The organism is Pseudomonas sessilinigenes (assembly GCF_003850565.1).
Classification (GTDB): Bacteria; Pseudomonadota; Gammaproteobacteria; order Pseudomonadales; family Pseudomonadaceae; genus Aquipseudomonas; species Aquipseudomonas sessilinigenes.
The window spans coordinates 3692454-3923139 of record NZ_CP027706.1 but is presented as its reverse complement, the minus strand read 5'-3'; the positions used below and the strand labels follow the sequence as shown (position 1 = coordinate 3923139).

The following is a 230686-nucleotide window of genomic DNA, read 5'->3' as shown; positions in this document are numbered from 1 at the left end:
CAGGAAGTTGTCGGTGGTGCTCTTGAGCAAGTGACGGTCGTGGGAGACCACCAGTACCGCGCCACTGAACTCTTGCAAGGCCATGGTCAGGGCCAGGCGCATCTCCAGGTCCAGGTGGTTGGTGGGTTCGTCGAGCAGTAACAGGTTGGGCCGTCCCCAGGCAATCAGCGCCAGGGCCAGGCGGGCTTTTTCGCCACCGGAGAAATTCAGCACCGGTTCGTCGATACGGGCTCCCCGGAAGTCGAAGCCGCCGAGGAAGTCGCGCAGGGTCTGCTCACGCTCGGTGGGCGCCAGGCGCTGCAGGTGCAGCAACGGGCTGGCCTTGGAGTCCAGAGAGTCCAGCTGGTGCTGAGCGAAGTAGCCGACCACGGTGTTCTCGCCGCGAGTCAGGCGCCCGGCCAGCGGCGACAGCTCACCGGAGAGGTTCTTGATCAGGGTCGACTTACCAGCACCGTTGGGGCCCAGCAGGCCGATCCGCGCTCCCGGAGTGAGCTGCAGCTTGACCTTCTCCAACACGGTCTTGTCGCCATAGCCCAAGCGAGCATCGGACAGGTCGAGCAGCGGGCTGGAAATCTTCTGCGATTCGCGGAACACGAAGTCGAAAGGCGAATCGACGTGGGCCGCCGACAGCTCTTCCATGCGCTCCAGGGCCTTGATCCGGCTCTGGGCCTGGCGGGCCTTGGTGGCCTGGGCCTTGAAGCGGGCGATGTACTTTTCCATGTGCGCGCGCTGGGCCTGCTGCTTCTCGTAGGCTTGCTGCTGCTGGGCCAGGCGCTCGGCGCGAGCGCGCTCGAAGGCACTGTAGCCACCGCGATAAAGAGTGAGCTTGCGCTGCTCGACATGGGCCACATGATCGACCACGGCATCGAGGAAATCGCGGTCGTGGGAGATCAGCAGCAAGGTGCCGGGATAACCCTTGAGCCAGTCTTCCAGCCAGAGGATCGCATCCAGGTCCAGGTGGTTGGTGGGTTCGTCGAGCAGCAACAGATCCGATGGGCACATCAGGGCCTGGGCCAGGTTCAGGCGCATCCGCCAGCCCCCGGAGAAATCGCCGACCTGACGATCCATCTGTTCGTTGGTGAACCCCAGCCCGGCCAGCAGCTTGCGCGCCCGGGCGTCGGCGGTATAGCCATCGGCGCTGTCGAGCTCGGCATGCAGGCGTGCCTGGGCAGCACCGTCCTGGGCCGCTTCGGCGGCGGCCAGGTCGCGCTGCACCTCGCGCAGGCGCAGGTCGCCATCGAGCACATAGTCCACCGCCAGGCGTTCGAGGGTATCGACCTCCTGGCGCATGTGGGCGATGCGCCAGTCGGCGGGCAGGAAGCAGTCACCCGAATCCGGATGCAGCTCACCGCGCAGCAAGGCGAACAGGCTGGATTTGCCGGCGCCGTTGGCACCGATCAGACCGGCTTTCTGGCCGGCGTGCAGGGTCAGCTCGGCGTCTTCTAGCAGACGTTGCGGGCCACGCTGTAAAGTCAGGTTCTGAAGTCGAATCATAATGGCGGCGGAGTCTACCAGCTTCGCTCGCAACTGGCGCGAGTAGCACTATGTCCTCGGACCTGTGGAGTTTTTCCCTCAAGACCTACGCCCTGCCCGGCGTGCAGGAGGCCTGCCTGCGCTTGCAGGATGGCGGCGCCGATGTCTGCCTGCTGCTCTGCGGCGCCTGGCTTGGCTGGCGGGGCGTGGAGTGCGATGGGCAGCGCCTGGAGCGGCTCAAGGCATTGGCCGGGCCGTGGCAGCGCGAAGTGATTCAACCGCTGCGGGCCTTGCGCATCGACTGGCGCGCGGCAGCTGCCACCGATAGCGACCTTGGCCTGTTGCGTGAGCAGCTCAAGTCCCTGGAACTGGAGGCCGAACGGCAGTTGCTGTTGCGCCTGCAAGAGCAGGTCAGAAGTTGGCCTGCAGCCCAGGCAGGAAGCCTGGACCACTGGCTGGAAGGACTGGCGACCGAAGCCGCCGACCGCGACGCGTTGCTGGTGCTGCGCACCGCGGTGAATGGCGCTTAGGAAGCGCTGGAGGTAGTACCGGTAGCGGTGGTCGCTGGAGCGGCGGCCGGGGTACTTGCGGCGCCTGGAGCGGGTGAAGCTGCAGGGGCGGCCGGGGTTGGCTTGGCTGCAGCAGGGGTAGCCGGTTTGGCGGCAGCAGGCTTGGCAGCGGGTTTGGCAGCTGCAGGTTTGCTGGCAGGCTTCTTCGCCACTGGCTTGGCCGCAGGCTTGGCAGCGGCAGGCTTGGCTGCCGAGGACGCTGCTGGCTTGGCCGCAGCAGCCGGCTTGGCCGCAGGTTTGGCTGCTGGTTTGGCTGCTGGTTTGGCCGCAGCCTTTACCGGTGCCTTGGCCGCAGCGGGCTTGGCTGCGGGCTTCGCGGTAGCAGGCTTGGCGGCAGCGGTCTTGGTCGCCACAGGCTTGGCCGCTGGTTTTGCAGCAGGTTTGGCTGCTGGTTTCGCTGCGGCCTTGGCAGCTGGTTTAGCTGGCGCCGGTTTGGCGGCCGCAGGTTTGGCAGCGGCAGGCTTGGCTGCAGGTTTTGCAGCAGGCTTGGCAGCGGCGGATTTGGCTGGAGCGGGCTTGGCAGCCGCGGCGACCGGTTTCTTCGCTGCAGGCTTGGCAGCCGTCTTGACGGCAGGCTTGGCTGCGGCTGGCTTGGCTGGCGAGGACGCGGCTGGCTTGGCATCGCGTGTGTTCAGCGCCTTGGCTGCAGCTTCCTTCACTTTGCCAACGCCCTGGGCCAACTTCAGGCTTTCCTGGGCATCACGCTTGAGCTGCAGAATGTAGCCGCGAGTTTGTGCCTGGCGCTCTTTCAACGCATCGAGCAAATCTTCGAGTTCCTGCACTGCAGCCTTGGCCTTGGCTTGGGCCTTGGCTTTGCCAGCTGCCGCTGCGTCCTGCAATTTGGTACGTGACTTGTGCAGTTTTTCCTGGGCCTTGCCGCGTTGTTTCTCCAGCTTGGCGAGCAGTTTTTCAGCATCAGCCAGGGCTTGGGAACAAGCGTTTTCCAAGTGTTCGAGCAAGCTGCTCGACAGCTGTTGGAGCAAGTGCAACGGAGTATTTACAGGCTTCTTATTGGCCGACATGGTTTACCTCCTGGCTGACGTGAGTTGCGGCTCATACTAGACCTCTGCTGTTACCGCCGCTAGGCCATGTTGACAGTATCGAAAGCCCAGCGTTGCAGCCGATTGAAAATGTTCTTCACCCCCTTCGAAGTTGCCCACCAACGAGTCCTTCGTCGCTGGCATAATCCACCGCTACTCAGGCCGGAGAGTGCCCATGTCGCGTTACCTGTTTTTGTCCTTGAGTCTGTTCTTGCCGCTGGCCCAGGCCGCGGTCGAACCGACACCCGACGACGCCCACGATCTGGCCTACAGCCTGGGGGCGAGTCTTGGCGAACGCCTGCGCGACGAAGTACCCGACCTCAAGATCCAAGCCCTGGTGGAAGGCTTGAAAGCGGCGTACCAGGGCAAGCCACTGGCCCTCAAGAACGAACGTATCGAGCAGATCCTCGCCCAGCACGATGCCCAGATCAGCGAGCAATCGCTGAAGTCGCAAACTGAAGCTGCACTGGAAAACGAACGCCGTTTTCTCGATCAGGAAAAAGCCAAGCCCGGGGTTCGCCAACTGGCGGACGGCATACTCCTGACTGAACTGGCGCCTGGTAGCGGCAACAAGCCCAGCCCCAATGGTTCGGTCCAGGTTCGTTACACCGGACGCCTGCCCGACGGCACCGTGTTCGATCAGAACCAGCAGCCGCAATGGTTCCGCCTGGACAGCGTGATCGCTGGCTGGCGCAGCGCACTGCCACAGATGTCGACCGGCGCCAGATGGCGCCTGGTGATTCCATCGAACCAGGCCTACGGAACCGAAGGTGCCGGCGATCTGATCGCCCCCTATACGCCCCTGGTATTCGAAATCGAGTTACTGGGCACTGCTGGCTAGCACTGCGCAAACGAAAACGGCACGCCAAGGCGTGCCGTTTTTCATGGTCCCCCACGCTCAGGCCTGGGCTGCCACTTCCTGCTTGTGGGCGTTGTGCAGCACTTCGATCAAGCAGTCCTCAAGCTCGAAGCGCTCATGCAACAAGCCACCCAGTTCCTTGAACTTCTGCGCTACGCATTGCCCGGCATCGCACAGGTCATTGAAAGCCAGGAGCTTCTCGGTGATCACGTCGATGCGTGGATAGAGGGTATCGGCCAACTCCAGCCCGCGCTTGTCGCCAAAGGCCTTGGCTTCGCTGGTGAGTTGTTCGTAGATTTCAAAATGACCGGCGGAGACGTAGTCCACCAGGATCGCGCAGAACTCTTGCAAGGGCTTCTTGCTCTCACTCAGCGACTCGGGTTCGGCGCCAAGCACATCATAGGCTCGAACCAGTTCGTGACGCTCCTGCAACCAGCGGTCGATCAGCAGATGAACTCCACCCCAGCGTTCCTGAGCATTCTGACAACTTTCGAGCATGGTGATCTCTCTTCCCTCAAGGGTCATGCCATTCGCCCGAGGCCCAATGGAACCCAGGACCAAGTCAGGCGCAACAGCATCGAGCAAGCGAATTCCAATGACAGGTGCGGGCCAGATTATGCCCGCTCGACAACAGCTTCAAGGTACGCAGGAGATAAAGTTCATACAAGCGTTTAATCCGCTGACACTGACTCAGGGCAATGCCGTGACCTTGCGCGCAGCGCGTAGCCAGCGCTGCAAACGATAGGCGCTGAAGCCCAGGACGATCAGGAAAAACAGCAAGCTCCACTCCGGCAGGCTCATGTCCAGCAGCGTCCAGGTGATTTCGGCGCAGTCCGCGGTCCCGACGAACAGCAACTGCAGAACCTGCCACCAGGACAGGTTGCGCAGCATGAAGGGCATGTCCGGCAAGCAGGCCAAGAGTTGTTCGGAGGGAATGTTCTGCAACAGCACATGGCGCCCGGCGGTCATCACACCGATGCCCCCCAGCAGCAGGTTGAGCCCCCAATACACCGCGCGCGCCCAGCGGGCAGGCCCGTGCAACGCCGCCAGCAGGTTGACACCGCCGAACATCACTATCAGGACTCGTTGCACCGCCCACAGCGGGCAGGCCTCAAGGCCACCGCCGGCCTGCAAGCTGAATGCCGCCCACGAGGCCAAGGCCCCCACCAGGAACACCAGGGAGAACAGCGAGCGCGAGCCGGCCAGCAACATGAGATATCCGTAACGGAAGAACAGGCAGCCACGGTAGAGAAAGCGCTCGTCGCTTTCAAGAAGCGCCATGCCAGCCTCGGCTGCAAAGAGTTGGCAGGGAACCGTGCATCCGGGTCAAGAAAAGGCCGATAGCCCTAGCAGGCTACCGGCCCCGATGAGACGTCAGGCCCGCGCCGGAACCGGCAACGGCGATGCCAGCAAGCGCTCATCCAGCAATCCCAGGCCCTCCTGGAACAGCTGGTTACTACGCTCGGTGTCCCCCAGCTGCGCCAGGAGACGCGCCAGTTCGGCACAGGCTTCGGGATTGCGCTGCAGGCGAAGGCTGCTTTCCAGGTAGTCGCGGGCCTTGCCCCACAAGCTGTTCTGCAGGCACAGGCGGCCCAGGGTCAACAGCAGGCTCGGATCATCCGCATGCTCCTTCAGCCAATGCTCGGCCGACTGCAACTGCCGTGCAGGGTCACTACCACGCACCAGCCCGTAAAGCCGTGCCAGGTGGCTTTCGTACTTGCGCTTGAGGGCTGTACGCAGCGCTTCTTCAGCCGCCGCTCCAGCGCCCATCTGCCGTAGTTGCTCGGCATAGGCCAGCACCAGTTGTGGCTCCTGGCGCTGAGCCGCGGTCAATTGCTGCCATGCCCGATCGAGGGATTGCTGGGCGCTGGCCTGATCCTCTTCGCGGCGCGCAGCCAGCCCCAGGTTCTCGCCCCAGGCACGACGCTCCAGCTCTTGCAGCTCGCTGGCCGGCAGGGCCTTGTCCTTGCGCAGCTCAGGCAACAGGCGGATCAGCGCTGACCAATCACCACGCTGTTGATGCAGGCGCTGCAACTGGCGCAACACCTGCACGCTGTGGGGATGACGCTCGTGCATGGCCTGCAAGGTGCTGAGCGCACCTTCGGTATCGCCTCGATCGGTCTGCAACTGGGCATGGCTCAAGGCCACGGCCAGTTCAGCCTGGGGCTGGCGGGTCAGGGCCCGCTCCAGGAGGTTGTCGCACTCTTCATAATGGCCTTGCTCGTTGGCCGCCCGGGCTGCGCCCAGGTAGTACAGCAGCGGCTGGCGCTCGGCTTCGGCGGCACGATGCAAATGTTTCTGCGCGCTGGCCCAGCGACCTTCAGCAAGATCCATCTGACCCTGCTCGATGGCAATCTGCACTCGGCGACTACGATTGCGCCGGGACCAGGGATTGACCACGCCACCGGAAACCATCACCAGCTCTACCAGCAGCTTGATGCCCCAGATCACCAGCCAGATCAGCGCCACCAGGGCCAGCGTCGCCCACAGGCTCGATTCGAAGCGGAAGTTGCTATAGGCGATCAGCACGTATCCGGGGTGCTCGGCAATGGCCAAGCCCAGCAGGCCGACGGCGGCAATCAGCAGCAGGACAATCACATAGGCGCGCTTCATGGGCTGGTCTCCTGGGCCGTATTCGCCGCAGGCTTGGCCACAGGTTTGACCGACTCTTCAACACTCAGGTTGCGCCGCTCCAGATAGGCCTGGACGGTGCTCAAGGTCTTGGTCAGGTCTGGAGTCGCCACGGTGACCGGCTGCTTGCTCAACTCAGCCAGGCGCTGGAGCATGAGCTTGCTCTGGGGGTTGTCCTGGTTGAAGTGGCTGGTCAGTACATCGCGGGCTTCGGTCAGGGCCTGGGTATAGACCGGCGCCTGGCCATTGAGCGCCGCCCACTGGGCCTGCTCCAGCGCCAGGCTCAGGGCCAGGCGTACTTGGGTCAATCCCTGGCCAGCCAGCAGAGGGCGAATGTTCTTGTCGGCATTGAAGTCGATGCGGAAATAGCGAGAGATCTGGTCCCACCACTGCGCCCAGCGACTGGCGCCGTCGCCATCGGCGGTCAGGCCCAGCAAGGAGTCGCCGCGATCCTTGTACTCCGGAGCCACCGCACTGAGCTCCAGCACCTGGTCGCGCAAGGCACCCAGCTGCAGGAACAACCCGGTGCGGTCGGGCTGTTCGGTGCTGCGCAGGGCCGCCAGGGTCTTGGCCAATTGCTCGCGGGCCGCAAAAGCGCCCGGGTCGTTCTGCTCGCGCAGGATATCGTCCGCACCCTGGACCAGGGCCTGGGCACTGCTGATGTCCTGCAGCGCGGACAACCGCAGGCTGGCCAGGCGCAGCAGGTGCTCGGCCTCGGCCAGGCGCCAGTCCTTGCGGCTGGCACCGAGCACGGTCTCCAAGCGCTGGCTCAGACGCTGCTGGTCGCCTTGCAACTGCGCCACCAGGCGACGCCGGTCCTCCAGCTCGTCGGCTGCAGGTAGCTGCTCCAGCCGGGTACTCAGGCGCTGCTCGCTAAGCTTGAAGCTCTGGGCCTGGTCACCCAGGGCCTGCAACTGGCTCAACTGCTGCTGGTTGTTGGCTTGCAGGCTGCGCACCTGCCAGATTCCCCAGCCACCTACAGCGATACCCGCCGCCCCCAGTAACAGGGCCAGTATCGCCAACCCGTTGCCACGACGCTCAACAGTTGGGGCCGTGGGTACAACCGGTGCCTCGGACACCGGTTGGACTTCATCTTTAGGCAAGGCTGTTTCGCTCACGTATCCATCCTTTGTGTTAGAGAACGGGCACGGGTTGCTCCCGTAGCGCCGTTAGCAAAGCCGCGGCACTGGCGCCGCGGCAATCCACAACTTTTTCCGCCCCGGCGGCACGCGCTATTTCAGCGACCCGGGGACTTGGAACAAACAATGGCATCTTCGCCAACTGCGGCCAGGCCGGACCGGCCAGTTGCTGCAGGTGGCTGAAACCCTGTCCACTGCTGACCACCAGCCCGTTCAAGCGTTCCCCCAGAATCCGCTGGAGCAGCGTACCTTCGGCGTAGTGCGGCAAGCATCGACGATAGAGTTCCAGATAATCGACACTAGCACCTTGGCTGCGCAAACGCTCAGAGAGCAGTTCGCGCCCTCCTTCTCCACGCACGATCAGCACTCGTGGCTCGGACCGAGCGATAGCCTCGCGCAATTGGGGAAGTTCTAGCAAGGCTTCGCTGTCATCACCGGCCTGTGGATAAAACACCTGCAACCCGGCATCCGCCAGGATCTGCCCCGTTCCAGCCCCGACGCAGAACCAACTCTGTGCCGGTGGCTGCGGCCAGTATTCACGCAGCAGTTCCAGGACCAGGCTCGCAGCCGGCTTGCTGACCACGATCACCGCACAATAATGCTCCAGCTCAAGCAGGCACGAGCGCTGGATGTCTGTGACAGGCAAGGCCTGGATCTCAAGCAATGGCAGGCAACTGCTGGAAACACCGGACTCGGCCAGGACCGCTGCCAGCGCGGCACAGTCTTCGGTCGGCCGGGTCAGCAGCAGGCGCCAATCGGTCACTCTTCTCCCGCCTCGCCATAAACGGCGCGCAGGATGTCACCAGCACCCTGGGACAACAGTTCGTCCGCCACTTGTACACCCAGTTCGGCAGCACGCTCGCGCGAGCCGCGGGCCTGGGCACTGAGCAACATGCCACCGCTGGGCTCGCCTACCAGGCCGCGCAACCAGAGCTGCTCGCCCTCCAATACGGCGTAGCAGGCGATCGGCACCTGGCAGCCGCCATTGAGATGCTTGTTCAGCGCTCGCTCGGCCGTGACCCGGCTGGCGGTGTCGGCGTGATGCAAGGGCGCCAGCAAGGCGTGGATTTCTGTGTCGGCACTGCGGCATTCGATGCCTACGGCACCCTGGCCACCCGCCGGAAGGCTGTCCTCGACACTGATGGAGGAACGAATACGGCCTTCAAAGCCCAAGCGGATCAGGCCAGCCGCGGCGAGGATGATCGCGTCATATTCACCGGCATCCAGCTTGGCCAGGCGAGTGTTGACGTTGCCACGCAAGAAGCGGATCTGCAGGTCCGGGCGGCGCGCCAGGAGCTGGGCCTGGCGACGCAGGCTGGAGGTGCCGACCACGCTGGCGGGCGGTAATTCGTCGAGACTGGCGAAGGTATTGGAGACAAAGGCGTCGCGCGGATCTTCACGCTCGCAGATGCAAAACAGGCCCAAGCCTTCGGGGAAGTCCATGGGCACATCTTTCATCGAGTGCACGGCAATATCGGCCTGGTTCTCCAGCAGCGCGGTCTCCAGCTCTTTGACGAACAGGCCCTTGCCACCGATTTTCGACAGGGGCGAGTCCAGCAGTTTGTCACCGCGACTGACCATGGGCACAAGAGTCACGGCAAGGCCTGGATGAGCCTCTTGCAGACGGGCTTTGACGTATTCGGCCTGCCACAAGGCCAAGGCACTTTTGCGGGTAGCGATGCGGATTTCGCGAGAGGACATGGATCAATCCGTACTGAATAGATACGGCAGATGATAACAGCTCAGCCAAAGCTGCTTTGACTTGTATCAGAAAGCCAGCGTCCTCCCGCTGCCAGGCCTCTTGCCGCTACCCTCGCATTCGCGGCCTAGAGCTGCTGCATCATCTTGCGCACACCTGCGACATGGCGCCGGCTGACGATCAACGCATCGCCATTGAGCCCCTTGAGATACAGCTGGAAGTGCCCCAGGGGCGTGCGCTGCAGGCGTTCGATGCGCTCACGGGCCACCAGCGCGTTACGGTGAATGCGCACGAAGCGCTCGCCAAACTCGTCTTCCAGGGCTTTCAAGGGCTCGTCCAGCAGCACCTCGCCATGCTCATGGCGCAGAGTCACGTACTTGTGATCGGCGATGAAATACACCACCTGGGCCAACGGAATCAGCTCGATCCCCTTGCGGGTACGAGCACTGATATGACTGCGCGGACCCGTGCCCGACTCTGCTGCAGGCCGGGTCAGGGCAGCCAGTTGCACACGGGTGGGCTTGTCGGCCTTTTTCAGGGCTTCGAGCAGTAGTTCGGGGCGGACCGGCTTGGCCAGGTGACCGACGCCACTGCCATTGAAAGCTTCAAGGGCAAATTCGTCCGGTGCTGCGCAAAACACCAGGGCCGGGGGTGTCTCGCGCTCGCACAGCTTGCCGGCAACCTGCAGGCCATCCAGGCCAGGCATGCGCACATCGAGCAGGACGATATCCGGCTTCAGGCTGTCGATCAGGCTCAATGCCTCTTCGCCACTGGTGGCGCTGGGCTCCAGGACACTGTATCCCTCAAGCTCGCCGACCATGCGGCTCAGGCGCTCACGGGCTAGGGGTTCGTCATCAACGATCAGGACATTCATATTGCGCTGGATTCCTGCGTGAGTCTCGCACAAGGATAGCGTAGACAGGTGGAGTGACGTCCGTCACGGCGATCCACGCTAAGACTAGTGCGAAGGCCAAAAAGTGCCGCAAGTCGGGCATCAATATTTACCCGGACCTGCCCGATACCGCCCAAGACCGTTGAATGCGCGACGACGTCGCAGGGAATGCTGATACTCAACACAAAGCCCCCCTCGTTGTGTGGCCGCCGCCCACCCTGGCCGCACCCGCCTCGTTTCATGGACGGATTGCTTGCCCTGCGCGGAGTGAACTCGTTGGTCGGCCCCACGGCGAGCACCTGGCTGGCGCTACGCAATTGTGCCGATCCTCCTGTCCAACTGTAGACGGTTGCCAAGACGATATTGCTCAATCGAGAAATATCGTTTGATCGATATCACCTTCGGCACCCAGGCAACCGACCTCGCCCAGGCGCACCGGTTCCAGTCTCCGCGCCACCAGGAGCGCCAGCAAGCGGTCCAAGAGTCGCAGGTAAAAAGCTGCCGACCAGTGCCAGCGCCAGCCTGGGCAACCCTGCTATCATCGGCGCCTGTTTTTCACGCCATCTTCCTTCAGCAGATCACGAGCGAATTCATGAGCACTGACAAGACCAATCAGTCCTGGGGCGGCCGCTTCAGTGAACCCGTCGACGCCTTCGTCGCCCGCTTCACCGCCTCTGTCAATTTCGACCAGCGCCTGTATCGCCACGACATCATGGGCTCGATCGCCCACGCCACGATGCTGGCCAAGGTCGGTGTACTCACCGATGCCGAACGCGACAGCATCATCGACGGCCTGAAGACCATCCAGGGCGAGATCGAGGCCGGCAGCTTCGACTGGCGCGTGGACCTTGAAGACGTACACATGAACATCGAGGCACGCCTGACAGACCGCATCGGAATCACCGGCAAGAAGTTGCACACCGGGCGCAGTCGCAATGACCAGGTGGCCACCGATATCCGCCTGTGGCTGCGCGACGAGATCGACCTGATCCTCGGCGAAATCACCCGCCTGCAAAAAGGCCTGCTGGAGCTGGCCGAGCGTGAAGCCGACAGCATCATGCCGGGCTTCACCCACCTGCAGACCGCCCAGCCTGTGACCTTCGGCCACCATATGCTGGCCTGGTTCGAGATGCTCAGCCGCGATTACGAACGCCTGGTGGACTGCCGCAAGCGCACCAACCGCATGCCACTTGGCAGTGCGGCCCTGGCGGGTACCACCTACCCGATCGACCGCGAACTGACCTGCCAACTGCTGGGCTTCGAAGCAGTAGGCGGCAACTCCCTGGACAGCGTGTCGGACCGTGACTTCGCCATTGAATTCTGCGCCGCCGCCAGCGTGGCGATGATGCACCTGTCGCGTTTTTCCGAAGAGCTGGTGCTATGGACTAGCGCGCAGTTCCAGTTCATCGACCTGCCGGACCGCTTCTGCACTGGCAGCTCGATCATGCCGCAAAAGAAGAACCCCGACGTGCCGGAACTGGTACGCGGCAAGAGCGGCCGGGTGTTCGGTGCACTGATGGGCCTGCTGACCCTGATGAAGGGCCAGCCCCTGGCCTACAACAAGGACAACCAGGAAGACAAGGAGCCGCTGTTCGACGCCGCCGACACCCTGCGCGATTCGCTGCGCGCCTTCGCCGACATGATTCCGGCCATCAAGCCCAAGCACAGCATCATGCGCGAGGCGGCCCTGCGCGGCTTCTCCACCGCCACGGACCTCGCCGACTACCTGGTCCGCCGCGGCCTGCCGTTTCGCGACTGCCACGAAATCGTCGGCCATGCCGTGAAGCATGGCGTGGACACCGGCAAGGACCTGGCGGAAATGAGCCTGGAAGAACTGCGCCAGTTCAGCGACCAGATCGAACAGGACGTGTTCGCCGTGCTGACGCTCGAAGGTTCGGTCAATGCCCGCAACCACATCGGTGGCACGGCTCCGGCCCAGGTCCGGGCCGCCGTGATCCGCGGCCAGGCCTTGCTGGCCAGTCGCTGAGTCATTGCGCCAGCCTGGGGTGGTAGATCGCCCCAGGCTGCCAGCAAAGCCGCACCCGCAAGGGCGCGGTTACTTCCTGGCCGCCACCATGGCCAGGAACTGCGGCATCGCTGCCTCCCTGTCTGCCGCAATACGCTGGACATTGGGTAACTGCTCCAAGCGCTCCAGCAGGGCCTTCGCCTCCGGCATCGCCGCCAGGAAATCCACCTCGAACAATTTCTGCCCAACCGTCCGGGCCAGGCTCACGCTGTAGAGAAAGTACAGGTCCGCCACAGTCAGGCTATCGCCAGCGACATAAGGCGAGAACCGAGCATGCCGCGCCAACGCGGAAAAACCGAGCTGCAAGTCAGCCTTGGCCTTCTGCTTGATTGCCTCCGGCACCGTCATGCCGAAAAAAGCCTCGGGGTAACAGGTACGTGCCGGCAACTCGATGTACAACTCGATTTCCCTGGCCAGCGCCAGCACCTGGGCCCGCTGGAACGGTTCGCCCGGCAACAGCGCCGGTCCCGACCGGGTCTGCTCGAGGTATTCGAGGATGACGCTGGTTTCATTGATGAACCCTTGGGCCACCTGCAAGACCGGTACCTTGCCACGAGGACTGATAGCCAGCGCCTCTGGCGCCTGGCCGGCGTAGAACGCCACCTCCTCGAAAGTCAGTCCTTTTTCCAGCAGCGCCAGCTTGACCATGTTGTAGTAGTTACTGACACAAAAACCATAAAGCTTGAGCATCACTTAGCCTCCAGGCCGTTCAGGGGTTGGCAGCATTTTTTATAGAAGGTCCCTGCCACTCTGGCCAGCAGCATCACTTCCCTGAATGCGAGTAGACTGGCGTCCTTTCCTTGAGGAGCCTGCCATGAGCGAGCCAACCGATATCGACAACGACGAAGAAGAGTTCGCCGAAAATACCCTGGTCGAAGCGATCGAGAACCAGATTGAAAGCGACAACCCGCCGGCTGCCAAGGCCACCTTCAACAAGCTGACCCTGGTGGGCTACGAACGGGACGAAATCCTCAACCTGATGGCCCATGTCCTGGCCATCGAGATCGATGCGATCCTCGAGGAAGACCGGCCTTTCGACACCCAGTGGTACGAAGCGGCCTTGCGTGCCCTGCCGGAACTGCCTCCCGAGAAACAGTGAAGCTCCCGCCGGAGCGTTGCCCCCTGCAACGCTCCATGCACCTGATACGACCTTTCGCCCAGCGCCTGACTACACTGCAACCACCCTGCGGCCAAACACCGCTGCCATTGGCTGCAAAAGTACTCAGCGAACGCTGGACACACCGCCCTTGTGCGGTCACCTTAAGAACGCTGACCTCTCATTCCTAGAAAGTCTGGAGTCCTTATGTCGTATACCCCTGAGTTGGTTGCCGAACTGGAAATCCTTGCACTCTTCAACCTGGACAGTTCCCAGGAAGGCCTGAAGATCCATCAGACCGCTACCCCCAGCGCTATCGCAGCCGCCAAGCGCCTGCATGCCAAGGAACTGATCACCCAGCCCGATGGTGGCTACCTCACCAGCCTCGGCCGGGATGCCGCCGAACATGCCCAGGGCCTCCTGACCATCCTCAACGTCGCCGAAACCGCCTGAAGACTTCCCTCGCCTGCGGGACTCCCGTCCGTCGGGATTCCGTAGGCTGCCTTGCACCAATGCGTTAGAAATCTGGCGTCAAAAATAAAATCAGCTTAAGAGTCAGCCCTGTCTGCCGGTAGACTGGCTACACCCTGACTCCGCCACGTTCGAGCTCCGCTTGAAATGCCCCATACCCATGAAATCCGTCCCGACCTGGATGAAGGAATCGATCGCAAGGTTCTAAGCAAGCTCCGTGCACGCTTTCTCACCCTCAACGAAGGACGCATGACCCGGGCCATGGAGGGCTTGTCGGCCCGCCAGCAACTGGTCCTCAACCTGCTGCCGCTGTTCTTTCACGTCAATCACCCATTGCTCCCCGGCTATGTCTCCGGTGCAACTCCTGCGGGCCTGTCCAACTATGAGCCCGACCCGGCTGCACTGGCCGAGGCCCAGCGCCTGACCCGTTCCTTTTCCTACAAGGCGCGCCACGGCAACCCACCGCGACCGATCCATGGCCTGTTCCTCATGGGCAGCCTGGGCACCCTGGCCCAAGCCGACCAGAGCGATATGGACGTATGGGTCTGCCACGCCTCGAACCTGAGTGAAAACGAACTGGCCGAGTTGCAGAAGAAATGCCAGTTGCTGGAAACCTGGGCCGAGAGCCAGGGCGCCGAAGCGCATTTCTTCCTCATCGATCCGAGCCGCTTCGTCCGTGGCGAACGCGATACCCAGCTCAGCTCGGACGATTGCGGCACCACCCAGCACTACCTGCTGCTGGATGAGTTCTATCGCACCGCCATCTGGCTGGCCGGGCGCACCCCCCTGTGGTGGCTGGTGCCGGTGTACGAGGAGTCTCGCTACGAGCAATACATCCACACGCTGCTGTCCAAGCGCTTCGTCTCTGCCGAGGAAAACCTCGACCTGGGGCACATGGCGCGGATTCCTCCCGGGGAATTCATCGGAGCCGGGCTCTGGCAGTTGTTCAAGGGCATCGAGTCGCCCTACAAGTCCGTACTCAAGCTATTGCTGATCGAGGTCTATGCCAGCGAGCATCCGCAGGTCCAGTGCCTGAGCCTGCGCTTCAAGCAGGCCGTGTTCGCCAATCGCCTGGACTTGGACGAGCTGGACCCGTACATCGTGGTCTACCGGCGCATAGAGGAGTACCTCAAGGCCCGCGGCGAACCCGAGCGCCTCGAGCTGGTACGTCGCAGCCTTTACCTCAAGGTCAATCGCAAGCTGACGGCCGGCAATGGCTCTCGCAGCCCGAGCTGGCAACGGGCGCTGCTGGAGCGCCTGGCTGACGAATGGGGCTGGGACCACCGCCAGCTGGCACTGCTCGACAGCCGTAGCCAGTGGAAAGTGCGCCAGGTCGGCAGCGAACGCCGCGCCCTGGTCAACGAGCTCAACTACAGCTATCGCTTCCTGACCCAGTTCGCCCGCACCGAGCAAGCTGCCAGCCTGATCAACAAGCGCGACCTCAACGTACTGGGCCGGCGTTTGTACGCAGCCTTCGAACGCAAGGCGGGGAAAATCGAATTCATCAACCCGGGCATCGCCCCGGACCTGGCGGAAGATACCCTGACCCTGGTGCAATCGCCCAACCGCAGGGAACCCGGCCAGACGCACTGGGGCCTGTACAACGGCAACCTGACGGCCCTGGAATGGGAACACTTCGCCCCGATCAAACGCAGCCGCGAGCTGCTGGAACTGCTCACCTGGTGTCATCGCAACGGAGTGATCGACAGCAGTACCCGCCTGGCCTTGCATCCCGGCAGCAGCGACCTGAGCGAGTTCGAGCTGTTCAACCTGCTGGGCAGCCTGCAGCAAACCGTCGCCCTCCCGCTCAATGCCGCCAGCGAAGATCAACTGCTGCATGCCAGCGTGCCCAGCGAAGTGCTGGTCCTGGTGAACGTGGGGGTCGATCCGCTCAAGCACCATCGTGAGCTGAACATCCACATGACCACCGAGCGAACCGATTCCCTGAGCTACGCAGGGGTTCGCGAGAACCTGGTGCTGACCCTGGACCAGGTCACCCTCAATAGTTGGAACGAGGTCATGGTGGGTCGCTACGACAGCGAGCATGCCCTGCTCGATTGCCTGCGCGACTACCTGAATAACCTGCCTGCCGGCCCCCAGCCACGGCTGCGGGTCCGCTGCTTCTGCCACAACCGTGCGCAATTCATCGCCCGCCGGGTGGAAGAGCTGTTCGAGACCGCACAGAACCTGCTGCTCAGCCAGCTCAACTATCGCTACCTGATCCAGGTCCAGCAGCACTATCACGTGCTCGAACTGGTGCCCGGCCAGGTTCGGCACCGGGCCCTGGCAACCCCCGCCGCGCTGCTGGACTACCTGGGACAGGAACAGGCCCGCTACAGCCCCCTGCACCTCGACCCCATGGCCCTGGAGGATCACGACCTGGCACTGATCCTGCCCATGGGCCAACCGGACTGCATCCAGGTGTTCTACCGAATCAGCGAAGACCAGGCCGAGCTCTATGTCCTGGACGAGCACAATGCCCTGTGGCAACAGACCCTGCCCTACCACGACGAGCAGAGCCTTCTGGTGCCCTTGCAGCGCTTCCTGCAGTCGATCCTTTATCGGCGCGAGGCCCTGCTGCCCATGGACAGCATTCCAAGCGAGAAACCTTTAGACACACTCTACTTCCAGATACTGCCCTCAGGCACCGCCCGAGCACGCCGGGTAGAGGCCCGGCCGGCACCACTGACTCCGGTCGACAAGGCTTTTTATGATGTGCAGGCAATCGTCGGCAAGGCGGCACCGAGTCAGGTGCAAGTCTCGCTGTACTGCAATCAAAGGGAGTTTTCCGAGCTGGAATATGGCGACCAACTGTTCAGCACAGTCGTCCAGGAGATCGTCGAGCAGCGCCGCGAACCGGAGCGTTACCGCTGCTACATCACCGATCTGGACCTGTCCGGCCTGCTCGGTGATGGGCAAGGTTCGAGCATTCTGTATCTGCGTTACAAGGCCAGCCTGGAGCGTGCCTTGAACGACGCGCTCGAACAGGTCTAGACAGGAATCAGAGGTGGAAGTCGCCTGCGGCTTCCGGCTGGTATTCCACTTCCAGCAACGTCAGTTTCAGGGTCTTTCCGCCCGGGGCCGGCCAGTCGATGTACTGCCCTACCTGCAGCCCCAGCAAGGCGCTGCCCACCGGCGCTAGGATGGAGATCTTGCCTTCGTCGGCATTGGCATCCTGGGGATAGACCAGTGTCAGGTGGTAGTCCTTGCCGCTGCTTTCTTCACGGCAGTGCACCCGCGAGTTCATGGTTACGACACCGGCCGGGACCTCATCGTGGCCCACCAGTGTTTCGGCACGATCCAGCTCGGCTTGCAGTGCAATGACGCCTGGCAGCGAGTCGTCCAGACTGTCGATCAGGCGCTCCAGACGTTGCACGTCAAGGCGGGTAAGGATGATGGATGGTGCAGTACTCATGATCCTGGCTGACTCCTGTTTTTTCTGCACAAAAAAGCAAAACCCCGCCAAATAAGACGGGGTTCTCACCAGCCTCAAGGTAGCGAGGCGAAGTCGGACACTATCACAGCGAACCGAATAAACAAACCGTGCGGACCAGAACTACAACCCCCCTGGTATCGCCGCCTGTTTACGCTGCAACGCCTGGTCGCAGATCACTCGACGGCGTTCGTCGTCAGCCGAGCGCCACTCGCGAATATCCTCCACGTGCCGGAAACAGCCCCGGCAGATTTTCTCCTCGTCGAGGCGACACAGGCTGATACAGGGCGAGCGCACCGCCGGACTGACATTGCTGAACAGCGGCTTGGGCGGGCGGACCGTACTGGGCTGGCTCACGAAATCAAAGCCCTTCGAACTCGAGCTTGATATCCGCCTGTTCGAACACGATGCGCTCCAACATCTCGCCCAGTTGTTCTTCGCTCTTGTCGCACATCCAGCGCTCGCTCTCCTCGTCATAGTCGAAGTGGAAACCGCCCGAACGCGCAGCCAGCCACAGCTGGCGCAGAGGCTCCTGGCGACTGAAGATCACCTGGCTGCCATTATCGAACTTGACGGTGAGCACCCCGGCCGAGCTTTCCAGGTCGATGTCCAGGTCACTCTCATCGAAAATATCCTCCAGCGCCTGCTGGGTGGCATCCACCAGGTCGTGGAAACGGGCTTCGGTCAAACTCATTGCAGGAACCTCGGTCAGTATCTAGTCACGCTCAAGCGCCGCAAGATACGGGCGCTTCCCGGTGAATGCAAAGAATACCGGAGCGGCCGATACCTGCCACGACCAATCCGCCAACACTGCCAGCCGGTCACCGGCAAAGGCCCGCCAGGCGGGATTTTCCTTGCATAGGCAAGCTGCCGGGTGGCCGGTATACTCGGGCGCAATTTACGCATTCTCAAGGATTTCGCCATGAAGCGCCTGATCTCCGCCCTCGCTGCGCTTGTCGCGGTTGCCTGCCTCGTGACCGCCTGCGGCCAGAAAGGCCCGTTGTACCTGCCAGATGACAGCAAATCCCCCGAGGAACAGTCGAAGGCGCACAAGCACGACACTTTCGACACCTACTAAGGGCTCGCCATGGACGCTTTCAACTACCGCGACGGCGAGCTGTTCGCGGAAGGCGTAGCCCTGTCCGCCATTGCCGATCGTTTCGGTACGCCCACCTACGTCTATTCCCGCGCGCACATCGAGGCCCAGTACCTGGCCTACGCCGAGGCGTTGGCCGGCATGCCGCACCTGGTCTGCTTCGCGGTGAAGGCCAACTCCAACCTTGGCGTACTCAATGTCCTGGCGCGCCTGGGCGCCGGTTTCGACATCGTCTCCCGAGGTGAGCTGGAACGGGTGCTGGCCGCGGGCGGGCAAGCGGACAAGATTGTCTTCTCCGGCGTTGGCAAGACCCGCGACGACATGCGCCGCGCCCTGGAAGTCGGCGTCCATTGCTTCAACGTCGAATCTGCCGAAGAACTGGAGCGCCTGCAGGAAGTGGCAGCGCAGATGGGCGTACGTGCACCGGTATCCCTGCGGGTCAATCCCGATGTGGATGCAGGCACTCACCCCTACATTTCCACCGGGCTCAAGGAAAACAAGTTCGGCATTGCCATTGCTGCCGCCGAGGATGTGTATGTTCGCGCGGCCCAGCTGCCCAACCTGGAAATCGTCGGTGTCGATTGCCACATCGGCTCGCAACTGACCAGCCTGGCGCCCTTCATCGATGCCCTCGAACGCCTGCTGGACCTGGTAGACCGCCTCGCCGAGTGCGGCATCTACTTGCGCCACATTGACCTGGGCGGAGGCCTGGGAGTGCGGTATCGCGACGAGGAACCACCCCTGGCAGCCGACTACATCAAGGCCGTGCGTGAGCGCCTGGCCGGGCGCGACCTGGCCCTGGTGTTCGAGCCCGGACGCTTCATCGTCGCCAATGCCGGGGTGTTGCTGACTCGGGTCGAGTACCTCAAGCACACCGAACACAAGGACTTCGCCATCGTCGACGGCGCCATGAACGACCTGATCCGTCCGGCGCTGTACCAGGCCTGGATGGATGTCAGTGCCGTGCGCCCACGAGATACCGAACCCCGAACCTACGACATCGTCGGCCCAATCTGTGAAACCGGCGATTTCCTCGCCAAGGAGCGCGCCCTGGCCCTGGCCGAGGGCGACCTGCTGGCGGTGCATTCAGCCGGTGCCTATGGTTTTGTCATGAGTTCGAACTACAACACCCGCGGCCGCGCCGCCGAAGTCCTGGTCGATGGTGACCAGGCTGTGCAAGTGCGCCGTCGCGAGACGCTAGCCGAGTTATTCGCTGGCGAAAGCCTGTTGCCGGAGTAAGACCATGCTGCTGCGTTTTACCAAGATGCACGGCCTGGGCAATGACTTCATGGTCCTCGACCTGGTCAGCCAGCACGCGCATATTCAACCCAAGCACGCCAAGCAATGGGGGGATCGCAATACCGGGATCGGTTTCGATCAATTGTTGATCGTCGAGGCCCCGACCAATCCGGACGTGGACTTTCGCTACCGGATCTTCAATTCCGACGGTTCGGAAGTGGAGCAATGCGGCAATGGCGCTCGCTGCTTTGCCCGTTTCGTGCTGGACAAGCGCTTGACCACCAAGCGCCGGATCCGCGTAGAAACCAAGAGCGGCGTCATCGAACTCGATGTGCGCAACGACGGCCAGATCAGCGTCGACATGGGACCACCGCGCCTGGTACCGGCGGATATCCCATTTCAAGCACCAGCCCAGGCCACCAGCTATACGCTGGACGTCGAGGGTCGCCAGGTCGAGTTGGCCGCCATTTCCATGGGTAATCCCCACGCCGTGTTGCGGGTGGATGACATCAACAGTGCACCGGTCCATGAACTGGGGCCGAAGATCGAACATCACCCGCGCTTCCCGGCCCGGGTCAACGTCGGTTTTCTCCAGGTACTGGACCGTCAACGCGCGCAGTTGCGGGTGTGGGAACGTGGCGCCGGGGAAACCCAGGCCTGCGGCACCGGCGCCTGCGCCGCTGCAGTGGCCGCGATCAGCCAGGGGTGGATGGATTCGCCGCTATTGATCGACCTGCCAGGCGGGCGCCTGTCCATCGAATGGGCGGGCCCAGGCCAACCGGTGATGATGACCGGCCCGGCAGTACGCGTATACGAAGGACAGGTGCGTCTATGAGCGAGCGAAATCCATGACCGATCAGCCACAGGTTCCCACGACAACGCCCGACGAATCTCCCGTCCAGAGCCTGGAGGCGGCAGCCGTTGCCGCCTACCTGGAGGCTCATCCGGACTTTTTCGTCGCCCACGAAGAACTGCTCCCGGCCTTGCGCATCCCCCACCAGCGCGGCGATACCGTTTCCCTGGTGGAACGGCAGATGAAGATCCTGCGCGAGCGCAATATCGAAATGCGCCATCGCCTGTCGCAACTGATGGACGTGGCCCGGGACAATGACCGCCTGTTCGACAAGACTCGGCGCCTGATTCTTGCGCTGATGGACGCCAGCAGCCTCGAAGAGGTGGTGATGAGCGTCGAGGACAGCCTGCGCCAGGAGTTCCAGGTACCCTTCGTCAGCCTGATCCTGTTCAGCGACAGCCCCATGCCCGTTGGCCGCTGGGTCTCCGCCGCCGAGGCCCAGGGGGCTATCGGGGGCCTGCTGGCCGAAGGCAAGAGCGTCGCTGGCGCCCTGCGCGAACATGAGCTGGATTTTCTCTTCGGAGAAGAACAGCGCAAGCAGATCGGCTCCACAGCCGTGGTTGCCCTGGCTCATCAGGGGATGCATGGCGTGCTGGCCATCGCCAGCCGCGATCCGCAGCACTACAAGAGCTCGGTGGGCACCTTGTTCCTCAACTACATCGCCGAAGTCACCGGTCGCGTGCTACCGCGCTTCACCCACTCACTGCGCTCGGTACGCTGAACATGCAGCAACAACTGGACGCCTACTGCGCACACTTGCGCAGTGAGCGCCAGGTGTCGCCCCATACCCTGGAAGCCTACCGGCGCGACCTGGGCAAGGTGCTGGGGTTCTGCGAGAAGCAACAGGTGCACAGCTGGACCGACCTGGACATCCAGGGCCTGCGCAGCCTGGTGGTACGCCTGCACCAGCAGGGCCAATCCTCCCGCAGCCTGGCCCGCTTGCTGTCCGCGGTACGCGGGCTCTATCACTACCTGAACCGCGAAGGGCTATGCGATCACGATCCGGCCAATGGCCTGTCCCCGCCCAAAGGCGAACGACGACTGCCCAAGACCCTGGATACCGACCGTACCCTGCAACTGCTCGACGGCGCAGTAGAAGACGACTTCCTGGCTCACCGCGACCAAGCCATCCTGGAGCTGTTCTACTCCTGCGGGCTGCGCCTCTCCGAACTCACCAGCCTGAATCTCGAACAACTGGACCTGGCCGATGGCCTGGTGCAGGTCCAGGGCAAGGGCAGCAAGACCCGAGTCCTGCCAGTAGGCAGGAAAGCCCGCGAGGCCCTGGCACTATGGTTGCCGCTACGGGCCTTGAGCAATCCACCGGACACAGCCCTTTTCGTCAGCCAGAAAGGCCGCCGCCTGGGCCCCCGCGCCATCCAACTGCGAGTCAAGGCAGCGGGCGAACGCGAATTGGGCCAGAACCTGCACCCGCACATGCTGCGCCACTCCTTCGCCAGCCACCTGCTGGAATCCTCCCAGGACCTGCGCGCCGTGCAGGAACTGCTGGGGCACTCGGATATCAAGACCACGCAGATCTACACCCACCTGGACTTCCAGCACCTGGCAGCGGTCTACGACAGCGCCCATCCACGGGCCAAACGCAATAAAGGCGGTGAGTAATGACCATCAAGCTGATCACCTTCGACCTCGACGACACCTTGTGGGATACCGCCCCGGTGATCGTCAGTGCCGAGGCCACCTTGCGCCAATGGCTGGCAGAGCACGCTCCGAACCTGGGTGGCGTACCGGTGGAACACTTATGGGCCATTCGTGAACGAGTACTGGCACGTGAGCCCGGCCTCAAGCACCGGATCAGCGCCCTGCGCCTTCGAGTACTGTTCCATGCCCTGGAAGAAGCCGGGTATGACCAGGCCCAGGCCAGCCAGCTGGCCGAAGCAGGCTTCGAAGCATTCCTGCACGCCCGGCATCAACTGAATGTCTTTCCTGAGGTACAGCCAACCCTGGAGGCCCTGGCCAATCACTTCGCCCTTGGAGTGATCACCAACGGCAACGCCGACGTGCGTCGCCTGGGCCTGGCGGACTACTTCACGTTCGCCCTGTGCGCCGAGGACATCGGCATTGCCAAGCCCGATGCCCGGCTATTTCAGGAGGCCCTGCAACGCGGGGGCGCCACTGCCGATACCGCCGTGCATATCGGCGACCACCCGGGCGACGACATTGCCGGGGCCCAGCAGGCCGGCTTGCGCGCCATCTGGTTCAACCCGGGTGGCAAGGCCTGGGAGGCCGAACGCGCACCCGATGCGCAGATCCGCAGCCTGACCGAGCTTCCAGCCTTGCTCGGGCGCTGGAAGTCCCTGTAACACTGGCATCGCGCCCGATCCGCAGCTGTTTGCCCAGGCATGAAAAAACCCGCAGCGACGGCGGGTTTTTTCAGCAAGCAAGTAGCAAGGCTCAGATAGGCCGGCTGCCGTACTTGTTATCAGGCTTCTTGGGCGGATCGGCGACCACGTTGGCCTCGACTTCCTGCACTTTACCGCCACGGGCCAGGAACTCCTCCATGGCACGCGCCAGTGCATCGCGCTCCTTGTTCTTGGCTTCGACGCTCGGCAATTCGTCTACCGAGACGGCCGCCTTGGACTTGCCTTTGGCGGTCGGAGCAGGAACATCACTGCCATCGTCTTCCGCCACATCGTCGGCGGCCGCTTCCAGACCTTCTTCGGTTTCGTCTTCGTCACCTACTTCGAGGTCGTCGTTTTCCAGATCATCGTCGCTCATGTTCTACCTCATGACTTGCGAAAAGCAGATTAGTTATAGCCCAGCTCGGCCGACTGTCGAAGGCCGCCGGAAAAAAATCAACGTCCACTGATACTCAGCGGCTTATGCCTTATCACCCTGCAAGGTGGCAAGGACTTTGCGAGCACCGCCGTGATCACGATGCTCGCCCAGATAGACGCCTTGCCAGGTGCCCAGCGCCAGGCGTCCCGCCGAGATCGGCAAAGTCAACTGGCAGCCTAGCAAACTGGCCTTGAAGTGCGCCGGGAGGTCGTCCGCGCCTTCGTCGTTATGCTCATACCCAGCCATGCCTTGCGGCACCAGGGCGTTGAAGAAACGTTCGAAATCGCGCCGAACCGCCGGATCGGCATTCTCGTTGACGGTCAACGAGGCCGAAGTATGTTGTAGCCACAAATGCAGCAGACCCACCCGACATGCCTTCAACTCAGGCAGGCCGGCGAGCAACTCGTCCGTTACCAGGTGAAAGCCCCGGGGCCTGGCCCGCAGGGTAATCAGGGTCTGTTGCCACATACCTATCTCCGCGCTTCGGCGCGCATTCTAGCGCGCTCAGGAAAAAAACAAAGCGCCTAATAATCCTGCTTTAGTGTAAGCATTTGCCCTACTAAAAATCGTCATGGCAAACACGCCAAGGCTTACCAGAAAAACCTTTCAGCCTTCCCCGAGATCAAAACCCAGGCAAAAAAAAAGCCCGGCCAGTGCCGGGCTTTTTCGTTGGCGCCGTTACAGGTTGTAGCCACGCTCGTTGTGCTGCGCCAGGTCGAGGCCGACCGCTTCCTCTTCCTCGGTCACCCGCAGCCCGATGATGACGTCCAGCACCTTGAGGATGATGAAGGTAGCAATGGCGGTGTAGATCACCGTCAGGCCCACGCCCTTGGCCTGGACCCAGACTTGGGCGGCAACGTCGGTCACGGTGCCGAAGCCACCCAGGGAAGGCGCGGCAAACACACCCGTCAGGATCGCTCCGAGAATACCGCCGATACCGTGCACGCCGAAGGCATCCAGGGAGTCGTCGTAGCCCAGTTTGCGCTTGAGGCTGGTTGCGCAAAAGAAGCACACCACACCCGCCGACAGGCCAATGATCAAGGCGCCCATCGGGCCCACGGTACCCGCCGCCGGCGTGATCGCCACCAGGCCGGCCACTACGCCCGATGCGATCCCCAGGGCGCTGGGCTTGCCATGGGTGAACCACTCGGCAAACATCCAGCCCAGGGCTGCGGCAGCGGTGGCGATCTGGGTCACCAACATCGCCATGCCGGCAGTGCCATTGGCCGCGGCAGCTGAACCGGCGTTGAAGCCGAACCAGCCGATCCACAGCATCGCCGCGCCCATCAGGGTGTAACCCAGGTTATGCGGAGCCATCGGCGTGGTAGGAAAACCCTTGCGCTTGCCCAGCACCAGGCAGGCTACCAGCCCGGCGACACCGGCATTGATGTGCACCACCGTACCACCGGCGAAGTCCAGCACCCCCCAGTCGCCCATCAGCGAACCCGGACCGCTCCAGACCATGTGTGCGATCGGTGCGTACACCACGGTGAACCAGATACCCATGAAGATCAGCATGGCCGAGAACTTCATCCGCTCGGCGAAGGCCCCAACGATCAGCGCCGGGGTGATGATGGCGAAGGTCATCTGGAAAGTGACGAACACCGCCTCGGGAAACAGCGCTGCCGGACCGGTCACACTGGCCGGGGTGATACCGGCGAGGAAGGCTTTGGACAGCCCGCCGACGAACGAATTGAGATTGACCACGCCAGCTTCCATCCCGCTGGTGTCGAACGCGATGCTGTAGCCATAGATGAACCACAGGACGGTAATCAGGCCAGTGATGGCGAAGCACTGCATCATGACCGAAAGGATGTTCTTGGAACGCACCATGCCGCCGTAGAACAGCGCCAGCCCGGGGATGGTCATGAACAGTACCAGGGCGGTGGAGGTCAGCATCCAGGCGGTGTCGCCGGAATTCAGGACTGGAGCAGCCGCTTCGTCTGCCGCCATGGCCAAGCCAGGCATTACGAGGGGCAAAAGGGCTCCTAGCCCTGCGAATTTACGCAGAGTCATGTTGTTTTCTCCTGGGGCGTTGGGTTTGGGGCGGCTTAGATTGCGTCGGTATCGGTTTCGCCGGTACGGATGCGAATAGCCTGTTCCAGATTGACCACGAAGATCTTGCCGTCACCGATCTTGCCGGTGTTGGCAGCCTTGGTGATGGCCTCGATGACCCGGTCCAGATCCTTGTCGTCGATGGCGACATCGATCTTCACCTTGGGCAGGAAATCGACCACATATTCCGCGCCGCGGTACAGCTCGGTATGGCCCTTCTGCCGACCGAAGCCCTTGACCTCGGTGACGGTAATGCCCTGCACGCCGATTTCGGACAGCGACTCGCGCACGTCGTCCAACTTGAACGGCTTGATGATGGCGGTGACTAGCTTCATGAAACTCTCTCCCGAATTGGTGGACTTGCCCCAGGAAAACAAACCCGACTCAAGTCTAAGCGCAGTGCCTGGCTTTGTAACGCATCGTCGGCCTTCCTCAGCCGGACCGACGCTAGCCGCCCTGACGAAACACTCCCCCGTTTCGTCGGTCGCACTGCATTCGTCACAGCGACTGCATCAGTGCATGGGTCACCAGGGTCTAAGCAGAAAGCTTGCCAGGTCGGGAAATACCAACGATTTCAGCCCCTTGCTGGCGTTCAGCCTGCTGGGCCATGAAACAGTGCCGCAGATACGCACAATAACGGTGCGCCAGCATTCGGCCAGATGCGCAAAAAACGTGCAGCCTCCGCCGCGCCAAGCCCTCGGTTCGTGCGTGATACACTGCGCCCCATCAGCTCTTCAGGACATTCCCATGCTCGCCCCCAAAGACCTCCTCGACACCCTGAGCGGCCACGCCTCACGCTTGTTCAGTGGCGAAACGCCTCTGCCCCGCAACGAAATCGAAAGCCAGTTCAAGGCCCTGCTGCAAAGCGGCTTCAGCAAGCTGGACCTGGTCAGCCGGGACGAGTTCGATAGCCAGATGGTCGTCCTGGCCCGCACCCGGGCTCGCCTGGAGAGCCTCGAAGCCAAGGTCGCCGAGCTGGAAGCCAGGCTGGAACCGAAGGATCAATGAGCTGACACCCTCCTCGCCGGCCGCGCGCCTTCAGCACAGCTGAAGGACAGGCCGGCGACACATCCTGTCTGCATTGCCCAGCGCTTGCGCTGCCCCCCTCGCCTATCCTTGCAACACCGCAGGACGCGGTTCCCGCCGCTGCAAGGAAGAACGTCGCATGTCCCTGGCCATCATCCACAGCCGCGCCCAGGTGGGCGTGCAAGCACCTGCAGTCAGCGTCGAAGTGCACCTGGCCAACGGCCTGCCTAGCCTGACCCTGGTGGGCCTGCCCGAAACGGCAGTCAAGGAAAGCAAGGACCGGGTCCGCAGCGCGATCCTCAATGCCGGGTTCGACTTCCCCGCCCGACGCATCACCCTCAACCTGGCACCCGCTGACCTGCCCAAAGATGGCGGGCGCTTCGACCTGGCGATCGCCCTGGGCATCCTCGCCGCGAGCCGGCAACTGCCGACAGAGGCGCTGGACAACGTCGAATGCCTCGGGGAGCTGGCCTTGTCCGGCACCGTGCGCCCGGTACGTGGTGTCTTGCCGGCCGCGCTGGCGGCACGCGATGCCGGGCACCGCCTGCTGGTGCCCCGGGCCAACGCCGAGGAAGCCTGCCTGGCCTCGGGCTTGACGGTGATCGCGGTGGACCACCTGCTGGAAGCAGTGGCTCATCTCAATGGGCAGGCACCGATCCCGCCATGCGCGCCCCAAGGCCTGCCGCTCAACCACACGCCCTACCCCGACCTCAGCGAAGTCCAGGGTCAACTGGCTGCCAAGCGCGCCCTGCTGGTCGCCGCATCCGGCGCCCACAACCTGCTGTTCTGCGGCCCTCCCGGCACCGGCAAGACCTTGCTCGCCAGCCGCCTGCCCGGCTTGCTGCCGCCCCTGGAAGAACACGAGGCGCTGGAGGTGGCGGCCATCCAGTCGGTGAGTAGCCTCGCACCGCTCACTCATTGGCCACAACGCCCATTTCGCCAGCCTCACCACTCGGCGTCGGGGCCCGCCCTGGTTGGTGGAGGCTCGAAACCGCAGCCCGGGGAGATCACCCTGGCGCATCACGGGGTACTGTTTCTCGATGAATTGCCGGAGTTCGACCGCAAGGTCCTCGAAGTACTGCGCGAGCCCATGGAGTCGGGGCAAATCGTCATTGCCCGGGCCCGTGACCGGGTGCAGTTTCCAGCACGCTTCCAACTGGTCGCGGCGATGAATCCCTGCCCTTGTGGTTACCTGGGCGAACCCAGCGGTCGCTGCCGGTGCACAGCGGAACAGATCCAGCGTTATCGCAACAAGCTCTCCGGCCCGTTGCTGGACCGCATCGACCTGCACTTGACGGTGGCTCGCGAAGCCACCGCGCTGAATCCCACCCCCCAGCCAGGCGACGACAGCGCCAGCGCCGCTGCCCGGGTAGCCCGGGCCCGCGAGCGACAGCTACAACGCCAGGGTTGCGCCAACGCCTTGCTCGATCTGCCCGGCCTGGGTCGTCATTGCAAGTTATCCACAGCCGACGAGCGCTGGCTGGAAAGCGCCTGCGAGAACCTGGGGTTGTCGCTGCGCGCGGCCCACCGCCTGCTCAAGGTGGCACGGACCCTGGCCGACCTGGAGCAGGCCAGCGTCATCGGCCGCGAACACCTGGCGGAGGCGCTGCACTATCGGCTCGCAAGTGGCTGAGGAGCCTGCGTCGCAAACCCCAGGAGCAGCCCGGCGACTTCCATCACCTCATCCAGCGCTGCCTGTTCCGCTTCGCCGGAGGCCAGCAGCAACAGGTCATCGGTGTACCCCATGGTCTGGGCGAAGATCTGCCGGGCTGCCCGTTCCGCATCGGCACAACGGAACACCTCAGCCTGGACACCCTTGGCGATGATCGATGCCAGCAGTGCCTGCCACTGGCCGTTGATCTGCAGGTAGACCTCAGCCAGTTCGGCGTCGTGCATTGCTTCATCCCAGGCGTCGAGCCACAGCCCCCAGCCGATGCTGCTGGAGGCCGTCAGGCAATCGAGGAGGAATATTCGCAGGGCCTGTGCAGGCTCTGCATCGCGCACCAGGTCGGCCACCGCCTCCAGCTGGCCATTGGCGAACCGCACGAAGGCTTCGCGGCGCAACTCCTTCCAGTCACGGAAGTAGTGGTAGATGTGACTGCGAGACAACCCGGCATGCTCGGCCAGGTCACGGGTGGATACCTCGGCGAAACCCTTGCTGTGAAACAGTTCCAGGGCAGCGCTGATGATCTGCTCCTTACGGTCGTTACGGGACATCGGTAGCTGGACCTCTTGGCGCCGGAATGAACGGCACTTGCGTTTTGAGCGGTCGCTCAAAGATAATTGAGCACTCGCTCAATATTAACCGTTATCACACTTGTGGTGCAGTCATGTCTGTCGTCACCCGTTCCAATATCGCGGACCCAACCCAGAAACTCGGCCAGCAATCCGCTGGCCAGACCCTCAAGGCCATCGCTCGCGCGTACCCGGGCAAACTGTTCGTCACCTTGTCCCTGGTGGCCCTGGAGAACGCCCTGCTGCTGGCCTACCCGCTGTTCGCCGGGTTCGCCGTGGACTCGATCCTGCGCGGCGATACCACCCATGCCCTGGTCTACGCCATGGTGGTGCTGGGCTTCTGGATCGTCGGCGCAGCACGGCGTGCCGTGGATACCCGGACCTTCACTCGCATCTATGCGGACCTGGCCGTACCGGTGATCCTCAACCAGCGCCAGCAGCAACAGAACACCTCCACCGCGGCAGCGCGAGTGGTGCTGGCCCGGGAGTTCGTCGACTTCTTCGAGAAACACGTACCGATCATCGCCACGGCCCTGGTGTCGATCATCGGCGCAGCGGTGATGCTCTTGGTGATCGAACCCTGGATTGGTCTGGCCTGCCTGGTGGCATTGCTGCTGTGCATCACCCTGCTGCCACGCTTCGCCCGACGCAACCAGCAGTTGCACGAGCGCCTGAACAACCGCCTGGAAAAGGAAATCGGCCTGGTCGCCAAAGTGGGTGCCCAATCCCTGCAGCGTCATTACCGGTTGCTGTCGCGGCTGCGGATCTGGCTATCGGACCGGGAAGCGGTGGCCTATCTGTTTCTTGGCGTCATGGCAGCGGTGCTGTTCGTGATCGCCATCACCCAGCTGTCGCTGTCGCCCGAGATCAAGGCCGGGCATGTGTATGCGGTCATGACTTACCTGTGGACCTTCGTCAGCAGTGTCGACGAGGCCCCGAGCATGGTCGACCAGCTGGCGCGCCTACGGGATATCGGCAAGCGCGTGGACCCGGGACTCGACGACACCGCCGAGCCCCGCTGAACGTCAGAACGGCCGAATGCGGAAACCGCCAGCGCCCTGGTCGGCGAACTTGTAGTACGCCGACAGGTTGATCTGTTCAGCGATGTGTTGGGCGAACGACACACCGTCATCACCCCAGACTCGCCCGATATGGCTGTAGGCAAAGGCTTGGGCCGCCCATTTCTTGTCACCCTTGCCCATGTTGTTCATGGCCACATAACCCGATGACTGGTCGGACATGCCACTGACCTTGCCGCTGACATCGTTCTGGCCATTGGTCACCGGTGAGATGAACACCTTGGCGCTGGAGGTCCGGGCTTCGGCGTACTGCGAAAGCTTCTGGTTCTCCGAATGGTTGAGCACCAGCAAAACCTTGCCCTGCAATTGGCTGGCGGTGGGCCAGGCCTTGCCCTTGAGGTTGTTCTGCAGGGCTCCGGCACTGCTGCCGATATGGGTCGCCAGGTCCTGGGGGGTGTACAGCTTGCCCTGGAAGATCCGGCTCACCAAGTCGTCGAAGTCCTGTGGCGTGCGCCCCGAGCTGGCTTTCGACCAACCCTGCTTCTTGTCCAGGATCACGGTGATGGGGAAATGCCCCGGATGGTTGTCGCTCCAGAGCTTGATATCGTTCAGGCAGGCTTCCAGGTCGTTCTTGCCGGTACCGTCGCCCGTGCAGTTATTGTCGTTGCCGGACTGGAACAGGGTGCCCGGGTTGTGCCGCACGAACCAATGCCGTGGCGAACCCCCGGTTACCGCGTCGCGCTGGTCCCAGAAATCCAGCTCCAGGGTGCGCACACTGTCGAGCACGCTGCTGAAGGTGCCCGCGTACTGCTTTTCATAGCAGTTGTGACAGGCCACTTGGGCAATCCGGTTGAATGGCGTGCTCCAGGACGCCGGGTCGATGAACGCCGGGCTTTCCTGGCCGAAGGCTGCGTGGCTGAGCAAGAACATCGACACAGCCAATGCACGGGGAACGAAACGAGAAAGATGAGTCATGCCAGCTCCTGCTAAAAGGTCAGTCCTTGAAGGGCAATCAACTGCTCATCTGTTTTAGTCCAATCATGTGTCATTGCAACCATGGCCCTCCAACACCTCGCCGGAGGGCGGGTGCAGTCAACGGAAGCGGTCGACTTCGTGGCGCAGGTCGGCGGCCAGGGCTTCCAGCTCACGCGCGGTGACGGCCAGGTTGGACACCACCTCGCGCTGCTCGCTGTTGGCCTGGGCAATGCTCTGCAGGTTGCGGCTCAGGACCGTGGCGGTGCTGCTCTGCTCCTGGGTCGCGGTAGTGATCGCGGCGAACTGTTCGCCGGCACTCTGGCTCTGCTCGTCGATCAGGGCCAAGGCCGACGCCACACCAGCGTTGCGCGACAAACCTTCCTGCATCAGGCGGTTGCCCTGCTCCATGGTCTGGATGGCATTGCCGGTTTCCTGCTGGATGCTGTTGATCATCTGCGAGATTTCCGCCGTGGCCTCGCGGGTGCGCGATGCCAGGTTGCGCACCTCATCGGCCACCACCGCAAAACCGCGACCCTGCTCCCCGGCGCGGGCCGCCTCGATGGCCGCGTTGAGGGCCAGCAGGTTGGTCTGGTCGGCGATGGCGGTGATCACCCCAACGATCCCGCCGATTTCCTGGGAGCGCTGCCCCAGGGTATCGATCACGGCTGCCGTGCTGCCCAGGGCCCCGGCGATCTGCTCAAGCGACGAAGAAGCCTGCTCCATGGACTCACGACCGATATGGGTCTGCTCGGCATTTTCCTGGGCCAGGCGCTGGGTACTGCCCATGTTGTCGGCGATGTTCAGCGAAGTAGCGCTGAACTGTTCTACCGCCCCGGCCATGCTGGTGATTTCCCCGGATTGCTGTTCCATGCCTTCGTAGGCCCCGCTGGACAGCCCGGACAACGCCTGGGCCCGGCCACTGACCTCGGTGGCGGAGCGACGGATGTGCTCGACCATGGTCGACAAGGCCTCGCCCATCTGGTTGAAGCTGCGGGCCAGCTGGCCGATCTCATCGTGGCTGGAAACATTCAGCCGCGCGCTCAGGTCGCCACCGCCCAAGGCCTGGGCCTGGCGCACCAGGTCGCCCAGGGGCGCCAGCTTGCTGCGCAACAACCATACCGTGGCTCCCACCGCCAGCAGCATCGCCAGCAGGCTGCCAATCACCAGGCGTAGCCCAACGCTCCAGGTCACCTCACGGATCTCGGCCTTGGGCATGCTCGCCACCACCGACCAGGGACCATCGGCAAAAGGCACCGCCAGGCTGTAGAAGTCCTCGCCTCCATCGCTCCAGAAACGCCCCTTGCCCGGCTCCTTCGCCACGTCCACCAGGAGCTGCGCGGCCTGGTCCAGGGCTTGTACGCCAGCCGGCGGCACCAGCCATTTGTGTTGCTCGTCGAGCAGGGCCAGGGAACCACTCTGGCCGATGCGGAAGCGCTTGAGGTTGGCGAACTGGGCGTTCTGCGCGTCGGTGTAGTCGAAACCCACGAACAGCACCGCGATTACCCGACCACTGCGGTCCATCACCGGGGTGTACTGGGTCATGTAGAAACGCTCGAACAGCAGCGCGCGGCCAACGTAGCCCTGCCCGGCCATGAGTTTCTGATAGGCCGGATGGCCGTGGTCGAGCAGGGTGCCGATGGCGCGGCTGCCATCCTGCTTGCTCAGGGAAGTGCTGACACGGATGAAATCGTCACCGCTGCGCACGAACAGGGTCGCGACCCCGGCGGTCATCTGCTTGAACTGGTCCACTTCATCGAAGTTGTTGTTCAGCACCACGTTGCCCAGGTGCAAGCCAGGAGTCTGCACCCCGGCCACGGTCACCGGCTCGTCGGGGTGTAGGCTCAGGCCGCTGCGAAAACGGTTCTCGAACAGGCCGCTCAGGCGCTGGGTACTCTCGCGCAGGCTGCCATGGAAGGTATTGAGCTGGTCCGCCAGCAGGCGGGCTTCACTGGCCAGGTGTTCTTCACGGGTGTCGAGGTTGGCCGAATCCAGCGAACGCAGGGCAAAAAGAGTACTGCCACTGATCACCAGGGCGAGTACCAGGGCAAGGGCAAGCCCTAGCTGGGAGGCTATCCGGGCACGGGGTTGGGACATGATGGCTCCTGGCCGAGAAGGCGGATCATCCTGATCAAGTGGCACGCTCGGCAGCAATAATTCCAAGATTTTCTAATGAGTTAGGACCTTCCTGAACGCTGGTTCCATATCCCAGGATTCGGCGGCATCCGGCAATACTTGAGCGGTTTGCAAGGATATATCTCACAGCCTGCCAGCCAGGGGCTTCAACGTTTCAGCCAAGACGCTCCACAGCTGGCAATTGCATGGCCCCAACCTCCCCTTGCAGGAAGTCGCTCAGGCGCCGCAGGCGTTCGCCACCAGGCCGGGTCCTGGGCCACACCAGATAGTAGTCCAGGCCACTGGCCACCGCCGTCGGCCAGGGCAGGCTCAAGCGCCCTTGGGCCACGTCTTCGGCCACCATGAGCAAGTCGCCCATGGACACGCCGTAGCCCCGTGCGGCGGCGATCATCCCCAGCTCCAGGGTGTCGAAGACCTGCCCGCCCTTGAGCGAGACCTGATCGGCCAACCCCATGTGCTCGAGCCAGCTGCGCCAGTCACGACGATCCGGGGTCGGGTGCAGCAACTCGGTGCTCGCCAGGCGCGCCACATCCCAGGGCTGGTCGTTGAGCAGGTTCGGCGCGCCCACAGGGATCAGCAGTTCCGGGAACAGGCGGCTGGACTCCCAGTCAGCGGGAAAGTGGCCGTTGCTCAGCAGTACCGCGCAGTCGAAAGGCTCCTGGTTGAAATCCACCGAGTCCACATCCATCCAGGCACTGGTGAGTTGCACCTCGTTGCCCGGTTGCAAGTGGCGAAAGCGACTGAGCCGCGCTAGCAGCCAGCGCATGGTCAGGGTCGAGGGCGCCTTCATGCGCAGGATGTCGTCTTCGGCCCGCAGGGTGGCGCAGGCCCGCTCCAGGGCGGCGAACCCCTCACGCACCCCCGGCAACAGCAGGCGCGCGGCTTCGGTCAACAAGAGGTTGCGTCCGCTACGCTGGAACAACCGGCAGGCGAAATGCTCCTCCAGCGTGCGCACATGGCGACTGACAGCACTCTGGGTAATCGACAGTTCTTCACCGGCCCGGGTGAACGAGCTATGCCGGGCTGCGGCTTCGAAGGCCCGCAGGGCATAGAGAGGAGGTAGACGACGGGACATGGACAGACTCCGGCAGCGCAATGCAGCCAAGCTACCAGAAAGCGCTTCGCATGAGTTTTTATCATGTCAGCACGTATTTTTATCCCTTTGTGCTATGGGCCAAGAGCGCCGAGAATCAGCGTTCTTCCCGCTTTCCACCTGACCGAGCCTGATGACCATGCAGCATCCAGCACGTACCGAACTCTGGGCCATCCTGCGGCTGGCAGGGCCATTGATCGCCTCGCAGCTGGCCCATATGTTGATGGTCCTCACCGACACTTTGATGATGGCCCGCCTGAGCCCCGAGGCGCTGGCCGGCGGCAGCCTGGGCGCAGCCAGCTACTCCTTCGTCTCGATCTTCTGCATTGGCGTGATCGCCGCGGTAGGCACCCTGGTAGCGATCCGCCAGGGCGCCGGCGATATCGAGGGCGCAGCGCGCCTGACCCAGGCCGGCTTGTGGCTGGCCTGGCTGATGGCCCTGGTAGCCGCCTTGCTGCTGTGGAACCTCAAGCCGCTGCTGTTGCTGTTCGGCCAGACCGCAAGCAACGTCCAATCAGCCGGTCAGTTCCTGCTGATCCTGCCCTTCGCCTTGCCCGGCTACCTGAGTTTCATGGCCTTGCGCGGCTTCACCAGCGCCATCGGCCGGGCCACGCCAGTGATGGTCATCAGCCTGGGCGGCACGGTGGCCAACTTCCTGCTCAACTATGCGCTGATCACCGGTATGTTCGGCCTGCCGAAGCTCGGCTTGGTCGGTATCGGCCTGGTCACCGCCATCGTCGCCAACTGCATGGCCGTGGCACTGGCCTGGCATATCAAGCGGCACCCGGCCTATACCGCCTATCCCTTGCGCCAGGGCCTGTTCCGGCTCAATACCCAGTACCTGCGGGAGCTGTGGCGCCTGGGCCTGCCCATCGGCGGTACCTATGCCGTGGAGGTCGGATTGTTCGCCTTCGCCGCCCTGTGCATGGGGACGATGGGCAGCACCCAGCTGGCGGCACACCAGATCGCCCTGCAGATCGTTTCGGTGGCGTTCATGGTGCCGGCGGGGGTTTCCTACGCCATCACCATGCGCATCGGCCAGCACTATGGCGCCGGACAGCTATTGGATGCGCGCCTGGCAGGACGGGTCGGCATTGCCTTCGGTGCGGTGGTGATGCTGGGGTTCGCGGTGGTCTTCTGGCTGCTGCCCAACCAGTTGATCGGGCTGTTCCTCGACCATGATGACCCCGCGTTCGCCCCGGTGATCCAGTTGGCCGTCAGCCTGTTGACCGTAGCGGCCTGGTTCGAGCTATTCGACGGCACCCAGACCATCGCCATGGGAGCGATCCGCGGGCTCAAGGATGCCAAGACCACCTTCCTGGTGGGGCTGGGCTGTTATTGGCTGATCGGGGCGCCCTCGGCCTGGTTGATGGCGTTCACCCTGGGTTGGGGGCCGACCGGTGTCTGGTGGGGCCTGGCCCTGGGCCTGGCGTGCGCAGCCATCAGCCTGACCCTGGCCTTCGAATGGCGGATGCGCCGCATGATCAAGCATGAGCCCGTGGTGCCGGCCATGGGCCTCCAGGCCGATTGAATCGGCTGCCGGCTCCCTGGTTCCAGGGTTGCCGGCACAGCTCATGGTCCCTAGATGACTTCTTCCTGGCCCAGGCGCTGGCTGCTGCCGAAGGTCAGGTATTCCACCAGTTCGGCCAGCGGCAGCGGCTTGCTGATCAGGTAGCCCTGGGCCTGGTCACAACCGAAATCGCGCAGCAGCGCCAGTTGTTCGGCGGTTTCCACGCCTTCGGCCACCACGTCCAGATTGAGGTTGTGGGCGAGGTTGATCATCGCGTGGACCAGCTTGCGATTCTCTTCACGCTGCTCCATGCCGCCGACGAAGCTCTTGTCCACCTTGAGCAGGGCAATCGGCAGGCTGTTGAGATGGACGAACGACGAGAAGCCCGTGCCGAAGTCGTCCAGGGAAAAGCGCACCCCCAGCCGCCCGAGTGCGTCCATGGTCTGCTTCACCAGGTCGCTGCGGCGCATGACGGCGGTTTCGGTCAGTTCGAATTCCAGCCACTGCGCCTCGACCCCACGCTCACTGATCAAACGGCTCAAGGTCGAGAGCAGCTGGCTGTCCTGGAACTGGCGAAACGACAGGTTGACCGCCATGTGCAGTGGTGCCAGCTCGCGCTCGCGCAAGGCCTGCATATCGCGCAGGGCACGAGAAATCACCCAATAGCCCAGGGGTACGATCAGCCCGCTCTGCTCGGCCAGGGGCACGAATTCGCTGGGCGGCAGCAACCCACGCTCGCCATGGCGCCAGCGCACCAGGGCCTCGAGGCCGACGATCTTGCCGTCGTGCAGGTTCAGGCGCGGCTGGTAATGCAACTCCAGCTCGTCGCGACGCAGAGCCCGGCGCAGTTCGCTTTCCAGGTCGGCCAGGCTGCGGGCATTGCGGTTGATCCGCTCGTTGAAGATATGAAAGGTACAGCCCTGGGTACTCTTGGCTTGCTGCATGGCGATGTGCGCATGCCACATCAGCGGGTCGGCGCCAGCATGGGCGCGGGCATGGGCGACCCCCAGGCTGCAACCGATCAGCAGGCTTTCGCCGTCGATCCAATAAGGCTCGGCCATGGCCTCGGTGATACGTTCGGCGATCCATTCGGCGCGCTGTGGAGCGCGACGTGTATCGATCAGCAAGGCAAATTCGTCGCTGCCCAGGCGGGCCAGCTGGTCACCGGCCTCCAGCTGGCTCTTGAGCCGCGAGACCACCTGCAGGATCAGGCGATCGCCGGCCTGGTGCCCCAGGGCATCGTTGGCATGGCGAAAGTTGTCCAGGTCCAGGTGCCCCAAGGCCAGGCCGCGCCCGTCGTTTTCCGCAAGGCGCGCGGCCAGCAGGGTCTGGAACCCCTGGCGGTTGGCAATGCCGGTCAGCGGGTCCTGCTCGGCCAGGCGCTGCAAGGTGCTTTCCAGCAGCCCGCGCTCACGTACATGGCGCAGGCAACGGCGCAAGGCATCGGTGCTCAGGCACGAACCCACCAGCCAGTCACTGACGCCTACCGGAGCGACTGAGGGCTCCTGGTCCAGCAACAGGACGGTGGGCAGGCTGCAACGCCCGGGGCCGGGCTGCAGGTGTGGAATGGTCAGCAAGACCGCGTTGCGGTCGTCTTCGAACAAACGACTGACAGACTCCCAGCTGGAAGCACTGATCAATACCACCGAGTCTCCCAACGGAGCGACACACTCGCGCAACAACGCTGTCCACACAGGCTCTTCAGCCAGTAGCAGCAAACGCAAGGGTTCGACAGGCTTAGACAAGCTAGCTCCCTAGACTCTGCAAAAAAAGTTGGCGGCGGGCATTATGGCGCGCAAACGGTCAATATCAATTGATAGTGATTATCATACGCAATTTCTTGTACCGCTCTAACTCGAACATTAGACGCATATTCAGCGCGCATCCTGAGGGAAAGTATCAAAACCGGCAAATTTAGATAGCGTTATGCGTCACAAGTCGGAGAGACGCAGCAGAATCCGTCCATCCTGTTAAAATGCCCGCCCTTTTCGTCATCGACCCCTTTTTACCGTCATGTCCCGACTCAATCCCCGGCAGCAAGAAGCCGTGAACTACGTCGGCGGCCCTCTTTTGGTGCTCGCCGGTGCCGGCTCCGGCAAGACCAGCGTGATCACCCGCAAGATCGCTCACCTGATCCAGAACTGCGGGATCCGCGCCCAGTACATCGTCGCCATGACCTTCACCAACAAGGCGGCGCGGGAAATGAAGGAGCGGGTCGGCACCCTATTGCGCAGCGGCGAGGGTCGCGGCCTGACCGTCTCGACCTTCCACAACCTGGGCCTGAACATCATCCGCAAGGAGCATGTGCGGCTGGGCTACAAGCCGGGCTTCTCGATCTTCGACGAGACCGACGTCAAGGCCCTGATGACCGACATCATGCAAAAGGAATACTCCGGGGACGACGGCGTCGACGAGATCAAGAACATGATCGGCGCCTGGAAGAACGACCTGATCCTGCCCGCCCAGGCCCTGGAAAATGCGCGCAACCCCAAGGAGCAGACCGCGGCCATCGTCTACACCCACTACCAGCGCACGCTCAAGGCGTTCAACGCGGTGGACTTCGACGACCTGATCCTGCTGCCGGTAAAGCTGTTCGAAGAACACGCCGACATCCTGGAAAAGTGGCAGAACAAGGTGCGCTACCTGCTGGTGGACGAGTACCAGGACACCAACGCCAGCCAGTACCTGCTGGTGAAGATGCTCATCGGCACGCGCAACCAGTTCACCGTGGTGGGCGACGATGACCAGTCGATCTATGCCTGGCGCGGCGCACGGCCGGAAAACCTGATGCTGCTCAAGGACGACTACCCATCCTTGAAAGTGGTGATGCTGGAGCAGAACTACCGCTCCACCAGCCGCATCCTGCGCTGCGCCAACGTGCTGATCTCCAACAACCCCCACGAATTCGAAAAGCAGCTGTGGAGCGAGATGGGCCACGGCGACGAGATCCGCGTGATCCGCTGCAAGAACGAGGATGCCGAGGCCGAGCGAGTGGCCATGGAAATCCTCACCCTGCACTTGCGCACCAACCGTCCCTACAGCGATTTTGCGATCCTCTACCGGGGCAACTACCAGGCCAAGTTGATCGAGTTGAAGCTGCAGCACCACCAGGTGCCTTATCGCCTGTCCGGCGGCAACAGCTTCTTCGGTCGCCAGGAAGTGAAAGACCTGATGGCCTACTTCCGCCTGATCGTGAACCCCGATGACGACAACGCATTCCTGCGGGTGATCAACGTGCCGCGCCGGGAAATCGGCTCCACGACCCTGGAGAAACTCGGCAACTACGCCACCGGGCGCGGTATCTCGATGTATTCCGCCACCGAGGAAATCGGCCTCGGCGAGCACCTGGACAGCCGCTTCACCGACCGCCTGGCGCGCTTCAAGCGCTTCATGGACCGGGTCCGCGAGCAGTGCGCCGGCGAGGACCCGATCGGCGCCCTGCGCAGCATGGTCATGGACATCGACTACGAGAACTGGCTGCGCACCAACAGCTCCAGCGACAAGGCCGCGGACTACCGGATGGGCAACGTCTGGTTCCTGATCGAGGCCCTGAAGAACACCCTGGAAAAGGACGAAGACGGCGAGATGACCGTCGAGGATGCCATCGGCAAGCTGGTCCTGCGGGACATGCTGGAGCGCCAGCAGGAAGAGGAAGACGGCGCCGAAGGGGTACAGATGATGACCCTGCACGCCTCCAAGGGCCTGGAGTTTCCCTACGTGTTCATCATGGGCATGGAAGAGGAAATCCTCCCCCACCGCTCCAGTATCGAAGCCGATACCATCGAGGAGGAGCGACGCCTGGCCTACGTGGGCATCACTCGGGCGCGCCAGACCCTGGCCTTCACCTTCGCGGCCAAGCGCAAGCAGTACGGCGAAATCATCGACTGCGCGCCAAGCCGTTTTCTCGACGAACTGCCGCCGGACGACCTGGCCTGGGAAGGCAACGACGACACGCCGACCGAGGTCAAGGCCGTTCGCGGCAATAATGCTTTGGCTGATATACGCGCGATGCTAAAGCGGTAAAATCGACTATTTTTTAACAGACCCTTGGCCCCATAGCGGCCATTAGAGGAAGCTCCGTGGAAGCACTGCACCAGAAAATTCGCGAAGAAGGCATCGTGCTTTCCGATCAAGTATTGAAAGTCGACGCCTTTCTGAACCATCAGATCGATCCGCAGTTGATGAAGTTGATCGGCGACGAATTCGCCAGGCTGTTCAAGGACTCGGGCATCACCAAGATCGTGACCATCGAGGCCTCCGGCATCGCTCCAGCGATCATGACCGGCCTGAACCTGGGTGTACCGGTGATCTTCGCTCGCAAGCACCAGTCCCTGACCCTGACCGAGAACCTGCTGTCGGCCACCGTGTACTCCTTCACCAAGCAGGTAGAAAGCACCGTGGCTATTTCGCCACGGCACCTGACCAGCAGCGACCGCGTGCTGATCATCGACGACTTCCTGGCCAACGGTAAGGCTTCCCAGGCCCTGATCTCGATCATCAAGCAGGCCGGCGCCACCGTGGCCGGCCTGGGCATCGTGATCGAAAAGTCCTTCCAGGGCGGCCGCGCCGAACTGGACTCCCAGGGCTACCGCGTGGAATCCCTGGCGCGGGTCAAATCCCTGGCCGGCGGCGTGGTCACTTTCATCGAGTGACCAGGCACCAGGCTCACGGCTGACGGGTGGCCTGCAGGCCGGCCAGCAACAAGCGCTGGTACAGGTCTTCACGCAGGCCCTCGGGCTGTTCCAGCCCCATGCGCTCCAGGTGTTCGGGAAACGCCCCGGGCTCCGGCGCGTCGAAGGCCGCCTTGCCCAACTCGAGGATCTCGCTGAGCTTGAACTTGCTCTTGAGCCAGTTCAGCGCCCGCAGCAGATCACGCTCCTGAGCGGTGAAATCACTGCCCAGCGGATACTCTGGGAACAGATGGCGATGGCGCGCCTGGATGTCCAGCAAGCGCTGTGGGCTGTTATCGGCAAAGCGCGGATCCAGGCGGAAGTCCCTGGGCAGCTTGCCGGCTTTCTGTGCCTGCTCCATCAATCCTGGCTGGAAGCGTGAGTCGCTGATGTTGAGCAGCGCCTCGATCACCTTGGCATCGGACTTGCCCCGCAGATCGGCGATGCCGTACTCGGTGATGACGATGTCCCGCAGGTGCCGCGGGATGGTGCAATGGCCGTACTCCCAGACGATGTTGGAACTGACCTCCCCTGCCGACTCCCGCCAACTGCGCAGGATCAGCACCGAACGGGCATCCGCCAGGGCATGGCCCTGGACCACGAAGTTGTACTGCCCGCCCACACCGCTCAACACCCGCCCATCCTGCAACTGATCGGACACCGCGGCGCCCAGCAAGGTCATGGTGAATGCGCTGTTGATGAAGCGTGCATCGCGACGCTGCAGGCGCTTGAGCTCTTCGTGGCCATACAGCTCGTTGATGTAGCTGATGGCGCTCATGTTGAATTCCGCCAGCTTGTCCTGGGGTAGCTCGCGCAAGCGCTGGTAGAAACTGCGTGGCCCCAGGAAAAATCCGCCATGGATCGAGACCCCGCCTGCGGTGGCCGGGTCCAGGGTGCCGGTATTGGCCTGGCGCTGCTGCTCCACGCTGGGGTAGACCTTGCGTCGCACGATCCCGGCATCAGCCAGGGCCAGCAGGCCGTTGACGAACATTTCGCTGCAGCCATAGAGCCCCTGGGCAAAGGGTTCGACCCCACCTTCGCGATCGATCAACGACTGCCAGTAGCCCACCTGCAAGTCTGCGAGTACAGCACGATAACCATCGTTATCCGCCTGGCGCGCCAGCAGCGCTGCCGTCAGCGCATCCCCCATGGAGCCGATGCCGATCTGCAAGGTACCGCCGTCACGCACCAGGGTGCTGGCATGCAGGCCAATGCAATGATCCTGCACGCCTACCGGCATGTTGGGCGTGGAAAACAGCGTGCTGCATTCGTCTTCATCGATCAGCAGGTCAAAGTCCGCGGCAGCGATCTCGGCATCGCCCGGCATATAGGGCAGGTCGCGATGAACCTGGCCGAGCAGCAGGATGGTCTCCCCGGCGTCGCGCCGCTTGGCGATCATCGGCAGCATGTCCAGGGTGATGTCCGGGTTGCAGCTCAGGCTCAGGCACCCTGGCTGTTGCGGATGACGCGCCACGAGCTGGGCGACCAGGTTCAGGCCTGCGGCATTGATGTCCCGGGCGGCATGGCTGTAGTTGCTGCTGACATAGTCTTGCTGCGCCACGTCACTGTGCAGCAGGCTGCCAGGTTGCATGAAGAACTGCTCGACACGGATGTTGGCTGGCAGGTTGTCGCGGTGCAGGGCGGCGAGAAAATCCAGCTCCGGGTAATCACCGAACACCCGCTCGACGAAGGGCTCCAGAAAGCGTCGCTGCAAACCATCGCCCAATGCAGGCCGGCCCAGGCTCAAGGCGGTGTAGAGGGTCAGCTGGCGTTCGGGCAGTTGGGCAACCCGACGATACAGGGCATTGGCGAAGCGGTTGGGCTTGCCCAGACCCAGGGGCATGCCCATGTGAATGTGTTGCGGCAAACGAGCGAGCACTTCATCCACCGCACGCTCGATAGAACAGGATTGCAGCATCGGACCCTCCTGGAACCATCCGTGAATTGGGGTTGGACCGAGCTTGCCGGGAGTTTGCTGCATTGAACAGGGTGCAGGTCAAATCGCGCCCACAAAAAAGCCGCTCGCAAGCGGCTTTTTCGCTGCAGATGACCGCTTATTTCAGGCCGGACATCTTCTGGATGGCGCCCTTGAGCTCCTCATCGGAGCAGTCGGCGCAGGTGCCTTTCGGAGGCATGGCGTTGATGCCGGTAATGGCCTTGGCCAGGATGCCGTCGAGGCCACCTTGATGATCGGCGCGCTCTTTCCAGGCAGCGGTATCACCGATTTTCGGAGCGCCCAACAGGCCGGTGCCGTGGCAAGCGTTGCAGTGCTTGGCGATCACGTCGTCCGGAGATTTCGCCCCACCGCCGCCACCTGCGGAGGCAGCGACTTCCATCCCCTTGCATTCTTGCCCCTGGACACAGACCTGGCCAACCGGCTCGAGGCGCTTGGCGATATCGTCGTTGGTCGCAGCTTGAGCGCTGACTGCCCAAAGGGCCAATACGGTTGCTGGTGCGGCCAGCATTTTCATAATTAGGTTCACGCGTACACCCTCAATGGTGGCTAGTCACGCCTGCGGCCACGGTTTCGCAGGCGGGCGAAAGTATAACGGTTAGCCCGTCACACTGAAACAACCCCAAAGTCGAAGGGGTCTTGATCGCGGCGAAATGTCGCTGGAGGACTCTCTGCAAACCTTGCAGGACGCCTCTAAACCTAGAAGTTGGCTGGCGTGGCTGCGCTGATTAGTCGCGCCGGAACATCGAATGGGTTACGGAAACGGTGTGGCTTGGTGCTTTCGAAGTAGTAGCTGTCACCGGCTTCCAGGACAAATGTCTCCAGGCCGACCACCAACTCCAGGCGGCCTTCGAGCAGGATTCCGGTTTCCTCGCCATCATGGGTGAGCATCTCTTCGCCAGTGTCGGCACCGGGCGGATAGATCTCGTTGAGAAAGGCAATCGCGCGGCTCGGATGGGCCCGACCCACCAGTTTCATGGTCACGGCACCATCGGAGATGTCGATCAGTTCATGTGCCTTGTAGACGATCTGAGAAGGTGTTTCCTGGAGGACCTCTTCGGAAAAGAACTCCACCATGGACATGGGAATACCGCCCAACACCTTGCGCAACGAGCTGATCGAAGGGCTGACACTGTTTTTTTCGATCATTGAAATGGTGCTGTTGGTGACGCCCGCACGCTTGGCGAGTTCACGCTGGGAAAGACCTTTCAGTTTACGGATGGATTGCAGTCGTTCACCGACGTCCAATGCGGCAGTCTCCTAGGCGGGAATCAGGCGTTGTTGTAATCGAGCGTTATCATGGCGACAGCGTTCAGTATTTACAACACTTGGCCCGGATTCCCCCAGGATAGGCGACTTTCGGCACAGCTCGCGCCATCTCAGCCTTCGCAGTACACCAACGGTACCCGGCGCAGGTTGCAGAAGAACTGGTAAGGGATGGTCCCAGCAGCCAGCGCCACATCGCTGGCCAGGATGTTCTTGCCCCACAACTCTACGGTCGACCCCAGGCCGGCCTGGGGCACATCGGTCAGGTCGATGCACAGCATGTCCATGGAAACCCGCCCCAACAGGCGGCTGCGCTGGCCAGCGACCAGCACCGGGGTCCCCGTTGGCGCATGGCGTGGATAACCATCGGCATACCCCATCGCCACCACACCGATGCGCATCGGCTTGTCAGTGATGAACTTGGCGCCATAGCCAATAGGCTCACCGGCAGGCAGCTCACGCACACAGATCACCTTCGACTCCAGGGTCATGACCGGCTGCAGGCGCTGGGCCACCGCATTGCTTTCCTCGAACGGCGTCGCCCCGTAGAGCATGATGCCCGGGCGCACCCAGTCGCTGGGCACATCCGGCCAGCCCATGAGCGCGGGCGAGTTGCGCAGGCTGACTTCGGCCTCCAGGCCTTCGCGGGCAGCCTCGAATACCGCGACCTGCTCGCTGCTGCTTTGACAATCCAGCTCGTCGGCGCGGGCGAAGTGGCTCATCAGCACGATTTTCTCGACCTTGCCGCTGGCCTGCAGCCGCTGGTAAGCGGCGTGATAGTCCTTGGGATGCAAACCCACCCGGTGCATGCCCGAATCCAGCTTGAGCCATACGGTCACAGGCTTGGCCAGCGTCGCCTGCTCGATGGCTTCCAGTTGCCACAGCGAGTGCACCACGCACCAGAAATCATGCTCGACGATCAGTGCCAGCTCGGAGGCCTCGAAGAAGCCCTCCAGCAGCAATACCGGAGCACGGATACCCGCCGCGCGCAGCTCCAGGGCTTCTTCGATGCAGGCTACGGCGAAGCCGTCGGCGCAATCCGCCAGTGCCTGGGCGCAACGCACCGCGCCGTGGCCGTAGGCATCGGCCTTGATCACCGCAAGGGCGCGAGCGCCCGAGACTTCACGGGCCAGTTGGTAGTTGTGACGCAGGGCTTGGAGATCGATCAGGGCACGGGCAGGGCGCATGGCGGCAGACTTCTAGGCGGTCATGGGAATAAAAACCGGCGCTGGCGGGCAGCGAACCGCCACCGGCGCCGGGAGAGGGATCTTGTCACTCAGGACACAGCGGCCACTACTGACATCTCGACGAGGATTTGCGGCTCGCAGAGCTTGGCCTGGACCGTGGCCCGGGCCGGAGCGACGCCCTTGGGCAACCACTGGTCCCAGACACTGTTCATGCCTTCGAAATGGGCGTCGATGTCCTTCAGGTAGATGGTTACCGACAACAACCGGGTCTTGTCGGTACCCGCCAGGTCCAGCAGGCGCTCGATATTACCCAGGGTTTCCCGGGTCTGCTGCTCGATACCGGCCTGCATGTCGTCCCCCACCTGTCCGGACAGGTAGAGCGTACCGCCGTGGACGACGATCTGACTCATGCGCTCATTAGTGAGCTGGCGCTGGATTGGCATGCTTAGCGGACTCCTGAGGGTTGCCATAACGGGAAATATCGAGACCTTCGGCACTGATCTGCGGCTTTTTCTTGGCCATCAGGTCCGCCAACAGGCGGCCCGAACCACAGGCCATGGTCCAGCCGAGGGTACCGTGGCCAGTGTTCAGGAACAGGTTGCGATACGGTGTGGCGCCAACGATCGGCGTACCGTCCGGGGTAGTGGGTCGCAGGCCGGTCCAGAAACTGGCCTGGGACAGGTCGCCGCCCTGAGGATAAAGATCGTTGACGATCATCTCCAGCGTTTCGCGCCGGCGCGGGTTCAGCGAAAGATCGAAACCGGCGATCTCGGCCATGCCACCCACCCGGATGCGGTCATCGAAACGGGTGATCGCGACCTTGTAGGTTTCGTCCAGGATGGTGGACGTCGGGGCCATCGCCGAATTGGTGATCGGCACCGTCAGCGAGTAGCCCTTGAGCGGGTAGACCGGAGCCTTGATGCCCAGCGGCTTGAGCAGTTGCGGTGAATAGCTGCCCAGCGCCAGCACGTAGCGGTCGGCGGTTTCCAGCTTGCCGTCGATCCACACACCGTTGATCCGGTCACCGGCAAAATCCAGGCGCTGGATGTCCTGGCCAAAACGGAACTCGACGCCCAGCTTGGTGGCCATCTCCGCCAACCGAGTGGTGAACATCTGGCAGTCGCCGGTCTGGTCGTTGGGCAAGCGCAGGGCACCGGCGAGGATATCGGTGACGCTGGCCAGGGCCGGCTCGACCCGGGCAATACCGTCGCGATCCAGCAATTCGAAAGGCACACCGGACTCCTTGAGCACGGCGATGTCCTTGGCCGCACCGTCGAGTTGTGCCTGGGTACGGAACAATTGAGTGGTGCCCAGGCTGCGGCCTTCATAGGCAATGCCGGTCTCCGCCCGCAGTTCGTCGAGGCAGTCACGGCTGTATTCGGACAAGCGCACCATGCGCTCTTTGTTCACGGCGTAGCGGCTGGCGGTGCAGTTACGCAGCATCTGCGCCATCCACAGGTATTGATCCATGCTGGTGGTGGCCTTGATCGCCAGCGGCGCATGGCGCTGCAACAGCCACTTGATGGCCTTGAGCGGAACACCCGGAGCGGCCCAGGGCGAGGCATAACCTGGCGATACCTGGCCGGCGTTGGCGAAGCTGGTTTCCATGGCAACGGCAGGCTGACGGTCCACCACGGTCACTTCGAATCCGGCTTGAGCCAGATAGTAGGCACTGGTGGTTCCGATAACGCCACTGCCCAAGACCAGAACGCGCATTTTCATATCCTCATCGCGGCTGACCGCCGCCGGTTGTTATTCGAAGCAAAGATGCGCGCAGTGTAAGAAACATCAGGCAGTGATTTTCACTATATAACCGCCTATATTTGGCGAGAATTCTCGGCAATATCGCTTTTCACGGAGGGGCATCCCCTATGAGAACCAACCACCAGACCCGCCGCGCCCTGGACAAGATCGACCGCAACATCTTGCGCATCCTGCAGGCCGACGGACGCATTTCCTTCACCGAGCTGGGGGAACGGGTCGGGCTCTCCACCACGCCCTGCACCGAACGGGTGCGGCGCCTGGAGCGCGAGGGGATCATCATGGGCTACAACGCTCGCCTCAACCCGCAGCACCTCAAGGGCAGCCTGCTGGTCTTCGTCGAGATCAGCCTGGACTACAAGTCCGGCGACACCTTCGAGGAGTTCCGCCGGGCGGTGCTCAAGCTGCCCCATGTGCTGGAGTGCCACCTGGTATCCGGCGACTTCGACTACCTGGTCAAGGCGCGGATTTCTGAAATGGCTTCGTATCGCAAGCTCCTGGGGGACATCCTGCTCAAGCTGCCCCACGTCCGCGAATCCAAGAGCTACATCGTGATGGAAGAAGTGAAGGAAAGCCTGAGCCTGCCGATTCCCGACTGAAGAGGGCTAGACCAGCACCTGGCGCTGGCTGGCCATGTAGTCGTGGATCTGCTTCTCGACCTGCGGATGGATCAGCTCCACCGGGCGCCGGCCATTGGGGCATGGCAGGCTCGGCGTGGTGCCGAACAAGCGGCAGATCAGCGGACGCTCGTCATACACCGTGCAGCCTTCGGGCCCCAGGTGCACACAGTCGAGCTCTGCCATGGCCGCGTCCTGCTCCGCCGCGGTCTTGCGTGGCAGCCGGGACATTTCTTCCGGGGACGTGGTGACCGGGCCGCAGCAGTCGTGGCAGCCGGGCACACACTCGAAGGAAGGAATCTGCTGGCGCAGGCTACGGACGATCTGGCGGTTACAGCTCATTAAAAGGCCTACAGGCGCGTGGACGGCCGTTAATTCTGCCTTAAATCCCCCCGCCAGGTCAGCGCCGACCGCCCTGCGGTTGCTCCGCCGGAAAGGCGCGGATTATCCTCCGTGCATTTTCCAGACCCGATCAGGACGACGCCCTTCATGCCCGCCAGCCTCCAGCACGCCGCCAGCGACCGGCACCCCGCCTCCTACTACGCCGCCAGCAGCCTGCCGCAACCGGACTACCCGGCCCTGAGCGGCGAGCAGATCGCAGACGTGTGCGTGGTCGGTGGCGGCTTCTCGGGGCTCAACACCGCACTGGAGCTGGCCGAACGCGGGTTCAGCGTGGTCCTCCTGGAGGCTCGCCAGATCGGCTGGGGTGCCAGTGGACGCAACGGCGGCCAACTGATTCGGGGCGTCGGTCACGGCCTGGAACAGTTCACCAAGGTAATCGGTAGCGAAGGCGTGCGGCAGATGAAACTCATGGGCCTGGAGGCGGTGGAGATCGTCCGCCAGCGCGTCGAGCGCTTCCAGATTCCCTGCGACCTGACCTGGGGTTACTGCGACCTGGCCAACAAGCCCGCCGAACTCGAGGGGTTTGCCGAAGAGGCCGAAGAACTGCGCAGCCTCGGCTATCGCCACGAGACCCGCCTGCTGCAGGCCAATGAAATGCACAGTGTGGTGGGCTCCAAGCGCTACGTCGGCGGCCTGGTCGACATGGGCTCCGGCCACCTGCATCCGTTGAACCTGGCCCTGGGCGAGGCCCAGGCCGCCGAACGGCTGGGGGTGCGCCTATTCGAGCATTCGCAGGTGACTCGCATCGACTACGGCGCCGAGGTCAAGGTGCATGCGGCACGCGGCACGGTGCGCGCCAAGACCCTGGTGCTGGGCTGCAACGCCTACCTCAACGACCTCAACCCGCAACTGGGTGGCAAGGTCCTGCCGGCCGGCAGCTACATCATCGCCACCGAGCCCCTGAGCCCGGAACAGGCCCACGAACTATTGCCGCAGAACATGGCCGTCTGCGACCAGCGTGTAGCCCTGGACTACTACCGCCTTTCGGCCGATCGCCGCCTGCTGTTCGGCGGCGCCTGCCATTACTCGGGACGCGATCCCAAGGACATTGCCGCCTATATGCGACCGAAGATGCTGGAGGTCTTTCCACAGTTGTCCGCCGTGAAGATCGACTACCAGTGGGGTGGGATGATCGGCATCGGTGCCAACCGCTTGCCGCAGATAGGCCGCCTCAAGGACCAGCCCAATGTGTATTACGCCCAGGCCTACTCCGGCCATGGAGTGAATGCCACGCACCTGGCGGGCAAGCTGCTGGGAGAAGCCATCGGCGGCCAGCACGGTGGCGGTTTCGATCTGTTCGACAAGGTGCCGCACATCACCTTCCCCGGCGGCAAGCACCTGCGCTCGCCGCTGCTGGCCCTGGGCATGCTCTGGCACCGCCTCAAAGAGCTGGCCTGATCGCCGCCCCAGGCCAGGGCACACAGGCCCTGGCCGATCGCGGTTACTGGCGCCAGAAGGGCTTGAGCCCCTCCTCTCGGGCTTCGTCGGGACTCAGGCCGACATCCCGCAACTGCTCGGCAGACAGCTCCAGCAAGGCTCTACGGGTACGCAGCCGATGCCAGTACAGACCCCAGCGGCCCAGGCAGGACGGCGCGGAGCGCGACGACGCCCTTCCTGCCGTTTGCTCCTGTTCAGCCACCAGTTCCTGACCATGTAACGACAGCCGCACATCGCTCAAGCCGTTCATTTGCATTGCTCCTGTTGCTCAAGTTGCCATGAGCCGACATGATGCGTGGCAAGCAAAATCCAATACAGACCCAAAGCACCTGTATTAACTCCATACAGATTTCACTGAAATACGCCTGAATCCTGTATTTAGACCCTATCTGTACTGGTCATCACGGCCACCACTACGAGTCAATGCCATGACCCTCTATGTGAATCTCGCCGAACTCCTGGGCACCCGTATCGAACAGGGCTTCTATCGCCCGGGTGATCGCTTGCCGTCGGTACGCGCCCTGAGCGTCGAGCATGGGGTCAGCCTGAGCACCGTGCAGCAGGCCTATCGCCTGCTGGAAGACAACGGCCTGGCGATGCCCAAGCCCAAATCCGGGTACTTCGTCCCCCACAGTCGCGAGCTGCCCGCCCTGCCCGCCGTAGGACGACCGGCGCAGCGTCCGGTGGAAATTTCCCAGTGGGACCAGGTGCTGGAACTGGTCCGCGCGGTGCCGCGCAAGGATGTCGTACAGCTGGGACGCGGCATGCCGGACATCACCACGCCGACCATGAAGCCACTGCTGAGGGCCCTGGCCCGGCTCAGCCGGCGACAGGACATGCCCGGGCTGTATTACGACAACATCTACGGCGTGCTGGAACTGCGCGAGCAGATAGCACGGCTGATGCTCGATTCCGGCTGCCAGGTGGGGGCCAATGACCTGGTGATCACCACCGGCTGCCACGAGGCGCTGTCCACCAGCATCCGCGCCATCTGCGAGCCCGGGGATATCGTCGCCGTGGACTCGCCGAGCTTCCACGGCGCCATGCAGACCCTCAAGGGCCTGGGCATGAAGGCCCTGGAGATCCCCACCGACCCGGTCAGCGGCATCAGCCTGGAAGCCCTGGAGCTGGCCCTGGAACAGTGGCCGATCAAGGCCATACAGTTGACCCCGAACTGCAACAACCCCATGGGCTACATCATGCCCGAGGCCCGCAAGCGCGCCCTGCTGACCCTGGCCCAGCGCTTCGACGTGGCGATCATCGAAGACGATGTGTATGGCGAGCTGGCCTACACCTACCCGCGCCCACGGACCATCAAGTCCTTCGACGAAGACGGCCGCGTCCTGCTGTGCAGCTCCTTTTCGAAAACCATGGCGCCCGGCCTGCGCATCGGCTGGGTCGCGCCGGGCCGCTACCTGGAGCGCGTGCTGCACATGAAGTACATCAGCACCGGCTCCACCGCCCCACAACCCCAGATCGCCATCGCCGAGTTCCTCAAGGCAGGACATTTCGAACCGCACCTGCGCAAGATGCGCAGCCAGTACCAGCGCAACCGCGACATGATGCTCGATTGGGTCAGTCGCTACTTCCCTGCCGGTACCCGGGCCAGCCGCCCACAAGGCAGCTTTCTGCTATGGATCGAACTTCCCGAGAGCTTCGATGCTCTGAAGCTCAACCGTGTCCTGCTGGAGCAAGGCGTACAGATCGCCGTAGGCAGCATCTTTTCCGCCTCGGGCAAGTATCGTAACTGCCTGCGGATGAACTACGCTGCCAAGCCAACCGCGCAGATCGAAGACGCGGTACGCAAAGTCGGTGCCGCGGCCATCAAGCTGCTGGAGCAATCCCAGGACTGACGCCCGGCCTTCGCCGCCACCCATGCCAACCGTGCCGTCATGCGAGATGCCCCCACTTGAGCCCTAAACAGGCACTTCCCCTGCTCCTGCTGCTGGGCCTCCTGGCTGGCTGCGCCACCTCGCAGGTGCCGTACCGGCCCAGCCAGGTCCTGCCTGCCAATGACTCGGGCTTCGCCCAGTCGATCCGCGACCAGGCCGCCGCCCACCAGGGGCGCTCTGGCTTTCGCCTGCTTCCCAACAGCACCGAGGCCTTCATGGCCCGCGCCGAGCTGATCCGCAACGCGCAAAGCAGCCTCGACTTGCAGTACTACATCGTCCATGACGGCATCAGCACGCGGATGCTGGTGGACGAATTGCTCCAGGCCGCCGACCGTGGCGTGCGCATACGCATCCTGCTGGACGACACCACCAGCGACGGCCTGGACCAGATCATCGCCACCCTGGCCGCCCATCCACAGATCCAGATCCGCCTGTTCAACCCACTGCACCTGGGGCGCAGCACCGGCCTCACCCGGACCATGGGCCGCCTGTTCAACCTCTCGCAACAACACCGGCGGATGCACAACAAGCTATGGCTGGCCGATAACAGCGCGGCCATCGTCGGCGGACGCAACCTTGGAGACGAGTACTTCGACGCCGAGCCGAACCTGAACTTCACCGATATCGACATGCTCAGCATGGGGCCGGTGGCCGAACAGCTGGGCCACAGTTTCGACCAGTACTGGAACAGCGCCCTGAGCCGGCCGGTGGAAGAGTTCCTGTCCCATGCGCCCTCGGCAGGCGACCTGCGCAACACTCGCCTGCGCCTGGAGGAATCACTGCAGGACAGTCGTCGGCAAAACCAGGCCCTGTACCGCCAACTGATGACCTACCAGCGCCAACCCCGCATGCAGACCTGGCGCAAGGAACTGATCTGGGCCTGGAACCAAGCCCTGTGGGACGCTCCCACCAAGGTACTGGCCAAGGGCGACCCCGATCCGCACCTGCTGCTGACCACCCAGCTGGCACCGGAGCTCAAGGGTGTCAGCAAGGAACTGATCATGGTCTCGGCCTACTTCGTCCCCGGCCAGCCCGGGCTGGTGTACCTGACTGGGCGTGCCGACGCCGGGGTCTCGGTGAGCCTCCTGACCAACTCCCTGGAGGCGACCGACGTCCCCGTGGTCCATGGCGGCTACGCGCCCTATCGCAAGGCGCTGCTGGAGCACGGGGTGAAACTCTATGAACTGCGCCGTCAGCCCGGAGAGCGTGGCGGCAGCGGCCCACGACTGTTCCATGGCGTGCTGCATGGGTCCGACTCCAGCCTGCACAGCAAGGCGATGATCTTCGACCAGCGCAAGAGCTTCATCGGCTCATTCAATTTCGACCCGCGCTCGGTGCTGTGGAACACCGAGGTCGGGGTGCTGGTGGATAGCCCGGAGCTGGCCGGCCACGTCCGCGACCTGGCCCAGCAAGGGATGGCGCCGAGCCTGAGCTACGAGGTCAAGCTGGAAGACGGCAAGCTGACCTGGGTCACCGAGGACCAGGGCCGACTGCATAGCCTGGATCACGAACCCGGCAACTGGTGGCGCCGGATCAATGCCTGGCTGAGCACCCGCATCGGCCTGGAACGCATGCTGTAGTCGCTACAGGGCCTGTGCCTGGGGACTGCCGAAGGCGCCTTGTCGCAGCAGCAGGAGCAACAGCCCGAAGGCACCCGCCGCCACCAGCAGCATCATGGCATGGCCACTGACCCACTGGCTGCCCGCCCCCGCCACCAGCGGGCCGATCAGGCAGCCAATGCCCCAGAGCTGGGCCACATGGGCATTGGCCCGAACCAGGGCATCGTCACGATAGCGTTCGCCGATCAGGATCAACGAAAGGGTGAACAAACCTCCCGCGCTGGCCCCGAACAGCACCCACAGCGGCCAGATCAGCCAGCGGCTATCCAGTAACAGGGGAATGGCCAGGCTGGAGCACAGCAGGACCACCACGCAGCCGGTGAACAAGCCACGCCGCGACACTCGATCGGCCAGGGCCCCGATGGGCAACTGCAGCAGGGCATCGCCCACCACCACGGTACTGACCATGGCCAGGGCGATGTCCTGGCTGAAACCCTGGCTCAGGCAATACACCGGCAACAGGGTGAGAATCAGCGCTTCGAAGGTCGCGAACAGCGCCACTGCCCAGCCAATTGCCGGCAGCGTCTGGCAAAAGCGCCAGAGATCCACCAGGGTCACGCTGCATGATTCGGTGGCCGGTGCGCCGCTGCGACCCAGCAGGAGCAAGGGCGCCACCGCCAGCAAGCCCACCGACACCCAGAAGCCGTAGTCATGCTCGGTACCCAGCACGCCCAACAGCAAGGGACCGGCCAGCTGGCTCAAGGCATAGCTGCTGCCATAGAGCGCGACCAGGCGCCCGCGCCATTGCTCCACCACCAGTTGGTTGATCCAGCTTTCCCCGAGCACGAAGATGATGGTCAGCACCATGCCCAGGACCAGGCGCAACACCAGCCATACCGGGTAGCTGGGTAGCAGCGCCAGCAGGCCGATGGACAAGGCTCCTGCCCACAAGCACAGGCGCATCAGGTTGGCGGTACCAAGACGAGCCGCCAGGCGACTGGAAACCTTCGCGCCGAGCAGCACCCCGATAGCCGGCATCGCCGCCACCACACCAATGGCAAAAGGCCCATAGCCCCAGCCCTCCAAGCGGAAGGACACCAGCGGCATGGTCATGCCCAGGGCCAGCCCTACGCTCAGGACGGCGGACAAAACGGCGAAATAGGTCGCCCAACGCATTTCCACGCTCCTGTGGATCATTGTTCTGCAAGGCATAGACAACACAGCCGGACTCCCCATGCGGAGAGTCCGGCTGCGCTGCGATCGATCGCCCCTTGAGGGGCGGGCTTACTGGCGAGGATTCAGAGCTTGATCCAGGTCGCCTTCAGCTCGGTGTACTTGTCGAAGGCATGCAGCGACTTGTCACGACCGTTGCCCGATTGCTTGAAGCCACCGAACGGCGCAGTCATGTCGCCACCGTCGTACTGGTTGACCCAGACACTACCGGCGCGCAAGGCACGAGCGGTCTGGTGGGCCTTGGAGATATTCGCGGTCCACACTGCGGCGGCCAACCCGTAAGGGGTATCGTTGGCGATCTGGATCGCCTCCTCCACCGTATCGAAGGCAATGACCGACAGCACCGGGCCGAAGATTTCTTCCTGGGCGATCTTCATCGCATTGCTGACACCGTCGAAGATCGTCGGCTCGACATAGGTGCCGCCGGTCTCTTCCAGGGTGCGCTTGCCACCGACCACCAGCTTGGCACCATCGGCATGACCGGCCTCGATGTAGGACAGCACGGTGTTCATCTGCTGGGTATCCACCAGCGCCCCGACATTGGTGGCCGGGTCCAGCGGGTTGCCCGGTTTCCAGCCCTTGAGGGCGTCGATTACCAGCGGCAGGAATTTGTCCTTGATGGAGCGCTCCACCAGCAGGCGGGAACCTGCGGTGCAGACTTCGCCCTGGTTGAAGGCGATGGCGCTGGCTGCCGACTCGGCGGCGGCCTGCAGGTCCGGGGCATCGGCGAACACGATGTTCGGGCTCTTGCCGCCCGCCTCGAGCCAGACGCGCTTCATGTTCGACTCGCCGGAGTAAACCAGCAGTTGCTTGGCGATCTTGGTGGAGCCGGTGAAGACCAGGGTGTCCACGTCCATGTGCAGGGCCAGGGCTTTGCCGACGGTATGGCCGTAGCCTGGCAGCACGTTGAACACGCCGGCGGGAATCCCGGCTTCCACCGCCAGGGCGGCAATGCGGATCGCCGTCAGCGGTGACTTTTCCGACGGCTTGAGGATTATCGAGTTACCGGTGGACAGCGCAGGTCCCAGCTTCCAGCAGGCCATCATCAACGGGAAGTTCCACGGCACGATAGCGGCGACTACGCCCACCGGCTCGCGGGTGACCAGGCCCAGCTGATCATGGGGGGTTGCGGCGACTTCGTCATAGATCTTGTCGATGGCCTCGCCGCTCCAGCTCAGGGCCTGCGCCGCGCCGGGGACATCGATCTCCAGGGAGTCGGTGATGGGCTTGCCCATGTCCAGGGTTTCCAGGAGGGCCAGCTCCTGGGCATGTTGCTTGAGCAAACCGGCGAAACGGATCATCACCGACTTGCGCTTGGCCGGGGCCAGGCGTGACCAGACACCGGAGTTGAAGGTGGCGCGGGCGTTTTCCACTGCGCGCTGGGCGTCTGCCGCATCGCAGCTGGCGATGGTGGCCAGCACACGGCCGTCGACCGGGCTGATGCATTCGAACGTTTGATTGGAAGCGGATGCGGTGTATTCACCATTGATATACGCGCGGCCTTCGATCTTCAGTTCACGGGCGCGTTGTTCCCAGTCGGCACGAGTCAGGGTGGTCATGCGAGTAGCCTCCTCTTATTTTGGATGCAAGCGCCGCGCATATGGCGCTGGCACTCTTGAAGAATTCTGCCCGGCCAGCCTGTTTTCGGCCCAAGGCACCCGCCACCCTAAACCAGCGGGACCTGCACTTTCAATATATTTGACAGAGCCCCGGCAAAGCGGATTGCTATGTGCATTTTAATAAACATAGACTCTGCCCTTCATAGCCACTCGCGCCGCAATCACGGGGGAATACAAGAATGAGCATCCACAACGTCGTCGACTTCAGCCAGGCCAACACCGAGGTCGAACGCTACCGGCCCGCCGCACAAAAAATCCTCAAGGGCGACCCCGAGCAAGCGGTGCTCAACCACTACGCCAGCCCCTGCGGCCAACTCAATGCAGGAGTCTGGGAAGGCGCCGTGGGCCAGTGGACGGTGGACTTCACCGAGCATGAGTACTGCGAGATCCTGCAGGGCGTATCGGTACTGCGCGACAGCGACGGCAATGCCAAGACCCTGCGCGCCGGCGATCGGTTCGTGATTCCGGCCGGCTTCAAGGGCACCTGGGAAGTGCTGGAGCCCTGCCGCAAGGTCTACGTGGCCTTCGAACAGAAAGCCTGAATCGCAGGCACAAAAAAACCCGCTTGAAGGCGGGTTTTTTTGTCAGAAGAAAAATCAATTACTTGATTTTGCCTTCTTTGTAGATCACGTGCTTACGAACAACCGGATCGTATTTCTTGATCTCGATTTTGTCCGGAGTAGTACGCTTGTTCTTGTCGGTAGTGTAGAAGTGACCAGTACCGGCGCTCGAGATCAAACGAATCAATTCACGCATGATTAGCTCCCTTAAACCTTGCCGCCATCGCGACGGATGTCGACCAGAACGGCGTCGATACCGCGCTTGTCGATGATGCGCATGCCTTTGGCAGATACGCGCAGACGCACGAAACGTTTCTCGGACTCAACCCAGAAGCGGTGATGCTGCAGGTTCGGCAGGAAACGACGACGGGTTTTGTTGTTTGCGTGGGAAATGTTATTCCCAGTCACCGGACCCTTACCGGTAACTTGACAGACTCTAGACATGCCTCAGCCCTCTAAAACCACATGCCCAACCCGGCATGGGTTGGCCGCTTAATCTCTCAGTCATTTGGCGCCAGGCGCCGCGTTTCTTTAGGGTCTTACCGGCTACACCTACAAGTGCAAGGAACCGGGCCCCTAGAAAAGAGCGCTGCTTTATACCAGAAAGACCCAATAGCAACAACAGCCGTGGTGTTCTGGATGACGAAAAGTCCTGAATTTCTTGCGCCGGACGCTTGCGGCAAAGGCTACCGCAGAAAACTACCGCTCGTCGCTGAATAGTTTTCAGCATCCTCCAGCCCATCACAAAACCGGATCACCAGCGATACAACGCCTCCTGGAAGACCTTTCCGGCACAGCCAAAAGGCCTCGCGCGATCGCCTGGCCGCGGTCCTTGCACGACTGCGAACGACAGGGATCGGTGGCGGATGCAAAAGGAGATAGTCATTTCTCCACGAGGCCACTAGGGTAAGGCCATTCCAGACTGCACTCGCAGATGGGCTTTCGATCTGCACAAGGAACCCGACCATGCGTCTCGCCGCCCTCCCGCTCCTGCTCGCCCCTCTCCTGAGCCCACTGGCCCAGGCCGCCACGCTGAGCGTCTGTACCGAAGCCAGCCCGGAAGGCTTCGACGTGGTGCAGTACAACTCGCTGACCACCACCAATGCTTCCGCCGACGTATTGATGAACCGCCTGGTGGAATTCGATGCCAGCAGCGGCAAGGTGGTCCCCAGCCTGGCCGACAGCTGGGAGATTTCCAGCGACGGCCTGACCTACGTGTTCAGGCTGCATCCAAAAGTGAAGTTCCATCGCACCGACTACTTCACCCCCAGCCGCGAACTCACCGCCGAGGACGTCAAGTTCAGCTTCGAACGGATGCTCGATCCGGCACAGCCGTGGCATCAGGTCGCCCAGAGCGGTTTTCCCCATGCGCAATCGCTGCAACTGCCCGGCCTGATCAGGAAGATCGACGCCCTGGACCCGTTGACGGTACGTTTCACCCTGGATCACGCCGACTCGACCTTCCTCGCCACCCTGAGCATGGGCTTTGCCTCTATCTATTCGGCCGAGTACGCCGACCAGTTGCTCAAGGCCGCCAGCCCAGAGAAGCTCAACAGCCAGCCCATCGGCACCGGCCCATTCATCTTCAGCCGGTTCCAGAAGGATGCGGCGATCCGCTACAAGGCCAACCGCGACTACTTTGCCGGCAAGCCCACCGTGGATTCGCTGATCTTCGCCATCACCCCGGATGCCAATGTGCGCCTGCAGAAACTGCGGCGCAACGAATGCCAGATCGCCTTGTCGCCAAAACCCCTGGACGTCCAGGCCGCCAGTACCGACCCGACCCTCAAGATAGAGCACACCGCTGCGTTCATGACGGCTTTCGTTGCCATCAATAGCCAGCACCCACCCCTGGACAAACCCGAAGTACGCCAGGCGATCAACCTGGCATTCGACAAGGCCAATTACCTCAAGGCGGTATTCGAAGGCACCGGCGAAGCGGCCAATGGTCCCTATCCGCCTAATACCTGGAGCTACGCCAAAGAGCTGCCCGGCTACGCCTTCGATCCAGAGAAGGCTCGCCAACTGCTGGCCAAGGCCGGCCTGAAGAGTGGGTTCCAGACCACTATCTGGACTCGCCCCTCTGGCAGCCTGCTCAACCCCAACCCGAGCCTGGGCGCGCAAATGCTGCAATCGGACCTGGCACAAGTGGGGATCCAGGCGGAAATCCGCGTGATCGAATGGGGCGAGCTGATCCGCCGGGCCAAGGCCGGCGAGCACGACCTGCTGTTCATGGGCTGGGCCGGCGACAACGGCGACCCGGATAACTTCCTTTCGCCACAGTTCACCTGCGCGGCAGTCAAATCCGGCACCAACTTCGCTCGCTATTGCGACCAGAACCTGGACAAGTTGATCACCGCCGGCAAGACCACCAGCGAACAGGGCGTACGCAGCAAGCTGTACCAGCAGGCCCAGATCCAGATCCAGCAGCAGGCACTGTGGCTGCCCCTGGCCCACCCAACCGCCTTTGCCCTGACCCGCAAGCAGGTCCAGGGTTATCAGGTGAGCCCATTCGGCCGACAGGATTACTCCAAGATCAGCCTCCAGTGACTCCAGTCCGCCAGCGGCAGGCCCCTCAGCCCCGGGCTTGCCGCGCGGCTAGAGCCAGCCGTATTCGGCCATTGACAATGGATCGCCCTCACCGACGATGAAATGGTCCAGCACCCGCACATCGATAAGCTCCAGCGCCTGCTGCAAGCGCCGGGTCACGACCCGGTCGGCAGGGCTGGGGTCGGAGATACCCGACGGATGGTTGTGGCAAAGAATCACGGCTGCCGCGTTGTGGACCAGGGTGCGCTTGAGCACTTGTCGCGGATACACCGTCGTGCTGTCGATCGAACCCTGGAACAGGATTTCGAAAGCCAGGACCCGATGCCTGGTATCCAGGAACAGGCAACCGAATACTTCATGGGGCTCGTGCCTCAGCACCGACTTCAGGTAGTCGCGGACCACCAGCGGGTTCTCCAGTGCAGACTGCCGGTGCAGCTTCTCTGCCAAATGCCTTCGCGCCATCTCCAGCACGGCCTGTAACAAGGCATATTTGGCCGGCCCAAGCCCCAGCTGGCGAGTGAAGGTCCACTGGTCGGCCTCCAACAGGCTACGCAAGCTGCCAAAGCGCTGTAACAAATGCCGCGCCAGGTCGACCGCGCTTTTACCCGCGACCCCGGTACGCAGGAAGATCGCCAGTAACTCGGCATCGGAAAGACTGACCGCACCTTGCTCCAGAAGCCTTTCCCGCGGGCGCTCCGCCGCGGGCCAATCACGAATGCTCATCACACCTCCCTGTGCATGGCGCCGCTGTTCCACAGCGGACGCTGTGCTATCTTAGCCCCCTCTTTTTTGCGTGGTATTTCACCTGGGGAGGGGGCATGCCACGCAGCAATCATTGAACGGAAAGACAGGCTTATGCAGCGGCTGTATCGCAAACGCATCGTGCTCGGCATCGGTGGCGGCATTGCCGCCTACAAGAGCGCGGAGCTGGTTCGCCGACTCCTCGACCAGGGCGCCGAAGTGCGCGTGGTCATGACCCGGGGCGGCAGTGAATTCATCACACCACTGACCCTGCAGGCCCTCTCCGGGCACCCGGTCCACCTTGACCTGCTGGACCCGGCGGCCGAAGCCGCCATGGGACACATCGAGCTGGCCAAGTGGGCCGATCTCGTCCTGATCGCCCCCGCCACGGCCGACCTGATCGCTCGCCTGGCCCAGGGCATGGCCGACGACCTGCTGACCACCCTGGTCCTGGCCACCGACGCCACCGTGGCCATCGCCCCGGCGATGAACCAGGCCATGTGGCGCGACCCCGCCACCCAAGCCAACACCCAGCTCCTGCAAAGTCGCGGCCTGCGGGTGTTCGGCCCGGCCTCCGGGAGCCAGGCCTGTGGCGACGTCGGCCTGGGCCGCATGCTCGAGGCCAACGACCTCGCACTCTGCGCTGCCGACTGCTTCCAGCACCTGGCACTAACCGGCAAGCATGTACTGATCACTGCTGGTCCGACCCAGGAAAATATCGATCCGGTGCGCTACATCACCAACCATAGCTCAGGAAAAATGGGCTTCGCGTTGGCCGAGGCCGCTGTCGAGGCCGGTGCCCGAGTGACCTTGATCACCGGACCGGTCCACCTGCCCACCCCCGACAGGGTCACGCGGATCGACGTTGTCAGCGCTCGCGACATGCTCGCAGCCTGCGAGGCGGCCATCCCGTGCGATGTTTTCATCGCCTCTGCGGCGGTCGCGGATTACCGCCCAGAAGTCGTCGCCCCACAAAAATTGAAGAAAGACCCTACGAACGGCGATGGCCTACTACTACGAATGGTGCGCAATCCAGACATCCTGGCCACCATCGCCACCCGTCCGGACCGCCCGTTCAGTGTCGGCTTCGCCGCCGAGACCGAACACCTGCTCGACTACGCTGCACGCAAACTGAAGGACAAGAACCTCGACCTGATCGTCGCCAACGACGTGGCCAACCCGAGCATTGGCTTCAACAGCGAGGAAAACGCCTGCAGCGTGATTGACCGAGAGTTGCACGCAACCCTCTTCGCCCAGACCAGCAAAGGCAAGATTGCCCGCCAGCTGATCTCTTTCATCGCCGAACGGCTGAACCAGGTTTAACTCGCATGCACGCTTTACAAGCCAAGATCCTCGACCCACGCATCGGCAACGAATTCCCCCTGCCGCAGTACGCCACGCCAGGCTCCGCCGGCCTCGACCTGCGCGCCATGCTCATGGAAGACACCGTACTGGAACCGGGCCAGACCTTGCTGATCCCTACTGGCCTGTCGGTGTACATCGGCGACCCGGGCCTGGCCGCCCTGATCCTGCCCCGCTCCGGCCTGGGCCACAAACACGGCATCGTACTGGGTAACCTCGTGGGCCTGATCGATTCGGACTACCAGGGCGAGTTGATGGTGTCCTGCTGGAACCGCGGCCAGAGCGCCTTCAACATCGCTGTCGGCGAACGCATCGCCCAACTGGTACTGGTACCTGTGGTCCAGGCCCATTTCGAGGTGGTCGAGGCATTTGACGAAAGCCAGCGCGGCGCCGGCGGCTTTGGCCATTCCGGCAGCCACTGATACAAGCCGCAGGCCGGGCCTCCTGCCCGGCCCGCCCCTCCACCAGGGAAGTTTCAGGATGAACGGTCGCCGGTTATCGCTGGCGACTTTGCGCCCTGCCCGCTCCAGTTCCGGCGTGATGGCACACCAGCCATAGCCCCCGGATGGCACTTTCGCAGTACGAACTCTATGCTGAAAACGCCGTCATACCCTTCAGTTTGAGCCTGCCGGCCTGTCCTTCCACGGCCGTACTGCACCCCTTCAGATGGAGCACCCTCAGTGATGAGCAACGCAGCCAAAGTCGCCCCGAAATTTCCCGACAGCATCTTTCGCGCCTACGACATCCGCGGTGTCGTACCGCAAACCCTGACCGCCGAAACCGCCTACTGGATCGGCCGCGCCATCGGCTCCCAGAGCCTGGCCCAGGGCGAGCCGAACGTCTGCGTAGGCCGCGATGGCCGCCTGTCCGGCCCGGAGCTGGTGGCACAACTGATCCAGGGCCTGCATGACAGCGGCTGCCACGTCAGCGATGTCGGCCTGGTTCCGACCCCTGCCCTGTATTACGCAGCCAACGTACTGGCCGGCAAGTCCGGGGTCATGCTCACCGGAAGCCACAACCCTTCGAACTACAACGGCTTCAAGATCGTCATCGCCGGCGACACCCTGGCCAATGAACAGATCCAGGCCCTGCACGAGCGCCTCAAGAGCAATAACCTGAGCAGCGCCCAAGGCAGCATCACCAAGGTGGACATCCTTCCACGCTACCTCGAGGAGATCACTCGGGACGTGAAGCTGGCTCGCCGCCTGAAGGTGGTGGTCGATTGCGGCAACGGCGCCGCAGGGGTCATCGCCCCGCAACTGATCGAAGCCCTGAACTGCGAAGTCATCCCACTGTTCTGTGATGTGGATGGCAACTTCCCCAACCACCACCCGGACCCGGGCAAGCCCGAGAACCTCGAGGACCTGATCGCCAAGGTCAAGGAAACCGGGGCCGACCTGGGCCTGGCCTTCGACGGCGATGGTGATCGCGTCGGTGTGGTCACCAACACCGGAAGCATTGTCTTCCCCGACCGTCTGCTGATGCTCTTCGCCAAGGATGTGGTGGCACGCAACCCGGACGCGGAGATCATCTTCGACGTCAAGTGCACCCGACGCCTGATTCCGTTGATCAAGGAATACGGCGGGCGCCCGCTAATGTGGAAGACCGGCCATTCGTTGATCAAGAAGAAAATGAAGCAGACCGGTGCCCTGCTGGCTGGCGAAATGAGCGGGCACGTGTTCTTCAAGGAGCGCTGGTTCGGCTTCGACGACGGCATCTACAGCGCAGCGCGCTTGCTGGAAATCCTCAGCAAGGAAAAAGCCTCTGCAGAAGAGCTGTTCGCGACCTTCCCGAACGATATTTCTACGCCGGAAATCAATATCCATGTGACCGAAGAGAGCAAATTCAGCATCATTGATGCCTTGCACGACGCGCAATGGGGCGAGGGAGCCAACCTGACCACCATTGACGGGGTGCGAGTCGACTATGCCAAGGGCTGGGGCCTGGTTCGCGCCTCCAATACCACCCCTGTGCTGGTGCTGCGCTTCGAGGCTGACAATGCAGCCGAACTGCAGCGGATTAAGGACGTGTTCCACGTCCAACTGAAACGTGTTGCACCTGATCTCCAACTACCGTTTTGATTGTTTGAAGCACCGGAGCCCTGAATGACCATCGAACGCGATGCCGCCGCCAATACCGCCAAGGTCCTATCCGAAGCGCTGCCTTATATTCGCCGCTATGTCGGCAAGACCCTGGTGATCAAGTACGGCGGCAACGCTATGGAAAGCGAGGAGCTGAAAACCGGCTTCGCCCGCGACATCGTGCTGATGAAGGCGGTCGGGATCAACCCGGTGGTAGTACATGGTGGCGGCCCGCAAATCGGTGATCTGCTCAAGCGCTTGTCGATCGAAAGCCACTTCGTCGATGGCATGCGCGTGACCGACGCGCAGACCATGGACGTGGTGGAGATGGTCCTCGGTGGCCAGGTGAACAAGGACATCGTCAACCTGATCAACCGCCATGGCGGCAGCGCCATTGGCTTGACCGGCAAGGATGCCGAGCTGATCCGGGCCAAGAAGCTCACCGTGACCCGCCAGACGCCTGAGATGACCACTGCGGAAATCATCGATATCGGTCATGTGGGTGAAGTGGTTGGAATCAACACCGACCTGCTGAACCTGCTGGTCAAGGGTGATTTCATCCCGGTGATCGCACCCATCGGCGTGGGCGCCAATGGCGAGTCCTACAACATCAACGCCGATCTTGTGGCCGGCAAGGTTGCCGAGGCACTGAAAGCTGAAAAGCTGATGCTGCTGACCAACATCGCCGGCCTGATGGACAAGTCGGGCAAGGTCCTGACCGGCCTGAGCACCCAGCAAGTGGACGAGCTGATCGCCGACGGCACCATCTACGGCGGCATGCTGCCGAAGATCCGCTGCGCACTGGAAGCCGTACAGGGTGGCGTTGGCAGCTCGCTGATCATCGATGGGCGCGTACCCAACGCGATCCTGCTGGAAATCTTCACCGATACCGGTGTCGGCACCCTGATCAGCAATCGCAAGCGCCCTTAAGCACTGCAATAAAAAAGACCCCGCCTGGCTTGGCCTGGCGGGGTCTTTTTTTGCGCCTTCTACAGGAGCGGGGCTTGCCCTCGACATCGGTATGTCAGACAAGCCCTCCCCAGTACCTCAGACGCCGAATTGCGTACGGTAGGCTTGCACCGCCGGCAGATGCTGCTTGAGCTGCGGGTCATCGGCCAGGAATTCCAGAACCTGGTTCAGGGAAACGATGCTGACTACCGGGATACCGAAGTCACGCTCGACTTCCTGGATCGCCGACAACTCGCCGTTACCACGCTCCTGGCGGTTCAGGGCGATCAGCACTCCCGCCGCCTTGGCGCCTTCCTGCGAGCCGATGATCTGCATCACTTCGCGAATGGCCGTGCCAGCAGTGATGACGTCATCGATGATCAGTACGTCGCCAGTCAACGGCGCACCGACGAGGCTACCGCCCTCGCCATGGGCCTTGGCTTCCTTGCGATTGAAGCACCAGGGCAGATCGCGCTGGTGATGCTCGGCCAGGGCAACGGCAGTGGCCGCAGCCAGGGGAATACCCTTGTAGGCTGGCCCGAACAGCACATCGAAGGAAATGCCGCTATCGACGATCGCCGCCGCATAGAAACGCCCCAGCTGGGCCAGGGCCGAACCGCTGTTGAACAGGCCGGCATTGAAGAAGTAAGGGCTGGTGCGCCCGGACTTCAGGGTGAACTCACCGAAGCGCAAAACCCCGCGATCGATGGCAAAACGAATGAAATCGCGCTGATACGCCTGCATGAAAAAACCCCAGATACCACGGATTTAGCTAATTAGGTAGAGCTCGGGTATCATACACGCACGTGATTTTTGGGGCCATTTATGCGGATCATCAGTGTGAACGTCAATGGTATTCAGGCTGCAGTCGAGCGTGGTTTGCTCAGTTGGCTGCAGGCACAGAATGCCGACGTCATCTGCCTGCAGGACACCCGCGCCTCCGCCTTTGAACTGGACGACCCAGCCTTCCAACTGGATGGCTACTTCCTTTATGCCTGCGATGCCGAAGTCCCTGCCCAAGGCGGTGTGGCTTTGTACTCGCGGTTGCAGCCGAAGGCGGTCATCAGCGGCCTCGGCTTCGAAACAGCCGATCGTTACGGGCGCTACCTGCAAGCCGATTTCGACAAGGTCAGCATCGCGACCTTGCTGCTTCCATCAGGGCAGAACGGCGATGAAGACTTGAACCAGAAGTTCAAGCTAATGGACGATTTCGCCCGTTATCTGGACAAGCAGCGGCGCAAGCGGCGCGAGTACATCTATTGTGGCTCGCTGTACGTGGCGCAACAGAAGCTGGATATCAAGAACTGGCGTGACAGCCAGCAGTCTCCGGGCTTCCTGGCGCCTGAACGCGCCTGGATGGACGAGATCATCGGCAACATGGGGTATGTCGACGCCCTGCGCGAAGTCAGCCGCGAAGGCGACCAGTACAGCTGGTGGCCGGACAACGAGCAGGCCGAGATGCTCAACCTGGGCTGGCGTTTCGACTACCAGCTGCTGACCCCCGGCCTGCGCCGCTTCGTACGTAGCGCGCGCCTGCCACGCCAGCCACGCTTCTCGCAGCACGCACCGCTGATCGTGGACTATGACTGGACGCTGACTATCTAAGCGTCCTTTCATCTCCCACAAAAAAGCCGACATCGCTGTCGGCTTTTTTGTGCTCGCTCGATCTATTTGACCAGGCGCCAGGTGAAGGGGTACCGATAAGGTATGCCTTCACCGGCCTTGACCCCGCCGATAATGGTCAGCACCAGAGCGCCCAATGCCAGCAGGCCGAACAGGGCAAAGCCAATCAACACGAACATCAGCAGGAAGCAGACTGCCGAGGCAATGGCGACCGTCAGCTGGAAGTTCAACGCCTCCTTGCCCTGGGCATCGATGAAGGGATCGGTCTCGCGCTTCATCTGCCAGAGGATCAGCGGCCCGATCAGCGTGCCGAACGGAATCCACAGCCCCAGCAAGGCAGACAGGTGACAGAACATTGCCCATTGCCGAACCTCATGGCTCGGCGTAGGCAGCGGAAGTTGCTCATCACTCATAATGCTCTCCTTGCCATGGCCGCCTGGATCAATCGGCGAGGGCGGCCTGTTGCAGTTGGAAGATCTCGGTCATGCCTTGCTGGGCCAAGGCCAGCATCGCATTCAACTCGGCCGGCTGGAACGGTGCGCCTTCGGCAGTACCCTGCACCTCGATGAAACCACCGGTGCTGGTCATCACCACGTTAAGGTCGGTCTCGGCCGCCGAATCCTCAAGATAGTCCAGGTCCAGTACCGGCTCACCCTGGTACATGCCCACGGAAACCGCGGCGATCATTTGCTTGAGCGGGTCACCGCCCTTCAGGCCGCCACGCTTCTTGATCACTTTCAGGGCATCCACCAGGGCGACCATTGCGCCGGTGATGGAAGCGGTGCGGGTACCGCCATCGGCCTGGATCACATCGCAGTCGACATACAGGGTGATGTCGCCAAGCTTGGACATGTCCAGCGCAGCGCGCAGCGAACGACCGATCAGGCGCTGGATTTCGAGCGTCCGGCCACCTTGTTTGCCACGACTGGCTTCGCGCTGGTTACGCTCACCGGTCGAACGCGGCAGCATGCCGTACTCGGCAGTCAGCCAACCCTGGCCCTGACCCTTGAGAAAGCGCGGCACGCCATTCTCGACACTGACCGTGCAGATCACTTTGGTATCGCCAAACTCGACCAGTACGGAGCCCTCGGCGTGTTTGGTGTAGTTGCGGGTGATGCGGATCGAGCGGAGCTGATCGGCAGCGCGACCACTTGGACGTTTCATAGAGGAACACCTGTACGAGGACGGAAAACTGCCGAACATTATAAAGCCCGCGGACGCACCAAGGCACACCAAAAACGGCCAAAGGCGCATTTGCCCCTGCAAAGCCCTGTCACGATGAACCATGACCATTATCTCTGCCAGGGTTTGGGGCCTCCGACCGCACTGCGCTACAATCCTGCGCCTTCGCAGCCTGTCGGCTTTAATTCATCACTATCAGATCCGTCTTGCCCGCTTACGGCTGGCGTCGGCGCTGAACCGGAGGAACCTCCATGGTGCACAGCATGACCGCCTTCGCCCGGGTAGAACGGGCTGGAACCCAAGGCACCCTGAGCTGGGAACTGCGCTCGGTCAACAGCCGCTACCTGGAGCCGCACCTGCGCCTGCCCGAGGCCTTCCGCGACCTGGAAGGTGCGGTGCGCGAGGCCCTGCGCCAGGGCCTGTCGCGCGGCAAGGTCGAATGCACCCTGCGCTTCACCGAGGAAACCACCGGCAAGCCACTGCAGGTCGACCGTGAACGCGCAGCGCAGTTGGTCGCCGCCGCCGAGTCCGTTGCCGGCCTGATCAAGCAGCCAGCCCCGCTCAACCCCTTGGAAGTTCTGGCTTGGCCTGGAGTCCTGGTGGCTGACGCCAGCGACCCACAAGCCCTGAACAACGACGCCCTGGCACTGTTCAACCAGGGCCTGAAGGAACTCAAGAGCGGTCGCGAACGCGAAGGCGCCGAACTGGCGCGACTGATCAACGAACGCCTGTCTTCTATAGAAGAAGACGTGGCGACTCTACGCGAGCTGGTTCCGCAGATGCTCTCGGCCCAGCGCCAGAAAATCCTCGATCGCTTTGCCGACATGCAGGCCGAACTGGACCCAGCCCGCCTTGAGCAGGAAATGGTCCTGCTGGCGCAGAAGAGCGACGTCGCCGAGGAACTGGACCGCCTGAGCACCCACATCATCGAAGTTCGCCGCGTACTCAAGTCCGGCGGCGCCGCCGGCCGGCGGCTGGACTTCCTGATGCAGGAGCTCAACCGCGAAGCCAACACACTGGGCTCCAAGGCCTTCGACCCGCGCAGCACCCAGGCTGCGGTCAACCTCAAGGTGTTGATCGAGCAGATGCGCGAACAAGTGCAGAACATTGAGTAAGGCAACTGACATGACCCACAGCACCGGCACCCTGTACATCATTTCCGCCCCCTCGGGAGCGGGCAAGACCAGCCTGGTCAAGGCCCTGATCGACGCCGATGCCAGCATCCGCGTCTCGATCTCCCACACCACCCGCGCCATGCGCCCAGGGGAAGCCAACGGGGTGAATTACCACTTCGTCGAGCGCGAAGAGTTCGTGCGCATGATCGAACATGGCGACTTCCTCGAGCGCGCCGAAGTCTTCGGCAATCTCTACGGCACGTCCCAGAGCCACCTGCAGCAAACCCTGGACGAAGGTCACGATCTGATCCTGGAAATCGACTGGCAGGGCGCCGAACAGGTGCGCAAGCTGATGCCCCAGGCCCGTTCGATCTTCATCCTGCCGCCATCCCAGCAAGCCTTGCGCCAGCGCCTGACCAATCGCGGCCAGGACAGCGACGAGATCATCGAGGGCCGGATGCGTGAAGCGGTCAGCGAAATGAGCCATTACGTCGACTATGACTACCTGATCATCAATGACGACTTCGCCCACGCCCTGGACGACCTGAAAGCGATTTTCCGCACCAACCAACTGCAACAAAAACGCCAGCAACAGCGTTTCGGCAAACTACTCGCTGAGTTGCTGGGTTAAAACAGATCTTCCCAAAACCGCTGCGGGCGCTTTACATTGGTGCTTGCAGCGCGTTGAAGGGTCTGGTCAAAAAATCAGCGCTTCCCTAATCGCTGGTGATTTTTTAAACTGTTGAGTCCGCTCGCCCATCCGGGCACCGCGCATATTGCATTTGCTACGAGGAAGACCATGGCCCGCGTAACCGTTGAAGACTGCCTAGAACACGTGGATAACCGCTTTGAGCTGGTCATGCTCTCTACCAAGCGTGCCCGTCAACTGGCCACCGGCGGCAAAGAGCCGAAAGTAGCATGGGAAAACGACAAGCCTACCGTTGTCGCCCTGCGCGAAATCGCTGAAGGCCTGATCGACTACGCAGCCATCGCCGAAGCCGAAATCGTTGAAGATGAACCGCTTTTTGCTGCTTTCGAGGACGAGTCCAACGAGGCCGTCTGAGCCTATGCCTGGTCGACGTAGCACGGCGCGGGATCACAGCCTACGGCAGGAGACATCATGCCGAGCATAGACGCCCTCGCCGATCGCTTATCGACCTATCTCGGCCCGGACCAGGTCAATCTGGTCCGCCGAGCGTATTTCTACGCCGAACAAGCCCATGACGGTCAGCGCCGTCGCAGCGGCGAGGCGTACGTCACGCACCCTCTCGCGGTAGCGAACATCCTTGCCGACATGCACATGGACCATCAGAGCCTGATGGCTGCGATGCTGCATGACGTGATCGAGGACACCGGCATCGCCAAAGAAGCGCTCAGTGCGCAATTCGGCGAAACCGTGGCCGAACTGGTCGACGGGGTCAGCAAACTGACCCAGATGAACTTCGAGACCAAGGCCGAAGCCCAAGCCGAAAACTTCCAGAAGATGGCCATGGCCATGGCCCGCGACATCCGCGTGATCCTGGTCAAGCTGGCCGACCGCCTGCATAACATGCGCACCCTGGAAGTACTGTCCGGTGAAAAACGCCGGCGAATCGCCAAGGAAACCCTGGAAATCTATGCCCCCATCGCCAACCGGCTGGGCATGCACAGCGTGCGCATCGAGTTCGAGGACCTGGGCTTCAAGGCCATGCACCCGATGCGCTCCGCGCGGATCTACCAGGCGGTCAAGCGCGCCCGGGGCAACCGCAAGGAAATCGTCAACAAGATCGAAGAATCCCTTGGCCACTGCCTGGCCATCGATGGCATCCAGGGCGAGGTCAGCGGTCGCCAGAAGCACCTCTACGGCATCTACAAGAAGATGCGTGGCAAGCGCCGGGCCTTCAACGAGATCATGGATGTCTATGCGTTCCGGATCATCGTCGACAAGGTCGATACCTGCTATCGCGTGCTTGGCGCCGTACACAACCTGTACAAGCCGCTACCGGGGCGCTTCAAGGACTACATCGCCATTCCCAAGGCCAACGGCTACCAGTCGCTGCATACCACGCTGTTCGGCATGCACGGGGTTCCGATCGAAATCCAGATCCGCACTCGCGAAATGGAAGAGATGGCGAACAACGGCATCGCTGCCCACTGGCTGTACAAGTCCAGTGGCGACGAACAGCCCAAGAGCACTCACGCCAGGGCCCGCCAATGGGTCAAGGGCGTGCTGGAAATGCAGCAGCGAGCCGGCAACTCCCTGGAGTTCATCGAGAGCGTTAAGATCGACCTGTTTCCGGACGAGGTCTACGTCTTCACACCCAAGGGCCGGATCATGGAGCTGCCCAAGGGCTCCACGGCCGTCGATTTCGCCTATGCGGTGCACACCGATGTGGGCAACAGCTGCATCGCCTGCCGGATCAATCGCCGCCTGGCGCCACTGTCCGAACCACTGCAAAGCGGCTCGACCGTGGAAATCGTCAGCGCTCCCGGCGCTCGGCCAAATCCGGCCTGGCTCAACTTCGTGGTCACCGGCAAGGCCCGCACCCACATTCGCCACGCCCTCAAGCTGCAACGCCGCTCCGAGTCCATCAGCCTCGGTGAGCGCTTGCTGAACAAGGTGCTCAACGGCTTCGACAGTGCCCTGGAGAAAATCTCCGCCGAACGAGTCCAGGCAATCCTCCACGAATACCGCCTGGAGTTGATCGAAGACTTGCTGGAAGACATTGGCCTGGGTAACCGCATGGCCTACGTCGTGGCCCGCCGCCTGCTGGGCGAGGGCGAACAGCTGCCGAGCCCGGAAGGTCCGCTGGCCATCCGCGGCACCGAAGGCCTGGTGCTGAGCTACGCCAAGTGCTGCACGCCGATCCCGGGCGACCCGATCGTCGGCCACCTGTCGGCGGGCAAAGGCATGGTGGTGCACCTGGAAAACTGCCGCAACATCAGCGAAATCCGCCACAACCCGGAAAAATGCATCCAGCTGTCCTGGGCCAAGGATGTCACCGGCGAGTTCAACGTCGAACTGCGCGTCGAGCTGGAGCACCAGCGCGGCCTGATCGCGCTGCTGGCCAGCAGCGTCAACGCCGCCGACGGCAACATCGAGAAAATCAGCATGGACGAACGCGATGGCCGCATCAGCGTGGTCCAACTGGTGGTCAGCGTGCACGACCGCGTGCACCTGGCCCGCGTGATCAAGAAACTGCGCGCCCTGATCGGAGTCATCCGCATCACCCGCATGCGTGCCTAACCCCCTCCATAGCCCGCCCATTACAAGGAGTCATTCATGACCAAGACTGTTATTACCAGCGACAAGGCCCCGGCTGCCATCGGTACCTACTCCCAGGCCATCAAGGCTGGCAACACTGTCTACATGTCGGGCCAGATCCCGCTAGATCCTAAGACCATGGAACTGGTCGAAGGCTTCGAAGCCCAGACCGTCCAGGTGTTCGAGAACCTCAAGTCGGTCGCCGAGGCTGCTGGCGGTTCGTTCAAGGACATCGTCAAGCTGAACATCTTCCTCACCGACCTGAGCCACTTCGCCAAGGTCAACGAGATCATGGGCAAGTACTTCGAACAGCCCTACCCAGCTCGCGCCGCCATCGGCGTGGCAGCCCTGCCAAAGGGCGCACAGGTTGAAATGGATGCCATTCTGGTCATCGAGTGACACCCTCGGCGCAGCCGTCCAGGCTGCGCCGTTTTCGTTCTGAAAGGATTTCGTCATGCGCAAAGCGCTAGCTGTTTCGCTGCTCGCCGTATTGCTCGGCGGTTGTGCCAGCGACCCCGCCAAACACGATGTCGGCGGCATCTGGATCAATCAGGTAGCGATCGACGCCGCCTCCAAGGGCGGACCTTTGCGTGAAGCCCTCCAGGCCAATGGCCCGACCCTGGAGTGGGAGATCAACACCAAGGCTGGCCAGGCTCGCTACACCAATGGTTTCGAGACCGTCGAAGGCAAGCTGCCCAGCGAAAGCGCCGACTCCGCCAAGATCGAGGTCTACGGCAGCGCCCCCACCGAACTCAAGCGCAGCGGCAAGCGACTGCTCCAGGTCGCCAACGACAATGAGCCCGAGCAAGTATTCGACCGTCCCAAGGAGCCAGCCCCCGAAGGCGCTCCACTGGGTGCCAATTTCGAGCGCGCCCTGTATTCGGCCTACCTGGGCGGTAAATGGAAGATCATCAACGGGCCGGGCCTGGGCGATACCGTACAGTTCCAGGCCGATGGCGCAGTACAAGGTCTGCCGGGCGCAGATCGCTATGCGCTGTGCCTGGCTGGTGATTGCGCCTCGATGAGCGGTGGCAACGACAGTATCTGGCTGCAGCTCAACGGCCGCGGCAATTCCTGGATCTTCGTGCGCAAGGACCAGCAGCTGGAGATATTCCAGGCGGTCAACACTGCCCTGGCAGACGAAGTGCCATCGCTAACCCCGGGCAACCAGCAGTGGCTGCTGGAGAAGCAGTGATTCGCCAGTAACCGCTACCGCACAAGGCCTTGCACCTTAGCGGTAGCGGCTCCCCTTGGGAGCCGCCTCAGGCCTTGGCAGGCGGCGGCAAACCCGAGGGACAGCCTCAACCCTGCCCTTCGAGAATCGCCGCATACCCCTCGCGATAGCTGGGATAGCGCGGCACCCAACCCAAAGCCTTCGCCCGAGCGTTGCTACAGCGCTTGCTCCCCGTGCGCCGCACACTAGCGTCCGCCGCCCACTCCGTTACTCCCAGGTAATCGCGTAACCAGCCGACCACCTCAGCCAGCGGCGCAGGTGCGTCATCCACGCCTATGTAGCAGTCCTCCAGCTCAGCCCCACCGTGATCGGCCTTGAGCAGGCAGGCCAGCAAGCCGGCAGCATCATCGGCATGGATGCGATTGCCGTACAGCGGCGGCTCGACCGCCACTCGGTACCCCCGCCGTACCTGGGTCAGCAGCCACTCACGTCCAGGCCCATAGATGCCGGTAAGACGTACCCGACTGGCAGGAATCCCACTATCCAGGGCCACCTGTTCCGCCTCCAGCATCAGGCGCCCGGAGTAGGCATTGGCCTCGGCGGGAGCGGTTTCATCGATCCACTCGCCATCCTTTTGTTCGTAGACGCTGCTGCTGGACACGAACAACAGCCGCTTGGGGCGCTGGCCGTGCTGCTTGAGCCAGCCCAGCACGTGCTGCAAACCCTCGACGTAGGCGGCACGATACCCGGCCTCGTCATGCTCGGTGGCCGCGGCGCAATACACCAGGTAGTCCAGAGGTTCCTCGGGCCAGTCCGCCGGACACTGCGCACTGAACAAATCGCCGGCGACGCCAAGCACCCCCTCGGGCAAGTGCGATACCGTGCGGCGCAAGCCATGGACTCGCCATTGCTCGGCCAGCAGTTGAGTCGCCAGGCGACTTCCGACATCGCCGCAACCGGCGATCAGAACAGAGGGGGCAGACATCAGAAAACTCCTTGCACAAAGGTCAAGACTAGCCTTCACACAAGACGAGCGGCTAGTAATCGAGGAAAAAAAGATACTCTATTACTTCTGTTAACAAGAATTACTTGCAATAATGACCGCCCATTTTGTTCTCGGCCCTGCGAGGCCTAGAAGGACATTCACCCTATTCTCCTCTCAGGTCCGGCCAGCATGACAAGCAACCCATTCTCCGTCTCGCCAACCACACGCCCAAGCCCGCTGCGCACCATGGGCGCAGCCGCCGCGCTGCTGTGCAGCCTGCTGCTGGCCCCGACCGCAGCCTGGGCCGACCAGCACGCACCAGCCACGGCGCCAGTCGCCTCCACACCGGTCGCCGAGCATCCAGCCACCGATCCGGCAGCACCTGCCACAGCTCCCGCCGCAGCTGCGGCAACCGGCGAGCAAGCTCCGGTCGATGGCCAGCCAGTAGCTGCCCAGGACCTCCCTGAAGTCCTGGAAGCCGACAACACCCTGGGCATGGCCCACGACCTGTCGCCATGGGGCATGTACCAGAACGCCGACATCATCGTGAAGCTGGTAATGATCGGCCTGGCCATCGCCTCGATCATCACCTGGACCATCTGGATCGCCAAAGGCTTCGAGCTGATGGGCGCCAAGCGCCGCCTGCGCCATGAAATCGCTGCCCTGAAGAAGGCCACCAACCTCAAGGAAGCCAGCGCCAGCGCCACCAAGCAAGGCACGCTCACCAACCTGCTGGTCCACGATGCCCTGGAAGAAATGCGCCTGTCGGCCAACAGCCGTGAGAAAGAAGGCATCAAGGAACGTGTGAGCTTCCGCCTGGAGCGCCTGGTAGCCGCTTGCGGCCGCAACATGAGCAGTGGCACCGGGGTGCTGGCCACCATCGGCTCCACCGCCCCCTTCGTCGGCCTGTTCGGCACCGTATGGGGCATCATGAACAGCTTCATCGGCATCGCCAAAACCCAGACCACCAACCTTGCCGTGGTCGCCCCAGGTATCGCCGAAGCCCTGCTGGCCACGGCCCTGGGCCTGGTTGCGGCAATCCCGGCAGTAGTGATCTACAACGTCTTCGCCCGCTCCATCACCGGCTATAAGGCCCAGGTAACCGATGCCTCGGCAGAAGTCCTGCTGCTGGTCAGTCGCGACCTGGACCACCAGCCAAGCGAGCGCACCGCACAACCGCACATGGTGAAAGTGGGGTAATCGGCCATGGGCTTGCATTTGAAGGAAGGGGCAGGCGACGACCTGGCCGAAAACCACGAAATCAACGTCACGCCATTCATCGACGTGATGCTGGTACTGCTGATCATCTTCATGGTGGCCGCTCCCCTGGCCACCGTGGACATCAAGGTCGATCTCCCCGCCTCCAGCGCCAAACCGGCGCCGCGCCCGGAAAAACCCGTGTTCCTAAGCGTGAAGGCCGACCAGCGCCTGTTCCTCGGCGATGACGAAATCAAGGCCGAGACCCTGGGCGCCGCCCTCGACGCCAAGACCCAGGGCAAGAAGGACACCACGATCTTCTTCCAGGCCGACAAAGGCGTGGACTACGGTGACCTGATGAGCGTGATGGACACTCTGCGCGCAGCCGGCTACCTGAAGGTCGGCCTGGTCGGACTCGAGACGGCAGCCAAGAAATGATCACGACGCGCCAAAGACTGACGCGTTACAGCGGTAGCCTGGCCGTGGTGCTGGGCGTCCATGCGGTGGCGATTGCACTCGCCCTCAACTGGTCCAAGCCACAGCCCATGCCAATTCCTCCCCAAGCCATGGTGGTGGAACTGGCACCTGCCCCTGTGCCGCCGCCCCCGGCACCACCCAAGGTGGTGACCCCACCACAGCCACCCGCCCCTGTGGAAGAGCTGCCGCTGCCCAAGCTCGCCGAAGCACCCAAGCCGACTATTTCGGTGCCCAAGCCGGTCAAGCAGAAGCCCAAGCCACAACCGCCAAAGCCAGTGGAAAAGCCGGAGCCGCCCAAGGAAAAGCCTTCCGACGAAAAGCCCAGCGACGCTCCGGTCACCCCGGCGCAATCCAGCAACCCGGCACCGGCAACGCCAGGCCCATCGCCGGCCCAGGCCGCCGCCAAGGCCAACTGGCAGGGTGAGTTGCAGGCACACCTGGCCAAGTACAAGCGTTATCCAAGCGAAGCCCAGCGGCGCGGCAAAGAGGGTACCAACTCGCTACGCTTCGTCGTGGATGCCGAAGGCAAGGTACTGTCCTACGAGCTGGTCGGGCGTTCGGGCAACGCCGACCTGGATCGCGCCACCCTGGACATGATCCGTCGCGCCCAACCGCTGCCCAAGCCACCTGCCGACATGCTCAACAACGGCAGCGTGGAAATCACCGCCTCGTACAACTACGAGATCGACAGAAGCCGCGGCCGCCGCTGACACACCACAAGGGCACCCTCAGGGTGCCCTTCGTGTTTATGCCCCCTGAGTCAGGCATTGGCGGGTGTCGTATTCCACCTTCAGTCTGATAACGTGCGTCTATCGATTGCAGCCGTTATGCTTGGCCGCAACCTTACGGACGCCCGCTATGACTCTTACAGAACTGCGCTACATCGTTACCCTTGCCCAAGAGCAGCATTTCGGCCATGCCGCCGAACGCTGCCACGTCAGCCAGCCCACCCTCTCGGTTGGCGTGAAGAAGCTTGAGGACGAACTCGGCGTGCTGATCTTCGAGCGCAGCAAGAGCGCCGTACGCCTGACCCCGGTCGGCGAGACCATCGTCGCCCAGGCACAGAAAGTACTGGAGCAGGCCCAGGGCATCCGCGAACTGGCCCAGGCCGGCAAGAACCAACTGACAGCGCCCCTCAAGGTCGGCGCCATCTACACCGTCGGCCCATACCTGTTCCCCCACCTGATTCCACAGCTGCACCGGGTCGCCCCGCAGATGCCGCTGTATATCGAGGAAAACTTCACCCACGTACTGCGGGACAAGCTGCGCAATGGCGAACTGGACGCGATCATCATCGCCCTGCCGTTCAACGAAGCAGACGTCCTGACCCTGCCGCTGTACGACGAACCCTTCTACGTGCTGATGCCCAGCGACCACTCCTGGACGCGCAAGGAAACCATCGATGCCAGCCTGCTCAACGACAAGAGCCTGTTGCTGCTGGGCGAAGGGCACTGCTTCCGCGATCAGGTCCTGGAGGCCTGCCCAACCCTGACCAAGGGTAATGACGGCGCCAAGCACACCACCGTGGAATCCAGCTCGCTGGAAACCATTCGCCACATGGTCGCTTCAGGCCTGGGCGTCTCAATCCTGCCGCTGTCGGCAGTGGACAGCCATCATTACGCCCCCGGTGTCATCGAGGTCCGCCCACTGACCCCACCCGCACCGTTTCGCACCGTGGCCATCGCCTGGCGCGCGAGCTTCCCGCGGCCCAAGGCCATCGAGATCCTCGCCGACTCGATCCGCCTGTGCTCGGTGGCCAAACCGCCTGCCGCCAGCTAAGCCCTCGCGATGACTGAGCTGTCGAAGGTGTCGGTGACGGCGCTCAAGGGCGTCGGCGAGGCCATGGCCGAGAAACTGGCCAAGGTCGGCCTGGAGAACCTCCAGGATGTGCTGTTCCACCTGCCCCTGCGCTACCAGGATCGCACTCGCGTGGTGCCTATCGGCGCCTTGCGCCCGGGTCAGGACGCGGTGGTCGAAGGCACGGTCAGTGGCGCCGATGTGGTCATGGGCAAGCGCCGCAGCCTGCTGGTGCGCCTGCAAGACGGCACCGGGGGTCTGAGCCTGCGCTTCTACCACTTCAGCAACGCCCAGAAAGAGGGCCTGAAACGTGGCACCCGCGTACGCTGCTACGGTGAAGCCCGCCCAGGCGCCTCGGGCCTGGAGATCTACCACCCCGAGTACCGCGCCATCCAGGGTGACGAACCACCACCGGTGGACCAGACCCTGACCCCCATTTATCCGCTCACCGAAGGCCTGACCCAACAGCGCCTGCGCATGCTGTGCCAGCAGAGCCTGGCCATGCTCGGTCCACGCAGCCTGCCCGATTGGCTGCCGCAGGAACTGGCCAGGGACTACCAACTCGCCCCCCTGGACGATGCGATCCGCTACCTGCATCACCCTCCGGCCGACGCCGATGTCGATGAACTGGCCCTGGGTCACCACTGGGCCCAACACCGCCTGGCATTCGAGGAGCTGCTGACTCACCAGTTGTCCCAGCAGCGCCTGCGCGACAGCCTGCGCTCCCAGCGCGCGCCCGTACTGCCGGTAGCGAAGAAACTACCGGCCCGGTACCTGAAGAACCTGGGCTTCGCCCCTACCGGAGCACAACAACGGGTGGGCAATGAAATCGCCTACGACCTGAGCCAGCCCGAACCCATGCTCCGCCTGGTCCAGGGCGACGTTGGCGCCGGCAAGACCGTAGTGGCCGCCCTGGCCGCCCTGCAGGCGCTGGAAGCCGGCTACCAGGTGGCGCTGATGGCGCCCACCGAGATCCTCGCCGAACAGCACTTCATCACCTTCAAGCGCTGGCTGGAGCCGCTGGGCCTGGAAGTCGCCTGGCTGGCCGGCAAGCTCAAGGGCAAGAGCCGCAGCGCCGCCCTGGAACAGATCGCCAGCGGTGTCCCCATGGTGGTGGGCACCCACGCCCTGTTCCAGGAAGAGGTGCAATTCAAGAACCTGGCCCTGGCGATCATCGACGAGCAGCACCGCTTTGGCGTCCAGCAGCGCCTGGCCCTGCGCCAGAAGGGTGTCGGTGGCAAACTCTGCCCGCACCAGTTGATCATGACCGCCACGCCCATTCCCCGGACCCTGGCCATGAGTGCCTACGCCGACCTGGATACCTCCATCCTCGACGAGCTGCCTCCCGGCCGGACGCCGGTCAACACCGTGCTGGTGACCGATAGCCGCCGCATCGAAGTGATCGAGCGGGTACGCGCGGCGTGCGCCGAAGGTCGCCAGGCCTACTGGGTCTGCACCTTGATCGAGGAGTCGGAGGAACTCACCTGCCAGGCTGCCGAAACCACCTTCGAGGACCTGTCCAGCGCCCTGGGCGAGCTGCGAGTAGGCTTGATCCATGGCCGTATGAAGGCACCGGAGAAGGCGGCGGTCATGGCCGAGTTCAAGGCCGGCCACCTGCAGCTGCTGGTGGCCACCACTGTGATCGAAGTCGGCGTGGACGTACCCAACGCCAGCCTGATGATCATCGAAAACCCCGAGCGCCTGGGCCTGGCCCAACTGCACCAATTGCGGGGCCGGGTCGGTCGCGGCAGCGCCGCCAGCCACTGCGTGTTGCTCTACCACCCGCCGCTGTCGCAAATCGGTCGTCAACGCCTGGGCATCATGCGCGAAACCAACGACGGCTTCGTCATCGCCGAAAAAGACCTCGAGCTGCGCGGCCCCGGGGAAATGCTCGGCACCCGCCAGACCGGCCTGCTGCAATTCAAGGTGGCCGACCTGATGCGCGATGCCGACCTGCTGCCCGCCGTGCGCGATGCTGCCCAGGCGCTGCTGGAGCGCTGGCCGGACCACGTCAGCCCGCTGCTGGAGCGCTGGCTGCGCCACGGCCAGCAATACGGGCAAGTGTGAACCAACACTCAGTTAATGGACCATTGGCATGACCAAGCTGGTTATACTGGTCACATTGTAGAAGAACGGATACCAGACCATGACAGAAGTTGCCCTCGCCACTGCAACCCCGCACGCGCCGTCTGTTATCCGGTTGCTGCTCGGCAAGCTGGCCATCGGCTACAACGAAGTCATCGACCAGCCGGGCCTGTCGGCCGAACGCAAAGTCCAGGCAGTGCTGCTGGACGATGCTGTGGGCGCGCTGATGGTGCTGTTCCCCCAGAGCCAGCTGCTGGATCTCAACCGTCTGGCCGAACTCACCGGTCGACGCCTGCGCTCGGTTTCCACCGAACGCCTGGAACGCATGCTTGGCAAACACAGCCTGAGCCTGCTGCCGGGCCTGCCAGCCCTGACCAGCTCGCCCTGCCTGTATGAAGAAAGCCTGCTGCGCGAGCCCACCCTGCTGATCAACTCCGGCGAGCCGGGCGTGCTGCTGGAAATCACTCGCGAAGACTTCAAGAGCATGCTCAGCAAGGCCAGCGCCGGTACCTTCGGCGAAGCCCTGAGCAGCATCCGTCCCAACCTCGACCGCCCGGATGACGACCGCGAGGAAATCTCCCAGGCGATGCAAGCCTTCACCGCGCGTCGCATCCAGCAACGTCTGGAAGCCACCATCGAGATCCCGCCGCTGGCCGAAACCGCGCAGAAGATCATCAAGCTGCGGGTCGACCCCAACGCCACCATCGACGACATCACCGGCGTGGTGGAAACCGACCCGGCGCTGGCGGCGCAGGTGGTGAGCTGGGCGGCCTCGCCCTATTACGCCTCGCCGGGCAAGATTCGCTCGGTGGAAGACGCCATCGTCCGCGTACTGGGCTTCGACCTGGTGATCAACCTTGCCCTGGGCCTGGCGCTGGGCAAGACCCTGAGCCTGCCCAAGGACCAGCCACAGCACGCCACGCCGTACTGGCAGCAGTCCATCTACACCGCGGCGGTGATCGAAGGCCTGACCCGGGCGATGCCCCGGGCCCAGCGCCCGGAGTCCGGCCTGACGTACCTCGCCGGGCTGCTGCACAACTTCGGCTACCTACTCCTGGCTCACGTATTCCCGCCACACTTCTCGCTGATCTGCCGGCACCTGGAGGTCAACCCGCACCTGTGCCACAGCTACGTCGAGCAGCACCTGCTAGGGATCAGCCGCGAACAGATCGGCGCCTGGCTGATGCGCTACTGGGACATGCCGGATGAGCTGTCCACCGCCCTGCGCTTCCAACACGACCCGACCTACGACGGCGCCTACGCCGAGTACCCGAACCTGGTCTGCCTGGCCGTACGCCTGCTACGCAGCCGGGGTATCGGCTCAGGCCCGCGCGAAGAGATTCCCGACGCCCTGCTGGAGCGCCTGGGGCTGAGCCGCGACAAGGCCGAGGACGTGGTCAGCAAGGTACTGGAAGCCGAAGTACTGCTGCGAGAGCTGGCCTCGCAATTCAGCCAGGTCTGAACGAGCCACGTCACCCCCGGTGACGTGGTGGGCCCTGCCAGCCGCTGCCGCTGTTGGCAGCGCAGGCCCTGGCCCTCCCTGAAACAGTAGCGCCCTCAAGCCTTGGGCTTGGGCTTCTTCGGCTTCAGGTACTTGGTCAGCCCCTGGAACCAGATCACCAGCGCCGGGTTGCCCTTGATCTGGATCGACTTGTCCTGGATTCCCGTCATGAATGCCAGCTGCTTGTTCTTCGCCTGCATGGTCGCGAAGCCATAGGCAGCGTCCTTGAAGGCAATAGCGAAAGCCGGCTCGGGATAAAACCCCGAACGACTGGTAACACGCTGGTCCTTGACGAAGAAATGCCGAGCAACCTTGCCATCGAGCGTCTGCAGCTGGAATACCAGCTCCTTGTCGCCCAATTGTTGCTGGAAAGCGGGATTGTTACGGCTGGCCTTGCCCATCAACAGGCCAAGTACCCAGAGGAGAAAACGAAATTTCATGCGCGGCGCCTCAGTGGAATTATTGGATGGCCGGCGCAGTGTAACCTGTAACTCGCCGAGCGCCAGCCGATCCGTTCGATTGCTCGAAGATCGCCTGGCGTTCAGCGCTTATCGCTACATCTTGTCAGACAATCACTGACTCAGACGTTCGGGCAAGGCACCGGTGCCCAGTCGCCCAGGTCCGGGTTCTTGCACATGCTGTTGACCTGGGTCTGGCCGGTGGTAGCCACCTGGTTGCTCTCGGCCTGCTTGGTCTTGGCCTGCTGCATCGACTTCTCGGTGCTCACCGCTTCCTTCGGCACCACCGGCAGCTTCTGCTTGGCCGGTGGGTTCTTGCCTTTGCCCTTGCCTTTGCCGGTGGTAGTCACTGGAGTGGTGTCGGCGGTGGCCACCTTGACCACGTCGGTGCGCTGTACGCCCACTTGCTGCAGGTCTTGCTCGTAGGCCTGGTTGTACTTGCTCAGGTCCTCGCTGGCACGACCATTCACCGCGGTGATCAGGTCGTTGGACTCCTTCAGGCCGCTGACGATTTCTGCCAGGCGCTTGCGCCCTTCGACATCGTTGATGCTGTTGGCCTTGCGAGCGCTGATCAGGCTGTCGAAAGCGCGCTGGTAACAAGTCTGCGAAGCGCGGGCATAAGCCGTGCTGCGGTCGATGTCGGCCACGCTCTTGTTGACGTCGGTAGCGTAGGAAGCGATGCGCTGGTTGTCATCGGCAATCTGCTTCTGGCGCTCGGTGTAGTAGCCAGCAGCACCGCCAGCCAGGGCACCACCAGCGGCGCCGATGGCTGCATTGCGACCACGGTGGTCGCCGTCGCCGGTCAGGGCACCGAGCAAGGCGCCGCCAGCAGCACCCAGGGCGGCACCGGTGACGACCGACTTGGTCATGTCCGAGTCAGTGGCACGCAGGTGCTGCACCGGCTCGTAGCAGCTCGGGTAGTACTCGACCTTGGTGGTGGAAGCGACCTTGGATACCGGAGAGGTCGCGCAACCGGTCAATACGGTGCTGAACCCGGCGGCAACCAACAGCAGGTGACGCTTGGAAGTCGAAGCAAAGGGTTTGCGGGAAAAAAGCATGTTCGTGATCTCGATTAAGTTTGACCAACTCGACGCGGCACCAGGCCGGTCGAGATCCTCCAGGCTCGACAGACAACGGCCGGTCATGACTTCTGACCGGTCGATGCGAGCAGTTCCTTCAAAATCGTCGCCGGGTCGGCTCGCCGTTTCTGGCGATAGTCCCCGACATGGCGAACGAATAACGTAGCGCGCGTCACCAGGCTCTTGCCGAGCACCGGCTTGCGATTGAGCTCTTCCTTGATCCGTTGAAATTGCGCCTGGATCACCGCGTCGGTGTAACGGGTGCCCGTGGCCAGGTTGTCGATGTAGATCGCCACCGCCCCGTCCAGAGCACTGCGGCCATTGTCGATGGCTTCGGCGAACAGCTTGGCGCTGGGTTCATCCTTGGCATCGAGGGCCTGCTGCTGGCTCTTCTTCAGGTTGGTCAGACGAATGTTGTAGTTGTTGATCGTCTCGGCCACCAGTGCCGAGGACTGAATCAGGTTGCCCGCCGCTTCCTCGCGTTGCTGGGCAATCAGCGACACGTTGCGCTTGAGCTCCTCGTTGACCAGCCCCAGCTCCGCCTGCAGCCGTGGATCGACACTGGCGGCGATGATGCTGTCCAGGCGCTTGGTCGGGTCCTGGGCGTCATCGATGGCATCGGTCAGGGACGCCAGGCGCCCTTCCTTCTGCCACTGGGCGAACAGTTCCTTGTAGCGCGACCGAGGCGCCGACAAGGCACCGATGGCCACCCGGAAACCCGTGGTCTCGTTGCTTTGCTCGGTGCCATCGGCGGCGAACAGCGGGTATTCGCGGCGCATGCCGGTGAACAGCGTGCCCTCGCCTTCCAGGTAGTTGCCGCCCTTGACCACGAAACCGCCGTAGGTGCCCTGGCGCCGCCCGGCATGCACCAACTGGAAGGACTCCTGGACCATCTCGGCGGCGTTGCCAATCACATCGAACAAACCAATGGGGTTAGGCAGCTTGGTACCGATCGGCATCAGTCGCGCCGCCTGGCCAGTGCCTCCGGCGACCTGGTTGAACACCGCCCAGTCGGCCAGCGGGCCGTCGCTTTCACTGCCCTCCACGCGCCGTGGGAACAGCCGGCCCTCCAACTCCTGGCGGCTCACCGCCTGGCCACCACGGGCCGCGTATTCCCACTCCACTTCGGTGGGCAGGCGAACAAAGCCCAGGCCGCCATCCTCGGCGGAGCCGCCACGCCCACTGACCGGCAGCAGGTCGCGGTGATTCTTCATCAGCCAGGCGCTGTAGACCGCCGCGAAACGCTCGGCCTCGAAACGCGACAGCTTGACCTTGGGCAGCCGCCCCTGCATGCCATCCGGCGCCTCGCAGGCCGGCGCCGGTTCGCCGCTGGCCAGGGACTGGGCCTGGGCCATGATCTGGGCGTACTGGCGGGCCGTGACTTCATACTTGCCAATGAAATACATCATCGGCTTGAGCGGTACCCCGGCGCCGGTCTTGGGCAACAGCGGGCCAATGGTCTTGGCCCAGCCGCCCGGCAAGTCCTTGAGGGTGAACTGGCCATTGATGTAGTCCCGGCGATAGCCGGAAATGAACGACTGCTGGTACCCGCTCTCGCCTTCGGCGAAGGGATAGCCCAGATTGATCTCACGGTCGTCCAGGGTGCCCTGGGCCAGCACATAGACGTAGCGAAACAGCATCTCGCCGTCACAGGGCAACGGCAGGCTGACATCGCCCGCCAGGGGCTTGGGGTTGTCCATCTTATTAACGGGCTCTTCGGCCCACACGGCCCCCGCCAGGGTCATGGCCAGCACGGTGCTGATCAACTTATACATCGCGAATTCCTTCACAAGCTTCAATGCGCGACACCCGCCAACCGCCCAGCGCAGCGGCCAGGCTACTGACGCCCAGCGTCGCCAACAGGGCCAGCCCGTAATGGGCCGGCAGCAGGTGGCTGGCATACTCGCCCGGCACCTGCATGAACAGATGATTCAGCCCGGCTTGGGCCAGGCCATACAGCACGCCACTCAACACAGCGGCAAGACTCGCGCTGTAGAGGGCCTGGAACACCACGAACAGCAGCAGCGCCGCGGTGGAAAAACCCAATAGGCGCAATACCGACAACTCCCGGCGCTTGCGCTCCACCGCCGCCAGGGCGCCAGCGAAGATCGCCGCAAAGGCCCCGGCCAGGGCCAACGCGGCGATGATCCAGAACACGATCGACAAGTTGCGGCTCAAGGACTGCACCTGGGCGATGGTCTGGGCCTGGGTCGACACCAGCAGGCCGCGCTCGGCGAAATACCGGCGCAGCGGCTCGACATCGTCGAGGCTGCGCGCATACAGGCGAAACGCCGGGTACACCCGCTGCCCGGCCTGCGTCGGGGCCCCGCCGGCCCAGCCCATGGCCAGCACCGCACGACCGTCGCGGTAATCCTCGGCGGCCTCCAATAACTCCAGGGGCGCCAGCAGGGCATCACGGGCAAAGGCCTCCAGGGGCAGCACGCCCTCGACCTGGACCCGGGTCCGCTGCACCTCGCTGCGCCCGGCCACCTGGCGGCCGAAACTGGCCTGCAGCCAGTCTCCCGGTCGGACCCCGAGCTTCTCCGCGGCGGTGCGGCTGAGCACCACCCCGTTCATGCCCTGCAATGCCGGCAACGGCCCCAGCAAGGGGTCGGTAGGCGCGGTAGGCAGCATTTCCACGGTCAGGCCAACATCCCCCTCGCCTCGCGCCAGCTCTGCCGTGGCGGCGATCTGCCGGGTCCTGGGCAAGGCGAACGCCACGTCCGGGCGCTGGCGCAGTTCGGCAATGAACGCGGCACTGAAGCGCCCGCCGCCCAGGGGAATGATCTCGCGCACCGCCGGGTCTTTTTCCAAGCGCTCGGTGAGGCTGCTGACCAGGCCGAACTTGAGCCCGAACAGCACCAGCAACGGAGCGATCACCGCCACCAGGGCCAGTACTGAGCAGGCCGAAAGCCAGGTATCGGCCCGATAGTCCTGCCAGGCCAGCGCCGCTGTGAGGGCCGCACGCATCAGCAAGCCTCCCCGAGGGTCGCGGTGACGCCACCATCGGCATCGCGCTGGCAGGCAATCCGCCGGACCTGCAAGCCATTGGCCCGGGCCAGGGGTTCATCGTGGGTGGCGACCACGCAGCACAGCTGCTGGTCCCGCGCCTGCTGCACCAGTAGCTGCATCACTCGCTGGGCGTTCAAGGGGTCCAAGGCCGCCGTCGGTTCGTCCGCCAACAGCACCTGCGGGCCATGGGCCAGGGCCCGGGCACAACTGACCCGCTGGCGCTGGCCCACCGACAAGTCGGCGGGTTTCTTGTGCAGTTGGTCGACGATCTCCAAGCGTTCGGCCAGGCGCCGGGGAATGCCCTCATCGGCCAGCCCGAGCATCTTGCGCGGCAAGCCGATGTTGCCCCGTACATCGAGGAAGCCCAGCAGGCCGCCGGTCTGCAGTACATACCCCAGGTGCCGGCTGCGCAGCTCGGCCAGGGCGCTGTGCCCAGCCTGCCGCCAGACCTGGGCAATATCGATGGCAGCGTCGAGCGGTGCGAATTCGAAGCACCTGGACGAATCCGGGGCCAACACCAGCGCCAGCAAATCGAGCAACGTGCTCTTGCCGCACCCGCTGGGGCCCACCACCGCCAGTTGATCGCCTGCGCGCAATTGCAGCCTGGGGATCACCAGGCTGTAGCGTTGGCGGCCTTCGCCGCGGCTCTTGCGCACATCCGAAAGGTTCAGCATCAGGGCAACGTCGACAAGGGAACGCGGTACAGGGCATCACCCGGCTCGGCATCGCCGAAGCGTACCCAGTTGGCCAGGTCGTTGTGGAAGGTCTCGTAGAGACGGATCTTCGAATCCAGCTCATCGATGAAGTCTTCCTGCTCGGCCACGCTCAGTGACAACCACAGGTCCTGGGTCATGTTCAGCGACTTGCTGCGGTACGGCAGGCCTTCGAGGTATTCCCCCAGCACGCCGCCATCGGCGAGATTGCCGCCCTTGCGCAAGGCCGAGGGGTCGCGGCTCATGTAGGCACTGGCGCTGGCGATTTCCTGGAAGAAATCCTTGGGCGAGGTCTGGGTCTTGCGCGCCGCATCGACGATCAGCTTCAGCGACTGCTGCAGGTCGTTGAGCTGCAGCTTGGTCAGCATCACGCAGACCTGGAACGCTGGCAGCGCCGGGTTGGTCAGGTCGCGGTCGGCGGTCCAGGCGCTGACCAGTTGCGGCGCCTGGCTGGCGGATTTGTGTCCAAGGAAGTCCATGTGCATGGCATAGCCGATGGCCGCGGACTTCTGGGCAAGGCTCGGGCTTGCGGCCAGCATCGGAACCGCTTGTTGCTGATTGCTGCGCACCTGATGCACCAGGTCGGCGAACACTGTGCCGATCTCGTCGACCCGCTCGCCGAACTTGCCCACATCGCCACCGGGCACCGGGATATACAGGTCGCCGATCTTCGGGTTGGCATCGGCGGTCAGCACCCGGTACTGGGTCTCGGCCTGGGCGTGGTTCTTCTTCCCGGCGTCGGTCCGCAGGTGCAAGGCATAGATCTTGATCTGCTTGCCGAGGGCCGCCTGGCGCACCTCGGCCTCATTCATCTGGGTCCGGCTATAGGGATCGTTCTTGCGCAAGGCGCCGGCATCGCTGACCAGCAGGATCAGGCGACCGCCATAGCCCTTCCAGTCCATGCCCTCCACCGCCTGCATGACTCCGGCGAAGGCGTCTTCGTTGAACGAATGGCTGGACACATTGGTGGCCTTGACCTGGCTTACCAACTGCTGGAAACGCTGCGGATCGCGCCCCTGGTCCAGGCTCACCAGGGTCTTGGTGACGTACTCCAATCCCGGCGTCTTGCTGGTGTTGTTGCGAAACCCCACCAGGCCGAAGCTGACGCTGTCCAACTCGCCGCGCGCGGCCAGCTTGCTCTGCAGCTCATGCACCACATCGCGGACCCGGTCGATATAGGGCTGCATCGATACCGAGGTGTCCACCACCAGCACCACGGCCGTGCGGAAAGCATCACCGGCGGCTGGCGCGGTATTCACCGGCAGGCTCTTGCCAGTGCTGTCGCTGATGCTCTGTGGGGTGCTGCCCGGATCGATGGAAGCGATATTGAGCAACTGCACCGGCTGGCCGTTTTCGTCGAAGCTCTCCTTGGAGTCGAAGATCGGCAGCAGGTAGAACTGGTCCTGGGGCACGGCGCTGGCATTGGGTTCCAGGGCCAGCACTTGCTGGTCGTCCTGGGGATTCTTCTGCGCGTTGAGCAGCAGGTTCTTGGCTGCCGCAGGATCGGCCAGCAGGCGCTCCAACTGGCTGGCCTGGCGCACGAACATCACTGGCGCCCGCCCCGAGCGCTCAGTGAACTTGAGTACCAGGCTCTGCTTCCAGTCGCTGACCTGGTCCTCTGGCAGCCAGCCGGCGCTACGACCATCGCTGGCCGCGCCCAGGCGCAGCCACGGGCGCCCGCCAACCTGCTTGCGCTGGTACACATACAGCACCGAGAACGCCGGCACCGCCGGGCCTGGCGCCGCCCCGGGCTCGCTGGAAAAGCTCGCTCCAGGCTTGCTCAGCACTCGCTGGAACAGGGTTTTCTTGCCCGGCATCAACAACGGCCGCTGGCCGCCATCGACATCGCTCGCCACAGGCTGGCTAACCGGTGGCGCCACGCTGGGCGTGCTCCCGCTACCGGAGGTCGGGGTCGGAGTCGCGGTCTTGGGCGCTGGCTGCGGGCTGTCCCCGGACAACCACCAGTAGCCACCGCCAGCCACGGCCAGGGCTACTGCCACGGCCACGCCGGCCAGGGCCAGCACCGGGCCACGCCGCTGGCCGGTCGGCTCGGCGCCCTGGGGCGGCAGGCTGGAGACGCGCTGCGGTGGCACCACAGGTTCCGGACGCGGCTCCTGGCGCGGGGCCGGTTGCGGGGCCTGCTGGGGAATCTCGATGGAGACCGGGGTCAGCCCGGCCAGGTCCTTGCCCACGGGCACTTCCAGGGGCGGCAAGGGCAACGGCTGGATCAGCGTCGCCTCGACCTCCGGGGCCGCCGCCGGCAGGTTGTCCAGGGCCGCCAGCAAGGCTGCGGCATCCGGGTAGCGCTCCGCCGGGTCCTTGGCCAGGAGCTTACCCAGGATGTGCTGGTAGCGGCCGTGGTGCACCGGTAGCTCCGGCAACGGCTCGGTGAGGTGGGCCAGGGCCGTGGACAAGGCATCGGTGCCGTTGTACGGCAGCTTGCCGACAAGGATTTCATACAGCACCACGCCCAGGGCATAGAGGTCGGCGCGGCCGTCGATGTCCTGTCCACGAGCCTGCTCGGGGCTCATGTAGCTTGGGGTGCCGACAGCGAAGCCGGCCTGGGTGAACTGTGTGCGATCGTCCAGGGACTTGGCGATGCCGAAGTCCGAGAGCACCGCCGTGCCATCGGCGCGGAACAGGATGTTGGCCGGCTTGACGTCACGGTGCACCAACCCCTGGGCATGGGCATAGCCCAGGGCCGAGGCGATCTGGCGGATATAGGTCAGGCCCTGCTCCGGGGTCAGCCCGGCAGCGATGCGTTCCTTGAGCGTGCCGTTGGGCAGGTACTCCATGGCCATGTAGTAGAGCTCGCCGACATTGCCGATGTCGTGGATGGTCACGGTGTGCGGGTGGGACAGGCGCGCCAGGGTCTTGCCCTCGCGCAGGAAGCGCTCGCAAAAGCTCGGGTCGGCCGCCAGGGAGGCGGCCATGACCTTGAGCGCCACCTTGCGCTCCAGGGAGCGCTGGGTCGCCAGGTACACGCTGGCCATGGCACCTTCGCCAATCTCGCCCTGGATATCAAAGCCGGGAATCAGAATGTCCATGGTCAGTGTCCTGCGGCCTTGATCACGATGGCGGTGATGTTGTCCGGCGCGCCCCGGGTCAGGCCCAGGTGGATCAGGCTGCGCACCACATCGTTGGGCTCGTTGTGACTGAGCACGTCGCGCAGTTCGAAGTCCTCGGCGGTCTTGTTCAGGCCGTCGCTGCACAACAGGAAGGTATCACCGGCCTGTACCTGCAGGTCGACCTGGGACAGCTCCAGCTGGGCCTCGACGCCAATGGCCCGGGTGACGATGTTGGCACGCGGGTGGACCCGAGCCTCGGCCTCGCTGAGCAAGCCGCTGTCCTGCAGGTCCTGGACGTAGCTGTGGTCCCGGGAAATGCTCTCCAGCTGTTCATCGCGCAACCGGTACAAGCGGCTGTCGCCAGCCCACAGGCACACCGCCTGGTCGCCGCGTACCGCCAGCAGGACCACGGTACTGCCCATCATGGTCACGCCACGGTTGGCCGTTTCCTCGCGCACGGCGGCGTTGACCGCCGCCAGGCCGTTGCGCAGCGCGGCAGCGTATTGCTCCAGGTTGTCGCCGGCCGGCACCGCCCGCAGGCTATCGACGATCAGGCTGCTGACGTAATCCCCGGCGGCGTGCCCGCCCATGCCGTCCGCCACCAGCCAGAGGCCGGTCTCCGGAGCTTCCAGCCAGGCGTCTTCATTGATTTTCCGCACCATGCCGACATGGCTGTAGCTGGCGGATTGGTAGGACAGTTGTGGCGCTGAACGCATTTAGACGGCACCCTCTTGCCCGAGCAGAAATTGCGCAAAATCATTGGCCGGTGGCAGGCCCTGGCAACGCAGCAGCATCGGGCTGATGTACTGCGAGCCGCGCCCCCACCAGACACTCGATCCATCCAGGGCCTGGGCGGCCAGTACCGTCCCCCGGGCCTGCGGATCATTGACATAGAACCGTTGCAGGCCGGCGAAATGACTGCCCTCGGCACGCGCTGTCGCCAGCGGCGCCCCCAGGCCCTGCAAGCCTTCTTCCAGGGCCTCGAAGCTGGCGCCCTCGTCGAGGGTTGCCAGCAACAGCTCCTCCACCTGTTCGAACCACTGGTCCGGGCCGCTCACCAGCGAGGCCAGGTCTTCGCCGGGCTCCAGCAGCGCGGCGACCGTCAGGGGGAAATACCGCCCGACCCGATCGATGCTCGGCATTACCACCCCGACCGCCGCCTGGGGTCCGCACAGGCCTGGAGCCAGGGCGAAACGCCACAGGGGGCTGACCAGATAGGCATTCAACCAGTGCTCGCCCATGGCGTTCTGGCTGGCCAGCAGCCCCGCCGCCAGCCAGCTGTCCCAGGGCGCGATGAAACTCTGTGGCAAGCCACGGCTGACAAAGTCGCCACGGCTGGCCAGCTTGCCGTACAGGCCAGGCATCGTCGTCATAGCCGCTCCGGCAGGCTGAAGCCGCTGAGCACTCGGCTCTTGAACGGGTTGAAGGCGCTGCTGGCGCGCAACTCGTAGGAGATGCTCGCGCCATCCACCCGCAGCCGCAGGTTGAAACGGTCCGGTGAATTGGTGGCGGTCAGGTCCGATTGCTCCAGCAGGCGGAACCAGGCCCAGGGACCGTCCAGGGTGATGCCCGAACGCCCGCTGGCCGACGGCGGCATGATCGACAGGCGCACCACACCAATGCTTCCCGGGTTGGGCCACTGCATCGCTACCGGACGGCTGGGGCCATGGTCGTAGCTCAGTTGCTGGCCATCCAGGTCAAGCAGGAACTGGCTGATATTGGCGTCCATCTCCACTGGCTTGAGTTCGAAGCGCACAGCCGGCTGGGTGCCGCCGCTGGAGCGGAAGAACGCATCGCGGATGTTCGAAGCCCGCTGGAAGGTCTGCAACACGCCGGGGGAGATTCCCAGTTTCTGTGCCGCGCCCGGCTGCCAGCTCCAGGTCGTCGTGGAGGTGTTGACGTAGGGCTGCAGGTACTTGCGAAAGTAGCTGTCCATCACTCCGCCGGTGCCGAAGAACTGACCGAAGTCTTCCAGGGTCGCATCCCGGGAGCTGCCCGGCGACATCGGGTAGCGCCCGCTCAGGGACTGGCGATAGACGTTCACCACCTCGCTGACCCAGGCCGCGTTCAGTTGGTTGCGCACCCCGCCCATCATGGTGTTGGTGGTAGAACCGACCACCGACTTGACCAACCCCTGGACCATCGGCGGCTGGCGCGCAGCGGTCAGGCTGACCCGGGCCGCGGCGGCGCTGGCCTGGTTCTTGGCTTCGCCCAGCAGCGCATCGCCGCTGGCGCCGACCATGGCGCTGACCTGCACGTACAGGGCGTTCATGTCCGCCAGCAGACCATCGATGGCCGCCGGCTCACCCTCGCCCTTGCTCACCAGGCTGATCAGGTCGGCGAAGTGCAGGCTCACCGGGTCTTCGCTGGCCACGGCCGCCGGACCCGCTGCCTGCTCCTGGCCCAAGAGCGAACCCAGGCGCTGCTTGAGCTGGTCGACCCCGCCCTCGACCTTCTGGCCCTGGGCTGCCAGCAGGCGTTCCTCCTGTTGCAGGTCGGTTTCCTTGGACACCGCCACCAACAGTTTCTTCAACGGCGAAGTGGGGCCGGAGATGATCCGCAGTACATCGGCGGCCTGGGCCACGCTGGTGATCGGCACGAAGTCGATGTCCGCCAGCAGCGCGTCCCACTGGCGCAGGTAATCCTGGAAGTACAGGCGGCGCACATCGGCGGCCAGGCTGGCGACGTTCTGTTGCTCGGCCTGGTCGCGACCCAGCACCCACTGCTCCTCGGCCAGGGTTCCGGCCTGGTTGACGCTAGCCAGCAGGAAGCCCTCGCGGTAGCCCTTGGCGGTGAACAGCCCGCTCAGCGGCTCGCTCAATGGCTTGCCGCTCTTGCGGGTGAACACCAGCGCCGCATCACGGCCACCGGCTTCGCTCAGGCGAAAGTCCGGCACGCCGGCCGGCAGCTTGGCGCGCTTGACCCGATCGTAGACCCGCTGGGCCACTGGCAGCTGTTGCAACTGGCGGCGCAGGTCCTCGATCAGGCGCTGATCCAGTCGCGCATTGGGCGGATGCTTCTCGAACAGCGCCTGCAAGTGGCCGGTCAGGGCCAGGCGCTGGTCGGGCGGCAGCTCCCGGGACAGGGTCTGGTCCCAGTCCAGGGTGATCCAGGCCTTGATGAAGTCCGCGTCGTAATGCTCGCTGTCCGCCAGCATCAGGTAGGCCTTGAGGCCCTCGTAGAGAAAGTCCGAATTACCACCGCTGTGCAGTTGCTCTTCGATGCGGGTCATCAGCCGTGGAGCGAATACCGCCACCAGCAACTTGCGATAGACACTGGCGGACTCGGCCTCGAGCATGTCGCCCTGGTACAGGCCAAGGCCTTCGGCCCAACCCGGGGCATCGCCGGCCAGGTTGCGGGTCGCGTTGAGCAGCGGCAGCACCGCCAGCACATCGCGCTGGGCCGGGCTGAGGTTCTGCACATTCTGGCGCACCGGCGCTACGCGCTGGTCGACCTGGGCGATATAGGCCTGGTTGGCCCGATAGCTGACGATCCACAGGGTACCGACCACCAGCACCAGGGCCACGCTGGCCGCCAGGGCGCCACGGGCGATCCACTTGCGCCGACGCTCGACCTTGGGATTGACCCCCACCAGCCCGCGCTCGGCGAAAGCCACGGCGCTGAACAACTTCTCGATGAAGTAGCTGCGGCCAGTGCCGGTCTGGCGCGCCAGGTGCTGGCGGTCCAGGTTCATGCTCTGGGCCATGGCGCCGATCAGGCGGTCGATGGGGCTGCCTTCCTGGGTACCGCTGGTGAAGTACACCCCGCGCAGCAGCACCCGCTCCTCGAAGGCATTGGGCTTGAACACGCCTTCGAGGAAGCCCTGCAAGGACTCCTTGAGCGCCGCGAACTGCTGCGCGAACCCGTAGATCAGGTCGCGCCGCGCCGGGTCGCGCTCCTGTTGCAAGCGCTCCACCAGGCGTTCGTTGAGGCGCTGCTCCAGGGCCGCCAGCTCTGCCGGCAGGTGCGCCAGGGGGCTGTCGCTGCCCTTGCCATCGTCCAGGGCAAAGGTCATGCCCCAGACCTGGGCTCGCTCTTCCTTGCTCAGGGAGTCGAAGAACTCCATGAAGCCTGGCACCAGGTCCAACTTGGTCAGCATCAGGTAGATCGGGAAACGCACGCCCAGCTGGGTATACAGCTCCTGGATGCGCAGGCGGATCGCCGCGGCGTGGGCCGCCCGCTCCGCTTCGCTGCCCAACAGCAAGTCGGACAGGCTGATGGCCACGAAGGCACCATCGATGGGGCGGCGCGAGCGCTGGGTCTTGAGCAGGTCGAGAAAGCCCAGCCAGGCCGCCTTGTCCACATTCGCATGGCTGTCCTGGGTGGTGTAGCGGCCCGCAGTGTCCAGCAGCACGGCCTGGTCGGTGAACCACCAGTCGCAATTGCGAGTACCGCCGACACCACGCACGGCGCCTGCACCCAATTGTGCCGCCAGCGGAAAGTGCAGGCCGGAGTTGACCAGCGCAGTGGTCTTGCCCGAGCCGGGCGGACCGATGATCACGTACCACGGCAGTTCGTAGAGGTTGCGCCTCTCGTCACCGCCGAGCTTGGCCTTCTTCAGCAGCACCAGGGCCTCGTCCATGCGCTGGCGCAGGGCCGCCAGCTCCTCGGCGGTGGCCAGGCTGTCCGGGTCCGGCGGGGTGTCGGCCGCCAGGCTCTGCAAGACCTTGGCCGCATGCCGGCGGGCCTGGATGATGCGAAACACCCGGTAGGCGATCCACACCGCGAAAATGAAAATGATCAGGGCCCAGCGCCGGCCTTCCGGCACCAGGAACTCCAGCAGCGGCCCGACGAACCAGATGATCAGGCTCAGGGCGATCAGCCCCAGCAGCGGGATCACCCAGCGAATCACAAAACTGAAAAACGCCTTCACTCGACCCCCTCCGCCAATACGCTGATTTCTACCCGACGATTACGCGCCCGCCCTTCGGCGGTGGCATTGGTTGCCAACGGCTCGGTATCGCTGCGGCCTTCGGCGCTGAACCGCGCCGGCTGCCCGGTCTTCGCCGCCAGGATCTCCAGCACCGACTCGGCACGGGCCTGGGACAGCTTCCAGTTGGACGGAAAGCGCAAAGTGGCGATCGGCCTGTTGTCGCTGTGGCCGGTGATCCGCACCTGGCCCTTGACCTTGCGCACGGCATCGGCGATGCGCAGCATCAGCGGCTGATAGTCGTCGCGGATGCTGGCGCTGGCCGAAGCGAACAGTTCATCGCCGCGGATCGTCACCACCGAGCGGTCGACGGCGTCTTCCACCGCCACTTTCCCGGCACGGATATCGTCGGCCAGGAACCCGGCCAGGCGTGGACGCTCCACCACCTTGGGCTGGATCACCGGGCGATCCAGGGTCTGTACCGGAATCTCGCCCAGGGCATGGATGTTCTTGAACACCGGCTCGGCATCCGCCGCCAGCTTCAGGCGCAGGCCGAACAACAGGGCCAGCAGCAACGCCACGGCGATGGCGATACCGACCCAGGGCGGCATGAACTGGGCCAGGCGATCCCGGGCCACGGTGACGCCGCGCCAATGAGGCGACAGTTCGCGCTCGTGTTCGCCACGGGCGCTGCGAATGGTCGCGGCGGTACGCTCGCGCAGGGCCTCCAACTGGCTGCGACCGTCGATCATCACCCGGTAGCGGCCTTCGAAACCCAGGCACATGCACAGGTACAAAAGCTCCAGCAGGTACAGGCGTTCGCGCGGGCTTTGCAGGCAGTGCTCCAGCAGCTGGAAGACCTTCTCGCCACCCCAGGCCTCGTTGTGCACGGTAATCAGCAGGCTCTGCTTGCCCCAATCGCTGGTGCTGCCCCAGGGCGTGCTCAGTACCGCCTCGTCCAGGGCGGTACACAGCGCATAGCGGGCCAACAGCACATCGTTACGCGGTACTCCGGCCGCCTCGGCACGCTCTTCGAACTGGCGCAGGTAGGCCAGCAATTGCGCTCGCAAGCTGGCCGGAGCCGGATGCGCCAGGGTGCTGCGCAGGCGAGTGAGCAGCGCCAGCAGCGGGCCGGCTGCGCTTTCCAGGGGGTTCAGACCCTGTGCCTGGCCCGAGGCCAATGGTGCCGCCGGCATCGCCAGGGACGGTGGCGGTGGCGCCGCCGGGCGATTGGGCTCGGGCGCGCGACCACCAGGGCGCGGCATGAACTGGGTACGGTCGTTGGCCGGGGACGGCTGCCCTGCCGAATCGTCGAACGGATGCATCGCGACTTATCCTCGAATGGCCCAGAAGGCCAGGTTCAACCCCGGGAATTCCCCAGCGACGTGAAAGGCGAAGCCACCGGAATGAGCCAGTTGTTTCCAGTGTTCGCTACCACGGTCGAGTTCGTAGTAGGTGGAGCCCGCGTGGTACGGCAGTTGGCGCGGTGCCACCGGCAGTGGCAACAGGCCGATGCCCGGCAGTTGCAGGTTGACCAGGTCGCGGATGTGCTCCACCGAGCCCACCTTGCTCTGCTGGGCAAAGCGCCCGCGCAGGGTCTCGCCGGGCACGTCGGCGCGCACCACCAGAATGAAGCTGGCGTTTTCCAGCAAGGTCCGGTCGGCCAGCATCGCCACATGGACGCCGTAGGCCTTCTCGACGATCGGGATCGGCGTGGCCTTGCTGTCGATCAGCATCGACAGGGCCTCGCGCAGCGCCTGCATGACCGGGGCGTAGCTCAGGGCCAGCTCGTCGTGCTGGTACTGCGGGAAATCCAAGGGGCGTCGGCTGCTGTTGGAAAAGGTCGAGAACTCGCCAGCCAGGCTCACCAACTCGCTATACAAGCGCTCCGGGTGCAGCGGGCTGATCTGGTTCAGGTGACTGATCAGCGGCTGCGCACGATTGACCAATTGCAGCAGCATGAAATCGGCGATTTCCGAAGCGCCGCCCGCCCCCGAGGCCACCACGCGCCCGGCCAGGGCTTCGCCCCGCTGGTGCAACAGCCCCAGCAGCTCGCTGCGAAAGGCGCTCAACGGCTTGGAAGCTGCGACATCCAGCAACGGCGGGATGTAGCTGTCATCGAGCACCAGGGCACGATCGGCACGCTTCTCCTTGACCCGCACCACACCGATGGCGGCGTAGTCGCTCAGGCCATCCTGGGCCGTAAGCAGGCGCAGGGCCCGGGAGCCAACGGCCACCGGCGCACGGTTTTCAAAGGGGGCATTATCGTCGCGCACCTCACGGACCTGGCTCAGGTAACGCGCGCCCCCCAGCTCCTCGCCCTCGTCCACGGTATCCCGGGCCCCGGCGCGCTTGAGCGGCAGGGCCAGGTACACCAGGCCATCGCGCAGTTTGTCGTCGATGCTCAATGGGCTGGGCGCCAGGTCGTCATGGGGAATATTGAACGGCGTACCGTCGGGCAACAGGCCGCGAGCACTGATGATGGCCAGCTTGCCCTGGGCCAGCAGGCCCTGGTCGATGCGCAGTTCGGAGAAACCCCAGGCGCCGGCCGACAGCGGGCGGCTGCGAGCGTCGATTAGGTTTTCCAGGTAACGGTCGTGCTGCTGGAAGTGCTGGGTTCCAATGAACATGCCTTCCGACCAGACCACTCGATTGTTCCAGGACATGGTTGCTCCGATTGCCTATTGGGCGGGGCTGGATGGGGACGCCGCGAGTTCGGCGCTGACCGCGCGAAGATCGAGGCTGATCTGATATGCGTTGTTCAGGCGCGGCGCAGTGTTGACGCTGACCCGCCACAGGGCCCGGTCGATCTCGCGAAAGCCCACCAGCAGGCCGACCTGGCGAGTGGCCGGGTCCAGGGTGCGCTTGAGGGTGAACTGGTCGCCCGGCTGCACCAGCACTTCGTCCTGGTCGATCAGGTCGGGACCCAGGGTGGCCGAGGCCCGCTCGGCCAGGGCGAAGTAGTCGGCGCGCATGAAGGCAGCCGGATTCTTCAATTCGAAGATCCGTACCCGCACAGGCGTACTACTGCCATCAGGGCTGGGATTGAGCCCGGGGTTGGCCTGGAAGTGCAGCTCCACCGAAGTGGCGCCGGGCCCATCCTTGGCCGGCTCGGCGGCTGGCGGTGGGGTGTCCTTGGCACAAGCCGCCAGTACCAGCATGGCGACCAATGTCAGCAATCGTTGAATCATCCTGCGTCCTCAATGACGTATCAGCTGTCCGTGTATCCGTGTGTAGGGCTTCCAGGCCGCGCTCAGGAGCGGCGCAACCGATGGGTATGTTCTTCGTAGGCGCGGCTGAACTCGCGGCCGAAGAGGTCCTGGAAATCATCCTGGGCCTCACTGGAAATCTGCTTGTAGAGCGCGGTGAACTGCTGCCAGTTCTGGGCCTGGCGCGAGCCACTGAACAGGTTGCCCAAGCCACCGGGCTTGCTCATGCGCGCTTCCAGTTCGCTGGGTTCGAAACGTCCGAGCAGGTGCTTGATGGCCGCCTCCACCCCTGCCATGACCGCCAGCTGGTGGGCTCGCAAGTCGTCGAAACTGTCCTGAACCGCCTGGTCCGGGGCCATGAACGCCTGGTTGCTGTGGCGCAGCAGCAGGAGCATCGCTTCGTCGACATTGGGAGCGAACTTCAGCGGGTTGTTCTCTACCGGGCGGATCATCGTCTGCTGCATGCGGAACTCGCCCTTGAGGCTGCTGCGCGCACGCAGTACGTCGATCAACCCTTCGACCATCAGGCGGTAGCTGCGACCCAGGCTTTCCATCTGGGCCTGGGCCTGCTGCGGATCGATGCGCAACTGCTCAAGCCCGGCCCCACGCAGGAACGCCTGCAACAAATCGACGGACGGCGCTACCACGGGCTCTGCGACCGGCATCGGCGCCACCGGGGCGACAGGCGCTACCGGGGCAACGGGTGGCACTGGCTCTGGCGCAACAGCCACTTGCGGTTGCGGTTGCGGTTGCGGTTGCGGTTGCGGTTGCGGTTGCGGTTGCGGGGGTTGTGCGTCGAAGTCGCCAATACCGGCAAACGGCGCCACGACCGGCGGCGCCATTGGTGCAGTTTCAGGCTGCGGCGCAGGCCGGGCCGGCGTCTCGGCGAACAGATCCCAGTCTTCCGGGATCATCGAGCCGCCCAGGGGCGCTGTTGGCTGCGGCTGCACCTGGGGCACTGGCTGGGGCACAGCGGTCGGGGTCGGCGGGCGAAAGTCATGCTGTTCGGCAGGAACATGATCGGGCTGCGTAGCCGGAGGCGTGGCACTCGGCGCCAGGAAATCGAACAGGTCGGGAAAGGTGTCCTGGGCCGAGGCCCCCTGGAAGTGCGCCACCGGCGCCAGGGAGATCGGCTCGACAGGGGTCGGCGCCGCCGCTTGGCGCCCCATCAGCGCTTCGAAACTGTTGGCGTTGTCCCCGGAGAAGGCTTGCTCTTGAGCGCGATTGAGACCGAAGTCTATCCGTGCACTGATCTCGTAATCGCCAATACGAATAATCTCGCCGTCTTCCAGAAGCTCGCTGTTACCCCGACGCATACGAATACCGGCATGGACTAACTCCACACCATTAGTACTGTTATCGGTCAAATAATAGCGGCCATCCTTGTATTGGATGACGCAATGTCGCGCCGAGACTAAGCGCTCGGGATCAGGAAGTACCCAGTCATTATCGGAACTACGGCCAATTGCCATCATTCCCTGATCCATTAGTTTCTCAGGGCATTGACCAGGGGTAATCTTGTGATAACTAGTGATAGTCAAACACAGCGACATCGCGCCTCCTTGCTGTACTTCCGCGTGCGAACCGGCGGCGGGGAAAAAGTTCCATGAAAAGATGAAAAGCCCGCAAAAAATCCCTTAAACAGCGCCGTTCACAGCATGTTCGCTCAACTTAAACTACACAGATGACAAAAGCCTTTCTCCCCACCGTGATCTGACTCGCCGGTCAAGGAGCTAATAAGGCGACATAACACTGTCATGCAGGGCGAATAGCTTACCTTGACAAGCCACAACTACTACACCAAAAATGCACAACTTCTTGAACACGGATGATGGCTCACTAGTATCAGCGAGTCTATATAAACCAAGAAATGTGCGCGAGTTCACAATTAACTAGCGCATTAACTGCCTGACTGTCCTGCAGGCTGATAGGGAGATCAAACCAGGTGGATGTACCGATGTTGCTCGCCGCCATTTCAGCAACTTCGCCCTGCGGCGAAGATCTGGAATATGACGCGGATTTCTTGCATTTGGAGCGGGCCGCACAAGGCCAGCCCGAGCGCAGCATGGGCGACTCGATCCTCCCGGCCGAGCCGCCGGAGTGGCGCAGCATCCAGCAGCAGAGCCTGGACTTGCTGGCACGCAGCAAAGACCTGCGCATCACCCATTTCCTGGTGCAGAGCACCCTGGCCCTCGAAGGCCTTCCGGGCCTGGCCACCAGCCTCGAGCTGATCAACGGCCTGCTCCGGGACTACTGGGCAGACCTGCATCCACACCTGGATGCCGACGACGACAACGACCCCACCGTACGTATCAACGCCCTGGCCGGCCTGGCATCCGACACCACCGTCGGCCTGCTGCGCGAGGCGATCCTCACGCGCTCCCGGACCTTCGGCCCGGTCAGCGTGCGGGCGGCACTCAATGCCGCCGGCTTGCAGCACTTCTCTGGCGAAAGCCTGGGTTCCGACCACTTGGCCGGCGCCCTGCAGGACAGCGACCCCGTGCACCTGGACGCCATTCGCACTGCCTTGAGCAACGCTCGCTCGGCAGCCGAATCCATCGAAAAGCAGGTCAGCGAACAAGTCGGTTCCGCCAGTGGCGTGGACCTCAGCGCTCTCAAGCAGCCACTGCGCCTGGCCCTTCAGGTGCTGGGCCAGCACGCGCCCCAAGGTGCGCAAGACCCCGTCGAAGAAACGAGCGAGGCTCCGGCCCTGGAGGGCTCCAGTGCCCCGGCGGCAGTGGCCCAGCCTCGGGTTTCCGGGGAGATCAACAGCCGTGACGACGTGCTGCGCAGCCTCGACCGCCTGCTGGCCTACTACAGCCGCCACGAGCCTTCGAGTCCGCTACCGGTATTGCTCAACCGAGCCAAGAACCTGGTCAACGCCGACTTCGCGGCCATCGTGCGCAATCTGATCCCCGACGGCATGTCCCAATTTGAAAACCTGCGCGGCCCCGAATCCGACTAACCCCGGGCGGACCGAGCAGTAACGTCAACGGCAATCACCGACCGACGCCAATACCGTCGCAGCAGCGACCAGGAGCACAACGTGGCGAAGCAAAGTTCTCAGAAGTTCATCGCGCGCAACCGCGCGCCCCGGGTACAGATCGAATACGACGTCGAACTCTACGGCGCCGAGAAAAAGGTCCAGCTGCCTTTCGTCATGGGCGTCATGGCCGACCTGGCCGGCAAGCCTGCCGAGCCCCTGGCCCCGGTGGCCGATCGCAAGTTCCTGGAAATCGATGTCGACAACTTCGACTCGCGCCTCAAGGCCATGCAGCCACGGGTGGCGTTCCACGTACCCAACGAGCTGACCGGTGAAGGCAACCTGAGCCTGGACATCACCTTCGAGAGCATGGACGACTTCAGCCCGGCGGCAGTGGCGCGCAAGGTCGATTCGCTGAACCAGCTGCTGGAAGCCCGTACCCAGCTGGCCAACCTGCTGACCTACATGGACGGCAAGACCGGTGCCGAAGAAATCATCATGAAAGCCATCAAGGATCCGGCGTTGCTCCAGGCCCTGGCGAGCGCGCCAAAGCCTGTGGACTCCGAGCCGAACGCTTAATCAGGACCAACGATCATGACCGAATTGATGCGTGACAATCAGGCCCAACCCGGCGCCACCGAACAGGCCAGCGAATTTGCCTCGCTGCTGCTGCAAGAATTCAAGCCCAAGACCGAGCGCGCCCGCGAAGCCGTGGAAACCGCGGTCCGCACCCTGGCCGAACAAGCCCTGGCGCAGACCGACCTGGTGTCCAACGACGCGATCAAGTCGATCGAATCGATCATCGCCGCCATCGACGCCAAGCTCACCGCCCAGGTCAACCAGGTGATCCATCACCCGGAATTCCAGCAGCTGGAAAGCGCCTGGCGCGGCCTGCACTACCTGGTGAACAACACCGAGACCGACGAGCAACTGAAGATCCGCGTGCTCAACATCTCCAAGCCGGAGCTGCACAAGACCCTGAAGAAATTCAAGGGCACGGCCTGGGACCAGAGCCCGATGTTCAAGAAGATGTACGAAGAGGAATACGGCCAGTTCGGCGGCGAGCCTTATGGCTGCCTGGTGGGCGACTACTACTTCGACCAGTCGCCACCGGATGTCGAGCTCCTGGGCGAGCTGTCCAAGGTCTGCGCGGCCATGCACTCTCCGTTCATCTCCGCTGCTTCGCCGACGGTGATGGGCATGGGCTCGTGGCAGGAACTGTCCAACCCACGGGACCTGACCAAGATCTTCACCACCCCGGAATACGCCGGCTGGCGCTCCCTGCGTGAATCGGAAGACTCGCGCTATATCGGCCTGACCATGCCGCGTTTCCTGGCGCGCCTGCCCTACGGTGCCAAGACCGATCCGGTGGAGGCCTTCGCCTTCGAAGAGAACACCGACGGCGCCGACAGCTCCAAGTACACCTGGGCCAACGCGGCCTACGCCATGGCGGTGAACATCAACCGCTCATTCAAGCACTTCGGCTGGTGCTCGCGGATCCGCGGCGTGGAGTCCGGTGGCGAGGTGGAGAACCTGCCGGCGCACACCTTCCCCACCGACGACGGTGGCGTGGACATGAAGTGCCCGACCGAGATCGCCATCTCCGACCGTCGCGAGGCGGAACTGGCCAAGAACGGCTTCATGCCACTGCTACACAAGAAGAACACCGACTTCGCGGCCTTCATCGGCGCCCAGTCGCTGCAGAAGCCGGCCGAATACGACGACCCGGACGCCACCGCCAACGCCAACCTGGCTGCGCGCCTGCCGTACCTGTTCGCCACCTGCCGCTTCGCCCATTACCTGAAGTGCATCGTGCGCGACAAGATCGGCTCCTTCAAAGAGAAGGACGAGATGCAGCGCTGGTTGCAGGACTGGATCCTCAACTACGTCGATGGCGACCCGGCGCACTCCACCGAAACCACCAAGGCCCAGCATCCTCTGGCCGCGGCGGAAGTGGTGGTCGAGGAAGTCGAAGGCAACCCTGGCTACTACAACTCCAAGTTCTTCCTGCGCCCGCACTACCAGCTCGAAGGACTGACCGTTTCGCTGCGCCTGGTATCCAAGCTGCCATCGGCAAAAGGCGCCTGACCCAACCTGTAGCCACCGCCCGCTCCGCGGCGGTGGCCACAAAGCTGAACAAACATCGTGGCAAGTGCCACACAGGGAGAAAACATGGCTGTTGATATTTTCATCAAGATCGGTGACATCAAGGGCGAGTCCATGGACAAAGCCCACAAGGACGAGATCGACGTGCTGAACTGGAGCTGGGGCATGTCCCAGTCCGGCAACATGCACGTAGGCGGTGGCGGCGGCGCGGGCAAGGTCAACATCCAGGACCTGTCGCTGACCAAGTACGTCGACAAGGCTTCGCCGAACCTGATGATGCACTGCTCCAGCGGCAAGCACATCGACAAGGTGCGCCTGACCGTGCGCAAGGCCGGTGGTGAAAGCCAGGTCGAGTACATGATCATCGACCTGGAAGAAGTGCTGATCACTTCCCTGAGCACCGGTGGTTCGGGCAGCGACGATCGCCTGACCGAGAACATCACCCTGAACTTCGCCCAGGTGGCGGTCGAGTACCAACCGCAGAAAGCCGACGGCACCAAGGACGGCGGCCCGATCAAGTACGGCTGGAACATCCGCTCGAACACCAAGCGCTGATCCATTGCGGTCGCGCCGCAGGCAATCCAAGGCCCGGGCAACGTCCCGGGTCTCGTCGCCTGCGGCAGCGGCTACAGGTTTGTGCGTTTTGAGGTTGTATCCATTTTCCTGACGTCCTGCCTGCGCAATCCGATCCTGGAGCGAACCCTTTGGTAACCGACATCGCCGCCCGCGATCGCTTGCAACCTTCCCTGCTGGATCGTCTGACCGACGACGAACCCGGCAACCTGAAAGAAAGCCCGGACAAGCGCGTGCTGTCCCTGAGCCAGCTCAAGGCCTCGGTCCTGCGCGACCTCGCCTGGCTGCTCAATACCACCTCATTGCTGGAAGCCGATGCCACCCTGCACACCCCCGCCGGTACTTCGGTGGTCAACTACGGCCTGCCGGCCCTGGCCGGGTACAGCGCTTCGAGCATCGACATCCCGGCCCTGGAGGCTCTGATCCACCAGGCCATCGCTACTTTCGAACCACGAATCCTGCGCAGCACCCTGCGGGTACGCGCGCGTACCGCGCCCGGCGAAATGAACCACAACGCCCTGAGCTTCGAGATCGAAGGCGACCTGTGGGCCCAGCCGATGCCCCTGCGCCTGCTGCTGCAAACCGACATGGACCTGGAGTCCGGGCATGTCCGGGTGGTCCAGGGTGACTCCCGGAGGCGCCCATGAACCCGCGCCTGCTGGATCTGTACAACCAGGAACTGCACCACGTGCGCGAGAGCGCCGCGGAGTTCGCCAAGGAATACCCGAAGATCGCCAGCCGCCTGACCCTGTCGGGCATGGACTGTGCCGACCCCTATGTCGAGCGCCTGCTGGAAGGCTTCGCCTACCTGGCGGCCCGGGTGCAGCTCAAGCTCGACGCCGAGTACCCGACCTTCACCCATAACCTGTTGGAAATCGCCTACCCGCACTACCTGGCACCGACTCCCTCGATGACCGTGGTGCAATTGCAGGCCGATCCCGATGAAGGCAGCCTGGGCAGCGGCTTCACCCTGGAGCGCGGCACCAGCCTGCGCGCCGCCCTGGGTCGCGATACCCAGACCTGCTGCGAGTACCGCACCGCCCACCCGGTGACCTTGTGGCCACTGCAAGTGACCCAGGCCGAGTATTTCGGCAACCCGACGGCGGTGCTCGGGCGCCTGGCCGCCAGCGAGCCCAAGGCCAAGGCCGGGCTGCGCCTGACCCTGCGCACCGGCGCCGAGCTGCCATTTTGCAGCCTGGCCCTGGACGAACTGCCGCTGTACCTGAACGGCAACGACGAGCTGCCGTTTCGCCTGTACGAACAACTGCTGGGCAACGCTTGCGCGATCTTCGCCCGGGCCCCGGGTGGCGACTGGGTCGAGCGCCTGCCCCAGGACGCCCTGCGTTCGCGCGGTTTCGACGATCGCGATGCGGCGCTGCCCGTGGTGCCCCAGGCGTTCCAGGGCTACCGCCTGCTGCAGGAATACTTCGCCCTGCCCAACCGCTTCCTGTTCGTCGAATTCGCCCAACTGGGCCGCGCCGTCCAGCGCTGTGCCGGCCAGGAGCTGGAGCTGATCGTGCTGTTCGAACGCTTCGAACAGAGCCTGGAAGGCAGCGTCGGCAGCAGCCAGTTCGTGCCCTTCTGCACCCCGGCCATCAACCTGTTCCCCAAGCGCCTGGACCGCATCCACCTGTCCGACCGGGTCAACGAGCACCATGTGATCGCCGACCGCACCCGGCCAATGGACTATGAAGTGCACTCGCTGAGCACCCTCAGCGGCCACGGCACCGGGCCGGAGCAGCCATTCCTGCCGTTCTATGCCGTGCGCGACCCGTCACGCTATGGCCGCGACCAGGCCTACTACATCCTGCGTCGCGAGCCCCGGGTACTGTCCAGTGACCAGCGGCGCAATGGCCCGCGCTCGACCTACATCGGCAGCGAATCCTTCGTCAGCCTGGTAGACAGCCAGCAGGCGCCCTATCGCCATGACCTGCGCCAGCTTGGGGTCAGTGCCCTGTGTACCAACCGCGACCTGCCGCTGTTCATGAACGCGGGCAGCGGCAAGACCGACTTCACCCTGGCCGACAGCGCCCCGGTGCAGGCCATCCGCTGCCTGGCCGGGCCAAGCCGGCCACGCGCCAGCCACGCCCATGACGGCAAGGCCTGGCGCCTGATCAGCCAGCTGTCGCTGAACTACCTGTCACTGAGCGAACAGGGCCAGGGCGCGGCGGCCTTGCGCGAACTGCTGCGCTTGTATGGCGACACCAACGATGCGGCCCTGCAGCTGCAGATCGAAGGCTTGCGCGAGGTCAGCAGCAAGGCGGTGACCCGGCGCCTGCCGATGCCCGGGCCGATCGTCTTCGGACGGGGCCTGGAGATCACCCTGGAGTTCGATGAAAACGCGTTTCGCGGCACCGGGGTGTTCCTGCTCGGGGCCGTATTCGAGCGCTTCCTGGCACGCTACGTGTCGATCAACAGTTTTACCGAGACGGTGATCCGTACCACCGAACGCGGCGAGATCATGCGATGGAAAGCCAAGCCCGGACGTCGTCCGACTCTTTGAATACGCTGGCGGCGATGCACGCCGAGCCCTGGGAGTACGACTTCTTCCAGGCCCTGCGGCGTATCGAATGCCTGTCGCCGCAACTGCCGCGCTTCGGTCACTCCCTGCGCCTGGCGGACGATCCGCTGCGCCTGGGCCAACAGGCCGATTGCACCTTCGCCCCAGCCACCCTGGCTTCGGTCACCCCCGGCAACGACGGGGCCAGCACCCGCCTGGAGCAGTTCTTCTTCGGCCTGGGCGGCCCCAACGGGCCGATGCCACTGCACCTCACCGAATATGTACGCGAGCGCCAGCGCAACAACGCCGACAGCACCAGCAAACGCTTTCTGGACGTGTTCCACCATCGCCTGCTGAGCCTGTTCTATCGCGCCTGGGCCGAAGCCCGGCCAACGGTCAGCCACGATCGCCCGGACGACGACTACTGGTCGGCGCGCCTGGCCGCCCTGAGCGGCCGGGGCATGCCCAGCCTGCTCAAGCAGGGGTTGATCGCCGACACCGCCAAACTGCATTACAGCGGCCACCTCTCGGCGCAGACCCGCTACCCCGACGGCCTGCGGGCGATCATCGGCGAGTATTTCGGCCTGCCAGTGGCCATCGAGGAATACGTCGGCCAGTGGCTGGAGCTGCCCGAACGCAGCCGGCTCGGAGTCCAGGCCCACCAGCTGGGAGTGGACTTCTGCCTGGGCAGCCATGTCTGGGATCGCCAGCACAAATTCCGCATCCGCCTCGGCCCGCTGAAGCTGGACGACTACCTGGGGATGCTCCCCGACGGCCAGCAGTTCAAGGAACTGGTGGCCTGGGTCGCCGAATACCTGGGCCACGAACTGGACTGGGACCTGAACCTGGTCCTGCGCAAGGACGAAGTACCCAAACTGCAACTCAATGGCCGCCAGCGCCTGGGTTTCAACACCTGGCTCGGCCGTCCCGGCAGCGATGCCAAGGATCTCATTCTGGCCCGGCACTACGCCGATCAGGCCACTACCTCACAAACACCAAGGAGCACAGAGCATGGGTGAAATCAGTCGCGCGGCGCTGTTCGGCAAACTCAACAGCGTTGCCTACAAAGCCATCGAAGCCGCCACGGTCTTCTGCAAGTTGCGGGGCAACCCCTATGTGGAACTGGCCCACTGGTTCCACCAGTTGCTGCAGCTGCAGGACTCGGACCTGCATCGCATCATCCGCCAGTTCAACCTGGAGCCGGCACGCCTGGCCAAGGACCTGACCGAGGCCCTGGACCGCCTGCCCCGGGGCTCGACTTCGATCACCGACCTGTCGTCCCACGTCGAGGAAGCGGTGGAGCGCGGCTGGGTCTACGGCAGCCTGATGTTCGGCGAAAGCCAGGTACGCACCGGCTACCTGGTGATCGGCATCCTCAAGACCCCAAGCCTGCGCCATGCGTTGCTGGGGCTGTCCAAGGAGTTCGACAAGATCAAGGTCGAGACCCTGGCCGAGCGCTTCGACGAATACATCGGCGACTCGCCGGAAAACGCCCTGGCCGCCAGCGATGGCTTCAATGCCGGCGCGGTACCCGGCGAAGCCAGCGGCGCCATGGCCCCCAGCGCCCTGGGCAAGCAGGAAGCCCTCAAGCGCTTCACCGTGGACCTGACCGAACAGGCCCGCAGCGGCAAGCTCGACCCCATCGTCGGCCGTGACGAAGAGATCCGCCAGCTGGTGGACATCCTCATGCGCCGCCGGCAGAACAACCCGATCCTCACCGGCGAGGCCGGGGTGGGCAAGACCGCCGTGGTCGAAGGTTTCGCCCTGCGCATCGTCGCCGGCGACGTGCCACCGGCGCTCAAGGACGTCGAACTGCGTAGCCTCGACGTCGGCCTGCTGCAGGCCGGTGCCAGCATGAAGGGCGAGTTCGAACAGCGCCTGCGCCAGGTCATCGAGGATGTCCAGGCCTCGCCCAAGCCGATCATCCTGTTCATCGACGAAGCCCACACCCTGGTCGGCGCCGGTGGCGCCGCCGGCACCGGCGACGCGGCCAACCTGCTCAAGCCGGCCCTGGCCCGCGGCACCCTGCGCACCGTGGCCGCCACCACCTGGGCCGAGTACAAGAAGCACATCGAGAAGGACCCGGCCCTGACCCGGCGCTTCCAGGTGGTGCAAGTGGCCGAGCCCTCGGAAGACAAGGCGCTGCTGATGATGCGCGGCGTGGCCTCGACCATGGAACAGCACCACCAGGTGCAGATCCTCGACGAAGCCCTGGAGGCAGCGGTCAAGCTGTCCCATCGCTACATCCCGGCGCGCCAGCTGCCGGACAAGTCGGTGAGCCTGCTGGACACCGCCTGCGCCCGGGTCGCCATCAGCCTGCATGCCGTGCCGGCCGAGGTGGACGACAGCCGCCGGCGTATCGAGGCCCTGGAAACCGAATTGCAGATCATTGCCCGGGAACAGGCGATCGGCGTCGCCATCGGCCAGCGCCAGGTCAACAGCGAGAACCTGCTGGCGGCCGAGCGCGAGCGCCTGGCCGAGCTGGAAAGCCGCTGGAACGAAGAAAAGACCCTGGTGGACGAGCTGCTGGCCACCCGTGCCCAACTGCGCGAGAACGTCGGCCTGGTGGACAGCGACGTGGGCGATGAAAGTCACGGCCTGCGCGAGAAGCTGGTGGACCTGCAACAACGCCTGAGCGCCCTGCAGGGCGAGAACCCGCTGATCCTGCCAACCGTGGACTACCAGGCCGTGGCTTCGGTGGTGGCCGACTGGACCGGGATCCCGGTGGGCCGCATGGCTCGCAACGAGCTGGAGACCGTGCTCAACCTCGACCAGCACCTGAAGAAGCGCATCATCGGCCAGGACCATGCCCTGCAGATGATCGCCAAGCGCATCCAGACTTCCCGCGCGGGGCTGGACAACCCCAACAAGCCGATCGGCGTGTTCATGCTGGCCGGCACCTCCGGGGTGGGCAAGACCGAGACTGCCCTGGCCCTGGCCGAGGCCATGTACGGCGGTGAGCAGAACGTCATCACCATCAACATGAGCGAGTTCCAGGAAGCCCACACCGTCTCCACCCTCAAGGGCGCCCCGCCCGGCTACGTCGGCTACGGCGAAGGCGGCGTGCTGACCGAGGCCGTGCGGCGCAAGCCCTACAGCGTGGTGCTGCTGGATGAAGTGGAAAAGGCCCACTCGGACGTGCACGAGATGTTCTTCCAGGTATTCGACAAGGGCGTCATGGAAGACGGCGAAGGCCGCATGATCGACTTCAAGAACACCCTGATCCTGCTCACCACCAACGCCGGTACCGAGCTGATCGCCGATGTCTGCAAGAACCCGCAGGACGTGCCGGAGCCGGAAGAGATCGCCAAGGCCCTGCGCCAGCCGCTGCTGGAGATCTTCCCGCCGGCGCTGCTGGGCCGCCTGGTGACCATCCCCTACTACCCGCTGAGCGACGAGATGCTCAAGGCCATCACCCGCTTGCAACTGGGCCGGATCAAGAAGCGCGTGGAAAGCACCCACAAGGTGCCATTCGATTTCGACGATGCCGTCATCGACCTGATCGTCTCGCGTTGCACCGAGACCGAAAGCGGTGGCCGCATGATCGACGCCATTCTGACCAACAGCCTGCTGCCGGACATGAGCCGCGAGTTCCTCACGCGCATGCTCGAAGGCAAGGCCCTGGCCGGAGTGCGCATCAGCCAGCGGGACAACGAACTGCACTACGACTTCAGCGAGCCAAACTAAGAGTCAGCGGCAAGCGGCAAGCTCCAGGCTTGTAGCTAGCAACTTGCAGCTTGCCGCTGCTTTCCCCCTTCAACGAGACTGACGATGCTATTTCAGCAATCCACACGACTGGCGCAGGTCAACTGTCCCCTGGGACCGGATGTCCTGCTGCTCAAGAGCATGGGCGGCGGCGAGGAGCTGGGGCGCCTGTTCGACTACCAGCTGCAGCTGACTTCCAGCGACGCGGCCATTGACCTCAACCAACTGCTGGGCAAGCCCATGGGCTTGAGCGTGCAACTGGACGGCGGCGGCCAGCGGCATTTCCATGGCATCGTGGCGCGTTGCAGCCAGAACGTCGACACCGGCCAGTTCGCCAGCTACCAGGTGACGCTGCGGCCCTGGCTGTGGTTGCTCAGCCGGACCTCCGACTGCCGGATTTTCCAGAACCTGAGCATTCCGCAGATCATCAAGCAGGTGTTCCGCGACCTGGGTTTCTCGGATTTCGAAGACACCCTCAGCCGTCCCTACCGCGAGTGGGAATACTGCGTGCAGTACCGCGAGAGCAGCTTCGACTTCGTCAGCCGGTTGATGGAGCAGGAAGGCATCTACTACTTCTTCCGCCACGAGAAGGACCGCCATGTGCTGGTGCTCGCCGATGCCTACGGCGCCCACAGCAGCGTGCCCGGCTACGCTTCGGTGCCCTACTACCCGCGTGATGAACAGCAGCGCGAGCGCGACCATATCTTCGACTGGCACCTGGCCCAGGAAGTCCAGCCAGGCTCCCTGGAGCTCAACGACTACGACTTCCAGCGCCCCAGCGCACGGATCGACGTGCGCTCGACCATGCCGCGCCCGCACACCGCCGGCGACTATCCGCTGTACGACTACCCCGGCACCTATGTGCAGAGCAGCGACGGCGAGCATTATGCGCAGACCCGCATCGAGGCCCTGCAGAGCCTGCATGAGCGCATCGAACTCAGCGGCAACGCCCGTGGCCTGGGAGTGGGCAACCTGTTCAGCCTCACCGGCTTCAGCCGCCAGGACCAGAACCGCGAGTACCTGATCGTCGGCATCCGCTACTACGTGGTCCAGGAAAGCCTGGAGAGCGGTGGCGGCGGTGGTGGTGCGCAGTTCGAAAGCCACCTGACCTGCATCGACGCGCAGCAGAGCTTCCGTCCCCTGGCGAGCACCCACAAGCCCATGGTGCAAGGCCCACAGACAGCCCGCGTGGTGGGGCCTTCCGGCGAAGAGATCTGGACCGACCAATATGGCCGGGTCAAGGTGCACTTCCACTGGGATCGCCACGACCAGTCCAACGAGAACAGCTCCTGCTGGATCCGCGTCTCCCAGGCCTGGGCCGGCAAGAACTGGGGCTCGATGCAGATCCCGCGGATCGGCCAGGAGGTCATCGTCAGCTTCCTCGAAGGCGATCCCGACCGCCCGATCATTACCGGCCGGGTGTACAACGCCGAGCAGACCGTGCCCTACGACCTGCCGGCCAATGCGACCCAGAGCGGCATGAAGAGCCGCTCGAGCAAGGGCGGCTCGCCAGCCAACTTCAACGAAATCCGCATGGAGGACAAGAAGGGCGCCGAGCAGCTGTACATCCATGCCGAGCGCAACCAGGACATCGTGGTCGAGGTCAACGAGAGCCACTCGGTGGGCAACAACCGCAACAAGAGCATCGGCCACGACGAGTTCGTGACCATCGGCAACAAGCGGGTGCGCATCGTCCAGCACGTGGATGAACTGTCGGTGGGCGAGAAGAAACTCGACAGCATCGGCCAGAGCTACGTGATCGAGGTCGGCGAGCGCCTGCGCCTGGTCTGCGGCGCCAGCATCCTGGAGCTCAACGCCAGCGGCCAGATCAACCTGTGCGGGGTCAACATCAGCGTCCACGCCTCCAGCGACGCGCAGATCAATACCGGCGGCGTATTGCACCTGAACAATGGCGGCGGCCCGGGCACCACCACTGAAGGCCAGGGCGTACAAGGCGCCATCACTGCCAAGGTCAGCGCGGTCTTCCCCGCCCCCAAGGGTTAATCAAAGGACACATGGGTCATGACCTATCGCCTCAACGAACTGCAATTCCAGCTGCCGGCCAGCGAGCTGCAGGATGCTTCGATCAATATCCTCAAGTTCCCTGAACTGGGCACTTCGCTGATCGTCAGCCGCAGCCTGCTGGCTGCGGACGAAACCCTGGAGAGCAACCTGGCCAGCCAGCTGCAACGCCTGGAGCAGCAAGTCCAGGAGCTGCGCGTGCAGGCACCGCAGCCAGTGCTGGTGGGGCCGGCCAAGGAGATCCAGGCCATGGAACTGCGCAGCCAGTTCAACAAGGGCAAGGAACAGGTATTCCAGTACCAGCTCGCGCTGGTCCTGCCTGGCACCCGACAGATGCTCGCCATGAGCTACGTCAAGGCCCAGAAGCTCGGAGACGCCGAAGCCGCGCATTGGCAGCAGATCAAGAACACCCTGGTCCTGGGCTGAGGTTCGCGCATGTCTGATGCACTCTGGGCCGCCCGCCTGGGCGACGGGCTGGAACACACCTCGATGATGGCCGACATCCTCGGCGGTGTACTGGAGGCAGCCGCCACCATTGCCATCGGCACCCTGGCCACCATGGCAGTGGCCGCGGCGGTGGGCGTCAGCCTGGCCACCGGCGGCCTCGGCGCCTGCGTCCTGGGGCTGGTGGTCAGCGTGGTGGTCGGCGTGGCCATGAGCAAAACCGGGGCCGACAAAGGCTTGAGTAGTTTATGCGAGGGCATAGGCAACGCGCTGTTCCCCCCCTCGATCCAGGCCAACATCGCCACCGGCTCGAAAAAGGTCCTGACCAACAACAAGCCGGCAGCTCGCGCAGCGGGTGTTGCACCACCGACGCAGATCAGCGGCGACGGCGCCGAAGAAAGCGAAGCCACCGACACGCCTTCGGCTACCCCGGAAGAAGAGCCTGGCTTTCTCGACATGGCCAAGGAATTTTTCTCGCAGATGTGGCGGCCCACCGTGGCCTCCCCTGCCCCTGGCTCCGAACCCAGGGACCAGGACCTGATCACCTGTACCAAGCACCCGCCCATGCCACCGCAGTACCTGGCCGAGGGTTCGGAGAAGGTCAGCATCGACGGCCAGCCGGCAGTGCGCAGCGGCGATCGCAGCACCTGCGACGCCAAGGTGGTATCGGCCGGCCCCATCTCCCCCGACGTGACCATCGGCGGAGGCTCGGTGGTGGTGCGCGAGATTCGCAGCGGCAAGACTCCGGGCGTGGGGCTGGCGGTCACCGTGCTGCTGATGCTCAAGGGCGGCAAGGGCAAGTTCCTCAGCAACCTGCCGTGCATGCTGATGTCGGGGGTTAACGCCTTTGTCGTGGGCCAGGCGACCAATGCCCTGACCCGAGCCATTTCCGGCTCACCGAACCCGGTGCACGCGGCCACCGGAGCCAAGGTGCTGGGTGACGATGACGACCTGGACTTCACGCTGCCCGGGCTGATCCCCCTCGAATGGCAGCGCCTCTACAACAGCCGCGACGAACGTCGGGACGGCTTGCTGGGGACTGGCTGGAGCCTGCCGTACGAGGTCAGCGTAGAGATCGAATCCCACCCCGAAGGCGGCGAGCGCTTGCTCTACATCGACGAGCAGGCCCGCCGGATCGATATGGGGGCGACTGCCTTGGGTGGCGCAGTCTTCAGCCCCGGTGAAGGCTTAGCCGTAAAACGCAATGGCAATGGGCAATTGCTGATCGAAAGCAGCGATGGTCTCTATCGCCTGTTCGAACCGTCGCCAAAACATCCTTCACGATTGCGTTTGGTGCAACTGGGAGATCGCAACGAAAACCGCCTTAACCTGGGCTATGACGAATCCGGGCGCCTCATCTCGCTGCGCGATACCTTCGAACAATTGCAAGTCGAGCTGATCTACCACACCAACTGGCCAGGACGGATCGCCAAGGTCGAGCGCCTGTTTACCGATCAGCAACGAGAGGTGCTGGTCAGCTACGACTACGATGGTGCGGGAAACCTGGCCCAGGTGCGCAATGCCGACAGCCAGGTCCAGCGCCGCTTCGCCTACGACGCCGGCCAGCGAATGATCGAGCACCAGCTGGCCACCGGCCTGCGCTGTTTCTATCAATGGGCACAACACCCGGACCAGCACTGGCGGGTCATGCGCCACTGGACCGACGAGGGCGACGCCTACCAATTCGAATACGATCTGGACGCGGGCATCACCCAGGTCACCGATAGCCTGCAACGCGTCAGTACCCGTCGCTGGAACAGCCAGCAGCAGATTGTCGAATACAGCGACAACCTTGGGCAGACCTGGGGCTTTGAATGGAATGACGAACGCCAGCTACTCAGTGCCACCGACCCATTGGGAGGGCGCTACGAATACAGCTACGACGAGGCCGGCAACTTGATCGCCGAGGTCGATCCGCTAGGGCATAGCTACTCGACCTTGTGGCTGGAGCACTGGTCACTACCACAAGTACAGACCGATGCCGCCGGCAATAGCTGGCACATGCGCTACGACGCGCGGGGCAACTGCATCGCCGAGACCGACCCGCTGGGCCAGGTCACTCGCTATCGCCACAACGCCCAAGGCCAGGTCGTGGAAATCATCGATGCCACGGGCAAGACTAGGAAGCTGCGCTGGAACGCATTTGGCCAACTCATCGAACACCTGGATTGCTCAGGCTACTCGACTCGCTTCGACTATGATCGACGCGGCAATGTAGCAACCATCACCGACGCCCTTGGCGAGTACACGCGATTCCACTACGACGCCCAAGGTCGGTTACTGAGCAGCCAGCTGCCCGACGGTCGCACCGAACACTATCAGCGAGATAACAGCGGCCAGTTGCTGAGCCACACGGACCCTGCTGGCTATACCACGCTCTACCAGTACAACCGCCGAGGCCAGATGCGCCAGCGTACCGATGCCCATGGGCGGAACGTGCTGTTCAGCTACGATGCCTATGGGCGGTTGCAGGCGTTGACCAACGAAAATGGCGAGAGCTACCGCTTTGCCTGGGATGACAGCGATCGCCTGGCCGAGCAACACAATCTCGATGGCAGCAGCAAGCGCTACCGTTATGACCCACTGAGCAGCGTCGTCGAGCTCCAGACCCACCCAGCGCCCTTCGCCGCAGGATCGAGCCAGGTAGCTGCGGTACCTGACGCACCGATTGTTCACAGGTTCGAGCGTGACGCCGTGGGCCGGTTGCTGGCCAAGGTGACCGACGATGGCCGTACCCAATACGCGTTCGATGCCCTGGGCCAGTTGGTAGCCGTGACCTTCACCGACACGCTCGGTGGCCAGCAGGAACTAGGGTTCGCCTACGACGCTCTGGGCCAGCTGCTTGAGGAGCGCACTGCCGCCGGCAGCCTCAAACACCGGTATGACGAGCTGGGTAACCTGACGCAAACCCAGCTACCCGACGGACGTTGGCTGAATCGGCTGTACTACGGCAGTGGCTATCTGCATCAGATCAATCTCGATGGCCAGGTCGTCAGCGATTTCGAACGCGATCGCCTGCACCGCGAAGTGCTCCGGACCCAGGGCCAGGTCAGCATGCAAAGCGAGTACGACCGCGGTGGACGACTGCGGGCACGGCTGCGCCGCGCCAACGTGCAAGCCAATGCACAGGACAGGCACCTTGAGTACGACAGCAACGACAACCTGGTGGGCCTGATCGACCGGCATGCCAACGGACAGCATCGCCAGCTATTCCACTACGACGCCACAGGACGAATCATCGCCAGCCAGGACGGCCTCCAAGGTCAGAAGGAATCCTTCGCCTACGACGCCGCGGCCAACCTCCTGGAGACGCCGCCTCAGGGCGCAGGCCTGGTCAAGCACAACAAGTTGCTGACTTACCAGGACAAGCGCTACCGTTATGACGCCTTCGGCCGGATGGTAGAAAAACACAGTGCACGGCGTGGCATACAGCGCTTTGCCTACGATGCCGAACACCGCTTGATCGAGGTCCGCAACCAGGGGGCGGGAAGCCAGACCGTAGTCAGGATGGACTATGACGCCCTGGGCCGGCGGACCCGCAAGACCGAGCATGACAGCCAGGGCAATCTCCTGGGCGAGACCCGGTTCACCTGGGATGGCCTGCGATTGCTGCAGGAGCATCGCAATCAGCAAACCAGCCTCTACCTTTATGAAGATGAAGGCCATGTGCCCCTGGCGCGGGTCGATGGCCTCGGGGCGCAACAGAAGATCCGCTACTACCACAACGATCCCAATGGCCTGCCCCAGCAACTGTGCGAGGCTGATGGGCACACCGTATGGCAGGCTCGCTATCGGGTCTGGGGCAGTTCTATCGAAGAATTGCGCGAGCCTTACTATGTCGAGGAACAGAACCTCAGGTTCCAGGGTCAGTATCTGGACCGCGAAACCGGGCTGCACTTCAACACTTTCCGCTTCTATGACCCGGACATCGGCCGGTTCACCACGCCGGACCCCATCGGCCTGGCTGGCGGGTTGAACCTCTACCAGTACGCAGTCAACCCGATCGGCTGGGTCGACCCACTGGGCTGGATCTGCAAATCGGCCTTCAGTGGCCGGCGGGGCACGATAAAAGCCAAGGCCGACCTGAAGAGGAACGGCTTTACGGTGGTCGGCGAGGAACTGACCATGAGGGTCAAGAACCCCACCACCAACAAGACCTATCGCATCAGGGCAGACATCGTCGCCAAGGACAAAGCCGGCAACTATCACATTTTCGAGGTCAAGAATGGCAGCGGCAAACTGACCAAGAACCAAGAGGGAACCGGGATGTTCGACATGAACAACCCAGCCAATACCAATGGTGGTCTGGGCGGTGGCCTGATCAGGCCTTCAGCCACCACCCAGGGTCAATTCGAAGTCGCGACCAAAGGCGCCAGAGGTGTCCCGTTCGGTGGAAACGGAGCACAACACACAGCAAACTTCTGGCTTCTTCGCTATTGAACGAGTAATCGAGAAATGAAAGAAAACATCAAGGAATTGCGAAGTCACTTTGAAAAGGCACTGCAGGGCTTTCTCAAGAGTGAGCTTGCAGGTTATCCCGGCGTGAAAGTCACCAAGAACAAAATCGCGGTCAGCCATAAGGAGTCGGGGGCCGTGGCGAACCTGCATTTCGAATACCTGGCCAACAGCCGGGCCTACGAAACCATCATCTTGGTCGAGCATCCGACCCTGCAGGCAGAGCTCGATAGCATAGGCCCGCCCTATCCGTCGAACCTGCCAAACGCAAAGTTTGTCTACAGCATGTCGACCGTCAGCGAAGACGATGCCTGCCCACTACTGCCCGTCACCGAACAAGGTATCGAAAGCACCTGCCAGCGGCTGCTTCGCAGGCTCCAGGAGATCGACCTGCCGATCGTCTCCAACCTGCTCAACCTCGGCCCCGGCCTGGTGAACGATGTGATCGCCAGGCCAAAGTACTTCTCCTACCCGGTTCCACTTATCTTTATCGCCTTGCGCAGCAATGGCATGAAGCCGGATGCGGACACCCTGGCCAGAATCCTGAGCGAACAGACCCTTGGTTATACCAACCACCGGGAGCAGAAGGATTCGTTCAACAAGCAACTATTGGCCGCACTGGGCTGACGGCTGGCGCCGGGCAAGTGGCCACTCGGCGCTACGTGCCCGGGCCGATGATCAAACCTGGGCCAGGTGGTAGTGTCCAGGTTCACGCCAGGAGATCCGGGTGAACTTGCCGCTGAGGAGATTCATGTCGCGCAGGTACTCGAATACTTCCGCAGGGCACCACTCCTTGCCATCGGCGAAAGCCACGCCGAGGGTACGCAAAGCGTCGAAGAGCTGCGCCTTATGCCTGTCGTCCGCCACATCCAGGGTGTAGACCCCTGGCTCGACCGCAGAGAAACCCAAGGCAGCCAAGGCCGAATCCAGTGTGGAATCGATAATTCGGACCCGCACCGTGTCGGTATCGGCTTTTTCCACATAGGCCTTCAATTCTTGATCAATCACTTACAAATACCTCAGTCAAGGTTGTAACCCCGTCCATGTCTTTGGTCGGGATCGATTCCACTACCATTTCCGGCGCACCTCCCGGTAGGTGCTTGCCTGGGCCGAGGAAGTACTGATTGCCCTCCATCGGGCTTCTTGGCATGCGCCCGGCGATGTCATCGACCTGGCGGATCTTGAAGCCGTCTTGCAACGAGCCCTTCTCCAGACCGAAGGCATTTTCCAGCTTCGCGGCCTTCTCGGTGCTGATGGTAACTTTCGAGCGTCCCGAAAAGTCTCCGATGACGTCCGCAACTCCCCTTTTATCGGAAACATAGGTGCCATTGCGGCCGATGGTTGGGTACTTGTCCCATGCCACCGGGCTGATGTTGAACCCTCGGTTGTCCTTGAGCATCTGGGCCTGGCGTCGCTGGGCCATCAGGGTCCTTTGCGTCGCGTTCATCGGGGTCCGTGCCAGCTTGGGCCCCAGCCCCAACAAGGCCATGCCCGCCACCCCTTGGAACAGGTCTCGATAACCAGGCCCCAGGCGATCACCCAGGTCTCCCAGCAGCTCCATCCCCCCATACATCGCGCCACCGATCGCCAGGGCACCAAAAAACGCTCCAGCCCCGGCACAAGCCGCCAACACCAAGGCACCACCGGCTGCCAGCAGGCCCAGGGCCTCGAGCCCGGTATGCAACCAACCCTCGATATCCAGCACGAAGGCCACCTGCACCGTCGGTCCGCCAATGAAGGTGTTCTCGCTGCCCGTCTTGATATGGGCGCCACACACCATCTTGCTTTGCAGCCGGCCCGCCGGCTTGCCATTGATGGTGACCTTGGCGCTGCCTTCGGCGATCAGTACCGGGAAGGGCCAGATGGGATGGTTCAGCGGCAGGCCGCTGCATGAGGACGAGTGGTCCTGCCCGGCGCGCATGGCGTTGCGCCGGTTGATATAGACATTGAAGCTGCCCTCCACCAGCACCCCCGTGCTGGGTTCGGGCAGGTTGAAGATGGTGCTCAGGCCCTTGACGATCTGGAACATCGACAAGCCGCCAGCGGCAATCGAACCGGCCATGATCGCCAGGGCCACACCACCGGTGGCCACGGTAGCGGCGACGACAGCAGCCCCGATCAAGGCTCCGACGACGGCTCCGGCCACCATTGCCGCGACACCAAAACCATGGGCGATCTCATCCCCCAGGCGTGCAGCTGCCAACATATCCATCGCGTACTACCTGGCCTTTGTCATCAGGCCACGGATGGCACGGGCTTGAGGCTCTGCATGGCCTGCTTCCAGGCGGGCTCGTGATGGGGCATATCGTTGACCGTGGTGGTCAGGGTAGTGATCAGTACCGCCGGCTTTCGCTCGATAAACACCTGGCGCAGCATCAGCTCGCGGCCTTCGCGCTTCCAGCTGTAGTCCAGCAGCACGGCGGCGTGGCCGTGCATGTCGAAGTCCCAGCGCTTGATCAGGTTGAACTCGGGCAACTGCTGCTCGGCACTGCTCAGTTGCCGTGCCACGTAGTCGCCGAAGGAGGCATCGCCCTGGCTCGGGTCGCGGCTGATGACGAAGCTGGCTTCCTGGGCTCCGCCGACGGCGGGCAGCTTGAAAATATTGATGCTCTGGTCCTGCCAGGCGTCAGGGATGTCGAGATCGGCTTCTTGAAGACGGTAAGAGGACAAGGGATTCGCGTTCCATGCTGAAAAGGGGGGAGTTGTACAACGGCAAATCTTCAAGCAATGCCCGGTAACAATCAAGGAACCCGTCGGCAACTTTGAACAAATGCATCATCGCTCGCACCCGTGGCCAGCCAGGGCTCAGCGTGCCTCGAGGCAGGCCGCATAGGCCTTGGCGAAGCGGTGATCGAACTTCAGGGCCTGGGGTTCCTCAGGGTCGATGGTGACGTTCCACAGGGCCTGTTGCACCACGTCATAATGGACCCAGCCGATGATCCCGCTACCGGACGTTTCATAGAACAGCTGCAGGCTCAACTGCTGGCCATCATCCCGATCGATCAGCAGCTTGAGCTTGTCCGGGGTGGTGAAGTCACGATAGGGAAAGTCACTGCTGCGCACCATTTCGGTGAGATAGCCATAGCAGCCCTGGCCTGGGGCCGACTCATCGGCCTGGGCGGACAAGGTCGCAGCGGCCAGTAGGCCAAGGCCCGCAAGTTTCAAGTACCGCATGATTGCCCCTTGAGCCTCAGGGTCTCGACCTGATCGTTGATTTCGATACGGGCCAGCACCTGGCGATCGTGAGACTCCTGGTACTCGCTGAAATTGTTGCGCTTGAGAATGTCCAGGGTGATCCGGATACCCGCTCCGGGATTCTGGTACTCGCTGCGCTGCGGGCTTTGTACCGCGCCTGTGAGCTCCACCAGCTGGCCACCGGTCTTGAGGTAGAGAAAACGCTCCGCCACCTCCACCAGCAATCGCGGAGCCTTGGGCGCCACGCTGTAATCCTCGCGGGCCAGGGAGTAACCACAGATCCAGGCACCGGAGTTGTCGTACTTCTGGCTGTGAAACCAGTTCAGGGCCTCGCGATAGCCAATCGGCTCCAGGCGCGGCTGGCTGCTGGCCAAAGCCGACGGCAGACTCAGGAGACTGGCGACGCAGGCAGGGACGAACAGACGGCGCAGCAGGACGGTCAATACAGGGGAATTGCTGATCGGGCGGGTCATCCTTGGCCTTGGGTCGCAACGCAAACAGGCGGGCATCCTAGCCACGCCTGCCAGCCTTCGCAAGCCACGCCTATGGTTTGCGACCGGCAAAAAAAATAGGCACCCGATGCGCTCGGCGTGCCTATTTTTCCCCTGCGTGCTCCCTGTCGCGGGAGCCCGCTCAATGCTTATGGATTGACGCTGTCTTTCAACGATTTGCCGGGCTTGAATGCCACGGTGTTGCTGGCCTTGATCTTCACCGGCTCGCCGGTCTGCGGGTTCTTGCCGGTGCGGGCGCCACGGTGGCGTTGCAAGAAGGTGCCAAAACCGACCAGGGTGACGCTGTCTTTGCGGTGCAGGGCCCCGGTAATTTCTTCAAGAATGGCGTTGAGCACACGGCTGGCTTGCTCTTTGGTCAGGTCCGCTTTTTCAGCAATGGCTGCGGCGAGTTCTGGTTTACGCATAGTGTGAAGCCTCTTTGACGGTTTTTTGTTGTTATGTCCGTGCTGTTCACGGGAACAGCGCCCAAGGCGCCGCAGGCTCTACACTGCGGCAGACGGGTGTGAGGATGGCACGCGCTGGAGAGTGGCGCCAGTCTCCTGGCGACCTTTGTGGGGGCAAAATCCCGGTTATTCCGACAGAACGACCCGTATTCAGGCCAGCAGTGCCGGGAGCTCCTTGTTCAGGGCCAGTTTTTCCATCACTGCGGCCCCGGTCAGGGCGTAGCCCAGCAGCTGGCCGCTGGCGTCGCGGCACAGGGCCTTGATGTCGGCACCCTGCCCTTCGGCAGTCCAGACGCCTTCCATGCCCCGTGGCGGTGGCGAGACCACCAGCGGGCAGACCGGCGTCTTGACGGTGATTGGCATCGGCCCGTAGCTGACCGCCGTCGGCTTGCCGGCCAGGGTCTGCGCCAGGGCCCGGGCGCAGCTCATCAGCGGCAACACGTACAGCAGGTTCAGGCCATCGACCTCGGCGCAATCGCCCAGGGCATAGATATTGGCATGGGAGGTCTTGAGCTCGCGGTCCACCACCACCCCACGATTGACCATCAGCCCGGCCGCGGCGGCCAGGTCGATGCGCGGGCGCAGGCCGATGGCCGAGACCACCAGGTCACAGAGGATCACCTGGCCATCGGACAGGTGGGCCTCCAGGGCCTCGCCATTGCGTTGCAAACGGTTGAGCACCGGCCCCAGGTGGAAGCGCGCGCCCAGGCTTTCCAGGCCGGCCTGGACCGCAGCTGCAGCGGCCGGATGCAGCAAGGTCGGCATGACCTGCTCGCACGGCGCCACCAGGTCCACCTCATAGCCGCCGACGATCAGGTCGTTGGCGAACTCGCAGCCGATCAACCCGGCCCCAAGCAGCAGCACCCGGCGCTTGCCGGCGGCGGCGGCGCGAAAGCGCGCATAGTCTTCAAGGTCGTTGATGGGGAAGATCAGGTCCGATGCGTCGCCCTGCACTGGAACGCGTACGGTTTCCGCACCCCAGGCCAGGATCAGGTCGCGATAGACCACCGCCTCCTCGCCGATCCACAGGCGTTTGTGGCCTGGGTCGATACCGCTGATCCGGGTATGGGTACGGACCTCGGCCTTGAGCTGCTCGGCCATGGCGCCGGGCTCGGCCATGCTCAAGCCATCGGCGTCCTTGTTCTTGCCAAAGCCGGTGGAGAGCATTGGCTTGGAGTAGGAACGACCGTCATCGGCGGTGATCAGCAGCAGCGGCGTATCGCCGTCGAGCTTGCGAAATTCCCGGGCCAGGTTGTACCCCGCCAGACCCGTACCTACGATCACTACCGGTGCGCTCATGCCTTGCTCCTTGTTACTGGTCATTGCCTGCAAAAATCGATCAAGCGATCTCGATCATTTCGAAGTCGGTCTTGCTCACGCCACAGTCCGGGCAGAGCCAGTCTTCAGGCACGTCTTCCCAACGGGTACCTGGCGCAATACCGTCGTCCGGCCAACCTTCCGCTTCGTTGTAGATCAAGCCACAGACCACACACTGCCACTTCTTCATCGATGCATTTCCTCGAGCATTCAGGCGTCGCCGGCAGGGCGGTCGATAGGTCGACTCTGGACAATCCCCACGCTGATCAGCATCCGGCACTGGGGCTTTTTACTGGTCGCTACTGGCAGATGCAAGCACGTTCGTGCCGTCAGGCAGCCAGGATCAATCAAAACCGCAGGTTGTCATGATAAGCTCGCCACCTCATTTGCTGCCAATAACGACCCACCGTGCCGCACTCAATGCCCCCCACGCCGAGCCCGAGCTGGCTGGCGCAAAGCCGTCTGTCCCCCTTTCCTGGCGCACTGGTCGCCAACTGGCTTTTCGATGAAGGGTCGCTGACCCGACGCCTGACCCGGCTCTCCAACAATGGCTTCAGCGTCACGCCGCTGGTGGAGCAATGGCAAACCCTGCGCAGCGACGAATGCCTGGCCCTGGATATTGCAGAGCACAGCCAGGGTTGGGTGCGCGAGGTGTATCTGCGAGGACACGGCGAGGCCTGGGTGTTCGCCCGTAGCGTTGCCGCGCGCAGCGCCCTGGAGGAAGGCGGGCTGGACATCGACGAACTGGGCAGCCGCTCCCTGGGCGAGCTGCTGTTCTGCGACGAGGCCTTTACCCGCCGTCCCATCGAAGTCTGTCGTTACCCACGGGAATGGCTGCCCGAAGCCGTCGCCAACAACGGCCTGTGGGGACGCCGCTCGCGCTTCGATCGCGGGCCGCTGAGCCTGCTGGTGGCCGAAGTCTTCCTGCCCAGCCTGTGGTGCGCCGTAGACGCCCAACCGGAGGCCTGCTGATGTACCTGCGCCTGCTTCAGTCCCTGAACCGCTTGCATCCACGGACCTGGGACTTCCTGCAACTGACCCGCATGGACAAGCCCATCGGCATCTACCTGCTGCTATGGCCGACCCTCAGCGCCTTGTGGATCGCCGCCAAGGGTGCGCCGTCCCTGGGCCATGTGCTGATCTTCGGCCTCGGCGTGGTCCTGACTCGGGCCGGCGGCTGCGCGATCAACGACTTCGCCGACCGCAAGGTCGACGGCCAGGTCAAGCGCACCGAACAGAGGCCCCTGGCCACTGGCAAGGTCAGCGCCAAGGAAGCCCTGGCGTTGTTCGCGGTACTCATGGGCACGGCCTTCCTGCTGGTGCTGTGCACCAACGCCACCACGGTCTGGCTGTCGTTCGGCGCCCTGGCGCTGGCCGCCTGCTACCCCTTCATGAAGCGCTACACCTATTACCCGCAAGTGGTGCTGGGGGCCGCGTACTCCTGGGGCATCCTGATGACCTTCACCGCCCAGGACGGCCAGTTGCCGGCGACGGCGTGGCTGCTGTACATCGCCAACCTGCTGTGGACCGTGGGCTACGACACCTACTACGCCATGACCGACCGCGACGACGACTTGAAGATCGGGGTGAAATCCACGGCGATCCTGTTCGCCGAGGCCGACCGGGTGATCATCCTGACCTTGCAGGGCCTGTCCCTGGGCTGCCTGCTGCTGGCAGGCGCGCGATTCGACCTGGGAGGCTGGTTCCACCTGGGGCTGGCGGTGGCCGCGGCATGCTTCGCCTGGGAGTTCTGGTACACCCGGGACCGCGACCGGCTCAAATGCTTCAAGGCCTTCCTGCACAACCACTGGGCAGGCATGGCGATCTTCATCGGCGTGGTACTGGACTACGCCCTGCGCTAGCTCTGTGCAGCCGCTGCCGAAGGCTCGGGCCGCGTTCGGACGTGGGCCTGAAAGGACGCAGCGGGCTTGAGGCCGCCAGACGTTCGACGGGATCGCCCAGCAAGGCCCAGCGGGCCTTTAGCGGCTACAGGGCTGTGTAGCCGCCACAGGTGGGGTTACTGCTTGGCGACCTTCCAGGCGCCGTCCATCTTGCCTTCGCCGGTCATGTCGCCGGCCTTCTTGTCCATGACGAAACCGTACAGCGGCTTGCCATCGTAGGCCCACTGCATCTTGCCGTCGTCACGCTTGATCATCGTCCACTTGCCCTCGGCCTTGTCGCTGGCCCCGGCCATCAGTGGTGGCCAGTTGGCCGCACATTTGTCGTTGCACATGGACTTGCCATCAGCGTCCTTGGCGAACGTATAGAGGGTCATGCCCTTGTGATCGACCAACATGCCGTCCTTGCTCATCGCCGGCTCGGCAGCCAGGGCCAGGGTCGGCAGGGCCAGGGCAGCGCCTACCAGCAGGACTTTCAGGGAGTGCTTGAACACAGTCATGGAAACCTTCTTTTGTGGTTGTCAGGAATCGGACCCCAAGCTTAGTCGAGGAAGCTGCACCTCGCCCCGCGACCTGAAATACTGTCACACGACTGCAATAATTCCGTTATCTAATGCGGCGCAAGACAGTTAAATGACAAGAGGTTCAAGCATGGTTGGCAGAAGCATTCTGATCGTTGACGACGAAGCGCCTATTCGCGAAATGATCGCCGTTGCGTTGGAAATGGCCGGCTATGACTGCATGGAGGCAGAGAACTCTCAGCAGGCACATGCCATCATCGTCGACCGCAAGCCGGACCTGATCCTACTGGACTGGATGCTCCCCGGAACCTCCGGTATCGAGCTGGCGCGACGCCTCAAGCGTGACGAGCTGACCGGTGACATCCCGATCATCATGCTCACCGCCAAGGGCGAAGAGGACAACAAGATCCAGGGCCTGGAAGTCGGCGCCGACGACTACATCACCAAGCCGTTCTCCCCCCGCGAGCTGGTGGCCCGGCTCAAGGCCGTGCTACGCCGTGCCGGCCCATCCGATGGCGAGGCCCCCATCGAAGTCGGCGGCCTGCTCCTGGACCCCATCAGCCACCGGGTGACCATCGACGGCAGGCCCGCGGAGATGGGACCCACCGAATATCGCCTGCTGCAGTTCTTCATGACCCACCAGGAGCGCGCCTACACCCGTGGCCAACTGCTGGATCAGGTCTGGGGCGGCAACGTGTACGTCGAGGAGCGCACCGTGGACGTGCATATCCGTCGACTGCGCAAGGCCCTGGGGGATGCCTACGAAAATCTGGTACAAACCGTGCGCGGCACCGGGTATCGGTTTTCAACCAAAGGTTGAAAGCAGTTGCAAGCTGTCAGCTAAAAGCGGCAAGTAGAAGCCGGTCTGCTTTGACTTGAAGCTTGCAACTTGAAACTTTTCACCGTCCGAAGGACCGATTGTGAATCAAAACTGGCATGGCACCCTGATTCGCCACATGTTGCTGTTGGTCACCGGCTGCCTGCTGGTGGGGCTGGTCAGTGGCTACTACGGCTGGAGCCTGGCCGCCGGCCTGGGGATCTACCTGGCCTGGACCCTCAAGCAGCTACTGCGCCTGCATGAATGGCTGCGCCTGCACCAGCCCGATGAAGCGCCACCCGATGGCTACGGCCTGTGGGGCGAGGTGTTCGACAGCATCTACCACCTGCAACGTCGCGACCAGCGGGTCCGCGGGCGCCTGCAAGCGGTGATCGACCGCGTCCAGGAGTCCACCGCGGCCCTGAAGGATGCAGTGATCATGCTCGACAGCGACGGCAACCTGGAGTGGTGGAACCGCGCCGCCGAGACCCTGCTGGGCCTCAAGACGCCCCAGGACAGCGGCCAGCCAGTGACCAACCTGGTGCGTCATCCGCGCTTCAAGGAATACTTCGAACAGGACAACTACGCCGAACCGCTGGAGATCCCCTCCCCGGCCAACGACCGCGTGCGCATCCAGCTCTACATCACCCGCTACGGCAACAACGAGCATCTGATGCTGGTGCGCGACGTGACCCGCATCCACCAGCTGGAACAGATGCGCAAGGACTTCATCGCCAATGTGTCCCACGAGCTGCGCACGCCGCTGACGGTGATCTGCGGCTACCTGGAGACCCTGCTGGACAACGTCGAAGAGGTGAACCCGCGCTGGAACCGCGCCCTGCAGCAGATGCAGCAGCAAGGCGGGCGCATGCAGACGCTGCTCAACGACCTGTTGCTGCTGGCCAAGCTGGAGGCCACCGACTACCCCTCGGACAACCACCCGGTGCCCATCGACACCCTGCTGCAATCGATCAAGAGCGATGCCCAGGCACTGTCCGGCGAGCGCAACCAGCGCATCACCCTGGAGGCCGACGCCTCGGTACAGCTCAAGGGCAGCGAGGCGGAACTGCGCAGCGCGTTCTCCAACCTGGTGTTCAACGCGGTGAAGTACACCCCGGCCGAAGGCAACATCCGCATCCGCTGGTGGGGCGACGAACAAGGCGCACACCTGAGCGTGCAGGACTCCGGGATCGGCATCGACAGCAAGCACCTGCCGCGCCTGACGGAGCGCTTCTACCGGGTCGACTCCAGCCGCAACTCCAACACCGGCGGCACCGGCCTGGGCCTGGCCATCGTCAAGCACGTACTGCTGCGCCACCGTGCCCGCCTGGAGATCAGCAGCGTGCTGGGCCATGGCAGCACCTTCACCTGCCATTTCGCCCCGGCCCAGGTGAAGAAAAACCGCATCGCCAGCCTGACCGACCAGCGCTGACAGCGGCCTGCCCCCTAGGCAACCGCCCTGTCAGCCGCTACATTGCGTAGCTTGTGCCTGCCCTCCAGGCACCGTATCGCCCTCTTTTCGAATACATGGAATCCGCAAAACCCCATCATGGACCCTTCCCCTGGTTTTACCCTCGCGTCTCTGTTCGCCGACTTCGGCATGATTCTTTTTGCTCTGATCCTGGTCCTGCTCAACGGCTTCTTCGTGGCCGCCGAGTTCGCCATGGTCAAGCTGCGCTCGACCCGGGTCGAGGCCATCGCCCACAAGAACGGATGGCGCGGGCAAATCCTGCGCACCGTGCACAGCCAGCTGGACGCCTACCTGTCGGCCTGCCAACTGGGCATCACCCTGGCTTCCCTGGGCCTTGGCTGGGTCGGCGAGCCGGCTTTCGCCCACCTGCTCGAACCCCTGCTGGGCGCCGTGGGCGTGAGCTCTGCGGAAGTGATCCGTGGGGTGTCGTTCTTCACGGCGTTCTTCATCATTTCCTACCTGCATATCGTGGTCGGCGAACTGGCGCCCAAGTCCTGGGCGATTCGTAAACCCGAACTGCTGTCCCTCTGGACGGCAGTGCCGCTGTACCTGTTCTACTGGCTGATGTACCCGGCCATCTACCTGCTCAACGCCAGCGCCAACGCCATCCTGCGCATCGCCGGCCAAGGCGAGCCCGGCCCACACCACGAGCACCACTACAGCCGCGAAGAACTCAAGCTGATCCTGCACTCCAGCCGGGGCCAGGACCCCAGCGACCAGGGCATGCGGGTACTGGCCTCGGCAGTGGAAATGGGCGAGCTGGAAGTGGTGGACTGGGCCAACTCCCGGGAAGACCTGATCAGCATCGAGTCCACGGCGCCGCTCAAGGCCGTGCTGGCGCTGTTCCGTCGCCACAAGTTCAGCCGCTACCCGGTGTACGACAGCGAACGCAACGAGTTCGTCGGCCTGCTGCACATCAAGGACCTGCTGCTGGAACTGGCGGCCCTGGACCATATCCCCGAGTCGTTCAACCTGGACGAACTGACCCGGCCCCTGGAACGCGTGTCGCGGCACATGCCGTTGTCCCAGTTGCTGGAACAGTTTCGCAAGGGCGGCTCGCACTTCGCCCTGGTGGAGGAAGCCGACGGCAAGGTCATCGGCTACCTGACCATGGAAGACGTGCTGGAAGTGCTGGTGGGCGACATTCAGGACGAACACCGCAAGACCGAGCGCGGCATCCTCGCCTACCAGCCGGGCAAGCTGCTGGTGCGCGGCGACACCCCGCTGTTCAAGGTCGAGCGCCTGCTGGGCATCGATCTGGACCATATCGAGGCCGAAACCCTCGCGGGCCTGGTGTACGAGACCCTGAAACGGGTGCCTGAAGAGGAAGAAGTGCTGGAGGTCGAAGGCCTGCGCATCATCATCAAGAAGATGAAGGGTCCGAAGATCATCCTGGCCAAGGTCCTGATGCTCGACTGATCGAGCCTGCACCGGTCGGCTCCTGTGCGAGCCGGCCGGCCACTCCCGCCCTATTTATTGCCCAGGGCGAAGTTCGGCAAGCCCCCCAGGGGCTGGTCGAACTGGTAGGGAATCGACACCAGCCCCAACCCGGTATTGCGTTGCACCACGAAGTGCAGGTGCGGCCCGCTGCTGTTGCCGGTATTGCCCGACAGCCCCAGCGGGCTGCCCACCGCCACGCGCTGGCCCTCGCGCACGCTCACCGAACCTTGCTTGAGGTGCAGGTACACGCCCATCGTGCCGTCGTCGTGCAGTACCCGGACGAAATTGCCGGCCGGGTTGTCGCCCCGGCCGCTCTGGGCGTTCTCGGTCTTGACCACCACCCCGCCACGCGCCGCGATGATCGGCGTGCCCACCGGCATGGCGATGTCCATCGCATAACGGCTCTTGGGGCTGGAATGGCTGTACTGGCCGTTGGCGCCCTGGGTCAGGCGAAACGGCCCGCCCCGCCAGGGCAAAGGGTAGCGGTAGGCCTGCACGGCTCCCCCCGGGTCGCCCAGGGAGTAACGAAACCTTGGGACATAGCTCAAGGGCTGGTCGGCCCGGGTCGCCGTCAAGAGCGCCAGGCGCTGCCTGCTGCGGGCCGGCAGCACCCGGCGGATCGGCTGCGTCGGCGCGCCGCTGACGTTGCTCAGGCTGGCGAACCCCAGCTCCACCTCCACCGGCCCATGCAGGTCGTTGCGCACGTACAGCGCATCCACGCCCCTGTGCTTCTGGATATCCAGCCGCACCTGGCGCTCCAGGTGTTCCTCCATGCGATCGCGGAACACGAACGCCTGCGCTCCCGGCGAAGGCCGGTCGCTGTAGGACACCACGCCGTCGGCGTCGACGGACTTGTAGACCGTCATCGCCGCCAGCGAGCTGGCGACCATGGACAAGCCGCAGAGGAACAGCAGGCGTACGAACATTGAGCAGTTTCTTGGCAGGAGAGGAACCATGCTAGCAGCCTGATATGGAGCTTGTATGAATCAGGCGGGCGCCAGGGGCCGATTGCCGCCAACGTCGAAGCGGATCTCCACCCCCAGCTGCGCGGCCTCGCATAGGTTGACCAGCGCATCGAGGGAGAACTTGTTGATCCTGCCGCTAAGCACATCGTTGAGCCGGGGCTGGGTGATGTTGAGGCGCTTGGCCGCCTCCTTCTGCGACAGCCCCCAGGCCTGCACGGTCTTGCCCAGCTCCAGCATCAGCTTGGCCCGCAGGCGCATGTTGGCGGCCTCCTGGGGGGTGGCTTCAAGGGCATCCCAGACGCTGGCAAAGCGCGGGTTGATCTGTTGGTCAGTCATGGCGTGAACCTGCTTGCTGAAATCTGGCACGAGCCAGCTCGATATCCCGCGCTTCGGTCTTGCGGGTAGTCTTGCGCACCGCGTGCAGCACATAGATGGCTGCAGGCCGCCTGACCACATAAAACACCCGAAACGCCCCTGAATCTTCATGAATCCTGATTTCGAAGACACTCGGGCCGATGGTTTTCACCGGCCTGCAATCGTAGGGCTGCTCGCCCTGCTGCAGCAGATCCAGCTGAAACCCGGCAGCCCGACGGGCATCTTCAGGGAATGCCCTGAGATCCCGCAGCGCGCTCCCGACAAACACCACATCCTTGTGCCTGGGCATCGAACTTCTCCTGTCAGTGACCAGGAACAAGGCTAATCAAGACTGCCAGGGCTGGCCGCACGGGGTTGTTTCAACGCATGGCTGCAAAGGGTGAATCAGGTAGAGCGCTTCCGGAAATTTATATCCAAATGGATATAAATCAAGTGCAGGACAGTTAATCAGACGTACGGCGGAAGGTGGCGGGAGGAACGGCCAAGCCCCTGTGGCCTGGGGTTACAGCCGAAGGTGCGGGTTATTGGCGGGATTGGGGATAACGCAGCCACCGGCCTGGATGGCTGGCCGAAAGCCGGCGGGGAAAAGTGTTTTCAGCAGATTTGCGCTTCGCTGTAGGAGCGGGCTTGGCAGTTCCTACAGCGAAGGGCCGGCGAGGATCAGCCCGCGCCTGGAACGAAGTGCTTCTGCGCAGTGCCGCGGGCGATCAGGCGCGAGATGTAGTCCAGCTTCTGCGCATCCTGGTCGACGAAACGGAAGGTCAGCTGCAGCCAATCGCTGTCGGGCTTCGGCTCGTGCGCCACCACCGCATGCAGGTAGCCATTGAGCCGCGCCACTTCGGCGTTCTCGCCCTGCTCCAGGTCCAGTACCGCGCTGTCCAGCACCTGCGGCAGGTTCTCGGTGCGCTTTACCACCAACAACGCTTCCTTGATGCTCAGCGCCTTGATCACGCAAGGCTGGGTACCGCCAGGCAAGCGCAGTTGGCCCTGGCCACGGCCACCACTGGCGGCAGCAGCGGCGGCAGGCGCCTTGACCGGTGGGCTATTGAGCAGGCCACGGGATGGCGCCGCAGCCGGGGCTGGTGCAGCGGCTGCCGGAGCGGCTGGAGCAGCTGGCCGGGCTGCCGGGGCGACCACCTCGGCCTTGCCACCGGTCAGGGCGCTCAGGGAGTCGTTGCCAAAGGCGGAGTTCATCTTGGTCGGCGCGCTGTTCATCAGGGTGTCGAGCTTGCCGACCTTGTTCAGCGCCTGCTTGACCTTGGTCAGCAGCTGTTCGTTGGTGAAGGGCTTGCTGACATAGCCGGAAACCCCGGCCTGGATCGCCTGCACCACGTTTTCCTTGTCGCCTCGGCTGGTCACCATGACGAACGGCATGGCCTTGAGCGCTTCCTGGCCACGGCACCAGGTCAGCAGTTCCAGGCCGGACATTTCCGGCATTTCCCAATCGCACAGGACCAGGTCGAAGGCTTCGCGGGCGAGCATCGCCTGGGCCTTCTTGCCGTTGACCGCGTCTTCGATCTTGATGCCGGGGAAGTAGTTGCGCAGGCACTTCTTCACCAGGTCACGAATGAACGACGCGTCGTCCACCACCAACACACTTACCTTACTCATCGACCACCCCTCTAAAAATCCCGGCAAGCATAACGCTGGCTGATGGCACTTTGCCAAAACTCTTCAGTCACGCCGGGACTTTTCGTTCGCGGGTGCTGCTTTTCGAATTCAAGGACCGCAAACAAAAACGCCCGGCCAAAAGGCCGGGCGCTCTTCTCGGGCAATCTTAATTATCGTCAGCTTCACCCGGAACATTAGCCGAATCGCCAGCCGGTCCTTCAACTTCTTCCTTCATGCGCTTGAGGCCCAGGTGGCGCACATCGGTGCCACGCACCAGGTAGATCACCAGCGCGGAGATGTTGCGCGCGTGATCGCCGATCCGCTCCAGCGAGCGCAATACCCAGATGATGCTCAAAACCCGCGAGATAGAGCGCGGGTCTTCCATCATGTAGGTGGCCAGCTCGCGCAGCGCGGTCTTGTACTCGCGGTCGATGATCTTGTCGTACTGGGCCACCGACAGGGCCAGTTCGGCGTCGAACCGGGCGAAGGCGTCCAGCGCGTCACGCACCATGTTGCGCACCTGGTCGCCGATATGCCGCACTTCGACGTAGCCACGCGGGGCCTCGCCCTCCTCGCACAGCTGGATGGCCCGGCGGGCGATCTTGGTGGCTTCGTCGCCGATGCGCTCCAGGTCGATCACCGACTTGGAGATGCTGATGATCAGGCGCAGGTCGGAAGCCGCAGGCTGGCGCCGGGCGAGGATGCGCAGGCACTCCTCGTCGATGTTGCGCTCCATCTGGTTGATCTGCTCGTCGATCTCGCGCACTTGCTGGGCCAGCCCGGAGTCGGCCTCGATCAGTGCGGTGACGGCGTCATTGACTTGTTTCTCCACCAGCCCGCCCATGGCCAGCAGGTGGCTACGCACCTCTTCCAGCTCGGCATTGAACTGCTGAGAGATGTGATGGGTTAAGCCTTCCTTCGAAATCATGGTTCGCTCCGCGAAAGTTGCAAGCTTCAAGCCGCAAGCTTCAAGCAGTTAAATATTGATCCGGATATCGCCTACCGCTTCTGTCTTGCCGCTTGAAGCTTGCGGCTTGCAGCTGTTCCTAGCCATAGCGCCCGGTGATGTAGTCTTCGGTCTGCTTCTTGGCCGGGTTGGTGAACAGGGTGTCGGTATCGCCGAACTCCACCAGTTTGCCCATGTACATGAACGCGGTGTAGTCCGAGACCCGCGCCGCCTGCTGCATGTTGTGGGTCACGATGACGATGGTGAACTTGGACTTGAGCTCGTAGATCAGTTCCTCGACCTTCAGGGTCGAGATTGGGTCCAGGGCCGAGCAGGGTTCGTCCAGCAGCAGCACTTCCGGCTCCACGGCGATGGTGCGGGCGATCACCAGGCGCTGCTGCTGACCACCGGACAGGCCCAGGGCCGAGTCGTGCAGGCGGTCCTTGACCTCATCCCACAGGGCCGCACCCTTGAGCGCCCACTCCACGGCTTCGTCGAGCACGCGCTTCTTGTTGATGCCCTGGATGCGCAGGCCATAGACCACGTTCTCGTAGATGGTCTTGGGAAACGGGTTGGGCTTCTGGAACACCATGCCCACCCGGCGACGCAGCTCGGCCACATCCTCGCCCTTGCGGTAGATGTTGTTGCCGTACAGGTTGATGGCGCCTTCCACACGGCAACCGTCCACCAGGTCGTTCATGCGGTTGAAGGTGCGCAGCAGGGTCGACTTGCCGCAGCCGGACGGGCCGATGAAGGCGGTCACGCGCTGCTTGGGAATGTTCATGCTGACGTCGAACAGCGCTTGCTTCTCGCCGTAGAACAGGCTCAAGCCGGGCACTTCGATCGCCACGGTTTCCTGCTCCAGGCTCAGGCTCTGCTTGTCGCGACCCAGGGCGGACATGTTGATGCCGTGGGTATGGGTTTCGTGTTGCATGGGTCTCACTCCGTTCGTAGCTGCAAGCTTCTAGCTGCAAGCCGCAAGTTTTGAGCAAAAGCGGCTTGTAGCTTGCCGCTTGTGGCTAATGGCTTTAGCTGTCCAGCGCCTTGTACTTCTCGCGCAGGTGGTTACGGATCCATACCGCCGACAGGTTGAGCACGGCGATCACCAGCACCAGCAGCAACGCGGTGGCGTACACCAGCGGCCGCGCGGCCTCGACGTTAGGGCTCTGGAAGCCGACGTCGTAGATATGGAAGCCCAGGTGCATGATCTTCTGGTCCAGGTGCAGGTACGGGTAGTTGCCATCCACCGGCAGCGACGGCGCCAGCTTCACCACACCCACCAGCATCAGCGGCGCCACTTCGCCGGCGGCACGGGCCACGGCAAGGATCATGCCGGTCATCATCGCCGGGCTGGCCATGGGCAGGACGATCTTCCACAGGGTCTCGGCCTTGGTCGCGCCCAGGGCCAGGGAGCCTTCGCGTACAGTCCGCGGGATCCGCGCCAGGCCTTCCTCGGTGGCCACGATCACCACCGGCACCGCCAGCAGCGCCAGGGTCAGGGACGCCCAGAGCAGGCCCGGGGTGCCGAAGGTCGGCGCCGGCAGTGCCTCAGGGAAGAACAGGCGGTCCAGGGACCCGCCCAGCACGTAGACGAAGAAGCCCAGGCCGAACACGCCGTAGACGATGGCCGGCACGCCCGCCAGGTTGTTCACGGCGATGCGGATCACCCGGGTCAGGGCGTTCTGCTTGGCGTATTCACGCAGGTAGACCGCCGCCAGCACGCCGAACGGGGTCACGATCATGGCCATGATCAGGGTCATCATCACGGTGCCGAAGATGGCCGGGAAGATCCCGCCTTCGGTGTTGGCTTCCCGTGGGTCGTCGCTGAGGAACTCCCAGACCTTGCTGAAGTAGAAGCCGACCTTGGTGAAGGTGCCCATGGCGTTCGGCTGGTAGGCATGCACCACCTTGCCCAGGCCGATCTCCACTTCCTTGCCGTTGGCATCGCGGGCGGTCAGGCTGTCGCGGTTGAACTGGGTATGCAGCTCGCTCAGGCGGGCCTCGATGTCCTGATAGCGGGCGTTGAGTTCGGCGCGCTCGGCATCCATGTCGGCCTGGGCGGCGGCGTCCAGCTTGCCAGCCAGTTCCAGCTTGCGACCGTGCAGGCGGATGCGCTCCAGGCCGGCGTTGATCGCACCGATGTCGGACTTCTCCAGACTCTTGAGCTGGGTCGCCAGCTTGTTCACCCGGTCGATCCGCGCCTGCAGCTCGGGCCAGGCGGCTTCGCCCTCGGCGACCACCTTGCCGTTTTCCTTGACGTTGACCAGGTAGCCGTAGAAGTTGCCCCACTCACGGCGCTCGATGGCCATCAGTTCCTTGGGGTAGCTCTGGTTGGTCAGCCACTCGCCGACGATCCAGGTGAAGTCGCTGCCGTTCAGGTCGCGGTTGCCCACCTTGAGCAACTCGCGGGTCATGAACTCAGGGCCCTGGTCGGGCACCGGCAAGCCGGCACTCTTCAGGCGCGCCCGGGGCACTTCTTCCTTTTGCACCACTTCACCGACCACCAGGTGATTGGCCTGGCCGGGCACGTCGTAGCTGGCATGCACCAGGTCCGCCGGCCAGAAGTGGCCCAGGCCGCGCACGGCGATCACCGCCAGCAGGCCGATGGTCATGATGACCGCGATGGACACTGCGCCACCGCTGATCCAGACGCCGGGGGCGCCGCTCTTGAACCAGTCTTTGAGGGAGTTCTGTTTCACAGACTTCTACCTTTCTTAAAGCGACGAGTATTTCTTGCGCAGACGCTGACGGATCAGCTCGGCGAGGGTGTTCATGATGAAGGTGAACAACAGCAGTACCAGCGCCGAGAGGAACAGCACGCGGTAGTGGCTGCCGCCGACTTCCGATTCCGGCATTTCCACCGCGACGTTGGCCGCCAGGGTGCGCAAGCCTTCGAACAGGTTCATCTCCATGACCGGGGTGTTGCCGGTGGCCATCAGCACGATCATGGTCTCGCCCACGGCGCGGCCCATGCCGATCATCAGGGCCGAGAAGATGCCCGGGCTGGCGGTGAGGATCACCACACGGGTCATGGTCTGCCATGGGGTGGCGCCCAGGGCCAGGGAGCCCAGGGTCAGGCCACGGGGCACGCTGAACACGGCGTCTTCGGCGATGGAGTAGATGTTCGGGATCACCGCGAAGCCCATGGCCAGGCCCACCACCAGGGCGTTGCGCTGGTCGTAGGTGATCCCTAAGTCGTGGGAGATCCACATGCGCATGTCGCCGCCGAAGAACCAGTTCTCCATGAACGGGCTCAGGTACAGCGAGAGGAAGCCGACCAGGATGATCACCGGGATCAGGATCGCGCTCTCCCAACCGTCCGGCACCTTCAGGCGCAGGGACTCGGGCAGGCGGCTCCAGGTGAAGCCGGCCACCAGGATGCCGATCGGCAGCAGCACCAGCAGGCTGAAGATGCCCGGCAGGTGGCCTTCGACATAGGGCGCCAGGAACAGGCCGGCGAAGAAGCCGAGGATCACCGTCGGCATCGCCTCCATCAGCTCGATCACCGGCTTGACCTTGCGGCGCATGCCGGGGGCCATGAAGTAGGCGGTGTAGATCGCCGCGGCCACGGCCAGCGGGGCCGCCAGCAGCATGGCGTAGAAGGCGGCCTTCAAGGTGCCGAAAGTCAGCGGCGACAGGCTCAGCTTGGGTTCGAAGTCAGTGTTGGCCGCCGTGGACTGCCAGACGTACTTGGGCTCGTCGTAGTTCTCGTACCAGACCTTGCTCCACAGCGCGCTCCAGGACACTTCCGGGTGCGGGTTGTCCAGCACCAGGGGTTGCAGCTTGCCACCGGCCTCGACGATCACCCGGTTGGCGCGAGGCGACAGGCCGAACAGGCCCTGGCCATCCACCACCTGGTCCACCAATAGGGTGCGGTGGGCGGTACTGTGGAAGACCCCGAGCTTGCCGGCGGCGTCCAGGGCGACGAAGCCCTTGCGGCGCTCTTCGGCGGTGATTTCAACGATGGGCGCGGTGCCCATCTGGAAGGTGCGGATCTGCTTCAGGCGCAGCTCGCCGTCCGGGTCACGGGCCATGAACCACTGGGCCAGGCCACCCTTGGAAGTACCGATGATCAGCGAGATGCCGCCCACCAACTGGGCGCTGGCGGTGACTTCGGTATTGGCGTCCTCCAGCAGTTTGTAGCGGCCGTTGAGGCTCTTGTCCCGCAGGCTGAAGACATCAGCCTGGGCACGGCCGTTGATCACGTACAGCCACTGCTGGCGTGGGTCGATGTACATGGCCTTGACCGGTTCGGTCATCTGCGGCAGGTCGATGGCGCTCTGCTCGCTGGTGACCTCGCCGGTCATCATGTTTTCTTCGCGCGAGAGCTTCAGCACATGCAGCTGCGAACCGGTGGAGCCGGCCAGCACCAACGTGGTATCGCTGGCGTTGAGGTTGACGTGCTCCAGCGCGCCGCCTTCTGCGTTGAGGGTGATCGGGGCTTCGCCGTAGGGGTATTCGATCGCCGGGGAGATGGTCTTCTTGCCATCCGGGTAGCTGACTTTATAGGTGTGGCGGAACACCAGGGCCTGGCCGTTGGACAAGCCGACCACCACCATGGGGATACCGGGCTGGTCCTTGCCGATGGAGGTGACGCGGGTGCCCGCCGGGATCGGCAGGTCGACCTTGCGCAGCTCGGCGCCGTTATCGATATCGAAGAACAGCGCCTGGCCCTTGTCGGAAACGCGCATGCCGACCTGGTTCTGCTCTTCCAGGGAGAACATCAGGGGCTTACCGGCGTCTTGCATCCAGGCGGGCGTCAGGGGGTCCTTGGAGGTCAGCTCGGCGCCCTGGAACAGCGGGGCGACGACGTAGGCCAGGAAGAAGAAGATCAGGGTGATCGCCGCCAGGACGGCCAGGCCGCCGACGAGGACGTACCAACGGGTCAGGCGGTCCTTGAGCGCACGGATGCGGCGCTTGCGTTGCAGTTCAGGCGTATTGAAGTCAATGCGCTTGGGGGGAGAAGTCGTAGTCATGGTGGAATTGGCCAGATCATTCATGCGCACACCCTAGCGATCCTGTATGACAGAAAGATGACAATGCAGTGACGCAACAAATCCGCCGCGTGGCTGGGCCTGCAGCGGACAGAAAATGGAGGTGGCAGGAGCCGGCCGGGGTGGTTGACCCAAAGGCCGGCTGCTGCGAAAAGGTCCGGCCGGGCCGGACCTTTGGCGGCGGTTTATGCGCCTTCTTTCAGACCCAGGTCAGCCAGGGCCTTGGCGGCGACTTTGGCTGGCAGTGGGATGTAACCGTCCTTCACGACCACTTCCTGACCCTGCTTGGACAGAACCAGTTTCACGAACTCGGCTTCCAGCGGGGCCAGAGGCTTGTTCGGGGCCTTGTTGACGTAGACGTACAGGAAGCGCGACAGCGGGTACTTGCCGTTCAGGGCGTTTTCTTCGGTGTCTTCGATGAAGTCGCTGCTGCCTTTCTTGGCCAGGGCCACGGTCTTCACGCTGGCGGTCTTGTAGCCGATGCCCGAGTAGCCGATGCCGTTCAGCGAGGAGCTGATGGACTGCACGACCGAAGCCGAACCTGGCTGCTCGTTGACGTTAGGCTTGTAGTCGCCTTTGCACAGGGCTTCTTCCTTGAAGTAGCCGTAGGTGCCGGATACCGAGTTGCGACCGAACAGCTGCACTGGCTTGTTGGCCAGGTCGCCCTTCACGCCCAGGTCACCCCAGGTCTTCACTTCTTCCTTGGCACCGCACAGGCGGGTCGAGGAGAAGATCGCGTCGACCTGCTCCATGGTCAGGTGCTGGATCGGGTTGTCCTTGTGCACGAATACGGCCAGGGCGTCCACGGCAACCGGGATGGCGGTTGGCTTGTAGCCGTACTTCTGTTCGAAGGCCGCCAGCTCGGTGTCCTTCATCTTGCGGCTCATAGGGCCCAGGTTGGAGGTGCCCTCGGTCAGCGCGGGTGGCGCGGTGGCGGAGCCAGCGGCCTGAATCTGGATGTTTACGTTCGGATATTCTTTCTTGTAGTGCTCGGCCCACAGGGTCATCAGGTTGGCCAGGGTATCGGAACCGACGCTGGACAGGTTGCCCGACACACCAGTGGTCTTGGTGTAGCTCGGGATAGCAGGGTCGACAGCGGCAACCGCGTGGGCAGTCGCAACGCCAGCGGCGACGAAGGTCATTGCCGCCATCAAACGCTTCAGTTTCATGCCTTACTCCTAGCAGATAGGGTGTGTTAAGTCGGGGCCAAGTATCTGTAGGCCGTGTGAACACTCTATGTCCGGAATATGACAATTAGATGAAAGGCCAGCATCACGAGACTCGCGAGCTGGCCTTTTTTTCACAAGCGCCGCAGAGCGCCGTTCATACAGGTGTCGCAGCAGGTTTCAGCGACCCTTCTTCCACAGGTACAGCCCCGAGAGCAGGCCGATGCCGCAGATGATCGCCACGTAGTAGGCCGGGGCCATGGGGCTGCTCTTGAGCATCCAGGTCACCACCATCGGCGTCAGCCCGCCAAAGATTGCGTAGGCCAGGTTGTAGGAGAACGACAGGCCGCTGAAGCGCACCGCCGCCGGGAAGGCGCGGACCATCACGTAGGGCACCGCGCCGACGAGGCCGACGCACAGGCCGGTCAGGGCGTAGAGCGGGAACAGCAGGTGCGGGTTGTCTTGCAGCACGTGGTAGAAGACCCAGGACGAAGCCAGCAACAGCAGGCTGCCGAAGACGAACACCCGCCCGGCACCGAAACGGTCGGCCAGGCTGCCGAACAGCACGCAGCCCAGGCTCAGGAACACGATGGCCAGGCTGTTGGCCTCAAGGGCGGTGATGGCCGAGAACTTGTAGACCGTCTGCAACACGGTGGGGGTCATCAGGATCACCACGATGATCCCGGCCGACAGCAGCCAGGTCAGCAGCATGGAGATCAGGATCGCGCCGCGATGGTCACGCAGCACCGCCCGCAGCGGCAGCTCCTCGGCCAGGGCCTTGCGCAGTTGCAGCTCGGCGAACACCGGGGTCTCGTGGAGCAGGCGACGCAGGTACACCGAGAACAGGCCGAACACCCCACCCAGCAGGAACGGCACGCGCCAGGCATAGGCCGCCACTTCTTCCGGGGTATAGATGCTGTTGATGGCCGTGGCCACCAGCGAACCCAGGAGAATGCCGGCGGTCAACCCCGAGGTCAGGGTGCCGCAGGCGTAGCCGATGTGCCGCGCCGGCACGTGCTCGGAAACGAACACCCAGGCCCCGGGCACTTCGCCACCGATGGCCGCGCCCTGGATCACCCGCATCAGCAACAGCAGCACCGGTGCCCACAGACCGATCTGCTCATAGGTGGGCAACAGGCCCATGATCAGGGTCGGTACCGCCATCATGAAGATGCTCAGGGTGAACATCTTCTTGCGCCCCAGCAGGTCGCCGAAGTGGGCCATGACGATCCCGCCCAGGGGGCGGGCCAGGTAGCCGGCGGCAAAGATGCCGAAGGTCTGCATCAAGCGCAGCCATTCGGGCATGTCCGCCGGGAAGAACAGCTTGCCCACCACAGTGGCGAAGAACACGAAGATGATGAAGTCATAGAACTCCAGCGCGCCGCCCAGGGCGGACAGCGACAGGGTCTTGTAGTCACTACGAGTCAAGGGACGGGCGGGAGGCGCTGATTGCGCGGCGCTCGAGGGCACTGTGGTCATGGCAAGGGGCTTCTCTTATTAGTTGGTTCTGGAAGCCGCAACAGCTCTGGTTGGGGCCTGGCAGGTTCGGCACGATAGCAAATTGTTCGAACACCTACACAGCGACGCACAAATGACGCACAAAATTGCGAACCAGACGGGTCGTCGCGGAGTCTACCGACCGATATACTCGCAGGGCCCGGCGCGCAGAGCCGCTCCCGGCAAGGGTTGTTGTGCGAAAACGCCGTTGTATTCATGACCGCCGGGAACCTCCCGACGCAAGCAAGACAAGGCCGGAACACCATTGCATGCCCCACCCACAGTGCCCGGCGCGCAATGCTTCCCCTGTGCATGAACAGCCGGTTTCGCAGAGTTTCCCTTTAGCACGCCTTAGAAAGAACGTGACGAACGTAGTATGTTCGGGCTGAATCGTTTTTCCTGAAGACGGCTATTCACCTGAAGTACCCATGAAGCGTCACGGGTCAGAGGCCCCTCGGCATGATAGAGCTCGAACAAGAAGATCCAATCCCGCAAGGCGACCTGGCCCTGCAAATCACCGCCCTGCCGCGCGAAACCAACGGCTTTGGCGATATTTTCGGCGGTTGGCTGGTGGCCCAGATGGACCTGGCGGGCACCGCCATGGCCAGCCGCGTCGCCGGTGGCCGGGTGGCTACCGTGGCCATCGATCGCATGGCGTTCCTGGTGCCGGTGGCCGTCGGCGCGCAACTGTCGTTCTATACCCAGACCCTGGAGATCGGCCGCAGCTCGATCCAGATGATGGTCGAAGTGTGGAGCGACGATCCGCTGTCCAGCGAATGGCGCAAGGTCACCGAGGCGGTGTTCGTGTTCGTCGCCATCGACGGTAGCGGTCGCACCCGTTCGGTCCCGCCCAGGGCACGTTAAACCCGCGCGGCTGCCATGCGGTCCATGGCAGCCCAGCCTTTCGCACGAGAACCACGATGCCTACGCCCCACGTTGAAACGGTGAAACTGGACGAACTGAACTGCTGGCGGATCCGCCACGGCGATGCCGAACTACTGGTGGCCCAGCAGGGCGCGCACATTCTCAGCTACCAGCTGGCCGGACAACCGCCGCTGATCTGGCTGAACGAAGAAGCCCGGTTCAAGGCTGGCAAGAGTATCCGCGCCGGCGTCCCCGTATGCTGGCCGTGGTTCGGCAACTTCGCGCGCAATCCACAGAGCGTCCAGGCCATGCGCCAGGGCAGCGACGCGGCGCCGGCCCACGGTCTGGTCCGCGCCACCGACTGGGAACTGCAAGGCATCGAGAGCGAAGGCGAGAGCCTGCTGGTGCGCTTGCGCCTGCCCTGCCCCGAAGGCGGCTTTCCTGGCTGGCCGCACCAGGTGGAGCCCAGCCTGCTGATCCGCCTCGACCAGCAATTGCACATCAGCCTGACCAGCCATAACCAGGGCAGCCAGAGCGTCAGCATCAGCCAGGCGCTACACAGCTACTTCGCGGTCAGTGATGTACGCCAGGTCCATGTCGAAGGCGTGGACGGCCTGGACTACATCGAGACCCTGGAGGACTGGGCGACCAAGCGCCAGGACGGCGACCTGCATTTCACCGGGGAAACCGACCGCATCTACCTGGATGCGCCGGCGCAACTGGATATCGTCGATCCGCACTGGCAACGTCGCATCCGCCTGGCCAGCCAGGGCTCGCGCACCGCGGTGATCTGGAACCCGTGGATCGACCGCGCCGCGCAGTTCAGCGACATGGCCGACGATGGCTGGCAACGCATGCTGTGCATCGAGACCGCCAACGTGATGGACGACATCGTGACCCTGGCTCCCGGCGCCAGCCACACCTTGAGCGTCAGCATCGACAGCATCGCGCTCTGACTGCAGGCCATGGGGAAGGAGTCGTTCCTTCCCCGCAGCCAACCCTCTTGCCGGCTACAAATCCGACTCCTGCACCACCCGCACCTTCGCCGCATCCAGGGCATAGGCCGCATCCGCCAGGTCATTGCTGACCTTCTCGATCTTCAAGGCACCTGTCACCCATAGCGGCGTGTAGATGTCGTCGAGCTTCACGCCCTTGGGAAAGCGCACCAGCACCAGCTGGTTGGGCGGCGGTGGCGGCACATGGATGCAGGCCCCTGGGTAAGGCACCAGGAAGAACAGCGTGCTGCGTCCCTTGGCATCAGCCTCCAAAGGCACCGGATAACCACCAATGCGGATCTGCTTGCCGTTCATGGCCGCCACGGTCTTGGTGGAATACATCACTGCCGGCAAGCCCTTGCTCTGCTTCAAGCCACCCTTCTGGGTAAAGGTGCCGTTGGCTTCGGGCGAGTTGTGGTCGATTTCCGGCATCTGCTCCAGGGCTTTCTGATCGGACTTGGGCATCAGCTCCAGCCAATCGGTTTCCGGCAGCTCGCCGGCCTGGGCCAGGCCGCAGCCCAGCAGAACGAGGGTCAATAAGAGACGACGCATGAGGGTGGTGCTCGGTCAAAAAGAAAGGACGGACAAACGCGGGCATTCTAGTGCCCAAACCATCGGCTGCGTTGAAGTTTCAGATGAAGAAAATCGCACCCCTCCGCCCGAGCGGCGAAGGGGGCTTGTGCACCGGCTCAGCTCTTCTTGATGAAGCCGTAGATCACCAGCAGGATGATCGCGCCCACCACTGCACCGATGAAGCCTGCGCCCTGGCCAGCCTGGTAGATGCCCAGTGCCTGGCCACCGTAGGTAGCCGCCAGCGAGCCGCCGATACCCAGCAGGATGGTCATGATCCAACCCATGCTGTCGTCTCCCGGCTTGAGGAAACGCGCGAGCAGACCAACGATCAAGCCGATGAAAATGGTTCCGATAATGCCCATGGCTGTTCCTCTGTAGGAGTGGGTAAACCAAAGCCTAGTCAGCGCCTTGGCATCCTGCTATCAGAGAACGGCGGGAAACGAAGGTTCCCGCCAGCCGGTGCATTTGTTATTCGGCGACCAGCGCCTGGACCTTGAGGATCTGCGCCTGCAGGGTCGCCTGGTCGGCACAGCGCAGGTTGGCATGGCCGACCTTGCGCCCGACCTTGAAAGCCTTGCCGTAGTGATGCAGATGGCAGTCGTCGATGCTGATGACCTTGTCCACCGGCGGTACTTCACCGATGAAGTTGATCATGGCGCTCTCGCCCACCTTGGCAGTGGAACCCAGCGGCAGGCCGGCCACCGCCCGCAGGTGGTTTTCGAACTGGCTGCACTGGCTGCCTTCGGTCGTCCAGTGCCCGGAGTTGTGTACCCGCGGGGCGATTTCGTTGGCCTTCAGGCCCCCGTCCACCTCGAAGAACTCGAACGCCATCACGCCCACGTAGTCCAGTTGCTTGAGCACGCGGCTGGAGTAATCCTCGGCCAGCGCCTGCAACGGGTGATCGCTGCTGGCCACCGACAGGCGCAGGATGCCGCTGTCGTGGGTGTTGTGCACCAACGGGTAGAACCGGGTCTCGCCATCGCGGGCACGCACGGCGATCAGCGACACTTCGCCAGTGAACGGCACGAAGCCTTCCAGCAGGCACGGCACGCTGCCCAGCTCGGCGAAGGTACCCTCGACATCGGCGGCGCTGCGCAGGACCTTCTGGCCCTTGCCGTCGTAGCCCAGGGTCCGGGTCTTGAGCACGGCCGGCAGGCCGATGCGCGCCACCGCGGCGTCCAGGTCGGCCTGGGACTGGATGTCGGCGAACTCGGGGGTGGGAATCCCCAGGTCCTTGAACATGCTCTTCTCGAACCAGCGGTCACGAGCGATGCGCAGTGCCTCGGCGCTCGGGTAGACCGGCACGAATTGCGACAGGAAGGCCACGGTCTCGGCCGGCACGCTCTCGAATTCGAAGGTCACCAGGTCCACCTCGTCGGCCAACTGGCGCAGGTGATCCTGGTCGCCGTAATCGGCCCGCAGGTGTTCGCCCAGGGCGGCTGCGCAGGCATCCGGCGCCGGGTCGAGGAAAGCGAAGTTCATTCCCAGCGGGGTTCCCGCCAGGGCCAACATGCGGCCCAGCTGGCCGCCACCGATTACACCGATCTTCATCGTCAACGACCTCAGGCGACGCGCGGGTCTGGATTGTCCAGGACGCTGTCTGTCTGTTCAGCACGGAATTTTTTCAGCACCGCATGGAACTGCGGGTGCTTGGCGCCCAGGATGCTCGCCGAGAGCAGGGCGGCGTTGATCGCACCAGCCTTGCCGATGGCCAGGGTCGCTACCGGGATGCCGGCGGGCATCTGCACGATCGACAGCAGCGAATCCACGCCCGAGAGCATCGAGGACTGCACCGGCACGCCCAGCACCGGCAGGTGGGTCTTGGCCGCACACATGCCTGGCAGGTGGGCCGCGCCACCGGCACCGGCGATGATCACCTCGATGCCACGCGATTCGGCCTCGTCGGCGTACTGGAACAGCAGGTCCGGGGTGCGGTGTGCGGAAACCACCTTCACCTCGTAGGGGATGCCGAGTTTATCCAGCATATCGGCGGTGTGGCTAAGGGTGGACCAATCGGACTTGGAGCCCATGATCACGCCAACCAGTGCACTCATCGTCGTGCCTCTTTCTCTCTGGGCGCCCGCAGGCGCGTCAAAAAACAACAAGCCACGCAAAATGGCGTGGCTTGTTGTACGAATTCTGGCCAGGTAAACCGGCCGGAGGCCGCGCAGTATACCCAAAAAAATGTCCGCGACACACGTTCACCGACCACCTGCGACACACTGGCCTTCTTTGCCCAAAGGCCCGGTTTTATTGACTTTGAAGTCAGCCGCCCCACATTGGAAATCCCTGCGGCCCTGCCGGTTTCCTGTAGCCGCGGCCACAGGCGACGCACGGGCGCACAACGGCCGCAGAAAAGGTCCAGTCGGCCACGCACCCGAAGGCCCGGCGGGCCTTGTCGCAGCCTCACCGGCGGCTACAGGGTCATGGGTTGCTCGCACCCTGCGCCGCGGCGCCCTCGAGCTTGCGCCACAGCAGGCGCACGTTGGCCTTGCGCACCAGGGCACAGCGGTACAGGCGGATCTCCAGCGGCACATGCCATTGCGCGCCACCGCACACCACCAGCTCGCCCCGGGCCAGCTCGGCGCGCACGCTCAATTGCGGCACCCAGGCAATACCCAGGCCTTCCAGGGCCATGCTCTTGAGGCTATCGGCCATGGCGGTCTCATAGACGGTCGTGAAACGCAGGTTGCGCTGGCGCAGCAGCAGATTGACCGATCGCCCGAGGAAGGCCCCGGCGCTGTAGGCCAGCAACGGCACGCTGGCTTCGCCTTCCAGGTCGAACAGCGGCTTGCCTTGGGCATCGGCGGCGCAGACCGGAAGCATCTCGGTGTGCCCCAGGTGCAGCGAGGGGAAGATTTCCGAGTCCATCTGCAAGGCCGCGTCCGGGTCATAGAAAGCCAGCATCAGGTCACAACCGCCCTCACGCAGGGCGTGTACCGCATCGCCGACGTTGGTCGCCACCAACCGGGTGGCAATGTTCAGGCCCTCGTTGCGCAGTTGTGCGATCCAGCGTGGAAAGAACCCCAGGGCCAGGGAGTGGGCCGCCGCCACCTGCATCACCTCGCCCTGCCCCCCTTCCAGATGGTGCAGATGGCGCACCACTTCGCCGAGCTGCTCGACCACAGTGCGCGCCGTCACCAGGAACAGCTGCCCGGCCGCCGTCAGCTCCACCGGCGTGCGCGAACGGTTGACCAAGGTCAGGCCCAGGGCGGCCTCCAGGCTGCGGATGCGTCGGCTGAACGCTGGCTGGGTCACGAAGCGACGCTCGGCGGCCTGCGAGAAGCTACGGGTGGCGGCCAGGGCACTGAAGTCCTCGAGCCATTTGCTTTCCAGATTCATCACGTCCTCCCGGACACGCACCATTTTAGGTCACACGCTCGCCGGCAAAGCGGCGTCACATGGGCATTATGCCGAATATGCATAGGCCAGTGTTTAACAGCATTGGCTCTAAATTACCCTTAGCCCTAGGATTCGCAGCGTTCCCGGCACAGACCGGGTCCCTACCGAGATGATTTCCGTCATGTCCTCCGCTGCATCTTTCCGTACAGAAAAAGATCTGCTTGGCGTACTCGAAGTACCGGCTCAAGCGTATTACGGCATCCAGACCCTGCGAGCGGTAAACAACTTCCGCCTCTCGGGCGTTCCGATTTCGCATTACCCAAAACTGGTCGTGGCCCTGGCGATGGTCAAGCAGGCAGCTGCTGACGCCAACCGCGAACTGGGTCACCTGAGCGAAGCCAAGCATGCGGCCATCAGCGAGGCCTGTGCCCGCCTGATCCGCGGCGACTTCCACGAAGAGTTCGTGGTGGACATGATTCAAGGCGGCGCTGGCACTTCGACCAACATGAATGCCAACGAAGTCATCGCCAACATCGCGCTGGAGGCCATGGGCCACAGCAAGGGCGAATATCAGTACCTGCACCCGAACAACGACGTGAACATGGCGCAGTCGACCAACGACGCCTACCCGACCGCGATCCGCCTGGGTCTGCTGCTGGGTCACGACGCACTGCTGGCCAGCCTCGATAGCCTGATCCAGTCGTTCGCCGCCAAGGGTGAAGAGTTCAGCCACGTCCTGAAGATGGGCCGTACCCAGCTGCAAGACGCCGTGCCGATGACCCTCGGCCAGGAGTTCCACGCCTTCGCCACCACCCTGGGTGAAGACCTGGCCCGCCTGAAGACCCTGGCGCCGGAAGTACTGACCGAAGTCAACCTGGGCGGCACCGCCATCGGTACCGGCATCAACGCCGACCCGCGCTACCAGAACCTGGCCGTGCAACGCCTGGCCACCATCAGCGGCCAGCCGCTGGTCCCGGCGGCCGACCTGATCGAAGCCACCTCCGACATGGGTGCCTTCGTGCTGTTCTCCGGCATGCTCAAGCGCACCGCGGTCAAGCTGTCGAAGATCTGCAACGACCTGCGCCTGCTGTCCAGCGGCCCGCGTACCGGCATCAACGAGATCAACCTGCCAGCGCGTCAGCCCGGCAGCTCGATCATGCCCGGCAAGGTCAACCCGGTTATCCCGGAAGCGGTCAACCAGGTGGCGTTCCAGATCATCGGCAACGACCTGGCCCTGACCATCGCGGCCGAAGGCGGCCAGCTGCAACTGAACGTGATGGAGCCGCTGATCGCCTTCAAGATCTTCGACTCGATCCGCCTGCTGCAACGCGCCATGGACATGCTGCGCGAGCACTGCATCACCGGCATCACCGCCAACGAAACCCGTTGCCGCGAGCTGGTTGAGCACTCCATTGGCCTGGTCACCGCGCTGAACCCATACATCGGCTACGAGAACGCCACCCGTATCGCTCGCATCGCCCTGGAAAGCGGCCGCGGCGTGCTGGAACTGGTTCGCGAAGAAGGCCTGCTGGACGACGCCATGCTCGACGACATCCTGCGTCCGGAAAACATGATTGCCCCGCGCCTGGTTCCGCTGAAAGCGTAACCGCCGCGACACCGAAACATGCAACACCGCTCACCAGGTTGAGGGACTAGACACCTCTCACCTTTTGAGGGCCTGGAGACGAGTCTCCAGGCCCTTTTTTTTGCCTGGGATTTTTCCCTGCCACTGCAATTGCCGCCCCCACCTCACCCCAACCCTGTAGCCGCTGCCGAGCCCGCGAGGCTGCGAACGGCACCGCAGGGGCCGTCGATACCGGCACATCCGCTATGTGCCTGGTGCAGTGCTTTCGCCCTGAAATCGCTGCACCCGCCTCGTCGGAGTGCCGCCCAGCTCGTTCACAGCCGGCGGCAGCGGCTACAGGTTTTGTTCGGGGCAGTGGATAATCAGCCTCCCGCCACAGCCGGCAATGACTACCAAGGCACTCCGTCGATGGACCCGACATCCACCCAGGCCCTGCAACAGCTACGCGCCCTGCTCCCCATCGGCCTGCGTCACGCCCAAGCCCTGCTCGCCCGCTGCGCAGGCAACCCTCAACAAGCCGCCGAGCTCTACAAGTCCGAGCTGTTGCAGGTGCTGGTAGACAAATCCGGCCTGCCCTCCGAGCAAGCCAGGGAACAGCTGCTCAACGCCGGTTACGACCTCAACCGCGCCCTGCACGCTATAGAAGAAGCGCGCTTCACCCTGACCCAGCGCATCCTGCGCAAGCATCATCGGGACCCGGGCCAGGCCCTGGACCTGATTGCCCAGGCCATCGAAACCGCCGAGCAACTGCCACGCCAGTACTGGCTGGATTTCGCGCGACTGGAGCAACTGGCCCCGGCCCCACGCTGCTTCATGATCCTGCACGAATGGCTGGCCTATGAGGACTGGGAAGGTTTCGACAGCGCCCTGCACTTTCACCTGCCCCAGGCCATCGCTCAGTTCAGGCTCCTGCAACTCGACACCCTGGCGGACACCCTGGAACAGGCCGATCAGCGCCAGCAGCAGGTGCGGGCCGCCCATGCCGAGCACGAATGCCCCATCGAGCTGGCCATGCGGATCAACCAGGACCCGCTCTTCAACCGCCGCCAGGACCACTTCAACCAGCAGAGGCCACTACTGGATGAACGCCTGTACCAGTGGGTGGAGCGACATATAGAACAGTTTCCAACCTGAGCGGCGAGCCGGCGTTCCCGTGCAAACCGCCGCTACCGGCCCCCAGAAATCGGTAAACTGCCGCCCTCACCGAACACGGACCTCGGATTCAGCCGCCATGGAATTGCAGTACCGCCTCACCCCGGCCCACACCGAAGCCCGGCTTGCCGAAACACTGCCGCAGGCGCTGCTTGAGCATGACCAATTGCAGACGCGGATCTCCAGCGTCACCTCACGTTGGCAAGGGCGCCTGCTCGGCCCGCTGATCCTGCTGCTGAGCCTGATCGCCGCGCCCCTGGCGCTGTATTTCCCGGAACGGCGCTTTACTCCGGAAAAAATCATCGCCCTGGTGCTCTGCGCGCTGATTTTCATCCCGCTCTGGTGGCGCTTTTCCGGGCGCTGGGTTCAGCGCCTACAAGCCCGAACTCGTAACCGCACGCCGCTACGCAGCCTGAATCACCGCCTGATCGAAGCCCGCCTGCGGGCGCCGTTAAAGGCTATCGAGGGCGTTTACCACCTGACCTTCGACGACCAGGGCTTCTCCCTGAGCAAACCTCCCAGAGCCAAGAGCAGCCTGACCTGGGGGCAGATCGTGCTCCTGCGCGAAGCGGCCAATTTCTACGACGTGGCCGATGCCCAGATGCAGCGCAAAGGCCAGGCCTGCCGCATCGCCAAACACAGTGAACTGATGGACGCCGAGGAATATCAGCAAGGGCTGCAAGCTTTTCTGAGCCATTGCCCGGTGGCGCCAAGCGCCAACTGATCACCTTCCCCGACGCCCCACCAACGGAATTTGCATGCACACATCAGCGTCCTCCCCCCGCCCTGCCCGGGCGCTGGCCATCCTCGGCACTGGCCATGCCCTGCCGCAGCAGGTGGTCACCAGCGCTGAACTGGACCGCCAGCTCGGCCTGGAAGCCGGTAGCGTGGCACGCATCAGCGGAGTGCAGCAGCGCCATGTCGCCGCCCCTGCGGACACCGCCGCCAGCCTCGGCGCCAGCGCCGCGCACCGGGCCCTGGACGCAGCAGGCCTGGCGCTGGACCAGCTGGACCTGATCGTCTGCGCCAGCGGCACCCTGGACCAAGGCATGCCCTGCAACGCCGCGCTGCTGCAACGGGAGCTGGGCCTGGGGCAGTCGGGTATCCCGGCCATGGACATCAACGCCAGCTGCCTGGGCTTTATCGCCGCTCTGGACACCCTGTCCTGGCCGATCCAGGCCGGGCACTACCGACGTGTCCTGCTGGTGTGCGCCGATATCGCCTCCTGCGGCCTGGACTGGCAGCAGGTGGAAGTCAGCGGCATCTTCGGCGACGGTGCGGCGGCAGTGGTGCTGGGGGTGGGCGACGGTGGCCAGAAGATCCTCGCCTCGCGCCTCAAGACCTACGCCGAAGGCGCCGCGCTGTGTCAGATCCCCGCTGGCGGTTCACGCTTTCACCCGCGGCGCATCGACGTGCCGTTCGAGCCCCTGACCAGCTTCGCCATGCAGGGCAAGGGCGTGTTCCGCCTGGCGGCCAAGCACCTGCCCGACCTGATGGACGACCTGCTCCAGCAAGCCGCGCTGCCCCTGGCGCAGGTCGACTGGATCATCCCCCACCAGGCCAGCCAGCAGGCCATGGCGCATGCGACCAGACGCCTGAGCCTGGGGCCGGAGAAAGTCATCGATATCTTTGCCCGGCACGGCAATCAGGTGGCGGCGTCGCTGCCCACCGCGCTGGACATCGCGGTGCGCGACGGACGTATTCAACGCGGGCAGACCCTGATGCTGATCGGCACCGGCGCGGGCCTGTCCCTGGGCGGCCTGATTCTGGAGTTCTGATGAAAATCCTGGTCACTGGTGGAACCGGTTTTATCGGTCGGCATCTGGTGTGGAAGCTGGCCGCCGAGGGCTGCGAAGTGCAGTTCAGCGGACGCAACCCCGAGGCGGCGGCCCAAGTCACTGTCCACAGCCCGGCGCCTGTACGCTGGCTACCCCTGGAACACGGCAGCCGACAGGCCAAGCGCCTGCTGGCCGACGCCACCCGAGGGCATGACGCCATCGTCCATTGCGCGGCGCTGTCCTCGCCCTGGGGTTCGCCCCAGGCTTTCGCCCGAGCCAACCTCGACTCCACCGCCGAGGTGATCCACGCCTGCCGGGACAACCGCATCCCACGGCTGGTGCATATCTCCACTCCCAGCCTGTACTTCAACTTCAGCGACCGCCTGGGCATCCGCGAAGACCAGCCACTGCCACCACCGGTGAATGACTACGCCCGCAGCAAGGCCCAGGCCGAAACCCTGCTGGGTGAAGCCGGCCTGCCCGAATGCGTGATCCTGCGGCCACGGGCGGTGTTCGGCCCCTGGGATGCGACCCTGATGCCCCGCCTGTTGCGCGTGATGCAACGCGGAGCGATTCCATTGATGCGCGGCGGCCTGGCACAGCTGGACCTGACCTGCGTCGACAATCTGGTGCACGCGGTGTGGCTGGCCCTGACCCGCCCCCTGCCGCGCCCGCTGTGCGTGTACAACCTGAGCAACGCCACACCGCTGGCGTTCAAGGACCTGCTGCAACAGATGGCCGAGCACTTCCAGTTGCCGCTGCGTACCCGCCGCCTGCCCTGGCCCCTGGTGCACGGCGTGGCACACCTGCTGGAGCTCAAGGCGCGCCTGGGCAACGGCGCCGAACCCTTGATCACCCGCTACGGCGCAGGCGTCCTGGCCTTCAGCCAGACCCTGGACATCAGCGCCATCCAGCACGAGCTGGGCTATCGCCCGGTCATCACCCAGGAGCAAGGCATCGCCCAGCACGCAAAATGGTGGCTGGCACAGCAGGAGCAACGACCATGAGCCGCTGCGTCAGCTTGAAGATCCTGCGGGCCGGCTGGTGCCAGCACCTGGAATGCATGGCCGACCGTGGCGGGCGCCTGGCGCCGGTGCAGTTTCCGGCCTTGTGCGGGCTGATCCAGCACCCGGACCACGGCTGGATCCTCTACGACACCGGCTACGCCGAGCACTTCTTCCAGGCCACCCGCGCCCTGCCCGAGCGCCTGTACCGCAGCGCGGTGCCGGTGCAGTTGCCGGTGGCGGAACAGCTGGGGGCCCAGCTGCATGAACGGGGCATCGGCCCAGCGGATATCCGCTACGTGATCATTTCCCACTTCCACGCCGACCATATCGCCGGCCTGCGGGATTTTGCCAATGCCCGTTTCATCGCCCTGGAAGCCGATTACCGACATATCGACAGCCTGCGCGACCAGCGTTGGCGGGCCACCCTTGGCGGCCATTTGCCGGGTTTGCTGCCGGACGATTTCAGCGCCCGCCTGAACCTGGCCGAAGCCAGCCCCAGCTGCGCGCTGCCGGGCTGGATGGCGCCCTTCGAGCAGGGCCTGGACCTGTTCGGCGATGGCAGCCTGATCGGCGTGCCGCTGCCGGGGCACAGCGAAGGCCAGTTGGGCCTGTTCATCCCCAATGCCCAGGGCCGGCCAGTGTTCCTGGTGGCCGATGCCTGCTGGTCGGTGCCGGCCTGCCGCGCCGAGCGCCTGCCGGCCGCCCCGGCGCTGTGGTTTGCCAGCGCCGACCGCAGGCAATACGTGCGCACCTACAGCGGCCTGGGCCAGTTGATTCGCCGCGAACCGGCGGTGGCGGTGCTGCCGTCCCATTGCACCCAGGCCTGGGAGGCCTTCGCCAATGAACAGTGAGCACCTGCTGGGCACGCTGCGCACCATCGGTTCCTTCGTGTTCAGCCGCTACGCCCTGCGCTTTCGTCGCCGCGAGCGGCTGGAAGCCTGGCAGGCAAGGCGCCTGAGGTACTTCATTGCCCGGGTCATACCCCGTAGCGAACGCTTCAAGGCGCTGGCAAACGACGGCCTGCACCGCCTGCCGATCATGGACAAGGCCAGCCTGATGAATGATTTCGCCGGCTTCAACACCCGCGCCCTGAGCCTGGAGCAGGTACTGCCGGTAGCCCTGCAAGCGGAGCAGTCGCGGGACTTCAGCCCGACCCTGGGCGACATCACCGTGGGCCTGTCCAGCGGTACATCGGGGGCCCAGGGGGTGTTCCTGGTCAGCAGCGTGGAACGCCAGCGCTGGGCCGGCATCCTGCTGGCGCGCACCCTGCCCCGGGCCCTCTTGCCCCGGCTGGTGTGCCCCTGGCTGGCACCGCTGCGGATCGCCTTTTTCCTGCGGGCCAACAGCCGCCTGTACACCACCCTGGCCAGCCGTCGCATCGACTTCGCCTTTCACGACCTGACCCTGGGCCTGGCCGCTTCCCTGGAACGCTTGAATCAACAGAACCCGGACGTGCTGGTGGCCCCGGCCACGGTGCTGCGTGGGCTGGCCCAGGCGGCCCTGGCCGGGCAACTGACGATCCGCCCACGGCACATCCTGTCGGTGGCCGAGGTGCTGGAAAGCACCGACGCCGAAGTGGTGCAGCAAGCCTTCGGGATCAAGCCCCAGCAGATCTATCAGGCCAGCGAAGGCTTTCTTGGCTACACCTGCGAAGCCGGCACCCTGCATCTGAACGAAAGCCACCTGCACATCGAGCCGCAGTGGCTGGACCCGCAACGCACGCGCTTCCAGCCGATCATCACCGACTTTTCAAGGCGCACGCAGTTGATCGTGCGGTATCGCCTCAACGACATCCTGCGGGTAGCCAGCGCGCCCTGCTCCTGTGGCCGCGCGGAGCGGGCCATCGCCGCCGTGGAAGGTCGCGCTGACGAGATCCTCTGGCTGCCGCGGCTCGACGGCCAGCAGCTGGCGCCGCTCTATCCCGATGTCTTGCGCCGGGCCCTGCTGATGCTGGGGGCAGAGCTTGAGGAATACGAAATCCACCAGCGCGGACTGCTCTGGCAGGCCAACCTACGCACCTCGGGCGACTACCACGGGCTGTGCCAGCGCTTGACCGAGGCCCTGGCCGAGCTCTGCGCACAGCAAGGACTGCAGGCGCCGAGCCTGAGCTTCGGCCACTGGCAGGCACCGCCGCCCCAGACAAAAAGACGCCGCCTGCTGATGCTGCAACTTCCCGAGGGACTGTCATGCGTGTATTGATTCTCGGTGCCCGGGCGCCGGCCTGCCTGGAGTGGGCCCGGGCCTTTGGCCAAGCCGGCTGGACGGTGACCGTGGCCGATTCCCTGGCCCAGCCACTGAGCCGTTTCAGCCGCGCCGCCGAGCACTTCGTGCGCCTGCCCGAACCACGCCACGACCCCGAAGCCTGGATCGAAGCCCTGGCCATGATCATCCGGCAACAGGCCATCGACCTGCTGCTGCCCACCTGCGAAGAGGTGTTCTACCTGGCCCACGGCCTGGAACGCCTGCGACCTCTGTGCCGGGTGTTCACCAGCGGGTTCGACCTGTTGCACCGCCTGCACCACAAGGGCGATTTCGCCGCCATGACCGAGGGCTGGGCCGTGGCCGCGCCACCGACCCGGGTGCTGCATGACCCAGCTGCGCTGCAAGCGCTGGTCGCCGAACACGACACCCTGGTGTTCAAGCCAGCCTATTCGCGCTTCGCCTCCCAGACCCTGATCCGCCCGAGCCCCGCGCAACTGGCCAAGGTCCGGCCCAGCGCCGAGGCCCCCTGGGTGGCCCAGCGCTTTGTCCCCGGCCAGGAATACTGCAGCTTCAGCGTGCTGGTGGATGGCCAGCTGCGGGCCCACAGCAGCTACCAGCCACGCTACCGGGTCGGGCGTGGCTCGGGGATCTACTTCCACAGCTGCGCCCCGGCACCGATTCGTGCCTTTCTGGAACAGTTCGGCCAGGCCACCGGCTACACCGGGCAGGTGGGTTTTGACTTCATCGAGGACCAGCAGGGTCGCTTCCATGTCCTGGAATGCAACCCCAGGGCCACCAGCGGCGTGCACCTGTTCGACGACCAGCGGGGGCAACTGGTGGCGGCGCTGACCCACCCAACCGACGCAACGCTGGAGGCGACCCTGGAACCGCGGATGATCGCCCTGGCCATGCTGCTACTGGCCGCGCCGCAACGGGCCTTGAGCCACACCTTCTGGCAGGACTACCGACAAGCCCGGGATGTGATCGTGCAGGACGGCGACCGTGGCCCGCTGACCGCCCAGGTGCTGAGCCTGGCGGAAATCATCGGCCGCGCCCTGACCCGCCGTTGCGGGCTGCTGGCCGCCTCCACCGCCGATATCGAGTGGAACGGCCAACCCCTGGGGGCGCCGCGCCCATGAAGCTGCTGCTGCCCGAGCAACTGGCCCTTGAGCCACCCAGCGCAGGCGACAGCCACGCCCGGCACTATGTGCGCACCTGCGCCGGTGGCGCGCTGATCGGCAATGTCAGCACGGCCCTGGCCCTGCTGGACACCGGCCGCCATCAGTTCCCGGTGAGCATCAACCACGGCCACGACCCTGTGGATAACTGCTACGTGGTGTCGCCGCAAACCGCCTACAGCGGCTACGCCCGGGAAGAACTGCAGCGCCTGCGCCGACCCTGGCTGGCCTGGCCCTTGAAGCTGCTGACCCAGGGCGTGGACCGGTTGCTGAGCGCGGCCAGGGTCGACCGTTTGGTGCAGGTCAACAACTGGTTGCTGTCCACCAATCTCTACCCGGCCGACTGGGATGGCACGGATTTGCCAGCGATCACCGAACTGCTGCGCCGGGAGTTTCCCGACCACGGCTTCGGCTTTCGCTCGCTCAACGACTTCAGCAACCACGCACTGCGCAAGCGCCTGCAAGCCCTGGGCTACCTGGCCATTCCCAGCCGCCAGGTGTACCTGTTCGATGGTCGCGAGGGCGAAAACTCAACCTTCCTGCGCCACCACAACACCCGCCTGGACGCCACCCTGCTGCGCCGCAGCCCTTATACGGTGGTGCCCGGCAGCGAGCTGAACGAGGCCGACTTCCAGCGCATCGAGCAGCTGTACAACCTGCTCTACCTGGACAAATACAGCCGTCTCAACCCCCACTACAGCGCGCAATGGCTGCAACGCGGGCAGGCCGAAGGCTGGCTGCAGGTGCGCGCCCTGCGCAACGCCGAGGGGAGCATCGACGGCGCCCTGGGCTGGTTCGCCAACAGCGCGCTGATCAGCACGCCCATCGTCGGCTACGACACCGCCCTGCCCCAGCGCGCCGGCCTGTACCGGCAACTGACCAGGCTGTGCCTGCAAGAAGCGGCGGACCGCCGCCAGGTGCTCAACTTCAGCTCCGGCGCGGCAGCCTTCAAGCGCCTGCGCGGTGGTGAGCCACAGATCGAATACAGCCTGGTCCACGTGGCCCACCTGCCCAGGTCGCGACGCCTGGTGTGGCAACTGATGGGCCTGCTACTGCAACGGATCGGCGTGCCCCTGATGAGGAAACTCAAACTGTGAACAGTCACCCGGGCTGGTGGCCCGTCGCCCTGAGCCGACAGCTGCAACGCCAACCCCTGGCCTGCACCCTGCACGGCGTACCCCTGGTGGTGTTCCGCGACGCCCAAGGCGCCCCCGCCGTGCTGCCGGACCGTTGCCCCCACCGCTTTGCGCCGCTGAGCGCCGGGCGGGTGCGCGACGGACAGATCCAGTGCCCCTACCACGGCTGGCGTTTCGACCCCCAGGGCCGGTGCAGCCACCTGCCCGGCCAGGCGCAGCAGCGTTGCAGCCAGCCATTGCTGCACCCCCTGCACAGTTGCGAAGCCCAGGGACTGGTGTGGGTCAGCCTCGCCAACGAACGTCCGGACACCCCTCCAGTGGCCGCCGCCGAGCAGCCCCAGGCCCTGGACGTGTTCTGGATCAGCGACCGAGTGCAGTGCAGCTTGCAGGACGCCGCGGAGAACTTCCTCGACGGCTTCCACACCCACTTCGTGCATGCCGGCTGGATTCGCCACGACCGCCAGCGCCAGCGAATTCGCGCCTGGGTGCATCAGTTGGAGGATGGGGTTGAGGCGCAGTACAGCGAAGAAGGCACTCAATCCGGCCTGATATCCCGGCTGTTCGAAGGCGAACGCGGCCTGAGCATGGGGCGATTCCGCCTGCCGGGGCTGGCGGAAATCGAATACCGCGACCGCCAGGGCCGGCTCAACCTGCTGGTCAGCGCCTGGCTGAGCCCGGCCGCCGAGGGCGAGCTGCGCGTGTTCGCACGGATTGCCACGGCCCGAGGCCGCCTGCCGGGATGGCTCAAGCGCGGTGTGCTGCAACCCTTGTTCAAGGTGATCCTCAAGCAGGACCGGCAGATCCTGGAAAAAGTCAGCGCCAACCAGCTGCGCTTTGCCGGCGTACCACTGCGCTGGCACCGGCAAACGCCCCTGGACGGCTCCCAGGACCTGCTCGGGCCATGGATTCGGCAATTGCTGGAACAGGGTGAACTGAGCGACTTCCAGGAGCGGCACCACGAGTTCCTGCTGTAACCGGCCACACCCGCAACGCAGCAGCGCGACGAACGGACTGCACCGACACGGCGGTCGACCTCGGGCACCCCTGCAAGGCCCTGCCCACAAGGGTCGCAGCGTCCCCAATGAAGAACCGATTCAGCTTGCGCCGGGCCCACCGTTCCTCGGTTCCATGCGCTACATGCAGACGGCAAGCCCTCGCACCGGTATAGTGCGCCCCCTCTTCGCGTGGACAGCCGTCGGTAACGAGGCTCCAACCCACGGGAAACCCGAACTAATAACAACCCGCGAATAGAGAACCGGGACGAACGCTCGCCCCACCGCTTTGCCGTGCGTGCAACCAGCGGTGTAACAAAGTGTTTCTGTCCGCTCTGCTTTTGCCTACACAAAAAACAGCGAGGAATAATCCATGCTCGAAGTCATCAACGACTTCCTCTCAGGGAAAGTGCTGATCGTGCTCATTGTCGGGCTCGGCGGCTACTTCACGATCCGCTCGCGTTTCGTTCAATTGCGCCACTTCCTCCATATGTTCGCGGTGTTCCGCGACAGCCTGAAAAGCAGCGGCGGCCAGCTCAGCTCGTTCCAGGCGCTGATGCTCAGCCTCGCCGGCCGGGTGGGCGCAGGCAACATCGCGGGCGTCGGCATCGCCGTGACCCTGGGTGGTCCGGGCGCCGTGTTCTGGATGTGGGTGACCGCACTGGTGGGCATGTCCAGCAGCTTCTTCGAATGCACCCTGGCCCAGGTCTACAAGCGCGCCGACGGCGACGGCCTGTACCGCGGCGGCCCGGCCTACTACATCCAGCACGGCCTGAAGCTCAAAGGCATGGCAGTGGTGTTCTCCATCCTGCTGCTGGTCACCTACGGCTTCGCCTTCATCGGCCTGCAGTCCTACACCGTGACGCACTCGCTGCAGGACGCCTTTGCCTTCGACCCTAGCCACACCGGCATCGTCCTGGCGCTGCTGCTGGCCATCACCTTCATCGGCGGCATCAAGCGCATCGCCGCGGTGTCCGACCTGCTGGTCCCGATCAAGACCCTGGCCTACATCGCCGTGACCCTGTACGTGATCGGCACCCAGATCGAACAAGTGCCGGCCATGCTGGAGACCATCATCAAGAGCGCCTTCGGTCTTGACCCGGCCTTCGGCGGCCTGCTCGGCAGCGCCATCGTCATGGGCGTGAAGCGTGGTGTGTTCGCCAACGAAGCGGGCCTGGGCAGTGCGCCGAACGTCGCCGCCGTGGCCGCCGTGAAGCACCCGGGCGCCCAGGGCGTGGTCCAGGCCTTCAGCGTGTTCCTCGACACCTTCGTGATCTGCACCTGCACCGCGCTGCTGATCCTGCTGTCGGGCTTCTACACCCCGGGCTTCGAAGGCGACGGCATCGTCCTGACCCAGAACTCGCTGGCTGCCGTGGTCGGTGACTGGGGTCGCCTGTTCGTCAGCGTCGCGCTGTCGCTGTTCGTCTTCACCTGCATCCTCTACAACTACTACCTGGGCGAAAACAGCCTGCAGTTCCTCACCCGCAACCGCACCGTGCTGATGCTGTTCCGCGGCCTGGTGCTGGCGCTGGTGGTATGGGGTTCGATGCAGGACCTGTCGACCGTGTTCGCCTTCGCCGACATCACCATGACCTGCCTGGCCTTCGTCAACCTGGTGGCCCTGGCCATGCTGTTCAAGGTCGGCATGCGTGTGATGCGCGACTACGACGAGCAGCGCCGCGCCGGCGTCGACCAGCCTGTGTTCGACTCGCGCAAATTCGCCGATCTGGACCTGGACCTGAAAGCCTGGCCCGCCGAACCTGCGGCCACCGCCCAGGCCGAGTCGCAAGGCGTACCCACAGCGCAACGCTGATGGGTGAACGACGGGCGCATCCTCTGCACCCGTCGGTTACAGTTCGATAAATGTGCGAGCGGGCTGGCCCGCTCCCACAGGAACTCACCGTTTCGGAGAATCCCATGAACCCTTCGACCTACCCTGCCGCCCAGCGCGTCATGGTGCTCTACACCGGTGGCACCATCGGCATGCAGGCCAGTGCCGACGGGCTGGCCCCGGCATCCGGCTTCGAAGCCCGGATGCGCGACTACCTCGACACCCGTCCCGACCTGCCGGTACCGGCCTGGCGCTTTCGCGAAATGGCGCCGCTGATCGACAGCGCCAACATGACCCCCGAGTACTGGCAGCGCCTGCGCGAAGCGGTGGTCGAGGCCGTCGAGAGCGAAGGCTGCGACAGCGTACTGATCCTGCACGGCACCGACACCCTGGCCTACAGCGCCGCGGCCATGAGCTTCCAGTTGCTGGGCCTGCCGGCACGGGTGCTGTTCACCGGTTCGATGCTGCCGGCCGGCGTGCCCGACAGCGATGCCTGGGAAAACCTCAGCGGTGCCCTGCTGGCCCTCGGCCGGGGCCTGGCACCCGGCGTGCAGCTGTACTTCCATGGCGAGCTGCTGGCACCGACCCGCTGCGCGAAGATCCGCAGCTTCGGCCGGCACCCGTTCGCTGCCCTGCGGCGCAAAGGTGGCGGCACCCAGGTCGAGGCCATCCCGCCAAGCCTGGACTACCGCCAGGCCCGGCAGCCGGCCAAGGTCGGCGTGCTGCCGCTGTTCCCCGGGATCGGCGCCGAAGTGCTCGATGGCGTGCTCGCCAGCGGCATCCAGGCTCTGGTGCTGGAGTGCTTTGGCAGTGGCACCGGCCCCAGCGACAATCCGGCATTCCTGGCCAGCCTGCAGCGCGCTCGCGAGCAAGGCATCGTGGTGGTTGCGATCACCCAATGCCATGAAGGCGGTGTGGAGCTGGACATCTACGAAGCCGGTAGCCGCCTGCGTGGTGTTGGCGTGCTGTCCGGTGGCGGCATGACCCGCGAAGCGGCCTTCGGCAAGCTCAACGCCCTGCTGGGCGCCGGGCTGGCTAGCGACGAAGTGCGACGCCTGGTGGAGCTGGACCTGTGTGGCGAGCTGAGCTGAAGCCCAGGCTCGGGAGCCGGTGGCTACTGCGGTAGCCGCCGGCTCAACGATGAACAGAGGGTGGCGCTCGGGTTACTTCTTGACCGAGTAATCCTGGCCCCAGACCCGCACCGAACTCGAACTCTCGATCGGCCCTTCGAACACGAACTTCTGCCGCACTGCCGCCTTGGCCGGGATGGTGACTTCATCCGGGTTGTCGAGGCTGACAGTCAGGTTGTTGGCATAACCGTCCTGGTCGATCGCCAGCAGGGCACCGGTCTGCTTGAGGTTGATCAGCCGCAGCTGGCTGTCGCTGCTGTTCTTGAAACCCAGGGTGACGTTGAAGCTGTCGCCGACGGCTTCGGTCTTCAATACCTGGACGTCGACGCGGCCCTTCATTTGCTCGCGGGAAGAAATGATCGAGGCGCCATCGACGCCTTGCGCCGATTGGCGACCATCGAGCACACCTTCGCTGACGCCACCCAAGAGGTTCTTGCCTGCCGAAATGGCTGACGAGACGGCTGACTTGGCAGAGTCCTTGAGGGTGCTTTCGCTGCCTGGCTCAGCCTCGGCCAGGCACAGCGAACTCAGGAGCAAGCCGGACACCAGGAGCAGGGAACGCGCAGGAGTGAGGGTCATACATAATCCTTTATCGAGGTTGCTGCACCGCCACCTCCGGCGGTGAATGACAGGCAGGTTGCACCAATCAAAGCGCCAAGTCACTAACCACACCACGCCCGAAATACCCCATGCCGCTGGCTGGAAAACCGCAGGTCCTGTCACGGGCGGCATGCAACTTGCTCCAGTCAAGGGTCTTTCCCAGGTCGGAATCTGCGCATGCTGCACTCGCACCTCACCACCCTCAATGCGGTTTCCCTGATCCTCAACACCTTCAAGGACCAGGGTCAGGACGGCGGCACGTTGTTGGCCGGCAGCGGTATAAACCCCACCGACCTGAGCCGTGCCGACACCCGCATCACCACCAGCCAAGAGATGCTGGTGTGTGCCAATGCCGTGGCCTTGCAACGCGATATCGGCCTGGAACTGGGCCGGCGCATGCACGTATCGTCCTACGGCATGCTCGGCTACGCCCTGCTCACCAGTGCCACCTTAGGTGACGCTTTGCGCCTGGCGCTGCGCTATCCGGCGCTGATGGGAACACTTTTCGAGCTGACCCTGGAAACCGACGGCCCGCGTATCTGGCTGACGGCCGCCGACTATCGCGAAGGCCCGGCCCTGGCCGCGTTCAACACCGAGTTCTGCCTGGTCTCGATGAAGGTCATCTGCGACGACCTGCTGGGGCATCCGCTGCCACTGATCGGCGCGCGCTTCGACTACCCGGCACCGGACTACCAGGCCCGTTATCGCGAACGCTTCGACTGCCCTCTGACGTTCGATGCCGCCAGCAATGCCTTCGCCTTCGACCGGCGCTGGCTCGACCAACCGCTGCCCCTGGCGGATGCCATCACCCACCAGGCCATGGCCGAGCGCTGTCGCAAGCAGAACACCGAGTTCACCGGACGCCAGGCCTGGCTCGGGCGCATCCGCCAGTTACTGGCGGCGCAGATGGACGCCGCTCCCGGCCTGGACGGATTGGCGGAACAGATGAACTGCTCGGCCCGGACCCTGCGTCGGCACCTCAAGGACCTGGGCTGCAGCTACCAAGAACTGCTGGACGAACTGCGCTTCGAGCGAGCCAAGCAACTGCTCTGCGAAGACCAACTGCCGATCTACCGCATCGCCGAAGCCCTGGGCTTCAGCGAGACCGCAAGCTTTCGCCATGCCTTCATCCGCTGGAGCGGCGTGGCGCCGAGCCAGTTCCGGCCCTGACACAAACCCCGGCACAACAGCGCCAATTGCATTACATTGCCGGCCTTTCATACCGGCAAGGGACGGCAACGTTGAATCTATCCACAGGTAGCACCGCCAGGCATATCGGCCTTCGTCGAATCGGCCTGGCGCTGCTGATGCTCGCAGCAGCACCCGCCGTCCAGGCTTTCGACCTGGCGAAATTCAAGTGGTGGGAGATGTCCAGCCACTTCGCCCTCGACGAGCCGGAAACCGCCACCCTGCAGATCAAGCCCTTCGCGCTGCCGGGCCTGGCCAAGCTGCCGGCGCGGATCGTGCTGAGCCAGTATCGCGGGATGTTCTATCTCAATGCCTACCAGGACCTGGATTACCGGCAGCGGGTCTACAAGTCGCCGCCCATAGCGCTGTTCAGCCCGGAAGATCTGCGTAACTGCGTGTCGCCGGACAATGACATCCAGGTCACGGACAACTGGCCGCCCAGCAATACCCTGGACACCGGCATCACCCTGACGCCGCTGGACTTCGACTGCTCGGTGCCGCCGCAGTGGAAACTCAGCCAGCGCTACCTGCTGATCGACCAGCGCGATCCCCAGCGCACGCTGCTGGCCATCAGTCATCGCCAGGACATGACGCAGATGGACTTCACGCCGCTGCAACCCATCAGCGACGAAACCGGACAGCAATGGCTGCAAGCCCTGCAGAAGTTTCCACCGTGGTTCCGGCCTTTCGACAGCGGTGGCGGCCCGATCACCCTCAATGCCTATGTCCCGCCAGCGGACGCGGATGCTGTCTGGAAGCAGTTCCGCCAACTCCACGCGCAACTGCGCAAGGCCAAGGACAAAGGGCCGGGGCTCCGCCAGGTGGAGGACTTCTTCGCGGTTCATGACTACCGCAGCATCGCCACCGACCACAGCGAATACCCCGGCCTGCTCAATGACATCGCCTACTGGGCCAGCGAGGCCGGCCAGCTGAAGGTCGCTCGCGGCTGGCTGGTGGAAGTGCTGCGCCGGGACATGTCGCGCATGCCGACCTACCTCAACCTGGCCGACCTGGACTGGGCCCTGTTCGAACAGCGGCCCCTGGACAACATTCCCCAGGGCCGGGCCATCGAAGGTTATCGGTTGTATTGCGGCATGCGCCTGCAACGCCAGATGAGCATCCCGCCCCGGGTGCTCCAGCGCCTGGGCCTGCAATCTGCCAACCCACAGGCGTGCCAGGGCTTCTGGCCGTTGGTGGCCGCGGCGGACGCCGGTGACGAAGCCGAGGTAAAGCGCCTGCTGGCCAGTGGCGTCAGCGGCGAAGTCATGGCCGAGGACGGCCGCAGCGCCCTGCTGCATGCCCTGGATGCCCCGCACCTGGAGATCGCCCGGCTGTTGCTGGCCAACGGTGCCCATACCAGCGGCCAGTATCGCTGGAGCACCCTGGCCATGCTGGCCATGCAACGTGACCTCAAGGATGGCCCCGACCTCGAGCAGGGCAGGCGCTTGAAGTTCCTGCTGCAGGCCGGGGTCGCCATCGACGAGCAGGACTACCGGGGCCGGACTCCGCTGATGCAACTGGCGGAGCAGGAGCGCAACCTCAAGGGCTTCACCTGGCTGCTGCAACACCCGCAGAACCTTGACCTGCGCACCGCAACAGACCAGGAAACCGCTCTGTACCGGGCCTTCTGGGGCAACAACTATCCGGCCATGAAGCTGTTGATCAACGCGGGGGCCAACCTCAACCTGAGCTATGGCGGGGGCACCTGCTACAACCAACCCATGGGGCAGAGCCTGCTGACTTTACTGGCCGACAAGATCTCCGCCGACGACACGTCGCGCGTCGTCAGCCAGCAAGACACCCTGGAGGTCTTCACCCTGTTGCTGGAAAAAGGCGCCGACCCGAATGTCGGCCAGCGCTGCGAGAAAAAAGGCTACGCCCTGCTGCTGGAGGCCATCGCCCGGAAAAAACGCGAGGACATGCTCCAGGTCCTGCAACGCTTCGTGCCGGCAGCACCGGCAGGCTGAAGCCACTGGCGCCCCGCAATGGGGCGCCATGCCCCTTCCAGGGGCGAATTGCGGTCACGCAATCTGGCCATATCGATCCTCTTTTGGCCGTTCCCGCCGTTCTCCAAAACCCCGCGCCCCGCAAGACTGTGAGCCACCGAATCAGCCTGCGGAGAACAAGAAAATGCTGACGATCTACTCGGACGATCACCACCTGCACCATGGCCGTTGCGAACTGATAGACGGGCAACTGATGCCCTGCTTCGAAATGCCCTCCCGGGCCGACCACGTGCTGGACCGAGTGAAGTACCGCAACCTGGGGCCGGTGGAGGCGCCCAAGGACTTCGGCCTGGAGCCGATCCAGCGCGTCCACAGCCGCGAGTACCTGGAGTTCTTCAAGGGCGCCTGGGAGCGTTGGGCAGCCAAGGGCATCGACGGCGACCTGCTGCCCTACACCTGGCCGGCGCGCACCCTGCGCAGCGTGATCCCCAGCAGCCTGCACGGCCAGCTCGGCTACTACAGCTTCGACGGCGGCGCGCCGATCACCGCCGGCACCTGGCAAGCAGCCTACAGCGCGGCGCAAGTTGCCCTGACCGCCCAGGCGGTGATCCAGCGCGGCGCCCACAGCGCCTTCGCCCTGTGCCGGCCACCGGGACATCACGCCGCCAGCGACCTGATGGGCGGCTACTGCTACCTGAACAACGCCGCCATCGCCGCCCAGGCCTTCCTCGACCAGGGCCAGCGCAAGGTGGCGATCCTCGATGTCGACTACCACCATGGCAACGGCACCCAGTCGATCTTCTACGAGCGCAGCGACGTGCTCTTCACCTCGATCCACGGCCATCCGGAAGCCGAATTCCCGTTCTTCCTGGGGTATGCCGACGAGTGCGGCGAAGGTGTTGGTGAAGGCTACAACTTCAACTACCCGCTGGCCGCCGGCAGCGGCTGGGACGCCTGGAGTGCGGCCCTGGAGCGGGCCTGCGGGGAAATCGAGCGCTACGGCGCCGATATCATCGTGGTCTCCCTGGGGGTCGACACCTTCAAGGAAGACCCGATCTCCCAGTTCAAGCTCGACAGCCCGGACTACCTGGCCATGGGCAAGCGCATCGCCGCCCTCGGCAAACCGACGCTGTTCGTCATGGAAGGCGGTTATGCAGTCGCGGAAATCGGCATCAACGCCGTGAACGTACTCGAAGGCTTCCAGAGCGCCCAGTAAGGAACCCGCAACATGCCAAGACTCCAACGCCTCATCGCTCCCGCCCTATGCGCCTGCCTGCTGGGCACCGCTGCCCACGCCGAGGAACGCACCCTGCGGGTGTACAACTGGTTCGACTACATCACCCCCAAGGCCCTGGAAGATTTCAAGGCGCAGAACAGCCAGGTCAAGCTGGTGTACGACATCTTCGATACCAACGAAGCCCTGGAGGCCAAGCTGCTCACCGGCAACTCCGGGTATGACGTGGTGGTGCCGTCGAATGTGTTCCTGGCCAAGCAGATCGAGGCCGGGGTGTTCCAGCCCCTGGACCGCGCCAAGCTGCCCAACTGGAACCACCTGGACCCCAAGCTGATGCAACTGATCGAAGCCAACGACCCAGGCAACCGCTTCGCCGTGCCCTACATGTACGGCACCATCCTGATCGGCTTCAACCCGGACAAGGTCAAGGCGGCCCTGGGCGAGCAGGCACCGGTGGACAGCTGGGACCTGATATTCAAAGAGGAGAACATCAGCAAGCTCAAGCAGTGCGGCGTAGCGCTGCTGGATTCGCCGTCGGAGATCCTGCCCCTGGCCCTGCAGCACCTGGGCCTGGACCCCAACAGCCAGAAGCCTGCGGACTACGAGAAGGCCGAGGCCCTACTGCTGAAGATTCGCCCGTACATCACCTACTTCCACTCGTCCAAGTACATGGCCGATATCGCCAACGGCGACATCTGCGTGGCGGTGGGCTACTCGGGTAGCTTCTCCCAGGCCGCCAACCGTGCCCGGGAGGCCAAGAACGGCGTGATCGTGGACATGCGCCTGCCCAAGGAAGGCGCGCCGATCTGGTTCGACATGCTGGCGATCCCCAAGGGCGCGAAGAACCCGGAAGACGCCTACACCTTCATCAACTACCTGCTGCAACCCCAGGTGATAGCGCCGGTCAGCGATTTCGTCGGGTATCCGAACCCGAACAAGGACGCCACCGACAAGGTCGACCCAGCGATCCGCAACAACCCCAACCTCTACCCCACCGCGGCAGCCATGAACACGCTCTACACGCTCCGGCCGCTGCCCCGTGATGCCGAGCGGGCGCGGACCCGGGCCTGGACCAAGATCAAGGCCGGGACCTGATCGCTACCCCTGTGGCTTGCTCGCAGCGGATTGCGCAGCAAGCCAAGGCCGACTAGCCGCTTGTGCCTGCCCCTCGTAACGCCGGCTTCACGAGGGCTACACGGTCGCGCGGGAGCACGCTCCCTCGCCGCCACCAGCCATCAGCAGCCAGTCAGGCCCTGGGGCGCCCGTTCCTCGGCGAAGAACCAGGGCCGCAACCGCACCCCCACGCCATTGCCGATGAAGGCCGCCACCAGCCACAACCAGCCGTGCAGGCTGCCGGAGGCGATGCCACTGAAATAGGCGCCGATGTTGCAGCCATAGGCCAGGCGCGAACCGTAGCCCAGCAGCAAGCCGCCGATCACCGCCGCCACCAGGGACCGGGTGGGAATCTTCAGGCTCGGGGCGAAGCGTCCCGCCAGGCCCGCCGCCAGCAAGGCCCCCAGAACGATGCCGATGTCCATGACGCTGGTGATGTCTTGCCATACCGGGGCCGCCAGGGCCTTGGCATTCGCCGCGCCTTGCCAGAACACCCACTGGCTGACATCCAGGCCCAGCCCACTCGCGAGCTTGGCCCCCCACAAGGCGAATGCCGAAGTGATGCCCCACGGCCGCCCGGCCAGGGCCAGGGTGGCGAAGTTCAGCAGAGCCAGGGCCACCGCGCCCCAGACCAGCGGCCAAGGGCCACGCAGCAAACGCCGCCAGCCCTGGTGCGTACTGCCGACCGGCGCTTCGAGGCTGCCATGGCGGCGCTTTTCCAGGACCTGGGTCAGCACTGCGATCAGGGCGAACAGGCACAGGCTCAGGCCCAGGGCCGGGCCCACGCCGAAGCTCTGGACGATGGAGATCGGCGGCAGCGAAGGCAGGGCGAACCACCAGTCCACATGATGGGTGGCGATCAGCGAGCCGCAGATGAAGAACGCCAGGGTCACCAGCATCCGCGCGTTGCCGCCACCGACGGTGAACAGGGTGCCGGATGCGCAACCGCCACCCAGTTGCATGCCGATGCCGAAGATAAAGGCACCGAAGATCACCGATACCCCGGCCGGCGCCACCAGGCCGGTCACCGGCTGGCCGAACAGCGTGCCGGCCCCCAGGGCCGGGAAGAACAGCAGCACCGCCAGCGCCAGCATCACCATTTGCGCCCGCAGGCCCGCGCCGCGCCGGTCGCGGATGAACACCCGCCAGGCCGAGGTGAAGCCGAACGCTGCGTGGTAGAGGGTCAGGCCCAGGGCCGCCCCCAGGAGCAACAGCAATACCTGGCGCGCACCCACTTGGGCCTGCAGGAACAAGGCGCCGACGACCAGGAGCAGCAAGGCGAACAGAGGAGCGCCGAACTTGCGTTCGGGCGCCACGGAGAGGGACTGGCTCATAGGGGGTCTCGAAAGGGAAATGCCCGGAAGTATACCCGTCAAACCCGCCAGGCCTGGCGCAGCCGCGCCATGGCCGAACGAATGTCGGCCTCCGGCACCGCAGCGAACCCCAGCACCAGGCCGGCCCGCTGGTCCTCGGGCGTCACGCTGTCCGGCAACCAGTAACGGCTCAGGGCGCTGACCTCGACATCGACACTGGCGGCCTGGGCGAGCAGTTCCTGTTCCCGGGCCAGGCTGGCGACGCTTACCGTCAGGTGCAGCCCCGCCGTCACCCCGGGCAGCGGCCCGACTCCGTCGATGGCCGCCGGCCAGGCTTCGAGCAGGGTATTGCGCCGGCTCAGGGCCGCGCGCCGCATGCGCCGGATATGCCGCTGGAAATGCCCGGCGGCCATGAACTCGGCCATCACCGCTTGGGTACTGACTTCCGAATGGCGCATTTCCACCGCCCGCAGCCGCACGCAGTCCTGTACCAGGTGAGGTGGCAACACCAGGTAACCCAGGCGCAGCGCCGGAAAGGCCACCTTGCCGAAGGTGCCGACATAGATCACCCGGCCCTGGCGATCCAGCGCCGCCAGGGGGGCCAGGGGCGCACCGCTGTAGCGGTACTCGCCGTCGTAGTCGTCCTCGACCACCCAGCCCTGGGTCCGCTCGGCCCAGGCCAGCAATTCCAGGCGCCGGGCCAGGCTCATGACCACCCCCGTGGGGTACTGGTGGGCCGGCGTGACATAGGCCACGCGGCAATTCTGCAACTGTGCCAGCTGGCGGCAATCGATGCCCTCCTGGTCCACCGCTATACCATGCAGTTGTGCACCGGCCATGGCGAAGGCGTGGCCGGCGGCGCGGTAGCCCGGGTTTTCCACAGCCACGGGGTCGCCGGGCTCCACCAGCAGTTGTGCACAAAGGCTGATGCCCTGCTGTGCGCCGCTGGTGATCACAATTTGTTCAGCCGTGCATTGCAGGCCCCGGGTGCTGCGCAGGTAGGCGGCGATCATGCTGCGCAGGCGCGCCTCTCCGGCCGAGTCGCCGTAGCACAGGTGCCGCAGGTCCGGTTTGCGCCAGAAAGCCGCATTCAGCTTGGCCCAGACCTCGAACGGGAACAGGTCGAAGGCGGGCACGCCAACTCGAAAGGCTCGGGGCGGACCGCTGGGATGGGTGCTCAAATGGTGCTTTTGCAGGCGCTGCAAAGTGCTGTTGGAGGCCAGCTTACTGGATGTAACCACAGGTAAATCGACGGATTTTGTGGATAAGTCTGTGGGTAAGCCTGTTGAAAAGCCTGTGGATACTTTTGTGGATAATTTCTTGCCCGAGGATCGGGTTTCCGGCAACTGGCTCACATAGGTGCCATCACCCACCCGCGCCTCGATGAAGCCCTCGGCATACAACTGGTCGTAGGCCCGCACCACACTGTTGCGGGAGATCCCCAGGGCCCCCGCCAGGTCGCGGCTGGCGGGCAAGCGCGTACCGCCGGCCAGGCGCCCGTCCAGCACCCGCAGGCGCAGGGCCTGGTAGAGCTGGCGACTGAGACCCTGGCGACGATCCAGGGCAATACCGGCAGGGTTGAAAGACAGCGGAGGCAAGGCACTGTTCATCGGCGTGCACCCAGGAAATTGGACCTATGAAATAGAGCAAAAGTGGCTCTTACCACGAACCATTAGCCTGCCTAGGATGCAGCCAATCGCCAAGGATTTTCCACATGTACCTACCTCGCGCTTTCGCTGACCATGACCTCTCCCGCCTGCACCAGGTGATCCATGACGGCCGCCTGGCCACCCTGGTGACCTGTGGTGCCCAGGGCCTGCAGGCCAGCCACCTGCCGCTGCTGCTGGAGGCCGGCCAAGGGGCCAATGGCACCCTCTACGGCCACCTGGCCAAGGCCAACCCGCAATGCGCGGAACTGGCCGCCGGTGCCGAGGCGCTGGTGATCTTCGAGGGCGGCGATGCCTACGTCAGCCCGTCGTTCTATCCGAGCAAGGCCGAACACGGCAAGGTGGTGCCGACCTGGAACTACGTGGCGGTGCATGCCTACGGCCAGGCCGAGGTGTTCCACGACCCGCAGCGCCTGCTCAAGCTGGTCGGGGCCCTTACCGAGCGTCACGAAGCTGGCCGCCAGCAACCCTGGAAGGTCGAGGATGCCCCCGCCGACTACATCGACGGCATGCTCAAGGCCATCGTCGGTTTCGCCCTGCCGATCCAGCGCCTGGAGGGCAAGCGCAAGCTCAGCCAGAACCGTGACGCCCGGGACATGGCCGGGGTCCGCGAGGGCCTGGCGACCAGCACCGACCTGCGTGACCAACAGCTGTCCCACCTGATGCGCTAATACTTCAACAATCAAGGAGCCTTCATGAGCCAGATCCAGATCCGCCCCGTCACCGCCGCCGACCACGCCGCCTGGCTGCCCCTGTGGCAGGCCTACCTGCGGTTCTACGAGACCGAACTGGCGGATGCCGTGACCCAGAGCACCTGGCAGCGCTTGCTGGATACCAGCGAGCCGACCCATGCCGCCCTGGCCTGGGATGGCGAACACGCCGTGGGCCTGGTGCATTTCATTTACCATCGCTCCAACTGGAGCATCGAGAACGCCTGCTACCTGCAAGACTTGTTGGTGGCCCCGCAACAGCGCGGCACCGGAGTCGGTCGCAAGCTGATCGAGTTCGTCTACACCCAGGCCAAGCAGGACGGCTGCGCCAAGGTCCACTGGCTGACCCACGAAACCAACGCCACGGCCATCCAGCTCTACGAGCGCATCGCCGAACGCCCAGGCTTCATCCAGTTCCGCAAACCTCTGTGAACCTGCCCAGGAGCCATTGAATGTCGACTTCCCTCACCGATTGGCAAGGCGCCCCTGCCCCTTCGGCCACCCTCTTGCAAGGGCGCTTCATCCGCCTGGAGAAACTCGACCCGGCGCGCCATGGCGATGAGCTGTTCCAGGCCCTTCAAGGCCCGGACGCCGACCCCGTGCTCTGGGACTTCCTGCCCTACGGCCCCTACCCCGAGCGCCCGGCCTTCGACGCCTGGCTGGCAGGCCATGAACGCAGCAGCGACCCGTACTTCTTCACCGTGATCGATCTCGCCACAGGCCAGGCCCAGGGTGTACTCAGCCTGATGTCCATCGTCCCGGCCCACGGCCGCATCGAGATCGGCCACGTGACCTTCGGCGCACCGATGCAGCGCTCGCCCAAGAGCACCGAGGCGGTGTACTTGCTGGCCCAGGAGGCCTTCGCCATGGGTTACCGGCGCCTGGAATGGAAGTGCAACAACGCCAACGCCCGCTCGCGCTATGCGGCCGAGCGCCTGGGCTTCAGTTTCGAGGGCGTGTTCCGCCAGCACATGGTGGCCAAGGGGCAGAACCGCGACACCGCCTGGTTCTCGATCCTGGACTCGGAATGGCCGGCCATCGCCAAGGGTTTCGAGCAGTGGCTGGGCGATGCCAACCAGGGCCCGCACGGGCAGTTGAGGAGTCTGGCGCAGTGCCGGGAGCAGATCCCGGGGCAATGAACGGTACCCGCCGCGCCCCATGCGCAGCGGGTGTCCTCAATCGCCTGGCAGGGCTCGGGCGCGACTGGCTCGCTGCACCTTCACCACTCCCATCTGCATGCCGAAGGGCCTGAACACCGCGTTCATCGACTTGAGGGTCGGGTTGCCGTCGCCATGCTCGATGTGCACCAGGGTCCGCAAGGAAATCCGGCACATCTTGGCGAACTGGCTCTGGTGCAGCCCGGTGACCTCGGTGCGCAGGCGTCGTACCGCATCACCGAGCGGCAAGCGACCGGTGGCCAGCTCCTGCTGGATGTCGTCGATCAATCCAGCGCGTTCGTCCAGGGCTGTACTCATCGCAATCCCCACTCTTGCAGGCGTCGGTCCAGGTGACGCAGGTGGACACCTGGATGGTTCATGGTGGCCGCCGGCAGGCCTCCGGCATCGAGCAGGTCCGGGAGGGCGCGCAGGCGCTCGGCATCCTCGCGCAGGTGCGCCAGGGCCAACTCAGGATCGAGCAACGGCCGCAGGCTGGCACAGACCAGGCGCCAGTCCACCTCGCCGGCCACTTCCATTCGTCCGGGCCACTTGGTGGCACGGGCAATTCCCGCGGTATCCATCACCATGGGGGCCAGGTCATGGATCGGGGCCAGGCGCACACCGTCTTCATCGCGGATCACCGCGATATTGCGCCCATGATTATGGGGATTGCCGAGGATCTTGTTGATCAGCTCCCGGCGCAGGTAGTCGGCCACCAGCTCGGGAATCGAGGCCTCCTGCCCCGCCGCTCGCCACAGCTCGGCAAGGGTCCCCAGCACTTCGGTATGGCGCATGCCCTGGTCGTAGCCCACCAACCCTGCCAGCGAATAGATCGACTCCAGCGCCAAGCGCTCGACGCCTGCCGGGCCGACACGACGGTCGAAACGCGGCAACCACAAGCTGGGCACGTGTCCCTCCTCCAGGGCCAGGCCGGCCGCAGGAACGGTCTCGATGTCCAACTGCTGCAAGGCGCGGTAGTAGTGGAACTCGCTCCTGAGGATGTCACAGTCGTTCTGGGCGGCCCGGTTACGAGGGAACTTAACCAGCCAGTGCTGGGCTGCAGCGGCGTCCTCCAGCAGTGCATCGGGATACAGCAAGCCGGCCCGGTTCTGTGTCAGCAACAGCTTGGGCGCCTCGCCACCGGCGCCCCTGGCTGCGCCCTGCTCATGCATGTACTCGACGAAACGTTGGTCGCCGGCCACCACCGCCTCCCGGCAAAACCCTTGCAAGGGCCGCCCGGCCAAACCGACCAGGGATTCCTTGATGCGCAGATGACCGATGGGAGCGGCGGTCGCCCGAGCCAACAGGAACAGCTCGGCAGCGACGCCCGCAGGGCACTCGCGACCGATATGGCCGAGCAAGAAACGCCGGGCATCGCCGGCCGGGGCTATGTCATAGAGAAATGCCGGAGCCCGGGATTCGCGTATCGGCTCCCAGCCCAAGGGCAGCGACCCACTGACCGAGCAGGCCAACGGACTGGCGACCGACTCCAGGTTATCCACCAGATACTGCCGCACATAACCGAAGCTGCACGGGCTGTTGAAGCCCTCCTCGGGCTTGTCGAAGCAAAGGGTCATGGCGTCGGTCCATGCCCCCGAACGGTAGAGTTGCAGCGTCAGCCGATACATCTTATTACCTGCAATTTAATGCACTCCGATCATACTGATCAGCACAAATATGCATTTTAATGCAGATATATAACAATAATCGAGAATAGATCTGTATTTAAATACACTTACTAAATTCGCCGAAAGCGCCCGGAAATACAGCGGATTTCATGACGACCCCTCGACCAGACCGAGAGCCGTAGCCCCGAATGACAGGCAAAAAAAAGGGAGGCCGTAGCCTCCCCGAGGTAAAGCGTTACAGATGAAGGCCGTGGATCAGCCTTCGATCTCGATCAGGATCTCGCCCGGGTTGACCCGGTCGCCCTTGGCCACGTGGATGGCCACGACCTTGCCGGCGATGGCCGCCTGGACTTCGGTCTCCATCTTCATGGCTTCGGTGATCAGCACGGCCTGGCCGGCCTTGACCACGTCGCCTTCCTTGACCAGTACATCGACGATATTGCCCGGCATGGTGGTGCTGACATGGCCGGGTGCAGAGGCTTGCTTGCGCTTGCTGCTGCCGCCGCCGACGAACTCGTTGAGGGGCTCGAACACCACTTCTTCCGGCATGCCGTCGATGGACAGGTAGAAGTGGCGCTTGCCTTCGGCCTTGACGCCGACACCGGTGATGTCGACGCGGTAGGTCTCGCCGTGGACGTCGATGACGAATTCGGTCGGCACGCCCTCGCCGCCCGGCTTGCTGACGCCACCGGCCTCGGGGATCGGCAACAGGACTTCCGGCACCAGGGTCCCGGCTTCACGTTCCTCGAGGAACTTGCGGCCGATGTCCGGGAACATCGCATAGGTCAGCACGTCTTCCTCGGACTTGGCCAATGCGCCGATCTCACCGCGCAGCTTGGTCATTTCCGGCTTCAGCAGGTCGGCCGGGCGCACGTCGATCACTTCTTCGCTGCCGATGGCCTGGCGCCGCAGCTTCTCGTCGACCTCACCCGGGGCCTTGCCGTACCCGCCTTGCAGGTAGAGCTTCACTTCGTTGGTGATGGTCTTGTAGCGCTCGCCGGCCAGTACGTTGAAGAACGCCTGGGTGCCGACGATCTGCGAAGTCGGGGTCACCAGCGGCGGGTAGCCCAGGTCGTGACGCACCCGCGGGATCTCCGCCAGCACTTCGTTCATGCGGTTGAGGGCGCCCTGCTCCTTGAGCTGGTTGGCCAGGTTGGAAATCATCCCGCCCGGCACCTGGTTGACCTGCACCCGGGTGTCCACCGCGGTGAATTCACTTTCGAACTGGTGGTACTTCTTGCGCACGGCGTAGAAGTACAGGCCGATCTCCTGCAACAGCTCCAGGTCCAGGCCGGTGTCGAACTCACTGCCCTTGAGGGCCGCGACCATGGACTCGGTGCCCGGGTGGCTGGTGCCCCAGGCGAAGCTGGAGATGGCGGTGTCGATATGATCGGCGCCATTTTCCACGGCCTTGAGCTGGCACATGGCGGCCAGGCCGGCGGTGTCGTGGGAATGGATGAACACCGGCAGCGACTGCTCGGCCTTCAGCGCCTTGACCAGCTCGCCAGTGGCGAACGGCGTCAGCAGGCCAGCCATGTCCTTGATCGCCACCGAGTCGCAACCCATGGCTTCCATCTGCTTGGCCTGGGCCACGAAGGCCTCGATGGTGTGCACCGGGCTGGTGGTGTAGGCGATGGTGCCCTGGGCGTGCTTGCCGGCGGCCTTCACCGCTTCGATGGCCACGCGCAGGTTACGCACGTCGTTCATGGCGTCGAAGATACGGAACACGTCGATGCCGTTGACCGCGGCCTTGGCCACGAAGGCCTTGACCACGTCGTCGCTGTAGTGGCGGTAGCCCAGCAGGTTCTGGCCGCGCAGGAGCATTTGCAGGCGAGTGTTGGGCAGTGCCGCACGCAGCTGGCGCAGGCGCTCCCACGGGTCTTCCTTGAGGAAGCGCACGCAGGCGTCGAAAGTCGCGCCGCCCCAGACCTCCAGCGACCAGTAGCCGACTTTGTCGAGCTTGTCGCAGATCGGCAGCATGTCTTCGGTGCGCATGCGGGTAGCCAGCAAGGACTGGTGGGCGTCACGCAGGATGGTGTCGGTAACAAAGATCTTCTTGGACATTCTTATCTCCTCTTAGCGACAAGCTTCAGGCTGCAAGCTCCAAGACAAAGCCGGTCTGCTTTGTCCTGTCGCTTGTGGCTCGCAGCTTGCGGCTGCATTCATAGGCCTGCGTGGGCGGCGATGGCGGCGGCGATGGCCAGGGCCAGCTCTTCGGGTTTGCGCTTGATCGAGTAGTTGGTCAGTTCCGGGTGGCTTTCGACGAAGCTGGTATTGAACTGCCCGCTACGGAATTCCGGATTGCGCAGGATTTCCTGGTAGTACGCCGCGGTGGTCTTCACCCCCTGCAGGCGCATGTCGTCCAGGGCTCGCAGGCCGCGGTCCATGGCTTCTTCCCAGGTCAGCGCCCAAACCACCAGCTTCAGGCACATGGAGTCGTAGAACGGCGGAATGGTGTAGCCGGTGTAGATCGCCGTGTCGGTGCGCACGCCCGGGCCGCCGGGGGCGTAGTAACGGGTGATCTTGCCGAAGCTGGGCAGGAAGTTGTTCTTCGGGTCTTCGGCGTTGATCCGGAACTGCAACGCGTAGCCACGGTGATGGATGTCTTCCTGCTTGACCGAAAGCGGCAGGCCCGAGGCGATGCGGATCTGCTCGCGGACGATGTCGATGCCGGTGATTTCCTCGGTGATGGTGTGTTCCACCTGCACCCGGGTGTTCATCTCCATGAAGTACACCTCGCCATCGGCGAGCAGGAACTCCACGGTGCCGGCGTTCTCGTAGTTCACCGCCTTGGCCGCACGCACCGCCAGGTCGCCGATGTAGGCGCGCTGCTCGGGGGTCAGCTGCGGGCTCGGGGCGATCTCGATGAGTTTCTGGTTGCGGCGCTGGATCGAGCAGTCGCGCTCGAACAGGTGGACCACGTTGCCGAAGCTGTCACCGAGGATCTGTGCCTCGATGTGCTTGGGATTGACGATGCATTTTTCCAGGAACACTTCCGCCGAACCGAAGGCCTTGGTGGCCTCGGAGATCACCCGGGGGAAGTTCTGTTCCAGTTCCTCGCGGCTGTTGCAGCGACGGATACCACGGCCGCCACCGCCGGAGGTGGCCTTGAGCATCACCGGATAACCGATGCGGTCGCCTTCACGCAGGGCTTCGTGGATGTCGGCGACGTTACCCTCGGTGCCCGGGGTCACCGGCACGCCAGCCTTGATCATGCTGCGGCGGGCTTCGGTCTTGTCGCCCATGCGGCGGATCACTTCCGCGGCCGGGCCTATGAATTTGATTCCACGTTCGGCGCAGATGTCCGCCAGTTCGGCGTTCTCCGAAAGAAAGCCATAGCCGGGATGCAAGGCATCGCAGCCGGTTTCCACCGCCAGGTTCACCAGCTTGCGTGGATTGAGGTAACCGGCCAGCGGTTCGGCACCGATGCTGTGGGCTTCATCCGCGCGCTTGACGTGCAGCGCATGGCGGTCGGCATCGGAGAAGATCGCCACCGAACGGATGCCCATCTCGGCGCAGGCACGCACGATTCGTACGGCAATCTCACCACGGTTGGCAATCAGGATCTTTTTTATCACTTGGAGTTTCCCTTGAGCCGTTGAAACAAACGACCCGCTAGACCGAGTCGGCGCGTGACCAAATGTTTCAAGTCAGTCGCAGCGACACACTAGCTCCGCGAAGGGATTAACAAAAATCAATAATTATTGGGACAACCATAAGTAAAGACTTATAGTTTTGCCTCCAGCCCCGGTGCGAGCCCTTGAAGCATGCGTAAATCCTTGATGCGCCTGACATTGCGCCAGCTGCAGATCTTCAACGAAGTCTGCGATCTACGCTCCTACAGCCGGGCCGCCGAGGAAATGTCCCTGACCCAGCCGGCGGTCAGCCTGCAGATCCGCCAGCTCGAGGAGCTGATCGGCCAGCCGCTGTTCGACTATGTCGGCAAGAAGCTCTACATGACCGAAGCCGCCGAAGCCCTGCAACGGGCCAGCCGGGACATCTTCGGGCGCCTGGAGAACCTCGACATGCAGCTCTCCGACATGCAGGGTTCGCTGCAAGGCCAGCTCAAGCTGGCCGTGGAGTCCAGCGCCAAGTACTTCGTGCCGCACCTGTTCGCCGCCTTCAAGCGCCAGCACCCGGAAGTCCACCTGCAGCTGACCGTGGTCAACCGCGCCCAGGTGATCCGCCGCCTTTCCGACAACCGCGACGACCTGGTGATCATGTCCATGGTGCCCCAGGACATGGAGCTGGAATTCCTGCCATTCCTGAACAACCCGATCGTCGCCGTGGCGCCCCCGGACCACCCCCTGAGCCATATGGGAGCCCTGCGCTTGCAAGACCTGGAGCCCTACACCCTGGTACTGCGCGAACAGGGCTCCGGCACTCGCCTGGCCTGCGAGGAGTACTTCAAGGAGAAGCGCGTGCACTTCACCCAGATCCTCGAAGTGTCGTCGGCAGAAGCGCAACGCGAGTGCGTCCGGGCAGGCCTGGGCGTGGCCTTGTTGACGCGCCACGCCCTGAACCTTGAGTTGGCGACCGGCGGCTTGATCGAATTGCCGGTCGAAGAGCTGCCATTGCTTCGCAGCTGGTGCCTGGTGCAGGCCAAAGCCAAACGCCTGTCACCGGTAGCGCATGCGTTCCTGGGGTTTATCCGCAGCGAACGGGTGCAGATCAGCGGGCTGGTTGGGCGGTTTGACGGGAAGCTGCCGGAGCGGCCTGCCAGTAATTGACGGCATCCTGCTCGGGGTAGTCGTTGATTTCCTGTTGCAGGCGACGCAGTTCGAAGCGGTGCTCGATCGCACGGCGAAATTCCATGCGGCGTTGGTCTTCCTGCTGACGACGGGTCTTGACTGCGCTGCTGCTCTCTTCGTAAGGCCGGGCCATTTCGAGTCTCCCAATGCGAGTACGGAGGCTTCACGATGCGCCAAGCCGATGACAGTTGTACGTCACTGGGGTAACAGAACGATGAAGCTTGCGGCGCCCGACGAGCGGCGCCGCCCAGGCTCAAACGGCCTGTTGCGACTCTTGCCGGTAACGTTCCGGACTCAGGGCCTGCAGGATGAGTTTCTTGTGGGCCTCCGGTAACCGGTAGTACGCATGCAAGTGCGGGTTCAGCTGGAAGTACAGCTGGCGACCACCGAACAGCGTTTGTGCGTACAGGTGTTCATCACGCAGGACTTCATAGGGCGTGGCGGTGTGCATGCTCAACACCGAGCGTGCCCTGTCCTTGCTCTTGATCGCCTTGCAGATCAGCTTGCCGAACTGGGCCTCATCGCCCTTCTCCCCAAGCAGCTGGAAGAACGCTCCCATGAATCCGTCGAGCTTCTTCAACGGGTTGCAGTAGATCTCCCGGGAAATTCGCGCCAGTTCCAACATGTCCCGGTTGAACTCCTTGATCGAGGCAAACACCGCTCGCACCGGGGCGGGCCATTCAGGCTGTTCATTGAATGGGGTAAAAACCGTCGGCCAGGCCACATGCAATTCAGCGATCTGCGGCTCCGATTCGATCCTGTAGCTGATCAGAGGGTTCTGGTACCCGGGCGCCATGGGCGTTTCCTGCATCACTTCCAGCGCGATGGCATAGGACGCGGAATAGAACCCCAGATGCCCCAACTGCTGTTTTTCCGCGTACGGCAAGACGCTCCGATAAAGTTCCAGGGCCCGCGTTGTCTCGCCCTCCTCCAGGGTCAGGGCGGCCCGTGCCTGCACTCCAAAGGCCGCAAACAGTGGGTAGTCCGAATGCCGCTCCAGCCTGGCGAACGCCTGCTCGATCACCACGGGGTCCCTGGGGTCCTCATCGGAGGCCAGCATAAGCTGGTAGAGGGGTTCAAACTCCTCGATCGACCTGGCGGCGACTTGTTGTGAAAAGGTAGCGAATATGTACTCAAAGTAGGGGTTTTGATCGGCACTGGACAGGCGGGAAGCGATGACTCCATCGAACAGTCTGAGATGCGCAATCAGCAACCGATCCTGCTTCCGACGCCCGTAGACGGCTTCGTAGTGATGACGAAAACGCTCTATCAAAGTGCTCTTCGAATCGACCTGGGCAGCGCTGTACATCTCGGAAAAACGATTGAGCGCAGTCGCCGCACGGTACGCACCGCCAATGGTGTCCAGCAGTTCCTGCTGCTGCGCCGCAGTCAGCTTGCTGGATGAAATCTCCGCCCCGAGGCTCTCGATCTCGGCGTTGATCGTGGAGAGTTTCTTATGGGATTTATCGCTGGTCTTATCCAGGGCATAGAAAAAATCCGGAGCTTCGACCGTGGCTGGAACCAGGCTTTTTACGTAGGCCTTCAGGGAAGAAGCCTTCAGGTCGCCAGCCCCGTGGCTGACCAGCAGGACGTGGAAATGATAGAGCGTCGTGCGCGGGGAAAGCTTGCCGTTTAACCGATGCAGAAGGACCGCCAGCTGCGGTAGTACCCAGGTATCCAGGAATTGGGCGATCCCCGTTGGGTAATCCTGGCAAGTGATGATCGGACGTGATTTCAGTATCGAGAAGATATGCTCGTATTGGTTCAGATAGTGCTGGAGCCTGGCGGTCAGCACCTGGTCATCCTGTACCAGATACCTGAGCAAATCCGGTAGCAAACCCCGCTTCACGCCATTCAATTCCCGGTAGTACAGGTGCTGCCGGCCTTCATAGGACCGAAGCTCGGAAAGGCCATTGGCAGTGGCAGTCACCAGCCCCGCCCCACGGCATAGCGTCTCGAAGACCTGTGCATACGTTGGAATCCTGACCATCTACCACTGCTCCCTGAAAAGTGGACATCGCCTCCGCGTATTTCCGGTAAATCGGAAAAGCCGCGCTCCCTATTATCGCCCTCGCAGCACTGAGCTGGACCAACCCATCCCTGTTTCCTTTTGGAGAGCACCGCCATGGCCACCCCCGACCACGAAAAAGCCCTCGACGCAGTATCTGCCGGGCAATCCACGATCTTCAGCCTGGACAAAGACGACGCCCTGGCCACCCTCACCGCCAATGGCGACCAGGAGCCAGTCCCTATGGCTGCGGCCGACCCTGATGACGTCGACGAAGTCATCGACGAAATCGTCGAGCAACAGGATCTGCTGGAAAGAATCCATACCAACCTGAGCGCCAAGCAGCGGCGCATCGACGACCTGTCGGACGACGACACTGACTACGAAGGTTATGGCGAAGAGCTGGTACGGCTGGAGGAGGCCAGCGAGCAATTGCTGGCGGCGCAACAACTGCTGGACTTCCAGCCAGACAATGCGGCCCTGAGCCAGGCCCGCAGCCTCAGCGAAAATGCGGCAGGGACCCTGGCGGAAGTGAAACCGGACGATCTCGACGACCAGGACGATGCCTCGTTGCCCTAGGCGGGATGCTGTCAGCTCAGTCGTCCAGGGCTTTGACCGCCTTGGGCGACAGGCGCAGGCTGCGCAAGCTGCGCTTCACGCTCTTGAGGTGGTTGACCAGGCTCGGGCCGCGGGCCATCGCCACGCCCATGGCCAGGACGTCGATCACCACCAGGTGGGCGATGCGCGAGGTCAGCGGGGTATAGATCTCGGTGTCCTCGTGCACGTCGATGGCCAGGTTGACCGTGGACAATTCGGCCAGCGGCGTCTGGCTCGGGCACAGGGTGATCAGGTTGGCGCCGCTTTCACGCACCAGGTTGGCGGTGATCAGCAGATCCTTGGAGCGCCCGGACTGGGAGATGCAGATCGCGACGTCCGAGGGTTTGAGGGTGACCGCCGACATGGCCTGCATGTGCGGGTCGGAATACGCCGCCGCCGTCAGCAGCAGGCGGAAGAACTTGTGCTGGGCGTCCGCCGCCACGGCGCCGGAAGCGCCAAAGCCGTAGAACTCCACGCGCTGGGCCTGGGACATGAGGGTGACGGCACGCTGCAACTCCACCGGGTCGAGCTTCTCGCGAACCTCCATCAGAGTGTGCAGGGTGGTGTCGAAGATCTTCAGGCTGTAGTCGGCGACCGAATCGTCTTCATGGATCGCGAACTGGCCAAAGCTGGCACCGGCGGCAAGGCTCTGCGCCAGCTTGAGCTTCAGGTCCTGGAACCCCGAGCAGCCGATGGCCCGGCAGAAGCGCACGATGGTCGGCTCGCTGATACCCACACTATGAGCCAGGTCCGCCATGGAGCTGTGCATTACGGCCGCAGGATCGAGGAGCACGTGATCGGCGACCTTGAGTTCCGATTTGCGTAACAGATGACGTGACTGGGCGATGTGCTGCAACAGGTTCAAGGGCTGGGACTCATTGTTATCGGCAGGTGCCGGGAGATGTAGCAAGCTTGTAGTTATACTACATGAATTGGCTTTTTGCCTGCTCAATGCATCAGGAAGTTGCCTGGCTACCCCCCATATTCAGCCGGGTACGCTGCATGTAGCCGTTTTGGCGGGGAATGCCGGCACTAGCGCGACTGGGCCTGCAACAGCAACGCAAGGCCCTGGGCGTCCACCGGGCGGCTGATCAGGTAGCCCTGCACTTCGTCACACTGTTCGGCCCGCAGGAAGGCCAACTGGGCCGGTTCCTCGACCCCCTCCGCCACCACCTTCAAGGACAAGCCGTGGGCCATGGCAATGATCGCCCGGGTAATGGCCGCATCTTCACCGCCCTCTGCCAGGCCACGGATGAAGGCCTGGTCGATCTTCACGTAGTCCACCGGGATGCGCTTGAGGTAGCTCAGGGAGGAATAGCCCGTGCCAAAGTCGTCGATCGCCAGCTTGACCCCCAGGTCACGCAGTTGCTGGAAGGTCGCGATGATGTGCTCGACACTGTCGAGCAACTGGCTTTCGGTCAGCTCCAGTTCGAGCAGGTGCGGCTCCAGCCCGGTTTCCTCCAGCACCTGGCGCACCAGGCTCACCAGCTTGCCCTGGCGCAACTGGTACACCGAGAGGTTCACCGAGACCCGGATCGGCTCCAGCCCCTGGCGCTGCCACTGGCAGGCCTGGCGACAAGCCTGGCGCAGCACGAACTCGCCGATGGGGCCGATCAGCCCGGTCTCCTCGGCCAGCCCGATGAAGTCCCCTGGTGGTACCCGTCCCAGGATCGGGTGCTCCCAACGCACCAGGGCCTCGGCGGCATTGAGTCGCCCCGTAGCCAGGCACAGCTTGGGCTGATAGAACACCATCAGCTGGTCATCCTCGATGGCCTTGCGCAACTGGTTCTCCAGTTGCAGGCGCTCCAGGGTGCTGGCTTGCAAACTCTCGGTATAGAACTGGAAGTTGTTGCCCCCCAAATGCTTGGCATGGGCCATGGCCATGTTCGCCTGGCTGACCAGGGCGGCGATCTCCCGGGCGCTGTCCGGCAGCATGCTGATGCCCATGGAGGCGCTGACCACCAGTTCATGGCCCTCTACGGTGATTGGCAGGCGCAACTTGCTCAGCAACCGCGTGGCGACGCGGGTCAGGCTCGACAGGCTGCCGTAGGCGTCGAACAGCACAGCAAACTCATCCCCGGACAAACGGGCGATGGTGTCGGCCTCCGGTAGGGCGTTGACCAGGCGGCGGGCCATTTTCTGCAGCAGTTGGTCGGCCACCTCATGGCCCAGGCTGTCATTGAGCAGCTTGAAGCGATCCAGGTTGATGTGCAGCAGGGCCAGGCTACGTCCACCCTGGCGCACCCGCTGGTGGGCTTCGCGCAAGCGTTCGCGAAACAGCGAGCGGTTGGCCAGCCCGGTGAGCTCGTCATAGTGCGTGAGGTAGCGCATGCGCTCCTCGGACTCCCTTCGAGCCGAAAGATCGGCGAAGAAACCCACGATATGGCGGACTTTCCCCCGCCTGTCACGCACCACGTTCAGTTGCAGCCACTGCGGATAGAGCTCGCCGTTCTTGCGGGTTTCCACCAGCTCGCCCTGCCAGCTGCCGTGCTGTTCCAGGGCCTGGTGGATCAAGGGGTAATGGCGCCGGGCATCGCGGCTGCAGGGCAACTCCACCACGTTGCAGCCGAGCATGTCCTCGATCTGGAAGCCGGTGACCTGGCTGAATGCCTGGTTGGCCGCGATCAGCACGTAATCGGGGTCGAGGATGACGATGCCCTCGCTGGCCGCCTCGAACACGGTAGCCGCCAGGTTGCGTTGTACCTCCAGTTCCTTGTCGGCACTGATATCGCGACGCGTGCCGGCCATGCGCAGGACCCGGCCGTCGGGGCTGCGCTCCACGGCCCGCCCGCGATCCTCGATCCATACCCAGTGGCCGGCACCATGCAGCACTCGGTACTCCACCTGGTAATCCTCGCTGCGCCCCTTCAAATGCTCCACCAGGGCGCGCCTCAGCGTGGGCAGGTCCTCCGGGTGCAGGCGCGGCTTCAGGTGGCTGAGCATCGCCGTGACCCCTTCCGGCTCCAGGCCGAACAGCTCCTTGATCTGGGTGTGATGGACTTCATCGGTCTGCAGGTTCCAGTCCCACAACCCCAGCTCACTGGCATTGAGCGCCAGGGCCAGGCGCGCCTCGCTCTTGCTCAGGGCCTGGTTGGCGGCGTCCAGCTCCAGGCTGCGCTGGACCACTCGCTGCTCCAGCCCGGCCTGGGCCTCGCGCAGTTGCTCCTCGGCACGCCGGCGCTGCTCCACCTCCCGGGCCAGTTCGCGATTGAGTTGCCCGCTGCGACTTTGGGCATCCTGCAAGTGCTCGATCAGCGCCTGGTTCTGGAAACGCCGTAGCAGGCCGCGTTGGATCAGGCGATTGACCTGCCAGGCCACAACACTCAATGAGGCCAGCAAGATCAACCCCAGCCAGCCCCAGCCGCGCTGCTGTTCATCGCCGCCCCAGAACAGGTAGGCGATCGCTGGCAACAGGCAAGGAAGGGTGAATGACAAGAAGGCCTTCAGGCTGACGGCATAGGCCACGCTGGCGGAAAGGATCGCCGCGCCAATCAAACCGAAGACCCAGGACTGCTGCAGGAAGCTGTCGGTGGGCACCAGGGCAATGCCTGCACAGGCCAGGGTCAAGCCACTGACCGTGGACCCCAGCAGGAACATGCGCAGCCAGACCGGTTGTGCCTGCCGGCTGGGAATCGCCGAATCGAAGGCTGCCACCTGGATCACGCGCAAGGCCACCAGGGCCAGCAACCAGACCATCCACACGCTGAGCAGCAGATAACGCGAGGGGCTCCAGAGCAGCCAGGTACAGACCAGGCCGTTGAGCAGCATGAACAGCGTCGGCAACAACGACCCTTGATACAGCAGGCGCGTACGCTCCACTGCAATCTCGACGGCATAGTGCTGGCGGATGACCCGGGGCTCCATGAAAGGCCCCGACAGGTCGGAAATAGGTGTCATAGGCAGTGTTCTTATAATGGTTGAGCCTGAAACGTCGCCGGAGCATACACAAGCAAAGGCGCGAGCCAAACTGCCCCAAGTCATAAAATCGATAAAACAAATCCTCGCAAGATCGCTCTGCAAAGCGTCCAGGCGAGAAGCGCCAATGGCTGCGGCTCGTGACCAGCCAGTCGTCCCTCACGGTTGTTTTATCGGCTAATGCAAAGCCGGGTTTGCCCGGGGTGGCGCGCGCCCCTAGAATGCGCCGATGCGCGATGATCTCTCCCTCCTGTTGAATTCCCTCAACGACGCCCAACGCCAGGCCGTAGCGGCCTCCCTGGGTCGTCAGTTGGTCCTGGCCGGCGCTGGTTCCGGCAAAACCCGTGTGCTGGTGCACCGTATCGCCTGGCTGATCCAGGTCGAGAACGCCTCGCCCCACTCGATCCTGTCGGTGACCTTCACCAACAAGGCGGCGGCCGAGATGCGCCACCGTATCGAGCAATTGCTGGGCATCAACCCCGCGGGCATGTGGGTCGGCACCTTCCACGGCCTGGCCCACCGCCTGCTGCGGGCCCACTGGCAGGAAGCCGGCCTGAGCCAGACCTTCCAGATCCTCGACAGCGACGACCAGCAACGCCTGGTCAAGCGGGTGATCCGCGAGCTGGGCCTGGATGAACAGCGCTGGCCGGCCCGCCAGGCCCAGTGGTTCATCAACGGCCAGAAAGACGAGGGCCTGCGCCCGCAGCACATCCAGGCCAGTGGCGACCTGTTCCTGGCCACCATGCGCAGCATCTACGAAGCCTACGAGGCCGCCTGCCAGCGTGCGGGAGTCATCGACTTCTCCGAGCTGCTGCTGCGCGCCCTGGACCTGTGGCGCGACCATCCGGGCTTGCTGGCGCACTACCAGAAGCGTTTTCGCCATGTGCTGGTGGACGAGTTCCAGGACACCAACGCCGTGCAGTACGCCTGGTTGCGACTGCTGGCCAAGGGTGGCGAAAGCCTGATGGTGGTGGGCGACGATGACCAGTCGATCTACGGCTGGCGCGGGGCGAAGATCGAGAACATCCACCAGTACTCCGACGACTTCCCGGACACCGAAGTGATCCGCCTGGAGCAGAACTACCGCTCCACCGCCGGCATCCTCAAGGCCGCCAACGCCCTGATCGCCAACAATACCGGGCGCCTGGGCAAGGAACTGTGGACCGACGGCGGCGATGGCGAGGCCATCAACCTGTATGCCGCCTTCAACGAACACGATGAAGCCCGCTACGTGGTGGAAACCATCGAGAGCGCGCTCAAGACCGGCCTGGCCCGCAGCGATATCGCCATTCTCTACCGCTCCAACGCCCAGTCCCGGGTGCTGGAGGAAGCCTTGCTGCGCGAACGCATCCCGTACCGCATCTATGGCGGCCAGCGCTTCTTCGAGCGCGCCGAGATCAAGAACGCCATGGCCTACCTGCGCCTGCTGGAAGGCCGCGGCAACGACGCAGCGCTGGAGCGAGTGATCAACGTCCCGGCCCGGGGCATCGGCGAAAAGACCGTCGAGGCGATCCGCGAGCATGCCCGCCACAGCGATGTGTCGATGTGGGAAGCCATGCGCCAACTGGTGGCCAATAAAGGCCTGACCGGTCGTGCGGCCGGTGCCCTTGGCGCGTTCATCGAGCTGATCGAGAACCTGGCGGCCAAGACCCTGGACATGCCCCTGCACCTGATGACCCAGACGGTGATCGAGCAGTCGGGGCTGATTGCCTATCACGAAGCGGAAAAAGGCGAGAAAGGCCAGGCCCGGGTGGAAAACCTCGAGGAACTGGTCAGCGCTGCGCGCAACTTCGAGAACACCGAGGAAGACGAGGACCTGACGCCCCTGGCGGCCTTCCTCGGCCATGCTTCCCTGGAAGCCGGCGATGCCCAGGCCGACGAGCACGAAGACAGCATCCAGCTGATGACCCTGCACAGCGCCAAGGGCCTGGAATTCCCCTATGTGTTCCTGGTGGGCATGGAAGAAGGCCTGTTCCCCCACAAGATGAGCCTGGAAGAGCCGGGCCGCCTGGAGGAAGAACGCCGCCTGGCCTATGTCGGTATCACCCGGGCCATGCAGAACCTGGTCATGACCTACGCCGAAACCCGTCGCCTGTACGGCAGTGAAACCTACAACAAGGTGTCGCGTTTCGTACGTGAAGTGCCCAAGGGGCTGATCCAGGAAGTACGCCTGTCCAACAGCGTCAGCCGGCCTTTCGGTGGTGGCCAGTCCCAGAGCACCAGCAGCCTGTTCAGCGGCAGCGCCATCCCGGACACCGGCCTGAGCCTTGGCCAGGCCGTGCGCCACTCGGTGTTCGGCGACGGCGTGATCCTCAACTTCGAGGGCGCCGGAGCCCAGGCCCGGGTCCAGGTCAACTTCAGCGAAGGCAGCAAATGGCTGATGCTTGGCTACGCCAAGCTGGAAGCCATCTAATCTCCCAGCAGCAGCCGGCTTGTCGGTGAAGGCGCCCCTGCCCTTCATCGGCAAGCCGGGCCCAAACCGCCAAAAGGAAGCACGAGCATGGGTTCAGGCTTTTTTTCGTCGTGGACATTCTGGGCGTTACTGTCGGCAATTTTCGCCGCATTGACGGCGATCTTCGGCAAAGTCGGCATCGAGAACGTCAATTCCGACTTCGCCACCCTGTTGCGAACAGGGGTGGTGCTGGTGAGCCTGGCCTTGATTTTGTACGCAACGGGCCAATATCAGTCCCTGGAATCGATTTCTACCAAGAGCTACCTGTTCCTGCTGCTGTCCGGGCTGGCCACAGGGGCTTCCTGGCTGTGCTACTACCGCGCCCTCAAGCTGGGCCCCGCCTCGCTGGTGGCGCCGGTGGACAAGCTCAGCGTGGTGTTCGTCGCGATCATCGGCGTGACACTGCTAGGGGAGAAACTCGACCTGCGGCAATGGGGCGGGATCGGCCTGATCACTGCCGGCGTGGTAGTGCTGGCACTACGGCGCTGAAGGTCCTGGAAGGAAACCAAAGCGGCTTCCCCCAGGCAAAACCACATCGGCGAGCATGATTTCAGATGGGACTGAACCAGGCCTGTCAGGCAAAAGCCCGAAACATTATGCCGCTCGCCACTGACACGTCACCTGTGCAATATGGCGCGCGTGCCATCCACAAATGGGAATACCCTTTATGAAACGTTTTCTTAGCATCGCCATGGCGCTGTGCATCGGCTTGACGATGAGCCTCGACGCCAATGCCAAGCGCTTCGGTGGCGGCAAAAGCGCCGGCGCTGCCCCGACCCACCAGGCTCGCCAGGCGGCACCCACCGCTCCGGGCGCTCCTGCCGCTGCCGCCACTGCTGGTGCAGCCGGTGCCGCGGGTGCAGCAGCCAAGGCCGGCGGTGCTTCGCGCTGGCTCGGCCCCCTGGCCGGTATCGCCGCAGGCGGCCTGCTGGCCTCCATGTTCATGGGCGGCGGCTTCCAGGGCATGCAGATCTTCGACATCCTGATCATGGCGGTCATCGCGTTCGTGATCTTCCGCTTCATTGCCGCTCGTCGCCGCAAGCAACAGGAGCAATTCGCTCCGGCCGGCCACGCCCCCATGCAACGCGAAGCCTTCCAGCCCCAGGCACCGGCTGGCGGTTCGATCTTCGGCGGCTCCGCAGCCCCTGCTGCCCGCCCTGTGATCAACGCTCCGGCCTGGTTCAACGAAGAACGCTTCATCGAAGCGGCGCGCAACCACTTCCAGTCCCTGCAGCAACACTGGGACGCCAATGAAATGGACAAGATCGCCGAGTTCGTGACCCCGCAGATGCTGCAATTCCTCAAGCAGGAACGTGCCGACCTGGGCGACGGCTTCCAGTCGACCTACATCGACAACCTGCAAGTGCAGCTCGAAGGCGTGGACGATCGTGCCGACAAGACCATCGCCACCCTGACCTTCAGCGGTGTTTCGAAGACCTCGCGCTTCGACCAGGGCGAAGTGTTCAGCGAAAGCTGGAACATGGAACGCGCCCCGGGCGACAACCAGCCTTGGCTGGTGGCAGGTATCCGCCAGAACGGCTGATTCATTCTGCTGTCACAGCTGTAATGCAAAAACCCCGACTCAGGTCGGGGTTTTGCATTTCACGATTGCACTTATAGCGAGCTACTGTATAAACCGCCGTCAACCAAACGTGCCATAGAGCTAAGAGGACCCAGGCCGTGGAAGAAGTCATCGAACAACTCCGAGAAGCCAACGAACCGGTGCCCGTTCCCCTGGAACTGCCGGACGAAGACCTGCTGGTGGAAATCGAGGAACAACTGTTCATCAATATCCCGTTCGTCTTCAAAGAGTTCCTGTTGACGGTCAGCGATGTGGTCTACGGCAGCCTGGAACCGGTAACCGTTACCGACCCGCAATCCCATACCTACCTTCCAGAAGTGGCGGCGACCGCCTGGGACATGGGCGTGCCTCGGGAATTGATTCCGATCTGCCAGGATGGCGACGACTACTACTGCGTAGAAGAAGACGGCACCGTAGTGCTGTGGTCCGGCGAAGAAGAGCTGATCACCGAGGACTCCTGGGAATCGGTGTGGCACTGGGCGAGGGATGTCTGGCTGGAAAGCTGAGGCGACCAGGCCGCGACCTTCCCGGTCGCGGCGTCGGAGCATTCGCCAGTACCCTGCTGGCGATCGACAAACTCAGTGCCCACCACCGTCCTTGCTCTGGTCGAAAGTCTCGATCAACGCCACCTGCATCCGTGTATGTACGCGAATGAACCAGCGCCACAGCACCGCAGCCACGGCCGCGGCCACCACGGCCACCAGTACCAGCAGCTCCAGGGTCGGCAGGATGCTTGCCGACAACGCCGCCAACAGCAGGAAAATAACCAGCAACGACAGGATCGGGATCACCTCGGCGATCACTCGTCGCACCCGCTGGGTATGACGCCCCGCCATTTCCGCCTTGACCCCCATCTCTGCCAACAGCATCGACAGTGCCTTGAGCTTGCGATAGGCGGCGATCAGGAACGGCAGCGACAACAGCAAGGCCCCACCCCAGATCAGCGCCTTTTGCCGGCCTGGGTCGCTGATCCAATCTTGTAGATAAACGCCAATACGCCCGGAGAAATAGCTGCCGGAAAAGAAGATCGCCACCACCAGGGCCAGGTTCACCCCTACCTGCAGCAGGATCTTGCGGATCATCGACGCCAACAGCGCGCCCTCGCCCTGGGGCTGAATACTGCGCAACCACTCGCCGTACATTCCCAGCACCCGACTCAGCCGCTTGGGCAGCACCGCCGACAGCTTCAACGACAGCGGGTCGGCGGCCTTGATCAGGTAGGGGGTGAGCAAGGTGGTAATGGCCGAAACCGCCACCGCCACGGGATAGAGGAAGTCGCTGGTGACCTGCAAGGTCATGCCAAGGGCGGCGATGATGAATGAAAACTCGCCAATCTGTGACAGCCCCATCCCTACTCGCAACGATGTACGTCCATCGTTACCCGCGATGAAGGCGCCCATCCCGCAGGACAACATCTTGCCCAATACCACCGCCACGGTGATCACCGCGATTGGCCAGGCGTACTGGAGGAGAATCTGCGGATCGATCATCAGGCCGATGGCCACGAAGAAAATGGCGCTGAACAGGTCGCGAACCGGTTCGATCAAGCGTTCGATCTTCAGCAACTGACGGGACTCGGCCATGATCGCGCCGATCAGGAACGCCCCCAGCACCATGCTGTACTCCAGGCGTACCACCAGCAGGCAGAATCCGAAGCACAGGCCCAGCACGGTGATCAGCAGCATCTCGTTGCTGTCGAACTTCGCCACGTAGGCCAGCAGGCGCGGTACCAGCAGGATGCCGATCACCAGCGCCACGATCATGAACAGTGAAAGCTTGCCTACCGTGGAAAACACCTCGCCGGAACTCACCGTGCCGCTGACCGCGATGCTCGATAGCAGGGCGATGATGCCGATCCCCAGGATGTCCTCGACGATCAGCACGCCGAAGATCAGCTGGGCGAAGCGTTCGTTCTTCATCTTCAGGTCGTTGAGCGCCTTGACGATGATCGTGGTGGAAGAGATGGCCAGGATCGCCCCGAGGAACAGCGAATCCATGGTGCTCCAGTCGAACCAGCGGCCGATCTCGTAGCCGATCCAGATCATCAGGACGATTTCCAGGAACGCCGCGATGAACGCTGTGGCGCCCACCTTGAACAGCTTGCGCAGGCTGAACTCCAGCCCCAGGCAGAACATCAGGAAGATGACCCCGAGCTCGGCCAGGGTCTTGATGGTCTGCTCGTCGTGGATCAGCCCGAAAGGCGGGGTATGGGGCCCGATGATGAAGCCCGCGGCGATATAGCCCAGCACCACCGGCTGCTTGAATCGATGGAAGAGAACGGTCACCACACCCGCGACCAGCATGATCACGGCCAGGTCCTGAATGAAACTGATGGCATGCATGACCTAGGTTCTCCTTGAATGTTGGACGGGGGCCATCCTCGGGGAGAGCGTTTGAAAAGCCGCCTGCACTGGCGTCAGTCGCTGCCTTGTCAGAGATCCCTGAAAAAGAAAGGTCCGAGCGGTCGAAAGAAAGTGCTCTACAAGAGCGATGAAAAACCCCTGGAACGGGTGTTTTGCAGGGTAACACTGCGACTTCCAGGCGGAAGGCAGTGCAATATATGGAAACAGATCCACCGGAGCGTGACGGCGCGGCACAGACCGGCGTCCCGTTATCGATGGTTTGAAAAGTCTTTGGACCCAGCACCCGCAGAGGTGCTCCAGCAACCCCTGCCCTGACCCGTGAGCGTGCTATGGAACCCGGAAACGCCCAACTGTCGATGACAGTACTGATGACCCCCGACATGGCCAACTTCTCTGGCAATGTCCACGGTGGCACCCTGCTCAAGTACCTCGACGAAGTCGCCTATGCCTGCGCCAGCCGCTATGCCGGTCGCTACGTGGTGACCCTGTCGGTGGACCAGGTGATCTTCCGCGAGCCGGTGCATGTCGGCGAGCTGGTGACCTTCCTGGCCTCGGTCAACTACACCGGCAACACCTCCATGGAGGTGGGTATCAAGGTGGTGACCGAGAATATCCAGGAGCGCTCCGTGCGCCATACCAATAGCTGCTTCTTCACCATGGTGGCGATGGACGATCAGCGCAAACCGGCCCCGGTTCCGCCGCTGCAACCGGAAACCGCCGATGGCAAGCGCCGCTATATCCAGGCCCAGCAGCGCCGGCAGATCCGCCAGGAGCTGGAAAAGCGCTACCGGGAAATCAAGGCCGACGGCCCTTGAGTCCAAGGCTGGCAACCTGATCCAGCAGGACCATGGACGGTCCCTTGTTCCACCCTTCCCGCCTCCTCGCGCCCCTCCAATGCCTTTACAGGCTGTCTTTGCGGTCATCCCGAATGGCCATATCGATCCCTTTTTGACCACATAGAGAGTTATACCGGCCAGACAGCGGCTGCCAGAATCATCGGGCAAGGCACAAACGCACGCTCCCCGCCGGGAGCCTTCGAGCCACCGAACGCGTGAGAACAATAACAATGCCCAGCGCCAATCCCCTGTCCAGCAGTCCCCTCCCGGCCCCCAGCGATGGCGTGCCCGGCGATTTCACCCACAGCGCCCAAGGCACCTCGCTGCGCCGCATCCTCGGCTTGCCGGCCCTGGTGTTCTTCGGCCTGGTGTACATGGTGCCGCTCACCGTCTTCACCACCTACGGCGTGGTTACCCAGATGACCGGCGGACGCACCGCTGCCGCCTACGTGATCACTCTCCTGGCGATGATCTTCACGGCGCGCTCCTACAGCGTGATGGTCAGGAAGTACCCGATTGCCGGTTCGGCCTACTCCTACGCCAGCTTGAGTTTCGGCCCTGGCATCGGCTTTCTGGCCGGCTGGTCGCTGCTGCTCGACTACCTGTTCCTGCCGATGATCAATTACCTGGTGATCGGCCTGTTTCTCAACCTGGCCTTCCCTGCCGTGCCGGCCTGGATATTCGTGGTCGCGACCATCGGCCTGGTGACGCTGCTGAACATCCGTGGCATCGGTTCGGTATCGAGCATGAGCAACCTGATCGTCTGCGCTCAAATGGTGTTCGTGGTGGTGTTCCTGGCCATGGTCCTGCGTCAGCTGGCAGGCGCCCCGAGCCTGGACCTGAGCGCCCCCTGGATCGGCGACGGCAGCCAGTCCGGCCTGTTGCCGCTGATGGCCGGAGCCGCGGTGTTGTGCCTGTCATTCCTGGGCTTTGATGCCGTGTCGACCCTGGCCGAGGAAACCCGTGATCCACGCCGGGATATCCCCCGGGCAATCCTCATCACCACCCTGGGCGCCGGCCTGCTGTTCATCCTGCTGGCCATGGCCAGCCAGCTGGCGTTGCCCGGCAGCCAGTTCAAGGATGCCGAATCGGCGGCCAGCGAAGTCATGCTGCACACTGGCGGGCGCTTCCTGGAAATATTCTTCACCGCGACCTACGTGGCCGGGGCTGCCGGGTCCGCCCTGGCATCCCAGGCCTCGGTCTCGCGCATCCTGTTCAGCATGGGCCGCGACGGCATCCTGCCCAGGCGGGTGTTCGGCACCTTGTCGGTGCGCTACAAGACGCCCGTGACGGCCATTGTCCTGGTGTCGCTGGTGTCCCTGCTGGCGGTGGTGGTCGACCTGACCACCCTGGCATCGATGATCAGCTTCGGTGCCCTGGTGGCGTTTTCGGTGGTCAACCTGGCCGTGATCAAGAGCTACCTGGGCCAAGGCCAGCCGCGCAGCGCCGGGCAGCTGTTGCGCTACGGCCTGTTGCCATTGATCGGTTTCGGCCTGATCGCCTGGCTCTGGACCAGCCTCTCGGCCCTGACCCTGGGCATCGGCCTGGCCTGGTTCGCCCTGGGCCTGGGCTACCTGGCGGTGCATACCCGAGGCTTTCGCCAGCCGGCACCGACCGTGCAATTCTCCGAACAGGCCTGAGGCAAAGGCCGCTCAGACACCGATCGGCACGGCCTCGAAGCGCACCCGGGGGTGGGCAATACGGTCCTGGGCCCGCACCAGCTCCAGCTCGTAGCTGGCGCAGGCCTGGGTTTCCAGCAGCACCTCATGCACCGCTGCGGCAGTGAACTCGAAGGCCGCTACCAGGCTGTCGCCCAGCAGCACCCGGGCCAGGAACAGGCCCGAAGTCAGGTCGCCGACCCCCACCGGCTGGCGGGGGAAAGCCAGCAGCGGGCGCCGCAGGTGCCAGCTGCCGTCGGCAGTCACCAGTAGCATCTCGAAGCCGTCGGCCAGCTTGCCCGGGTAGTCCAGGTGCTTGACCAGCACCGCCTTGGGGCCTCTTTCCAGCAGTGAGCGAGCCATGGCCAGGCAATCGAACAACGATTGCGGCTTGCGCCCGCAGAAGCTGTCCAGCTCCAGCTGGTTGGGACAAAGGAAATCCGCCATGGCCACGGCTTCGTCCAGGAGGAAGTCGCTGACCTCCTCCGGCACGATGCAGCCCTTCTCCGGATGGCCCATTACCGGGTCGCACAGGTACAAGGCCTTGGGGTTGACCGCCTTGATCCGCGCCACGCCGCTGAGGATCGCCCGGCCCTGGGCCGCGCTGCCCAGGTAGCCGGACAGGATCGCGTCGCAGTTGCCCAGCTCGCCGATAGCGGCAATGCCTTCCACCAGCTCGGGAATCTGCCGCGGCGCCAGCACTTCCCCGGCCCATTGGCCATACTGGGTGTGGTTGGAAAACTGCACCGTATTCAAGGGCCAGACATTCACCCCCACCCGTTGCATGGGAAATACCGCAGCGCTGTTACCGGCGTGGCCGAAAACCACATGGGACTGGATCGCAAGCAAGTGGGGCGTACGTTTCATGCAGGATTTTCCATAGAACCGGGAGAATTCAAGCCGCGCAGTATGCGACTAAACGCAGCCTGTACGACAGACCGGAGTCGCAGTTAAGCTGATGTCACTTCGTTGGAGCACACCTTCATGCTGACCCTTGGAAACATCTTTGTATTGATGTTGCTGGCAACCGGCGCTGCCTGGTTGTGGCACAACCACGGCCTGCGCGAGCGGGCGTTGGAGCGGGTCAAGCAGCACTGCGCCCGGCTCGATATCGAACTGCTGGACGGCAACGTGGCCCTCAAGCGCATCGGTTTTGCCAAGGACGCCAAGGGCCGCCGGCGCCTGGCGCGGATCTACAATTTCGAGTTCACGGTGACTGGCGAGACCCGCCATGCCGGGACCATCACCCAATTCGGCGCCCACAGCGCGCACATCGAGCTGGCGCCCTATCCGTTTGAGGTCAAGGAGCCACTACCCAGCGCCGAGATCATCGAACTGAGCCAGTGGCGCGAAGAGCACCGCAAGTGGCGCAACTGATCATTTTTTAAACAACCCTCGCTCACGCCGCTACAGGCGGCACTGCGCCAGGCTGGCCTGCAGCGCTGCCACGTCCTGAGGCTCTGCGAAGATCAGCTCCAGGCGCGAATCCCGCCGCCACTCGCTGGGCAACCAGTTGAACGGCGAGTTATCCAGCCCATTACCCGATCGCCAACCTTCAGCGCTATGGATCACCAGCTTGGCCCGGCGCCAGTCGAGGTTCTGTAGCCAGTGGTCGATCCGGGTCAGATCGAACTGTTGCTCCGGATGCCAGCGCCAGCCGATGCTCCAGCCGTCTTCCTGGGCCTGGCTGAGACAGATCGGCTGTGCCGGATCGCTCCACACCGCCGGTAGTTGTGCCAGGCCGTGGGGCAGCTCGGGCGGCTCCAGGGCAACCTGGGCAGTGACGCTCAGCCCCGGCAGTTCGGCCAGCGGCAACGCTGCGTGGCGAGTCCAGAACAGCGGCCGATCCGGCAACTGCTCCAGCACCCGCAGCCGATCGCCGTCGCTGAGCAGTTCATCCTTGTTCAGCACCAGCAGTCCCGCTTCGGGCAGCGCCTCCAACTGCGCCGCAGGCAACGGCTGGCCCGCAGCCAGGGCCTGGGCGTCGAGCACCAGCACGCAAGGCTGCAGCGCCAGCACACCTCGCCAGGGCGCCTGCGCCAGCTGCTTGAGCAGTTGCACCGGATGACCGAGGCCGGAGGGTTCGATGAACAGCCGATCGGGCTGGGCCTTGCGCAGCAGACGCCCCAATCCGACCTGGAACGGCGCGCCGCTGACGCAGCACAGGCAGCCACCGGCCACCTCACCAAAGGCGATACCGTCGTCATCACGGCTGAGCAAGGCTGCATCCAGGCCGATCTGGCCGAACTCGTTGATCAATATCGCCCAACGCTCGTTGGCCGGACGCTGCTCCAGCAAATGGCGGATCAGGCTGGTCTTGCCGGCGCCCAGGGGGCCGGCAATCACGTGGGTGGGGATGTCCTGCAGCATGGGAAAGAGGTCCAAAGAAGCCGTTAAGCGATGCTACGCCCTTCCTGGTCCGGGCGAAAATCCGCTGGCTTGTAGCCTTCTTCCCTAGCCGCTACCAAAGGCCGGGTAAGCCCGGCACGAACGCGGGAGCGCCCTGGCGCTGAGGCCTGTCATCCTTTGCGCCACCTGCGGCAGTGGCTACATCAGCCCAGCCAGTCCAGGGTCAGGATCAAGCGCCGCTCCCCCGTTGCAGGTTGCGGCGAACGGTGGATCAGGCCAAAACCTTCGTTGCCGTGCCACTTCTCACCCTTGAACAGCGCGACAGCACCGCAGCTGATCTGCTGGATCAGCGCCGGGTCCCGAGGTTCGGCTTCCGGCCGCCCCAACTGCTGGCGGTCCATCGCACCTTCGCGTAGCCATTGGCTACCAATACCGGCATAAGTGGTGATTAGGCGCATCGGTACGTGGTCCACGTGAAAACGCGGGCACATGGCCTTGTCCAGCACCCGCAGGCGCAAGCCCACGCGCCGGGCACCCAGCAGGCAGGAAAAAGCACTGACTAGCCAGGAAACATCGGCGATAAAGCCTTCATAACCCAGTAAATCGCTGAACCCGGAGGCCAACCCACGCAGATTCGGCACGGCGTCCTCATCAGGCAATTCCAGGCTCAGGGACTCGGCCAGGGGCTCGTTCAGCGACAGCAACAACTCGCCAAAATCCGCGATATGCGCCGGCAACTGGCGCTGCCAGAGGCCGAGATTGACATCATCCTCGAGAACTTCGGCCAGCACCGCCGCCGTGGCGCCAATGGCCGGGCGGCGCAGCTGCCTGAAACCGACCGGCCACGACCCGAGCAATGGCCGCCTGGGCAATGGTGTGAGTGGAGTGCACAGGTTCAACATCAGGCCGCTTCCTCGTCATGCCAGGGCCCGAACGGATCAACCAGCAAGCTCCAGGCCTCGACCCCCAAGGCCATTTCGGCGTCGTCCAGCAGGCATTGGTCCAGCTCGGCGCGAAGCTGGGCAAAGTCGATGTTCTGGCCGATGAACACCAGCTCCTGGCGGCAATCGCCAGTGGCTGCAGTCCAGTTGTGCATGATCGCCGCCGTGCTCTCCTCATCCTGGGGCCAGTGCTGCTTGGGCACGAAGCGCCACCAGCGCCCGGCGAAGCCATGGCGCATCAGGCCACCGGCCTGGGACCAGCTGCCCGCCTCCTGGTACTTGCTGGCGAGCCAGAAGAAGCCCTTGGAGCGCAGCAACTTGCCGTTGCTCCAGGGCCGGTTGATGAAGTCGAAGAAGCGCTGCGGATGAAACGGCCGCCGGGCCCGGTAGGCCGTAGAGGCAATACCGTACTCCTGGGTTTCCGGCACGTGTTCGCCACGCAGCTCCTTCAACCAACCCGGCGCCTGGGACGCACGCTCAAAATCGAAACGGCCGGTATTGAGGATCTTCGCCAGCGGCACCTGGCCCATGACCATAGGGATGATTTGCGCCTGGGCATTGAGCCGCGCCAGGATCGCCAGCAGCTCCTGGCGCTCTTGGCTGCTGATCAGGTCGATCTTGCTGACCAGGATCACATCGGCGAACTCCACCTGCTCGATCAGCAGGTCAGTGATCGAGCGCTCGTCTTCCTCACCCAGGGTTTCCCCCCGCGAGGCCAGGCTCTGCGCAGCCTGGTAATCCACCAGGAAGTTCATGCCGTCGACCACGGTGACCATGGTGTCGAGCCGCGCGATGTCCGCCAGGCTCTGGCCGGACTCATCGCGGAAGGTAAAGGTTTCCGCCACCGGCAGCGGTTCGGAAATACCGGTGGACTCGATCAGCAGGTAGTCGAAGCGGCCGTCCCGGGCCAGCTTGCCCACCTCTTCCAGCAGGTCTTCGCGCAGGGTGCAGCAGATGCAGCCGTTGCTCATCTCCACCAGCTTTTCTTCGGCGCGATTGAGGCTGACATCACGCTGCACCTCGCTGCCGTCGATGTTGATTTCGCTCATGTCGTTGACGATCACCGCCACCCGCAAGTTGTCGCGGTTGCGCAGCACATGATTGAGCAGGGTACTTTTGCCCGCGCCAAGAAAGCCGGACAGCACGGTAACGGGAAGACGGTCGGTCATGGGGGTAGATCCTCATCAGGTTCGCGGCTGGCTCAAAGCGCCCGTTGGTGGCGTTCGCGCAGCTCTTGGCGTTCTTTGGCTTCGATACACAAGGTGGCGGTGGGCCGCAGCAGCAAGCGCCGCAGGCCGATGGGCTCGCCAGTGTCGCGGCACCAGCCGTACTCGCCACGGGCCAGGCGCTCCAGGGCCTCATCGATCTTGTCCAGGAGCTTCTTTTCCCGCTCCAGCAGGCGCAGTTGCCATTGATGCTGCTCCTCGGCGCTGCCGATATCCGCCAGGTCGCTATGGGTTTCCTGTTGGCGCAGCAGGTCGAATTCGCCGCAGATGCGCTCCTGCAGCTCACTGCGCTGGGCCAGCAGCAACTCGCGGAAGAAACCCTGTTGGGCATCGTTCATGTAGTGCGCATCGGGCTGGGCGAGCAGGTCTTGTTCAGTCATGGCGGGTCACGGATCGGGTTTTCTTTTATGTTATATTATAACAATGCAGATCCGCCAACCCTCTCTTGCCCGACATGACGAAGGGCGCGATGCTGCGCCCCTGTTGCCCAGAGAACTGCCATGCGCCCGATCCTGCCCGCCCTGATCTGCAGCCTGACCTTGCTTGCCGGCCATGCCTGTGCCGCGCTCCCCAGTACCCTGGCGGCCTGCACCCGCAGTGCCACGCTGCTGGCCTGCGTCGATCCACAGGGCAATGCCTACAGCGTTGCCGCCGCCGGCAGCACGACCTACCTGCGAGGCTTCGAGGTGAGTGGCAAGCGCTATTGGGCGCAGACCAACAGCCGCTACGGGCAGTTGACCTTCTTCACCGGCCTGGCCTCCGACGGCGAGGCCTGGGTGGGCTACAGCCAGCGCGTGGGCTGGACCACGCGCAATCGTTTTTCCAGCTCTGGCGGCAGCCGTGGCCAGTTCACTTGCAGCCGCATCACGGGCTGCTGAGGACGCCCTAGACCTGGTTGTTCCTGGTTTCCTGGAGCCAGGCCATGTAGCTGTTGGCCGGCGGATTCCTCTCGAAGTAGCGCTGCAAGCCTTGGAACAGGCCATCGGCAATCGCCTGCTGGTGCCGCGCCGTGACCAGGCGCTGGCTGTCGCGGCTGTTGGAGATGAAACCGGTCTCCACCAGGATCGAGGGCACATCCGGCGACTTGAGAACGGCGAACCCGGCCTGCTCCACGCGCTTCTGGTGCAGGCTGGTAATCCCCGACAGGCTGTCCAGCACGGTGCTGCCCAATTGCAGGCTGGCGGCGATGGTGGCGTTCATCGACATATCGAGGATCACCCCCGCGAGCATCGGATCCTTGTCCTTGAGATTGAGCAAGCTGCTGGCCCCCAGCAGATCGACACCGTTCTCCCGCTGGGCCATGAAGCGCGCGGTGGCGGAGGTCGCCCCGCCTTCGGACAGGGCGAACACCGAGGCCCCGGAAGCGGTCAGGCGCGGTGCAGCATCGGCATGCACTGAAATGAACATGTCCGCCTTGTGCTTGCGGGCGATCTCCACACGCTTGCGCAATGGCACGAAGAAGTCATCGTTGCGCACCAGCTTCACGTCGAAGCCCTTCTCGCGCTTGAGCCGCTTGGCCAGCAGTTGGGCGATGGACAACACCACATCCTTTTCACGCTCGCCCCTGGCCCCTACCGCTCCAGGGTCCTTGCCACCATGCCCGGGGTCCACCACCACGATGATGTCGCGCTTGGGATGGGCCCGATCCGCCAGGGCCGGGGGCTTGGCGGCCAGCGCCGCAGCCGCGGCCATGCTGGGTGCGATTTTGGTGCTGCTGGACAGATCCAGCACCAGGCGATGGCCCTGTCCGTCCTGGGGAGGCAACAGAAAGCTGTTGAGCTGCACCGGCTGATTCAAATCGAGAACGATCCGGGTATCACCCTGGCCGAAATGCCCGGAACGGATCGAGCGGATCACCGTATTGGCCAAGGCCAGCTGGCTGAAGTCACCACTCAGGCGCGCACCGCTCAGGTCGATGATCAGCCGCTCGGGGGCGCTCAGGGTGAAGGTCTTGTAGTGCACCGGGCCGCTCAGATCCAGCACCAGGCGCAACTTGTCGGCAGAGTTCCACAGCCGCGCACTGCGGATCTGCGTGGCGTAGGCACTCCAGGGGAACACCAGGGCCGTACCGGCCAACAACAGGTTGAGCAATTGACGTCTATGCATGGCGACTACCGCAAATAAAGGAGCGTCCGTACTCACGAGGCAGGATGGATGACCGTTGAGGAAAAACTTTCCATCACGTGTATTGTTATAATATAACATGCCGAATCTTTTCCAACGACGGACCTGCTCATGAACGCGCTGACTCTGCCGGATATTGCCGCGCAGGCCTCACGCCAAGCCTTGCCACTGGACTGGGTCGGCATGTGCGGCATCGCCTTACCTGTAGTGATCGATGGCCAGCGAACCGCCGCCATGGCCGATGCGGGAGTCAGCCTCGACGATGGCGAAGCCCGGGGTATCCATATGTCACGCCTGTACCTGGCCCTGGAAATGCTGGAGCAGCAGAACCTCACCCCGGCCTTGCTGCGTCGGGTGCTGCAACGCTTCCTCGATAGCCATGAAGGCCTGGCGCAACACGCCTACCTGCGCATTCACCTGGATCTATTGCTCAAGCGACCGGCGCTGATCAGCCCACTGGCTGGCTGGAAACGCTATCCGCTGAGCATCGAGGCACAGCTGAAAAACGCCATGTTCCACGTGGAACTAAAGATCGACGTACCTTATTCCTCGACCTGCCCCTGCTCGGCGGCACTGTCGCGCCAGCTGATCCAGCAACAGTTCGTCGATGACTTCGCCAATAAGACCTTGCAGCATGCCGATGTCCTGGCCTGGTTGGGTTCGACCCAAGGCATCGTCGCCACGCCCCACAGCCAACGCAGCAACGCGCAGTTGCGTCTGCGCCTGGATAACTTCGTCGATGAATTGCCGCTGATCGCGGTGATCGACGACGCAGAAAACGCCCTGGGCACCGCCGTACAAACCGCCGTAAAACGTGCCGACGAACAAGCCTTTGCCCTGGCCAATGGGCAGAACCTGATGTTCTGCGAAGACGCTGCCCGGCGCCTCAACCTGGCCCTGCGTCGCTCCCCCGGGATCAATGCCTTCGCCTTGCGGGTCGTGCATGCAGAGAGCCTGCACGCCCATGATGCCGTGGCCGAAAGTCGCTGGAACTGGGAGGCCTGATGCTGCGCTGCCACGCCTTGCGCTGGGGAGCTCCGGGCCAGCCACTGACTCCACCGCTGGATCTGCATCTGGCAAGCGGCAGCCTGACTGCGATCATCGGCGCCAATGGCTCGGGTAAAAGCAGCCTGCTAAAAGTAATCGCCGGCCTGCAAAAGCCGCTCTCGGGCAAGGTCGAGCGCAGCCTGCCACGACACACAGGCCTGGCCTACCTGCCGCAGCAGCAACACCTGGACCGACAGTTCCCGATCAACCTGGAGGAACTGGTGATCGCCGGCCTTTGGGGCAAGCGTGAAACTGCCGCCAGCCGATCCCAAAAACTGCACGCGGTCCTCGCCGACTGGCATCTGCAAGGTCTGCAGAAACGCCCATTGATGGCCTTGTCCGGTGGAGAGTTGCAACGTGCGCTGCTGGCCCGGTTGACCCTCACCGAAGCGTCACTGCTGTTGCTGGACGAACCCCATGCCGCCCTCGACGAATCCGGCCAGGCCCTGCTTTGGCAACACCTGCACCGTTGGCATGCCCAAGGTCGCACCCTGGTGGTGGTCTGCCACGACCTGCCCGCGGTGCGCCAGCATATTCCCCAGACCCTGTTGCTCAAGCACAGCGGTTGCGTGTTCGCTCCCAGCCAGGAACTGATCGCCCACCCCATTTGCCCTCAGGTGGCCTGATGCACCTCGCCGCCCATCTCTGGCACCCCTTCAACGAATTCATGTTCATGCGCCGGGCCTTGCTCGGTGGACTGGTGCTGGCCTGCAGTACCGCTCCTTTGGGTGTGTTCCTGATCCTGCGGCGCATGAGCCTGATCGGCGATGCGGTGGCCCACGGCATTCTCCCCGGAGCAGCCCTGGGCTTCTGGTTCGCCGGCCTGAGCCTGCCCGCCCTGACTCTCGGCGGGCTTGGCGCAGGACTGGGCATGGCCGGATTGGCAGCCTGGATCACTCGTCGTACCGGCCTGCGGGAAGACGCCAGCATTGCCGCTATCTACCCGATTTCCCTGGCCGCCGGAGTGCTGATCCTGGGCCTGGCCGGTAAACGCCTGGACTTGCTGCACCTGCTGTTCGGCTCGGCCCTGGCGGTGGACGGACCGACCCTGGACGGCATGTTGATCGTCTCGGCCGTCAGCCTGCTGGCCATGGCCCTGATCTATAGACCCTTGCTGCTGGACACCCTCGATCCGCTATTCCTGCACAGCGTCAGCCGGCTCGGCCCCCTGGCCCATGGGTTGTTCCTGACCCTGGTGGTGCTCAACCTGGTGATCGGCTTCCAGGCCATCGGTGCCTTGATGGTGGTGGGCCTGATGATGCTGCCGGCCGCCGCTGCGCGTTTCTGGAGCCGACGCCTGCCGATCCTGATCGGTATCAGCGCGGCCCTGGGCTGCCTGTCGGTCTGGCTCGGCCTGCTGCTGTCGTTCCATTACTCGCTGCCCAGCGGCCCGGCCATCGTGCTGATAGCCGGCGGCTTGTACTTGCTGTCGGTGGTGTTCGGGCCGGTCCACGGCCTGCTGCACCGCCCGCCCCTGCCTTCATCCCTGTGAGGTTCTTGTCGATGCGCGCCCTACTCGTGCTGTCCAGCCTGCTGCTGTCCCTGTGGTTATCCAGTGCCCAGGCGGCGGACAAAATTGCCGTGGTCACCAGCTTCAGCATTCTCGCCGACATGACCCGCGAGGTCGGTGGCGAACACGTACGGATCAGCAACCTGGTGGGGGCCGACGAAGACGCCCATACCTATGAACCCACGCCGGACGATGCCAAGGCCCTGCTCGGCGCCCGGCTCATCATCAAGAATGGCCTGGGCTTCGAACCCTGGCTCGATCGCCTGGTCGCCAGCACCGCTACCCCGGCCACCGTGATCACCGCCAGCCGTGGCGTGATCCCGCGCAGCCTGGAAGAAGACGGCGAGAAAATCCCCGACCCTCACGCCTGGCACAACCTGGCCAACAGCGAACTGTATGTGAACAACATCACCAAGGCGCTGATCGCCGCCGACCCGGCCCATCGCAGCGACTACGAACGCAACAGCCAGGACTACCTCAAGCGCATCTACCGCTTGCTGGCCGAAGCCAAGGCCAAGCTCGGCGCCCTGCCGGCGGGCAACCGCAAGATCGTCACCTCCCACGATGCCTTCGGCTACCTGGGCCAGGCCTACGGCATCGAGTTCCTGGCCCCCCAGGGACTGTCCACTGAACGCGAGCCCTCGGCGGCGGAAGTCGCTGCGCTGATCACCCAGATCCGCAAAGCCAAGGTCAAGGCGGTGTTCATGGAGAACATCAAGGATGCGCGCCTGCTCAAGCAGATCGCCGAGGAAAGCGGTGCGCATATTGGCGGCGTCCTGTATTCCGATGCGCTATCGGCCAGCGGCCCGGCCAGTACCTTCACCGGGCTGTTCGAATACAACCTCAATACGCTGTACGACGCCCTGAGCCGACCATGATCAAGCACCCGCCGCTATCGCTGCTGGATCTGGAAACAGCTCCCCTGGGCAGCCGCTGGCCATTGACCGCAGTGCTCGACGCCCTGCCCTGGAACGCCGATGGCCTGATCGCCGCCATCGCCCAGCAACATGACAGCGGCGAGGTGTTGATGCTGGCCTGGATGAACCGCCAGGCCCTGGCCGAAACCCTGGCCAGCGGCCAGGTCTGCTACTGGTCGCGTTCGCGCAATTGCCTGTGGCGCAAGGGCGAGAGTTCCGGCCATCGCCAGCGCCTGGTGGAAGCACGCCTGGACTGCGACGGCGATGCCGTGCTGTTGCAGGTGCAACAGAGCGGACCGGCCTGCCATACCGGGCGCCCCAACTGTTTCTACAACGCCATTCGCGATGGCGCGGTGGAAGTCATCAGTTCCCCCCTTGAAGGACCCGCGCCATGATCCGTAAAAACCCCTCCGGCGACCTGCCGGTCATCGCCGAATCGGCCTACGTCGACAAGACCGCCATCATCTGCGGCAAGGTGGTGATCGGCGAGAACGTCTTCGTCGGCCCCTACGCCGTGATCCGCGCCGACGAAGTGAACGCCGACGGCCAGATGGAGGCCATCACCATCGGCGCCAATTCGAATATCCAGGACGGCGTAGTGATCCACTCCAAATCCGGAGCGGCGGTAACCATCGGCCAGTACACCTCCATTGCCCACCGTTCCATCGTCCATGGTCCATGCGTGGTCGGTGACCGAGTGTTCATCGGCTTCAACAGCGTGCTGTTCAACTGTGTGGTGGGTGACGGCAGCGTGGTGCGGCACAACTCGGTGGTGGATGGGCGCGACCTGCCCCAGGGTTTCTATGTACCGTCCACGACTCGCATCGGCCCGAAGACCGACCTCGGGCAATTTCCTCCGGTGAGTGTCAGCGCCTCGGAGTTTTCCGAAGATGTGGCGCGCACCAATGTCGACCTGGTCCGTGGCTACAAGGCCCTGCAGAACGAGTTTTGACCATGGGCCGAATCCTTATCCGCAATGCCCGGCTGGTGAACGAAGGGCAACAATTGGATGCCGACCTGCTGGTGAACAACGGTCGCATCGAGACCATCGGCAGCCTCGACCACCTGAGCGCCGAGCTGGAGATCGACGCCCAGGGCCAGTGGCTACTGCCGGGCATGATCGACGACCAGGTGCACTTTCGCGAACCCGGCGCGCCGGACAAGGGCAGCTTCCACAGCGAATCGCGGGCAGCGGTGGCCGGTGGCATCACCAGTTTCATGGACATGCCCAATACCTCGCCGGCCACCCTGACCCTGGAGGCACTGGAGGACAAGCAACGCCGTGCGGCCAAACACTCGGTGGCCAACTACGGCTTTCACTTCGGGGTCAGCAACGACAACCTCGATACCGTCGCTGCCCTCGATCCCACCACAGTCGCCGGGGTCAAGGTATTCATGGGCGCCTCCACCGGCAACATGCTGGTGGACGATCCCCAGGTGCTGGACCGCTTGTTCAGCCAGGTACCGACCATTCTCCTGGCCCATTGCGAACACACACCGAGCATCCAGGTTCGCCAGCAACGCTGGCAGCAGTTGTATGGCGAGCAGATTCCGGCCGCCGCCCACCCACGCATCCGCGATGCCGAGGCCTGCTACCGTTCCTCATCCATGGCCGTGGCCCTGGCCAGGCGCCACGGCACCCGCCTGCATGTGCTGCACCTGACCAGTGCCCGGGAACTGGCGCTGTTCGAAGACCGCCCCCTGGCACAAAAGCGCATCACCGCCGAAGTGTGCGTGCACCACCTGCTGTTCGACGACCGGGATTACTCGCACCTGGGGCACCTGATCAAGTGCAACCCGGCGATCAAGTCCCAGGCCGACCGCGACGCTCTGCGCCAGGCCCTGAACAGCCAACGCCTGGATGTCATCGGCACCGATCATGCGCCCCACACCTGGGCGCAGAAACAGCTGCCCTACACCCGAGCCCCTGCCGGGCTGCCCCTGGTGCAACATGCATTACCGGCGTTGCTGGAACTGGTGGCCGACGGCGTGCTGCCGCTGACCACCCTGGTGGAGAAGACCAGCCACCGGGTGGCCGACCTGTTCGCCATCCCCGATCGGGGCTACTTGCGTGAAGGCTACTGGGCCGACCTGGTGTTGATTCGCCCGGAACCCGAAGGCCAGGCCGTGGATGAGCAACCGATCCTGGCCCGTTGTGGCTGGACGCCCTTTAGCGGTCGGCGCTGGCGGCATAGCGTGAGCACTACCCTGGTTTCAGGCCAGTTGGCCTGGCACCAGGGACGCTTGAACGAGCATTGCCAAGGCCTACCCCTGCGCTTCACCCGCTAGCCGCCCTGCCCCGGCTCAAGAGGCGCGGGGTTTGACCGTGCCGCAATCCTGGCCAAGCCAGACTGCGCGAGTGTCCATGCTGCCTTTCTGCTGCAGGCCGGTGGCGTTGAAGGTACCGATCACATTGGTGGTGAACTCGCGATCGCTGATGAACTTCGCCACCCCACTGCCCTGGGCCTTGGGACAGCTGAAGCGAAACTTCCACTGGTTGCCACTGCGCTCGGTGACCTGCTGCTGGCAACCGGACTGCGGGTCCTGCAGCGGGATGGTGTCGGACTTCACCTGGTCCGGCGTCAGGCAGACGCGAATGCCCTTGCCGCCCATGGTCACGCCCTGTTTTTCCAGCATGGCCCGTTGCTGTGGAGTCATCTGCTGCTGCAATTGGCCGAGGATCAATGACAGGTCCGGCAGGTTCTGGTCATCGATCTTCATGTTGCTGCTGGTCAGCTCCCACAACCCCGGCTGCAGCATCTGCGCCTGTGCAACCAGCGGCAGCGCCAACCCCGCCGCCAAGGCCCAACCCACTAAACGAAGTTTCATCGAATGACTCCTAGACAATAGTGGCCGTTAGACTTCGGCCAGGGCACGGCGTTGCATACACAATAAAATAGCGACTTTCGTCGTGGAACATGGTCTGTTAGCTGGACCCAGGCATCGAATCTTCAGGAGCATGGCTGCCCCATGGATTATTTTGGCCCACATCCCTTCGGCTACCTCATCGCCTTACTGCACTTTCTTGGCCTGATCGCCGCGATCCATGCAGTGCTCACAGTCAGGACCGCCCAAGGCGCCATTGCCTGGGCCTTGTCACTGATGTTCATGCCCTACCTGACGCTGATTCCCTACCTGGTGTTCGGCCGCAGCACCTTCGATGCCTATATCCAGGCCCGGCGCCAAGCCAACGTCGAGATGCACAAGGCGATCAACGATCAGAACTGGCGGCCCTGGGTCGAAGAAGCGCTCACCGCCCGCGCCTCCGCGGCCTACGCTTCGCTGCGGGCCATGCCCAAGCTGGGGCGCATGCCCTGCCTGGCCAATAACCAGGTGCGCCTGCTAGTGAACGGCGATGCCACCTTCGAGGCGATCTTCAATGCCATCCGCCGCTCCCACAAAGCAGTGCTGATCCAGTTCTTCATCATCCACGACGACGAACTGGGCCGGCGCCTGCAACGCCTGTTGCTGGAAAAGGCCCGGGAAGGCGTGGCCATCCACCTGCTCTTCGATCGCATTGGCAGCCACTCCCTGCCCGCCAGCTACGTGCAAGTCCTGCGCGACGGCGGAGTCCAGGTGCATGCCTTCGCCACCCGCAGCGGCTGGCTCAACCGCTTCCAGGTCAACTTTCGCAACCATCGCAAGATCGTCGTGGTGGATGGCGTGCTGGGCTTCGTGGGCGGGCACAACGTGGGCGATGAATACCTGGGTCTGAAGCCGCCCCTGGCGCCCTGGCGCGATACCCATGTGCAAGTGGGCGGCCCGGTGGTGGCCTGCCTGCAGGAGTCTTTCGCCGAAGACTGGTACTGGGCAACGCGGGAGCTGCCGCCGCTGATCCTGCCGGACACCTATCCCGATGGCGGCGTGCTCTGCCAGTTGCTGGCCAGCGGTCCGGCCGATGCCTACGAGACCTGCTCGCTGTTCTTCGTCGAGGCGATCCACGCCGCCACTGAACGGGTATGGATCACCAGCCCGTATTTCATTCCCGACGAAGCCGTATTTGCCGCCCTGCGCCTGGCCGTGCTGCGCGATGTGGATGTGCGCATCCTACTGCCGGCACGCCCGGACCATCGCATCGTCTATGCCGCGTCCAGCCTGTACGCCTTCGAGGCAGTACGTGCCGGCGTCCGGGTATTTCGCTACCAGCCCGGCTTCCTGCATCAGAAAGTGGTGTTGATCGACAATGAGATCAGCGCCATCGGCAGCGCCAACCTGGACAATCGTTCGTTCCGCCTGAATTTCGAAGTGATGTTGCTGACCGTGGACGATGACTTCGCCACCCAGGTGCAGGACATGCTGGAAGCCGACTTCGCCAGGGCGCGGGAAGTGGCCAAGGAAGAAAGCCGCCAGACCCACCGCCTGCAACAACTGGGCATGCGGGTCGCGCGGCTGATTTCTCCGATCCTGTGAAGACAGGCCTTACGGGTTGTAGAGGTCGTCCCGGGTCCAGGGCAGTTCATGGCTGCCATCGGCATGAGCCTTGACCGCGAGAATCTGGTGCAGGTTGATCCAGCCCTTGGCGAATGCATAGGCGCAACCTGCCAGGTACACCCGCCAGATCCGCAACGCCTGCTCCGGCACCTGCTTGGCCGCGGCCTCCAGATTGTCTTCCAGGCGTTCGCTCCAGTGATCCAGGGTGCGGGCATAGTGCATGCGCAGGCTTTCCACATCGACGATCTCCAAGCCCGCCTCGCTGATATGCGCGGAAATCATCGACAGGTGCGGCAGCTCGCCGTTGGGGAAGACATAACGTTCGATGAAGTCCCCTGCTCCCCGGCCCACGGGGCGGCCGTCGGTGTGCTTGGCGGTGATTCCGTGGTTCATCACCAGACCGCCTTCGCGCACGGCGCCGAACAGGGTCCGGCAATATTCCGGCAGGTTGGCGTGGCCCACGTGCTCGAACATGCCGACGCTGACCACTTTGTCGAAGCGGCCATCCTGGGGCAGGTCGCGATAGTCCAGCAGTTGCAGTTCCACCAGGTCTTCCAGGCCCTCGGCCTTGACCCGCTCGCGGCCCAGGGCCAGCTGTTCCTTGCTCAGGGTGATGCCGAAGACCTTGGCGCCGAACTCGCGGGCGGCATAACGGGCCAGCCCACCCCAGCCGCAACCGACATCCAGCAGGTAGTCGCCCGGCTGCAGGCGCAGCTTGCGGCACAGGTGGCGGAACTTGGCCTGCTGGGCTTGCTCCAGGGTCTCGCTGCCGGTCTCGAAGTAGGCACAGGAATAGGCCATGTCGCTATCCAGCCAGAGCTGGTAGAAGGCATTGGACAGGTCGTAGTGATAGGAAATGGCGGCGGCATCGGTGGCCTTGTCGTGCAGCGAGCGCACGGGCTGGTCGCTTTCATCGTCGGCCAGCAGGGCCTGGCTCAACTCGTCGCAGACTCGAATGACTTCGCTGATGGAGCCCTCGAGCTCCAGCTTGCCCTCGACGAATGCGCCCCCCAGCGCATCCAGGCTTGGGTGGCTGAGCTGTGCCACCAATTGCGGGTCCTTGACCACGATGGTGACATTGGGCTCGGGCCCGAGGTTGAACTCATGGCCATCCCAGAGCCGCAGGCGTAGGGGCAGTTGCAGATTCTGTAAGGCCGGTGGAAGTTGCACAAGCATGAAAAATCCCCCCTTGTTCAGACGTCTGGAATGAGGGTAGACCATCCTTGAAAATTAGCAGGCTATCGATTTGATAGCGGTTTTCTATGGTCCGTAGCGCCACACCAAGCCGTCTTCGGCCCACTGTTTCAGCCAGGACGCCGCCTGCAAAGGAGCCCCCTCGTCATAAGTGACGGCCAGCTCGGCACAGAGTTCCGCGAAACTCCACTGCCCTGCGCACATCCCCTGCAACGCCTGGGCTTCTCCTGCCGACACGCTGCGATAGCGGCAGACCCGCTGCGAGCGCCAGACCAGGCAAACCTGCTCCTGTTCAAGTAAAGCACTCGGGGGGAAATCCACCTCTGCCTTGACCGACTGCCATTGGGCCAGGCTGTTGTAGCGCAACAGCAACCATTGCACACAAGGAGCCAGGCGCAGTTGCAACTCAGGCCACTGGGCAGCATCCAGCGCCGCCAAGTCCGGCACGCTCAGCACCGCGGCCTCTGGAGCATCGAATGCCAGGGTGAAGGCCCATTCCAGTCGCGCCAACTCTGCCAGGGGCAGGCCCTGTCCAGACACCACATGCCTCGGGATGAAATCGGCGAACCCCTGCCCCAGCCACCGCAGGCTGAAATGCCGCGACGGCGAGTGGTGTAGATACGCCGCGACCAAAGACGAAAACCCCTGCTCACCCAGCCAACGACGGATGCTCGGGAAATCGCCCTCCATCACCTCCTGCAGCCGCGCCCGATAGGCATTGTGGTAGATCGCCAGCCCGGTCTCGACATCCAGGGTCGGCCCGCCCACCAGGCTCCGGCTCAGGGCAGCATCGGCCAGGGGCTGCTCACCCAGCAGATAGCCTTCAAATGCCAATTGCCATTCATTCAGGCGCATCGCTGTCTCCCGGCCAGTGCCTGGCATCCCAGCTCCCGGGCCTTGTCCAGCTCGGCGAGCAACTGTTCCAGGGGCGGAAAGTGATCGTCACGCTCCAGCAGCGTCGCTACCGGTCCAAGGTGTTCGAGGGTTCGCTGATACAGCTCCCAGACCGGATCGCATACGGGGTGATCGTGGGTATCGATCACATAGTCGCCATAGTCCTGGTGACCGGCCAGGTGCAGCTGGCGTACCCGTTGCGGCGGTAGTCCCTTGATGAATTGCCAGGGATCGAAACCATGGTTGCGCGAGCTGACATAGACGTTGTTCACATCCAGCAGCAGCTCACAGCCACTGAGCTGGCTCAGGGCACACAGGAACTCCCATTCACTGAACTCATCGGCAGCGCTTCTTACATAGCTGGAGACATTCTCCAGGACCAGTGGCCGCTCCAGCACCTGCTGCACTTCACACACTCGGCCAGCCACATAGCGCAGGCTTTCCTCGGTGTAAGGCAGCGGCAGCAGGTCGTGTAACTGATGGGCGTTGCCCCGGCTCCAGCACAGATGATCGGCAACCCAGGCCGGACGCACTCGCCCGGCCAATGCCTTGAGCTGTGCCAGGTAATCGTGGTCCAGGGGGTGGGGACCGCCAATGGATAGCGACACCCCGTGCATCACGATGGGATAGCGCTCGGCAATGGCATCGAGGTAGTACAGGGCCTTGCCACCCTGGACCATGAAGTTCTCGGAGATGATCTCGAACCAGTCGACCGCCGGCTCGTCATCGAGAATCTGCTGATAGTAGGCACTGCGCAAACCCAGGCCGTAGCCCAGGCAAGAAGGAACATCAGACATCGCCAACTCCTTGCCAAGTGGCCGCAGCAGGCGTCCCCGCCACGGCAACACTCGATCGCCGCTTACTCGCCGACCTTGCCGCCGGCCTTTTCACAGGCGGCCTGGGTCATGGCCTTGAACCCCTGGCCTTTGCAGGCCCCCATGCCCTTGCAGGCGTGGTCCTTGGTCTTGCAGTCGTTCTGGCCCTTGCAGGCGTTCACGCCGTAGCAATGCACCTGGGCATCGGCGGCAGTCGCTTGGGTGGCGACACCGGCAAACAGGCTGGCGGCAGCGAAAGCCAGGGCAGCGCCGGCAGCGGTTTTCTTCATGTTCATCTTGTATTTCCTCAATAGTCGCAAGGGGGAGACGGGAAGCCTGAGCAACCCCGTCATGCCACTAGAGAGAGCAAGACTCCCGGCGTTACAGCCGGGATGAAAATAAAAGCCGGCGACTCAAGCCTTGGCCAAAGGCTCCTGAAAGCGCAGCAAGCGCCCGGCATTGCCCAGCACCAGCAAGGTGCTGAGGTTATGCAGCACCGCGGCGATCATCGCCCCTGCCACCCCCAGCCAGCCGAATGCGGCGAAGGCGACGATGGCCAGGGTCCAGCCCAGGCCGATGATCACGTTGACCTGCAAGGTGCGCCGGCATTCACGGCTCAGGCGCACACAAGTCCCCAAGCGGCGCAAGTCACTGCCGATCAGCACCACGTCGGCCGAGGCCAGGGCGATGTCCGCGCCGCCCGCCCCCATGGCGACCCCCACCACTCCAGCCTTGAGTGCCAGGGAGTCGTTGATGCCGTCGCCGACCACCATGGGCCGAAACCCCTTGTCGATCTCCCCCAGCACCCGCTGGAGCTTGTCTTGCGGCAGGGCCTGGGCCTCGATATCGCTGATGCCCACCTCTCGCGCCAGGCTGTCCGCCACGCTTTGCCGGTCACCGGTGAGCAACAGTTGGCGCCCCAGCCCCAACTCGCGCAGCTCTTGCAGGGCCTGGGCGGCTTCGGGCTTGACGCTATCGGCCAACAGCAGCCAACCGAGGAACTCACCATTGAGCGCCAACCCGGCAATCGGCCCATCATGGTTCGGAACCGGGCTGGTATCGATATCCAAGCTGGCGAACAGCTCCGGTCGACCCAGCGCCGCCTGGCCTTCGTCGGTACGCGCGACCACGCCCAGGCCCTGGCGCTCATGGATATCCTCCAGGGCCCATTGCTGCTCAGGCGGCACCAGTGCTGCCAGCGCCCGGCTGACGGGGTGACTGCTGGCCGCCCCCAGGCTGGCGGCGAGGCTGAGCAGCGCCCTTCGATCTTCCTGGGCAGTGTCGACAGCCTGCAGGCGCAGGGTGCCAAAGGTCAGGGTTCCGGTCTTGTCCACCACCAGGGAGGTCAGGTCCGCCAGTTCTTCGAGAAACGCCGAGCTGCGGATCAGGATGCCGTGGCGGGCCGCCACGGCGATTCCGGCGATGGCGGTGGCCGGCGCCGATAGCACCAAGGCACAAGGGCAAGCCGCCACCAGCACGGCGAGCATGGCCTGGGCATCATTGGTAATGAACCAGGTCACCGCTGCCAGCAGCAACACCAGCACCAGGTAGCTGCCGGCATAGCGTTCCAGCAGGCGGGTAATCGGCGGTTTGGCCCGCTCGGCGCTCTGCATCAGGGCAATCACCTTGCCCAGGGTCGACTCCTCGCCGGTACGGGTCACTTCCAGGCGCAGCAGGCCATCGAGGTTGATCGCACCACCGAACACTTGCATGCCCACGCTCGCCTCCTGCGGCACCGACTCGCCAGTGATCGGCGCGGTATCCAGGCTGGCCTGGCCCGACACCACCACGCCATCGGCGGGTACCCGGTCCCCGGCACGGACCTCCACCAGGTCCCCGGTCCTGAGGTTGGCGTTATCCACCTCCTGCACGCTGCCATCGGCCTGTACCCGGCGCGCCTGGCTCCGGGTCAGGCGCCCCAGGGCGTCGATGGCCTCCTGGGAGCCGATGACGCTGCGCTCTTCCAGCACATGGCCGAAGATCATGATGATCGGCAGCAAGGCAGCGGTCAGCAGGTCCCCCGTGGCCCATGCGCCCAGCATGGCCAGGGCGATCAGCTGGTCGGTGATGCCATGCAGGCTCGGGTAACGCAGGCTGAACCAGGCCGAGCGCAGCACCGGCACGGCCACCAGCAGCGAGGCGACCCCCAGGAGCAGCTGGCTGACACCGACCTGCTCCGGTGCCAACCAACGCCAGGCCAGGCCCAGGGCCAACAGCCCCAGGGCGAGCATGGCCAGGGTCAACTGGCGCGCGGCGCTGCGTTGTTCGGCGGTGGTCAACATGCTGGCGGGTGCCGCATGGGTCGAAGCGGTCATTGTTCAGCTCCCTGGATGATCAGGCGGGAATCGTCTTTCGGATCGACGGTGGTCACCGAGCCGGCTCGGCCAAGAATCTGCGGCAGGCGTTCACGATAGATGCGCAGCAGCATCTGCGGATCGGTGCCGTTGCGCTGCTCCTGGGCCAGACTCTGCACCGTGGCGGTCTGGGCTCGGGCCAGGGCCAGTCGCTCACTGGCCTGGGCATGGGCCACTTGCAGGCTGCGATCGGCCTGCTGGTTGGCGCTCTGGGTAAGTTTCTCCGCTTCAGTACGCGCATTGGCCACAGCCTTGTCGGCCTGCTGGCTGGCGGTCAGCACCGCGTTGAACGCACTGACGGCTGGCTCGGGGAGACTCGACTGCACATCCACCCGCGTCACTTCCAGGCCAATGCCCTGCCCACTGGCAGCAAGATCCGCCAGGCGCTGGTTGATGCTTTGCACCAGGTCGCCGCGCAACCGCTCACGTCGCTCCGCCGCCTGGTGGTCATTGCCCAGCAGTTCCGGGCGAGCCACCAGGATGGTGTCCAGGTCACGCGCCGCAGCCAAGGTCAGGGCGCTGCGCGTCACCAACCGGTCCAGGGCCGGCAGTACATGGTCGCCTTGCAGCACGTATGCATAAGGATCACTGACCTTGTAGAACACCCGGACGTCCAACTGCACCACACCTGCATCACCGGTGAGCAAGTAGCCCGAACCGGCCAACGTGTCGTTCAGCGGCGTGGCCAGGGTCGCGACCCGGTCCCCGTCCTGGGCAGCAGCGGAGCGCAGCAGGCCTTCGACCCTGCGCTCCAGCACCCGGTCGGCAGCCGGCAGCAACACCACTTGTTCGAACGGTCGAGGCCAGGCCAACAGCAACCCCGCATTCTGGACCCGGGCCAGGGCGCCGAAATGCAAGACCAGGGCGCGGTTCTGCGGATCGATCTGCCGCACATTGGACAAGGCCCAAGCCAGGGCAGCGAGAAGGGTGACCACATACAGCGCGATGAACGCCAGGCGGCCAGCCTGGATCCACGGGCTGTTCAGCTCGTTTGTTCCACGTGGAACGCTGTTCATGGCTGCGATCCGGGGGCTTTGTTCGGCAAGTTCGGCGGGCCATCCACCAATACTCGGAACGGCGCAGCATCGGTGCGCAAAATCAACCGGGTTCCCGGGTTGACCACGGTACCCAAGGCATCCAGGGAGCGCAGCAGGTTATAGAGCTGTGGCGAACTGGCATAGGCCCGACCGTAGATCTGTGCGGCCTCTACCCGGGACTGCGCCTCGATGTCCGCGGCCTTCACCGTGGCGTCGGCCTGCACGATCCGCGCGTCGCGTTCGGCAGCGGAACGGATCTGCGCGGCCTCGCGCTTGCCCACCGCCGTGCGTTCCGTGGCAATGGTTTCCCGCTCCGCGCGCATGCGATCCACCGTAGCGGTCAGCGTGACCGACGGCAGCGTCAGGCGCTCGACGCCCACCTGCACGACGCGCACGCCGTAGGTGGACAGCAACTGCTGATCGATCTGCTGGCGCAGTTGCGCCTCGAAGTCGGCAATTCGCACTTTGCTGGCATCGGTGTTCACCAGATCGGCCAGGTCGAAACTGCTGGCCGTGGTTTCCAGGGCCGAGCCAACGAACGTACGGATCTGCCGGGCGGCCTCGTCCGGCTGGTTCTGCACTGCCCGCATGAAACGCTGCACGTTGTCCGAGTCACCCTGCACACGCCAGGCGACATAAGCCTGGACGATGATACGCAGGCCATCGCGGGTCCCTACATCCTGCAAGCCACTGGACGTGGTACGCAGGCGCAGGTCCACGGGAATTGCCGCCTCGAAGGGTGCCGGCCAGCGCCAGTTCAATCCGGGTTCCAACAGGACCCGGGCCGGGTTGCCGAATCGGGTGATCACCGTGGCTTCACCGGAGCGCACCTGGACCAGGCTCGCCGCCGCCAGGGCGAATGCCACCAGCAACGCTGCCCAGCCCATGCGCCGCCAGGGAAACGGTCCCGCCTCTGCCGGCGCACCATGGTGATGGTGGTGATGACCATGATGGTGATGATGACCGTGCCCATGGTCGTGACCGGCATGCGCATCATGGGAATGGGTATGGGAAGACTGGCTCAATGGGCGGCTCCTGGCTGGGCGGCTTTACGCGGCGCCATCGGGTCGGCGGGCAAGGTGAAGGTACGCAAGTCGAGGGTTGGCGCACTGTCGCCACCCAGACGGTGATCGAGAATCAACAGCCGGGCCTTGCTCAGGCCCTGGATCAACTGGCCGAGGTATTGCTCCAGGATGAATGCCTGGCCCGCACCGGCGTAGGCTTTCTGCTCGGCGGCGAACCGCAGGTCGGCCGTCTGGGCTTCGGCCTGGATCTCACGCGCCGTGGCACGCGCCTTATCGTTCACTTCGCTGGCCTGCAATTGCGCCTGGTTGGTCTGTTCCGCTGCGGCCCCACGTTCGCGGGAAATCAGCGCCTGGGCGCCAATCTGCGCAGCTTGTACAGCGTGATAGGCGTTGGCCGCGCCGGCCGGCGGATGAATGGCCTCGACCACAGTGGCGAGAATTTCCACACCGCTGTCGAGCTTGGACAGATCGGCCTGCACCGCACGGCCAATATCGTCGGCCAGGCGGGTGCGGTCCTCCCCTAGCAGGCCATCGAGGGTACGCGAGGCGAAGTCATGCACCAGCACTCGGCTGGCGGTACTGCGGATCAGGGTCGGCACATCGCTGCTGTTGTAGGTCGCGGCCAACGCCGCGGCATCGTCCAGGCCAATGCGATAGACGAAGCGCACGTCCATGTTGACGATCTGGAAGCTCTGCTGCCGGGCATTGCCACTGGCGATCACCTGGGATTTGTCATTCACGTGGCTGGCATCCCACAAACGATTGGCAATCGCTGGGGCCGGCCCTTCCGCTGCCGCCGGCTCGATCGGTTGTGGGGCCTCGCCCACACTGGTGGCCAGTTCATGGACCACGCCGTTTTCCACCGTCAGTACCCGCCCCAAGGGCCAGGGCAACCCCAGGTGCAGGCCTGGGCCGAAAACCGTGACAGGCTTGCCAAAACGCTCGTAAATACCGCGATTTTGCATGGAAATCTCATGAACACCGGTCAAAACCCAGCCCACCAACAGAATCGTCGCCAGCACGGGGAAGAAGGCTCGGCGCATATAGGCAAAAGCCCAGATCTGTCGCAGATCGATGCCGAATCGGTTGTGCAATTCGTGTTGCAGGCTGAGCAGTGGCTGCGGTGGCCAGCGCAGCAAGTCAGCGATAAAACTATGGGCCAGCAACCTGGGCTCAAGGCGCTCGCGCTGGGGGCTGAACAACGACAGCAGCGAGCGCAGCAGCAACTCGCCGGCCACCAGTGCAGGCAACAAACCGATCAATACCGCCAGGCGCACCGGCCACAGCGCCGTATCACTGCTGAGCAGCAGGCACAGTGCGCTGGCCAGCAGGCAAAGGATCGCCATTCGCAGCAGCTGCGCCAGGGCCGCAGCCTCCGGCCATTCAGCCGGGTGTTCCTGGGCCAGTTGGCGCTCCAGCACCAACAGGGCAAAGGCCAGTAACAGTGCCAGCGCAGCGAAGACACTGGCACTCAAGCCCAGGGCCGTGGCGGGCAGCGCCAGATTGAACACCTGGAACAGGCAATACAGGGCCAGCAACGACCAGCCGCCAAGCCACAGGGTCGGTGCCCCGATCTGCCGCAACAGATGCCTGGCCCGCGTGCCCAGGGCCGCGGAAAACCGCCCTCCTGCCTGTACCTGGGGTTCTTCCTCCTGCGGACTCGCTGGCGCAGGGGCGATCGCCTGTTCTCGCCATTGGCTGACCCAGCCGGCCGATTGCAGGCCCGCAACCAGTACCAGCAAGGCACATGACAGGTTCACCAACACCACCGGCCAGAGGGTCAGCGCCGCGAACAGATCGACGAATACCGCCGATACCAATCCCAGTATCGCCAGGGTCAACAGGCCAATGCCCCAGCGGCGTAAACGCACGCTGTGGAAGATTGCCTGCTGGAACCTTGGCAAGCCGGCCACGTCTGGCCCTTGCGTCTCTAGATCGACTTGCATACCACCCCGCCGCTCTGGTCCGGCCCTCTGCATGAATCGCGGGCCGAAAAATCTGGATACAATTCGTTACTATATAACGATTCAAGTGAAATTTTCGTCGCCAGCCATGCCTTTTCATCTATTGCGCACGTCGTAGATACATAGATCGCTGTTTGCTCCAACGCAGCAACTTCTGATGTCGGCCCTCCGGCATTTAAGGCAATAATCCAGCCCTGCTCACCGTGTGCGACAAGGAACCGTCCCATCATGCTTTCGATCTACCAGCTCAAACCGCGCTTTCAGAACCTGCTGCGGCCGTTGGTACAACGCCTTTACGACAACGGCACCACCGCCAACCAGATCACCGTACTGGCAGCGGTGATCTCCTTGCTGGTGGGCGGGCTGATCGCCCTGTTCGCCAGCCACGCCTGGCTATTCGCCCTGATTCCTCTGTGGATGATCCTGCGCATGGCGCTCAATGCCATCGACGGCATGCTGGCCCGGGAGTTCGGCCAGCAATCGCGCCTGGGCGCCTACCTCAACGAACTCTGCGACGTGGTGGCCGACAGCGCCCTGATCCTGCCCTTCGCCCTGCTACCCGAGGTCAACCTGCTGCTGGTCCTGGCGGTGGTCCTGCTGGCGCTATTTAGCGAGTACGCCGGCGTGCTGGGCCCCATGGTCGGTGCTTCCCGGCGCTACGACGGTCCCATGGGCAAGAGCGACCGCGCCTTCGTCCTTGGCGTGCTGGCAACGGGCATCGCCCTGGGCTGGCTCAGTGCTCCCTGGATCAACGGCGTGCTGGCGCTGGTCGCCGCACTCTTGGTCTACACCCTGATCAACCGGGTCCGAAAGGGCCTCGAAGAAGTCCAGAACAACGCTCCCTCTGCATAAGGAAATGGCTATGCGCGAAGCTCAGCACCGGACGTTTCGTACCCATGATGGCGTCGAACTGTTTTACCGCCACTGGCCAGCCAGTGAAGTCTCTGCCGACCAACCACGCCAGGCGGTGATGTTGTTCCACCGGGGTCACGAACACTCCGGGCGCATCGCCCACCTGGTGGACGAGCTGGACCTGCCCCACATCGACTTCTTCGCCTGGGACGCCCGGGGCCACGGCCAGTCCCCGGGAGCCCGGGGCGACAGTCCAAGCTTCGCCACCAGCGTGCGTGACGTGCAGACGTTCTGCGATCACCTGGGCAGCGCCCACCAGATCGCCGAGGACAACATCGCCGTGGTGGCCCAGAGCGTCGGCGCGGTCATCGCCGCCACCTGGGTCCATGACTATGCACCGCGGATCCGCTCCCTGGTGTTGGCCTCCCCGGCCTTCAAGGTCAAGCTCTACGTGCCTTTCGCCCGTCCCGGCCTGGCCCTGATGCGGCGCTTTCGCGGTAATTTCTTCGTCAACAGCTACGTCAAGGCGCGCTTCTTGAGCCACGACCCGCAACGAGTCGAGAGCTATGACAGCGACCCGCTGATCACCAAGGCGATTTCGGTGAATGTCCTGCTGGGGCTGTATGAGGCCGCAGATCGGGTAGTCGCCGATGCCCAGGCGATCCAGGTGCCGACCCAGTTGCTGATCTCCGGGTCCGACTTCGTGGTGCATCGCAAGCCCCAGGAGCAGTTCTTCGAGCGCCTGGGCAGCCTGCGCAAGGAAAAACACATCCTTCCCGGCTTCTTCCACGACACCCTGGGCGAAAAGGAACGCGCCCCGGCCATGGCCAGCATCCGGCGCTTCATCCTGCACAACTTCACCCTTCCTTTGCAGCGCCCTGCCCTGCTGGACGCCGACCGCCTGGGCGTCACCTGCGCCGAATCCGAGGCCCTGGCCGCGCCGCTGCCACGCAACTCCCTGCGCGACCTGTACTGGCGTACCACTCGCGCCAGCATGCGCCTGGGCAGCCGGCTCTCGGCGGGGGTCAAGCTGGGGTTCGACACCGGTTTCGACTCCGGCAGCACCCTGGACTACGTCTACCGCAACCGCCCCACCGGGCATACGCCGCTGGGCCGGATGATCGACCAGAACTACCTGAACTCCATCGGCTGGCGCGGCATTCGCCAGCGCAAGCTGCATGTGGAAGAACTGCTGCGCCTGGCCATGGAACAGCTGCGTGGACAAGGCAGCGAAGTGCGCATCGTCGATATTGCCGCCGGCCACGGCCGCTACATCCTCGAAGCCCTGCAGGGGGTTGCGCCGCTGCCGGAATCGATCCTGCTGCGCGACTACAGCGATATCAACGTGCGTGACGGCAGTGCCCTGATCCAGGAAAAAGGCCTGGGCGATATCGCGCGCTTCGTCAAAGGCAACGCCTTCGACCGTGACGATCTCGCTGCCCTGGACCCCAAGCCGACCCTGGCGGTGGTTTCCGGCCTGTACGAGCTGTTCGCCGACAACCAGATGGTGGGCGACTCCCTGGCCGGCCTGACCAGCGCCGTGGAGCCTGGCGGCTACCTGGTGTACACCGGCCAGCCCTGGCACCCGCAGCTGGAGCTGATCGCCCGGGCCCTGACCAGCCACCGCGAGGGCCAGGCCTGGGTCATGCGCCGCCGCACCCAGGCAGAGATGGACCAACTGGTGGAGGCCGCAGGCTTTCGCAAGGTAACGATGCGGGTGGATGAATGGGGCATCTTCAGCGTGTCCCTGGCGCAACGGGTGCAATGATGAGCGCAGGCGCCTTGCCGGCGCGCGAACCGGGGCTGCTCAAGCCGGCGGTGCTCTGGCTGCTGTTGCTGGCACCGTTGTTCTTCGGCACCTATGGTTTCGCCACCTGGGTCACTGCGCAGCGCGACGACGTCGCCAGCCTGGTCTTCGACTGGGAGCGGCACATGCCGTTCTGGGCCTGGACCATCGTCCCCTACTGGTCCATCGACCTGCTCTACGGCCTGTCATTGCTGCTGCCGCGCAGCCGCGACGAACTCAAGCGCCATGCCTTGCGCCTGCTCAGCGCCCAGGTGATCGCCGTCAGTTGCTTCCTGCTCTGGCCGCTGCGCTTCACCTTCCCCCGGCCGGAACTGGACGGGCTGTTCGGCTGGTTGTTCGCGGTGCTGGCGGGTTTCGACAAACCCTTCAACCAGGCACCGTCCCTGCACATCGCCCTGCTGGTGGTGCTCTGGGTCTGCTATGCGCGGCATATCCACGGGGCCTGGCGCTGGCTGGTGCATGGCTGGTTCGCGCTGATCGGGATTTCGGTGCTGACCACTTATCAACACCACTTCATCGATGTACCCACAGGCGCCCTGGCCGGCTGGCTGTGCGTCTGGCTGTGGCCGCTGGATCGCCCCAGCCCGCTGTTCAGTGCTCGCCTGAGCAATGACCCAAGGCGCCGCCAGTTGGCCCTGCGCTATGCCTTCGCAGCAGTGGCGCTGGCCCTGGCGGCCTTTGCCTGGAACGGCATCGGCCTGTGGCTGCTATGGCCGGCGCTGGCCCTGCTGCTGGTGGCGGTGAACTACGCCGTGCTGGATGCCGCGGGCTTCCAGAAGCGCGCGGATGGGCGCCTGAGCCCCGCCGCACGCTGGCTGATGGCGCCTTATCTGGCGGGTGCCTGGATCAACTCGAGGTTGTGGACAAGAAACCATCCACAGCCGGACCAGGTTGTGGATAACGTCTGGCTGGGGCGCCTGCCCACCCCCGCCGAACTCCAGGCCAGCCCATTCGCGGCGGTACTCGACCTGTGTGCCGAGCTGTCCCTGGATGGACGTCCGCTCGCGGCCTACCGGAGCCTGCCAGTGCTGGACCTGTGCGCGCCGAGCCCGGCCCAGTGCCTGGAGGCCGCCAAGGCCATCGAGGATCTGCGCCAGCACGGGCCGCTGCTGGTGTGTTGCGCCCTGGGTTACTCACGCAGTGCCACGGCACTGGCCGCCTGGCTGCTGCACAGCGGTCGCGCGAGCAGCGTGGACGGGGCCATCGTGCAACTGCAACGGGCACGCCCACACATCGTCCTGCAAGCGGCCCACCGCCAAGCCCTGCAAAGCCTGATCAGCGCCAGGAGCAGCCCTCATGCCCAATGACATGCAGCTGTACAACGTCGCCAGCCTGCTACGCCGAGGGCAGGCACTGGACCAGTTATCCACAGGCCTGACCCTGCTCGGCGCCTTGTATGGCCTGGGCCAGTACCTGCTGGCCAGCGTCACCCTCGGTGGCCTGCTACTGAGCATCGCCCTGGTGGTGCTGGGGGTTGTGGAAAAGTACCTGGCGCTACGCGTCGCCTTCGATGCCGAGCTGTTCCAACGGGTGGCCGATGCCCCGACCTCCCTGGAGCACAGCACCCGCGCCCTGGACCAGGCCCTGAGCGCGCTCGGCCTGCAACCGGCCGAGCGCGGCGGGCGGCCCTGGCACGAACGCAGCCAGGGTGCTCTTGGCCTGCTGCGCCGCCAGGCACTGCTACTGGCGACCCAAGTGCTGGTGATATTGAGCGTGATTCTGATCAGCCCCTGGCTGGTCTTTGCCGGATAAGGAATGCCCATGTTCGAACCCCTGGTAGCCAACCTCATCACCTCCGCCGCCCGCAGCATTACCGGCGCCCGCAGCCTGTGGCTGGGCTCGGCGCCAGAGGCGGTGCAGCGCATCTACTTCGCCAACCACAGCAGCCACGGCGACTTCGTACTGCTCTGGGCCTCGTTGCCACCGGCCCTGCGACGCCTGACCCGCCCCGTGGCCGGCGCCGACTACTGGCAGAAAAGCGGCGTGCGGCGCTACATCATCAACCGCGTGTTCAACGGCGTGTTGATCGATCGCGAGCGCAAGGAGGCTGTGGATAACAACCCCCTGCAACCCATGCTCGAGGCCCTGGAAAACGGCGACTCCCTGATCATCTTTCCCGAAGGCACGCGCAACCCGGAAGACGGCCTGCTGCCGTTCAAGAGCGGCCTGTACCACCTGGCCAAGCGTTATCCACAGGTGGAGGTGATCCCGGTGTGGATCGCCAACCTCAACCGGGTCATGCCCAAGGGCCGTTTCCTGCCCTTGCCGCTGCTGTGCACCATCAGCTTCGGCGCGCCCCTGGCGGTGGAAGACGGCGAAAGCAAGGAAGACTTTCTCGAACGCAGCCGCGCCGCGCTGCTGGCCCTGGCTCCGGAGCACGCCTGAAATGGATAAGCAGACCCTGATGTTGTTCGGCGGTATTGGCGCCATCCTGGTGCTGGCCTCGCTGATCGGATTGATCCTCAAGTGGCGTACCCGGGGCAGCCCCAACCCGGTGATCGACAACCTCAACGCGCGGATCAACGCCTGGTGGGTGATGGTGCTGGTGATCGGCATCGCCTTCTGGCTCGGCACCGCGGCGGTGATCCTGCTGTTCTATGCCGTGTCGTTCTATGCCCTGCGCGAGTTCCTGACCCTGACTCCCACCCGGCGCAGCGATTATCCGGCGCTGGTGGCCGCGTTCTACCTGGCCCTGCCCCTGCAGTACCTGCTGATCTACTCGGACTGGTATGGGCTGTTCTCGATCTTCATCCCGGTGTACGTGTTCCTGCTGCTGCCGATCCTCGCTTCCCTGGGCGGCGACAGCACGCACTTCCTGGAGCGCGCCTCCAAGGTCCAGTGGGGCCTGATGATCGCGGTGTTCTGCGTATCCTTCGTCCCGGCCCTGCTGACCCTGGACATCGCCGGCTACGAGGGCCGCAACCTGCTGCTGATCGCCTACCTGGTGATCGTGGTGCAGCTTTCGGACGTGTTGCAGTACGTCTGTGGAAAACTCTTCGGCAAGCGCAAGATCGCTCCCAACCTGTCGCCGTCCAAGACCGTCGAGGGTTTTGTCGGCGGCATCCTGCTGGCCTCGCTGATCGGCGGTGCGCTGTGGTGGATCACTCCGTTCAGTATCTGGCAGTCGTTCTTCATCGCCTTGCTGATCAACCTGTTGGGCTTTGCCGGCGGCATCGTGATGTCGGCGATCAAGCGCGATCGCGGGGTCAAGGACTGGGGGCACATGATCGAAGGCCACGGCGGCATGCTCGACCGCCTGGACTCGGTGTGCTTCGCCGCGCCGATCTTCTTCCACCTGGTGCGCTACTGGTGGACCTGACCGGGCACTAGCAGCTTGCCCTGTGGCGAGCGTGCGCAAGCACCCTCGCCACGAACCAGGTCAGCCCGGCAGGTGGCCCAGCGGCAAGGGGCCTGGGGTCTTCACGGTGTGGATCGCGAAGTTGCTGCGGATATCGCTGACCCCCGGGATCTTCAGCAGATGACCGGTAAGAAAGCGGTCGTAGCCCCGCAGGTCGGGCACCACCACTTGCAGCAGGAAGTCCGACTCGCCGGAGACCAGGAATGCCGAGATCACCTCCGGCAACTGCAACACCGCCTGGCGGAAGGCTTCGGCTTCCGCATCGTTGTGCCGCTCGACCTTGACCCCGACGAACACTGTCAGCCCAAGCCCCACTTCGTCCCGATCCAGGGTGGCCTGGTAACCGCGAATCACCCCCACGTCCTCCAGCATCCGTACCCGGCGCAGGCAGGGCGATGGCGACAGGCCAATCTCTTGCGCCAGTTGCACGTTGCTCAAGCGGCCGTCGCGCTGCAGGGCGGCGAGGATCTTGCGGTCGTAGGCGTCGAGTTTCATGGTTGGCATATCCGGATGGTCCTTTGGCTGAATACTGGAACTTTATGCCAATTTTTATGTGAACGCTGGTTGATTACGCAAGCACCTGCCCTGCCCTCCAGCTCTAAACTGTGGGCACCGACTCGACAACGAATGGGGGGTGCAACGTGGCGCAACTGTGGATGTTTTTCCTGGCCCTGGCGGTGGTCTACCTGCTGCCCGGCCCCGACATGATCCTGCTGTTGCAGACCGGCGCCCGCCAAGGCAAGGCCCAGGCCTTGGCCACGGCCCTCGGCCTGGCCATCTCCCGCGGTTGTCACGTGGCCCTGGCGGCCCTGGGGCTGGCGGCGCTGTTCAAGGCCGCGCCCTGGACCTTCGATGTGGTGCGCCTGGCCGGCGCGGCCTACCTGCTGTGGATCGGTATCCAATGCCTGCGGGCCAACCTGCTGCCTGCACTGGACGGCAGCGGCACGGCGGCCACACCCTTGCGCTGGCGCCAGGCGATCCAGCGCGGGGTGCTGACCAACCTGCTGAACCCCAAGGCCCTGCTGTTCTGCTCGGTGCTATTGCCGCAGTTCGTCGATCCCCAGGCCGGGGCGGTAGCACCGCAATTCATCACCCTGGGCGTGTTGCTGGTGGGCGTCGGTGGGCTATTCGACTGCTGCTACGCCCTGGCCGGCGCCGGGCTGGGTCGCTGGATGCAACGCAGCCCTTCGGCGCAACGCCTTCAGCAATGGCTGTTCGGCAGCCTGCTGATCGGCTTCGCCCTGCGCCTGACCTTCGTCCAGCAAGCCTGATTTGGCCGCAGACCATACGACCTGACCTGGCGGCTCGTGCCGAGCCGTGCGCAGCCTGCGGCAGCGGCTACACCCAGCATCTGTAGCCGCTGCCCGCGCAGCGAGGCTGCGACCGGGTACGCAGCGCCCGTAAAACCAGGCACCGCGATCCATCAGGCATATCGCGCAACGGGCCTCGCGGCTACGCCTTCCGGCGGCGGATCAGGTAGGCGCCGCCCAGCAGCAGGAGCGCCGCGCCACCAGCGCTGGCCAGCTTGTGCTGCCCGAGGCTGGAGCGGGTGGCGTCGATCCACTGGGTCACATAGCGCTTGTTGGCGCTGCCGAAGTCCGGCTCCTGGCAGTTCATGCCGAAATTGCCGGCCCACTCCACGAACGGCCCCTGCTCCACGTAGCGCTTGTAGTAGTCGATCTCCAGGTCGGAGCCCCGGGTCCAGCGCGCGGCCTTGCACAGCACCGCGGCGAAGGCCTGGCTGGTGTGTGGCAGGTAATCCGCCGCACGGTTGCCCAGCTCCCCGGCCACGTAGCGATAGTGGTAGCGCACATCCGGCTCGGCGGTACTGGCCTGCTGGCGCTGCACTTCGTCGGCGCTGAGGAAAGGACCGGCCTGTACTGGTGGGATCTCCAGGTTATAGCTGCCCCAGAGGCTGTGGTAATCCGGCCCCATCTCGTAGCCGAGGATCTCCATGCCCGAGGCCCGCGCCAGCTTGCCCGCCTGGTAGTAGGCCTCGGCACGGCGGGTGGGCAGCCAGGCCGACTCGGCGCTGCTGCGATACTCACCGTAGGCCTTGGCAATGGCCTGGCGCTCGGGACTGTCGAAATAGCCCCAGCCTTCCTGGTAACGGCCCTCACGCAGCAGGCGCCGTCCCAGCAGCTCGCGCAGCTGCGCGGCGATCGGCAAATGCTCGTAGTAGTCGTCTGCCTGCTTGGGCGTCGGTGGCGGCGCCGGGACCTGGGCATCGACGAAGCGCTTGAGTTCATCCACGGTCAGCACCCGCTCCGCCACGGTCGCCGTGTCGTGCCAGTAGATCTCGCCACTGCGGTAGAGCAACTCGAACGCCTGCACGTAGTCGCCACGCTCCAGGGCCAGCACCGCGCTTTCGCCTTCTACCCGGCAGCCCGGCTTGAGGTCTTCATAGTTGCCATCGTAATCGCCGCGAAAGCCCCAGTTCTCATCCCGGGGAAAGGCCGCGGAGGCCTTGGCGTAGGCGGCCGCAGCGGCCACCTTGTCGCCGTCGCGCACGGCCATCTTGGCCCGCAGCCACCAGGCCAGGCCGCCATCGCCGGCGTGCTCGAGCAAGAGCTTGGTGGTGGCGAAATCGCCATTCTGGTAATTCAGCGCCGCCAGCCGGTCGGCATTGTCGAAACTGCCGGCGGTGCCCTGGCTCAAGAGCTTGATCAGGTTGCGTTCGGAGTCCGGCTTTTCGCCAAAGGACCAGCCCTGGTGAGACACCAGCGAAGCGGTGAGCAGGCGCGCCACCGCAGGCTTCTTGAGCTGCTCCAGCAACTGCTCGTCCGGCAGGCTGCCCAGCTCGTTCACCACTTGTTTCAGGGAGCTGTAGCCGACCTCCGAGCCCTGCAGGCTCTGGCTGGCATACAGATCTATGGCCTGGCTCCAGTCACCCTGGTCCTTGAGGATGCGAGCCTCTTCGCCCAGGCTGGCGATGCCCAGTTCCAGCGGGTCGCTGAAGCCGTCGATGCTCAATTGCCGGGCTTGGATAAACGCCTGGCGCGCTGCCTGCAAGGTTTCGTGCCGGCCTTGTTCGTCCAGTTCGTTGGCTTCTTCATGGATGGATCTCAAGGCCCGCCCCAGGGAATAGGCAGCCCAGGTACTGCGCAGCGCCCGCTGCTGGGCAGGCAGTTGCAGCACCTTGCGGAAATACTCCGATGCCAGTTGGCTGTCCCCGGCATTGAAAGCCACCGCCCCGGCGGTATAGAGACGAATCTCGAGCGGCAAGCTGGCGCCCTGCTGCTCGGCGACGCGTCCGTCGTCGAGCTGGCGCAACTGGCTGACCAGGGTCCGCTGTGCTTCGTCCAGTCCCTGTCGTTCCGCCCAGTTGCGCTGCTGCACCTCGTAGCTCTCGGGCAGGCTGTAGTCGGAGTTGAAGGCGTCCTTGGCCACCGGCTTGAGCCCGGTAATGGCCTGGCCTAGGCGGCTGACTTCGAACTTGAAGCTGCCTTCGGGCAGTTCGGCCAGGGTTTGCGGGCGGTCCCCCAGCAGGCGCATGGGGAAAGTCGGCCCGCACGCCAGGGCCGGAGCCAGGGGCAGGAACAGACTCAAGCACAACAGGTGGCGGGATCTAGGGACGAACATGCACAGCTCCTTGGTCAATTTTTGTACAGCGGGCCCAACCCACGGCCCGGGTGCCACCCGCCGCCAGGCGGCCGGTCTGCTGGCGGGTCAGTAACAGCTGGCCGTCGCGAAGTTGGGCGGCATAGCCACCCAACCCATCGAATCCGTCGCATTGGGCAACGGCCAGGGACAGTTGTTCAGGCAGGGGACGATCGAGGTTGCCCGGATTGTCCAGGCGAATGTCGAACAGGCCATCCTGCTCACTCAGGCCGATGCTCAACTGACTGCTCAGGACCTCGCCCCGGGCCACCGCCTTGAGGGTATCCAGGCTCCAGGCCCGGACATCGCCCTTGAGCGGCAGGCGAAACCAGATCAAGCCGGCCAGGTGCGCTGGCGGGTCGTTGCGCAGGGTCTTGGCCAACAGGCTCAGTTGTTCGGGATCGGCCATCAGTTCGCGACGTTCGCCGCGCTGGGCGATGGGCGCCTCGCTCTCCACCAGCGGCCCGCCCTCGCCGGCAGCCAGCAGGGCCACGCCATAGGCGGGCACGGCCAGGTAGAAGGGTTTGTCGGTGACCTGCGCCCAGCGTCGGGCCCATTGTTCGGCTTGCCCGGGGTCGAACAGGCCCTTGCGCGGGTCGCTCACCGCATGCACCTGGAGCACGCTGCTATCGACCTGGGCCAACAGCCTCGGCAGTTCAGAGCTGCCAAGCCAGGCCGGAAGCGCGGTGATGCTCAGCCCCAGAGAGGCCGGCAACTGGGCTCGCAACCGCGCCAGCAACGCGGCATAACCCGGCAGCCGCGCGGTGGCGGCATCGTGATCGATCTCCAGGCCGGCCAGGACCAGGCCCTGCCCTTGCCAATCGGCCAACAGTTGCTGCACCTGGGAGAGAATCTCGTCCTGATTCAGAGAGGGCAATTGCCCATCGAGGCGAACCACCGCGATCAGCCGCCGACCATCCTGGCGCAGCACATCGGCATCGATCCGCGCCCGGCTCCAGCCAGCCTGTGGAAAAGCCTGCAAGGCCAGTACCCGGACTGTGGAAAAGTCTGCCCGGGACCCTGCCAGGGCTGCAGCGTGGGCCGGGGTCCACTGCCGTTGCCAGATGTACAGCTGCTGATCTAGCGCGGGCGCCTGCTCCTGGCGGCAGGCGCTGAGCAATAGCCCGCAAAGGAATACGGCGCAGAGACGGAGCAGAACCCGGGGGAGCATGGATCGTTGATTCCCTTTAACGCTGAAAACCCTGGAACATCACCGGGTCGATAGGCCGGCAACCACTACCCGCAGCCTGCGGCAGCGGCGACAAAATTCGCGTCAGCCTACGCAGGGGGCGGGTTGGCGGCAATCGTTGGGGAGGATTTTTTCTTCGCTCTACAGGTCCAGCACCAGGGGTGAAGATAAGTTATCCACAACAGCGGGAACCGCGCAGCAGATCAGCACCTGTCCGGCTTCCGGCACCTGCGCCGGAGGCTGTGGATAATTGACCTGGCCACTGAGCAGGCGAGTCTGGCAGGTGCCACAGGAACCACCCCGGCAACTGAATTCCGGGTGCAGGCCGGCGCGTTCCGCCAGTTGCAGCAGGCTGCCGCTGCCAGGTTGCCAGTCGTGCACCAGGCCCGAGTGCTGGAAACGCACCGGTACCGCTTCAGTCGCCGCTGGCGGCTGGGGCAATCCTGGCGCCTCTGGGTCGGCCCGACGTTGCAGGGTCGAGGGACCGAACGTCTCGGCATGGATCTGTCGATCGTCGATATCCAGGTCCCGCAACTGGTCGTACAACGCCTGGGTGAAGGCACCGGGACCACACAGCACGAAATCCACGGCGTCGTAGTCATCCAGTTGCAGATGCTCCAGCACCAGCCGGGTGTCGATCCGCCCCTGCCGATCAAAGGTCACGCCCGGCTGTGCCGTCGCCTCGGGCTGGCTAAGCAGGCGCAGTACCTGCAGCGCCTCCCCGGCTTGCTCACCGAGGGTTCGCAGCTCCTCGGCAAAGGGCTGTTCGGCAAGAGTACGCGAGCCCAGGAACAACCAGGTGGGGCGCATGCGCCGGGTACGCAGGCCTTGGTAGACCACCTCGCGCAGCATCGACAGCAAGGGCGTGATGCCCACCCCGGCCGCCAGCAGTACCAGCGGTCGCAACCCTTGGGGCTCGATGCTGAACTGTCCCTGAGGCGCCCTGGCATGCAGCAGGTCGCCCACCTCGACCCCATCGTGCAGGTAGCTGGACACCCGCCCTTCGCGCTTGACGCTGATGCGCAGGAATCCATCGGACGGGGCGCTGGACAGGCTGTAGGTGCGGATCAGCGGCTGCGGGTCGAGCCCGATCCGCAAAGGCAGGTGCTGGCCGGGCAGGAAAGGCGGCAGGCCGGCTCCGTCCGCAGGTTCCAGATAGAACGAACGGATGCTGTGGCTTTCATCCTCGATCCGCACCACCCGCAGCGGCCGCCATTGCTTGCCCAGGGCCTGGGCCCGCAGGCGCGCCTCGGCCTGGAGCCAGGAGCCGGTCAGCAGGCTGTTGGGGGACACACCGCGCAACGGCCCACGCAGGGACAAGGCCGCCGGACGCCGCACCATGCGCTCCACCTGGACCCGCCACAGCCGCTCGGCCCCCTGGAAGGCGCCGACCAGTGGACCGTCGAGGATGATCTGGGTGGAGCCGGTGAGCTGCAGCAGCTCGCCGCTGTGGAAATCGATGAACAACAAGCCGGCCCGAGGGTTGAGCAGCAGGTTGCCCAGGGTGTTGAAATGCAGGTTGCCGGCGAAATCCGGGATGGTCAGGCAATCGCCCTCGACCCGGACGAAACCGGCCTGGCCGCCACGGTGGGAAACATCCACCGAACGCTGGCCCTCCAGGTCCACGTAGCTGGCGACGAAGAAGGTGTCGGCGGCAGCGATCAGCGCCCGCGCGCCATCGTCCAGGCCCTGGTGATGCTGGGCCGGGCGGCTGGCTGGATCGTCCAGCGGCACCTGTTGCAGCTCGCGCAGCTGGATGTACTGCGGGCAGTTGCCGAAGGACTGCTGCACCCTCACCTCGAACCCCTGGGCGTCGAGGGTGGCGATCTGTCCATTGAGACGGTTACGCCGCCGGGTGTGCAGCTCGATCCCCAACAGGCCCAGCGCCGCGCCCTCGTGCAACTGCAACGGGTCATCGCTGGCCGGCAGGCTGTCCAGGCGCAGCCGGGTATCCTGCGGGGCGCGGGCAAAACCGGGCGGCCCTTCGAGAATGCTCGCCCAAGGGCTGCCATCGGCATCCACCGCGCCCACCAGGATGAACGGCAGCTGTTGATAGAACTGCCGATGCTGGTCGGGCATGGCCTGGCGGATGACCTTGGCCCCGAAGGCTTCCATGCGCTCGGCCACCCCGGCCTGGGCCTGCAACTGCCGTTCACCGGCGTGCCAGGGCGACTGGGTGCTCATGGAAACCTCCCTCGGGGCGCCTCAGGCGCTTTTCAGGCCCGCTGCCGTGGATGGCATGGCGACGAAACCCGGCAGGGCTTCGATGCGCGCCAGCCAGGCACGCACGTGGGGGTAGTCGGCCAGCGACACGTTGCCCTCCGGCGCGTGGGCGATGTAGCTGTAGCCGGCGACATCGGCGATGGTCGCCTGCTGGCCGACCAGGAACGGCCGGGCGGCCAGTTCCTGGTCCATGACCTTGAGCAGGACATGGGCGCGGGCGATGACTTCCTCGGGGTTGAAGGTTGCGCCGAATACGGTGATCAAGCGTGCCGCCGCCGGTCCGAAGGCGATCGGCCCCGCGGCCACCGACAGCCAGCGCTGCACCTGCGCCGCTCCCACTGGATCGGTGGGCAACCAGCGGCCGTTGCCATAACGCTGCGCCAGGTACACCAGGATTGCGTTGGAGTCAGCGATCACCACGCCCTGGTCGTCAATGACCGGCACCTGGCCAAAGGCGTTGAGGGCCAGGAACTCGGGCTGCTTGTGGGCGCCCTTGGCCAGGTCGACGAAAATGGTTTCGACCGGCAATTCCAACAGGGACAGCATCAACTCGACGCGGTGCGCATGGCCGGAGCGGGGAAAGTTGTAGAACTTGATGGCGGGCTGGGACATGGACGACTCCACGGGCAGGTGCACGGTCGAAGCGCCGCGCTGGAGGGGCTATCTTCCTGCCAGGGCAAAAACAACAGAATCACCAGAAAGCACAAACCATCATTTCATTGGGTGAAACAATCTTGCTCAAGGATTGAGCGATGGATGCTCGCGCAGGGCCTGCACCGCGAAATCGACGAAGCTGCGCACCCGCGCCGGCGCCTTGCGCCCGCCCTGGTACACCACATGGATGGGCAAGGGTGGCTGCTCGAAGGCCTCGAGGACGATTTCCAGCTGCCCTGCCGCGACCTTGTCGGCCACTTGATAGGACAGCACCCGGGTCAGGCCCAGCCCCAGGCTGGCGGCACTGATGGCAGCCTGGCTCGCGCTCACCAACAACCGCGGCTCGGGGCGGATGCTCAAGGCGCGACCGGCGACGTTGAACTGCCAGTTGCGCGCCTGGCCAATGGAAGACGGAGCGATCACCGGCGCCTGGCGCAAGTCGTCAGGATGTTGTGGCCGGCCATGGTTGGCCAGGAACGCCGGAGATGCACAGATCACCCGGCGTACCTCACCGACGCGAATGCTGTGCTGGCCGCTGTCCGGCAACTCGCCGATGCGCACCGCCACGTCGATGCCCTCGTCCACCATGTTGGCCATCCGATCCACCAACAGGGCGTTGACGCTGACCTGTGGATAACGTTGCAGGTAGCGCACCAGCAGCGGGGTGACGAAGAGTTCGCCGAACAGCACCGGCGCGGTCAGGCTCAGTTGACCCCGGGGCTGGGCATGGATGCCGGCAGCCGAGGCCTCGGCATCCTGGACCTCGGCGAGAATGCGCCGGCAGTCCTCCAGGTAGCGTTGCCCGGCTTCGCTCAGGTGCACGTTGCGCGTGGTACGCACCAGCAACTGGGTACCGATGCGTTGCTCCAGGGCCGCCACGGCCCGGGTGACACTGGCCGCCGACAGGTTCAGGCGTCGCGCCGCGGCAGCGAATCCCTGCTCTTGGGCGACACAGACGAACACCTGCATTTCCTGAAATCTGTCCATGGCCTATCTCGAATGGCGGCGCCCACCCGACAGGCACCACGAGCCAGCAGCATAATCCACAGCCATGGCGTCAGGGGGCGCACCAGGTCTGCACGTCGTGCCGCTGGAATCCCGGGCACCGGTTGTTTTTGGCGATCAGCCTATAAGGCTGGTTTTCAGCGTAGGAAAAGTAGAAGTAGTACTGACGATCTTCCCCGTACAGCCAATAGGCAGAAGAACCCTGGTTGATCAGGGTCGGTTCAAAGGTCCAGATGGAGGACTCCGTCGGAATGAAGTTGTCTCGATCCATCAGCAGCAACAGGCCGTTGGACAACACCGGCGTCAGCGTCCCCAACCCCAGGACAACCAGGATCAGAACGATTATCCATCCATGAATCAGGCGAAGCTTCATTGGTTTTCCATCCGCTGGATAAAAGTATCGACCTGGGTGCAGGTCAGGATGCAACTGCTGTGAAGTGGCTTATTTTTTTCGAAAACCCGGCGTAAGTCGATCCTGCGCCACTCAAGCAGGTCTTTTGACAACGCAGGTGGCCAGGGTTGTCCAGAGCGGACGTATCGACGGGGAGCCGTCGGACTCAGCGAAAAAGCCCAGGGAAGTAGAAACGCATGGACAAAAAAGGGAGCCTGGACAGGCTCCCTTTTGGTTGTGGCAGTTGCCGTTATCTACAGCCGGTTGAGACCCGACTGTGGATAACTCACTCCACGGTCACCGATTTGGCCAGGTTGCGTGGCTGGTCGACGTCGGTGCCCTTGAGCACGGCCACGTAGTAGGACAGCAGTTGCAACGGGATGGTGTAGAGGATTGGCGAGAGAACATCGTGGATGTGCGGCATGTGGATAACATGGGTGCCTTCGCCGTTGGTCATGCCCGACTGCTCGTCGGCGAACACGATCAACTCGCCACCACGGGCGCGGACTTCCTGCAGGTTGGACTTAAGCTTCTCCAGCAGTTCGTTGTTCGGCGCCACGGTAACCACTGGCATGTCGTTATCCACAAGGGCCAGAGGGCCGTGCTTGAGCTCACCGGCCGGATAGGCTTCGGCGTGGATATAGGAAATCTCCTTGAGCTTCAGGGAGCCTTCCATCGCCACCGGGTACTGGGCACCACGGCCGAGGAACAGCGTGTGGTGTTTGTCGGCGAATAGCTCGGCGGTCTTCTCCACCACGCTGTCCATGGCCAGGGCTTCACCGAGGCGAATCGGCAGGCGCCGCAACTCTTCCACCAGTTCGGCTTCGACACCGGCTGCCAGGGTGCCACGTACCTGGCCCAGGGACAGGGTCAGCAACAGCAGGCTCACCAATTGGGTGGTGAAGGCCTTGGTGGAGGCTACGCCGATCTCGCGACCGGCCTGGGTCAGCAGGGTCAGGTCGGATTCACGCACCAGGGAGCTGATGCCAACGTTGCAGATCGCCAGGCTGGCGAGGAAGCCCAACTCTTTGGCGTTGCGCAGCGCGGCCAGGGTATCGGCGGTCTCGCCGGACTGGGAAATGGTCACGAACAGGGTGTCGGGCTGCACCACCACCTTGCGGTAGCGGAACTCACTGGCCACTTCCACCTGGCAGGGAATGCCGGCCAGTTCTTCCAGCCAGTAACGGGCGACCATGCCGGCGTGGTAGCTGGTGCCACAGGCGACGATCTGTACATTGCGCACCTTGGCGAACAACTCGGCGGCCTGGGGGCCGAAGGCCTGGACCAGTACCTGGTTGGCGCTCAGGCGGCCTTCCAGGGTGCGTTGCACCACCGATGGCTGCTCGTGGATTTC

214 protein-coding genes and 2 pseudogenes (2 of these 216 only partly in view) are annotated in these 230686 nt (G+C 63.8%); 104 read left to right on the top strand and 112 right to left on the bottom strand.

Going from position 1 to position 230686, the window contains the following annotated elements:
- Positions 1-1494 carry the 5' portion of an ATP-binding cassette domain-containing protein gene (locus C4K39_RS18100; RefSeq protein WP_124347117.1) on the bottom strand. Its footprint begins 417 nt before the window's first position, so 1494 of the gene's 1911 nt are visible here — the first part of the coding sequence; it begins with the start codon at positions 1492-1494; the stop codon falls past the left edge of the window.
- A gap of 50 nt (positions 1495-1544) precedes the next feature.
- Between C4K39_RS18100 and C4K39_RS18095 the strand changes: the two genes are divergently transcribed.
- The gene (locus C4K39_RS18095) at positions 1545-2003 is read left to right on the top strand and encodes a TIGR02444 family protein (protein ID WP_068575966.1); all 459 of its coding nucleotides are present in this window, start codon (positions 1545-1547) and stop codon (positions 2001-2003) included.
- On the opposite strand, the gene C4K39_RS18090 is transcribed toward C4K39_RS18095, so the two are convergent.
- On the bottom strand, positions 2000-3064 hold the full coding sequence (locus C4K39_RS18090; RefSeq protein ID WP_124347116.1) for an AlgP family protein: 1065 nt from the start codon (positions 3062-3064) through the stop codon (positions 2000-2002). The genes C4K39_RS18095 and C4K39_RS18090 overlap by 4 nt on opposite strands.
- A 193-nt stretch (positions 3065-3257) precedes the next feature.
- Here C4K39_RS18090 and C4K39_RS18085 point away from each other — a divergent pair, with 193 nt between their 5' ends.
- A complete protein-coding gene (locus tag C4K39_RS18085) occupies positions 3258-3923 on the top strand; it encodes an FKBP-type peptidyl-prolyl cis-trans isomerase (protein ID WP_124347115.1) in 666 nt (221 codons plus the stop codon).
- A gap of 57 nt (positions 3924-3980) precedes the next feature.
- On the opposite strand, the gene C4K39_RS18080 is transcribed toward C4K39_RS18085, so the two are convergent.
- The 7 genes from C4K39_RS18080 to C4K39_RS18050 form a co-directional block, all read right to left on the bottom strand.
- The gene (locus C4K39_RS18080) at positions 3981-4439 is read right to left on the bottom strand and encodes an Rsd/AlgQ family anti-sigma factor (protein WP_068575960.1); all 459 of its coding nucleotides are present in this window, start codon (positions 4437-4439) and stop codon (positions 3981-3983) included.
- A 192-nt stretch (positions 4440-4631) separates the two neighbouring features.
- Complete coding sequence (locus tag C4K39_RS18075; RefSeq protein WP_225926546.1) at positions 4632-5222, bottom strand: disulfide bond formation protein B; 591 nt, start codon at positions 5220-5222, stop codon at positions 4632-4634.
- 93 nt (positions 5223-5315) lie between these two features.
- Positions 5316-6554 carry a heme biosynthesis protein HemY gene (locus C4K39_RS18070; protein ID WP_124347114.1) on the bottom strand — a complete coding sequence of 413 codons (1239 nt, stop codon included), beginning with the start codon at positions 6552-6554 and terminating at the stop codon, positions 5316-5318.
- Positions 6551-7690, bottom strand: a complete 1140-nt coding sequence (locus C4K39_RS18065; RefSeq protein ID WP_068575954.1) for a uroporphyrinogen-III C-methyltransferase — start codon at positions 7688-7690, stop codon at positions 6551-6553. Before C4K39_RS18065 ends, C4K39_RS18070 begins: the two co-directional genes overlap by 4 nt.
- 16 nt (positions 7691-7706) lie before the next feature.
- Entirely contained in the window at positions 7707-8474 is a 768-nt protein-coding gene (locus tag C4K39_RS18060) for a uroporphyrinogen-III synthase (protein ID WP_124347113.1), read from the bottom strand.
- Complete coding sequence (gene hemC / locus C4K39_RS18055; protein WP_068575950.1) at positions 8471-9412, bottom strand: hydroxymethylbilane synthase; 942 nt, start codon at positions 9410-9412, stop codon at positions 8471-8473. The genes C4K39_RS18060 and hemC overlap by 4 nt, the downstream gene beginning before the upstream one ends.
- Positions 9413-9537: 125 nt before the next feature.
- The gene (locus C4K39_RS18050) at positions 9538-10284 is read right to left on the bottom strand and encodes a LytR/AlgR family response regulator transcription factor (protein WP_068575948.1); all 747 of its coding nucleotides are present in this window, start codon (positions 10282-10284) and stop codon (positions 9538-9540) included.
- A gap of 610 nt (positions 10285-10894) precedes the next feature.
- On the opposite strand from C4K39_RS18050, the gene argH reads away from it, so the two are divergent.
- Complete coding sequence (argH, locus tag C4K39_RS18040) at positions 10895-12289, top strand: argininosuccinate lyase (RefSeq protein ID WP_068576062.1); 1395 nt, start codon at positions 10895-10897, stop codon at positions 12287-12289.
- A gap of 69 nt (positions 12290-12358) precedes the next feature.
- Here the strand turns inward: argH and C4K39_RS18035 are convergent, their stop codons facing one another.
- A complete protein-coding gene (locus C4K39_RS18035) occupies positions 12359-13018 on the bottom strand; it encodes a glutathione S-transferase family protein (protein ID WP_068575947.1) in 660 nt (219 codons plus the stop codon).
- 124 nt (positions 13019-13142) lie between these two features.
- On the opposite strand from C4K39_RS18035, the gene C4K39_RS18030 reads away from it, so the two are divergent.
- The 3 genes from C4K39_RS18030 (at position 13143) to C4K39_RS18020 (ending at position 16889) form a co-directional block, all read left to right on the top strand.
- Positions 13143-13427, top strand: a complete 285-nt coding sequence (locus C4K39_RS18030; RefSeq protein WP_124347112.1) for a hypothetical protein — start codon at positions 13143-13145, stop codon at positions 13425-13427.
- Positions 13428-13631: 204 nt separating this feature from the next.
- A complete protein-coding gene (locus C4K39_RS18025) occupies positions 13632-13877 on the top strand; it encodes a TIGR02647 family protein (protein ID WP_068575942.1) in 246 nt (81 codons plus the stop codon).
- Positions 13878-14042: 165 nt separating this feature from the next.
- Positions 14043-16889: a class I adenylate cyclase gene (locus C4K39_RS18020; protein ID WP_124347111.1), complete on the top strand. Its 2847-nt coding sequence runs from the start codon at positions 14043-14045 to the stop codon at positions 16887-16889.
- Positions 16890-16896: 7 nt separating this feature from the next.
- On the opposite strand, the gene rnk is transcribed toward C4K39_RS18020, so the two are convergent.
- The 3 genes from rnk to cyaY all read right to left on the bottom strand — a co-directional run bounded on the left by rnk (position 16897) and on the right by cyaY (position 18022).
- Positions 16897-17310: a nucleoside diphosphate kinase regulator gene (rnk, locus tag C4K39_RS18015; RefSeq protein WP_022641793.1), complete on the bottom strand. Its 414-nt coding sequence runs from the start codon at positions 17308-17310 to the stop codon at positions 16897-16899.
- Between the two features lie 141 nt (positions 17311-17451).
- Positions 17452-17685 carry a DUF1289 domain-containing protein gene (locus C4K39_RS18010; RefSeq protein ID WP_124347110.1) on the bottom strand — a complete coding sequence of 78 codons (234 nt, stop codon included), beginning with the start codon at positions 17683-17685 and terminating at the stop codon, positions 17452-17454.
- 4 nt (positions 17686-17689) lie between these two features.
- Complete coding sequence (cyaY, locus tag C4K39_RS18005) at positions 17690-18022, bottom strand: iron donor protein CyaY (protein WP_068575937.1); 333 nt, start codon at positions 18020-18022, stop codon at positions 17690-17692.
- Between the two features lie 228 nt (positions 18023-18250).
- On the opposite strand from cyaY, the gene lptM reads away from it, so the two are divergent.
- From lptM to C4K39_RS17975, 6 genes are read left to right on the top strand one after another with little or no spacing between them, the layout of a single operon-like run.
- A complete protein-coding gene (lptM, locus tag C4K39_RS18000; protein WP_083235631.1) occupies positions 18251-18406 on the top strand; it encodes an LPS translocon maturation chaperone LptM in 156 nt (51 codons plus the stop codon).
- Between the two features lie 9 nt (positions 18407-18415).
- On the top strand, positions 18416-19663 hold the full coding sequence (gene lysA / locus C4K39_RS17995) for a diaminopimelate decarboxylase (protein ID WP_124347109.1): 1248 nt from the start codon (positions 18416-18418) through the stop codon (positions 19661-19663).
- A 4-nt stretch (positions 19664-19667) separates the two neighbouring features.
- Positions 19668-20498: a diaminopimelate epimerase gene (gene dapF, locus C4K39_RS17990; RefSeq protein ID WP_124347108.1), complete on the top strand. Its 831-nt coding sequence runs from the start codon at positions 19668-19670 to the stop codon at positions 20496-20498.
- Between the two features lie 13 nt (positions 20499-20511).
- Complete coding sequence (locus C4K39_RS17985; protein WP_068575932.1) at positions 20512-21237, top strand: DUF484 family protein; 726 nt, start codon at positions 20512-20514, stop codon at positions 21235-21237.
- 2 nt (positions 21238-21239) lie between these two features.
- Positions 21240-22136, top strand: coding sequence for a tyrosine recombinase XerC (xerC, locus tag C4K39_RS17980; protein WP_068575930.1), 897 nt, complete (start codon positions 21240-21242; stop codon positions 22134-22136).
- Positions 22136-22837 carry an HAD family hydrolase gene (locus C4K39_RS17975; RefSeq protein ID WP_068575928.1) on the top strand — a complete coding sequence of 234 codons (702 nt, stop codon included), beginning with the start codon at positions 22136-22138 and terminating at the stop codon, positions 22835-22837. The genes xerC and C4K39_RS17975 overlap by 1 nt, the downstream gene beginning before the upstream one ends.
- A 91-nt stretch (positions 22838-22928) precedes the next feature.
- Here the strand turns inward: C4K39_RS17975 and sutA are convergent, their stop codons facing one another.
- From sutA to glnK, 4 genes are all read right to left on the bottom strand, one after another.
- A complete protein-coding gene (sutA, locus tag C4K39_RS17970) occupies positions 22929-23252 on the bottom strand; it encodes a dormancy-specific transcriptional regulator SutA (RefSeq protein WP_068575926.1) in 324 nt (107 codons plus the stop codon).
- A gap of 102 nt (positions 23253-23354) precedes the next feature.
- A complete protein-coding gene (locus tag C4K39_RS17965; protein WP_068575924.1) occupies positions 23355-23780 on the bottom strand; it encodes a secondary thiamine-phosphate synthase enzyme YjbQ in 426 nt (141 codons plus the stop codon).
- Between the two features lie 210 nt (positions 23781-23990).
- A complete protein-coding gene (locus tag C4K39_RS17960; RefSeq protein WP_068575922.1) occupies positions 23991-25328 on the bottom strand; it encodes an ammonium transporter in 1338 nt (445 codons plus the stop codon).
- Positions 25329-25363: 35 nt separating this feature from the next.
- Positions 25364-25702 (bottom strand): P-II family nitrogen regulator, encoded by a 339-nt coding sequence (glnK, locus tag C4K39_RS17955; protein ID WP_002555808.1) that lies wholly within the window; start codon positions 25700-25702, stop codon positions 25364-25366.
- 412 nt (positions 25703-26114) lie between these two features.
- Here glnK and C4K39_RS17950 point away from each other — a divergent pair, with 412 nt between their 5' ends.
- Positions 26115-26375, top strand: a complete 261-nt coding sequence (locus C4K39_RS17950; RefSeq protein ID WP_068575920.1) for an accessory factor UbiK family protein — start codon at positions 26115-26117, stop codon at positions 26373-26375.
- Positions 26376-26532: 157 nt separating this feature from the next.
- Positions 26533-28026, top strand: coding sequence for a YifB family Mg chelatase-like AAA ATPase (locus C4K39_RS17945; RefSeq protein WP_124347107.1), 1494 nt, complete (start codon positions 26533-26535; stop codon positions 28024-28026).
- Here C4K39_RS17945 and C4K39_RS17940 read toward each other — a convergent pair.
- Positions 28005-28610 carry a TetR/AcrR family transcriptional regulator gene (locus tag C4K39_RS17940; protein ID WP_124347106.1) on the bottom strand — a complete coding sequence of 202 codons (606 nt, stop codon included), beginning with the start codon at positions 28608-28610 and terminating at the stop codon, positions 28005-28007. The two genes, C4K39_RS17945 and C4K39_RS17940, sit on opposite strands and share 22 nt — an antisense overlap.
- A 26-nt stretch (positions 28611-28636) precedes the next feature.
- Here C4K39_RS17940 and C4K39_RS17935 point away from each other — a divergent pair, with 26 nt between their 5' ends.
- Positions 28637-29650 (top strand): ABC transporter six-transmembrane domain-containing protein, encoded by a 1014-nt coding sequence (locus C4K39_RS17935; protein ID WP_068577734.1) that lies wholly within the window; start codon positions 28637-28639, stop codon positions 29648-29650.
- A 3-nt stretch (positions 29651-29653) separates the two neighbouring features.
- Here C4K39_RS17935 and C4K39_RS17930 read toward each other — a convergent pair whose 3' ends face one another.
- From C4K39_RS17930 to C4K39_RS17920, 4 genes and pseudogenes are all read right to left on the bottom strand, one after another.
- Complete coding sequence (locus C4K39_RS17930) at positions 29654-30622, bottom strand: Ca2+-dependent phosphoinositide-specific phospholipase C (RefSeq protein WP_068577733.1); 969 nt, start codon at positions 30620-30622, stop codon at positions 29654-29656.
- A 117-nt stretch (positions 30623-30739) separates the two neighbouring features.
- On the bottom strand, positions 30740-31462 hold the full coding sequence (locus C4K39_RS32260) for a methyl-accepting chemotaxis protein (protein WP_437179387.1): 723 nt from the start codon (positions 31460-31462) through the stop codon (positions 30740-30742).
- A gap of 180 nt (positions 31463-31642) precedes the next feature.
- Positions 31643-32716 (bottom strand): annotated as a pseudogene (locus C4K39_RS32255) (Cache 3/Cache 2 fusion domain-containing protein); the annotation flags it as partial.
- 193 nt (positions 32717-32909) lie between these two features.
- Positions 32910-33830 (bottom strand): LysR substrate-binding domain-containing protein, encoded by a 921-nt coding sequence (locus C4K39_RS17920; RefSeq protein ID WP_068577721.1) that lies wholly within the window; start codon positions 33828-33830, stop codon positions 32910-32912.
- Positions 33831-33981: 151 nt separating this feature from the next.
- On the opposite strand from C4K39_RS17920, the gene C4K39_RS17915 reads away from it, so the two are divergent.
- The gene (locus tag C4K39_RS17915) at positions 33982-35379 is read left to right on the top strand and encodes a NorM family multidrug efflux MATE transporter (RefSeq protein WP_068577720.1); all 1398 of its coding nucleotides are present in this window, start codon (positions 33982-33984) and stop codon (positions 35377-35379) included.
- Positions 35380-35429: 50 nt separating this feature from the next.
- Here C4K39_RS17915 and C4K39_RS17910 read toward each other — a convergent pair whose 3' ends face one another.
- Positions 35430-37103: a putative bifunctional diguanylate cyclase/phosphodiesterase gene (locus C4K39_RS17910; protein WP_124347104.1), complete on the bottom strand. Its 1674-nt coding sequence runs from the start codon at positions 37101-37103 to the stop codon at positions 35430-35432.
- Between the two features lie 268 nt (positions 37104-37371).
- Here C4K39_RS17910 and rep point away from each other — a divergent pair, with 268 nt between their 5' ends.
- Together rep and C4K39_RS17900 are read left to right on the top strand one after the other, a co-directional pair.
- Positions 37372-39381, top strand: a complete 2010-nt coding sequence (gene rep / locus C4K39_RS17905) for a DNA helicase Rep (RefSeq protein ID WP_068577716.1) — start codon at positions 37372-37374, stop codon at positions 39379-39381.
- A gap of 56 nt (positions 39382-39437) precedes the next feature.
- Positions 39438-40010, top strand: coding sequence for a xanthine phosphoribosyltransferase (locus C4K39_RS17900; RefSeq protein ID WP_068577713.1), 573 nt, complete (start codon positions 39438-39440; stop codon positions 40008-40010).
- A 13-nt stretch (positions 40011-40023) separates the two neighbouring features.
- Here the strand turns inward: C4K39_RS17900 and C4K39_RS17895 are convergent, their stop codons facing one another.
- From C4K39_RS17895 to dadA, 6 genes are all read right to left on the bottom strand, one after another.
- Positions 40024-41946 (bottom strand): acetyl-CoA hydrolase/transferase C-terminal domain-containing protein, encoded by a 1923-nt coding sequence (locus C4K39_RS17895; protein WP_124347103.1) that lies wholly within the window; start codon positions 41944-41946, stop codon positions 40024-40026.
- 136 nt (positions 41947-42082) lie between these two features.
- Positions 42083-42499, bottom strand: coding sequence for a c-type cytochrome (locus tag C4K39_RS17890; protein ID WP_068577709.1), 417 nt, complete (start codon positions 42497-42499; stop codon positions 42083-42085).
- A gap of 182 nt (positions 42500-42681) precedes the next feature.
- The gene (locus C4K39_RS17885) at positions 42682-43230 is read right to left on the bottom strand and encodes a cupin domain-containing protein (protein WP_011064206.1); all 549 of its coding nucleotides are present in this window, start codon (positions 43228-43230) and stop codon (positions 42682-42684) included.
- A gap of 131 nt (positions 43231-43361) precedes the next feature.
- Complete coding sequence (gene alr, locus C4K39_RS17880; protein ID WP_068577708.1) at positions 43362-44435, bottom strand: alanine racemase; 1074 nt, start codon at positions 44433-44435, stop codon at positions 43362-43364.
- A gap of 89 nt (positions 44436-44524) precedes the next feature.
- Positions 44525-44878, bottom strand: a complete 354-nt coding sequence (locus C4K39_RS17875; protein ID WP_068577707.1) for a RidA family protein — start codon at positions 44876-44878, stop codon at positions 44525-44527.
- Positions 44853-46151: a D-amino acid dehydrogenase gene (dadA, locus tag C4K39_RS17870; RefSeq protein ID WP_068577706.1), complete on the bottom strand. Its 1299-nt coding sequence runs from the start codon at positions 46149-46151 to the stop codon at positions 44853-44855. Before dadA ends, C4K39_RS17875 begins: the two co-directional genes overlap by 26 nt.
- A 155-nt stretch (positions 46152-46306) precedes the next feature.
- Here dadA and C4K39_RS17865 point away from each other — a divergent pair, with 155 nt between their 5' ends.
- Positions 46307-46795 carry an Lrp/AsnC ligand binding domain-containing protein gene (locus C4K39_RS17865; protein WP_011064210.1) on the top strand — a complete coding sequence of 163 codons (489 nt, stop codon included), beginning with the start codon at positions 46307-46309 and terminating at the stop codon, positions 46793-46795.
- Positions 46796-46801: 6 nt separating this feature from the next.
- Here the strand turns inward: C4K39_RS17865 and C4K39_RS17860 are convergent, their stop codons facing one another.
- A complete protein-coding gene (locus C4K39_RS17860) occupies positions 46802-47155 on the bottom strand; it encodes a YkgJ family cysteine cluster protein (protein WP_068577704.1) in 354 nt (117 codons plus the stop codon).
- A gap of 147 nt (positions 47156-47302) precedes the next feature.
- Between C4K39_RS17860 and C4K39_RS17855 the strand changes: the two genes are divergently transcribed.
- Positions 47303-48613, top strand: coding sequence for an NAD(P)/FAD-dependent oxidoreductase (locus tag C4K39_RS17855; RefSeq protein ID WP_068577703.1), 1311 nt, complete (start codon positions 47303-47305; stop codon positions 48611-48613).
- Between the two features lie 43 nt (positions 48614-48656).
- Here the strand turns inward: C4K39_RS17855 and C4K39_RS17850 are convergent, their stop codons facing one another.
- Positions 48657-48902, bottom strand: a complete 246-nt coding sequence (locus tag C4K39_RS17850) for a DUF1127 domain-containing protein (protein ID WP_068577701.1) — start codon at positions 48900-48902, stop codon at positions 48657-48659.
- 178 nt (positions 48903-49080) lie between these two features.
- On the opposite strand from C4K39_RS17850, the gene C4K39_RS17845 reads away from it, so the two are divergent.
- Together C4K39_RS17845 and C4K39_RS17840 are read left to right on the top strand one after the other, a co-directional pair.
- Entirely contained in the window at positions 49081-50505 is a 1425-nt protein-coding gene (locus C4K39_RS17845; RefSeq protein ID WP_124347102.1) for an aminotransferase-like domain-containing protein, read from the top strand.
- Between the two features lie 56 nt (positions 50506-50561).
- Positions 50562-52124 (top strand): phospholipase D family protein, encoded by a 1563-nt coding sequence (locus C4K39_RS17840; protein WP_124347101.1) that lies wholly within the window; start codon positions 50562-50564, stop codon positions 52122-52124.
- 3 nt (positions 52125-52127) lie between these two features.
- Here C4K39_RS17840 and C4K39_RS17835 read toward each other — a convergent pair whose 3' ends face one another.
- Complete coding sequence (locus C4K39_RS17835; protein ID WP_124347100.1) at positions 52128-53279, bottom strand: MFS transporter; 1152 nt, start codon at positions 53277-53279, stop codon at positions 52128-52130.
- Between the two features lie 122 nt (positions 53280-53401).
- A complete protein-coding gene (locus tag C4K39_RS17830) occupies positions 53402-54895 on the bottom strand; it encodes an aldehyde dehydrogenase (RefSeq protein WP_068577690.1) in 1494 nt (497 codons plus the stop codon).
- Positions 54896-55134: 239 nt separating this feature from the next.
- Between C4K39_RS17830 and C4K39_RS17825 the strand changes: the two genes are divergently transcribed.
- Entirely contained in the window at positions 55135-55497 is a 363-nt protein-coding gene (locus C4K39_RS17825; RefSeq protein WP_068577689.1) for a cupin domain-containing protein, read from the top strand.
- Positions 55498-55555: 58 nt separating this feature from the next.
- Here C4K39_RS17825 and rpmG read toward each other — a convergent pair whose 3' ends face one another.
- Positions 55556-55711, bottom strand: coding sequence for a 50S ribosomal protein L33 (gene rpmG, locus C4K39_RS17820; protein WP_003177274.1), 156 nt, complete (start codon positions 55709-55711; stop codon positions 55556-55558).
- A gap of 11 nt (positions 55712-55722) precedes the next feature.
- The gene (gene rpmB, locus C4K39_RS17815; protein WP_031320695.1) at positions 55723-55959 is read right to left on the bottom strand and encodes a 50S ribosomal protein L28; all 237 of its coding nucleotides are present in this window, start codon (positions 55957-55959) and stop codon (positions 55723-55725) included.
- A gap of 522 nt (positions 55960-56481) precedes the next feature.
- On the opposite strand from rpmB, the gene C4K39_RS17810 reads away from it, so the two are divergent.
- A complete protein-coding gene (locus C4K39_RS17810; RefSeq protein WP_124347099.1) occupies positions 56482-58065 on the top strand; it encodes an ABC transporter substrate-binding protein in 1584 nt (527 codons plus the stop codon).
- 48 nt (positions 58066-58113) lie between these two features.
- Here the strand turns inward: C4K39_RS17810 and radC are convergent, their stop codons facing one another.
- Positions 58114-58788, bottom strand: coding sequence for a RadC family protein (gene radC, locus C4K39_RS17805; protein WP_068577685.1), 675 nt, complete (start codon positions 58786-58788; stop codon positions 58114-58116).
- A 132-nt stretch (positions 58789-58920) separates the two neighbouring features.
- On the opposite strand from radC, the gene coaBC reads away from it, so the two are divergent.
- The 4 genes and pseudogenes from coaBC (at position 58921) to argB (ending at position 63179) form a co-directional block, all read left to right on the top strand.
- Positions 58921-60129, top strand: coding sequence for a bifunctional phosphopantothenoylcysteine decarboxylase/phosphopantothenate--cysteine ligase CoaBC (coaBC, locus tag C4K39_RS17800; RefSeq protein WP_068577683.1), 1209 nt, complete (start codon positions 58921-58923; stop codon positions 60127-60129).
- 5 nt (positions 60130-60134) lie between these two features.
- Entirely contained in the window at positions 60135-60590 is a 456-nt protein-coding gene (gene dut / locus C4K39_RS17795) for a dUTP diphosphatase (RefSeq protein ID WP_124347098.1), read from the top strand.
- Between the two features lie 258 nt (positions 60591-60848).
- Positions 60849-62249: pseudogene (locus C4K39_RS17790) on the top strand (phosphomannomutase/phosphoglucomutase); the annotation flags it as partial.
- A 24-nt stretch (positions 62250-62273) separates the two neighbouring features.
- Complete coding sequence (gene argB / locus C4K39_RS17785; protein WP_068577677.1) at positions 62274-63179, top strand: acetylglutamate kinase; 906 nt, start codon at positions 62274-62276, stop codon at positions 63177-63179.
- A gap of 117 nt (positions 63180-63296) precedes the next feature.
- Here argB and pyrE read toward each other — a convergent pair whose 3' ends face one another.
- Positions 63297-63941, bottom strand: coding sequence for an orotate phosphoribosyltransferase (gene pyrE / locus C4K39_RS17780; protein ID WP_124347097.1), 645 nt, complete (start codon positions 63939-63941; stop codon positions 63297-63299).
- Between the two features lie 81 nt (positions 63942-64022).
- Between pyrE and crc the strand changes: the two genes are divergently transcribed.
- Complete coding sequence (gene crc, locus C4K39_RS17775; RefSeq protein WP_011064227.1) at positions 64023-64802, top strand: catabolite repression control protein Crc; 780 nt, start codon at positions 64023-64025, stop codon at positions 64800-64802.
- A 62-nt stretch (positions 64803-64864) separates the two neighbouring features.
- Here crc and C4K39_RS17770 read toward each other — a convergent pair whose 3' ends face one another.
- Together C4K39_RS17770 and rph are read right to left on the bottom strand one after the other, a co-directional pair.
- Complete coding sequence (locus tag C4K39_RS17770; protein WP_124347096.1) at positions 64865-65233, bottom strand: DUF4870 domain-containing protein; 369 nt, start codon at positions 65231-65233, stop codon at positions 64865-64867.
- Positions 65234-65261: 28 nt separating this feature from the next.
- Positions 65262-65984, bottom strand: a complete 723-nt coding sequence (rph, locus tag C4K39_RS17765; RefSeq protein ID WP_022641842.1) for a ribonuclease PH — start codon at positions 65982-65984, stop codon at positions 65262-65264.
- Between the two features lie 269 nt (positions 65985-66253).
- On the opposite strand from rph, the gene C4K39_RS17760 reads away from it, so the two are divergent.
- The 6 genes from C4K39_RS17760 (at position 66254) to C4K39_RS17735 (ending at position 71556) form a co-directional block, all read left to right on the top strand.
- Positions 66254-67117 carry a YicC/YloC family endoribonuclease gene (locus tag C4K39_RS17760; RefSeq protein WP_068577668.1) on the top strand — a complete coding sequence of 288 codons (864 nt, stop codon included), beginning with the start codon at positions 66254-66256 and terminating at the stop codon, positions 67115-67117.
- 10 nt (positions 67118-67127) lie between these two features.
- Positions 67128-67748: a guanylate kinase gene (gmk, locus tag C4K39_RS17755; RefSeq protein ID WP_068577666.1), complete on the top strand. Its 621-nt coding sequence runs from the start codon at positions 67128-67130 to the stop codon at positions 67746-67748.
- Between the two features lie 168 nt (positions 67749-67916).
- Complete coding sequence (rpoZ, locus tag C4K39_RS17750; protein WP_007921129.1) at positions 67917-68180, top strand: DNA-directed RNA polymerase subunit omega; 264 nt, start codon at positions 67917-67919, stop codon at positions 68178-68180.
- A gap of 57 nt (positions 68181-68237) precedes the next feature.
- Positions 68238-70343 carry a bifunctional GTP diphosphokinase/guanosine-3',5'-bis pyrophosphate 3'-pyrophosphohydrolase gene (spoT, locus tag C4K39_RS17745; RefSeq protein ID WP_068577664.1) on the top strand — a complete coding sequence of 702 codons (2106 nt, stop codon included), beginning with the start codon at positions 68238-68240 and terminating at the stop codon, positions 70341-70343.
- Positions 70344-70379: 36 nt separating this feature from the next.
- Positions 70380-70760 carry a RidA family protein gene (locus C4K39_RS17740; protein ID WP_003176922.1) on the top strand — a complete coding sequence of 127 codons (381 nt, stop codon included), beginning with the start codon at positions 70380-70382 and terminating at the stop codon, positions 70758-70760.
- Between the two features lie 55 nt (positions 70761-70815).
- Positions 70816-71556: a hypothetical protein gene (locus C4K39_RS17735; RefSeq protein ID WP_124347095.1), complete on the top strand. Its 741-nt coding sequence runs from the start codon at positions 70816-70818 to the stop codon at positions 71554-71556.
- A gap of 106 nt (positions 71557-71662) precedes the next feature.
- On the opposite strand, the gene C4K39_RS17730 is transcribed toward C4K39_RS17735, so the two are convergent.
- Positions 71663-72520, bottom strand: coding sequence for an NAD-dependent epimerase/dehydratase family protein (locus C4K39_RS17730; RefSeq protein ID WP_124347094.1), 858 nt, complete (start codon positions 72518-72520; stop codon positions 71663-71665).
- A gap of 189 nt (positions 72521-72709) precedes the next feature.
- Between C4K39_RS17730 and exbB the strand changes: the two genes are divergently transcribed.
- From exbB to C4K39_RS17700, 6 genes are all read left to right on the top strand, one after another.
- Entirely contained in the window at positions 72710-73720 is a 1011-nt protein-coding gene (exbB, locus tag C4K39_RS17725) for a tonB-system energizer ExbB (RefSeq protein ID WP_068577661.1), read from the top strand.
- Between the two features lie 6 nt (positions 73721-73726).
- On the top strand, positions 73727-74155 hold the full coding sequence (exbD, locus tag C4K39_RS17720; protein WP_068577656.1) for a TonB system transport protein ExbD: 429 nt from the start codon (positions 73727-73729) through the stop codon (positions 74153-74155).
- Positions 74152-74904 (top strand): energy transducer TonB family protein, encoded by a 753-nt coding sequence (locus C4K39_RS17715; protein WP_068577655.1) that lies wholly within the window; start codon positions 74152-74154, stop codon positions 74902-74904. The genes exbD and C4K39_RS17715 overlap by 4 nt, the downstream gene beginning before the upstream one ends.
- Before the next feature lie 148 nt (positions 74905-75052).
- Positions 75053-75973: a hydrogen peroxide-inducible genes activator gene (locus C4K39_RS17710; RefSeq protein WP_068577654.1), complete on the top strand. Its 921-nt coding sequence runs from the start codon at positions 75053-75055 to the stop codon at positions 75971-75973.
- 9 nt (positions 75974-75982) lie between these two features.
- A complete protein-coding gene (recG, locus tag C4K39_RS17705; protein WP_068577653.1) occupies positions 75983-78058 on the top strand; it encodes an ATP-dependent DNA helicase RecG in 2076 nt (691 codons plus the stop codon).
- A 79-nt stretch (positions 78059-78137) separates the two neighbouring features.
- Entirely contained in the window at positions 78138-79538 is a 1401-nt protein-coding gene (locus C4K39_RS17700; RefSeq protein ID WP_068577652.1) for an aminoacyl-tRNA deacylase and HDOD domain-containing protein, read from the top strand.
- A 95-nt stretch (positions 79539-79633) separates the two neighbouring features.
- Here the strand turns inward: C4K39_RS17700 and C4K39_RS17695 are convergent, their stop codons facing one another.
- From C4K39_RS17695 to tagH, 13 genes are all read right to left on the bottom strand, one after another.
- Positions 79634-80017, bottom strand: coding sequence for a helicase (locus C4K39_RS17695; RefSeq protein ID WP_068577651.1), 384 nt, complete (start codon positions 80015-80017; stop codon positions 79634-79636).
- A gap of 140 nt (positions 80018-80157) precedes the next feature.
- Positions 80158-81093, bottom strand: a complete 936-nt coding sequence (gene tagQ / locus C4K39_RS17690; protein ID WP_068577649.1) for a type VI secretion system-associated lipoprotein TagQ — start codon at positions 81091-81093, stop codon at positions 80158-80160.
- Between the two features lie 83 nt (positions 81094-81176).
- A complete protein-coding gene (locus tag C4K39_RS17685; RefSeq protein WP_225926611.1) occupies positions 81177-82859 on the bottom strand; it encodes a formylglycine-generating enzyme family protein in 1683 nt (560 codons plus the stop codon).
- Between the two features lie 22 nt (positions 82860-82881).
- On the bottom strand, positions 82882-84084 hold the full coding sequence (locus tag C4K39_RS17680) for an ABC transporter permease (RefSeq protein ID WP_068577644.1): 1203 nt from the start codon (positions 84082-84084) through the stop codon (positions 82882-82884).
- On the bottom strand, positions 84084-84800 hold the full coding sequence (locus tag C4K39_RS17675) for an ABC transporter ATP-binding protein (protein ID WP_068577643.1): 717 nt from the start codon (positions 84798-84800) through the stop codon (positions 84084-84086). The genes C4K39_RS17680 and C4K39_RS17675 overlap by 1 nt, the downstream gene beginning before the upstream one ends.
- Positions 84800-87886 (bottom strand): serine/threonine-protein kinase, encoded by a 3087-nt coding sequence (locus C4K39_RS17670; RefSeq protein WP_124347092.1) that lies wholly within the window; start codon positions 87884-87886, stop codon positions 84800-84802. Before C4K39_RS17670 ends, C4K39_RS17675 begins: the two co-directional genes overlap by 1 nt.
- A gap of 2 nt (positions 87887-87888) precedes the next feature.
- A complete protein-coding gene (locus C4K39_RS17665) occupies positions 87889-88623 on the bottom strand; it encodes a PP2C family protein-serine/threonine phosphatase (protein ID WP_068577639.1) in 735 nt (244 codons plus the stop codon).
- Positions 88624-89280 carry a type VI secretion system-associated protein TagF gene (gene tagF / locus C4K39_RS17660; RefSeq protein WP_124347091.1) on the bottom strand — a complete coding sequence of 219 codons (657 nt, stop codon included), beginning with the start codon at positions 89278-89280 and terminating at the stop codon, positions 88624-88626.
- Positions 89277-92780 (bottom strand): type VI secretion system membrane subunit TssM, encoded by a 3504-nt coding sequence (tssM, locus tag C4K39_RS17655; protein WP_068577636.1) that lies wholly within the window; start codon positions 92778-92780, stop codon positions 89277-89279. The genes tagF and tssM overlap by 4 nt, the downstream gene beginning before the upstream one ends.
- Positions 92777-94102, bottom strand: coding sequence for a DotU family type VI secretion system protein (locus C4K39_RS17650; protein WP_068577635.1), 1326 nt, complete (start codon positions 94100-94102; stop codon positions 92777-92779). Before C4K39_RS17650 ends, tssM begins: the two co-directional genes overlap by 4 nt.
- Positions 94103-94108: 6 nt before the next feature.
- Entirely contained in the window at positions 94109-95443 is a 1335-nt protein-coding gene (tssK, locus tag C4K39_RS17645; RefSeq protein WP_068577633.1) for a type VI secretion system baseplate subunit TssK, read from the bottom strand.
- Between the two features lie 15 nt (positions 95444-95458).
- Entirely contained in the window at positions 95459-95968 is a 510-nt protein-coding gene (gene tssJ, locus C4K39_RS17640) for a type VI secretion system lipoprotein TssJ (RefSeq protein ID WP_124347090.1), read from the bottom strand.
- 62 nt (positions 95969-96030) lie between these two features.
- Positions 96031-97539, bottom strand: a complete 1509-nt coding sequence (tagH, locus tag C4K39_RS17635; protein ID WP_124347089.1) for a type VI secretion system-associated FHA domain protein TagH — start codon at positions 97537-97539, stop codon at positions 96031-96033.
- A 392-nt stretch (positions 97540-97931) separates the two neighbouring features.
- Here tagH and tssA point away from each other — a divergent pair, with 392 nt between their 5' ends.
- From tssA to C4K39_RS17575, 12 genes are all read left to right on the top strand, one after another.
- Entirely contained in the window at positions 97932-98951 is a 1020-nt protein-coding gene (tssA, locus tag C4K39_RS17630; protein WP_124347088.1) for a type VI secretion system protein TssA, read from the top strand.
- Between the two features lie 81 nt (positions 98952-99032).
- Positions 99033-99548, top strand: a complete 516-nt coding sequence (gene tssB, locus C4K39_RS17625; RefSeq protein ID WP_058436126.1) for a type VI secretion system contractile sheath small subunit — start codon at positions 99033-99035, stop codon at positions 99546-99548.
- A gap of 15 nt (positions 99549-99563) precedes the next feature.
- Positions 99564-101057 carry a type VI secretion system contractile sheath large subunit gene (tssC, locus tag C4K39_RS17620; RefSeq protein ID WP_068577625.1) on the top strand — a complete coding sequence of 498 codons (1494 nt, stop codon included), beginning with the start codon at positions 99564-99566 and terminating at the stop codon, positions 101055-101057.
- Positions 101058-101141: 84 nt separating this feature from the next.
- Entirely contained in the window at positions 101142-101630 is a 489-nt protein-coding gene (locus C4K39_RS17615; protein ID WP_022641870.1) for an Hcp family type VI secretion system effector, read from the top strand.
- Between the two features lie 149 nt (positions 101631-101779).
- Positions 101780-102295 carry a type VI secretion system baseplate subunit TssE gene (gene tssE, locus C4K39_RS17610; protein WP_124347087.1) on the top strand — a complete coding sequence of 172 codons (516 nt, stop codon included), beginning with the start codon at positions 101780-101782 and terminating at the stop codon, positions 102293-102295.
- The gene (gene tssF, locus C4K39_RS17605; RefSeq protein ID WP_068577617.1) at positions 102292-104151 is read left to right on the top strand and encodes a type VI secretion system baseplate subunit TssF; all 1860 of its coding nucleotides are present in this window, start codon (positions 102292-102294) and stop codon (positions 104149-104151) included. The genes tssE and tssF overlap by 4 nt, the downstream gene beginning before the upstream one ends.
- On the top strand, positions 104115-105167 hold the full coding sequence (gene tssG / locus C4K39_RS17600) for a type VI secretion system baseplate subunit TssG (RefSeq protein ID WP_068577614.1): 1053 nt from the start codon (positions 104115-104117) through the stop codon (positions 105165-105167). The genes tssF and tssG overlap by 37 nt, the downstream gene beginning before the upstream one ends.
- Positions 105160-107835 carry a type VI secretion system ATPase TssH gene (gene tssH, locus C4K39_RS17595; RefSeq protein ID WP_068577613.1) on the top strand — a complete coding sequence of 892 codons (2676 nt, stop codon included), beginning with the start codon at positions 105160-105162 and terminating at the stop codon, positions 107833-107835. The genes tssG and tssH overlap by 8 nt, the downstream gene beginning before the upstream one ends.
- Positions 107836-107919: 84 nt before the next feature.
- Entirely contained in the window at positions 107920-109857 is a 1938-nt protein-coding gene (locus C4K39_RS17590) for a type VI secretion system Vgr family protein (protein ID WP_124347086.1), read from the top strand.
- Between the two features lie 18 nt (positions 109858-109875).
- Entirely contained in the window at positions 109876-110301 is a 426-nt protein-coding gene (locus tag C4K39_RS17585; protein WP_068577611.1) for a DcrB-related protein, read from the top strand.
- Positions 110302-110310: 9 nt separating this feature from the next.
- Positions 110311-114759: an RHS repeat-associated core domain-containing protein gene (locus C4K39_RS17580; protein ID WP_124347085.1), complete on the top strand. Its 4449-nt coding sequence runs from the start codon at positions 110311-110313 to the stop codon at positions 114757-114759.
- A gap of 15 nt (positions 114760-114774) precedes the next feature.
- Positions 114775-115401, top strand: a complete 627-nt coding sequence (locus C4K39_RS17575) for a hypothetical protein (RefSeq protein ID WP_124347084.1) — start codon at positions 114775-114777, stop codon at positions 115399-115401.
- A gap of 51 nt (positions 115402-115452) precedes the next feature.
- Here the strand turns inward: C4K39_RS17575 and C4K39_RS17570 are convergent, their stop codons facing one another.
- From C4K39_RS17570 to C4K39_RS17535, 8 genes are all read right to left on the bottom strand, one after another.
- Positions 115453-115782 (bottom strand): hypothetical protein, encoded by a 330-nt coding sequence (locus tag C4K39_RS17570; RefSeq protein WP_068577607.1) that lies wholly within the window; start codon positions 115780-115782, stop codon positions 115453-115455.
- On the bottom strand, positions 115775-116986 hold the full coding sequence (locus C4K39_RS32000) for a PAAR domain-containing protein (protein ID WP_083235617.1): 1212 nt from the start codon (positions 116984-116986) through the stop codon (positions 115775-115777). Before C4K39_RS32000 ends, C4K39_RS17570 begins: the two co-directional genes overlap by 8 nt.
- A 23-nt stretch (positions 116987-117009) precedes the next feature.
- Entirely contained in the window at positions 117010-117444 is a 435-nt protein-coding gene (locus tag C4K39_RS17560) for a DcrB-related protein (RefSeq protein WP_068577606.1), read from the bottom strand.
- Positions 117445-117579: 135 nt separating this feature from the next.
- Positions 117580-117948, bottom strand: a complete 369-nt coding sequence (locus tag C4K39_RS17555; protein WP_068577604.1) for a hypothetical protein — start codon at positions 117946-117948, stop codon at positions 117580-117582.
- A complete protein-coding gene (locus tag C4K39_RS17550; RefSeq protein WP_068577603.1) occupies positions 117936-118442 on the bottom strand; it encodes a hypothetical protein in 507 nt (168 codons plus the stop codon). Before C4K39_RS17550 ends, C4K39_RS17555 begins: the two co-directional genes overlap by 13 nt.
- 167 nt (positions 118443-118609) lie before the next feature.
- On the bottom strand, positions 118610-118885 hold the full coding sequence (locus tag C4K39_RS17545; protein WP_068577601.1) for an HU family DNA-binding protein: 276 nt from the start codon (positions 118883-118885) through the stop codon (positions 118610-118612).
- A gap of 189 nt (positions 118886-119074) precedes the next feature.
- Positions 119075-120223: an NAD(P)/FAD-dependent oxidoreductase gene (locus C4K39_RS17540; RefSeq protein WP_124347083.1), complete on the bottom strand. Its 1149-nt coding sequence runs from the start codon at positions 120221-120223 to the stop codon at positions 119075-119077.
- Positions 120224-120263: 40 nt separating this feature from the next.
- Entirely contained in the window at positions 120264-120431 is a 168-nt protein-coding gene (locus tag C4K39_RS17535; protein ID WP_022641880.1) for a rubredoxin, read from the bottom strand.
- Between the two features lie 218 nt (positions 120432-120649).
- Between C4K39_RS17535 and C4K39_RS17530 the strand changes: the two genes are divergently transcribed.
- A complete protein-coding gene (locus C4K39_RS17530; protein WP_124347082.1) occupies positions 120650-121213 on the top strand; it encodes a chorismate--pyruvate lyase family protein in 564 nt (187 codons plus the stop codon).
- Positions 121213-122103, top strand: coding sequence for a 4-hydroxybenzoate octaprenyltransferase (gene ubiA / locus C4K39_RS17525; RefSeq protein WP_068577594.1), 891 nt, complete (start codon positions 121213-121215; stop codon positions 122101-122103). Before C4K39_RS17530 ends, ubiA begins: the two co-directional genes overlap by 1 nt.
- A gap of 155 nt (positions 122104-122258) precedes the next feature.
- Here ubiA and C4K39_RS17520 read toward each other — a convergent pair whose 3' ends face one another.
- Entirely contained in the window at positions 122259-122639 is a 381-nt protein-coding gene (locus C4K39_RS17520; RefSeq protein ID WP_068577593.1) for a COG4315 family predicted lipoprotein, read from the bottom strand.
- Between the two features lie 151 nt (positions 122640-122790).
- On the opposite strand from C4K39_RS17520, the gene phoB reads away from it, so the two are divergent.
- The 3 genes from phoB to C4K39_RS17505 all read left to right on the top strand — a co-directional run bounded on the left by phoB (position 122791) and on the right by C4K39_RS17505 (position 126367).
- Entirely contained in the window at positions 122791-123480 is a 690-nt protein-coding gene (gene phoB, locus C4K39_RS17515) for a phosphate regulon transcriptional regulator PhoB (protein WP_068577591.1), read from the top strand.
- Between the two features lie 136 nt (positions 123481-123616).
- Positions 123617-124909 carry a phosphate regulon sensor histidine kinase PhoR gene (gene phoR, locus C4K39_RS17510; RefSeq protein WP_241110214.1) on the top strand — a complete coding sequence of 431 codons (1293 nt, stop codon included), beginning with the start codon at positions 123617-123619 and terminating at the stop codon, positions 124907-124909.
- Positions 124910-125026: 117 nt separating this feature from the next.
- Entirely contained in the window at positions 125027-126367 is a 1341-nt protein-coding gene (locus tag C4K39_RS17505) for a hemolysin family protein (RefSeq protein WP_124347080.1), read from the top strand.
- A 50-nt stretch (positions 126368-126417) separates the two neighbouring features.
- Here the strand turns inward: C4K39_RS17505 and C4K39_RS17500 are convergent, their stop codons facing one another.
- The 10 genes from C4K39_RS17500 to C4K39_RS17455 form a co-directional block, all read right to left on the bottom strand.
- Entirely contained in the window at positions 126418-127314 is an 897-nt protein-coding gene (locus C4K39_RS17500; protein WP_124347079.1) for a peptidoglycan DD-metalloendopeptidase family protein, read from the bottom strand.
- A 60-nt stretch (positions 127315-127374) separates the two neighbouring features.
- On the bottom strand, positions 127375-127689 hold the full coding sequence (locus C4K39_RS17495) for a helix-turn-helix domain-containing protein (protein WP_068577579.1): 315 nt from the start codon (positions 127687-127689) through the stop codon (positions 127375-127377).
- Positions 127682-128017 (bottom strand): type II toxin-antitoxin system RelE/ParE family toxin, encoded by a 336-nt coding sequence (locus tag C4K39_RS17490; RefSeq protein WP_068577578.1) that lies wholly within the window; start codon positions 128015-128017, stop codon positions 127682-127684. Before C4K39_RS17490 ends, C4K39_RS17495 begins: the two co-directional genes overlap by 8 nt.
- Before the next feature lie 371 nt (positions 128018-128388).
- On the bottom strand, positions 128389-129339 hold the full coding sequence (locus C4K39_RS17485; protein WP_124347078.1) for a response regulator: 951 nt from the start codon (positions 129337-129339) through the stop codon (positions 128389-128391).
- Between the two features lie 166 nt (positions 129340-129505).
- The gene (gene phoU, locus C4K39_RS17480; protein ID WP_022641892.1) at positions 129506-130267 is read right to left on the bottom strand and encodes a phosphate signaling complex protein PhoU; all 762 of its coding nucleotides are present in this window, start codon (positions 130265-130267) and stop codon (positions 129506-129508) included.
- 118 nt (positions 130268-130385) lie between these two features.
- On the bottom strand, positions 130386-131219 hold the full coding sequence (pstB, locus tag C4K39_RS17475; protein ID WP_016964959.1) for a phosphate ABC transporter ATP-binding protein PstB: 834 nt from the start codon (positions 131217-131219) through the stop codon (positions 130386-130388).
- Positions 131220-131313: 94 nt separating this feature from the next.
- Complete coding sequence (gene pstA / locus C4K39_RS17470) at positions 131314-132984, bottom strand: phosphate ABC transporter permease PstA (protein ID WP_085594149.1); 1671 nt, start codon at positions 132982-132984, stop codon at positions 131314-131316.
- Positions 132985-132999: 15 nt separating this feature from the next.
- Positions 133000-135285, bottom strand: coding sequence for an ABC transporter permease subunit (locus C4K39_RS17465; RefSeq protein ID WP_124347077.1), 2286 nt, complete (start codon positions 135283-135285; stop codon positions 133000-133002).
- A 179-nt stretch (positions 135286-135464) separates the two neighbouring features.
- A complete protein-coding gene (locus C4K39_RS17460; RefSeq protein ID WP_022641895.1) occupies positions 135465-136448 on the bottom strand; it encodes a phosphate ABC transporter substrate-binding protein PstS in 984 nt (327 codons plus the stop codon).
- A 177-nt stretch (positions 136449-136625) separates the two neighbouring features.
- Positions 136626-137915 (bottom strand): MFS transporter, encoded by a 1290-nt coding sequence (locus tag C4K39_RS17455; protein ID WP_176719716.1) that lies wholly within the window; start codon positions 137913-137915, stop codon positions 136626-136628.
- 486 nt (positions 137916-138401) lie between these two features.
- On the opposite strand from C4K39_RS17455, the gene C4K39_RS17450 reads away from it, so the two are divergent.
- Together C4K39_RS17450 and C4K39_RS17445 are read left to right on the top strand one after the other, a co-directional pair.
- The gene (locus C4K39_RS17450) at positions 138402-138806 is read left to right on the top strand and encodes an acyl-CoA thioesterase (protein WP_003229628.1); all 405 of its coding nucleotides are present in this window, start codon (positions 138402-138404) and stop codon (positions 138804-138806) included.
- 56 nt (positions 138807-138862) lie between these two features.
- Positions 138863-139762, top strand: coding sequence for a D-hexose-6-phosphate mutarotase (locus C4K39_RS17445; RefSeq protein ID WP_068577571.1), 900 nt, complete (start codon positions 138863-138865; stop codon positions 139760-139762).
- A 54-nt stretch (positions 139763-139816) separates the two neighbouring features.
- On the opposite strand, the gene C4K39_RS17440 is transcribed toward C4K39_RS17445, so the two are convergent.
- From C4K39_RS17440 to C4K39_RS17420, 5 genes are all read right to left on the bottom strand, one after another.
- Complete coding sequence (locus C4K39_RS17440) at positions 139817-140353, bottom strand: DUF3299 domain-containing protein (protein WP_068577569.1); 537 nt, start codon at positions 140351-140353, stop codon at positions 139817-139819.
- Between the two features lie 137 nt (positions 140354-140490).
- A complete protein-coding gene (locus C4K39_RS17435) occupies positions 140491-140736 on the bottom strand; it encodes a GlsB/YeaQ/YmgE family stress response membrane protein (RefSeq protein WP_068577567.1) in 246 nt (81 codons plus the stop codon).
- Positions 140737-140842: 106 nt separating this feature from the next.
- Positions 140843-141925, bottom strand: a complete 1083-nt coding sequence (locus C4K39_RS17430; protein WP_068578456.1) for a 5-(carboxyamino)imidazole ribonucleotide synthase — start codon at positions 141923-141925, stop codon at positions 140843-140845.
- A gap of 11 nt (positions 141926-141936) precedes the next feature.
- Positions 141937-142428: a 5-(carboxyamino)imidazole ribonucleotide mutase gene (gene purE / locus C4K39_RS17425; protein ID WP_124347076.1), complete on the bottom strand. Its 492-nt coding sequence runs from the start codon at positions 142426-142428 to the stop codon at positions 141937-141939.
- A gap of 370 nt (positions 142429-142798) precedes the next feature.
- A complete protein-coding gene (locus tag C4K39_RS17420; protein WP_068578455.1) occupies positions 142799-143716 on the bottom strand; it encodes a LysR substrate-binding domain-containing protein in 918 nt (305 codons plus the stop codon).
- A 181-nt stretch (positions 143717-143897) separates the two neighbouring features.
- On the opposite strand from C4K39_RS17420, the gene aspA reads away from it, so the two are divergent.
- The 12 genes from aspA to C4K39_RS17360 all read left to right on the top strand — a co-directional run bounded on the left by aspA (position 143898) and on the right by C4K39_RS17360 (position 157668).
- Positions 143898-145322 (top strand): aspartate ammonia-lyase, encoded by a 1425-nt coding sequence (gene aspA / locus C4K39_RS17415; RefSeq protein WP_068578453.1) that lies wholly within the window; start codon positions 143898-143900, stop codon positions 145320-145322.
- 387 nt (positions 145323-145709) lie between these two features.
- Positions 145710-146435: a hypothetical protein gene (locus C4K39_RS17410; protein WP_124347074.1), complete on the top strand. Its 726-nt coding sequence runs from the start codon at positions 145710-145712 to the stop codon at positions 146433-146435.
- A 97-nt stretch (positions 146436-146532) separates the two neighbouring features.
- The gene (locus C4K39_RS17405) at positions 146533-147177 is read left to right on the top strand and encodes a hypothetical protein (protein ID WP_124347073.1); all 645 of its coding nucleotides are present in this window, start codon (positions 146533-146535) and stop codon (positions 147175-147177) included.
- A 34-nt stretch (positions 147178-147211) separates the two neighbouring features.
- Complete coding sequence (locus tag C4K39_RS17400; protein ID WP_124347072.1) at positions 147212-148231, top strand: beta-ketoacyl-ACP synthase 3; 1020 nt, start codon at positions 147212-147214, stop codon at positions 148229-148231.
- Complete coding sequence (locus tag C4K39_RS17395; RefSeq protein ID WP_124347071.1) at positions 148231-149238, top strand: NAD-dependent epimerase/dehydratase family protein; 1008 nt, start codon at positions 148231-148233, stop codon at positions 149236-149238. The genes C4K39_RS17400 and C4K39_RS17395 overlap by 1 nt, the downstream gene beginning before the upstream one ends.
- The gene (locus C4K39_RS17390; protein ID WP_124347070.1) at positions 149235-150089 is read left to right on the top strand and encodes an MBL fold metallo-hydrolase; all 855 of its coding nucleotides are present in this window, start codon (positions 149235-149237) and stop codon (positions 150087-150089) included. Before C4K39_RS17395 ends, C4K39_RS17390 begins: the two co-directional genes overlap by 4 nt.
- The gene (locus tag C4K39_RS17385; protein WP_124347069.1) at positions 150079-151437 is read left to right on the top strand and encodes a F390 synthetase-related protein; all 1359 of its coding nucleotides are present in this window, start codon (positions 150079-150081) and stop codon (positions 151435-151437) included. Before C4K39_RS17390 ends, C4K39_RS17385 begins: the two co-directional genes overlap by 11 nt.
- Positions 151425-152579: an ATP-grasp domain-containing protein gene (locus C4K39_RS17380; RefSeq protein WP_124347068.1), complete on the top strand. Its 1155-nt coding sequence runs from the start codon at positions 151425-151427 to the stop codon at positions 152577-152579. Before C4K39_RS17385 ends, C4K39_RS17380 begins: the two co-directional genes overlap by 13 nt.
- Positions 152576-153715: a hypothetical protein gene (locus C4K39_RS17375; RefSeq protein ID WP_124347067.1), complete on the top strand. Its 1140-nt coding sequence runs from the start codon at positions 152576-152578 to the stop codon at positions 153713-153715. The genes C4K39_RS17380 and C4K39_RS17375 overlap by 4 nt, the downstream gene beginning before the upstream one ends.
- Positions 153712-154728: a Rieske 2Fe-2S domain-containing protein gene (locus C4K39_RS17370; RefSeq protein WP_124347066.1), complete on the top strand. Its 1017-nt coding sequence runs from the start codon at positions 153712-153714 to the stop codon at positions 154726-154728. The genes C4K39_RS17375 and C4K39_RS17370 overlap by 4 nt, the downstream gene beginning before the upstream one ends.
- 391 nt (positions 154729-155119) lie before the next feature.
- Positions 155120-156559 carry an alanine/glycine:cation symporter family protein gene (locus tag C4K39_RS17365; protein WP_068578435.1) on the top strand — a complete coding sequence of 480 codons (1440 nt, stop codon included), beginning with the start codon at positions 155120-155122 and terminating at the stop codon, positions 156557-156559.
- Positions 156560-156663: 104 nt separating this feature from the next.
- Entirely contained in the window at positions 156664-157668 is a 1005-nt protein-coding gene (locus C4K39_RS17360) for an asparaginase (RefSeq protein WP_068578433.1), read from the top strand.
- A gap of 72 nt (positions 157669-157740) precedes the next feature.
- Here the strand turns inward: C4K39_RS17360 and C4K39_RS17355 are convergent, their stop codons facing one another.
- Entirely contained in the window at positions 157741-158286 is a 546-nt protein-coding gene (locus C4K39_RS17355) for a hypothetical protein (RefSeq protein WP_159894127.1), read from the bottom strand.
- A 198-nt stretch (positions 158287-158484) separates the two neighbouring features.
- On the opposite strand from C4K39_RS17355, the gene C4K39_RS17350 reads away from it, so the two are divergent.
- The 4 genes from C4K39_RS17350 to C4K39_RS17335 all read left to right on the top strand — a co-directional run bounded on the left by C4K39_RS17350 (position 158485) and on the right by C4K39_RS17335 (position 163770).
- Positions 158485-159477 carry an AraC family transcriptional regulator gene (locus C4K39_RS17350; RefSeq protein WP_124347064.1) on the top strand — a complete coding sequence of 331 codons (993 nt, stop codon included), beginning with the start codon at positions 158485-158487 and terminating at the stop codon, positions 159475-159477.
- 71 nt (positions 159478-159548) lie between these two features.
- Entirely contained in the window at positions 159549-161462 is a 1914-nt protein-coding gene (locus C4K39_RS17345; RefSeq protein WP_164487303.1) for an ankyrin repeat domain-containing protein, read from the top strand.
- A gap of 163 nt (positions 161463-161625) precedes the next feature.
- Positions 161626-162657: a histone deacetylase family protein gene (locus C4K39_RS17340; protein ID WP_124347063.1), complete on the top strand. Its 1032-nt coding sequence runs from the start codon at positions 161626-161628 to the stop codon at positions 162655-162657.
- A gap of 12 nt (positions 162658-162669) precedes the next feature.
- Positions 162670-163770: a polyamine ABC transporter substrate-binding protein gene (locus C4K39_RS17335; protein WP_124347062.1), complete on the top strand. Its 1101-nt coding sequence runs from the start codon at positions 162670-162672 to the stop codon at positions 163768-163770.
- Between the two features lie 140 nt (positions 163771-163910).
- Here the strand turns inward: C4K39_RS17335 and C4K39_RS17330 are convergent, their stop codons facing one another.
- On the bottom strand, positions 163911-165122 hold the full coding sequence (locus C4K39_RS17330; RefSeq protein ID WP_068578420.1) for a YeeE/YedE family protein: 1212 nt from the start codon (positions 165120-165122) through the stop codon (positions 163911-163913).
- 38 nt (positions 165123-165160) lie between these two features.
- A complete protein-coding gene (gene pdxR / locus C4K39_RS17325) occupies positions 165161-166711 on the bottom strand; it encodes a MocR-like pyridoxine biosynthesis transcription factor PdxR (protein ID WP_124347061.1) in 1551 nt (516 codons plus the stop codon).
- Positions 166712-166815: 104 nt separating this feature from the next.
- Between pdxR and C4K39_RS17320 the strand changes: the two genes are divergently transcribed.
- The 3 genes from C4K39_RS17320 to C4K39_RS17310 are packed head-to-tail and all read left to right on the top strand — an operon-like array spanning position 166816 to position 168617.
- A complete protein-coding gene (locus tag C4K39_RS17320) occupies positions 166816-167439 on the top strand; it encodes an FMN-binding negative transcriptional regulator (RefSeq protein WP_124347060.1) in 624 nt (207 codons plus the stop codon).
- Positions 167440-167463: 24 nt separating this feature from the next.
- Positions 167464-167910 (top strand): GNAT family N-acetyltransferase, encoded by a 447-nt coding sequence (locus tag C4K39_RS17315; RefSeq protein WP_124347059.1) that lies wholly within the window; start codon positions 167464-167466, stop codon positions 167908-167910.
- Positions 167911-167930: 20 nt separating this feature from the next.
- Positions 167931-168617 (top strand): GNAT family N-acetyltransferase, encoded by a 687-nt coding sequence (locus C4K39_RS17310; protein WP_124347058.1) that lies wholly within the window; start codon positions 167931-167933, stop codon positions 168615-168617.
- Between the two features lie 36 nt (positions 168618-168653).
- On the opposite strand, the gene C4K39_RS17305 is transcribed toward C4K39_RS17310, so the two are convergent.
- From C4K39_RS17305 to C4K39_RS17290, 4 genes are all read right to left on the bottom strand, one after another.
- Complete coding sequence (locus C4K39_RS17305) at positions 168654-168953, bottom strand: helix-turn-helix domain-containing protein (RefSeq protein ID WP_124347057.1); 300 nt, start codon at positions 168951-168953, stop codon at positions 168654-168656.
- Positions 168950-170212, bottom strand: a complete 1263-nt coding sequence (locus C4K39_RS17300; protein ID WP_124348371.1) for a HipA domain-containing protein — start codon at positions 170210-170212, stop codon at positions 168950-168952. The genes C4K39_RS17305 and C4K39_RS17300 overlap by 4 nt, the downstream gene beginning before the upstream one ends.
- Positions 170213-170518: 306 nt before the next feature.
- Positions 170519-172327: a sodium-extruding oxaloacetate decarboxylase subunit alpha gene (gene oadA / locus C4K39_RS17295; RefSeq protein ID WP_022641939.1), complete on the bottom strand. Its 1809-nt coding sequence runs from the start codon at positions 172325-172327 to the stop codon at positions 170519-170521.
- A 98-nt stretch (positions 172328-172425) separates the two neighbouring features.
- Positions 172426-173841, bottom strand: coding sequence for an acetyl-CoA carboxylase biotin carboxylase subunit (locus C4K39_RS17290; RefSeq protein WP_068578407.1), 1416 nt, complete (start codon positions 173839-173841; stop codon positions 172426-172428).
- Between the two features lie 189 nt (positions 173842-174030).
- On the opposite strand from C4K39_RS17290, the gene C4K39_RS17285 reads away from it, so the two are divergent.
- The gene (locus tag C4K39_RS17285; RefSeq protein WP_068578405.1) at positions 174031-174993 is read left to right on the top strand and encodes a LysR family transcriptional regulator; all 963 of its coding nucleotides are present in this window, start codon (positions 174031-174033) and stop codon (positions 174991-174993) included.
- Here C4K39_RS17285 and C4K39_RS17280 read toward each other — a convergent pair.
- A complete protein-coding gene (locus tag C4K39_RS17280; protein ID WP_068578403.1) occupies positions 174935-175147 on the bottom strand; it encodes a PA3496 family putative envelope integrity protein in 213 nt (70 codons plus the stop codon). The two genes, C4K39_RS17285 and C4K39_RS17280, sit on opposite strands and share 59 nt — an antisense overlap.
- Before the next feature lie 120 nt (positions 175148-175267).
- Positions 175268-177004, bottom strand: a complete 1737-nt coding sequence (locus tag C4K39_RS17275) for a hypothetical protein (protein ID WP_124347056.1) — start codon at positions 177002-177004, stop codon at positions 175268-175270.
- 135 nt (positions 177005-177139) lie between these two features.
- Here C4K39_RS17275 and C4K39_RS17270 point away from each other — a divergent pair, with 135 nt between their 5' ends.
- On the top strand, positions 177140-177601 hold the full coding sequence (locus tag C4K39_RS17270) for a hypothetical protein (RefSeq protein WP_124347055.1): 462 nt from the start codon (positions 177140-177142) through the stop codon (positions 177599-177601).
- 16 nt (positions 177602-177617) lie between these two features.
- On the opposite strand, the gene hexR is transcribed toward C4K39_RS17270, so the two are convergent.
- Positions 177618-178484 (bottom strand): transcriptional regulator HexR, encoded by an 867-nt coding sequence (gene hexR, locus C4K39_RS17265; RefSeq protein ID WP_068578401.1) that lies wholly within the window; start codon positions 178482-178484, stop codon positions 177618-177620.
- 167 nt (positions 178485-178651) lie between these two features.
- Entirely contained in the window at positions 178652-181516 is a 2865-nt protein-coding gene (locus tag C4K39_RS17260) for an EAL domain-containing protein (RefSeq protein WP_124347054.1), read from the bottom strand.
- A gap of 247 nt (positions 181517-181763) precedes the next feature.
- Here C4K39_RS17260 and uvrD point away from each other — a divergent pair, with 247 nt between their 5' ends.
- The 4 genes from uvrD (at position 181764) to C4K39_RS17240 (ending at position 186074) form a co-directional block, all read left to right on the top strand.
- Positions 181764-183947, top strand: a complete 2184-nt coding sequence (gene uvrD / locus C4K39_RS17255; RefSeq protein ID WP_124347053.1) for a DNA helicase II — start codon at positions 181764-181766, stop codon at positions 183945-183947.
- 87 nt (positions 183948-184034) lie between these two features.
- Positions 184035-184475, top strand: coding sequence for an EamA family transporter (locus tag C4K39_RS17250; protein ID WP_068578394.1), 441 nt, complete (start codon positions 184035-184037; stop codon positions 184473-184475).
- A gap of 178 nt (positions 184476-184653) precedes the next feature.
- Positions 184654-185529, top strand: coding sequence for a Tim44 domain-containing protein (locus C4K39_RS17245; RefSeq protein WP_068578391.1), 876 nt, complete (start codon positions 184654-184656; stop codon positions 185527-185529).
- A 137-nt stretch (positions 185530-185666) separates the two neighbouring features.
- Positions 185667-186074 (top strand): SMI1/KNR4 family protein, encoded by a 408-nt coding sequence (locus C4K39_RS17240; protein WP_068578389.1) that lies wholly within the window; start codon positions 185667-185669, stop codon positions 186072-186074.
- A 72-nt stretch (positions 186075-186146) separates the two neighbouring features.
- Here C4K39_RS17240 and C4K39_RS17235 read toward each other — a convergent pair whose 3' ends face one another.
- Positions 186147-187910, bottom strand: a complete 1764-nt coding sequence (locus tag C4K39_RS17235) for a cation:proton antiporter (protein ID WP_068578387.1) — start codon at positions 187908-187910, stop codon at positions 186147-186149.
- Positions 187911-188260: 350 nt separating this feature from the next.
- Here C4K39_RS17235 and C4K39_RS17230 point away from each other — a divergent pair, with 350 nt between their 5' ends.
- Positions 188261-188746: an acyl-CoA thioesterase gene (locus C4K39_RS17230; RefSeq protein ID WP_068578385.1), complete on the top strand. Its 486-nt coding sequence runs from the start codon at positions 188261-188263 to the stop codon at positions 188744-188746.
- A gap of 251 nt (positions 188747-188997) precedes the next feature.
- The gene (locus C4K39_RS17225; RefSeq protein ID WP_225926548.1) at positions 188998-190407 is read left to right on the top strand and encodes an APC family permease; all 1410 of its coding nucleotides are present in this window, start codon (positions 188998-189000) and stop codon (positions 190405-190407) included.
- Between the two features lie 12 nt (positions 190408-190419).
- Here the strand turns inward: C4K39_RS17225 and pdxY are convergent, their stop codons facing one another.
- Entirely contained in the window at positions 190420-191292 is an 873-nt protein-coding gene (gene pdxY / locus C4K39_RS17220; protein WP_068578380.1) for a pyridoxal kinase PdxY, read from the bottom strand.
- A 117-nt stretch (positions 191293-191409) separates the two neighbouring features.
- On the opposite strand from pdxY, the gene C4K39_RS17215 reads away from it, so the two are divergent.
- On the top strand, positions 191410-191802 hold the full coding sequence (locus C4K39_RS17215; RefSeq protein WP_068578377.1) for a DUF3301 domain-containing protein: 393 nt from the start codon (positions 191410-191412) through the stop codon (positions 191800-191802).
- 30 nt (positions 191803-191832) lie between these two features.
- Here the strand turns inward: C4K39_RS17215 and C4K39_RS17210 are convergent, their stop codons facing one another.
- From C4K39_RS17210 to dksA, 4 genes are all read right to left on the bottom strand, one after another.
- A complete protein-coding gene (locus C4K39_RS17210; RefSeq protein ID WP_068578375.1) occupies positions 191833-192795 on the bottom strand; it encodes a CobW family GTP-binding protein in 963 nt (320 codons plus the stop codon).
- Positions 192796-192977: 182 nt separating this feature from the next.
- Complete coding sequence (locus tag C4K39_RS17205; RefSeq protein ID WP_068578373.1) at positions 192978-193676, bottom strand: DUF1826 domain-containing protein; 699 nt, start codon at positions 193674-193676, stop codon at positions 192978-192980.
- Complete coding sequence (zigA, locus tag C4K39_RS17200; RefSeq protein WP_124347052.1) at positions 193676-194884, bottom strand: zinc metallochaperone GTPase ZigA; 1209 nt, start codon at positions 194882-194884, stop codon at positions 193676-193678. Before zigA ends, C4K39_RS17205 begins: the two co-directional genes overlap by 1 nt.
- Before the next feature lie 32 nt (positions 194885-194916).
- The gene (gene dksA, locus C4K39_RS17195; RefSeq protein WP_068578370.1) at positions 194917-195321 is read right to left on the bottom strand and encodes an RNA polymerase-binding protein DksA; all 405 of its coding nucleotides are present in this window, start codon (positions 195319-195321) and stop codon (positions 194917-194919) included.
- A gap of 120 nt (positions 195322-195441) precedes the next feature.
- Between dksA and C4K39_RS17190 the strand changes: the two genes are divergently transcribed.
- On the top strand, positions 195442-195819 hold the full coding sequence (locus tag C4K39_RS17190) for a glutamine synthetase (protein ID WP_068578368.1): 378 nt from the start codon (positions 195442-195444) through the stop codon (positions 195817-195819).
- Between the two features lie 7 nt (positions 195820-195826).
- Here the strand turns inward: C4K39_RS17190 and C4K39_RS17185 are convergent, their stop codons facing one another.
- A complete protein-coding gene (locus C4K39_RS17185; RefSeq protein ID WP_124347051.1) occupies positions 195827-197047 on the bottom strand; it encodes an N-acetylmuramoyl-L-alanine amidase in 1221 nt (406 codons plus the stop codon).
- A 129-nt stretch (positions 197048-197176) separates the two neighbouring features.
- Between C4K39_RS17185 and folE2 the strand changes: the two genes are divergently transcribed.
- The 7 genes from folE2 to C4K39_RS17150 are packed head-to-tail and all read left to right on the top strand — an operon-like array spanning position 197177 to position 202828.
- Complete coding sequence (gene folE2, locus C4K39_RS17180; protein ID WP_068578364.1) at positions 197177-198070, top strand: GTP cyclohydrolase FolE2; 894 nt, start codon at positions 197177-197179, stop codon at positions 198068-198070.
- Positions 198070-198738, top strand: a complete 669-nt coding sequence (locus C4K39_RS17175; protein WP_124347050.1) for a metal ABC transporter ATP-binding protein — start codon at positions 198070-198072, stop codon at positions 198736-198738. The genes folE2 and C4K39_RS17175 overlap by 1 nt, the downstream gene beginning before the upstream one ends.
- On the top strand, positions 198738-199604 hold the full coding sequence (locus C4K39_RS17170; protein WP_124347049.1) for a metal ABC transporter permease: 867 nt from the start codon (positions 198738-198740) through the stop codon (positions 199602-199604). Before C4K39_RS17175 ends, C4K39_RS17170 begins: the two co-directional genes overlap by 1 nt.
- 11 nt (positions 199605-199615) lie before the next feature.
- A complete protein-coding gene (locus C4K39_RS17165; protein ID WP_068578357.1) occupies positions 199616-200500 on the top strand; it encodes a metal ABC transporter substrate-binding protein in 885 nt (294 codons plus the stop codon).
- Complete coding sequence (hisI, locus tag C4K39_RS17160; protein ID WP_068578356.1) at positions 200497-200934, top strand: phosphoribosyl-AMP cyclohydrolase; 438 nt, start codon at positions 200497-200499, stop codon at positions 200932-200934. The genes C4K39_RS17165 and hisI overlap by 4 nt, the downstream gene beginning before the upstream one ends.
- Entirely contained in the window at positions 200931-201491 is a 561-nt protein-coding gene (locus tag C4K39_RS17155) for a gamma carbonic anhydrase family protein (protein ID WP_068578354.1), read from the top strand. Before hisI ends, C4K39_RS17155 begins: the two co-directional genes overlap by 4 nt.
- Before the next feature lie 2 nt (positions 201492-201493).
- Complete coding sequence (locus C4K39_RS17150) at positions 201494-202828, top strand: dihydroorotase (protein ID WP_068578352.1); 1335 nt, start codon at positions 201494-201496, stop codon at positions 202826-202828.
- A gap of 15 nt (positions 202829-202843) precedes the next feature.
- On the opposite strand, the gene C4K39_RS17145 is transcribed toward C4K39_RS17150, so the two are convergent.
- Positions 202844-203368, bottom strand: a complete 525-nt coding sequence (locus tag C4K39_RS17145) for a DUF3617 domain-containing protein (RefSeq protein ID WP_068578350.1) — start codon at positions 203366-203368, stop codon at positions 202844-202846.
- Positions 203369-203509: 141 nt separating this feature from the next.
- Here C4K39_RS17145 and cls point away from each other — a divergent pair, with 141 nt between their 5' ends.
- On the top strand, positions 203510-204949 hold the full coding sequence (cls, locus tag C4K39_RS17140) for a cardiolipin synthase (protein ID WP_068578348.1): 1440 nt from the start codon (positions 203510-203512) through the stop codon (positions 204947-204949).
- A 9-nt stretch (positions 204950-204958) separates the two neighbouring features.
- On the opposite strand, the gene cfaB is transcribed toward cls, so the two are convergent.
- From cfaB to hflK, 8 genes are all read right to left on the bottom strand, one after another.
- Positions 204959-206146: a C17 cyclopropane fatty acid synthase CfaB gene (gene cfaB / locus C4K39_RS17135; protein WP_068578346.1), complete on the bottom strand. Its 1188-nt coding sequence runs from the start codon at positions 206144-206146 to the stop codon at positions 204959-204961.
- Positions 206147-206230: 84 nt separating this feature from the next.
- Positions 206231-207019: an HvfC/BufC N-terminal domain-containing protein gene (locus tag C4K39_RS17130; RefSeq protein WP_124347048.1), complete on the bottom strand. Its 789-nt coding sequence runs from the start codon at positions 207017-207019 to the stop codon at positions 206231-206233.
- Positions 207010-207855, bottom strand: a complete 846-nt coding sequence (gene bufB, locus C4K39_RS17125) for an MNIO family bufferin maturase (RefSeq protein WP_124347047.1) — start codon at positions 207853-207855, stop codon at positions 207010-207012. Before bufB ends, C4K39_RS17130 begins: the two co-directional genes overlap by 10 nt.
- Positions 207856-207917: 62 nt before the next feature.
- A complete protein-coding gene (gene bufA2, locus C4K39_RS17120) occupies positions 207918-208169 on the bottom strand; it encodes a BufA2 family periplasmic bufferin-type metallophore (RefSeq protein ID WP_058435465.1) in 252 nt (83 codons plus the stop codon).
- 117 nt (positions 208170-208286) lie between these two features.
- On the bottom strand, positions 208287-210188 hold the full coding sequence (locus C4K39_RS17115; protein WP_124347046.1) for a heavy metal translocating P-type ATPase: 1902 nt from the start codon (positions 210186-210188) through the stop codon (positions 208287-208289).
- The gene (locus tag C4K39_RS17110; protein ID WP_068576542.1) at positions 210185-211243 is read right to left on the bottom strand and encodes an SPFH domain-containing protein; all 1059 of its coding nucleotides are present in this window, start codon (positions 211241-211243) and stop codon (positions 210185-210187) included. The genes C4K39_RS17115 and C4K39_RS17110 overlap by 4 nt, the downstream gene beginning before the upstream one ends.
- Positions 211240-212289, bottom strand: coding sequence for a protease modulator HflC (hflC, locus tag C4K39_RS17105; protein WP_068576544.1), 1050 nt, complete (start codon positions 212287-212289; stop codon positions 211240-211242). The genes C4K39_RS17110 and hflC overlap by 4 nt, the downstream gene beginning before the upstream one ends.
- Complete coding sequence (gene hflK / locus C4K39_RS17100) at positions 212286-214235, bottom strand: protease modulator HflK (RefSeq protein ID WP_124347045.1); 1950 nt, start codon at positions 214233-214235, stop codon at positions 212286-212288. Before hflK ends, hflC begins: the two co-directional genes overlap by 4 nt.
- Positions 214236-214481: 246 nt before the next feature.
- On the opposite strand from hflK, the gene C4K39_RS17095 reads away from it, so the two are divergent.
- From C4K39_RS17095 to C4K39_RS17070, 6 genes are read left to right on the top strand one after another with little or no spacing between them, the layout of a single operon-like run.
- Positions 214482-215105 (top strand): CDP-alcohol phosphatidyltransferase family protein, encoded by a 624-nt coding sequence (locus C4K39_RS17095; protein ID WP_124347044.1) that lies wholly within the window; start codon positions 214482-214484, stop codon positions 215103-215105.
- A 10-nt stretch (positions 215106-215115) separates the two neighbouring features.
- A complete protein-coding gene (locus C4K39_RS17090) occupies positions 215116-216873 on the top strand; it encodes a bifunctional alpha/beta hydrolase/class I SAM-dependent methyltransferase (RefSeq protein ID WP_124347043.1) in 1758 nt (585 codons plus the stop codon).
- Positions 216873-218219 carry a phosphatase PAP2/dual specificity phosphatase family protein gene (locus tag C4K39_RS17085; RefSeq protein ID WP_124347042.1) on the top strand — a complete coding sequence of 449 codons (1347 nt, stop codon included), beginning with the start codon at positions 216873-216875 and terminating at the stop codon, positions 218217-218219. Before C4K39_RS17090 ends, C4K39_RS17085 begins: the two co-directional genes overlap by 1 nt.
- Complete coding sequence (locus tag C4K39_RS17080) at positions 218209-218664, top strand: hypothetical protein (protein WP_124347041.1); 456 nt, start codon at positions 218209-218211, stop codon at positions 218662-218664. Before C4K39_RS17085 ends, C4K39_RS17080 begins: the two co-directional genes overlap by 11 nt.
- A 9-nt stretch (positions 218665-218673) precedes the next feature.
- Entirely contained in the window at positions 218674-219297 is a 624-nt protein-coding gene (locus C4K39_RS17075; RefSeq protein WP_068576552.1) for a lysophospholipid acyltransferase family protein, read from the top strand.
- Position 219298: 1 nt separating this feature from the next.
- The gene (locus C4K39_RS17070; RefSeq protein WP_068576553.1) at positions 219299-220231 is read left to right on the top strand and encodes a phosphatidate cytidylyltransferase; all 933 of its coding nucleotides are present in this window, start codon (positions 219299-219301) and stop codon (positions 220229-220231) included.
- Between the two features lie 60 nt (positions 220232-220291).
- Here C4K39_RS17070 and C4K39_RS17065 read toward each other — a convergent pair whose 3' ends face one another.
- Positions 220292-220765, bottom strand: coding sequence for an Lrp/AsnC family transcriptional regulator (locus tag C4K39_RS17065; RefSeq protein WP_124348369.1), 474 nt, complete (start codon positions 220763-220765; stop codon positions 220292-220294).
- Positions 220766-220911: 146 nt separating this feature from the next.
- Here C4K39_RS17065 and C4K39_RS17060 point away from each other — a divergent pair, with 146 nt between their 5' ends.
- The gene (locus tag C4K39_RS17060) at positions 220912-221541 is read left to right on the top strand and encodes a LysE family translocator (protein ID WP_124347040.1); all 630 of its coding nucleotides are present in this window, start codon (positions 220912-220914) and stop codon (positions 221539-221541) included.
- 181 nt (positions 221542-221722) lie between these two features.
- On the opposite strand, the gene C4K39_RS17055 is transcribed toward C4K39_RS17060, so the two are convergent.
- The 7 genes from C4K39_RS17055 to glmS all read right to left on the bottom strand — a co-directional run.
- Positions 221723-223852: a hypothetical protein gene (locus C4K39_RS17055; protein WP_124347039.1), complete on the bottom strand. Its 2130-nt coding sequence runs from the start codon at positions 223850-223852 to the stop codon at positions 221723-221725.
- The gene (locus tag C4K39_RS17050) at positions 223839-225041 is read right to left on the bottom strand and encodes a DUF3142 domain-containing protein (protein WP_068576560.1); all 1203 of its coding nucleotides are present in this window, start codon (positions 225039-225041) and stop codon (positions 223839-223841) included. Before C4K39_RS17050 ends, C4K39_RS17055 begins: the two co-directional genes overlap by 14 nt.
- A 159-nt stretch (positions 225042-225200) precedes the next feature.
- Entirely contained in the window at positions 225201-227243 is a 2043-nt protein-coding gene (locus tag C4K39_RS17045; protein ID WP_124347038.1) for a pyridoxamine 5'-phosphate oxidase family protein, read from the bottom strand.
- A gap of 21 nt (positions 227244-227264) precedes the next feature.
- Positions 227265-227894: a glutathione S-transferase family protein gene (locus C4K39_RS17040; RefSeq protein ID WP_124347037.1), complete on the bottom strand. Its 630-nt coding sequence runs from the start codon at positions 227892-227894 to the stop codon at positions 227265-227267.
- Between the two features lie 126 nt (positions 227895-228020).
- Complete coding sequence (locus C4K39_RS17035) at positions 228021-228923, bottom strand: LysR family transcriptional regulator (protein WP_068576566.1); 903 nt, start codon at positions 228921-228923, stop codon at positions 228021-228023.
- A gap of 70 nt (positions 228924-228993) precedes the next feature.
- On the bottom strand, positions 228994-229314 hold the full coding sequence (locus tag C4K39_RS17030; protein ID WP_068576568.1) for a hypothetical protein: 321 nt from the start codon (positions 229312-229314) through the stop codon (positions 228994-228996).
- 304 nt (positions 229315-229618) lie between these two features.
- Positions 229619-230686 carry the 3' portion of a glutamine--fructose-6-phosphate transaminase (isomerizing) gene (glmS, locus tag C4K39_RS17025; protein WP_068576569.1) on the bottom strand. Its footprint extends 765 nt past the window's final position, so 1068 of the gene's 1833 nt are visible here — the last part of the coding sequence; its start codon lies off the right edge, out of view; it ends in the stop codon at positions 229619-229621.

Coding starts and splice junctions, on each gene's coding strand:
- dapF (WP_124347108.1), top strand. CDS start 19,668: ATGCTGCTGCGTTTTACCAAGATGCACGGCCTGGGCAATGACTTCATG.
- C4K39_RS17035 (WP_068576566.1), bottom strand. CDS start 228,923: ATGGACAGATTTCAGGAAATGCAGGTGTTCGTCTGTGTCGCCCAAGAG.
- phoB (WP_068577591.1), top strand. CDS start 122,791: ATGGTTGGCAGAAGCATTCTGATCGTTGACGACGAAGCGCCTATTCGC.
- C4K39_RS17030 (WP_068576568.1), bottom strand. CDS start 229,314: ATGAAGCTTCGCCTGATTCATGGATGGATAATCGTTCTGATCCTGGTT.
- C4K39_RS18090 (WP_124347116.1), bottom strand. CDS start 3,064: ATGTCGGCCAATAAGAAGCCTGTAAATACTCCGTTGCACTTGCTCCAA.
- C4K39_RS17550 (WP_068577603.1), bottom strand. CDS start 118,442: ATGACCCGCCCGATCAGCAATTCCCCTGTATTGACCGTCCTGCTGCGC.
- C4K39_RS17985 (WP_068575932.1), top strand. CDS start 20,512: ATGACCGATCAGCCACAGGTTCCCACGACAACGCCCGACGAATCTCCC.
- exbD (WP_068577656.1), top strand. CDS start 73,727: ATGGGCTTGCATTTGAAGGAAGGGGCAGGCGACGACCTGGCCGAAAAC.
- C4K39_RS17675 (WP_068577643.1), bottom strand. CDS start 84,800: ATGCTGAACCTTTCGGATGTGCGCAAGAGCCGCGGCGAAGGCCGCCAA.
- phoU (WP_022641892.1), bottom strand. CDS start 130,267: ATGATTTCGAAGGAAGGCTTAACCCATCACATCTCTCAGCAGTTCAAT.
- C4K39_RS32000 (WP_083235617.1), bottom strand. CDS start 116,986: ATGGATATGTTGGCAGCTGCACGCCTGGGGGATGAGATCGCCCATGGT.
- C4K39_RS17710 (WP_068577654.1), top strand. CDS start 75,053: ATGACTCTTACAGAACTGCGCTACATCGTTACCCTTGCCCAAGAGCAG.
- C4K39_RS17230 (WP_068578385.1), top strand. CDS start 188,261: ATGGAACCCGGAAACGCCCAACTGTCGATGACAGTACTGATGACCCCC.
- C4K39_RS17865 (WP_011064210.1), top strand. CDS start 46,307: ATGAGAACCAACCACCAGACCCGCCGCGCCCTGGACAAGATCGACCGC.
- C4K39_RS17045 (WP_124347038.1), bottom strand. CDS start 227,243: ATGAGCACCCAGTCGCCCTGGCACGCCGGTGAACGGCAGTTGCAGGCC.
- C4K39_RS17405 (WP_124347073.1), top strand. CDS start 146,533: ATGGAATTGCAGTACCGCCTCACCCCGGCCCACACCGAAGCCCGGCTT.
- C4K39_RS17495 (WP_068577579.1), bottom strand. CDS start 127,689: ATGACTGACCAACAGATCAACCCGCGCTTTGCCAGCGTCTGGGATGCC.
- C4K39_RS17075 (WP_068576552.1), top strand. CDS start 218,674: ATGTTCGAACCCCTGGTAGCCAACCTCATCACCTCCGCCGCCCGCAGC.
- C4K39_RS17420 (WP_068578455.1), bottom strand. CDS start 143,716: ATGAATCTGGAAAGCAAATGGCTCGAGGACTTCAGTGCCCTGGCCGCC.
- C4K39_RS17695 (WP_068577651.1), bottom strand. CDS start 80,017: ATGAAATTTCGTTTTCTCCTCTGGGTACTTGGCCTGTTGATGGGCAAG.
- C4K39_RS17505 (WP_124347080.1), top strand. CDS start 125,027: ATGGACCCTTCCCCTGGTTTTACCCTCGCGTCTCTGTTCGCCGACTTC.
- argH (WP_068576062.1), top strand. CDS start 10,895: ATGAGCACTGACAAGACCAATCAGTCCTGGGGCGGCCGCTTCAGTGAA.
- C4K39_RS17915 (WP_068577720.1), top strand. CDS start 33,982: ATGACCATGCAGCATCCAGCACGTACCGAACTCTGGGCCATCCTGCGG.
- tagF (WP_124347091.1), bottom strand. CDS start 89,280: ATGACGACGATGCCTGGCCTGTACGGCAAGCTGGCCAGCCGTGGCGAC.
- tssH (WP_068577613.1), top strand. CDS start 105,160: ATGGGTGAAATCAGTCGCGCGGCGCTGTTCGGCAAACTCAACAGCGTT.
- bufB (WP_124347047.1), bottom strand. CDS start 207,855: ATGTCTGATGTTCCTTCTTGCCTGGGCTACGGCCTGGGTTTGCGCAGT.
- pdxR (WP_124347061.1), bottom strand. CDS start 166,711: ATGAACAGTGCCTTGCCTCCGCTGTCTTTCAACCCTGCCGGTATTGCC.
- cls (WP_068578348.1), top strand. CDS start 203,510: ATGGATTATTTTGGCCCACATCCCTTCGGCTACCTCATCGCCTTACTG.
- C4K39_RS18020 (WP_124347111.1), top strand. CDS start 14,043: ATGCCCCATACCCATGAAATCCGTCCCGACCTGGATGAAGGAATCGAT.
- C4K39_RS17145 (WP_068578350.1), bottom strand. CDS start 203,368: ATGAAACTTCGTTTAGTGGGTTGGGCCTTGGCGGCGGGGTTGGCGCTG.
- C4K39_RS17130 (WP_124347048.1), bottom strand. CDS start 207,019: ATGCGCCTGAATGAATGGCAATTGGCATTTGAAGGCTATCTGCTGGGT.
- spoT (WP_068577664.1), top strand. CDS start 68,238: ATGCCGAGCATAGACGCCCTCGCCGATCGCTTATCGACCTATCTCGGC.
- C4K39_RS17250 (WP_068578394.1), top strand. CDS start 184,035: ATGGGTTCAGGCTTTTTTTCGTCGTGGACATTCTGGGCGTTACTGTCG.
- C4K39_RS17110 (WP_068576542.1), bottom strand. CDS start 211,243: ATGAACAGCGTTCCACGTGGAACAAACGAGCTGAACAGCCCGTGGATC.
- C4K39_RS17320 (WP_124347060.1), top strand. CDS start 166,816: ATGTACCTACCTCGCGCTTTCGCTGACCATGACCTCTCCCGCCTGCAC.
- tssK (WP_068577633.1), bottom strand. CDS start 95,443: ATGTCCTGGAACAATCGAGTGGTCTGGTCGGAAGGCATGTTCATTGGA.
- C4K39_RS17715 (WP_068577655.1), top strand. CDS start 74,152: ATGATCACGACGCGCCAAAGACTGACGCGTTACAGCGGTAGCCTGGCC.
- C4K39_RS17875 (WP_068577707.1), bottom strand. CDS start 44,878: ATGCCAATCCAGCGCCAGCTCACTAATGAGCGCATGAGTCAGATCGTC.
- C4K39_RS17275 (WP_124347056.1), bottom strand. CDS start 177,004: ATGGTCAGGATTCCAACGTATGCACAGGTCTTCGAGACGCTATGCCGT.
- gmk (WP_068577666.1), top strand. CDS start 67,128: ATGACCCACAGCACCGGCACCCTGTACATCATTTCCGCCCCCTCGGGA.
- C4K39_RS18095 (WP_068575966.1), top strand. CDS start 1,545: ATGTCCTCGGACCTGTGGAGTTTTTCCCTCAAGACCTACGCCCTGCCC.
- folE2 (WP_068578364.1), top strand. CDS start 197,177: ATGAACGCGCTGACTCTGCCGGATATTGCCGCGCAGGCCTCACGCCAA.
- C4K39_RS17070 (WP_068576553.1), top strand. CDS start 219,299: ATGGATAAGCAGACCCTGATGTTGTTCGGCGGTATTGGCGCCATCCTG.
- dadA (WP_068577706.1), bottom strand. CDS start 46,151: ATGCGCGTTCTGGTCTTGGGCAGTGGCGTTATCGGAACCACCAGTGCC.
- rph (WP_022641842.1), bottom strand. CDS start 65,984: ATGAAACGTCCAAGTGGTCGCGCTGCCGATCAGCTCCGCTCGATCCGC.
- C4K39_RS17950 (WP_068575920.1), top strand. CDS start 26,115: ATGCTCGCCCCCAAAGACCTCCTCGACACCCTGAGCGGCCACGCCTCA.
- C4K39_RS17670 (WP_124347092.1), bottom strand. CDS start 87,886: ATGGACATTCTGATTCCCGGCTTTGATATCCAGGGCGAGATTGGCGAA.
- C4K39_RS17825 (WP_068577689.1), top strand. CDS start 55,135: ATGAGCATCCACAACGTCGTCGACTTCAGCCAGGCCAACACCGAGGTC.
- C4K39_RS17535 (WP_022641880.1), bottom strand. CDS start 120,431: ATGAAGAAGTGGCAGTGTGTGGTCTGTGGCTTGATCTACAACGAAGCG.
- C4K39_RS17500 (WP_124347079.1), bottom strand. CDS start 127,314: ATGTTCGTACGCCTGCTGTTCCTCTGCGGCTTGTCCATGGTCGCCAGC.
- C4K39_RS17305 (WP_124347057.1), bottom strand. CDS start 168,953: ATGAGTACAGCCCTGGACGAACGCGCTGGATTGATCGACGACATCCAG.
- C4K39_RS17270 (WP_124347055.1), top strand. CDS start 177,140: ATGGCCACCCCCGACCACGAAAAAGCCCTCGACGCAGTATCTGCCGGG.
- pyrE (WP_124347097.1), bottom strand. CDS start 63,941: ATGCAGGCGTATCAGCGCGATTTCATTCGTTTTGCCATCGATCGCGGG.
- C4K39_RS17260 (WP_124347054.1), bottom strand. CDS start 181,516: ATGACACCTATTTCCGACCTGTCGGGGCCTTTCATGGAGCCCCGGGTC.
- C4K39_RS17375 (WP_124347067.1), top strand. CDS start 152,576: ATGAAGCTGCTGCTGCCCGAGCAACTGGCCCTTGAGCCACCCAGCGCA.
- C4K39_RS17155 (WP_068578354.1), top strand. CDS start 200,931: ATGATCCGTAAAAACCCCTCCGGCGACCTGCCGGTCATCGCCGAATCG.
- rpoZ (WP_007921129.1), top strand. CDS start 67,917: ATGGCCCGCGTAACCGTTGAAGACTGCCTAGAACACGTGGATAACCGC.
- dksA (WP_068578370.1), bottom strand. CDS start 195,321: ATGACTGAACAAGACCTGCTCGCCCAGCCCGATGCGCACTACATGAAC.
- uvrD (WP_124347053.1), top strand. CDS start 181,764: ATGCGCGATGATCTCTCCCTCCTGTTGAATTCCCTCAACGACGCCCAA.
- C4K39_RS17065 (WP_124348369.1), bottom strand. CDS start 220,765: ATGAAACTCGACGCCTACGACCGCAAGATCCTCGCCGCCCTGCAGCGC.
- lptM (WP_083235631.1), top strand. CDS start 18,251: ATGAAGCGCCTGATCTCCGCCCTCGCTGCGCTTGTCGCGGTTGCCTGC.
- tagH (WP_124347089.1), bottom strand. CDS start 97,539: ATGTCGCTGTGTTTGACTATCACTAGTTATCACAAGATTACCCCTGGT.
- C4K39_RS17340 (WP_124347063.1), top strand. CDS start 161,626: ATGCTGACGATCTACTCGGACGATCACCACCTGCACCATGGCCGTTGC.
- C4K39_RS17310 (WP_124347058.1), top strand. CDS start 167,931: ATGTCGACTTCCCTCACCGATTGGCAAGGCGCCCCTGCCCCTTCGGCC.
- C4K39_RS17205 (WP_068578373.1), bottom strand. CDS start 193,676: ATGTTGAACCTGTGCACTCCACTCACACCATTGCCCAGGCGGCCATTG.
- C4K39_RS17080 (WP_124347041.1), top strand. CDS start 218,209: ATGCCCAATGACATGCAGCTGTACAACGTCGCCAGCCTGCTACGCCGA.
- C4K39_RS18070 (WP_124347114.1), bottom strand. CDS start 6,554: ATGAAGCGCGCCTATGTGATTGTCCTGCTGCTGATTGCCGCCGTCGGC.
- C4K39_RS17430 (WP_068578456.1), bottom strand. CDS start 141,925: ATGAAGATCGGTGTAATCGGTGGCGGCCAGCTGGGCCGCATGTTGGCC.
- pdxY (WP_068578380.1), bottom strand. CDS start 191,292: ATGAAACGTACGCCCCACTTGCTTGCGATCCAGTCCCATGTGGTTTTC.
- C4K39_RS17280 (WP_068578403.1), bottom strand. CDS start 175,147: ATGGCCCGGCCTTACGAAGAGAGCAGCAGCGCAGTCAAGACCCGTCGT.
- C4K39_RS17835 (WP_124347100.1), bottom strand. CDS start 53,279: ATGCGTTGGGCGACCTATTTCGCCGTTTTGTCCGCCGTCCTGAGCGTA.
- C4K39_RS17335 (WP_124347062.1), top strand. CDS start 162,670: ATGCCAAGACTCCAACGCCTCATCGCTCCCGCCCTATGCGCCTGCCTG.
- purE (WP_124347076.1), bottom strand. CDS start 142,428: ATGAGTGCACTGGTTGGCGTGATCATGGGCTCCAAGTCCGATTGGTCC.
- C4K39_RS17440 (WP_068577569.1), bottom strand. CDS start 140,353: ATGCGTCGTCTCTTATTGACCCTCGTTCTGCTGGGCTGCGGCCTGGCC.
- C4K39_RS17855 (WP_068577703.1), top strand. CDS start 47,303: ATGCCCGCCAGCCTCCAGCACGCCGCCAGCGACCGGCACCCCGCCTCC.
- C4K39_RS17730 (WP_124347094.1), bottom strand. CDS start 72,520: ATGTCTGCCCCCTCTGTTCTGATCGCCGGTTGCGGCGATGTCGGAAGT.
- xerC (WP_068575930.1), top strand. CDS start 21,240: ATGCAGCAACAACTGGACGCCTACTGCGCACACTTGCGCAGTGAGCGC.
- phoR (WP_241110214.1), top strand. CDS start 123,617: ATGTTGCTGTTGGTCACCGGCTGCCTGCTGGTGGGGCTGGTCAGTGGC.
- C4K39_RS17185 (WP_124347051.1), bottom strand. CDS start 197,047: ATGCATAGACGTCAATTGCTCAACCTGTTGTTGGCCGGTACGGCCCTG.
- C4K39_RS17485 (WP_124347078.1), bottom strand. CDS start 129,339: ATGAGTAAGGTAAGTGTGTTGGTGGTGGACGACGCGTCGTTCATTCGT.
- coaBC (WP_068577683.1), top strand. CDS start 58,921: ATGCAGCGGCTGTATCGCAAACGCATCGTGCTCGGCATCGGTGGCGGC.
- C4K39_RS17085 (WP_124347042.1), top strand. CDS start 216,873: ATGAGCGCAGGCGCCTTGCCGGCGCGCGAACCGGGGCTGCTCAAGCCG.
- C4K39_RS18025 (WP_068575942.1), top strand. CDS start 13,632: ATGTCGTATACCCCTGAGTTGGTTGCCGAACTGGAAATCCTTGCACTC.
- tssG (WP_068577614.1), top strand. CDS start 104,115: ATGGAAAGCCAAGCCCGGACGTCGTCCGACTCTTTGAATACGCTGGCG.
- C4K39_RS18050 (WP_068575948.1), bottom strand. CDS start 10,284: ATGAATGTCCTGATCGTTGATGACGAACCCCTAGCCCGTGAGCGCCTG.
- C4K39_RS17385 (WP_124347069.1), top strand. CDS start 150,079: ATGAACAGTGAGCACCTGCTGGGCACGCTGCGCACCATCGGTTCCTTC.
- rnk (WP_022641793.1), bottom strand. CDS start 17,310: ATGAGTACTGCACCATCCATCATCCTTACCCGCCTTGACGTGCAACGT.
- C4K39_RS17395 (WP_124347071.1), top strand. CDS start 148,231: ATGAAAATCCTGGTCACTGGTGGAACCGGTTTTATCGGTCGGCATCTG.
- C4K39_RS17315 (WP_124347059.1), top strand. CDS start 167,464: ATGAGCCAGATCCAGATCCGCCCCGTCACCGCCGCCGACCACGCCGCC.
- C4K39_RS17810 (WP_124347099.1), top strand. CDS start 56,482: ATGCGTCTCGCCGCCCTCCCGCTCCTGCTCGCCCCTCTCCTGAGCCCA.
- C4K39_RS17215 (WP_068578377.1), top strand. CDS start 191,410: ATGCTGACCCTTGGAAACATCTTTGTATTGATGTTGCTGGCAACCGGC.
- C4K39_RS17585 (WP_068577611.1), top strand. CDS start 109,876: ATGACCTATCGCCTCAACGAACTGCAATTCCAGCTGCCGGCCAGCGAG.
- C4K39_RS17770 (WP_124347096.1), bottom strand. CDS start 65,233: ATGAGTGATGAGCAACTTCCGCTGCCTACGCCGAGCCATGAGGTTCGG.
- hemC (WP_068575950.1), bottom strand. CDS start 9,412: ATGTCCTCTCGCGAAATCCGCATCGCTACCCGCAAAAGTGCCTTGGCC.
- C4K39_RS17965 (WP_068575924.1), bottom strand. CDS start 23,780: ATGTGGCAACAGACCCTGATTACCCTGCGGGCCAGGCCCCGGGGCTTT.
- C4K39_RS17945 (WP_124347107.1), top strand. CDS start 26,533: ATGTCCCTGGCCATCATCCACAGCCGCGCCCAGGTGGGCGTGCAAGCA.
- C4K39_RS17165 (WP_068578357.1), top strand. CDS start 199,616: ATGCGCGCCCTACTCGTGCTGTCCAGCCTGCTGCTGTCCCTGTGGTTA.
- C4K39_RS17235 (WP_068578387.1), bottom strand. CDS start 187,910: ATGCATGCCATCAGTTTCATTCAGGACCTGGCCGTGATCATGCTGGTC.
- oadA (WP_022641939.1), bottom strand. CDS start 172,327: ATGTCCAAGAAGATCTTTGTTACCGACACCATCCTGCGTGACGCCCAC.
- C4K39_RS17380 (WP_124347068.1), top strand. CDS start 151,425: ATGCGTGTATTGATTCTCGGTGCCCGGGCGCCGGCCTGCCTGGAGTGG.
- tssF (WP_068577617.1), top strand. CDS start 102,292: ATGAACCCGCGCCTGCTGGATCTGTACAACCAGGAACTGCACCACGTG.
- tssC (WP_068577625.1), top strand. CDS start 99,564: ATGACCGAATTGATGCGTGACAATCAGGCCCAACCCGGCGCCACCGAA.
- C4K39_RS17095 (WP_124347044.1), top strand. CDS start 214,482: ATGCTTTCGATCTACCAGCTCAAACCGCGCTTTCAGAACCTGCTGCGG.
- C4K39_RS17975 (WP_068575928.1), top strand. CDS start 22,136: ATGACCATCAAGCTGATCACCTTCGACCTCGACGACACCTTGTGGGAT.
- C4K39_RS17830 (WP_068577690.1), bottom strand. CDS start 54,895: ATGACCACCCTGACTCGTGCCGACTGGGAACAACGCGCCCGTGAACTG.
- C4K39_RS17460 (WP_022641895.1), bottom strand. CDS start 136,448: ATGAAACTGAAGCGTTTGATGGCGGCAATGACCTTCGTCGCCGCTGGC.
- C4K39_RS17685 (WP_225926611.1), bottom strand. CDS start 82,859: ATGACCCTGGCGGGGGCCGTGTGGGCCGAAGAGCCCGTTAATAAGATG.
- zigA (WP_124347052.1), bottom strand. CDS start 194,884: ATGACCGACCGTCTTCCCGTTACCGTGCTGTCCGGCTTTCTTGGCGCG.
- C4K39_RS17245 (WP_068578391.1), top strand. CDS start 184,654: ATGAAACGTTTTCTTAGCATCGCCATGGCGCTGTGCATCGGCTTGACG.
- C4K39_RS17665 (WP_068577639.1), bottom strand. CDS start 88,623: ATGCGTTCAGCGCCACAACTGTCCTACCAATCCGCCAGCTACAGCCAT.
- C4K39_RS17700 (WP_068577652.1), top strand. CDS start 78,138: ATGACAGAAGTTGCCCTCGCCACTGCAACCCCGCACGCGCCGTCTGTT.
- C4K39_RS17860 (WP_068577704.1), bottom strand. CDS start 47,155: ATGAGCTGTAACCGCCAGATCGTCCGTAGCCTGCGCCAGCAGATTCCT.
- C4K39_RS32260 (WP_437179387.1), bottom strand. CDS start 31,462: ATGGCCGGGGCGGTAGAACAGTTCAGCGCTACTTCGCTGAACATCGCC.
- C4K39_RS17940 (WP_124347106.1), bottom strand. CDS start 28,610: ATGTCCCGTAACGACCGTAAGGAGCAGATCATCAGCGCTGCCCTGGAA.
- C4K39_RS18075 (WP_225926546.1), bottom strand. CDS start 5,222: ATGGCGCTTCTTGAAAGCGACGAGCGCTTTCTCTACCGTGGCTGCCTG.
- glnK (WP_002555808.1), bottom strand. CDS start 25,702: ATGAAGCTAGTCACCGCCATCATCAAGCCGTTCAAGTTGGACGACGTG.
- argB (WP_068577677.1), top strand. CDS start 62,274: ATGACCATCGAACGCGATGCCGCCGCCAATACCGCCAAGGTCCTATCC.
- lysA (WP_124347109.1), top strand. CDS start 18,416: ATGGACGCTTTCAACTACCGCGACGGCGAGCTGTTCGCGGAAGGCGTA.
- aspA (WP_068578453.1), top strand. CDS start 143,898: ATGTCCTCCGCTGCATCTTTCCGTACAGAAAAAGATCTGCTTGGCGTA.
- C4K39_RS18085 (WP_124347115.1), top strand. CDS start 3,258: ATGTCGCGTTACCTGTTTTTGTCCTTGAGTCTGTTCTTGCCGCTGGCC.
- pstB (WP_016964959.1), bottom strand. CDS start 131,219: ATGCAACACGAAACCCATACCCACGGCATCAACATGTCCGCCCTGGGT.
- C4K39_RS17410 (WP_124347074.1), top strand. CDS start 145,710: ATGGACCCGACATCCACCCAGGCCCTGCAACAGCTACGCGCCCTGCTC.
- ubiA (WP_068577594.1), top strand. CDS start 121,213: ATGTACCTGCGCCTGCTTCAGTCCCTGAACCGCTTGCATCCACGGACC.
- C4K39_RS17845 (WP_124347102.1), top strand. CDS start 49,081: ATGACCCTCTATGTGAATCTCGCCGAACTCCTGGGCACCCGTATCGAA.
- tagQ (WP_068577649.1), bottom strand. CDS start 81,093: ATGCTTTTTTCCCGCAAACCCTTTGCTTCGACTTCCAAGCGTCACCTG.
- C4K39_RS18030 (WP_124347112.1), top strand. CDS start 13,143: ATGAGCGAGCCAACCGATATCGACAACGACGAAGAAGAGTTCGCCGAA.
- rep (WP_068577716.1), top strand. CDS start 37,372: ATGTCCCGACTCAATCCCCGGCAGCAAGAAGCCGTGAACTACGTCGGC.
- C4K39_RS17435 (WP_068577567.1), bottom strand. CDS start 140,736: ATGGGCATTATCGGAACCATTTTCATCGGCTTGATCGTTGGTCTGCTC.
- C4K39_RS17760 (WP_068577668.1), top strand. CDS start 66,254: ATGGTGCACAGCATGACCGCCTTCGCCCGGGTAGAACGGGCTGGAACC.
- C4K39_RS17545 (WP_068577601.1), bottom strand. CDS start 118,885: ATGCGTAAACCAGAACTCGCCGCAGCCATTGCTGAAAAAGCGGACCTG.
- recG (WP_068577653.1), top strand. CDS start 75,983: ATGACTGAGCTGTCGAAGGTGTCGGTGACGGCGCTCAAGGGCGTCGGC.
- crc (WP_011064227.1), top strand. CDS start 64,023: ATGCGGATCATCAGTGTGAACGTCAATGGTATTCAGGCTGCAGTCGAG.
- cfaB (WP_068578346.1), bottom strand. CDS start 206,146: ATGCTTGTGCAACTTCCACCGGCCTTACAGAATCTGCAACTGCCCCTA.
- hisI (WP_068578356.1), top strand. CDS start 200,497: ATGATCAAGCACCCGCCGCTATCGCTGCTGGATCTGGAAACAGCTCCC.
- cyaY (WP_068575937.1), bottom strand. CDS start 18,022: ATGAGTTTGACCGAAGCCCGTTTCCACGACCTGGTGGATGCCACCCAG.
- C4K39_RS17400 (WP_124347072.1), top strand. CDS start 147,212: ATGCACACATCAGCGTCCTCCCCCCGCCCTGCCCGGGCGCTGGCCATC.
- C4K39_RS17210 (WP_068578375.1), bottom strand. CDS start 192,795: ATGCTGCAGGACATCCCCACCCACGTGATTGCCGGCCCCCTGGGCGCC.
- C4K39_RS17170 (WP_124347049.1), top strand. CDS start 198,738: ATGCACCTCGCCGCCCATCTCTGGCACCCCTTCAACGAATTCATGTTC.
- rpmG (WP_003177274.1), bottom strand. CDS start 55,711: ATGCGTGAATTGATTCGTTTGATCTCGAGCGCCGGTACTGGTCACTTC.
- C4K39_RS17850 (WP_068577701.1), bottom strand. CDS start 48,902: ATGAACGGCTTGAGCGATGTGCGGCTGTCGTTACATGGTCAGGAACTG.
- C4K39_RS17225 (WP_225926548.1), top strand. CDS start 188,998: ATGCCCAGCGCCAATCCCCTGTCCAGCAGTCCCCTCCCGGCCCCCAGC.
- C4K39_RS17150 (WP_068578352.1), top strand. CDS start 201,494: ATGGGCCGAATCCTTATCCGCAATGCCCGGCTGGTGAACGAAGGGCAA.
- C4K39_RS17190 (WP_068578368.1), top strand. CDS start 195,442: ATGCGCCCGATCCTGCCCGCCCTGATCTGCAGCCTGACCTTGCTTGCC.
- C4K39_RS17650 (WP_068577635.1), bottom strand. CDS start 94,102: ATGCATCCGTTCGACGATTCGGCAGGGCAGCCGTCCCCGGCCAACGAC.
- C4K39_RS17390 (WP_124347070.1), top strand. CDS start 149,235: ATGAGCCGCTGCGTCAGCTTGAAGATCCTGCGGGCCGGCTGGTGCCAG.
- C4K39_RS17115 (WP_124347046.1), bottom strand. CDS start 210,188: ATGACCGCTTCGACCCATGCGGCACCCGCCAGCATGTTGACCACCGCC.
- C4K39_RS17355 (WP_159894127.1), bottom strand. CDS start 158,286: ATGACCCTCACTCCTGCGCGTTCCCTGCTCCTGGTGTCCGGCTTGCTC.
- C4K39_RS18080 (WP_068575960.1), bottom strand. CDS start 4,439: ATGCTCGAAAGTTGTCAGAATGCTCAGGAACGCTGGGGTGGAGTTCAT.
- C4K39_RS17960 (WP_068575922.1), bottom strand. CDS start 25,328: ATGACTCTGCGTAAATTCGCAGGGCTAGGAGCCCTTTTGCCCCTCGTA.
- C4K39_RS17615 (WP_022641870.1), top strand. CDS start 101,142: ATGGCTGTTGATATTTTCATCAAGATCGGTGACATCAAGGGCGAGTCC.
- C4K39_RS17575 (WP_124347084.1), top strand. CDS start 114,775: ATGAAAGAAAACATCAAGGAATTGCGAAGTCACTTTGAAAAGGCACTG.
- C4K39_RS17735 (WP_124347095.1), top strand. CDS start 70,816: ATGCGCAAAGCGCTAGCTGTTTCGCTGCTCGCCGTATTGCTCGGCGGT.
- C4K39_RS17445 (WP_068577571.1), top strand. CDS start 138,863: ATGCCTACGCCCCACGTTGAAACGGTGAAACTGGACGAACTGAACTGC.
- C4K39_RS17540 (WP_124347083.1), bottom strand. CDS start 120,223: ATGAGCGCACCGGTAGTGATCGTAGGTACGGGTCTGGCGGGGTACAAC.
- C4K39_RS17055 (WP_124347039.1), bottom strand. CDS start 223,852: ATGTTCGTCCCTAGATCCCGCCACCTGTTGTGCTTGAGTCTGTTCCTG.
- C4K39_RS17740 (WP_003176922.1), top strand. CDS start 70,380: ATGACCAAGACTGTTATTACCAGCGACAAGGCCCCGGCTGCCATCGGT.
- C4K39_RS17360 (WP_068578433.1), top strand. CDS start 156,664: ATGAACCCTTCGACCTACCCTGCCGCCCAGCGCGTCATGGTGCTCTAC.
- rpmB (WP_031320695.1), bottom strand. CDS start 55,959: ATGTCTAGAGTCTGTCAAGTTACCGGTAAGGGTCCGGTGACTGGGAAT.
- C4K39_RS17330 (WP_068578420.1), bottom strand. CDS start 165,122: ATGAGCCAGTCCCTCTCCGTGGCGCCCGAACGCAAGTTCGGCGCTCCT.
- C4K39_RS17285 (WP_068578405.1), top strand. CDS start 174,031: ATGCGTAAATCCTTGATGCGCCTGACATTGCGCCAGCTGCAGATCTTC.
- C4K39_RS17365 (WP_068578435.1), top strand. CDS start 155,120: ATGCTCGAAGTCATCAACGACTTCCTCTCAGGGAAAGTGCTGATCGTG.
- C4K39_RS17590 (WP_124347086.1), top strand. CDS start 107,920: ATGCTATTTCAGCAATCCACACGACTGGCGCAGGTCAACTGTCCCCTG.
- C4K39_RS17040 (WP_124347037.1), bottom strand. CDS start 227,894: ATGTCCCAGCCCGCCATCAAGTTCTACAACTTTCCCCGCTCCGGCCAT.
- radC (WP_068577685.1), bottom strand. CDS start 58,788: ATGAGCATTCGTGATTGGCCCGCGGCGGAGCGCCCGCGGGAAAGGCTT.
- C4K39_RS17300 (WP_124348371.1), bottom strand. CDS start 170,212: ATGACCCTTTGCTTCGACAAGCCCGAGGAGGGCTTCAACAGCCCGTGC.
- C4K39_RS17890 (WP_068577709.1), bottom strand. CDS start 42,499: ATGAAAATGCTGGCCGCACCAGCAACCGTATTGGCCCTTTGGGCAGTC.
- C4K39_RS18035 (WP_068575947.1), bottom strand. CDS start 13,018: ATGCTCAAGCTTTATGGTTTTTGTGTCAGTAACTACTACAACATGGTC.
- C4K39_RS17450 (WP_003229628.1), top strand. CDS start 138,402: ATGATAGAGCTCGAACAAGAAGATCCAATCCCGCAAGGCGACCTGGCC.
- C4K39_RS17490 (WP_068577578.1), bottom strand. CDS start 128,017: ATGCCCAGGCACAAGGATGTGGTGTTTGTCGGGAGCGCGCTGCGGGAT.
- C4K39_RS17465 (WP_124347077.1), bottom strand. CDS start 135,285: ATGAATGATCTGGCCAATTCCACCATGACTACGACTTCTCCCCCCAAG.
- C4K39_RS17935 (WP_068577734.1), top strand. CDS start 28,637: ATGAACGGCACTTGCGTTTTGAGCGGTCGCTCAAAGATAATTGAGCAC.
- hflK (WP_124347045.1), bottom strand. CDS start 214,235: ATGCAAGTCGATCTAGAGACGCAAGGGCCAGACGTGGCCGGCTTGCCA.
- C4K39_RS17350 (WP_124347064.1), top strand. CDS start 158,485: ATGCTGCACTCGCACCTCACCACCCTCAATGCGGTTTCCCTGATCCTC.
- C4K39_RS17090 (WP_124347043.1), top strand. CDS start 215,116: ATGCGCGAAGCTCAGCACCGGACGTTTCGTACCCATGATGGCGTCGAA.
- dut (WP_124347098.1), top strand. CDS start 60,135: ATGCACGCTTTACAAGCCAAGATCCTCGACCCACGCATCGGCAACGAA.
- C4K39_RS17680 (WP_068577644.1), bottom strand. CDS start 84,084: ATGCGTGCGGCCCTCACAGCGGCGCTGGCCTGGCAGGACTATCGGGCC.
- alr (WP_068577708.1), bottom strand. CDS start 44,435: ATGCGCCCTGCCCGTGCCCTGATCGATCTCCAAGCCCTGCGTCACAAC.
- C4K39_RS17930 (WP_068577733.1), bottom strand. CDS start 30,622: ATGACTCATCTTTCTCGTTTCGTTCCCCGTGCATTGGCTGTGTCGATG.
- sutA (WP_068575926.1), bottom strand. CDS start 23,252: ATGAGCGACGATGATCTGGAAAACGACGACCTCGAAGTAGGTGACGAA.
- C4K39_RS17175 (WP_124347050.1), top strand. CDS start 198,070: ATGCTGCGCTGCCACGCCTTGCGCTGGGGAGCTCCGGGCCAGCCACTG.
- C4K39_RS17520 (WP_068577593.1), bottom strand. CDS start 122,639: ATGACTGTGTTCAAGCACTCCCTGAAAGTCCTGCTGGTAGGCGCTGCC.
- exbB (WP_068577661.1), top strand. CDS start 72,710: ATGACAAGCAACCCATTCTCCGTCTCGCCAACCACACGCCCAAGCCCG.
- bufA2 (WP_058435465.1), bottom strand. CDS start 208,169: ATGAACATGAAGAAAACCGCTGCCGGCGCTGCCCTGGCTTTCGCTGCC.
- C4K39_RS17050 (WP_068576560.1), bottom strand. CDS start 225,041: ATGCTCCCCCGGGTTCTGCTCCGTCTCTGCGCCGTATTCCTTTGCGGG.
- C4K39_RS17895 (WP_124347103.1), bottom strand. CDS start 41,946: ATGCTGCAATCCTGTTCTATCGAGCGTGCGGTGGATGAAGTGCTCGCT.
- C4K39_RS17555 (WP_068577604.1), bottom strand. CDS start 117,948: ATGCGGTACTTGAAACTTGCGGGCCTTGGCCTACTGGCCGCTGCGACC.
- C4K39_RS17920 (WP_068577721.1), bottom strand. CDS start 33,830: ATGTCCCGTCGTCTACCTCCTCTCTATGCCCTGCGGGCCTTCGAAGCC.
- tssJ (WP_124347090.1), bottom strand. CDS start 95,968: ATGATTCAACGATTGCTGACATTGGTCGCCATGCTGGTACTGGCGGCT.
- C4K39_RS17580 (WP_124347085.1), top strand. CDS start 110,311: ATGTCTGATGCACTCTGGGCCGCCCGCCTGGGCGACGGGCTGGAACAC.